General features: G+C 52.5%; 190 protein-coding genes, 1 other RNA gene and 1 pseudogene (2 of these 192 running past the window's edge). 103 read left to right on the top strand and 89 right to left on the bottom strand.

Going from position 1 to position 230,686, the window contains the following annotated elements:
• From pepN to ACJJIF_RS13175, 5 genes are all read right to left on the bottom strand, one after another.
• Nucleotides 1-2,174: the 5' portion of an aminopeptidase N gene (gene pepN / locus ACJJIF_RS13195; protein WP_444928813.1), read on the bottom strand. It extends 520 nt beyond the left edge of the window; the window shows 2,174 of its 2,694 coding nt (coding positions 1-2,174); it begins with the start codon at nt 2,172-2,174; the stop codon falls past the left edge of the window.
• A 141-nt stretch (nt 2,175-2,315) separates the two neighbouring features.
• A complete protein-coding gene (aptA, locus tag ACJJIF_RS13190) occupies nt 2,316-3,656 on the bottom strand; it encodes an omega-aminotransferase AptA (protein WP_444928812.1) in 1,341 nt (446 codons plus the stop codon).
• A 596-nt stretch (nt 3,657-4,252) separates the two neighbouring features.
• Entirely contained in the window at nt 4,253-4,816 is a 564-nt protein-coding gene (locus ACJJIF_RS13185; RefSeq protein ID WP_444928811.1) for a phosphoribosyltransferase, read from the bottom strand.
• Between the two features lie 11 nt (nt 4,817-4,827).
• Nucleotides 4,828-6,189, bottom strand: coding sequence for an NCS2 family permease (locus ACJJIF_RS13180; protein WP_444928810.1), 1,362 nt, complete (start codon nt 6,187-6,189; stop codon nt 4,828-4,830).
• Between the two features lies 1 nt (nt 6,190).
• Nucleotides 6,191-6,964: an outer membrane protein OmpK gene (locus ACJJIF_RS13175; protein WP_444928809.1), complete on the bottom strand. Its 774-nt coding sequence runs from the start codon at nt 6,962-6,964 to the stop codon at nt 6,191-6,193.
• 798 nt (nt 6,965-7,762) lie between these two features.
• Between ACJJIF_RS13175 and ACJJIF_RS13170 the strand changes: the two genes are divergently transcribed.
• Nucleotides 7,763-8,179, top strand: coding sequence for a VOC family protein (locus tag ACJJIF_RS13170; protein ID WP_444928808.1), 417 nt, complete (start codon nt 7,763-7,765; stop codon nt 8,177-8,179).
• A 56-nt stretch (nt 8,180-8,235) separates the two neighbouring features.
• On the opposite strand, the gene ACJJIF_RS13165 is transcribed toward ACJJIF_RS13170, so the two are convergent.
• Together ACJJIF_RS13165 and ACJJIF_RS13160 are read right to left on the bottom strand one after the other, a co-directional pair.
• Complete coding sequence (locus ACJJIF_RS13165; protein WP_444928807.1) at nt 8,236-9,762, bottom strand: cryptochrome/photolyase family protein; 1,527 nt, start codon at nt 9,760-9,762, stop codon at nt 8,236-8,238.
• Nucleotides 9,763-9,798: 36 nt separating this feature from the next.
• On the bottom strand, nt 9,799-11,358 hold the full coding sequence (locus ACJJIF_RS13160; protein WP_444928806.1) for an ATP-binding cassette domain-containing protein: 1,560 nt from the start codon (nt 11,356-11,358) through the stop codon (nt 9,799-9,801).
• 317 nt (nt 11,359-11,675) lie between these two features.
• Between ACJJIF_RS13160 and ACJJIF_RS13155 the strand changes: the two genes are divergently transcribed.
• Nucleotides 11,676-12,506 (top strand): glycine-rich domain-containing protein, encoded by an 831-nt coding sequence (locus ACJJIF_RS13155; protein WP_444928805.1) that lies wholly within the window; start codon nt 11,676-11,678, stop codon nt 12,504-12,506.
• A 39-nt stretch (nt 12,507-12,545) separates the two neighbouring features.
• Here the strand turns inward: ACJJIF_RS13155 and ACJJIF_RS13150 are convergent, their stop codons facing one another.
• The 4 genes from ACJJIF_RS13150 to ACJJIF_RS13135 form a co-directional block, all read right to left on the bottom strand.
• Nucleotides 12,546-13,724, bottom strand: coding sequence for a CaiB/BaiF CoA transferase family protein (locus tag ACJJIF_RS13150; RefSeq protein WP_444928804.1), 1,179 nt, complete (start codon nt 13,722-13,724; stop codon nt 12,546-12,548).
• A 66-nt stretch (nt 13,725-13,790) separates the two neighbouring features.
• Nucleotides 13,791-14,939, bottom strand: coding sequence for an acyl-CoA dehydrogenase family protein (locus tag ACJJIF_RS13145; RefSeq protein ID WP_444928803.1), 1,149 nt, complete (start codon nt 14,937-14,939; stop codon nt 13,791-13,793).
• A gap of 105 nt (nt 14,940-15,044) precedes the next feature.
• Nucleotides 15,045-17,201 (bottom strand): 3-hydroxyacyl-CoA dehydrogenase NAD-binding domain-containing protein, encoded by a 2,157-nt coding sequence (locus ACJJIF_RS13140; protein ID WP_444928802.1) that lies wholly within the window; start codon nt 17,199-17,201, stop codon nt 15,045-15,047.
• Between the two features lie 9 nt (nt 17,202-17,210).
• Nucleotides 17,211-18,419 (bottom strand): acetyl-CoA C-acetyltransferase, encoded by a 1,209-nt coding sequence (locus tag ACJJIF_RS13135; protein WP_444928801.1) that lies wholly within the window; start codon nt 18,417-18,419, stop codon nt 17,211-17,213.
• A 345-nt stretch (nt 18,420-18,764) separates the two neighbouring features.
• Here ACJJIF_RS13135 and ACJJIF_RS13130 point away from each other — a divergent pair, with 345 nt between their 5' ends.
• The gene (locus ACJJIF_RS13130) at nt 18,765-19,997 is read left to right on the top strand and encodes an OmpA family protein (RefSeq protein WP_444928800.1); all 1,233 of its coding nucleotides are present in this window, start codon (nt 18,765-18,767) and stop codon (nt 19,995-19,997) included.
• 69 nt (nt 19,998-20,066) lie between these two features.
• Here ACJJIF_RS13130 and ACJJIF_RS13125 read toward each other — a convergent pair whose 3' ends face one another.
• The gene (locus ACJJIF_RS13125; RefSeq protein WP_444928799.1) at nt 20,067-21,101 is read right to left on the bottom strand and encodes an AraC family transcriptional regulator; all 1,035 of its coding nucleotides are present in this window, start codon (nt 21,099-21,101) and stop codon (nt 20,067-20,069) included.
• 376 nt (nt 21,102-21,477) lie between these two features.
• Between ACJJIF_RS13125 and ACJJIF_RS13120 the strand changes: the two genes are divergently transcribed.
• Nucleotides 21,478-21,810, top strand: a complete 333-nt coding sequence (locus ACJJIF_RS13120; RefSeq protein WP_444928798.1) for a helix-turn-helix domain-containing protein — start codon at nt 21,478-21,480, stop codon at nt 21,808-21,810.
• Between the two features lie 25 nt (nt 21,811-21,835).
• Here ACJJIF_RS13120 and ACJJIF_RS13115 read toward each other — a convergent pair whose 3' ends face one another.
• The 3 genes from ACJJIF_RS13115 to rpiA all read right to left on the bottom strand — a co-directional run bounded on the left by ACJJIF_RS13115 (nt 21,836) and on the right by rpiA (nt 23,807).
• A complete protein-coding gene (locus ACJJIF_RS13115; RefSeq protein ID WP_444928797.1) occupies nt 21,836-22,213 on the bottom strand; it encodes a DUF4168 domain-containing protein in 378 nt (125 codons plus the stop codon).
• A gap of 277 nt (nt 22,214-22,490) precedes the next feature.
• Complete coding sequence (locus ACJJIF_RS13110) at nt 22,491-23,117, bottom strand: transglycosylase SLT domain-containing protein (protein ID WP_444928796.1); 627 nt, start codon at nt 23,115-23,117, stop codon at nt 22,491-22,493.
• Nucleotides 23,118-23,135: 18 nt separating this feature from the next.
• Nucleotides 23,136-23,807 (bottom strand): ribose-5-phosphate isomerase RpiA, encoded by a 672-nt coding sequence (gene rpiA / locus ACJJIF_RS13105; protein ID WP_444928795.1) that lies wholly within the window; start codon nt 23,805-23,807, stop codon nt 23,136-23,138.
• Nucleotides 23,808-24,022: 215 nt separating this feature from the next.
• On the opposite strand from rpiA, the gene ilvA reads away from it, so the two are divergent.
• Nucleotides 24,023-25,537, top strand: coding sequence for a threonine ammonia-lyase, biosynthetic (ilvA, locus tag ACJJIF_RS13100; RefSeq protein ID WP_444928794.1), 1,515 nt, complete (start codon nt 24,023-24,025; stop codon nt 25,535-25,537).
• Nucleotides 25,538-25,782: 245 nt separating this feature from the next.
• Nucleotides 25,783-25,920, top strand: coding sequence for a hypothetical protein (locus tag ACJJIF_RS13095; RefSeq protein WP_444928793.1), 138 nt, complete (start codon nt 25,783-25,785; stop codon nt 25,918-25,920).
• Nucleotides 25,921-26,019: 99 nt separating this feature from the next.
• On the opposite strand, the gene ACJJIF_RS13090 is transcribed toward ACJJIF_RS13095, so the two are convergent.
• The 4 genes from ACJJIF_RS13090 to ACJJIF_RS13075 all read right to left on the bottom strand — a co-directional run bounded on the left by ACJJIF_RS13090 (nt 26,020) and on the right by ACJJIF_RS13075 (nt 27,424).
• Nucleotides 26,020-26,598 (bottom strand): 5-formyltetrahydrofolate cyclo-ligase, encoded by a 579-nt coding sequence (locus ACJJIF_RS13090; protein ID WP_444928792.1) that lies wholly within the window; start codon nt 26,596-26,598, stop codon nt 26,020-26,022.
• Nucleotides 26,599-26,622: 24 nt separating this feature from the next.
• Nucleotides 26,623-26,803: non-coding RNA, 6S RNA (gene ssrS / locus ACJJIF_RS13085), on the bottom strand.
• Nucleotides 26,804-26,888: 85 nt separating this feature from the next.
• Nucleotides 26,889-27,221 carry a cell division protein ZapA gene (locus ACJJIF_RS13080; protein ID WP_444928791.1) on the bottom strand — a complete coding sequence of 111 codons (333 nt, stop codon included), beginning with the start codon at nt 27,219-27,221 and terminating at the stop codon, nt 26,889-26,891.
• On the bottom strand, nt 27,221-27,424 hold the full coding sequence (locus tag ACJJIF_RS13075; protein WP_444928790.1) for a TIGR02449 family protein: 204 nt from the start codon (nt 27,422-27,424) through the stop codon (nt 27,221-27,223). The genes ACJJIF_RS13080 and ACJJIF_RS13075 overlap by 1 nt, the downstream gene beginning before the upstream one ends.
• A 195-nt stretch (nt 27,425-27,619) precedes the next feature.
• Here ACJJIF_RS13075 and ACJJIF_RS13070 point away from each other — a divergent pair, with 195 nt between their 5' ends.
• The 8 genes from ACJJIF_RS13070 to gcvH all read left to right on the top strand — a co-directional run bounded on the left by ACJJIF_RS13070 (nt 27,620) and on the right by gcvH (nt 36,121).
• On the top strand, nt 27,620-28,174 hold the full coding sequence (locus tag ACJJIF_RS13070) for a UPF0149 family protein (protein WP_444928789.1): 555 nt from the start codon (nt 27,620-27,622) through the stop codon (nt 28,172-28,174).
• Nucleotides 28,174-29,526, top strand: a complete 1,353-nt coding sequence (locus ACJJIF_RS13065) for an aminopeptidase P N-terminal domain-containing protein (protein WP_444928788.1) — start codon at nt 28,174-28,176, stop codon at nt 29,524-29,526. The genes ACJJIF_RS13070 and ACJJIF_RS13065 overlap by 1 nt, the downstream gene beginning before the upstream one ends.
• Before the next feature lie 64 nt (nt 29,527-29,590).
• Complete coding sequence (locus ACJJIF_RS13060) at nt 29,591-30,829, top strand: FAD-dependent monooxygenase (RefSeq protein ID WP_444928787.1); 1,239 nt, start codon at nt 29,591-29,593, stop codon at nt 30,827-30,829.
• Nucleotides 30,830-30,878: 49 nt separating this feature from the next.
• On the top strand, nt 30,879-32,117 hold the full coding sequence (locus ACJJIF_RS13055) for a UbiH/UbiF/VisC/COQ6 family ubiquinone biosynthesis hydroxylase (RefSeq protein ID WP_444928786.1): 1,239 nt from the start codon (nt 30,879-30,881) through the stop codon (nt 32,115-32,117).
• A 142-nt stretch (nt 32,118-32,259) separates the two neighbouring features.
• Nucleotides 32,260-33,201 (top strand): rhomboid family intramembrane serine protease, encoded by a 942-nt coding sequence (locus ACJJIF_RS13050; RefSeq protein WP_444928785.1) that lies wholly within the window; start codon nt 32,260-32,262, stop codon nt 33,199-33,201.
• 5 nt (nt 33,202-33,206) lie between these two features.
• On the top strand, nt 33,207-34,322 hold the full coding sequence (locus ACJJIF_RS13045) for a CNNM domain-containing protein (protein ID WP_444928784.1): 1,116 nt from the start codon (nt 33,207-33,209) through the stop codon (nt 34,320-34,322).
• 269 nt (nt 34,323-34,591) lie between these two features.
• On the top strand, nt 34,592-35,680 hold the full coding sequence (gene gcvT / locus ACJJIF_RS13040; protein WP_444928783.1) for a glycine cleavage system aminomethyltransferase GcvT: 1,089 nt from the start codon (nt 34,592-34,594) through the stop codon (nt 35,678-35,680).
• 54 nt (nt 35,681-35,734) lie between these two features.
• Complete coding sequence (gene gcvH / locus ACJJIF_RS13035) at nt 35,735-36,121, top strand: glycine cleavage system protein GcvH (RefSeq protein WP_444928782.1); 387 nt, start codon at nt 35,735-35,737, stop codon at nt 36,119-36,121.
• A gap of 505 nt (nt 36,122-36,626) precedes the next feature.
• On the opposite strand, the gene ACJJIF_RS13030 is transcribed toward gcvH, so the two are convergent.
• The 4 genes from ACJJIF_RS13030 to ACJJIF_RS13015 all read right to left on the bottom strand — a co-directional run bounded on the left by ACJJIF_RS13030 (nt 36,627) and on the right by ACJJIF_RS13015 (nt 39,121).
• Nucleotides 36,627-37,112: a lysozyme inhibitor LprI family protein gene (locus ACJJIF_RS13030; RefSeq protein ID WP_444928781.1), complete on the bottom strand. Its 486-nt coding sequence runs from the start codon at nt 37,110-37,112 to the stop codon at nt 36,627-36,629.
• Between the two features lie 79 nt (nt 37,113-37,191).
• Complete coding sequence (locus tag ACJJIF_RS13025; RefSeq protein ID WP_444928780.1) at nt 37,192-37,758, bottom strand: hypothetical protein; 567 nt, start codon at nt 37,756-37,758, stop codon at nt 37,192-37,194.
• An 83-nt stretch (nt 37,759-37,841) separates the two neighbouring features.
• Nucleotides 37,842-38,591: a tetratricopeptide repeat protein gene (locus tag ACJJIF_RS13020; RefSeq protein ID WP_444928779.1), complete on the bottom strand. Its 750-nt coding sequence runs from the start codon at nt 38,589-38,591 to the stop codon at nt 37,842-37,844.
• A gap of 74 nt (nt 38,592-38,665) precedes the next feature.
• A complete protein-coding gene (locus tag ACJJIF_RS13015; RefSeq protein WP_444928778.1) occupies nt 38,666-39,121 on the bottom strand; it encodes a macro domain-containing protein in 456 nt (151 codons plus the stop codon).
• Nucleotides 39,122-39,353: 232 nt separating this feature from the next.
• Here ACJJIF_RS13015 and ACJJIF_RS13010 point away from each other — a divergent pair, with 232 nt between their 5' ends.
• The gene (locus ACJJIF_RS13010) at nt 39,354-39,800 is read left to right on the top strand and encodes a hypothetical protein (RefSeq protein WP_444928777.1); all 447 of its coding nucleotides are present in this window, start codon (nt 39,354-39,356) and stop codon (nt 39,798-39,800) included.
• A 706-nt stretch (nt 39,801-40,506) separates the two neighbouring features.
• Here the strand turns inward: ACJJIF_RS13010 and ACJJIF_RS13005 are convergent.
• From ACJJIF_RS13005 to ACJJIF_RS12995, 3 genes are all read right to left on the bottom strand, one after another.
• Complete coding sequence (locus ACJJIF_RS13005) at nt 40,507-40,932, bottom strand: hypothetical protein (protein ID WP_444928776.1); 426 nt, start codon at nt 40,930-40,932, stop codon at nt 40,507-40,509.
• Between the two features lie 1,223 nt (nt 40,933-42,155).
• Complete coding sequence (gene ptsP, locus ACJJIF_RS13000; protein WP_444928775.1) at nt 42,156-44,408, bottom strand: phosphoenolpyruvate--protein phosphotransferase; 2,253 nt, start codon at nt 44,406-44,408, stop codon at nt 42,156-42,158.
• Nucleotides 44,409-44,511: 103 nt separating this feature from the next.
• Nucleotides 44,512-45,018 (bottom strand): RNA pyrophosphohydrolase, encoded by a 507-nt coding sequence (locus ACJJIF_RS12995; protein ID WP_444932350.1) that lies wholly within the window; start codon nt 45,016-45,018, stop codon nt 44,512-44,514.
• Nucleotides 45,019-45,351: 333 nt separating this feature from the next.
• Between ACJJIF_RS12995 and ACJJIF_RS12990 the strand changes: the two genes are divergently transcribed.
• Complete coding sequence (locus ACJJIF_RS12990; protein ID WP_444932349.1) at nt 45,352-46,020, top strand: histidinol-phosphatase; 669 nt, start codon at nt 45,352-45,354, stop codon at nt 46,018-46,020.
• A 41-nt stretch (nt 46,021-46,061) separates the two neighbouring features.
• The gene (locus ACJJIF_RS12985; RefSeq protein ID WP_444928774.1) at nt 46,062-47,249 is read left to right on the top strand and encodes an imelysin family protein; all 1,188 of its coding nucleotides are present in this window, start codon (nt 46,062-46,064) and stop codon (nt 47,247-47,249) included.
• A gap of 65 nt (nt 47,250-47,314) precedes the next feature.
• On the opposite strand, the gene mepK is transcribed toward ACJJIF_RS12985, so the two are convergent.
• The gene (gene mepK, locus ACJJIF_RS12980; protein WP_444928773.1) at nt 47,315-47,848 is read right to left on the bottom strand and encodes a peptidoglycan L,D-endopeptidase MepK; all 534 of its coding nucleotides are present in this window, start codon (nt 47,846-47,848) and stop codon (nt 47,315-47,317) included.
• A 595-nt stretch (nt 47,849-48,443) separates the two neighbouring features.
• On the opposite strand from mepK, the gene ACJJIF_RS12975 reads away from it, so the two are divergent.
• On the top strand, nt 48,444-48,578 hold the full coding sequence (locus ACJJIF_RS12975; RefSeq protein ID WP_444928772.1) for a hypothetical protein: 135 nt from the start codon (nt 48,444-48,446) through the stop codon (nt 48,576-48,578).
• A gap of 35 nt (nt 48,579-48,613) precedes the next feature.
• Here the strand turns inward: ACJJIF_RS12975 and ACJJIF_RS12970 are convergent, their stop codons facing one another.
• From ACJJIF_RS12970 to ACJJIF_RS12955, 4 genes are all read right to left on the bottom strand, one after another.
• Nucleotides 48,614-49,768, bottom strand: coding sequence for a L,D-transpeptidase family protein (locus ACJJIF_RS12970; protein WP_444928771.1), 1,155 nt, complete (start codon nt 49,766-49,768; stop codon nt 48,614-48,616).
• A gap of 55 nt (nt 49,769-49,823) precedes the next feature.
• Nucleotides 49,824-51,050, bottom strand: coding sequence for a L,D-transpeptidase family protein (locus ACJJIF_RS12965; protein WP_444928770.1), 1,227 nt, complete (start codon nt 51,048-51,050; stop codon nt 49,824-49,826).
• 187 nt (nt 51,051-51,237) lie between these two features.
• Entirely contained in the window at nt 51,238-53,169 is a 1,932-nt protein-coding gene (locus ACJJIF_RS12960; RefSeq protein WP_444928769.1) for a L,D-transpeptidase family protein, read from the bottom strand.
• Nucleotides 53,170-53,577: 408 nt separating this feature from the next.
• Nucleotides 53,578-54,459 carry an NRDE family protein gene (locus ACJJIF_RS12955; RefSeq protein WP_444928768.1) on the bottom strand — a complete coding sequence of 294 codons (882 nt, stop codon included), beginning with the start codon at nt 54,457-54,459 and terminating at the stop codon, nt 53,578-53,580.
• A gap of 35 nt (nt 54,460-54,494) precedes the next feature.
• Here ACJJIF_RS12955 and lgt point away from each other — a divergent pair, with 35 nt between their 5' ends.
• From lgt to ACJJIF_RS12905, 10 genes are all read left to right on the top strand, one after another.
• Complete coding sequence (gene lgt, locus ACJJIF_RS12950; protein ID WP_444928767.1) at nt 54,495-55,349, top strand: prolipoprotein diacylglyceryl transferase; 855 nt, start codon at nt 54,495-54,497, stop codon at nt 55,347-55,349.
• Between the two features lie 6 nt (nt 55,350-55,355).
• Complete coding sequence (locus ACJJIF_RS12945; protein WP_444928766.1) at nt 55,356-56,189, top strand: thymidylate synthase; 834 nt, start codon at nt 55,356-55,358, stop codon at nt 56,187-56,189.
• Between the two features lie 9 nt (nt 56,190-56,198).
• Complete coding sequence (locus ACJJIF_RS12940; RefSeq protein WP_444928765.1) at nt 56,199-56,708, top strand: dihydrofolate reductase; 510 nt, start codon at nt 56,199-56,201, stop codon at nt 56,706-56,708.
• Nucleotides 56,709-56,995: 287 nt separating this feature from the next.
• The gene (locus ACJJIF_RS12935; protein ID WP_444928764.1) at nt 56,996-57,778 is read left to right on the top strand and encodes a DUF3450 domain-containing protein; all 783 of its coding nucleotides are present in this window, start codon (nt 56,996-56,998) and stop codon (nt 57,776-57,778) included.
• Nucleotides 57,775-59,145, top strand: a complete 1,371-nt coding sequence (locus ACJJIF_RS12930) for a MotA/TolQ/ExbB proton channel family protein (RefSeq protein WP_444928763.1) — start codon at nt 57,775-57,777, stop codon at nt 59,143-59,145. Before ACJJIF_RS12935 ends, ACJJIF_RS12930 begins: the two co-directional genes overlap by 4 nt.
• A 14-nt stretch (nt 59,146-59,159) precedes the next feature.
• Nucleotides 59,160-59,687 carry a MotA/TolQ/ExbB proton channel family protein gene (locus ACJJIF_RS12925; RefSeq protein WP_444915343.1) on the top strand — a complete coding sequence of 176 codons (528 nt, stop codon included), beginning with the start codon at nt 59,160-59,162 and terminating at the stop codon, nt 59,685-59,687.
• A gap of 112 nt (nt 59,688-59,799) precedes the next feature.
• Nucleotides 59,800-60,201 (top strand): ExbD/TolR family protein, encoded by a 402-nt coding sequence (locus tag ACJJIF_RS12920; protein ID WP_108734754.1) that lies wholly within the window; start codon nt 59,800-59,802, stop codon nt 60,199-60,201.
• 5 nt (nt 60,202-60,206) lie between these two features.
• On the top strand, nt 60,207-60,824 hold the full coding sequence (locus ACJJIF_RS12915; protein ID WP_444928762.1) for an energy transducer TonB: 618 nt from the start codon (nt 60,207-60,209) through the stop codon (nt 60,822-60,824).
• Between the two features lie 14 nt (nt 60,825-60,838).
• On the top strand, nt 60,839-62,191 hold the full coding sequence (locus ACJJIF_RS12910) for a tetratricopeptide repeat protein (RefSeq protein WP_444928761.1): 1,353 nt from the start codon (nt 60,839-60,841) through the stop codon (nt 62,189-62,191).
• Between the two features lie 225 nt (nt 62,192-62,416).
• Nucleotides 62,417-63,061: an energy transducer TonB gene (locus ACJJIF_RS12905; protein WP_444928760.1), complete on the top strand. Its 645-nt coding sequence runs from the start codon at nt 62,417-62,419 to the stop codon at nt 63,059-63,061.
• 39 nt (nt 63,062-63,100) lie between these two features.
• Here the strand turns inward: ACJJIF_RS12905 and ilvD are convergent, their stop codons facing one another.
• The 6 genes from ilvD to ACJJIF_RS12875 all read right to left on the bottom strand — a co-directional run bounded on the left by ilvD (nt 63,101) and on the right by ACJJIF_RS12875 (nt 70,612).
• Entirely contained in the window at nt 63,101-64,933 is a 1,833-nt protein-coding gene (gene ilvD / locus ACJJIF_RS12900) for a dihydroxy-acid dehydratase (RefSeq protein WP_444928759.1), read from the bottom strand.
• Between the two features lie 135 nt (nt 64,934-65,068).
• Nucleotides 65,069-66,382 carry an amino-acid N-acetyltransferase gene (gene argA / locus ACJJIF_RS12895; RefSeq protein WP_444928758.1) on the bottom strand — a complete coding sequence of 438 codons (1,314 nt, stop codon included), beginning with the start codon at nt 66,380-66,382 and terminating at the stop codon, nt 65,069-65,071.
• A gap of 58 nt (nt 66,383-66,440) precedes the next feature.
• Nucleotides 66,441-67,604 (bottom strand): acetylornithine deacetylase, encoded by a 1,164-nt coding sequence (argE, locus tag ACJJIF_RS12890; protein ID WP_444928757.1) that lies wholly within the window; start codon nt 67,602-67,604, stop codon nt 66,441-66,443.
• A complete protein-coding gene (locus ACJJIF_RS12885; RefSeq protein ID WP_444928756.1) occupies nt 67,582-68,460 on the bottom strand; it encodes a carboxylate/amino acid/amine transporter in 879 nt (292 codons plus the stop codon). Before ACJJIF_RS12885 ends, argE begins: the two co-directional genes overlap by 23 nt.
• Nucleotides 68,461-68,649: 189 nt before the next feature.
• Nucleotides 68,650-69,924, bottom strand: a complete 1,275-nt coding sequence (locus ACJJIF_RS12880; RefSeq protein ID WP_444928755.1) for an inorganic phosphate transporter — start codon at nt 69,922-69,924, stop codon at nt 68,650-68,652.
• A 10-nt stretch (nt 69,925-69,934) separates the two neighbouring features.
• Nucleotides 69,935-70,612: a TIGR00153 family protein gene (locus tag ACJJIF_RS12875; protein ID WP_444928754.1), complete on the bottom strand. Its 678-nt coding sequence runs from the start codon at nt 70,610-70,612 to the stop codon at nt 69,935-69,937.
• A gap of 146 nt (nt 70,613-70,758) precedes the next feature.
• Between ACJJIF_RS12875 and tfpB the strand changes: the two genes are divergently transcribed.
• From tfpB to ACJJIF_RS12860, 3 genes are all read left to right on the top strand, one after another.
• A complete protein-coding gene (gene tfpB / locus ACJJIF_RS12870) occupies nt 70,759-72,534 on the top strand; it encodes a type IV pilus assembly ATPase TfpB (RefSeq protein WP_444928753.1) in 1,776 nt (591 codons plus the stop codon).
• Nucleotides 72,535-72,689: 155 nt separating this feature from the next.
• Nucleotides 72,690-75,533, top strand: a complete 2,844-nt coding sequence (glnE, locus tag ACJJIF_RS12865; RefSeq protein WP_444928752.1) for a bifunctional [glutamate--ammonia ligase]-adenylyl-L-tyrosine phosphorylase/[glutamate--ammonia-ligase] adenylyltransferase — start codon at nt 72,690-72,692, stop codon at nt 75,531-75,533.
• 59 nt (nt 75,534-75,592) lie between these two features.
• A complete protein-coding gene (locus ACJJIF_RS12860) occupies nt 75,593-76,546 on the top strand; it encodes a branched-chain amino acid transaminase (protein ID WP_444928751.1) in 954 nt (317 codons plus the stop codon).
• Nucleotides 76,547-76,602: 56 nt separating this feature from the next.
• On the opposite strand, the gene ACJJIF_RS12855 is transcribed toward ACJJIF_RS12860, so the two are convergent.
• The gene (locus ACJJIF_RS12855) at nt 76,603-77,946 is read right to left on the bottom strand and encodes a UDP-glucose dehydrogenase family protein (protein ID WP_444928750.1); all 1,344 of its coding nucleotides are present in this window, start codon (nt 77,944-77,946) and stop codon (nt 76,603-76,605) included.
• 18 nt (nt 77,947-77,964) lie between these two features.
• Nucleotides 77,965-79,248, bottom strand: a complete 1,284-nt coding sequence (locus tag ACJJIF_RS12850) for an O-antigen ligase family protein (protein ID WP_444928749.1) — start codon at nt 79,246-79,248, stop codon at nt 77,965-77,967.
• Nucleotides 79,249-79,573: 325 nt separating this feature from the next.
• Here ACJJIF_RS12850 and ACJJIF_RS12845 point away from each other — a divergent pair, with 325 nt between their 5' ends.
• Entirely contained in the window at nt 79,574-80,461 is an 888-nt protein-coding gene (locus ACJJIF_RS12845; protein ID WP_444928748.1) for an ELM1/GtrOC1 family putative glycosyltransferase, read from the top strand.
• Here ACJJIF_RS12845 and ACJJIF_RS12840 read toward each other — a convergent pair.
• Together ACJJIF_RS12840 and ACJJIF_RS12835 are read right to left on the bottom strand one after the other, a co-directional pair.
• Nucleotides 80,458-81,123 (bottom strand): YrbL family protein, encoded by a 666-nt coding sequence (locus ACJJIF_RS12840; protein WP_444928747.1) that lies wholly within the window; start codon nt 81,121-81,123, stop codon nt 80,458-80,460. The genes ACJJIF_RS12845 and ACJJIF_RS12840 overlap by 4 nt on opposite strands.
• Nucleotides 81,116-82,246: a glycosyltransferase family 4 protein gene (locus ACJJIF_RS12835; RefSeq protein ID WP_444928746.1), complete on the bottom strand. Its 1,131-nt coding sequence runs from the start codon at nt 82,244-82,246 to the stop codon at nt 81,116-81,118. The genes ACJJIF_RS12840 and ACJJIF_RS12835 overlap by 8 nt, the downstream gene beginning before the upstream one ends.
• Before the next feature lie 230 nt (nt 82,247-82,476).
• On the opposite strand from ACJJIF_RS12835, the gene ACJJIF_RS12830 reads away from it, so the two are divergent.
• Together ACJJIF_RS12830 and waaA are read left to right on the top strand one after the other, a co-directional pair.
• Complete coding sequence (locus ACJJIF_RS12830) at nt 82,477-83,397, top strand: glycosyltransferase family 2 protein (protein WP_444928745.1); 921 nt, start codon at nt 82,477-82,479, stop codon at nt 83,395-83,397.
• Nucleotides 83,398-83,500: 103 nt separating this feature from the next.
• A complete protein-coding gene (gene waaA, locus ACJJIF_RS12825) occupies nt 83,501-84,826 on the top strand; it encodes a lipid IV(A) 3-deoxy-D-manno-octulosonic acid transferase (protein WP_444928744.1) in 1,326 nt (441 codons plus the stop codon).
• A gap of 13 nt (nt 84,827-84,839) precedes the next feature.
• Here the strand turns inward: waaA and ACJJIF_RS12820 are convergent, their stop codons facing one another.
• Complete coding sequence (locus ACJJIF_RS12820) at nt 84,840-86,363, bottom strand: TolC family outer membrane protein (protein ID WP_444928743.1); 1,524 nt, start codon at nt 86,361-86,363, stop codon at nt 84,840-84,842.
• 350 nt (nt 86,364-86,713) lie between these two features.
• On the opposite strand from ACJJIF_RS12820, the gene ACJJIF_RS12815 reads away from it, so the two are divergent.
• The 4 genes from ACJJIF_RS12815 to ACJJIF_RS12800 all read left to right on the top strand — a co-directional run bounded on the left by ACJJIF_RS12815 (nt 86,714) and on the right by ACJJIF_RS12800 (nt 90,992).
• The gene (locus ACJJIF_RS12815; protein ID WP_444928742.1) at nt 86,714-87,364 is read left to right on the top strand and encodes a paraquat-inducible protein A; all 651 of its coding nucleotides are present in this window, start codon (nt 86,714-86,716) and stop codon (nt 87,362-87,364) included.
• Nucleotides 87,365-87,504: 140 nt separating this feature from the next.
• Nucleotides 87,505-88,041 (top strand): paraquat-inducible protein A, encoded by a 537-nt coding sequence (locus ACJJIF_RS12810; RefSeq protein ID WP_444928741.1) that lies wholly within the window; start codon nt 87,505-87,507, stop codon nt 88,039-88,041.
• Nucleotides 88,034-90,418 carry a PqiB family protein gene (locus ACJJIF_RS12805; protein WP_444928740.1) on the top strand — a complete coding sequence of 795 codons (2,385 nt, stop codon included), beginning with the start codon at nt 88,034-88,036 and terminating at the stop codon, nt 90,416-90,418. Before ACJJIF_RS12810 ends, ACJJIF_RS12805 begins: the two co-directional genes overlap by 8 nt.
• A gap of 22 nt (nt 90,419-90,440) precedes the next feature.
• Nucleotides 90,441-90,992: a DUF4136 domain-containing protein gene (locus ACJJIF_RS12800; protein ID WP_444928739.1), complete on the top strand. Its 552-nt coding sequence runs from the start codon at nt 90,441-90,443 to the stop codon at nt 90,990-90,992.
• Between the two features lie 90 nt (nt 90,993-91,082).
• Here ACJJIF_RS12800 and ACJJIF_RS12795 read toward each other — a convergent pair whose 3' ends face one another.
• Nucleotides 91,083-91,514, bottom strand: a complete 432-nt coding sequence (locus ACJJIF_RS12795) for a phage integrase N-terminal SAM-like domain-containing protein (RefSeq protein ID WP_444928738.1) — start codon at nt 91,512-91,514, stop codon at nt 91,083-91,085.
• Between the two features lie 226 nt (nt 91,515-91,740).
• Between ACJJIF_RS12795 and ACJJIF_RS12790 the strand changes: the two genes are divergently transcribed.
• The 4 genes and pseudogenes from ACJJIF_RS12790 to ACJJIF_RS12775 all read left to right on the top strand — a co-directional run bounded on the left by ACJJIF_RS12790 (nt 91,741) and on the right by ACJJIF_RS12775 (nt 93,662).
• Nucleotides 91,741-92,637: a DUF4261 domain-containing protein gene (locus ACJJIF_RS12790; RefSeq protein WP_444928737.1), complete on the top strand. Its 897-nt coding sequence runs from the start codon at nt 91,741-91,743 to the stop codon at nt 92,635-92,637.
• 189 nt (nt 92,638-92,826) lie between these two features.
• Nucleotides 92,827-93,117: a transposase gene (locus ACJJIF_RS12785; RefSeq protein WP_444928736.1), complete on the top strand. Its 291-nt coding sequence runs from the start codon at nt 92,827-92,829 to the stop codon at nt 93,115-93,117.
• 191 nt (nt 93,118-93,308) lie between these two features.
• Nucleotides 93,309-93,401 (top strand): annotated as a pseudogene (locus ACJJIF_RS12780) (IS3 family transposase); the annotation flags it as partial.
• Nucleotides 93,387-93,662: an integrase core domain-containing protein gene (locus ACJJIF_RS12775; protein WP_444932348.1), complete on the top strand. Its 276-nt coding sequence runs from the start codon at nt 93,387-93,389 to the stop codon at nt 93,660-93,662. The pseudogene ACJJIF_RS12780 and the gene ACJJIF_RS12775, both read left to right, overlap by 15 nt.
• Nucleotides 93,663-93,813: 151 nt before the next feature.
• On the opposite strand, the gene ACJJIF_RS12770 is transcribed toward ACJJIF_RS12775, so the two are convergent.
• Together ACJJIF_RS12770 and ACJJIF_RS12765 are read right to left on the bottom strand one after the other, a co-directional pair.
• Nucleotides 93,814-94,866, bottom strand: coding sequence for a glycosyltransferase (locus ACJJIF_RS12770; RefSeq protein WP_444928735.1), 1,053 nt, complete (start codon nt 94,864-94,866; stop codon nt 93,814-93,816).
• Between the two features lie 33 nt (nt 94,867-94,899).
• The gene (locus ACJJIF_RS12765; protein ID WP_444928734.1) at nt 94,900-95,940 is read right to left on the bottom strand and encodes a glycosyltransferase family protein; all 1,041 of its coding nucleotides are present in this window, start codon (nt 95,938-95,940) and stop codon (nt 94,900-94,902) included.
• 146 nt (nt 95,941-96,086) lie between these two features.
• Here ACJJIF_RS12765 and ACJJIF_RS12760 point away from each other — a divergent pair, with 146 nt between their 5' ends.
• The 10 genes from ACJJIF_RS12760 (at nt 96,087) to ACJJIF_RS12710 (ending at nt 106,727) form a co-directional block, all read left to right on the top strand.
• Nucleotides 96,087-96,749, top strand: coding sequence for an NUDIX domain-containing protein (locus ACJJIF_RS12760; RefSeq protein ID WP_444928733.1), 663 nt, complete (start codon nt 96,087-96,089; stop codon nt 96,747-96,749).
• A gap of 87 nt (nt 96,750-96,836) precedes the next feature.
• On the top strand, nt 96,837-97,358 hold the full coding sequence (locus ACJJIF_RS12755) for a DUF1249 domain-containing protein (RefSeq protein WP_444928732.1): 522 nt from the start codon (nt 96,837-96,839) through the stop codon (nt 97,356-97,358).
• Between the two features lie 41 nt (nt 97,359-97,399).
• Nucleotides 97,400-98,224, top strand: a complete 825-nt coding sequence (gene cpdA / locus ACJJIF_RS12750) for a 3',5'-cyclic-AMP phosphodiesterase (protein WP_444928731.1) — start codon at nt 97,400-97,402, stop codon at nt 98,222-98,224.
• A gap of 368 nt (nt 98,225-98,592) precedes the next feature.
• Entirely contained in the window at nt 98,593-99,267 is a 675-nt protein-coding gene (locus ACJJIF_RS12745) for a hypothetical protein (protein ID WP_444928730.1), read from the top strand.
• A 73-nt stretch (nt 99,268-99,340) separates the two neighbouring features.
• Nucleotides 99,341-99,964 carry a YqiA/YcfP family alpha/beta fold hydrolase gene (locus ACJJIF_RS12740; protein ID WP_444928729.1) on the top strand — a complete coding sequence of 208 codons (624 nt, stop codon included), beginning with the start codon at nt 99,341-99,343 and terminating at the stop codon, nt 99,962-99,964.
• A 12-nt stretch (nt 99,965-99,976) separates the two neighbouring features.
• Entirely contained in the window at nt 99,977-101,863 is a 1,887-nt protein-coding gene (parE, locus tag ACJJIF_RS12735) for a DNA topoisomerase IV subunit B (RefSeq protein WP_444928728.1), read from the top strand.
• A 637-nt stretch (nt 101,864-102,500) separates the two neighbouring features.
• Complete coding sequence (locus tag ACJJIF_RS12730; protein WP_444928727.1) at nt 102,501-103,103, top strand: glutathione S-transferase N-terminal domain-containing protein; 603 nt, start codon at nt 102,501-102,503, stop codon at nt 103,101-103,103.
• A 95-nt stretch (nt 103,104-103,198) separates the two neighbouring features.
• Complete coding sequence (locus ACJJIF_RS12725) at nt 103,199-103,561, top strand: Rid family hydrolase (RefSeq protein ID WP_444928726.1); 363 nt, start codon at nt 103,199-103,201, stop codon at nt 103,559-103,561.
• A gap of 405 nt (nt 103,562-103,966) precedes the next feature.
• Nucleotides 103,967-104,383: a transposase gene (locus ACJJIF_RS12715; RefSeq protein ID WP_444928725.1), complete on the top strand. Its 417-nt coding sequence runs from the start codon at nt 103,967-103,969 to the stop codon at nt 104,381-104,383.
• A gap of 649 nt (nt 104,384-105,032) precedes the next feature.
• Entirely contained in the window at nt 105,033-106,727 is a 1,695-nt protein-coding gene (locus ACJJIF_RS12710; protein ID WP_444928724.1) for a histidine kinase, read from the top strand.
• A 449-nt stretch (nt 106,728-107,176) separates the two neighbouring features.
• Here the strand turns inward: ACJJIF_RS12710 and ACJJIF_RS12705 are convergent, their stop codons facing one another.
• A complete protein-coding gene (locus tag ACJJIF_RS12705) occupies nt 107,177-107,968 on the bottom strand; it encodes an SDR family NAD(P)-dependent oxidoreductase (RefSeq protein WP_444928723.1) in 792 nt (263 codons plus the stop codon).
• A 129-nt stretch (nt 107,969-108,097) separates the two neighbouring features.
• On the opposite strand from ACJJIF_RS12705, the gene ACJJIF_RS12700 reads away from it, so the two are divergent.
• Entirely contained in the window at nt 108,098-108,424 is a 327-nt protein-coding gene (locus ACJJIF_RS12700; protein WP_444928722.1) for a winged helix-turn-helix transcriptional regulator, read from the top strand.
• A gap of 73 nt (nt 108,425-108,497) precedes the next feature.
• Entirely contained in the window at nt 108,498-109,211 is a 714-nt protein-coding gene (locus ACJJIF_RS12695; RefSeq protein ID WP_444928721.1) for an NUDIX hydrolase, read from the top strand.
• A 167-nt stretch (nt 109,212-109,378) separates the two neighbouring features.
• Here ACJJIF_RS12695 and ACJJIF_RS12690 read toward each other — a convergent pair whose 3' ends face one another.
• The gene (locus tag ACJJIF_RS12690; RefSeq protein WP_444928720.1) at nt 109,379-110,770 is read right to left on the bottom strand and encodes a nicotinate phosphoribosyltransferase; all 1,392 of its coding nucleotides are present in this window, start codon (nt 110,768-110,770) and stop codon (nt 109,379-109,381) included.
• A 224-nt stretch (nt 110,771-110,994) separates the two neighbouring features.
• Nucleotides 110,995-112,110, bottom strand: coding sequence for a bifunctional nicotinamide-nucleotide adenylyltransferase/Nudix hydroxylase (locus tag ACJJIF_RS12685; RefSeq protein ID WP_444928719.1), 1,116 nt, complete (start codon nt 112,108-112,110; stop codon nt 110,995-110,997).
• A gap of 170 nt (nt 112,111-112,280) precedes the next feature.
• Between ACJJIF_RS12685 and ACJJIF_RS12680 the strand changes: the two genes are divergently transcribed.
• Together ACJJIF_RS12680 and ACJJIF_RS12675 are read left to right on the top strand one after the other, a co-directional pair.
• Nucleotides 112,281-112,685, top strand: a complete 405-nt coding sequence (locus tag ACJJIF_RS12680; RefSeq protein WP_444928718.1) for an FAD-binding oxidoreductase — start codon at nt 112,281-112,283, stop codon at nt 112,683-112,685.
• A 58-nt stretch (nt 112,686-112,743) separates the two neighbouring features.
• Nucleotides 112,744-113,211, top strand: a complete 468-nt coding sequence (locus tag ACJJIF_RS12675; protein WP_444928717.1) for a hypothetical protein — start codon at nt 112,744-112,746, stop codon at nt 113,209-113,211.
• A gap of 10 nt (nt 113,212-113,221) precedes the next feature.
• Here the strand turns inward: ACJJIF_RS12675 and ACJJIF_RS12670 are convergent, their stop codons facing one another.
• On the bottom strand, nt 113,222-114,136 hold the full coding sequence (locus ACJJIF_RS12670; RefSeq protein WP_444928716.1) for a LysR family transcriptional regulator: 915 nt from the start codon (nt 114,134-114,136) through the stop codon (nt 113,222-113,224).
• Between the two features lie 117 nt (nt 114,137-114,253).
• On the opposite strand from ACJJIF_RS12670, the gene ACJJIF_RS12665 reads away from it, so the two are divergent.
• Both ACJJIF_RS12665 and ACJJIF_RS12660 read left to right on the top strand, forming a co-directional pair.
• On the top strand, nt 114,254-114,976 hold the full coding sequence (locus tag ACJJIF_RS12665; RefSeq protein ID WP_444928715.1) for an SDR family oxidoreductase: 723 nt from the start codon (nt 114,254-114,256) through the stop codon (nt 114,974-114,976).
• A gap of 129 nt (nt 114,977-115,105) precedes the next feature.
• Complete coding sequence (locus tag ACJJIF_RS12660; protein ID WP_444928714.1) at nt 115,106-115,636, top strand: hypothetical protein; 531 nt, start codon at nt 115,106-115,108, stop codon at nt 115,634-115,636.
• Between the two features lie 31 nt (nt 115,637-115,667).
• Here the strand turns inward: ACJJIF_RS12660 and mmsB are convergent, their stop codons facing one another.
• The gene (gene mmsB / locus ACJJIF_RS12655) at nt 115,668-116,561 is read right to left on the bottom strand and encodes a 3-hydroxyisobutyrate dehydrogenase (protein ID WP_444928713.1); all 894 of its coding nucleotides are present in this window, start codon (nt 116,559-116,561) and stop codon (nt 115,668-115,670) included.
• 19 nt (nt 116,562-116,580) lie between these two features.
• Nucleotides 116,581-118,092: a CoA-acylating methylmalonate-semialdehyde dehydrogenase gene (locus tag ACJJIF_RS12650; RefSeq protein WP_444928712.1), complete on the bottom strand. Its 1,512-nt coding sequence runs from the start codon at nt 118,090-118,092 to the stop codon at nt 116,581-116,583.
• Between the two features lie 396 nt (nt 118,093-118,488).
• Here ACJJIF_RS12650 and lepB point away from each other — a divergent pair, with 396 nt between their 5' ends.
• A complete protein-coding gene (gene lepB / locus ACJJIF_RS12645; protein ID WP_444928711.1) occupies nt 118,489-119,136 on the top strand; it encodes a signal peptidase I in 648 nt (215 codons plus the stop codon).
• A gap of 127 nt (nt 119,137-119,263) precedes the next feature.
• Here lepB and ACJJIF_RS12640 read toward each other — a convergent pair whose 3' ends face one another.
• Nucleotides 119,264-119,866, bottom strand: coding sequence for a GNAT family N-acetyltransferase (locus ACJJIF_RS12640; RefSeq protein WP_444928710.1), 603 nt, complete (start codon nt 119,864-119,866; stop codon nt 119,264-119,266).
• A gap of 450 nt (nt 119,867-120,316) precedes the next feature.
• On the opposite strand from ACJJIF_RS12640, the gene ACJJIF_RS12635 reads away from it, so the two are divergent.
• Nucleotides 120,317-121,786 (top strand): DEAD/DEAH box helicase, encoded by a 1,470-nt coding sequence (locus ACJJIF_RS12635; RefSeq protein WP_444928709.1) that lies wholly within the window; start codon nt 120,317-120,319, stop codon nt 121,784-121,786.
• A 651-nt stretch (nt 121,787-122,437) separates the two neighbouring features.
• Nucleotides 122,438-125,338: an FG-GAP repeat domain-containing protein gene (locus ACJJIF_RS12630; RefSeq protein ID WP_444928708.1), complete on the top strand. Its 2,901-nt coding sequence runs from the start codon at nt 122,438-122,440 to the stop codon at nt 125,336-125,338.
• A 41-nt stretch (nt 125,339-125,379) separates the two neighbouring features.
• Here the strand turns inward: ACJJIF_RS12630 and ACJJIF_RS12625 are convergent, their stop codons facing one another.
• The gene (locus ACJJIF_RS12625; RefSeq protein ID WP_444928707.1) at nt 125,380-126,681 is read right to left on the bottom strand and encodes a M20 family metallopeptidase; all 1,302 of its coding nucleotides are present in this window, start codon (nt 126,679-126,681) and stop codon (nt 125,380-125,382) included.
• A 761-nt stretch (nt 126,682-127,442) separates the two neighbouring features.
• On the opposite strand from ACJJIF_RS12625, the gene ACJJIF_RS12620 reads away from it, so the two are divergent.
• From ACJJIF_RS12620 to ACJJIF_RS12610, 3 genes are read left to right on the top strand one after another with little or no spacing between them, the layout of a single operon-like run.
• On the top strand, nt 127,443-129,800 hold the full coding sequence (locus ACJJIF_RS12620) for an efflux RND transporter permease subunit (protein WP_444928706.1): 2,358 nt from the start codon (nt 127,443-127,445) through the stop codon (nt 129,798-129,800).
• On the top strand, nt 129,781-130,596 hold the full coding sequence (locus tag ACJJIF_RS12615; protein ID WP_444928705.1) for an outer membrane lipoprotein-sorting protein: 816 nt from the start codon (nt 129,781-129,783) through the stop codon (nt 130,594-130,596). The genes ACJJIF_RS12620 and ACJJIF_RS12615 overlap by 20 nt, the downstream gene beginning before the upstream one ends.
• 11 nt (nt 130,597-130,607) lie before the next feature.
• Entirely contained in the window at nt 130,608-131,792 is a 1,185-nt protein-coding gene (locus ACJJIF_RS12610; protein ID WP_444928704.1) for a hypothetical protein, read from the top strand.
• A gap of 68 nt (nt 131,793-131,860) precedes the next feature.
• On the opposite strand, the gene ACJJIF_RS12605 is transcribed toward ACJJIF_RS12610, so the two are convergent.
• Complete coding sequence (locus ACJJIF_RS12605; RefSeq protein WP_444928703.1) at nt 131,861-132,454, bottom strand: TetR/AcrR family transcriptional regulator; 594 nt, start codon at nt 132,452-132,454, stop codon at nt 131,861-131,863.
• A 278-nt stretch (nt 132,455-132,732) separates the two neighbouring features.
• Between ACJJIF_RS12605 and ACJJIF_RS12600 the strand changes: the two genes are divergently transcribed.
• The 6 genes from ACJJIF_RS12600 (at nt 132,733) to ACJJIF_RS12575 (ending at nt 139,875) form a co-directional block, all read left to right on the top strand.
• On the top strand, nt 132,733-133,038 hold the full coding sequence (locus tag ACJJIF_RS12600) for a hypothetical protein (protein ID WP_444928702.1): 306 nt from the start codon (nt 132,733-132,735) through the stop codon (nt 133,036-133,038).
• 38 nt (nt 133,039-133,076) lie between these two features.
• Nucleotides 133,077-133,388: a cupin domain-containing protein gene (locus ACJJIF_RS12595; RefSeq protein ID WP_444928701.1), complete on the top strand. Its 312-nt coding sequence runs from the start codon at nt 133,077-133,079 to the stop codon at nt 133,386-133,388.
• A 346-nt stretch (nt 133,389-133,734) separates the two neighbouring features.
• Nucleotides 133,735-134,043 carry a DUF1272 domain-containing protein gene (locus tag ACJJIF_RS12590; protein WP_444928700.1) on the top strand — a complete coding sequence of 103 codons (309 nt, stop codon included), beginning with the start codon at nt 133,735-133,737 and terminating at the stop codon, nt 134,041-134,043.
• A gap of 190 nt (nt 134,044-134,233) precedes the next feature.
• Nucleotides 134,234-135,196 (top strand): glucokinase, encoded by a 963-nt coding sequence (gene glk, locus ACJJIF_RS12585; protein WP_444928699.1) that lies wholly within the window; start codon nt 134,234-134,236, stop codon nt 135,194-135,196.
• A 171-nt stretch (nt 135,197-135,367) separates the two neighbouring features.
• Complete coding sequence (locus ACJJIF_RS12580; RefSeq protein ID WP_444928698.1) at nt 135,368-138,229, top strand: TonB-dependent receptor; 2,862 nt, start codon at nt 135,368-135,370, stop codon at nt 138,227-138,229.
• Between the two features lie 134 nt (nt 138,230-138,363).
• On the top strand, nt 138,364-139,875 hold the full coding sequence (locus ACJJIF_RS12575; protein ID WP_444928697.1) for a tryptophan halogenase family protein: 1,512 nt from the start codon (nt 138,364-138,366) through the stop codon (nt 139,873-139,875).
• 89 nt (nt 139,876-139,964) lie between these two features.
• Here ACJJIF_RS12575 and ACJJIF_RS12570 read toward each other — a convergent pair whose 3' ends face one another.
• The 5 genes from ACJJIF_RS12570 to ACJJIF_RS12550 form a co-directional block, all read right to left on the bottom strand.
• Complete coding sequence (locus ACJJIF_RS12570; RefSeq protein ID WP_444928696.1) at nt 139,965-140,264, bottom strand: hypothetical protein; 300 nt, start codon at nt 140,262-140,264, stop codon at nt 139,965-139,967.
• Nucleotides 140,265-140,305: 41 nt separating this feature from the next.
• On the bottom strand, nt 140,306-142,123 hold the full coding sequence (locus ACJJIF_RS12565; RefSeq protein WP_444928695.1) for a VCBS domain-containing protein: 1,818 nt from the start codon (nt 142,121-142,123) through the stop codon (nt 140,306-140,308).
• A gap of 205 nt (nt 142,124-142,328) precedes the next feature.
• Nucleotides 142,329-144,497 carry a tetratricopeptide repeat protein gene (locus ACJJIF_RS12560; RefSeq protein WP_444928694.1) on the bottom strand — a complete coding sequence of 723 codons (2,169 nt, stop codon included), beginning with the start codon at nt 144,495-144,497 and terminating at the stop codon, nt 142,329-142,331.
• A 3-nt stretch (nt 144,498-144,500) separates the two neighbouring features.
• The gene (locus ACJJIF_RS12555) at nt 144,501-146,498 is read right to left on the bottom strand and encodes a DUF3857 domain-containing transglutaminase family protein (protein ID WP_444928693.1); all 1,998 of its coding nucleotides are present in this window, start codon (nt 146,496-146,498) and stop codon (nt 144,501-144,503) included.
• 404 nt (nt 146,499-146,902) lie between these two features.
• Entirely contained in the window at nt 146,903-147,751 is an 849-nt protein-coding gene (locus ACJJIF_RS12550; protein WP_444928692.1) for a DUF3014 domain-containing protein, read from the bottom strand.
• A 269-nt stretch (nt 147,752-148,020) separates the two neighbouring features.
• Between ACJJIF_RS12550 and ACJJIF_RS12545 the strand changes: the two genes are divergently transcribed.
• Nucleotides 148,021-149,667 (top strand): alpha-amylase family glycosyl hydrolase, encoded by a 1,647-nt coding sequence (locus ACJJIF_RS12545; RefSeq protein WP_444928691.1) that lies wholly within the window; start codon nt 148,021-148,023, stop codon nt 149,665-149,667.
• Nucleotides 149,668-149,737: 70 nt separating this feature from the next.
• Here ACJJIF_RS12545 and ACJJIF_RS12540 read toward each other — a convergent pair whose 3' ends face one another.
• Nucleotides 149,738-150,589, bottom strand: a complete 852-nt coding sequence (locus ACJJIF_RS12540) for a universal stress protein (protein ID WP_444928690.1) — start codon at nt 150,587-150,589, stop codon at nt 149,738-149,740.
• Nucleotides 150,590-151,058: 469 nt separating this feature from the next.
• Here ACJJIF_RS12540 and ACJJIF_RS12535 point away from each other — a divergent pair, with 469 nt between their 5' ends.
• Nucleotides 151,059-151,286 (top strand): hypothetical protein, encoded by a 228-nt coding sequence (locus ACJJIF_RS12535; protein WP_444928689.1) that lies wholly within the window; start codon nt 151,059-151,061, stop codon nt 151,284-151,286.
• A gap of 169 nt (nt 151,287-151,455) precedes the next feature.
• Nucleotides 151,456-153,189 (top strand): ADP-ribosylglycohydrolase family protein, encoded by a 1,734-nt coding sequence (locus ACJJIF_RS12530; RefSeq protein WP_444928688.1) that lies wholly within the window; start codon nt 151,456-151,458, stop codon nt 153,187-153,189.
• A 222-nt stretch (nt 153,190-153,411) separates the two neighbouring features.
• Here ACJJIF_RS12530 and ACJJIF_RS12525 read toward each other — a convergent pair whose 3' ends face one another.
• Nucleotides 153,412-154,146, bottom strand: coding sequence for a class I SAM-dependent methyltransferase (locus tag ACJJIF_RS12525; protein ID WP_444928687.1), 735 nt, complete (start codon nt 154,144-154,146; stop codon nt 153,412-153,414).
• 930 nt (nt 154,147-155,076) lie between these two features.
• On the opposite strand from ACJJIF_RS12525, the gene ACJJIF_RS12520 reads away from it, so the two are divergent.
• Nucleotides 155,077-157,626 (top strand): alpha amylase C-terminal domain-containing protein, encoded by a 2,550-nt coding sequence (locus ACJJIF_RS12520; RefSeq protein WP_444928686.1) that lies wholly within the window; start codon nt 155,077-155,079, stop codon nt 157,624-157,626.
• 195 nt (nt 157,627-157,821) lie between these two features.
• On the opposite strand, the gene ACJJIF_RS12515 is transcribed toward ACJJIF_RS12520, so the two are convergent.
• Entirely contained in the window at nt 157,822-159,735 is a 1,914-nt protein-coding gene (locus ACJJIF_RS12515) for an alpha-amylase family glycosyl hydrolase (protein WP_444928685.1), read from the bottom strand.
• Nucleotides 159,736-159,786: 51 nt separating this feature from the next.
• Nucleotides 159,787-162,228, bottom strand: a complete 2,442-nt coding sequence (locus tag ACJJIF_RS12510) for a glycoside hydrolase family 31 protein (protein WP_444928684.1) — start codon at nt 162,226-162,228, stop codon at nt 159,787-159,789.
• Nucleotides 162,229-162,414: 186 nt separating this feature from the next.
• Here ACJJIF_RS12510 and ACJJIF_RS12505 point away from each other — a divergent pair, with 186 nt between their 5' ends.
• Complete coding sequence (locus ACJJIF_RS12505; RefSeq protein WP_444928683.1) at nt 162,415-163,932, top strand: MFS transporter; 1,518 nt, start codon at nt 162,415-162,417, stop codon at nt 163,930-163,932.
• A gap of 177 nt (nt 163,933-164,109) precedes the next feature.
• The gene (locus tag ACJJIF_RS12500; protein WP_444928682.1) at nt 164,110-165,516 is read left to right on the top strand and encodes an alanine/glycine:cation symporter family protein; all 1,407 of its coding nucleotides are present in this window, start codon (nt 164,110-164,112) and stop codon (nt 165,514-165,516) included.
• A gap of 65 nt (nt 165,517-165,581) precedes the next feature.
• On the opposite strand, the gene ACJJIF_RS12495 is transcribed toward ACJJIF_RS12500, so the two are convergent.
• The gene (locus ACJJIF_RS12495; RefSeq protein WP_444928681.1) at nt 165,582-166,262 is read right to left on the bottom strand and encodes a L,D-transpeptidase family protein; all 681 of its coding nucleotides are present in this window, start codon (nt 166,260-166,262) and stop codon (nt 165,582-165,584) included.
• A 917-nt stretch (nt 166,263-167,179) separates the two neighbouring features.
• Between ACJJIF_RS12495 and ACJJIF_RS12490 the strand changes: the two genes are divergently transcribed.
• On the top strand, nt 167,180-167,473 hold the full coding sequence (locus ACJJIF_RS12490; RefSeq protein WP_444928680.1) for a group II intron maturase-specific domain-containing protein: 294 nt from the start codon (nt 167,180-167,182) through the stop codon (nt 167,471-167,473).
• A 294-nt stretch (nt 167,474-167,767) separates the two neighbouring features.
• Here the strand turns inward: ACJJIF_RS12490 and ACJJIF_RS12485 are convergent, their stop codons facing one another.
• The 3 genes from ACJJIF_RS12485 to ACJJIF_RS12475 form a co-directional block, all read right to left on the bottom strand.
• A complete protein-coding gene (locus tag ACJJIF_RS12485) occupies nt 167,768-168,325 on the bottom strand; it encodes a hypothetical protein (RefSeq protein ID WP_444928679.1) in 558 nt (185 codons plus the stop codon).
• Between the two features lie 216 nt (nt 168,326-168,541).
• Entirely contained in the window at nt 168,542-168,940 is a 399-nt protein-coding gene (locus tag ACJJIF_RS12480) for a hypothetical protein (protein ID WP_444928678.1), read from the bottom strand.
• Between the two features lies 1 nt (nt 168,941).
• The gene (locus ACJJIF_RS12475) at nt 168,942-169,643 is read right to left on the bottom strand and encodes a hypothetical protein (RefSeq protein WP_444928677.1); all 702 of its coding nucleotides are present in this window, start codon (nt 169,641-169,643) and stop codon (nt 168,942-168,944) included.
• A gap of 1,466 nt (nt 169,644-171,109) precedes the next feature.
• Here ACJJIF_RS12475 and ACJJIF_RS12470 point away from each other — a divergent pair.
• The 4 genes from ACJJIF_RS12470 (at nt 171,110) to ACJJIF_RS12455 (ending at nt 176,292) form a co-directional block, all read left to right on the top strand.
• Nucleotides 171,110-172,573, top strand: coding sequence for an aryl-sulfate sulfotransferase (locus tag ACJJIF_RS12470; RefSeq protein ID WP_444928676.1), 1,464 nt, complete (start codon nt 171,110-171,112; stop codon nt 172,571-172,573).
• A gap of 202 nt (nt 172,574-172,775) precedes the next feature.
• Nucleotides 172,776-173,090 carry a cupin domain-containing protein gene (locus ACJJIF_RS12465; RefSeq protein WP_444928675.1) on the top strand — a complete coding sequence of 105 codons (315 nt, stop codon included), beginning with the start codon at nt 172,776-172,778 and terminating at the stop codon, nt 173,088-173,090.
• Nucleotides 173,091-173,414: 324 nt separating this feature from the next.
• Nucleotides 173,415-174,854, top strand: a complete 1,440-nt coding sequence (locus ACJJIF_RS12460) for an aryl-sulfate sulfotransferase (RefSeq protein WP_444928674.1) — start codon at nt 173,415-173,417, stop codon at nt 174,852-174,854.
• Between the two features lie 340 nt (nt 174,855-175,194).
• Nucleotides 175,195-176,292: an IS630 family transposase gene (locus tag ACJJIF_RS12455; protein ID WP_444928468.1), complete on the top strand. Its 1,098-nt coding sequence runs from the start codon at nt 175,195-175,197 to the stop codon at nt 176,290-176,292.
• Nucleotides 176,293-176,926: 634 nt separating this feature from the next.
• Here ACJJIF_RS12455 and ACJJIF_RS12450 read toward each other — a convergent pair.
• The gene (locus tag ACJJIF_RS12450; RefSeq protein WP_444928673.1) at nt 176,927-178,570 is read right to left on the bottom strand and encodes an alpha-amylase family glycosyl hydrolase; all 1,644 of its coding nucleotides are present in this window, start codon (nt 178,568-178,570) and stop codon (nt 176,927-176,929) included.
• Between the two features lie 210 nt (nt 178,571-178,780).
• Nucleotides 178,781-181,495: an HTH-type transcriptional regulator MalT gene (malT, locus tag ACJJIF_RS12445; protein ID WP_444928672.1), complete on the bottom strand. Its 2,715-nt coding sequence runs from the start codon at nt 181,493-181,495 to the stop codon at nt 178,781-178,783.
• Nucleotides 181,496-181,860: 365 nt separating this feature from the next.
• Between malT and ACJJIF_RS12440 the strand changes: the two genes are divergently transcribed.
• From ACJJIF_RS12440 to ACJJIF_RS12405, 8 genes are all read left to right on the top strand, one after another.
• Nucleotides 181,861-182,511 carry an MBL fold metallo-hydrolase gene (locus ACJJIF_RS12440; protein ID WP_444928671.1) on the top strand — a complete coding sequence of 217 codons (651 nt, stop codon included), beginning with the start codon at nt 181,861-181,863 and terminating at the stop codon, nt 182,509-182,511.
• Nucleotides 182,512-182,554: 43 nt separating this feature from the next.
• A complete protein-coding gene (locus tag ACJJIF_RS12435) occupies nt 182,555-183,169 on the top strand; it encodes a DUF2799 domain-containing protein (protein WP_444928670.1) in 615 nt (204 codons plus the stop codon).
• A gap of 82 nt (nt 183,170-183,251) precedes the next feature.
• Complete coding sequence (locus ACJJIF_RS12430; protein WP_444928669.1) at nt 183,252-183,680, top strand: hotdog fold thioesterase; 429 nt, start codon at nt 183,252-183,254, stop codon at nt 183,678-183,680.
• Between the two features lie 33 nt (nt 183,681-183,713).
• Entirely contained in the window at nt 183,714-184,421 is a 708-nt protein-coding gene (locus ACJJIF_RS12425; protein WP_444928668.1) for a M48 family metallopeptidase, read from the top strand.
• A gap of 42 nt (nt 184,422-184,463) precedes the next feature.
• On the top strand, nt 184,464-185,825 hold the full coding sequence (gene rlmD / locus ACJJIF_RS12420) for a 23S rRNA (uracil(1939)-C(5))-methyltransferase RlmD (RefSeq protein WP_444928667.1): 1,362 nt from the start codon (nt 184,464-184,466) through the stop codon (nt 185,823-185,825).
• 61 nt (nt 185,826-185,886) lie between these two features.
• Complete coding sequence (locus tag ACJJIF_RS12415) at nt 185,887-186,255, top strand: DUF2750 domain-containing protein (protein ID WP_444928666.1); 369 nt, start codon at nt 185,887-185,889, stop codon at nt 186,253-186,255.
• 55 nt (nt 186,256-186,310) lie between these two features.
• Nucleotides 186,311-186,685, top strand: coding sequence for a VOC family protein (locus ACJJIF_RS12410; RefSeq protein WP_444928665.1), 375 nt, complete (start codon nt 186,311-186,313; stop codon nt 186,683-186,685).
• Nucleotides 186,686-186,708: 23 nt separating this feature from the next.
• Nucleotides 186,709-187,644 carry an SDR family oxidoreductase gene (locus tag ACJJIF_RS12405; RefSeq protein WP_444928664.1) on the top strand — a complete coding sequence of 312 codons (936 nt, stop codon included), beginning with the start codon at nt 186,709-186,711 and terminating at the stop codon, nt 187,642-187,644.
• Between the two features lie 11 nt (nt 187,645-187,655).
• On the opposite strand, the gene mnmH is transcribed toward ACJJIF_RS12405, so the two are convergent.
• Nucleotides 187,656-188,753 (bottom strand): tRNA 2-selenouridine(34) synthase MnmH, encoded by a 1,098-nt coding sequence (gene mnmH, locus ACJJIF_RS12400; RefSeq protein ID WP_444928663.1) that lies wholly within the window; start codon nt 188,751-188,753, stop codon nt 187,656-187,658.
• A gap of 789 nt (nt 188,754-189,542) precedes the next feature.
• Between mnmH and ACJJIF_RS12395 the strand changes: the two genes are divergently transcribed.
• Nucleotides 189,543-190,133, top strand: a complete 591-nt coding sequence (locus ACJJIF_RS12395; RefSeq protein ID WP_444928662.1) for a hypothetical protein — start codon at nt 189,543-189,545, stop codon at nt 190,131-190,133.
• Nucleotides 190,134-190,732: 599 nt separating this feature from the next.
• Here the strand turns inward: ACJJIF_RS12395 and ACJJIF_RS12390 are convergent.
• Nucleotides 190,733-191,179: a CBS domain-containing protein gene (locus ACJJIF_RS12390; protein ID WP_444928661.1), complete on the bottom strand. Its 447-nt coding sequence runs from the start codon at nt 191,177-191,179 to the stop codon at nt 190,733-190,735.
• Nucleotides 191,180-191,727: 548 nt separating this feature from the next.
• On the opposite strand from ACJJIF_RS12390, the gene ACJJIF_RS12385 reads away from it, so the two are divergent.
• Entirely contained in the window at nt 191,728-192,204 is a 477-nt protein-coding gene (locus ACJJIF_RS12385; RefSeq protein WP_444928660.1) for a DNA binding protein, read from the top strand.
• A 167-nt stretch (nt 192,205-192,371) separates the two neighbouring features.
• Nucleotides 192,372-192,935: a SixA phosphatase family protein gene (locus ACJJIF_RS12380; protein WP_444928659.1), complete on the top strand. Its 564-nt coding sequence runs from the start codon at nt 192,372-192,374 to the stop codon at nt 192,933-192,935.
• On the opposite strand, the gene cobB is transcribed toward ACJJIF_RS12380, so the two are convergent.
• The 3 genes from cobB to ACJJIF_RS12365 all read right to left on the bottom strand — a co-directional run bounded on the left by cobB (nt 192,928) and on the right by ACJJIF_RS12365 (nt 197,653).
• Nucleotides 192,928-193,638, bottom strand: coding sequence for a Sir2 family NAD+-dependent deacetylase (gene cobB / locus ACJJIF_RS12375; RefSeq protein ID WP_444928658.1), 711 nt, complete (start codon nt 193,636-193,638; stop codon nt 192,928-192,930). The genes ACJJIF_RS12380 and cobB overlap by 8 nt on opposite strands.
• Before the next feature lie 214 nt (nt 193,639-193,852).
• A complete protein-coding gene (locus ACJJIF_RS12370) occupies nt 193,853-195,160 on the bottom strand; it encodes an NAD(P)/FAD-dependent oxidoreductase (RefSeq protein ID WP_444928657.1) in 1,308 nt (435 codons plus the stop codon).
• A 207-nt stretch (nt 195,161-195,367) separates the two neighbouring features.
• Entirely contained in the window at nt 195,368-197,653 is a 2,286-nt protein-coding gene (locus ACJJIF_RS12365) for a slr1591 family oxidoreductase (RefSeq protein WP_444928656.1), read from the bottom strand.
• A gap of 202 nt (nt 197,654-197,855) precedes the next feature.
• Here ACJJIF_RS12365 and ACJJIF_RS12360 point away from each other — a divergent pair, with 202 nt between their 5' ends.
• The 3 genes from ACJJIF_RS12360 (at nt 197,856) to ACJJIF_RS12350 (ending at nt 204,468) form a co-directional block, all read left to right on the top strand.
• Nucleotides 197,856-203,177, top strand: coding sequence for a DUF748 domain-containing protein (locus ACJJIF_RS12360; protein WP_444928655.1), 5,322 nt, complete (start codon nt 197,856-197,858; stop codon nt 203,175-203,177).
• A 300-nt stretch (nt 203,178-203,477) separates the two neighbouring features.
• Nucleotides 203,478-203,885 carry a GFA family protein gene (locus ACJJIF_RS12355; protein ID WP_444928654.1) on the top strand — a complete coding sequence of 136 codons (408 nt, stop codon included), beginning with the start codon at nt 203,478-203,480 and terminating at the stop codon, nt 203,883-203,885.
• A gap of 277 nt (nt 203,886-204,162) precedes the next feature.
• A complete protein-coding gene (locus ACJJIF_RS12350; protein ID WP_444928653.1) occupies nt 204,163-204,468 on the top strand; it encodes a hypothetical protein in 306 nt (101 codons plus the stop codon).
• A gap of 59 nt (nt 204,469-204,527) precedes the next feature.
• Here ACJJIF_RS12350 and ACJJIF_RS12345 read toward each other — a convergent pair whose 3' ends face one another.
• Both ACJJIF_RS12345 and ACJJIF_RS12340 read right to left on the bottom strand, forming a co-directional pair.
• Nucleotides 204,528-205,328: an ABC transporter permease gene (locus ACJJIF_RS12345; RefSeq protein WP_444928652.1), complete on the bottom strand. Its 801-nt coding sequence runs from the start codon at nt 205,326-205,328 to the stop codon at nt 204,528-204,530.
• Entirely contained in the window at nt 205,325-205,930 is a 606-nt protein-coding gene (locus ACJJIF_RS12340; protein WP_444928651.1) for an ABC transporter ATP-binding protein, read from the bottom strand. Before ACJJIF_RS12340 ends, ACJJIF_RS12345 begins: the two co-directional genes overlap by 4 nt.
• 363 nt (nt 205,931-206,293) lie before the next feature.
• Between ACJJIF_RS12340 and ACJJIF_RS12335 the strand changes: the two genes are divergently transcribed.
• Nucleotides 206,294-206,500 (top strand): hypothetical protein, encoded by a 207-nt coding sequence (locus ACJJIF_RS12335; protein ID WP_444928650.1) that lies wholly within the window; start codon nt 206,294-206,296, stop codon nt 206,498-206,500.
• A 127-nt stretch (nt 206,501-206,627) separates the two neighbouring features.
• On the opposite strand, the gene ACJJIF_RS12330 is transcribed toward ACJJIF_RS12335, so the two are convergent.
• On the bottom strand, nt 206,628-206,789 hold the full coding sequence (locus ACJJIF_RS12330) for an ABC transporter permease (RefSeq protein WP_444928649.1): 162 nt from the start codon (nt 206,787-206,789) through the stop codon (nt 206,628-206,630).
• Between the two features lie 657 nt (nt 206,790-207,446).
• Between ACJJIF_RS12330 and parC the strand changes: the two genes are divergently transcribed.
• The 3 genes from parC to ACJJIF_RS12315 all read left to right on the top strand — a co-directional run bounded on the left by parC (nt 207,447) and on the right by ACJJIF_RS12315 (nt 211,355).
• Nucleotides 207,447-209,696, top strand: a complete 2,250-nt coding sequence (parC, locus tag ACJJIF_RS12325) for a DNA topoisomerase IV subunit A (protein WP_444928648.1) — start codon at nt 207,447-207,449, stop codon at nt 209,694-209,696.
• Between the two features lie 137 nt (nt 209,697-209,833).
• Nucleotides 209,834-210,283: a MarR family winged helix-turn-helix transcriptional regulator gene (locus ACJJIF_RS12320; protein ID WP_444928647.1), complete on the top strand. Its 450-nt coding sequence runs from the start codon at nt 209,834-209,836 to the stop codon at nt 210,281-210,283.
• On the top strand, nt 210,276-211,355 hold the full coding sequence (locus ACJJIF_RS12315) for an HlyD family secretion protein (RefSeq protein ID WP_444928646.1): 1,080 nt from the start codon (nt 210,276-210,278) through the stop codon (nt 211,353-211,355). Before ACJJIF_RS12320 ends, ACJJIF_RS12315 begins: the two co-directional genes overlap by 8 nt.
• 52 nt (nt 211,356-211,407) lie before the next feature.
• Here the strand turns inward: ACJJIF_RS12315 and ACJJIF_RS12310 are convergent, their stop codons facing one another.
• The 3 genes from ACJJIF_RS12310 to ACJJIF_RS12300 all read right to left on the bottom strand — a co-directional run bounded on the left by ACJJIF_RS12310 (nt 211,408) and on the right by ACJJIF_RS12300 (nt 215,076).
• Nucleotides 211,408-211,827: a DUF2147 domain-containing protein gene (locus tag ACJJIF_RS12310; RefSeq protein ID WP_444928645.1), complete on the bottom strand. Its 420-nt coding sequence runs from the start codon at nt 211,825-211,827 to the stop codon at nt 211,408-211,410.
• Between the two features lie 257 nt (nt 211,828-212,084).
• Nucleotides 212,085-213,551, bottom strand: coding sequence for a protein adenylyltransferase SelO (locus ACJJIF_RS12305; RefSeq protein WP_444928644.1), 1,467 nt, complete (start codon nt 213,549-213,551; stop codon nt 212,085-212,087).
• A 52-nt stretch (nt 213,552-213,603) separates the two neighbouring features.
• Nucleotides 213,604-215,076 (bottom strand): Ppx/GppA phosphatase family protein, encoded by a 1,473-nt coding sequence (locus ACJJIF_RS12300; RefSeq protein WP_444928643.1) that lies wholly within the window; start codon nt 215,074-215,076, stop codon nt 213,604-213,606.
• A gap of 382 nt (nt 215,077-215,458) precedes the next feature.
• Here ACJJIF_RS12300 and ppk1 point away from each other — a divergent pair, with 382 nt between their 5' ends.
• A complete protein-coding gene (gene ppk1, locus ACJJIF_RS12295) occupies nt 215,459-217,504 on the top strand; it encodes a polyphosphate kinase 1 (RefSeq protein WP_444928642.1) in 2,046 nt (681 codons plus the stop codon).
• 373 nt (nt 217,505-217,877) lie between these two features.
• Here ppk1 and ACJJIF_RS12290 read toward each other — a convergent pair whose 3' ends face one another.
• From ACJJIF_RS12290 to aceK, 6 genes are all read right to left on the bottom strand, one after another.
• Nucleotides 217,878-218,033 carry a hypothetical protein gene (locus ACJJIF_RS12290; protein ID WP_444928641.1) on the bottom strand — a complete coding sequence of 52 codons (156 nt, stop codon included), beginning with the start codon at nt 218,031-218,033 and terminating at the stop codon, nt 217,878-217,880.
• Nucleotides 218,034-218,199: 166 nt separating this feature from the next.
• Complete coding sequence (locus ACJJIF_RS12285) at nt 218,200-218,553, bottom strand: hypothetical protein (RefSeq protein ID WP_444928640.1); 354 nt, start codon at nt 218,551-218,553, stop codon at nt 218,200-218,202.
• A gap of 130 nt (nt 218,554-218,683) precedes the next feature.
• Nucleotides 218,684-219,124, bottom strand: coding sequence for a hypothetical protein (locus ACJJIF_RS12280; protein ID WP_444928639.1), 441 nt, complete (start codon nt 219,122-219,124; stop codon nt 218,684-218,686).
• A gap of 81 nt (nt 219,125-219,205) precedes the next feature.
• Entirely contained in the window at nt 219,206-219,544 is a 339-nt protein-coding gene (locus ACJJIF_RS12275; RefSeq protein WP_444928638.1) for a hypothetical protein, read from the bottom strand.
• A gap of 238 nt (nt 219,545-219,782) precedes the next feature.
• Entirely contained in the window at nt 219,783-220,292 is a 510-nt protein-coding gene (locus ACJJIF_RS12270) for a hypothetical protein (protein ID WP_444928637.1), read from the bottom strand.
• A 56-nt stretch (nt 220,293-220,348) separates the two neighbouring features.
• Nucleotides 220,349-222,103: a bifunctional isocitrate dehydrogenase kinase/phosphatase gene (aceK, locus tag ACJJIF_RS12265; protein ID WP_444928636.1), complete on the bottom strand. Its 1,755-nt coding sequence runs from the start codon at nt 222,101-222,103 to the stop codon at nt 220,349-220,351.
• Nucleotides 222,104-222,249: 146 nt separating this feature from the next.
• Between aceK and ACJJIF_RS12260 the strand changes: the two genes are divergently transcribed.
• Nucleotides 222,250-222,858 (top strand): MarC family protein, encoded by a 609-nt coding sequence (locus ACJJIF_RS12260; RefSeq protein ID WP_444928635.1) that lies wholly within the window; start codon nt 222,250-222,252, stop codon nt 222,856-222,858.
• A gap of 244 nt (nt 222,859-223,102) precedes the next feature.
• Here the strand turns inward: ACJJIF_RS12260 and ACJJIF_RS12255 are convergent, their stop codons facing one another.
• A complete protein-coding gene (locus tag ACJJIF_RS12255; RefSeq protein ID WP_444928634.1) occupies nt 223,103-223,465 on the bottom strand; it encodes a putative quinol monooxygenase in 363 nt (120 codons plus the stop codon).
• 1,105 nt (nt 223,466-224,570) lie between these two features.
• On the opposite strand from ACJJIF_RS12255, the gene ACJJIF_RS12250 reads away from it, so the two are divergent.
• Nucleotides 224,571-226,343: a sensor domain-containing diguanylate cyclase gene (locus tag ACJJIF_RS12250; protein WP_444928633.1), complete on the top strand. Its 1,773-nt coding sequence runs from the start codon at nt 224,571-224,573 to the stop codon at nt 226,341-226,343.
• 1 nt (nt 226,344) lies between these two features.
• Here ACJJIF_RS12250 and pstS read toward each other — a convergent pair whose 3' ends face one another.
• A complete protein-coding gene (gene pstS, locus ACJJIF_RS12245; protein WP_444928632.1) occupies nt 226,345-227,427 on the bottom strand; it encodes a phosphate ABC transporter substrate-binding protein PstS in 1,083 nt (360 codons plus the stop codon).
• Between the two features lie 143 nt (nt 227,428-227,570).
• Nucleotides 227,571-229,493 carry a PhoX family protein gene (locus tag ACJJIF_RS12240; protein ID WP_444928631.1) on the bottom strand — a complete coding sequence of 641 codons (1,923 nt, stop codon included), beginning with the start codon at nt 229,491-229,493 and terminating at the stop codon, nt 227,571-227,573.
• A gap of 204 nt (nt 229,494-229,697) precedes the next feature.
• On the opposite strand from ACJJIF_RS12240, the gene ACJJIF_RS12235 reads away from it, so the two are divergent.
• A protein-coding gene (locus tag ACJJIF_RS12235; RefSeq protein WP_444928630.1) for a TonB-dependent receptor crosses the window boundary here: on the top strand, nt 229,698-230,686 show its 5' end (the start). The gene runs 1,624 nt beyond the window's last position; 989 of the gene's 2,613 nt are visible here — the first part of the coding sequence; the start codon lies at nt 229,698-229,700; the stop codon falls past the right edge of the window.

Raw genomic sequence — 230,686 nt, 5'->3', positions numbered from 1 at the left:
GCAAACTCTCCCATCAATAGCTCTCTCGCGCTCGATAGAGCCGGAGTGGAGTGGGCGATATGGGTAAAAACATCGAACCAGATTTTTTGTTGGTCACTGCCTTCAGCGGCTCTTAGTAGTTGATCCCAGCTAAAGCGCTCCACAGCCTGAGTAAGCTCATTGCGACGTTGCGTATTTAGAGGGATTTGAGTGAGAAAATCGTAAGTGAATCCAATATATCTCGCATTTAAACGAATAACATTGATGTCCTGCTCGTCGGCGCCACTATTTACAATAAAGCTAATATACTCATCCAGAGGCAGCTTTGCGTCATAAGTGCTGTCGAATAGGCTTTGCCAGAACATTAGTCGTGCAAACGGTTCTTCAATATCATTGAGATGCTGAACCATATTCTTGATGGTAACTTTATCCAGATTTACCTTCACATAGGCCCAGTCTTCTTCATTGGGGTAGAGCCCCTGTGGACAGGGCAGTCCCTCGGCCTCTTGTACCTCGGTTCTGGCACCGCTATACAGCACTGGCAGAGTTGCAACCCGTTTCATGGTTCCAGCTACCATTTGGTAAAAGCCCAGTTGTGTGCGCTGTTCCCTTAATATCGGGTATTCTTCCGGTGCTGTTTGCTGAATTACTAAATGGCTGATTTGATTATTGTCACACTGGAAGCTGGCTTCAATTGTGTTGAGGCCGGCCTGGTAAAGCCACTGTTGTTGCCAGCTGTGGAGATCTTTGCCGGCAGCTTTGCCCAGGTGCTTGATAAAGTCACTGAGTGTTGAGTTATCGTAGGATAAGGCTTTTAAATAATTGCTGACGCCTTGGCGAAACTCCTCTTTCCCCAAGTAGTAGGGCAATTGCTTGAGTACCGAGCCGCCTTTGCCATAGGTGATGCCATCAAAATTACTAAAGGCTTCATCGGTATTGCTGACGGGTAATTGGATGGCATGGGTGGTTGGGCGTTGATCGGAATGATAGGCCCATTGTTTCGCTCCCAGGTAATAGTTCTCCCAGGCATTGTCGAATTCACTGTTTTCTGCCAGGGCGAGGTTGGCCATGTAGGTGGCAAAGCTCTCGTTGAGCCAAAGATCATCCCACCAATTCATCGTTACCAGATTGCCAAACCACTGATGGGCCAGTTCGTGAGCGATGACATTGGCCAAATGCATACGTTGTGCCTGGGTCTTGCCTCCGCGTGAGACGTAACTATCGTTGAAGGTAACGGCCCCTACATTCTCCATAGCGCCGGCATTAAAATCGGGCACTAAAATTTGATCGTATTTTTCGAAGGGGTAGTCAATTTCAAAGTAAGGTTGGAAAAACTCAAAAGACTGTTTGGTAAATGTAAACCAGTCTTCAGTTTTTACATATTTTGACAGGCTCTGTCGCGCGAGCAAGCGCAGGGGGATTCCATTGGCTTCATCCTCCCAGGTATGGTAGGGGCCTGCATGTAAAGAGAAAATATAGGAAGAAAATTTCTTTGTCTGGGGGAAAAACCAGTGGTTTTTTTGCCCTTTTTTTTCTATTCGCTGCTCTCTCCGCGCGCTAACGACAAGCCAGTGATCGGGTGCGGTTACATCGAGAGTATATCGCGCCTTTAAGTTGGGTTGATCGAAGTGGGGAAAGAGGCGATTGGCATCGTAGGGTTCAAAGTCGGTATACATATAGACTTTGCCATCGATAGGATCTTTGAAGCGGTGTAGGCCCGAGCCATTATTGGAGTAGGGGTGTTGGTAATTGACGGTGATACGGTGCGTTTTCTCGGCCAGGTATTTATGATCAATTGTAATAAAGTAACCATTATATCCGAAGGGAATCGATTTTCCGTCGACTTGTATTGAGTTAACGGCACCATTGGAAAAGTCGATGGTGAGCGGTTGTTTTAGTGGATGGTTAAACCTTATATCGCTGTGTACAGTTCCAGAGAAGTTGTTGCCCTCGTTATCGAGATTGACACTCAGTTGGTAATCGACTTGCGCGATTTGCTGGTGGCGGAGTCGGGCATAGGCCTCTGACAGCCCGGGCCCGTCTACTCTGACTATAGGAGTGTCTGTTTGGGCGGGTGTTGTTTGTTCTTGAGTCTCAGAAGGCCGTCCGCAGGAGGCCAGTAAGACACTGCATAAAATAGATATAGCGAGCTTATATTTTAGTAAAACTCTGCTAAAGATCGTAAGATTATTCATAGCATTATTTTTATAGGAAGTTTTGGGGGTATTGTTTTTCAGGCGCTATATAACCTTAATGGCATATAGGAGATGATACAAATGTTGTTTTAGCTTGAAGTAGCCTATTAATGGGTAAAAAAGTAGGGATAACAATTAAAACTATTGGCCATTTGCTACTTCCAAAACAGATTCGGCTAATGCGTTGATTACTCCGTCAATTTCCTCGGCCTGAGTAATAAAAGGTACTCCCAGTTGCAGTGTGTCACCCCCGTAGCGGATATAGAAGCCTTTGTGCCACATTTTCATGGCGATTAGATAGGGCCTAAGTAGAGGCTCAGCTGGAGCGGATTCGATGGTCAATCCCGCAGCCAGTCCACAGTTGCGAATATCATCAATAAACGGCAGCCCTTTGAGCTGGTGGATATACTCCTCCAGGGTAGAGGCAAGTTCTGCGGAGCGCTTAAATAGCTCCTCTTTCGCGAGAATATCCAGGGTTGCCAGAGCCGCAGCGCAGGCCAGTGGGTGCCCGGAGTAGGTATAGCCGTGGGGCAGCTCCAGCTGGTAATCGGGCCCACCGGTCTGCATAAATAGTTCGTAGATATCCTGACGCGCCGCCACAGCCCCCATCGGGACTGCGCCATTGGTGAGCTGTTTGGCAGTATTGAGGATATCTGGGGTTACTCCAAAGAACTCTGCCCCAGTAGCTTTGCCCATTCGCCCAAACGCGGTTATTACCTCATCGAAAATCAGCAATATTTTATATTGGGTACAAATTTCGCGCAGGCGATCTAGATAGCCCTTCGGTGGTGGCAGCACGCCGGCGGAGCCTGCTACCGGTTCGATAATCAGAGCGGCGATAGTTTCTGCGCCGTGTAACTTGATCAGCTGCAATAGTTCGTCGGCTAAAGCTTTCCCTTGTTCAGGCTGCCCCCTGCTGAAACGATTCTCGGGAATCAGGGTGTGGGATAGGTGATCGGAATCGATAGCGGGGCCGAACATCATTTGATTTGCGCTAATCCCCCCTACACCAATACCGCCAAAGTTCACGCCGTGATAGCCCTTGGCACGACCAATAAATTTGGTCTTTCCCGGTAGCCCCATTTTCAGCCAGTAGGCCCGGGCGATTTTCAGGGCGGTTTCGGCGGATTCTGACCCGGAGCCGGTGAAGAAAATACGGTTGAGTCCCTCGGGCATAAGCTGGCTGATTCGTTCGGCCAACGCAAAAGCCTTGCTGTGACCAAATTGAAAGGCGGGAGCGTAATCCAGGGTGTTGGCCTGTTGTGAGATGGCGTCGATTATTTCCCGGCGATTGTGCCCAGCACCGCAGGTCCATAAGCCGGAGAGACCGTCGAATATCTGGCGACCATCGGCACTCCGGTAATAGCAGCCGCTGGCGGTGCTGATTATGCGGGGGTCTCGTTTGAATTGGCGGTTGCCGGTAAAGGGCATCCAATAGGCATTGAGCTGTGCTTGCGAGAGCCCGGCTGATTTGTCGTTCATTTTTATTTTCCGACACTTGGCCTTATCGTATTAAGGAGCCATTGAGTCATTCCGTAATACCTCTGCGGGCCTTGCAGATTATAGATGTTAGGCACAGAACGCCGCGCATGACCTGCAGTCCCCGGATGCGGTAGCCGTGACCTTCAAGGCCCGCGCTACGGGGCTTACAGAGCGATTCACGCACCGCGTTGTGACTTTTGCAAAGGTCCAGACATTCCTACAAAACCGCGCTCTGATTGTGAGTCGCTCTGCAAACCAGAGGTATTGCGGAATTGTTTAGAGCTCCCTTAATTCTGGATCAAATCCCCCCGCTTTATAACTTATATTTTGAGCCACACTCACTTTATTTTATCGACGGGATTGATTAAGCGGAGGCTTTGGATAGCGCCGTTATATCGCTGCGTATAACTATAACTTTATAAGATTGGCGGATATGAACCCGGCTCTGGATTGGCTCGCGCGGTTGCGCCTTGACTGTAAACTCCTCTGGGAGCTGTTATAGGCACGATAGCCATATACCAAGTGGAAGGGGGGGCAGATAGGGAGCAGGGGGAGAGAAAAGAACCGGGGGCACAGGCCCCCGGTAGTGTCACCGATTAAACAGCGGTGGCGATTTTGTCTACGTAAGGGGCGAGTTCTGGTTTGTTTTCCAGAATCTCCTCACGGGACAGACCGTCGATCTCGTGGGGGAATACCAGCCACTCTTCGGTCTTGTGGATAAAGTAATCCGGCTCGCGCTTGGCCTTGTTATTCTTCGGCTTGTAGTAAGGCGTCGCGATACGAATCTCCGGCGTGTTCTTTTTACAGGCAGCGCGCAGGTCTTCGATAGTTTGCTCAATACTCAGGCCGGAGTCGTGCACATCATCTACGATCAGCAGGGAATCGTGGGATTCCAGGCGCTTGATCAGGTAGTTCAGGCCGTGGACACGCACTTTCTTGTCGCGCTCACCGATACCGAGATAGGAGGAGGTGCGGATCGCGATATGATCTGCATCCACTCCCATTACATGCAGCAGCTCTTGTACGGCGATACCTACAGGGGCACCACCGCGCCAAACGCCGACGATATAGTTGGGGCGAAAGCCGTCACTATAGATTTGTTCGGCGAGAGCGTAAGAGTCTACTAGGAGCTGCTGTGCGCTAATAAAGTGCTTTTTCATCAATGTACCCCTCAGAAAAAGGCAAACTTGGCAACAAAGAGTGCCGCTAACACGTACACACTGATGCTGACGTCTTTGCTACGTCCGCTCAGTGTCTTAATAACTGCGTAGGAAATAAAGCCCAGGGCGATTCCGTGCGCGATAGAGAACGACAGAGGCATCATCACTGCGGCAATCACTGCCGGTGCGGCCTCGGTAATGTCATCCCAGTCAATAGATGACATACCTGAAGTCATCAGGACGCCAACATACAGCAGAGCGCCGGCAGTTGCATAGGCCGGAATCATACCGATTAGCGGAGAGAAGAAGGTCGCCAACAGGAATAGACCGGCGCAGACTACGGCGGTCAGCCCCGTGCGGCCACCGGCGGTAATGCCCGCCGTGCTCTCTACATAACAGGTGGTGGTGGAGGAGCCCAGTACAGAGCCGACCACAGAGGCGGAGCTGTCGGCCATCAGGGCCTTGCCCATACCGGGCAACTTGCCATTTTCATCCAGCAGCTTGGCGCGGTCGGAGACACTCAACAGGGTGCCGGCGGTGTCGAACAGATCCACAAACAGGAAGGCAAAGATCACGCTGATCATGCCCACTTCGAAGGCGCCGGCGATATCCAGCTCAAGGTAAGTGGGAGCCAGGCTGGGGGGCGCAGAGATCAGGCCGGTGAACTCTACCTTGCCAATTGCCAGGGCGATAACCGTTACCGCGAGGATACCGATCATCACCGAGCCCAGCATCTGGCGATAGGACAGGGCCACGATAATAAAGAAGCCCAGTGCCGCCAGAATCGCCTCAATAGACTTGAGGTCGCCCAGGGTAACCAGGGTAGCCGGGCTGGCTACCACGATACCGGCACTCTTCAGGGCGATGATCGCCAGGAACAGGCCGATACCCGCAGCCAGGGATTGCCGCAGAGAGAGTGGGATACTGTCGATAATCCACTCTCGCAACTTGAAGATACTGAGTAGTAAGAAGATGATCCCTGATATAAACACGGCGCCCAGCGCCACCTGCCAGCTGTAGCCCATTTCACCGACGACAACGTAGGCAAAGAAGGCGTTGAGGCCCATACCCGGTGCCAGTGCGATGGGGTAGTTGGCGTAGAGCCCCATAATCAGACAGCCAATAGCGGCGGCAAGACAGGTCGCCATAAATACGGCGCCCTTATCCATACCCGCTGCGGCCAGGATGTTGGGGTTCACAAAGATGATGTAGGCCATCGTCAGGAAGGTGGTCACACCAGCAATGACTTCCCGGCGAACATTGGTCTGGCGCTCGGAGAGCTTAAACAACTTCTCCAGAAAAGAGGCCTGGCCTCCAGCCTGGGGGATGTCGGACCCTGGGGTCGCCGATGTTTGAATATCAGTGGGTTTCATATCAGAAGTGGTACTTTACTAGCAGGTTAACGTTGCGCTCGTCGAAATCGACACCGACAATTCCGAACTTGTCGTTCCAGTGTACGTACTCAATACCCGCGTACAGGGTCTTGGGTTCACCCCAAGAGGCGCCGGCATCCCATTTCAGCTGGGAGGTAAAGTTGGTGCTTGGATTGGCATCTTCAGAAGCGCTGGTCCAATCGATAAAGCCGTCGTAGACAAAGCTGGCATCACCCAGGGTAAAAGGCATGGCCCAAACCAGGGTCAGCTGCTCGTTGCTGGCCTTGTCATCGTTATCGCGGTGGTAAACATTCGCCTGTACAAAGGAGAAGCCGGGAACGGCGAGATCGAAGCCCACACCGGTCAGGTAATTGGTAAAGTGCGGGCCGGTGGCCGTTAAGTGATCCGGATCATCCATATTGCCCAGCTCAACCGTTGTGGCAATCAGCACATCGGTAACCGGTCCGAAAGCCAGCTCACTGCCGCTGAGCTTGCCTAAGCTCAGGCGGGGAGAAATCTCACTATACAGTTCATCGGAACCATCTTCCGAGTCCAGGTAGTCGGTAAAAATAAACAGATCGCCCCAGCTGTGGCCGCTGGCGTGTTCGAAAGTGACTACGGATCTCTCAGAATCATCCGTGTTGAGGCTGTAGTTAACCTCGTAATCGCGCCCGTAAAGTAGGCTCAGGCTGTTGTCACTCCAGGTCATCTCAGCTTGGGCAGCTGCGGACAACAGGCTAGAGGCCAGCAGTAGCAGGGGCTTGGTTGGTTTCATTCTATTACCTCTGTTACAGCGACAGGCGAAATTCGCACTGGCGGCCGATGAGAAAATCGGCAGTTGGTTAAAAAATAGTCGCGGAATGTACCAGAACTTGTCCCCTGTTTTCCAGTGTTTTTTCTCGGGATTTACCCTTTTTTCCGGGCTTTTTAAGTAACTCTGCACCAAAAAATCCCCTGGAGAAAAAATGGAATACTCATTTGTTGGGCGGTGCTGGCGGGCTGTAGCAAAAAAGTGCTGTCTGCTCAGTTTTAGCGCCGAGTATCGCCAATTTGCGGGAGCAATCTGCGAGAATTGTCCATAGGGTCAGCTTTTGCCCCGCGAAGGTGCCCGCCGGGGAGGGATGGGTGGTTTTGGTGCTTTTGCCGTTGTCCGCCAGCTATCGATCCCGGGCCGGTAGCGCTAGTTGTTCCCCACTAACGACCCAAAGGGGCTGAGTGATAGTAGTACATATAGTGCCCTATAAATGGGATGAAAATTTTAAATATCGGTATAATGGGCTGATTGAAGTGCTCCTTTTGGGAGCATTTCAGGCTCGGGGTTCAAAAGCGGCCCTCTTTTACTCCCTCCTTTATATGGATGGGGAGTGGCCTGTGGGCAAAGGGGGGGCGGAGCGCTTTTAGGCGCAGTGCGGCCTTCTATTAGCTGAGGCCCCGAATTGTAATCATTATTAGGATTGTTCCGCCGGGGGCTCCCCGTTCATAAGCCATAAGAATGAGAGCCAGTACTAGCTGGCCGGCATTTACCCTGACTTATGGGTCGATGAAAGGGCAATCAGTAGATATGGGAGACAGTATGAAATCGAATTGTTTGCACCTTGCGATTCCGGCAGGGGATCTGGAAACCGCCAAGAAATTTTACTGCGATGTTCTCGGCTGTAAGACTGGTAACAGTGAGGAAGGACGCTGGGTAGATATCGATTTTTGGGGTAATGAGCTAACTCTACACCAGAGCGAAGAAAAGCTTCCCAATGTTCGCCATAAAGTGGATATGGGCGAGGTCGCTGTCCCCCACTTTGGTATCCACCTGCCGGAAGATGAGTTTCAGGCTCTGAAAGGTCGCATCGAAGCTGCCGAGCTGGAATATCTGGATAAGCCCTATCGCCGCTTTGTCGGTAATGAATATGAGCAGGAAACGTTCTTTATCGAAGATCCAAACGGCAACGTTCTGGAAATGAAAACGATGGTTAATCCTGAGCTGATGTTCAAGTAATAACCTGGGCCCCGCAGATTGCTGAGTCTGCGGGGCTAAAGCCCCGCTTAAATAAGCTATGATCTCTTTGTTATAAATAGCTTTGCCCGCTGTTGTATTGCCGCCACTTCATGCCTTTCCAGCTTATCCAGAAGGCTGAACATCATCGCCATTCTAGGGTTGCCCTCTAGCATTTTTCTTTTGTCGATAAGAAAGTTCCAATAGAGGCTGTTAAATGGGCAAGCTTTATCCCCTGTGCGCTGTTTGACGTTATAAATACAGTCGCGGCAATAGCTGCTCATTTTATTGATATAGGAGCCACTACAGATATAGGGTTTGCTTGCCACTAGCCCGCCGTCGGCAAATTGACTCATGCCCCGGGTATTGGGCAGTTCGACCCACTGAATGGCGTCGATATAAATACCGAGATACCAGCTGTCCACCTGGTCCGGGTCGGTTTGTGTCAACAGGGCAAAGTTGCCAGTAATCATAAGCCTTTGGATATGGTGAGCATAGGCATTGTCGAGACTGTTTTTGATGGTGTGGTGAAGGCAGTTCATGGAGGTTTTAGCATTCCAGAAGAAGCCGGGTAGCGGGTTGTTATTTTTCAGTTTGTTCTCGCGCTCATAGCCCGGCATCGACATCCAATAGACACCGCGCATGTACTCCCGCCAGCCCAATATTTGCCGGACAAACCCCTCGATCTGGTTGAGGGTTATGGCGGCTTTATTCTCTTGCCAATGCTTGAGCGCTGTATCGATCACCTCTTTTGGACTTATGAGTTTGCTGTTAAGTGAAAAGCTTATGCGGCTGTGATACAGAAAAATTTCATCGGAGTCCATGGCATCTTGGAAGTCACCAAAGTGTATCAATAGATGTTTGCAAAAGTGGCGCAGTACTCTGAGTGATTCCCCTCTGCTCGTTGGCCAGGTAAAACGTTCTGTATCGATGTTGCCGATAGTTTTTACTCCCGCTTTTTTTATTCTGGATAAAGTGGAGGTAACGTTATTTTGTATCTGATATTGCCTGGGCTTGCCCGAGCGTTGATGCCATTTGTTGCGATTGCTCTGGTCGAAGTTCCACTTGCCCCCCTCAGGTTTACCTTTATTCATCAAGATATTGTGCTTTTTGCGCATATGGTGATAGAAGCTCTCCATAAGTAGCGTCTTTTTTCCTTGAAAAAAATCACGCAGCTCTTCCCGGTCGGTTAAGAAGTGTTCGGTGTCGTAAGCCTGGGATTCTATCGCGAGTTTTTTCTGCAATTGCTGTAGCTGTTGATCTAATCGATACTCATCGGGCAGTTGATATTCAAATTTGTCGATTTTATATTTGCTGATAATCGCTTGGATATTTTGGCTGAGATCTTGTGTGTTGTTTTTATCATTTAGTCGATAGTAAATAACTTTAATTCCTTTGCTTTGCAGCCATTTAGCGAAATTTTGCATAGCTTCAAAAAAAGCAACGATCTTTTGGATATGGTGAACCGTGTAATCGGTCTCCTGGCGCATTTCAGCGATAAAGTAGATGGTATTTTCCTGGCTTCGGCGAAACCAGGAGTGCTTCTGATTCAGTTGGTCTCCCAATAGCAAGCGTAGTGTTTTCATCTCACACTTCCTGTATTGAACCCATTTTAGGTTGAGCTATAGATAGATCTTTCTGTCTATACCCACCTGTTCGACAAAGGTGGAATCGTGGGATACCAACAGGAAGGTGCCGGGATAATCTATCAGCGCAGCTTCCAGCGCTATACGAGACTCCAAATCTAAGTGGTTGTCTGGCTCGTCCAGTAGTAGCAGGTCCGCTGCTCTGGTGCCACGGGTAGCGGCGAGTAAAGCGACTTTTAGTCGCTCTCCGCCACTTAAGGTCTTTATCGGCTGAAGTGCGCTGTCACCTCGAAGCTTGAGCGTTGCCAGGGCTGTGCGCCAGTGCTTGGTTTCTTTATCTGGATGCAGGAGAGACAAATTTTCCAGGGCGGATAGTTTTTCGTCAAATTGACTTAGGTGTTGATCTAAGTAAAAACAGCTGCCGGAAGTTCTACATAAGCCGCCGGCAGGTTTCAGCTGACCGGCAATAATTTTTAACAATGTGGACTTTCCGCTACCGTTTGCCCCACAAATTTGCCAGCGCTGGCCACTGTACATGGTTAATGAGATAGGCCCAGTTTGATGGCCGTAGGGTAGTCTCAGCGCTTCCAAATGCAGGCGAATGCCGCCAGTGAGCCCCGCTTTATTGAGGTGTATGCTCAAGGGTTTGTGCTCTTTATAATCTTTTTGGGCGTTACGTAGCGTCTGTTTGAGCTTGTTGTGCTGTCGATCCAGGTTTCTGGTCAATTTCCCCAAGCTTTGTCCTGCGCGATCTTTCTTGGCGTCCAGTAGCACCTTGCATTGAGAACCCTGTAATTTTTTACCCTGATTTCTGCGGTTGGCAGATTTTTCCTCAGCGTTTTGTTTCAGCTTGTTTAGCGCGTTTATTCTTTTTTTGGTACTGTCGATTTCTTTTTCTATTGATTGGTTCTGTCTGTTTTTTAACGTGTGATAGTGCGCGTAATTGCCGCCATAGGCTTGGATTTTGCCTCGCTTTAATTCCAGTATGGTATCTACCCGTTGCAGCACATCACGATCGTGGCTGACTATCAGGGCCCCCGCGCGATGATCGAGAATTTTGCGGTGCAGCCAGTCCCTGCTGCTTGAATCTAGGTGGTTGCTGGGTTCATCTAGCAATAAATAGTGATCTTTGCGAGAGAAGGCATTGATTAAGGTTAGGCGCTTTCTCTCCCCACCGCTAAGGTCTGCGATCGGTGTATCTAGCGCGAGGTTTATGCCGGCACTGAGCAAATGTTGCTGCCATACTGTAGGTAGCGTCCATGCATCTGCGACTCGTGTTAGATCTTCCTCGCAATAAATGCCGGACTGTATACGGGCAAAACTGTCGTACAGGCCCATAGGGTCGAATATATCCACAATTCTCTGCCCGCAAAGGCGCTCTGCCTGGTCGACAGCAAAGTGATCGCGGTGCCAGGTAATATTTCCCCGCTCGGGCTTTATCTGTCCTGTGAGGAGTTGCAAAAGTGTGGATTTTCCACAGCCGTTATCTCCCACCAGGCCGACAAGCCCCGCAGGTAACTCAAGGTTGAGCCGGGTAAATAGCGATTTACCCGATACATTAAAATAGAGGTTTTTTATAGAGCAAATGTTCTGCATATCACCCTCCGCTAGTCGGAATGGGTGGCGCAGCACCATTATTTAGGAATAAGTTTGCAGGAAATGGAGTACGCCACTTGCACAGGAATTGATGGCCTCAGGTAAAGCCGGTTTATATCCAGTGTGTGCAAGTCCTAATTCATTGGCGTAGGTGACTCCGAAAAGAAAGGTTCGAGGTGCTTTAGCTTAGTTAATATGCAGTGAGACTTCAACCCCAAGCGCCCAATTGGTACGCTCACCGCTAAAAAAGGCACTGGCGCAATCGTTTGATTCCTATTACATTGCGACGCGATGATTTTAATTAATAATGGAATATTATGACATTTGAAGTATTTGTCGCAGCAGGTCTGGCCGTTGGTCTGTTAGTTCTTAGTATAGTGATTTTTTTCTTTTATCGACGGTCAGTGCGGAATCGCCTGGCATCGACACAAGTTCGTTTTGTAAAAGAATATCAATTTCACCCATCGATTAAACGGCGGGTGAAGAAACAGTATCCCCATCTCAATGCACAACAACTGAATACGGTGATTGATGGTTTAAGGGACTATTTTCTTATTTGCCAGACGGCGGGCAAAAAAATGGTGGCCATGCCATCTCAAGTTGTCGATGCTGCCTGGCATGAGTTTATATTGAGCACGCGCCTATATGACGATTTCTGCCAAAAGTCTTTCGGCCGCTTTCTACATCACACGCCCAATGAGGTGATGCCCAGTAAGAACTCACCGAGTGAAGGTATCAAAAGGGCGTGGCGCATTGCCTGTGCGCATAGCAAAATTGATCCATCCAGACCAGACTCGTTACCGCTTATTTTTTCGATTGATAAAAAGCTGAAAATTAAGGATGGTTTTCATTATTCATTGAACTGCCGCTCCAAGAAAAATTCCGGCAAAGATTACTGTGCCAGCCATATGGGCTGTGCATCGGATTGTGCCGGAGATATGGACTCTGATGGATTGTGGCGTAGTGATTATTCTGCGGATTCCGACGGCAGTTCTTACAACAGTTCCAGCAGTGATACTAGTAGCAGTTCCAGTAGTGATAGTTCCAGCAGTAGTTCTTACAGTAGTTCCAGCAGTGGCTCTGGTAGCAGTTGTAGCAGCGGCTCTGGTAGCAGCTGTGGCAGTAGCTGTGGTGGAGGCGGAGATTAGAGGCAGCCGTAGCTGTCCTCTCTCCGCTATAGTCTGTGATTACTGGGGCGCGCCTTGAACGTCACAGATCTCCTCAATTTCCTCAGTGCTAAAACCGAGTTCGCTCAGCACGCTCTGGTTGTGTTCCCCCAGTGTGGCCCCGCGCTTGAAGGCGTGGGGCTTGCGGTTATTAAACCTAAAGGGCGTATTGATTTGTTTTATTTCCTCATCTACTGAGCAAACCATCCCTCGGGATTGCATAAGCTCGCTATCGGCGGCTTCGGCAAAGCTGAGTACCGGTTCAATACACGCATCGACATCCTGAAAAAGAGCAACCCATTCCGTTTGGGTTTTGTTGGCGATAACGCTGGCAATATCCTCTTTGAGTGTTTCCTGCTGATCTTCTTGCACAATGCGACTGAGCCATTCTCTATGGCCTATTTGGGTAAAGAACCGCTCGGCAAACTGGGGTTCTAAACTGCCTACCGCGAGATAGCGATTGTCTGCTGTGCGATAGTAGTCATAGTAGCTGCCGCCATTTAACAGCTCGGATTCCAGTTGTGGGGAGGTATTTAAGGCCAGGGCATTGGCGCCGCTGATGGCATTTAAAGCAAAGCAGCAGTCGGTCATACTGATATCGATATAGCTGCCGTTACCGCTATTCTGTCGCTGGTATACCGCTGCCAGTATCGACATGGCCGCATGGTGGGAGCCGCCGGCGATATCCGCCAGCTGGGTACCGCTCAGACTGGGGCCGCTATTGCGCTTGCCGGAGTAGCTGGCCAACCCGGATAAGGCAAGGTAATTGATATCGTGGCCAGCGCGCTGTTTGAGCGGGCCGCTTTGCCCGTAACCGGTGATGGAGCAGTAGATAATATCGGGGCAATGCTGCTTTAAATCTTCATAACTCAGTCCCAGCCGAGCCATAACACCAGGGCGAAATTGTTCTATTACCACGTCGTACTGTTCGAGCAAGCGCCGGATCACCTCTTTGGCTTTGGGGCTTTTCAGATCCAGTGCCAGGGAGCGTTTATTCCGGTTAATCGTTGCGTGTGCCGCTGAGACTGAATTTCCCCCCACCATGGGGGGAAAGCCTCTCAGTAGATCGGGGCGCGATGGAGACTCTATACGCAGTACTTGCGCGCCCAAATCCGCCAGCAACATCGTTGCGTAGGGACCGGGGAGAAGGGTGGAAAAGTCGAGAACTTTGAGCCCGTCTAAGGGGGTACAACTGATCATCGCATTAACCTTCACTACTGTTATCGTTATATTGGGGGCGATAAGTTACGGAAGTTGAATCTTTCGCTAAGTTTCTTTCAGTAACTCGCGAGAAATAATCAGCTTCATAATCTCATTGGTTCCGGCAAAAATACGGGCTACACGGGAATCTGCCCAGGCGCGCGCTACGGGGTATTCCCACATATAGCCATAACCGCCGTGCAGCTGGACACATTCATCGAGCAACTTGCACTGGAAATCGGTACACAATAATTTTGCCTTGGCTGCGGTGGGAACATCGAGCTCCTTTTTGTAATGGAGTTCCAGGCAGCGGTCGACAAATACACGCAGGGCGGTCAATTCGCTATCCAGCTCGGCTAATTTAAATTGGGTGTTTTGAAATGCGGAGATGGGTTTACCAAAGGCCTTGCGTTCACGCACGTAGTCGATAGTCCATTGCAGGGCCGCTTCGGCATTGGCAATCGCATAAATGGCCACACTCAGTCTTTCCTGAGGTAATTCCTGCATCAGGTAAACAAAACCCTGGCCCTCAGCACCCAGCAGATTTTCTGCTGGGACGCGCACATCGTTGAAGAAAAGCTCGGAGGTATCCTGGGCCTTCATGCCGATTTTTTCCAGGTTACTGCCTCGCTTGACCCCTGGGCTGTCCGCCTCCACAAGCAGTAAGCTGACGCCAGAGGCACCCTCGTGGGGGGCAGTTTTGGCGACCACCACAATCAAATCCGCCTGCTGGCCATTGGTAATAAAGGTCTTGGAACCATTCAATAGATAGTGATCGCCATGACGAATGGCGCTGCTCCTGACGCCCTGGAGGTCCGATCCGGCTCCGGGCTCGGACATGGCGATAGCGGTAATCATCTCTCCACTAATACATTTGGGGAGATATTTCTTTTTCTGTGCCTCTGAACCGTAATTAATAATGTAAGGTACAGCGATATTCGAGTGCAGACCCCAACCAATACCCGAGAGTCCCGCTCTGGCTATTTCCTCGTCAATAATGGAGTTGTAGCCATAGTCCAGGCCCAGACCACCGTAGGCCTCATTAATTTGTGGACAGAGAAACCCCATCTCTCCGGCTTTATGCCACAACTTGCGATCGACCTGCCCCTCTTTTTCCCATTGCGGGTGATAGGGCACGGCTTCGTTTTCCAAAAACTTGCGCACCGTGTTGCGAAATTGTTCGTGATCTTCGTTGTAAACTGTTCTTGGTACCATCCTTTTACCACCGCATTATATTATTGAGTTATTGATCCCGTATTTTCACAGCGGTGTGAATATTGGCTGTAAGACAAACCTATTCGCACCGCTGAAAACGCTGAGTTACGGATTGTCGGTCAAGGTTTTTTCGGTCTCTGCCAGTTCGAGTAAGATGGCTGGTGGACTAAATCGCTCACCATAGGCTTCGGCCAGCTGTTGCGCCCGCTGGGTAAATGCCTTTAGGCCAAACTGGTTTATATATTGCAGAGCGCCCCCGGTCCAAGGCGGGAAACCGATACCGAAGATAGAGCCGATATTTGCATCGCGCACACTGCGGAGAACCCCCCCCTCATAGCAGCGGAGGGTCTCCAGGGCCATAATAAACAGCAGCCGCTCCTTCACATCGTCGATAGGCAGTGGCGCTTTGGGGGCGAACTCTTTTTGCAGCCCACTCCAAAGGTGCTTTTTACCGCCCTCGGGGTAGGAGTAAAAACCGCCACCTGCGGCTTTACCCCCGCGCCCCAGCTCAAGCATGCGATCGATAACCGCATCTGCCGGGTGGGTGGGGGCGGGTTTGCCCTCTCTCTGTAGGTCGTTAATGGTCTGTTGGCGTATTCTCCCCATCAGGGTCAGAGAGACCTCGTCGCTAACTGCCAGGGGGCCGACTGGGAATCCCGCCAGGGCGGCGGCATTTTCAATTGCGGCGGGATTGACTCCCTCGCTGAGCATACTGATGCCCTCGTTGGTAAAACAGCCAAATACCCTGGAGGTGAAAAAGCCCCGGCTGTCGTTGACTACAATTGGCGTTTTGCCAATTTCCAGCACGAAGGCGAAGGCCTGCGCGAGGGTTTCATCGCTGGTTTGCTCCCCGCAAATAATTTCTACCAGGGGCATCTTGTCGGCGGGGGAGAAGAAGTGCAGGCCGATAAATTGTTGTGGGCGAGCGGAGGCCTGAGCCAGTCCGGTAATCGGCAGTGTCGAGGTATTCGAGGCAAATACCGCATTGCTCGGCAGTTGTTCCTCGGCCTCCTGGGTCACTTTGCGCTTGAGTTCCCGGTCTTCGAAAACCGCCTCTATCACCAGCTGGCAGTCGGCCAGGTCCGTATTGCTGTCTGTGGGCGCGATACGGGAGAGAATTCCATGGGCTTTATCCTCGGCAATGCGGCCCCGTTGCAAACGTTTTTGCAGGGATTTTTCCGCATATTGTTTGCCGGCTGCGGCAGCTTCCATGGAGATATCTTTTAATACGACCTCTACCCCTTTACTGGCACAGGCGTAGGCAATTGCCGAGCCCATCATGCCGGCGCCGAGTATGCCAATTTTCTGCACGGGCGAGGTTTTATCATCGCGCGCGGCGGCGGGTAGGGATGCGCCGGCTTTGACCTCATTGAGTGCAAACCAAAAGGTGCCAATCATATTTTTGGCAACCTGGCCGCAGGCGAGGTTTACAAACTGGCGGGATTCAATTCGCGTTGCGGTTTCGAAGTCGACCTGGGACCCTTCGACAACGGTTGCCATAATGGCTTCCGGTGCGGGCAGGCACCCCTTGGTTTTTTTCTCCAACATGGCCGGGGCTATCATTAATAGCTGGGCATTTTCAGGGTTTTTGGCATCTCCGCCGGGCATTCGATAGTCCGCTTGATCCCAGGGCTGCGCGGCAGCTTGCTTGCCGTGCTCGCGAATAAAAGCGACGGCCCGCTGAAGTAATTCCTCTTCGCTGGCAGCCAGCTGATGTATCAGCCCGGCCTTGAGTGCCTGTTGTGGCCTCACCTGTTTTCCCTCCAGCAGGTAAGGCAGGGCCCCCTGAATACCCAGAAGGCGGGGCATACGCACGCAACCGCCACCGCCGGGCAGTAATCCCAATGTGACCTCAGGTAATCCCAGTTTTATGGCTGTGCTATCGATAACTATGCGCTGGTGACAGCTGAGGGCAATCTCCCAGCCGCCCCCCAGGGCTGTGCCATTAATGGCGGCGACTACCGGTTTACCCTGAGTCTCCAGCCAGCGCAGGTTGGTTTTTAACCGTTCGCAGGAGTCAAAAAAGGACTTGGCCTCTGCAATTTTTGCAGCATATAAAGAGTTGAGGTCGCCACCGGCAAAAAAAGTATTTTTTGTGGAGCGAATGATAATTCCAGAAAACTCTATCTGCTTGAGCTGCTCAACCGCTGCGCTCAGCGACTCGGTAAAATCCCGATCCATCACATTGGCTGAGGCATTGGGGTTGTCCATTATCAGGTGGACAATGTTGTGATCGTCTTTTTCCAGGCGAATGGATTTCATAGTCTGCCCCTAAACGCGTTCGATAATGGTTGCTACACCCATGCCGCCGCCCACACACAGTGTGACCAGGCCGTAGCGCAGCTGTCGCTGTTCCAGTTCATCCAATACTGTGCCGATCAGCATTGCGCCGGTCGCGCCGAGGGGATGCCCCATGGCGATTGAGCCGCCGTTAACATTGAGTTTCTGTGGGTCCACATCCAGTTCCTGCTGGAAGCGCAACACCACTGCGGCAAAGGCCTCATTCACCTCAAAGAGGTCGATATCCTGTGCGCTCAGACCTGCGGCCTTTAGGGCTTTGTGCGTGGCCGGAGCGGGGCCCGTGAGCATAATGGTGGGCTCGGTTCCCACCACTGCGGCGGAGACGATGCGGGCGCGGGGGCTGAGCCCCAGATCCCGCCCGGCCCCTTCACTGCCGATAAGCAGGGCGGCGGCGCCATCGACGATACCGGAGGAATTGCCCGCAGTGTGAACATGTTCGATAGATTCGACCTGGGGGTAACGGGATAGGGCAATACTGTCGAAGCACAGATCTCCCATGCCGGCAAAAGAGGGCTTGAGTTGTGCCAGGGCCTCCATGGAGGCATCGGGGCGTACAAGCTGATCGTGATCGAGTAGCGTCAGGCCATTTTGGTCGCGCACGGGAATAACGGATTTCTCGAAAGCCCCGCGTTTCCAGGCGGCCGCCGCTTTGCGCTGGGAGTCCAGCGCAAATTTATCCACATCCTCGCGGGAAAACCCGCCGAGGGTGGCGATCAGATCGGCGCCGATGCCCTGGGGGGCAAAGCCCGTGTCCATAGCGGTGCGGGGGTCCAGTGCCCAGGCGCCGCCGTCGCTGCCCATGGGCACCCGCGACATGGACTCTATACCACCGGCCACCACCAGGTGCTCCCAGCCCGAGCGAACTTTGCTGGCAGCCAGGTTGACCGCTTCGGCACCGGAGGCGCAGAAGCGATTAAGCGTCACTCCGCCGATATTCCAATCCCAATTGGCAGCTAATGCCGCAACTTTTGCGATATCGGCGCCCTGGTCTCCGATCGGCGTGACACACCCCATCACGATATCGTCCACCTTGGCGCTATCGAATTGACTGCGGGTTTGCAGTTCTGTCAGCAGGTCTGCAAGCAGGGTAATAGGTTTGACTTCGTGAAGGGCACCGCTGGATTTCCCTCTGCCCCGCGGAGTGCGGATAGCATCGTAGATATAGGCTTCTGTGGGCACGGTTTTGGCCTCTATTTATTTTATGGTTGCGGCTATAACCATAGTGCGGCGCGCCCCGGGTTCAATGATAAAAGGTGCCAGGGAAGATGACTCTGCTTCCAGGCCAGAGCGGGGCATTCCTAGTCAAATATCTTTTTATTTATTCCAAATTAGACTAACCGTGTGGAGGTACTGCCGTACACTCAAGTAAGGCGCCTAAATCTATTGAAATTTTGGCGATAAAAACTGGCATTTAAATTATCTTTGTACGGGAGATTTATTTTCTTCCGGCAAGGGGAGTTGTGGGTGGCCCCGGGCAAATAAATCGACTTTGCCGGTCCCTGCGGTGGTGAGTGAGGTTTGGCGATGGCGGATAATGTATTGGATATGGCTAGCGCCCAGTTGGGCTCCGGGAGTATCGATGCTCTGGCACAGCATTTAAAATTGCCGGCGGGACAGGGGGAGGCTGCGCTCTGTTCAGGCGTCGCCTATATACTGGCCGGCATGTTGAATCGGGCCAGCAGTAAAACCGGGATGGGTTATTTATTTAATTTGGTGTCCGAGAGTGAAGCACTGGATTTAGCCAATTTTGCCGGAGTTGTCTCCTCCCCGGAAAAATGGCTGTCGATCAAGAGTAGCGGCGCTAAGATGCTGGATAAAATCTACAGCGGCCGGAAAAGGGAAGTGTTGGAAGTCGCCGCCAGCAATTTGGGCGACGGGGCTGAAGATTTGCTGACAATCTCTGCACCCATCGTAGTTTCACTGATGCAAAATCAGGCCAAAGCGCAAAATATGGATGTTTCCGACTTGGCGTCATTTCTGATCGGTCAGCGGGATCACTTGCAGGGCTATGTACCGGATAACCTGTTGCAGGCGATTGATGTTTCCAGTTTTGACAAGCTGGGAGAAACCCTGATAACCCATGGCCACGAGCAGCCGCAGGAACCTCGGGTTGCGGCAATACAGGGGCCTGAGGAGAAGAGAAAGCCCGTCAGCTTCAGCAGCTGGTTTTTTCCCCTGTTGTTGGTGTTGGTGGTTCTCTATGCGCTGAACATGTATATGCTGAAGGGGAAGGATAAATCGTCGCAAGAGAGTCCCGCAAAGGTCTCTCAGGAGGCGAGCTTTATGGAGTCGCCCTCGGAGCCCGTGGGCATGGCCAGAAAAGTGGTGGAGGCGGAGCTGGGGCCCGATGATTTTTCCAGTAATTTGCGTGACTACCTCAGCAGTTTTGCCGAAAACCCCGATCGGGAATTTCCCATGCGGGTACACTTTGCCAAGGGGACGGCAAAAATTATCAATGCCTCGGCCGCTGATATCACGGCGTTGGCGAAAATTATGCAGGATAACCCCAATTTATTTATTGCCATTGAGGGGCGTGTAAAAGGCGAGGGCAATGAAATTGCCGAGCAACAAATTTCCCAGGAGCGCGCGAATGTGGTGAGAGACCTGCTGTTGCAAAAGGGTGTCTCAGCAAACCGGGTTACCGCAACGGGTATGGGGTCGAGTAGTCCGCTAACGGAAGATGTGCCGGGAAAAAAGGAGAAGAAGGTCTTCGATGCAGAGAGAATCAGCGTGCGGGTGGTCACCAATGCACAGTAGTCGAGGGGTTGTTTAATTGCCCCAGACAAAAAATCCCGGTGCTTGAACCGGGATTTCTTATCAGCGGACTCAATTTCGGAATTTGTCCCGGTAGGCCCCGGGAGCGAGGCCGGTCCACTTTTTAAATGCGCGGTTAAAGGCGCTGGGCTCGGAAAAACCCAGGCGCTCGGCAATTTCTGCCACCGCAGTCTCCTGCTGCTTCAGTTGATAGACCGCCATATCCCGTCGGACAGAATCTTTAATATCCTGCCAGCTGTTGCCCTCCTCTTTGAGACGGCGGCGCAGTGTCTGCGGCGATGTATACAGTCGCGCGGCAACATCGTCGAGAGAAAGGTTCTCGATACTGTTTTGTTGCTGCAACATACGGCGAATGCGACCGGTGAAGCTGTGGTCGGACTTATATTGAGTCAACAGGCACTCGGGCGCGCGGGAGAGAAAGTCTGCCAGTTGCTGCTCATCGCGTACCAGTGGCATCTGCAAGTAGCGGGTGTTAAATACCAGGCAGGTTTCACTCTGGTTAAAGTAGTGCCTGCAAGGAAACATATCGCTGTAGTCTTCGTTGTAGTCGGGGGGAGGAAAAGCCAACAGGACCCGCTCCAACAAAATGGTACGATCGATCAACCAGCTGAAAAAGCGCAGCCAAATAACGGCGATGGATTCGACGAAAATCTGGTTGGGGAGGTTTTTTTCGTTGCTGTGGTGAATGATCAGGCGGGCTTCTTCACCATCCTCTACCAGCTTGATATGCAGATCGTCGCTGACCATGCTGATAAATCGGCCGGAGCGGAGCAGAGCGCGACGCAGATTGGGACAGCTGACACAGGCGTGTCCCATCATGGCAAAGGTCCCGGGCAGCCAGGGGCGCGCCAGGAAACCACCTGACTCATCATTCAGAAAGTCCCACTCAAGGCGCAACAAGTTAGCCATCTGCTCCCGGCCTACACGGCTATCGGGGTCATCCAGCTGAGCGGGGGCTATGCCACTATCGATGAGCAGTTGTTGGCAATCCAGTCCGGCTGCCTGTGCACCAATCAGATGGGCCTTTACCGCAGCGGCGGGAATACCTAGCCCCACTTCGCGGAGTTTGGGGTTTTCATTGTCCACTCTCTCAGCCTCACAATTATTTTCTGTCTGCTGCTGCTGTTGTTTCAGATATACGGTGTGGATTATGCGCAAAGAGAGAGAAAAAGTCAGGCTTCTGTCTAATTTATATGCAGTGGTTTATAAGCTTATTGGCACTAAAAGTTCTTTTCGTAAGGCGCTGATAGAATAAAAGTTGTCGAGCTCCGGTCTTCGACGTGTATTTTTTGCGCTAACGGCTGAACTCCCCCGGGTTGCTTACAGCCTGGGGATGCGCCGAATTCCGTAGGAATTGCGAGTGTCTATGGGGCGCTGTGCCGTTAACGCCTCAGTATTTTCTCGACCTGTAAGTCAGATTCGTCAACAATAGGAAAAATTATTTTAATGAAGGACTGGTCGAATGCCATCTACGCCTGTTGCAAGTCTGTTAAACCCGACCATTTGCCGGCGAATGTTAATCGCTTATCTGATCGACTATATTCCGCGCCCTAATAACCCCGCTTTAGAAGAGGCGACCGGTTGGCCACGGCGAACGGTGCAAGACATTATTGCCAAGGGACTACCCGGACACGGCACTATTGTAGAGTTTATTCAGGAGGGAGTGCGCCATAATGACGGCTATTACCTGTTGCGCGACTGGGGCTCTTTCGACAGGGATTGGGTGAAGGATAATCTGCCAATTATTTGCCAGGTGTTGAAGGTTAAACTGGATTTGAGCGGCGTGAAGAACTGACCAGCACGCCGCCCGGAAATTGCAATTACTGTTGTGGAGCGTGGGCCTGCTGAAGGATTTTATTAACCTTATCCAGTAGATCCGGATTCGATTTAATACTGTTGGCAATTTCCTGGTATTTGTTTTTGGAAAGCCCAGCTTTTTCAATAGCGGCAATCATTTTTCCCTGAGCCTCCTGATTAATCGCCTCCGCCTCCTTGATATCGGCGGCCGCTTTCAACTTGGGGGCGTATTCGCGGCTCAACATCACAATGGAGCGGTAGGCGTCGGCAAACTGCTTTAGTTGTGGTTCGCTAAATGCGGCTTTGGGGGTGTTTGCCTGAGAGCTGGCGGGCTGTGCAAAGGCCAGTGGCACGCTGAATAATATTGCCAATACAGCCAGGGATTTTACCAAGAGTTTCATTGGATACTCCAAAAAGTATTTGGACGCTTTCGCTTCTCTGGGGAGCACCCAGCGTCACGTTAGGGCTGTAAAGTTATACTTGTCACAGCACCGCTACAGCGGCCTGAAGCCAGGCCCAAATCTCGGGCTATTAATTTCCAGCGTAGTCAGTTTTTGACACCCGGGAGCGCCATTTTCCGCCAGCACTGAGAATTTTTTCCGAAGTCGTTGGAGGGGGAGGCAATAAGGTGGCCTGCCAGTACCGTCCCTGGTACAACACGGGATTGCCGCTGTGACACTAAAAAAACCAGAGAAACTTCTTGCGCCTTTTTAGTGACTGCTCACAACTGTTGAGTTGCTGTTGGTACTTTTGTGCCCTGGCAGATACCTTGTGCGAGACTGTTTTCAGCCAGGCCTTGTTTTGAAAGGTGCGCCGGTTAAAGCCGCCGTGTCCCTCGTGATAGGCCAAGTACAGGCTGTAGCTGTCACTGGCGCGTATCTGACACTGGCGCGCACTGGTATTGTTGTACCAGCCGATAAAATCGATAGCATCCCCAAAATCATCCCGGTCGGCACCGTAGTTAAAGGAAGACCTTTGGTAGGTGCGCCAGGTAGTTCCCAGGGCCTGTGGATAGCCGTAGGCATCTGAGGGGCGGGGGCCGGGAATAAAGCCGAGAATCTTTGTGCGCGGCGGTTTGGCATCGTGCACAAAGCGGGACTCCTGGTGCATGATTGCCATCATGACCGCGACAGGAGAGCCCCACTTGTCTTCAGCCCGCTTGGCCTCCCCATACCACTTCTTTTTTTCCTGGAAAATAGCGCAGATATTGTCGAGATTTTGCGGGGGGCTGGTCGCGCAGCCTGTGCTCAGTGCCGCAACACCGAGCAGAAGGGCCAGCCCGCATTTTTTATTTTTCTTGTGCATAACTTTTTCAGAACAGATTTATACGGTGATCGTTTTCACCCCAGCACTGCTGCCAAGCAGCAAAATATCGGCGGAGCGTTTGGCAAATATACCGTTGGTAACTACCCCGGTGATATTGTTAATCGTTTCCTCAAGGGCTGTGGGGTTGTCGATTTGCAGATTGTATACGTCGAGGATGGCATTGCCGTTATCGGTGATCACACCTTGGCGATAAACCGGGTCACCGCCCAGTTTTACCAGCTCCCGGGCCACCAGAGAGCGGGCCATGGGGATGACTTCAACCGGTAGGGGAAATGCGCCCAGCACTTCTACCCACTTGCTCTCATCGGCGATACAGATAAATTCCTCGGAGCAGGCCGCGACAATTTTTTCCCGCGTCAGCGCCGCGCCGCCGCCTTTGATCAATTCCAGCGCCGGGTTGGTCTCATCGGCCCCATCGATATAGAACTGAATGCCGTCGACCGCATTGAGTTCATATACCGGGATACCGTGGGACTTGAGCCGCTCTGCGGAGGCCTCGGAGCTCGCCACCGTGCCGTCAAAGGTCCCCTTGATCTCCGCTAGGTAATCGATAAAGAAGTTAGCGGTGGAACCGGTACCTACGCCGACAATGGAATTGTCCTCCAGGCGCGGGGCGATATAGTCGATAGCGGCGCGCGCAGTCGCCTGTTTCAGTTCATCCTGGGTCATACTCTGGATAGTTTCCTTTGCAATTATTTCGCCTCAATTTAAATCTGACGATAAAAAAAAGCGTGATAGGTTGTTTTGTGTGGCAAATATGTTTCTCAAGCCTTAGACTGTCATGCCGATATTGCGCCCCTTCAGCGGGGGTATCAGCGGCTTTTGTCGCCGATCGACGCTGAGTTGCGCACAGAAATTCACTGTTACGGCCGTCAAGACACGTCATGCCCAAGTCCTATATCAAGCGCATTTTAGACGCACGTATTTACGATGTCGCTACCGAGACGCCGTTGGAGCCGATGCGCCAACTGTCCCACCGCTTCAACAATCGCATTTTGCTAAAGCGCGAAGACCTACAGCCGGTGTTTTCCTTCAAGATCCGCGGCGCTTACAACAAGCTCCTGCAACTGCCCGCCGAGGAGAGGGCCCGAGGGGTCATAGCGGCATCGGCGGGCAATCACGCTCAGGGACTTGCCCTGAGCGCGGCGCAAATGGGGGTGCGGGCTACCATCGTGATGCCGAAAACCACCCCGCAGATTAAGGTTGGCGCTGTGCGTATGCGCGGGGCTGAGGTGGTGCTGCACGGGGATACCTTTGACGAGGCGGCGGCGAGGGCCCGCGAGCTGGTCGAGGAGCGGGGGTTAGTGTTTATCCACCCCTACGATGACCCGGATGTGATTGCCGGACAGGGCACCGTTGCTATGGAGCTGCTGCGCCAGCACCCGGGCAATTTGGATGCGGTGTTTATTCCTGTGGGAGGCGGGGGATTGGCTGCGGGTATGGCCACTTATATTAAGTATGTGCGCCCGGAGACCAAAGTGTACGGCGTTGAGCCCCAGGACGCGGCCTGCCTCAAGGCCGCCCTGGAGAGCGGTGAGCGGGCGCGCTTGCCGGAGGTGGGGCTGTTTGCCGATGGGGTTGCCGTTGCCCAAATTGGCGAGGAGACCTTCCGGGTTTTGCGGGAAACCATCGATGGGGTTATCACGGTCAGTACCGATGAAATTTGTGCGGCGATCAAGGATATCTTCGAGGATACCCGCTCCATCGCCGAACCGGCCGGGGCCGTTGGCCTGGCGGGGTTGAAGAAACACCTGGAGCAAAGTGGCAACCGCAACGGTGCTTTTGCGACCGTGTGCAGTGGGGCCAATATTAATTTTGATCGCCTGCGCTATATCAGCGAGCGCACCGAGATCGGTGAAAAGCGCGAGGCGGTCCTCGCGGTGCAAATTGCCGAGCGGCCGGGCAGTTACTTGCAGTTTTGCCGGGATCTGGGCGATCGCTCAATCACCGAGTTTAACTATCGTTTTGCCAGTGATAGCGAAGCGCATATCTTTGTCGGCCTACAGGTGGTATCCGATGAAGACCGGCGCCAGTTGGTCAGTCAGCTTGAGAGCAAAGATTACCAGGTCACCGATCTGACCGATAACGAAATGGCAAAGTTACATATTCGCCATCTGGTGGGCGGCAGGGTGGCGGGCCTGCCCGACGAAGTCATTTATCGCTTCGAATTTCCCGAGCGCCCGGGGGCTCTGCGCAAATTTCTCGAACATCTGGCTGGGCGCTGGAATATCACCCTGTTTCACTACCGCAACCACGGGGCGGCTTACGGGCGGGTTTTGGTCGGGTTGCAGGTGGAGCAGGCTGCGCGGGGCGAGTTACAGGCGCTGTTACAGCAGCTTCAATTCCGCTTTTGGGATGAGACGGAGAACCCGGCTTACCGATTATTTTTGGGCGCTTAAGCCATCGCTTACCCGTATTTGAGCAAGACGTCTTATTTATTGAGGGGTGTATAGACTGCAAATCCTGTTTTGTCGAACTTGCTTGTCTAATTATGAGACAAAAAACTCATAAAATATCCAATAAACGGTTACTATTAGCCGGTTTCTTGAGTATCTCCGATTCGCGTGGAACTTTTGCTGTGGCCCCGGTCATAAGCGGGGCGAAACGCATATAAAAACAAAATTGATCGTACAGGATGGTCCCTATGAAAGCCGATGCGCTGACAATCGCTGTGGTTGTCTTTGTCGCGGGCGTTCTGTTGAGTACCAGTGGTTTATCTGAGGTCTTTTCCTCTGAAGTTGAACCGCCGGCCGCTCTGCAACAGGGAGTGGTTACCCGTTAGGCTAATGCCGGGGGGGCGCTCTGCCCACGCGCAAACAAAAAAGCCGAACACCCAGGTGTTCGGCTTTTTTTATTCCAGCTTTATTCCTGTGGCCCTTTTTTAGTGGCAGCGGTAGATCTGCTGCTCCGTGACCACCATATCCAGCGGAATATCCCAGTTGTCTGTGGGCAGGTGATCGATACACTGTAGTTGGTGGGCGGCACCGATAAGCTGTGGCCCTGTACCTGGTAATAACTGTTTGTGCTCAAAAGTACGATCGTAAAAACCGGCTCCCATTCCCAGGCGCGCGCCACTGGGATCGAAGGCAACCAGTGGCACCAACACCAGGTCCAGCAGTTTGGGCGCGCGATAGGTGGTGCGCACGGGTTCGGGAATCCGATAGCGATTGCGAAAAGCCAGGGGCTCGCCCTGCCAGCGCCTGAATCTAAGGTGGGGGTGTGGCTCTGCCGGCAGCTGCGGTAAATAAAAGTGTTTTGTCGGGAAGCGACTCAGCAGGTAGCGAATATCCAGCTCGCCGTCCATCGGCCAGTAGATACCGACGTGCGCTGCGCGGTTCATTTGCGGAATACGGCTCAAAAGAGTGATGGCTGCACGGCCATGCAGGCGCTGCTGGTAGGCGCTGAGTGCCCGTCGTCCCGCGCGCATACGGCGTCGCAATTGCGCTTTGCTTTCAGTCATGCTGGGAGATGAGTGGAAAAAATAGGTTACCCCGAGTGTGCGGCTGTAGACGGAGCCTTGAACCGTAAGGTTCAAGGTGGTGGTGTCCGGAGTACATAAGGCTTTCCGCTTCAAGGCGGACCTGCGCACCAGCACCCGCTGGAAACCACCGGGGTAAGATTATCGGCTCAAGGACATAGTCTGCTGGCCAACACCCCAGGGTATGGGCCAATTATAACTTGTAGAGGGGGGGGCTGTTAACCGGAAATTTACATGAATTGACTGGTAGCAGAAAGTGGCCTCTTGTCACCTTACTTTGTCGGTGTTTCTGCCGAGTCTATTTCACCCAGTGCATTTTGCACTTTATCTGTGAGCCGCTCTAACATTTCCTCTTGCAGGGGAATGGAGCTGAGTTCCGCTTTCGCCTGGATAAGCTCGTGGGCAATATTAAGCGCAGCCATTACGGCGATACGCTCTAAACCGATAACCGTTCCCGTTGCGCGGATACGGGACATGCGCTCGTGCAGCAGGTGTGCCGAAGCCTGTAACCCGGCGCGCTCGCTTTCCGCACAGGCGACACGGTACTCTTTATCGAGAATAGAGACAGTTACGGTTTCGGAGAGTGGTGATGCGGTTTCGGACATCAGGTATCTTGCGTTAGCCCCTTAAGACGGTTAATCATTGCTTCTACCCGCGAGCGGGCAGCCTCGTTATTTTTTATCAGGCGCTGGCGTTCCCGCAGCCAGTCGGCTTCCTGCCGGCGCAGCTCACGATTGTCATCCGCCAATTGTTGGCAGCGGGCAATCAGTGCATCCACGGTGCTCTCTAGCGCTTGCAGCTTATCCATATTTCCTGCATTTGAGGTCGACGTCGGAGTTCGCAACACGACAGACTGCGAGGGATTCCGCTACTATATTGCCGGCGTATTGGTGGGTCAATCGCTGCACCTGCGCGGACAATCACAAAATTGTCTCTTAATACCTCAATTTCCCGGTTTCGTACCGGATTGAAAGCCCAATTCACGAAAAGCTGTACGGTAACCATGACTTCTGACGCAAGCCGATTTGAACTCCTCGCCAACGCCATCCTCTCTGCCGGGGGACAGGCTGACCCCAGTGAATTACACGGTTTTATCTGCGGCATCCTGGCGGCGGGTGAGCGCCCGGACAAACAGCGCTGGCAAAATGAGCTGGCCAGACTACTGGATGTGGAGGCGGTGCCGGCAGATCTCAACCAGGATTTTTTTCAGCTGGCGGAAGAGAGCCACAAACAACTCGACGGTTCCAATTTCGATTTTCAATTGGTGCTGTGCGATGACGAAGATGTGATCTCCCGCGCGCTGGCGCTGGGCCACTGGTGCGATGGATTTCTGCACGGCTTTGGCGTCGGCGGCGCCCGGGAAAAATTGCTGCCCACCAGCGATGAAGCACTCAAAGATATCAGTGCCATCGCCCAGTTGGATGCCGAACAGGTTGAAGAGGGCGAGGAGACAGAGCAGCAACTATTGGAATTACAGGAGTACGTACGAGTTGCCGTACTCAATATATTTACCGAGGTAAAGGGCAAAGCATCTGACAGCGAGCGCACTATCCACTGATGGCAGAGAACTCGACAACTACAGCGGGTATCAGTCGATCTGAATACACCCGCCGACGCGAGCGCCTGATGGCAGAGCTACCTGCGGGCAGCTTGGCAATTGTGTCATCCGCCGGGGAGCAGTTGCGCTCCCGGGACACTTTTTTCCCGTTTCGCCAGGACAGTGATTTTTTATATCTCACCGGGTTTGATGAGCCCGAGGCACTGCTGGTCCTGGTGCCGGGGCGGGCGCAGGGAGAGGCGCTGTTATTCTGTCGCGAGCGCGACCCGGAGAAGGAGAGGTGGGACGGCCCGCGCCTGGGACCTGAGTGTGCGGTGCAGCAGTGCGGACTGAGCGATGCATTTCCCATCGGCGACCTGGATGATATTTTGCCGGGGCTGCTGGAGGGGCGCGAGCGGGTCTACTTCCCCATGGGGCGCTATGCCCATCTGGACCGGCGTCTCCGCAACTATTTGGAGCGGATAGCCATGGCGCCGGGGGCGGGCAGAGCACCGGAGATGGTGGATCTCGATTACCAGTTGCGCGAGCAGCGCCTGTTCAAGTCGGCACAGGAAATACGCCTGATGGCGCAGGCGGCAAAAATCAGCGCCGAGGCCCATTGCCGCGCTATGACCCGCTGCCAGCCGGGCCTCTACGAATACCAGTTGGAGGCCGCCCTCCTGCATACTTTTGTGGATTCCGGAGCCCGTGAAATCGCCTATCCCACCATCGTTGGGGGAGGGCGCAATGCGCTGGTTATGCACTACTGTAGCAACCACGCACCACTGCGCGACGGGGATATGGTATTGGTGGACGCCGGCTGTGAGTACCGGGGCTATGTCGCTGATATTACCCGCACCTACCCGGTCAACGGGGTATTTAGCGGGCCGCAGCGCGCACTTTACGACATTGTGCTGGCCGCCCAGCAAGCGGCGATCGAACAGGTTGCCGTGGGCAATCACTGGGACCATCCCCACGCCGCCAGTGTCGAGACCATCACCCGGGGGCTGGTGGATCTGGGACTGATGCGAGGCGATATCCTGGGACTGATTGAATCCGGCGCCTACCAGCGGTTTTATATGCACCGGGTGGGCCACTGGCTCGGTATGGATGTGCACGATGTGGGTGATTATCGCGTCCACGGCGCTTGGCGCCAGTTGGAAGCTGGTATGGTAATGACGATCGAGCCCGGTATTTATATCCCGGAGGACGATGAGAGTATTCCCGCAGAATTTCGCGGGATCGGAATTCGTATCGAGGACGATGTTGCGCTCACTCACAAGGGGCCACAGATCCTCTCAGCGGCGGCTCCGAAAACGATTGAAGATATTGAATACACCATGCTTCACGGGCGCGATTTACTGACCCGTTAGAAGTGATTGTTGGATTGTTCGGCCATTATTATCACCATGCCGAATAATCATAGGGGGAATTGGGATGGGTGAGCCGGCGCGTAAAGTGGATGTAGCTATTGTCGGTGGCGGTATGGCGGGGGCCAGCCTGGCATTGATGTTGGCACATTTTTGTCCGCAGCTCAGTGTGGCGCTTCTGGAGCAGAGGGCGCTGCCGGATGCCGCAGCCAGCATTCAGCTGCCGAGTTTTGATACGCGGGCCACGGCAATTGCCGCAGGCAGTTTGCAGCTGTTTGCAGAGTTGGGGCTCTGGCCCGCCCTACAGGCCTACAGTGCGCCCATCGAACGTATCCATGTGAGCGATCGGGGCCATGCCTTTGGCGCCTCCCTCTCGGCACGCGAAGGACGGGAGGTGAATTTTGCCGGCATGCTGGGCGCCGTAATAGAAAATGCAGCGCTGGGTCCGATTCTCCACAGTGCCCTGAGCGGCACTGCCACCCAATTATTGGCGCCGGCGCAGGTGACTGACATTACCATGACCTCTGCAGGGGCAAACCTGCTGTGGCGAGGCGCTGAAAATGCCCCCGAGCAGGCGTTGTCCTGCGGGCTACTGGTGGTTGCCGACGGGGTGAACTCGCCGCTGTGCCGCCAGCTGGGGATAGAAATTAGCTCGGTTAAGTACCCGCAGAGAGCCCTGGTCGCGACAGTCGGCCTACAACAGCCCCACCGGGGGGTGGCTTACGAACGCTTTACCCGCCTGGGACCCATGGCACTTTTACCGCTGCCGGACAGAGAGGGCCAGCACCGCGCAGCACTGGTGTGGGCCTGTGCCGAGGGTGAGGCTGAAGCGGTCAGTGCAATGTCCGAGAGCGAGCGCCTGGAAAAACTGCAACGGGTATTTGGCTGGCGCGCCGGGCGCTTTGCCAGGGTGGGATCTGTACAGGGGTATCCACTGAGTTTGTCCCTCGCCCGGGAGCAGTGGCGGCGCAATCTGGTGCTGATGGGCAACTGCGCCCACTTTTTACACCCGGTCGCGGGCCAGGGGTTTAACCTGACGTTGCGGGACTGTTACGGCCTGGCGCAGGCGCTGTCGACGGTATCGCCGGATACACTGCCCGAGCGGCTGGACTTTTTGCGGCAATACGCGGAGTCGCGCCAGCTGGACCAGCGTTTGACCATTGGCTTCAGTGATCGTATCCCCACACTGTTCTCTTCCTCCGGCTGGTTGCAGCAGGGAATTCGCCAGTTGGGAATGCTCGGTCTTACAATGGTCCCACCGCTGCGCCGGGAGTTTGTCAGCCAGGCGGCGGGATTTGGGCTTTAACGGTGCAGGGTCGGGGACGACTGCTGCCACTTCAGCGGAATGGGCTTTTATGAACAGACATCGTTTGGATTTTGCCATCGTGGGTGCGGGCATGGTGGGTATGGCCCAGGCGGCACTGCTGGCGGTTCGATACCCGGGTATGCGTCTGGCCCTGCTGGAGGCATCCCACGAGACAGCGCCGCAATTATCGCAGCAGTATGAACCCCGGGTGGTGGCCCTAACCCAGGCCTCCCGCGAGCTGCTCGAAGAGGTGGGCGCCTGGGAGGCTATCGCCGGCCGCCGCGCCTGCCCCTATGTGGAAATGCGCGTTTGGGATGCGGATGGTACCGGATCGGTCAGCTTTAACAGCCGCGATGTGCAGCTGCCCAACCTCGGGCATATTGTTGAAAACAATGTCATTGTCGCCGCTTTGCGAGCGCGGCTGGAAGCGCTGCCCAACGTAGAATTGGTTAATGGCTTTCGCCTGGAAAGCTGGTGGCGCGACTGTGGTCTCTGGCATTTACAGCCTCGCGGTGACGAGCGCTTAAATGAAGAGGAAGACCTGCGCGAACAACCCGAAACCGTGCGCACGCGCCTGCTAATCGGTGCCGATGGCGCCCGCTCGAAAGTGCGCGATTTGTTGCATATTCGCTCCCAGGATACCGATTACCATCAAACCGCACTGGTGTGCGTGGCGCGCTGTGAAAAGTCGCACCGCCACACCGCCTGGCAGCGCTTTTTACAAACCGGCCCGCTGGCATTTTTACCTCTGGCCGGACTGGGGGATGACAATCACTGTGCCGTGGTTTGGTCTGCGGATAAAGATCTGGCGCAGGAACTATTAATGCTGGATGACCAGGCCTTTGCCCTGAGTTTGCAGCAAGCCTTTGAGCGCCGCCTGGGGGTGGTTGAATCTGTGAGCGAGCGCTTCTCTTTCCCTCTGCGCGCGCGTCATGCGGAGCGCTATTGCGGCCCCGGCGCAGTCTTAGTGGGCGATGCGGCCCACAGTATCCACCCCCTGGCGGGCCAGGGCGTCAACTTGGGGCTGCAAGATGTGCGGGTGCTGGTGGATGAAATAGATCGCGCCCTGGCGCGAGGCCTGGAACCCTCGCACCCCTCGGTTTTGGCTCGCTACGAGCGCCGCCGTCGCGGCGACAATGCCGCCACTATGAAAGCGATGAGTGCCTTTAAGTCCCTGTTTGGGGCCGGCGATGTGCACTGGCGCTGGCTGCGCAATACCGGCTTGAGCATGGTGGATGCCAGCCCCATGTTAAAGAAACGAATTATTATGCGAGCTATGGCGGTTTAAAAATCTCTGCACAGTGAATTGGGATAAAACGTCCAGTGAGCGGTCAGAGCAATAGCGAGTGCTTACCTGTTTATTCAGAGGCTTTTTTCCCTGGGGTGGTGGGGTATAAAGCCTTGTCGTCGGTTAAAAAGGTTAATTTCAATTGAGTCAGTGGATTACGGTTTACTCTTTTCCTATATCAAGGGATCTCAGCGCGCTTTTTCGCCTAATACAGCGTTACCAGTTACCTTTGAGAATTGCTGAGGAGGAAAATCAGCAGGCCTTACTGACAACAGAGCCCTGCATAGCCAAATTCATAACCCCTCTGCTGGAGGACTGGGAGCGGGGATTAGTGGATCTGGATAAAGTCCAGCTCAACAGGGCGGAGCCGGCGGCGGGTGACGATTTACACAGTGAAGAGGAGCAAGCACAAGGAGAGGAGGCGTTGGCTAGGCCCCCATTGATCCCCACGTTTCCACTAGATAAAACACCGATCAGCCTACTACTGATCGCGCTGTGTTTTTTCGGTTGGTTTTTACATGCGAATAATTTATCTGATGCATTTTTAATATATCCAGGTAGTAATAGCGGTCAAAATTTTTCCCAGTCGTCACTTATGTGGCATTTGCAGAACGGAGAGTTTTGGCGATTGTGGACCCCCGCGATTATCAACTTCTCTTTTCAGCACGCCCTGTTTAATGCCCTGGCTATCTGGGTATTCGGGCGCTCGCTAGAGGCGCGCGGAGGGCCGCTTATTTACTGTGCTTTGGTGTTGCTCGGTGGGGTGGCTGCCAATTTATCCCAGTACGCCTGGAGGCCCGAGGCAGTTTTCGCTGGGATGTCCGGTGTTGTATATACCCTGGTCGGGTTTGCTTTGGTAATGCAGCGCTGGCAGCCGGCGTGGAGAGATATTCCCCCGGGTATGATTACTCTGATGACAGCGTGGATGATATTGTGCGCTCTTGGGGTGATTAACTACCTGATTGGAATTCGTATCGCCAATGCCGCGCACTTTGGAGGCTTTGTTGCCGGCCTTTTGGTTGCACTGGTTTACTGCGCTGCCGGTGGTGCGCGAAAATTTAACTCTTATCCCGCTTCAACCTAAGTTATATGATTTTACTGATTACCTATATCTTTATTGCCCTCGGCTTTTCCTTTCTGTGCTCTATCGCCGAATCGGTGATCCTCAGTGTGACCACTCCATACGTGCGGCTGATGGAGCGGGAGGGACATAAAGCGGGCCCACTGCTGCGCAAATTGAAGTCGGATATCAATGCCCCCCTGGCTGCAATTCTCACCCTGAATACCATCGCGCACACAGCCGGCGCTGCGGGTGCGGGGGCCCAGGCCGCAGCGGTTTTTGGCAATGAATACCTGGGGATTGCCTCTGCGATCCTGACGCTGTTGATCCTGATCTTTTCTGAAATTATCCCCAAGACCCTGGGGGCGGTGTACTGGCGCCAGCTGGCCCCCGGCACCGCCTATGTCCTGCGCGGCCTGGTATGGCTATTACACCCGTTTGTAAAAATGTCCGAGTGGTTGACCAAAGGCCTGTCCCACGGCCCCACTCTGACCGGCTTCAGCCGCGATGAATTCGCCATTATGGCGGAGATTGGCGAGGCGGAAGGGCAATTGGAGCAGCGGGAGTCCAGCATCCTGCGCAACCTGTTTTTTACCCTGCGCGATCACTCCGTGCGCGAAGTGATGACCCCGCGCACCGTGGTTTTCTCTCTACCGCAGGATATCAGTGTGGAAGAGGCCTACGAGGACGCGGAGAAAGGGCGCTTTTCCCGCATCCCGGTGTATGAAAATCGCGATCCCGATTGTGTCGTGGGTTTTGTCTTGCGACAGGAGCTGCTGCTGGCCTATGCCAAGGGTGAACACCAAAAATCACTGGCCGAATTTCGTCGTGAAATGTTGATCCTGCCGGAAACGGCCACGATTTACCAAGCGTTCCAGAAAATGTTGTCCCGCCGCGTGCAGATCAGTGCGGTTATGGATGAGTACGGTAGCTTGGAAGGCCTGGTGACTCTGGAAGACTTGCTGGAGACCCTGCTCGGCGAAGAAATTGTCGATGAGGCAGATAAAACTCCCGATCGCCAAGAGCTGGCCAAGCGCTTGTGGCGCTGGAGATCGAAGAAGTACGGCCTCAAAGTGGATGAATCCGCAAGGGCCAGCGAGGACACAGAAGGGGCGAGCCAGGGGCGCGATCGCGACAGCGACTGAGGAAACCTTCAGCGGGTTAAAAAATGCCCAGATGTATTCTGGGCGAACGCGGGAGACAGGCAGCACTGCGCCATTCGCGCAGGTAAATGACTGCCGGGTTAAGTCTCAGCGGAATCTTTGACGGCCTGTGTGAATCTGGACAGGTTTTACTATCGATGCCTGCTAGGCTTGCAGAGCATATATATTGCTGTGCTTGCCCCGCTGGCAAGGCCAGTGCCCAAGCCGCTAGAATACGCCGCTTCGGAACCTGACGGACTGAGATTTTAAAAATGGGAAATAGAACGTCTCTGTATGACACACATGTCGCTATGGGCGGCAAAATGGTGGATTTCGGTGGATGGGACATGCCACTGCACTACGGCTCTCAGCTGGATGAGCACAATAAGGTGCGCACCGATGCGGGGATGTTCGATGTCTCCCATATGACCGTGGTCGACGTCGATGGCGCCGGTGCCCGCGATTACCTGCGCTACCTGCTGGCCAATGATGTGGCCAAGCTGGATGGCAACCCGGGCAAGGCCCTCTACACCGGCATGCTCAATGAGCAGGGCGGAGTCATTGACGACCTGATCGTCTACCTGCGCGACCCGGGCTATCGGGTGGTGGTTAACTGTGCAACTCGCGAGAAAGATCTGGCGTGGATGCGCAAGCAGGCAGAATCCTTCGACGTGACCCTGAGCGAATGCCCGGATGTAGCGATGATTGCGATTCAGGGCCCCAATGCCATTGAGAAAACCAAAGAGGTTTTGGGTATTGAGTGGACCGCCGCGATCGATGCGCTGAAAGTTTTCCAGAGCGTTGCCCGAGGTGGCTGGTTTGTCGCGCGCACCGGTTATACCGGTGAAGACGGCCTGGAAATTATGTTGCCGCAAGAGGACGCCAGTGGTTTCTGGCGCGCCCTGGCCGAGGCAGGTGTGGCTCCCAGTGGACTGGGTGCCCGCGATACCCTGCGCCTGGAGGCGGGAATGAACCTCTATGGGCACGAGATGGACGACGATACCTCGCCACTGGCTGCCAATATGGCCTGGACCGTTGCCTGGGCACCGGAGAGCCGCAACTTTATCGGCCGCGAGATCCTCGAGCAGGAAAAGGCCGATGGAGTTAAACACAAATTGGTGGGCCTGGTACTGGAAGAGCGCGGTGTATTGCGCGCAGGTCAGCCGGTCGTGGTAGACGGCAGTGACGACCGGGGTATTATTACCAGCGGCACCTTCTCGCCCACACTGGGCCACTCTATCGCTTTGGCGAGAGTTCCCGTGAGTGTTGGCGATACCGCACAGGTGGAAATCCGCAAAAAACTGCAACCCGTCAAAGTGGTTAAGCCCTGCTTCGTACGCAACGGCAAGTCAGTTATTTAAGCGTCGCCCCGAGGTGTACGCAATAAACTTAGATGCTTATCAAGGGATAACAGCATGAGCGAAATCCGCAATGAATTGAAATACCTCTCCAGCCACGAGTGGGCACGCCTGGAAGAGGACGGCACTGTGACTATCGGCATCAGCGATCACGCACAGGACGCCCTGGGTGACGTGGTATACGTTGAGACGCCAGAAGTGGGCAGCACCCTGGCTGCTGGCGATGAGGCCGGTGTGGTTGAGTCCGTGAAAGCGGCCAGCGATATCTACTCCCCGGTTTCCGGTGAAGTGGTCGCGGTGAACGAATCTCTGGAAGATGCTCCAGAAACCGTAAACTCCTCCCCTTACGACGATGGCTGGTTCTTCCGCATCAAGCCGTCCGACGTGAGCGAACTGGAGAATATGCTGGACGCAGACGCCTATCGCTCCGAGTCTGAAGACTGATAGAGCGCATGGGCTGAAACGCCTATTGATAAAAAAGGCTGTGGGGATTACCTACAGCCTTTTTTATTTATCCTGAATTTTTCTCAAGGTTAACCTTGAGCTGAATTTTTAAAACTGGCCTAATCATAACGATAATAGTTTCGTTCCGATTTATCTTGATATAGAGCGCATCGTCTTGTACTTGGATATCCTGAACTCCGGCCGCAGAATATTCATAAATATTTCCGCCCCCGACCATAATATTAGGCGCACATCTTTATGATACGGGTGAATGGCACAGGTAAATGTTATATTGCCGTGAATTAGCGTATATACGGAATCATCGAACGACCATACAGCATCAAGCCCTTGTCTTTTGGGCTCCTGCTCGAACAATCCTGCTAACTGCCACTCTTCCGCACTGATCTTTTGCATGGTTCCCTGTGTTAGCTACATTGAGTAAAGCGGTAGCTCCATAGAGGGGCTGTTGGTTCTTTGTCGTATATTTATTGTTTGTAATAAACAATCACTGAGAGCGTTCCTGTTCAATGGTCTCAGCCCACGTTTTTAGTAGCAGTGTCCTTTGTTTAATAATGGAGGCAGCAGTATCAGCGGCATCGCCGCTACGCGCTAATTGAAATATAGAGCCTTGATGTGGATATATGGTATCTATTAAGGCATCGTTAAGTTCTAGAGTTTTATCTCTACATTTTAGCCATGCTAACTGAGACTGTTTTAGTAGGCTTTTCTCCTCATCGCTCAACATTTCTCTCAACTTTGAATAGTAAATATTTAACTCTCGGTCCCATAAGTCAGGCGTAATTAAGCATGGGATACTTCTAGTTCCTCCGCCAGTGTTATCTAGACAATCTTGAATATAAGTGTCATAGTTATTTTCAAATGATGAAAGTTCGTTGAAGTCGCTTACTGATTTATACTCAAAATTTATGGCGTAATTTTTGGGTGAAAAACACAGCAGTGTCAATAAGGCTATCTTTGTACGTTCTTCCATTTTCAATGTTAAGCTAGCGCCCGAAATGATGGGGCTGGAACTATAAGGGTGTTGCTCCCACCCTTTAGTTTATGTCTTTTTATAGGCCAAAACTTTCAAGCCCCGTAATTTTATTGGATCGATTAATGGTAATAATGTGGATGCCGACCTGTTTCATTAGTGGTCTAGTTCTCCATTGTTTTGCCAAGCTGATAAACTTTTCGGACTCCGGTATTGCTACTGCAAGAATATCACTATCTCGCACATGCTCTGCGGTCATTAGCTGACCAATAGCCTCCCTGACTAAGGGGTACTCCTGGGAGTTGCGCTTCGCTATTAATGGCCCTTTTTTAGACTCCACTCTTAATCTGCAACCATTCTTTAGTTCTGAAACTAGGTCTCCTTCACCAGCGGCTGAATGTATGACTATTTTTTGTAGATATTTATTGTTTACGTAGGCACCTTGCCAGGCATCCTTATTTTTAGATCTGTGCCAGCCGTTGGCTGATAAAAAGTCTATAATTGGGAAGATAATATTTTCCCCAACTTGAACCTGGGCTCCATCAACTGCACAAATGACGTCCTTAGAGGTGTATGCATTGTTGATTAAAAACATAGCAAGCCTTAGGGTCACTTCTGCTTCGGGCATTCTATCTTCAAGCAGCACGATTTCTCCTGAATAACTAACCTTGAGATTTGGAGTTGGCATAGAGTCTGAGAAAAATAACAATTTTAGCCGAAGGTGGTCTATTATTTGTGTGTCTTTTGACACAATCCAATATTAAATTCCGCTGACTTGACCTGTCTTTTCGTATTATTCGGTAGATCTAAGTGCTTGGTGAGCAAATCTACCGCCTCAGTACATCTATTCTGACGAATATAGACAAGTGCTAGATTGTTGGCGTCGCTTAAGTTCTCTTCCCTGTGCATGCGGTATGCATTTAAATACCATCTTTCCGCCAGTTTATAGTTTTTATTTTGGTAGGCTTTAAGTCCTAAATCCATAAATTGGCCGTGACTATACTGAGAATCAAATTCTTTTACATAAGTTTTTCCATCGAAGGAGTAAACATCGGTAACATAAATAGGGTTGGTTCTATGCCCGGTATAGGTTGCAACTAATATCCTTGGATACCCATTTTTGAATTTACCATACCGCCACGAATTAGTTCCCCATGAAATTTCTCCAGCCGGCTGGTAAGAGTTCTTGTTAGCCATTAATACGATGGTGAACTCATGCCCCCTATCAACATGGGCCGGTGGTGGCGTTAGCAGGATTTCACAGGCACCATCTCCATTGAGGTCCACTGCCTGGGCTGAAGCCGAACCTGAATGGCGCAAATCTGCATCTGAATAGTAGGTCTCTATATCATCAATGATTTTACTGTCTATGCTGCAATTAATATTAATGTCTATGGTGGGCGGATAAATATAAGTCTCTAATCCAAGCGCAGTTGAAGCAGAAAATACAGTGAAAAAATAGCTTAATAACTTTATCATTTTTACCCTAAAAGATGGCTTCTCTCTAGTGCTGATGTGTTGATCTGAGGGAGGTGAATGAGGTGGTGCCATTTTTATGGTTTAAATTTAACAAGGGTGTGATCCTCTCCTGCAAGTGCTTTTTTTATAATGTTTGAGATTATTTCCCAGTCACCGCCAGCTAAGCCCGCTCCAATCAATGGGTAGCCAATCCGTTTTCCGGAAAAATCCTGTTTGATTTTCTCAAAGATCTGCTGAATCGCGTTATAATCAGCCTTAACGCCCTTGCCTCTCCAGTGGAGCTGGGTATAAGCATTGACGATGGTAAAAGTTGAGTCTAGCCTCGTTATCTCGGCACTTGAATATGAGCCTAATTTTTCTTTTGCTCCTTTTTTAGTGGTTAAATCAGCTTGGTACGCCTCAGGAAAAAGCCTTTTAATGGTTAAAGCGATACCTTTGCCCATTTGGCATTGACAGTTGCAGCCGTGAATAATGACATCAAACGCCCCGTCAATGGCTAACTGGATTAAGTTACCTTCAATTTCCTTCACTTTCGATTTCCTTTTAAGTTGTATCGCTTTGCCTGTGTTTATACACAGGTTTTAAGCCCATTCAAAGCCTTCGCTTAAAAATAAAGAAAGGTAGTTGGCACTATTGATCTAATAGAGGCTTTAGTAGAGTGAAGTAATTTCAACTTTCATAGAAAAAATATAGTTTGGGTTGATTATTTAGACTTACGAACTGATAATTTTTAGGAGTCTTATGCAATCAGGAGTCAAAAGAATGAAGTGGAAAAGAGGAAAGCCAGAGTCCTCTGGTGGATATTATGCTGTTGCAGTGGAGTACCCTAATGCAATGGTTTATGACATCTCGTTTCTTGCCAGTGACCCTGCGGAGGGGCTGTACTGGAGCCCGTCAGATGATAGTTATGCTGGATCGGTCATAGCCTATATACGGTTGTATGAGGCTTTGGAGGCTCTTACAGGAAAAAACGCACCAGAAAAAAAAGTAGAAGAGGGTGATGCAGAGGGGTTCAACTCGAGCTTTGGGGAGCCACCTAAAGACCAGTATGTTCTGGTATCAACTCCTGTTGAATACAATATAATAAAGTGGAGCCCAGATACTGGCTGGCCTGACTATATGTCTCATGTTCAGGGGTATGTAACAGTTAAAGAGCTGCTCCTGGCGATAAATAAATATTTTCCTTTCGAGGATAGGGGAAAAGGGTAAAGAACCGATTAGAACCCTTGTAAGTTTATATTAATTTACTCCTCCATATTCCCATTTAAATATATGGGCTAGCTGAGAACTTATTTCCGGACAGTTTATACCGGTGCAGCTAGCTATCTTTGTATTAATTTTACTTAATATCTGTTGCCAGTTTTCGAGTGGGAAATTACAAGCACATGATTGTAATCAATTAACCATGAAACCAGAGCTTGAGTAATAATTTGAGCTCCAAAATTATCGGAGCCATCCTCTCCCTGCACGCCAATTGATAGGTTGCACCAAATATCCACTTCAAAAGTATCATTTGCTTTTCAGTCATCAATTAGATCGTATTCTATACAGTCCCAATACTTAATTTCTGGGTGTTTCATCTTTTTATACCTAAGGAGCCTCTGAAAAACTCCGTGATGCCTCTGGCTTACAGGGCGGTTCACAATCAAGGCGCGGCTTCGCAGGAATGTCTAGACCTTTCAATAAGTCGCAACGCGGAGTGTGAATCGCTCTGCGAGCCTCGAAGGGCGGGCCTTGAAGGCCACAGCTGCTGCGTTGCAGCTCTTGCAAAGAACTAGGGCCATTCGCGGCGAACTGCGCCTAACATCTGTAGCCTTCAAGACCCGCAGAAGTATTACGGCGTTGTTCAGAGGCCCCCTAACTACTACTGAGCTTGGAGGCTGCGAAATGTGAATATAGGAAAGAGTGTGCCCCGCTACTGATCAAATCTAACTTTTGGCATCTTAAAATAATGCAATATCGATAAGATAGTTCCAAGCGGTAGGTTGAATAAGGAAAATGCTGAAAATATATGAAGCGGGACTTGACACCAGGCTTTTCTCCGAAAATAACCGATAATGCAAAATATTTCAGTCCCGCAAAATAAAATGGTAAAGCTAAGAGCTACTACAGCAGTTGTTGGTTTAATATTGTAAGATGTGATTGCCCCAACTGTAATGAATAGAATAGCAATAATATTAAGGATAAGCCTTAATCCCCATATAAAATTTAAAGTTTGGATTGCATTGGATTCTTCCATTTGCCGCCGCGATTCCGCTAGTTTTTCTGAGGGAGATAAAACCTTAGTTGATTTCGCTGATTCTAGTTCGGATTCAGGTGCGCTATATATTGTTTTTCCCACTTCTATTTCCTTGTGTGACATACGGAGGTCTAATGCTTGGTAGAGCTACAGGTGATGCTGAGCGATTTTTTCTTGATTTAAGCATCACGGGATTATTTGAATATTAATGAAGGGCCTGGGTTGCTTCTTGTGGTTTGTTAAGGTTTTCTATATTTCTAAAGGTATTTTCTTGTCAGATGGTCGGCCTTCTTAAGGAGCGGTTATCTGTACACTATCGAATCTTAAATTCTATACCATCTTGTACTTTTAAGTCTATGGGTGTCTAGGGGGTTGTGGTTGTATACTTAAGCCCTGAAATTATCATTTATCCCAAGAAGTATTACACCCGTAGCATAATCTGAATTTGATGAGAGGCTCGCTGACTACCAATGATTTACTGGTAAGAATCGCTGCGCAGGATTATTTGCACCCTCTAAATTTCCTGTCACCTAATTTACATTTTTGCTCGATTTTAAAATCTATCTCGCTAAAGTTAAACCGATAGCCATTTTTTAATTTTATAGTCCGCTTCGGGTCACTTTCTTCAGTTATAAATATAAGCGGCAAGTGAGAGTTGTTAAGCTAAATATTTAACCCGATAATTCTGCCAAAGGAAGAGCTTTGGTTGTTAGCTTGGTGTGGTCGTCATATTTTATTTTTGAAATATTTTTAAAATATAGTTTATTCCGTAGATAAAAGTGAATCCAGTGATCCAAAAGAACAAGGAGGGAAAGTGGATGTGCTTCAAATCAAATTCGAAATTAACCGCTGCTCCTTCTGGAAAAATTGTAAAAAAGCAAGTGAGTGGTGAAAAGAAAGGGCCAATGGGAAAGTGGCTTTGAGTGGGAAATAACTGGCTGGTTGGTATCCATATTATAACCCATGCTAGGAATAAGTATCTTTTTCTCACAATATTACTTTTCTTGTATTCCTTGAGTATTTAGGCCTTGCTGATTTGTTTATATAACGCCCGCAGTACGGTCAGTCGAAGTGGTGTGCCTGTGATTGTTGAGTGTTATTGGTGCTATGTTCCTGGCTCCAATAAAAGTAAACAAATAATTAGTAGCTACCAAATAGGGGGGGTAGCTGCATAATTGTAACCCCCGTGAGTTCCATAGAGCTACCACCAAATTTGGAATACAACAAAAATACCAAAAGTGCAGCAAAGAACTGAATATTCAGAATGATCGTACCAATAAAACGGGAATACCGGGCTCCCCAAAGCCATTAGCTGACCAAATCCCCTACGGCTGTAAAGACACCTTCAACCCCGCCTCATTGAGAAACTCCTTCACCGCAGCTTCGATCTGCTCGGGGCTGTGCATTTGTAAGACCCGCTGCAATAGCTGTTCAATATCGGCCCGGCTGACCGCGCGCAGCGTAGCTTTTATCCGCAGTAAATTGGTGGCATTCATCGACAGCATATCGTAACCCATGGCGACTAATAGCAGTGCGCCGCTGGGCTCGCCAGCCAGCTCTCCGCAAATCCCCACCTCGGTATCGACAGCGTGTGCGGCGCTGACTATTTCCTGTAGGGCGCGCAGGACCGCCGGGTGCAGGGCGTGGTAAATATTCGCCACCCGGCTGTTGTTGCGATCTACCGCCAGCAGGTATTGGGTGAGATCGTTGCTGCCCACAGAAATAAAATTTGCGTATGCAGCGAGCTCCCGCACCTGATAGATCGCCGAGGGGACCTCTACCATCACTCCGAGCGGGGGCATCACAATTTCGTAGCCCTCTTCCAGTAATTCCCGGTAGGCCCTCTCAAGCAGTTTGCGCGCGGCTTCGAGTTCGTTGAGGCCGCTGATCATGGGCAGCATAATCCGCAGGTTATTGAGCCCGAGGCTGGCTTTCATCATGGCGCGCACCTGCGCCAGGAATATCTCCGGGTGGTCGAGAGTTACGCGAATACCGCGCCATCCCAGAAAGGGATTGGTCTCTTCGATAGGGAAATAGGCTAGTGCTTTATCGCCGCCGATATCCAGGGTACGCATGGTCACCGGCAGCGGGGCAAAAGCGCCCAGTTGCTCCCGGTAAATTTCCCGCTGTTCTTCCTCGGAGGGGAAGCGGTCTCGCAGGAGAAAGGGGACCTCGGTGCGGAACAGTCCCACCCCCTCGGCGCCGCGCTCCAGGGAGCGCACGACGTCGGCCATCAGCCCGGTATTAACCATCAGGCGAATACGGTGGCCGTCGGAGGTGACTGCCGGGAGCTGCGCCAGGTGGTCCAGGTTGCGGGCCAGTTGCTGCTCTTCGGCGACAATATCGTCGTAGCGGCGCTTGAGCTCTGCGCCGGGGTGAATATGTAAATCACCGCGGTAGCCATCGACGACCATATCCACGCCGTCGATGGTTTCGTAGGGTAGGTCCTGGACCCCCATCACGGCGGGCAGGCCCATGGCGCGGGCAATAATGGCCACGTGGCTGTTGGAGGAGCCCTTCACCGAGACGGCACCGATCAGCTTTTCCCGCGGCACTTCGGCCAGTACCGCTGCAGTCAGTTCCTCGCCGATAAGGATGGTGTTATCGGGGAAATCCCGGTCGACCTGCTGCTGCTGCCGCAGGTGTACCAGCACGCGGGCGCCCAGATCGCGGACATCGGCAGCCCGGTCGCGAAAGTAGGAGTCGGACATGGCCTCAAAACGTCGCACATGCTCCAGCATCACCTCGGCCCAGGCCCGCTGGGCACTGAGCTGTTGTTGGATACGATCGCACACTTCGACGGCCAGAGAGCTGTCATCCAACATGCTGATATAGGCATCGAATAGAGCCCGCTCCTCGGGGCTGAGGTCGCTCTTCAGGCGCTCACCGACCTCGCGAATCTCCTCCTGCGCGGCCGCCAGGGCCTGTTGAAACAGGGCCAGCTCGGTGTCGATATCCTCGCACTCGGAGTAGGGTACGGTGCTGAGATTGGCCTGCGGGATGACGATATGCACCCGTCCAATTGCGACACCGGGGGAGGCGGCAATACCGGAGAAGTGGGTTTCGCGCCGCTGCTGGCCGATACTGGCGAGCAGTCCGGTGGCCTCGGCGTGGGCGATAACTCCGGCGAGTTGTGCCGAAAGGGTGACCAGAAAGGCTTCCTCCCACTCGTCAAAGCGGCGCTTCTCTTCCTGCTGGACCACCAGGACACCGAGGACGGCGCGGTGGTGGATAATCGGTGTGCCGAGAAAGGCGCTGAAGCGCTCCTCTCCGGTGGAGGGAAAATACTGGAAGGCGGGGTGGGACTCGGCCCTCTCCAGATTGATAGGCTCCTCGCGGGTGACCACATTGCCCACCAGGCCCTCGCCGGGGGCCAGGTGGACCTGGCCCACCGCTTTGGGGTTGAGGCCATTGGTGGCCATCAGGACATAGTTGCCGTGTTGCTTGTCGCGCAGATACACGGAACACACGCGGGTGTGCATAATTTCCCGCACGCGATGCACGATGATTTCCAGCACCGCAGAAAGGTTCCGGGCGGCGTTTACTTCCTGAACGATACTGCGCAGCGATCCGAGCAATGGCCTGTCCTCGCCAATCAACGGAGAAATTCTCAGGTCCCGGAAAGAAGTGAGTCGATACTGACCGGGGCCGCTTGGTGGAGATGTGGGGCTACTCTGGCGGTCAGCGCTCCTGTCCGCGCAGCCAGCGTTTCTCCAGCTGTATTTGTTGTGGGGCCAGCTCGGTCAGTGCGCGCCGGTATACTTCACGCTTAAAGGTCACCACTTTGCTCAGTGGGTGCCAGTAACTCACCCAGCGCCAGTGGTCGAATTCAGGTTTGTAACCATTGTCGAAGCTGATAGAGGATTCATCTGCCTCGAGTTTCAGCAGATACCACTTTTGCTTTTGTCCGATGCACAGCGGCTCGGAGCGGCGTCGAATTAACCTTTGTGGCAGGCGATAGCGCAGCCAGCCCCGGGTACAGGCAATCATACTGACTTGATCGCGAGTAAGGCCTACTTCCTCGTATAGTTCCCTATATAGCGCCTGTTCAGGGGTTTCGCCTGGATTTATACCCCCCTGGGGAAACTGCCAGGCGTCCTTGCCACCGACCCGCCGCGCCCACAGTGCCTGACCGCGGGCGTTGAGCACAATAATACCGACATTGGGGCGAAACCCCTCGGCATCGATATTGCTGCTCTCGCCACTCGCGCCCCGGTTTTTTCCGGCCGGGGCTTTATCATTGCGATTCGAATGCTTGGCGGGCTTACGGCGGTACTTTCGACCGGCCTGTGCCGGCTTGCCGTCGCCCAAAATACCATCCTCAATACTGTTGTGTGCGGCCGTGCGCTGCACTTACTTGCTCTGCATTGTTCCACAGCGGGGGATTTACAGCAATTCAGTGACGCAGTCCGTGTGCTGTCGTGCGCTGCAAGGTAAAATCGGCGACAACCGGGGAAGGCGTTTTAGGCGCCTTGGCGGTCAAACGCTTATGGGAAACCTATAGTTATGGGAGAGTCGACAGTGCACTTGGCAATTTTTGATCTGGATAACACGCTGATCGGTGGCGACAGCGATCACGCCTGGGGCGAATTTCTGGTGCAGCGCGAGCATGTCGACGGGGCCCGTTACCGCTCGGCGAACGACCGCTTTTATCAGGACTACCAGCGCGGTGAACTGGATATCTTTGCCTATCTGGAATTTGCCCTGGAACCCCTGGCGCAGCTCTCGCGCGGCCAGCTGGATAATTTGCAGAGCGAGTTTATGCAGGAGGTCGTCAGCGAGTTGTGGCTGCCTCGGGCCCAGGCGCTGATCGGCGAGCACCGCCGCAAAGGCCATCACATCATGATTATCACCGCTACCAACCGCTTTGTGGTTGAACCCATAGCCGCGCGCCTCGGTGTCGATACCCTGCTGGCCACTGAGCCGGAGGAGGCGCAGGGGCAGTTTACCGGGAAGGTGGTCGGTGAGCCCTGTTATCAGGGCGGGAAAGTGCTCCGCCTGCGCCAGTGGCTGGCCCAGAATCCGGAGTACCACCCGGGTGAAAAGTGGTTCTACAGCGACTCCATCAATGATCTGCCCCTGCTGGGGGAGGTCGAGCACCCGGTTGCGGTGGACCCGGACGACCGCCTGCGCGCAGAGGCCGAGGCGCGCGGCTGGCCGGTGATCAGCTTGCGCGAAGAGAGTGAATAGGTACTACCAGTATTTGTGAAATACACAAAATGGGGAATTGAGTGAACGGATCTATTATCCAGTACCGGGCCCTGGCTTGTTTGGTCGGGGCTCTGGTCGGACTTTCTGCCTGCGAGCAAAAAGCGGTAGAAAAACCACAGCAGGCGTCGCCACAAACGGTTGTTGCCCCACAGCCTGTGAACGAGCAGGCGGCAGCAGAGCTGTCCCTGGCAATTTGGCAGGCGGGGGAAGCCCAGGTGACCCACGCCCACGCGGCTGTTGAAACCCTGCAACGCGCAGTGGATGGACTCCTGGCCCAGGCGGATGACAACAAACTGGAAAATGCCCGCCTCGCCTGGTTGGAGGCGCACAGAGAGTTTGCCGCAGCCCTACCTTATATACAGCTGGCCTTCTCCCCGGGGGAGCTGCGCAGCCAGGGGCGCAAACTGCTGCTGTCGCTGGACAGTTGGCCCGCGCAGGCGGGCTACCTGGATACGGTGCCGGGTTACTCCGAGAGCGGTATTGTCAACGATACGGCGATTGACTTGACCCTGGCGAACCTGCGCAAACAGCACCGCCTGACCGCGCATGAAGAGGCCAGTACCGGTTTCCACGCCCTGGAAATTATGCTCTGGGGCCCCACCAGCGAGCGAGCGGCGGAGCAGTTTTTAGCCGAGTCCGGCGGTGAAAAACCCGAGGCCCTGGCGGTCAATCGGCGCCGGGAGCTGACTCGCCTGATCGCCAAAGGCGTGGAGGAGGATATGGCGTGGCTGGCCCGCCGCTGGCCGACGGCGGCTAACAGCCTGTCGCAGTCCTATCTATCCCTGGGGCCGGTTGCCCGGTTGCAGCAGATTCGCGCGGCGCACACCCGGGTAATCGATGAGCAGCTGTTGCGCAGATTGCCGGAGAGCTCCGAGAGCGATGTGGAGAGTAGCCGTGCCGCCGATTCAAAACAGGCGATATTGGCGATTATGGCTACCCTACAGTCAAATTGGATTCCCACTGGTGGCGGTGGCTTGGCAGAGGTGTTGCTGGATCGGCACCAAGTGGCAGCTTTGAGGCAGGCTTTTGTGGACTTTGAGGGGTTGCTGTTGCGTATGGAGGACCCGATCGAGCTGGCGGAGTTGGCTCAATTGGCCCAGGCGCGCAAACTGCTGGAGCGTATCGCCGGACTGATGGCGGGCACCACCCAGGTGCCGGTGCCGAAGCAGGATGTGATGCCGGTGAGCCTGCCGGTGGACGGCGAATAGTTCCACGCTTATAGATCTGCATAAAAAAACCCGGCGACTGCCGGGTTTTTTGTAGCTGGAGGGAATTACCAGCGGCGTACCGGGCCTGTGTCCACGTGTACGAAGTTGCTTTTCGGATAGTAGCCGACCCCACCCGCCTTCAGGTCGAGAGCCGCCTGGCGCAGTTTCGCCAGGGGAACGCCGGGCATACGGATATCTATAGCCATTCCGCGAGTGTGGTAACTGCGCTTGGCGACGCCCCGGCCCGCTGCACGCAGCTTGGCATTGGTTTTTGGCGAGCGGTATCCAGAGATAATCTCAATGGTCCCTTTGTAATTGAACTTCTGCTTCAGCTTGTAGACGATATCCAGAAGCTTGGGATCCATCCGGGTCACTTCGTTGGCACGGTGGTCGCGAAGCAATTTATTAAACTGCGTCAGGCCTCCGCTGCTGTAATCTCCATTGCTCCAGTAGGCGGCCTCCAGTTTCTCTCCGGTGTGCAGATTGCGCATTTTCAGGGTGCGGGCGCTACCTACTTTTGCGAAAGTTGGTCCGGCGCTGACGGCCGCCGCAGTTGCACAAGTCACAGCCAGGAATCGACGTCTGGATGGATTCTTCATAATTCCGCCTCGTCGTTAATCTCTCGTCGGTGTGCCTTAGTTGGCACAACCGGGTACGGCGGAAAATGTACAAAAAATAACCAGTTGTTACAAACCTGAAGCTGCTAATTCGGAAATAATTAGATTGCTGGGCTGGTATATTTTTTCTTTTTTGCTAGCGGACTGTGGAATTTTTATCGGTGCTAAGGGGTTTGCGCTCAAGGTTTGGAGACAGCGTTGTCATTGCAGGTTAATCACTAAAAAATTATTTTTTTGCGACTCTCAGGTTTTGTAAAACGGGTGAGTCAGTGATTGTGGATATATGGCTAAAGTCTCGGCTGAGAGTTCTGGGCACTTATAGTCTCTGTTGTGCCCTGGCCCGGGTGGCGTGGGCCCGCTTTAGCGAGAAGCTTCTTTATTTATAGGGATTTTTCTTTTGTCTATACATGTATAGACAAGTTGGGGCTGCGGTGTTGAGTGCTGTGATATAAGTGCTGCAGAGGGGAGATGATAGAGAGCCAGGTGTTTGTATTGGCTGCGATTGCCCGATCAGTGATGTCCAGCTAGCGCAGTACTTAGCGAGTGAAAACCGCCCCCGCCGGCCCCAGTGAGCGCAATGCGAAGCCCTCGCTACTTTGCCTACGGCGATGAGGAGCGGGGACAGCGTAGCGATCCCAAATCCGAGCGGCTGGATAAAGTAGCGGTTTACAGGGCGGGCGGCTATCACATCAAAGGTATGGGCAGGCCGTAGGGGTGGGTGCCGGCCAATGCCGGAGGCCGGTCCCTTCAGGGCGCCACTTTGTCGCGGTGGTAAATATCCGAGCGGAATTGAGGGCGCCCATCCCGATCTATCCAGGCGGTCATATAGACAATGTAAATAGGCGGTGCTTTCTCGACCCGTATATTGAGCGCATCGTAGCCACTGGCTGCCTGCGCTACCCGGGTCCTGTCCCAGCCTTGAGCGCGGAGCAAAAAATAAGCTAGCTCCTCGGGCGCTTGTAGCCTGACACAGCCGTGACTGAATGCCCGTTGGCGCTGCTTAAATAAGCTCTGCGCCTGGGTATCGTGGAGAAAAATAGCCTGCTTGTTGGGGATGATAAATTTCACTTTGCCCAGGGAGTTTTCCGGGCCGCTGATCTGCCGCAGGGTCGCCTGCCCTGCGGCGGCTTTGGCGATAGTTTCCGCAGTAATCGGAAAGGATTTACCGCTGCGATACTGCACCACCCGATAGCCCCGTTTATGCATCGCTATCGGATTGTGCCGTGCCTTGGGGAGTAGTTCGGTGATAAGAATACTTCGCGGTACCGTCCAGGTGGGGCTGAAAACAATATTGGTAATGCGGCTGTGCATATCCGGTGTGCGACTACTTCTCTTGCCCACGACAGTTTTCATCTTGAGAGTTACTAAACCATCTTCCACTAACTGCAAGTGGTAGTCGGGAACATTGACAATCACATAGCGGCCCTCGCCAGGGATATCGAGTTTTTCCCAGCGGCTTGCATTTAGTTCCATTTGTTGGGCGCGCTCTACAGGGGATATTGCCAGCACGGCCAGTGTTTCCTCATCCGCGATACCGTTAACATTTAAACCGTGGCGCTTTTGGAAGCGCTCCAGTGCCGCCTGTAGTGCACTATCAAACCTTCGCGAATCTTTTTGCGGTGCGGAAAGCGGTCCCGGTTGACCGCGATAGTCCCGATAGAGTGCCAGCAAGTTGCGCAACTGTAAGACTCGCCGGTCTCTGTCCCCCGGTTGTAACGGCTTTCCCTCGGCGATGGGGCGCCAGTTTTTTGCCATTATCCGGTAGGCCTGGGCGGTGGCACGCAGCTGCTGGCCTGTACTGGCGGCTTCGCTGGCGCTGGCGGATGCGTTCAGGGGCGCAGCCCAGGTGATCATCAGGCTGATCAGTGCGGCGATGCCGAGCGGGAGAGGAGCATATGCCATACCAATTTCTCATCAGTTATATCGGTGACCACTACTGCCTGCAGGTTTCGGTCTCCTATTGTGGGTCCTGGTTGTAGATATCCGGGCGAAACTGGAGTTGTCCATTTTCATCGACCCAGGCGGTCCAATAAGCGATATAAACCGGCAGTGGATTTTTGAGAGTGATGCCGTGGCTGCGCTCACTGTCCACGGCGCGATTGATACGCTCCTCACTCCAGCGGTTTTGTTGCGCCAGCATCATGCGGGCAAACTGCAAGGGTTTTTCCAGGCGGATACAGCCGTGGCTAAAGGCCCTTTGGGATTTTTTAAATAAATGTTTGCTGTTGGTGTCGTGGAGGAAGATTGCCTGGCGATTGGGGATTACAAACTTCACCCTCCCCAGTGCATTGCCGGGTCCACTTTTTTGCTGTAATGAAACCTGTCCGCGCCGCACGGCCGCCACGTTGCCACGGGTAAAGGGCACCGAGTTGCCCCGGTGATTCATCAGGCGGTAGCCCTTGGCCTTGAGTGCCGAGCTGCCCTTGGGTAATAACTCGCGCAGGGCAATATTGGGCGGGACGCGCCACACCGGATTAAATTCAATCCGGGTCATACGGGTGGTAATTTGCGGTGTCTTGTGTTTTGGGTTTCCCACCACCACCCGCATGCGGAACTGTTCTTTATTGCCTTCCATAAGGCGCAGATTAAATTCTGGAATATTGACGATGATATAGCGCGGACCTAAATCCTTGGGTAGTTGTTGCCAGCGCTGAATATTGGCTGCCAAAATTTTGGCGATTTGTTCCGGCGGGGTATTGAGGCGCTCGCGGGTACCCTCGTCAACCAGCGCGGTCTGCTTTAAACCGTGGCGCTGTTGAAATTTTTTAACCGCCTGCTGCAATTGATTGTCATAAATGTCCGGGGAGAAATGATCGGTACCGTACTCTGCCGGACGGTAATCCCCGTAGAGCATTAATAGACTTCTCAGTTGCAGGACTCGGGGGCTGCGACTGCCCGGTGCTATAGGTTGCCCGGCACCGAGGGGGCTCCAGTGATTTTCCTGAACCAGGGATTGATAGCGAATTAATTCCTCGTTGAGTAGGGAAAAGTGTCTCCCCTGCGGTAAAAAGGGATTACCGCCGCTGACAGGGGCGGGTGCGGTGCTATTGACCGAGTTGGAGACGGTATGCGGCGATTGAATTCCCAGTGATATTGCGACGGCAACCGCTGCGATATTCGCCTTTAGGAAAGTGAATTTATCGCGCGGCAAAAAAGCGGAAAGGAATTTGCTGGCAGCACCCATAAGTCACCCATGCAAGCAGTCAAAAATCAGTGAAAGGCATCACTGTGCTCACATTGGTAACTTGTGACCGGTGGTCTCTAAATAATTTTCAGGAATGGCTCAGCTTAAAATGGAGTAATTAATGGAATAACTTGGCAAAACCTCGGCGGATTATAACCGGGGCGGCGGGTCGCCGCCCCGAGTGGTGTTAAAACTGATTATCGACCAGTCCATCTTTGCCATAAATATCCGGGCGGAAATTCAGGTTGCCCCGTCCATCAACCCAGGCGGTCCAATAGGTGATATAGACCTTTACTACTTGGGACATATCGACCTCGGTGGTTTTGTCACCGCTGGTCAATTGGTCGATACGCCACTGATTCCAATTTCCCTGGGGGCGCAGCAGTGCCTCAGCTAGATGGCGGGGTTTTTCCAGGCGAATACAGCCGTGGCTATAGCCGCGCGTGGTCAGGGAAAATAGTTTGCGCGCGCGGGTATCGTGCAGGTAGATATCGTGAATATTGGGGATTTCAAATTTGACCCGCCCCAATATATTTTCCTCCCCGCCCAGTTGGCGCATCAGATAGGAACCGGCACCGGCTGCTGACAAGTTCTGGGGGGTTAGGGGGAGCTGTTCACCGCTGCCGCTAATTACCCGGTAGCCCATTTTTTCCATACCCGACGGATTTTTGCGTGCCTTGGGGAGTATCTCGTTCACCAGGATACTGCGCGGTACTGTCCAGGTGGGGTTGAAGACAACTTTACTGACGCGGGTAGTTATTTCGGGAGTCGCGTGTTTTTTCTTGCCGACGACCACATTCATCGCCAGTTTGACCTGGTTATTTTCCACATACTTGAGGCGGTATGCGGGGATATTGACCTGGATAAAACGGCTGCCCATTTGCTCCGGCAATGCTTCGCGGCGCTGGATATTCATTTCCACAATCCGGGCCCGCGCAGCGGGGGATAAATTGAGCCGCTTGCGGGTTGAGCGCCCGACAATGCCGTCGGGTCTGAGCCCGTGGCGTCTCTGGAAGCGCACCACTGCTTGGTGCAGGCCCCGGTCAAAGCGGTTGCGATCAGTACCGCCGTAGCTGTAGTAGGACTCGTAATCACCGTACAGGGCGAGAAGGTTGCGCAGGTGGCTCACATGTGGGTGGCGCGCGCCCAGAGTCATCGCGGGTCCCGGGGGGATAGGGCGCCAGCGGCCGCTGGCGGACATTTCGCGCAGCCGTTGCAGTTCATTGCGCAGAGCCCGCACATTGTTGCCGTAGGGCCTGTTTTCCTCGTAGTAGGGCCCCTCGCTGTTTGCAGACCGAATTGGTACCGCAGCAGTATTTGATCGCCCCTGATTGTAATAAACACGGCTGTCGCTGTTTGAGGTGCTATTGCTGTCGCGGTATTGGCGGCGTGTGGTGGTGAAATAGCGGCGGCCGGAGTCCTGACTTGTGGTGTCGGCGTTGTACTCCCGCGCGTAAGAGCGGCTGCGCACCTGGCCGCCGAGATTGGCGGCTCGGTCGTATCCGCGAAAGTGCTTGCGGCCACTGGGTTCAGCGGGGGGCTGTTGCTGCCTTGTATTGAGTGCCACCAGGCGAAAGCCCTGGTTGTCCCGCTGCACCGGCGTGATTCCCCGGCGCGGGCGACTTCTGGGTTTGATCCGGTCTAACTGGGTATCCTGTGCGTAGGAGACAAAGGCGTCGGTCAGCAGAACATCCAGTACTGCGGCCATCTGTAGGTGCTGGGGGGTGTCTTGCAGGGTGCGGTCGAAGTAACCCAGGTGGTAGCGATAGTCGACCATGCTGCTGGGATTGCCGGAGCTGGCCGCAGTGAGTTGTTTCAGTAGGTCATTGGCACTATCACTTAGGCTGTAGTTATCGAACCAAAGCAGGCGGTAATCGGTACGCTGATAGATTCTGCGCACAGCGGCGGGATTGAAGATGGGGTCCTGGGCCGGCCAGGCATCCGGGTTTTCTTCCAGCCAGTGCACTAGATGGGGGCGGACCGCATTCTCCGGTAAAATCGGACGGGTCCTCTGATTGGCCGCAAAAGCGTAATAGAGGATAAAGACACAGAGGCTACCCAGTGTCAGTAGTGGAAGTATCGATTTGCGTCTGCGATGCTCGGGGTTGAAATACGACATGGTACCTCAGCGATTCTGCGGGGGCCCGGTGCGATATTTTAGAAAATGCCGGGCGCCAGATCGTTCATACCTTCCCAACCTGCGGCGGGCCTATCCAGATACTCTTCAATATTATCGGTGACCCGCACGTGTCATGCGTCCCGCGCGACTTCCTTTTATTGAGACTTCAGTAGGTGCTCCGCTTGCGCGAAACTCAACCGATTGCAGTCTGTGAAAGTAAGTATGGCAATAAATCCCAACTTTGCTTGGCGCTTCATTCTTTTTAGAGTAAGGATTTTCGAATAATGTATTTTGCGCCAATATTCTTTCTCTGTGCCTCAAGGGCAGGCGGCCCATAGAAGTAATTTGACTAGCTGGCGGTGCATTAGACAAAAAAATACGCCCAATTCAACGGTTAGTGCGAGAAATTTAGGCTAACTGTGGCGTTTTGAGGTGGCGCAGGGGGCCACTCGGCGCGCCGTTGACAAATGTCTGTTCCCACAGTTGGCAGTGCCCCTTGCGGTCAATGGTGATCACGGTACTGGCGCGGGTGCCGTAGCCGCCACTGGGGAGCATGGCCGCTGTCGCCGGGCTATTGGCAACTATGTGGATGAATATAGGCGAGAGCGCCCGCTCGATCTCTGTTGCCAACCCGGTTTGCGGCAGCTGTGGGTCCGGCGCGGGGGTACGGTCTCTGAGCAGTGCCAGGGCCGGTTCGACAAAGTTCGCAAACGTCACCGGCTGGTCGGCTCCAGGTATGATCTCGGCCAGCGCCGCTTTGCCTCTCTCTACCTTGGGCCAGGGTTCGTCCGCTGCGCCGTTGGAGATACCGTGAATACCCGCTGTAAAAATAAATGGCGTGTGCCGGTTGCCGGCACACGCGAGCGAGTTTTCACTATCGATGTCAAATAGCAGGGCGTTAAAGCCTCTGTAGCGTTGAGGTTGTAGGGATTGGATAAATTGTTCCGGACTATCCCGTTTGCATAGAAACTGCTGTGGTATCTCCCCGCGGGACAGTGCCTCTAGGGGCTCCGGCACCCCCGGTTCGCGGACATTGGTCACCGCTGCGATTCGTCCGGGGGATGCTCCGGCCCAGGTTCCCCGGGCCTCCAGATCTCTACCGGCGATTAACTGAGTGCCCGGCCAGCGCGCCGCAGGGGCGCTTGGGCGCCGATAGAACTCGTCGCGATTGGCGATCAAAAGCAGTGGATAGCTCGGGTGGCATTGGTAGGCAAATAGCAGTAGACACATGGCGATCTTCCCGGATCTAGAGACAAGCCGCCCTTTCACAGCGGGGGGCTTTGCGACCATAATACGCCCTTTTAATTAGCAATCGCGATTCCCCCATGCTGACCTATCCCGAAATCGATCCGGTAGCCTTTGCAATAGGCCCTTTAAAAGTGCACTGGTATGGGCTGATGTACCTGACCGGCTTTGTCGCGGCCTGGTGGTTGGCACTGCGCCGCAGCGCTAAACCCTGGTCGCCGGTGATTAAATCCGAAGTGGAGGACCTGATCCTCTACTGCGCCATTGGTGTCGTTCTCGGTGGCCGCCTGGGATATATGTTCTTTTATAACTTCCCCCAATTGCTCGAAGACCCGCTATCGCTGATTCGTTTGTGGGAGGGGGGAATGAGTTTCCACGGTGGCCTGATCGGGGTGATATTGGCCACCGTGCTCTACGCGCGCAAGATTGGTACAACCTTTCCGGCCCTGATTGATTTCGTCGCTCCGCTGGTGCCCATCGGGCTCGGGCTCGGGCGAATCGGTAACTTTATTGGTCAGGAGCTCTGGGGGCGCGAAACCGAGGGCCCCTGGGGCATGGTCTTCCCGAGGGACCCGGAGCTTCTGGTCCGACATCCATCCCAGCTGTATCAGGCCTTCCTGGAGGGGTTGGTACTCTTTGCGCTGCTCTGGTGGTTTTCCAGTAAGCCGCGCCCGCGCCTCGCGGTAGGCGGTATGTTCGTGATGTTCTACGGAATTTTCCGCTTCCTGGTGGAGTTTGTCCGCGAGCCCGACGGGCATATTGGTTTTGATTTATTTGGTTGGATGACCCGTGGGCAGCTGTTGAGTTTGCCGATGATTATTGCCGGCATTGCATTGCTGGTGTGGAGTTATAAAACCCAGTCTCTGCCAGAGGGGCGGAGTGGGCAGAGTAAGGGTAAGAAGACAGGGTCTTCCCGAGTTAAAGGCGGAGCATAGCAATAGATGAAGCAGTATCTCGATCTAATGCGCCATGTGCGCGATAACGGCACCGTTAAGGGTGACCGTACCGGCACTGGCACCCTCAGTGTATTTGGCTACCAAATGCGCTTTGATTTGGCCGAGGGGTTTCCCCTGATCACCACGAAAAAGTGTCACTTGCGCTCGATTATTCACGAGCTGCTGTGGTTTTTGCAGGGGGACACCAATATCCGCTACCTTCAGGACAACAAGGTGCGGATCTGGGATGAGTGGGCCACTGAGGAGGGCGACTTGGGCCCGGTTTATGGCCACCAGTGGCGTTCCTGGCCCACCCCGGATGGCCGCCAGATCGATCAGATAGAGCAGCTGGTGGATCAGTTGAAAACCCGCCCGGACTCCCGGCGCCTGATGGTTAGTGCCTGGAACCCCGCTGACCTGCCGGACGAAGGTGTCTCCCCGGCCGATAATGCCCGCGAAGGGCGCATGGCCCTGGCGCCCTGCCACGCTCTGTTTCAGTTCTATGTGGCCGACGGCAAGCTGTCCTGCCAGCTGTATCAGCGCAGTGCAGATATCTTCCTGGGGGTGCCCTTTAATATCGCCTCCTATAGCTTGCTGACTCTGATGCTGGCGCAGGTATGCGGTTTGCAGCCCGGTGAGTTTATCCACACCTTTGGCGATGCCCACCTCTACTCCAACCATATGGAGCAGGTTGAGCTGCAATTGCAGCGCGAGCCCCTTCCCCTGCCGCAGATGCACCTGAATCCAGAGGTGCAAGACCTGTTCTCTTTCCGCTTTGAGGACTTTGAACTCAAAGACTACGAGGCCTACCCACATATTCCAGCACCGGTAGCGATCTAGGGGGCAGCGATGACGGTTTCTATTGCGTTGATTGCGGCGGTTGCCCGCAATGGTGCTATCGGCAAGGATAACGAGCTGCCCTGGCGCATCTCCGGTGACTTGCAGTTTTTCAAGCGCACCACCATGGGGAAACCTGTGGTTATGGGAAGAAAGACCTTTGAGTCAATTGGTCGCCCCCTGCCGGGGCGGGTCAATATTGTCATTACGCGTAATCCCGACTGGCTTGCAGATGGCGTCGAGGTGGTCCAGTCTCTGGATCAAGCCCTCAGTTTGGCTCAAAACTGCGCAAAAGACAGCGGAGCCAGCGAGGTGATGGTTATCGGTGGCGCACAGATTTACCGCCAGGCACTGCCACTCGCCACCCGCTTATATGTCACTGAAGTGGATGCAGATGTCGATGGGGATGCCTTTTTCCCCGATATTGATGACTCTTGGGTCGAGTCGGTACGCGAGTGTTACCGGGCCTCCGACAGGAATGAGTACAACTACTCATTAGTCCAATATGACAGATTTAAATAAAAACAATTTGATCAAAACTTGATCGATCTGTTAAATTCTCCGACAGCTTACACAGGAAACGTCGCCGCGAATGTGTGCAAGTGACTCGGAAATGTTACCCAAGTGTTACCTTGTTACCCAAGCGGGCCGATGCTGGCAATCGGCATTTGAATAATCAAATCGGCTGTTTACAATGTGCGGCTCTTAGCTGTCTTCTAACCAATGTTTTTAAAACAAAAGGACACCGCGTTGTGGCAGCTAACTCATCGCGACCATGTTGTGAAATATTGAACCCACTGGGGGGTCTAATGAAAACCAAGCGATTCATGGCTGTGGCGCTGACCACTGCGCTGTCTGCCGGCGCGCTCTACGGCAGCGTAGCCACTGCGGATACTCTCGATAACGTACTCGCCGTCGGCCAGCAGAAAACCACTGCGGCCCAGGCATCGCAAAAACGCATCGACAAGATTGCCGACGAAACCAGCAGCCTGCTGCAGGACTTCAAGGTGGTTAACAAAGAAATCGATGGTCTGCGCGTATACAACCGTCAGCTGGAGAAGCAGCTGGCCAACCAGCTCGAAGTAATCAATGAGCTGGACGAGTCTATTGCCAACGTTACTGTTATTGAGCGTCAGATTCAGCCGCTGATCCTGCGTATGCTGGACGGCCTGGAACAGTTCATCGAGCTGGACGCACCGTTCAAGCTGGAAGAGCGTATGGCGAACCTCAATGGTGTTAAGAGCACCATGGACCGCTCCGATATCAGCGTTGCGGAGAAGTTCCGCCAGGTGCTGGAGCTGTACAACTTCGAAGCTGAATACGCCCGTAAGATCGACTCTTACCGCGACACTCTGACCGTTGCCGGTCAGGAGCGTGAAGTGAGCGTTCTGCAAATCGGCCGTATCGCCCTGCTGGCTCAGACTACTGATGCTGAAATTTCCCTCGCCTATGACAAAGCCAACAGCGCGTGGGTTGAGATCGATGCTGGTGAATACCGCCGCGCTCTCATGAACGGTCTGAAAATTGCCAAGAAACAGGCCACTATCGACATCATGACCATGCCGATTCCGGCTCCGGAGGCAGCGCAATGAAAACCTCTTTCGCCAAACGCGTTTTAGTAGCGGCAGCAGCTGGCCTGATCAGCTTCTCCGCAGTTGCTCAGGAGAAGGCCGCTTCCCTGGACGACCTGTTGAAAATGGTTAAGGACTCCAAAGTTGCCGAGTCCAGAGAGCACAAGCAGCGCGAAGCTGAGTTCCGCCGTCAAAAGGCCAACCAGAACGCCCTGCTGAACCAAGCTAAAAACACCCGTACCGCTGAAGAAAAGCGCTCTGCTGAACTGGAGAAGAAATACCAGGAGCAGGAAGTCGCTGTCGATCAGAAGCGCCAGCAACTGGACCAGCGCCTCGGCTCCCTGAAAGAGCTGTTCGGCCACATGTCCTCTACTGCTGCCGACCTGCGAGCCAACATCGGTTCCTCTCTGGTATCCGCTCAGTACCCGGGTCGTACAGAATTCATCGACGGTCTTCTGGCCAAGATGAACAGTGCTACCAAGCTGCCGACAATCGAAGAGATCGAGCGCCTGTGGTTTGAGATTCAGCGCGAAACCGTTGAGTCCGGCAAGATCGTTAAGTTCAACGCAACTGTGATCAAGCCCAACGGCGAGCAAGCTGAGCAGGAAGTGGTTCGTGTAGGTAACTTCAACCTGGTTTCCAACGGTAAATACCTGGAAATGAACAATGCCTACAAAATGGCTGAGCTGATCCGTCAGCCGGATGCCAAGTTCCAAGGCATGGCTGAAGCTCTGCAAGCTTCTACCAGCGGCTTCAGTGCCTTCGGTGTAGACCCGACTGGCCCTACCGGTGGTTCCTACCTGAAAGCCATGATCAACAGCCCGGACATCGTAGAGCGCTGGCACCAGGGTGGTATCGTGGGCTACATCATCTCCGCAGTTGGTGCCTTCGCAATGCTGCTGGCTATCTTCCGCCTGATCGTTCTGACCGGTGTTAGCGGTAAAGTAAATGCACAGTTGCGTTCCTCTACCCCGAACACCAATAACCCACTGGGCCGCGTACTGTCTGTTGCGGAAGAGAACAAGGGTGTAGACGGTGAAACCCTCGAACTGAAGATGGAAGAAGCGGTACTGAAAGAGCGTCCGGCGATCGAATCCGGCCTCAACCTGCTGAAGATCATCGCCATGGTTGCTCCGCTGCTGGGTCTGCTGGGTACCGTTACCGGTATGATCATCACCTTCCAGGCGATCACTATCTTTGGTGCGGGTGATCCCAAGGCAATGGCCGGCGGTATTTCCTCAGCCCTGATCACTACTGTTCTCGGTCTGGTTGTGGCTATCCCAACCGTTCTGATGCACACCGTAGTTAATGGCCGTGCCAAGCGTGTCCTGCACATTCTGGAAGAGCAGAGTGCTGGTATCGTGGCAGAAAACGCCGAGCGCAAATAAGAGGAGGCGGCAACATGCACGCATTAAATGACGCATGGGCCGCCGTCAACGCCTTTATGGCGTCGGGCGGGCCAGTACTGTTCCTGATCGCCGGCCTGACCTTCTTTATGTGGACGCTGATTTTTGAACGTATTTTCTACTTTAACAAAGGGTTGAAAAGTGACGTTCAGGGTGCGGTAGACCAGTGGGAGGGGCGCGGTGAGCGCAAATCCTGGGGTTCGCACCAGATCCGTTATGCAATGATTTCCCGGGTATCCGAGAAAATTCAGGACAATATGGACATGATCCAAGCCTGTGTCGCCCTGGCCCCTCTGTTTGGGCTGCTGGGTACGGTTTGGGGCATGATCAACGTGTTCGATGTTCTCGCGATTACAGGTGGTGGCGACGCCAAGCAGATGGCCAGTGGTGTATCCATGGCAACTATCCCGACAATGGCGGGTATGGTTGCGGCCCTGTCAGGTGTATTTGCCAATACCTACCTCGCCCGTAAAGCTGAGCGTGAAACCCAGCTGCTGGAAGATCATCTGACAATGGATCACTAAGCATCCACCAGCGAATAAGCCAGCTTATTTGCTGTGAAGGTTTAGCCAAGCCAGATACTTTCGCCGGGGGCTCCCCGAGCCCCCGCTGGAAAAGTTCGCTAAGAGAGTTGCTATGAGCAAAAGACAAAATACGGCAGAAGAAGAAGCCGGCGCAATTGACCTCACGCCCATGCTGGACGTGGTGTTTATCATGCTGATCTTCTTTATCGTCACCGCGACCTTTATCAAGGAGCCGGGTGCTGATGTTGAGAAGCCGGAAGCGACAACCGCTGAACTCAAGGCCGCCTCTATTCTGGTAGCGATCAACGACAGTGACGAGGTCTGGATTGCCAAAGAGAAGGTCGATGAGCGTCAGGTACGAATTGTCCTGGAGCGTCTCTACTCGGAAAACCCGAAAGGGTGGTTGGTAATTCAGCCCGATAAGGGAGCGAGTATTGAGAAGATTGCCCTGATTGCAGAAGCAGCCAGGAAGATTGGTATCAAGAAAGTTTCCGTCGCTACAGAGAAGAGTTAACAGCTATGAATCCGGTAAGACTTCTTGGGGCAGGTACGCTGGCGTTAGCCACAACCTTTGGCCTCATCTTCACCATGCATCAGCTGATTGCGGCAAACATGAAGGCTCCAGAGGATAAGGAGCAGTTCAAGGTTGCCGATGTGGTGATGCCTGAGACGAAGATTGAAACACAGTACGACACCGCCAAGCCGGTAAAACCAGACGAGCCAGAGACTCCGCCACCGGAGATGCCGGAGCCCGACTTTGAGGAGCCGAATATTGATGGCAGCATCAGTATCGCCGCTCCGAAAGCGGGGGGTGGGGTCAAACTGTCTGGTTTCAGTTTTGGTGAAGGTGACTACCTACCGATCGTAAAAGTACAGCCTCAGTATCCCCGTCGCGCGCTACAGCGCGGTATGGAAGGCTATGTAATCGTTGAGTACACAGTGACGACAAACGGTTCTGTACGCGACCCGGTCGTAATTGAGGCGTTTACGCTGCAAGGTAAACCGACCACGGTTTTCAATCGGGCTGCCCTGAAGTCCGCGCTGAAGTACAAGTACAAGCCGCGGGTAGTCGATGGCAAGCCGACCGAAGTTCCTAATGTTAGGACTAAGATCAGCTTTAACATGGCTAAGGACTAAAAAGGGGAAGCACTATGAAGTTGACGACCATCACTAAAGGTTTGTCCAAGTTCGCTCTGCGCACGTCAGTAGCGCTACCCTTGGTTCTGGCACCGACGGTCAGCGTTACCGTGTTGGATGCGGTGGGTGTATCGGCACCTTTCGCCTCTGCACAGGCGCAGGAACAAAAAAAGCCGAGCAAAGAAAAAACCCGTAAAGTTCCGGCGATGCGTGAAGCTGCGTATAAGAAGCTGGAAAAAGCCCAGGAAGCTGCGGATGCAGAGGATTGGGCGGCGGCACTAGTTGCACTGCAAGAAATGGATGCAGCTAAGAAGCGCTTCAACGGCTATGAAATTGCCCAGATGTATAACTTCTTCGGTGTTGTTTACTACAGCACGGAGCGTTACAAAGAGGCGATTCCCTACTTTAAAAAGGTGTTGGATCAGGGTGAAAAAAACCTGCCGGTAGCTTTAGAAGTGGGCACTTTGTTTACCCTGGCTCAGCTGTATTTTGTCACTGAGGATTACAAGCAGGCGATTAACTACCTAAACAAGTGGTTTAAGGTTTCCGATCGCATCACTGCGGACTCCTACGCCTTGCGCGCCCAGGCTTACAATCAGATTGGCAACCAGGACAAGGCACTCGCGGATATCAATGTTGCGGTATCCATGTACGAGAAAGAGGGCAAAACACCCAAGGAAAGCTGGTACGGATTGCAGCAGTACGTTTATTTCGAGCGCACTGACTACAAGAGCGTATCCTCCGTTCTGGAAAAGCTGGTGCAGTACTATCCTAAGCCTGTGTACTACAAAACGCTGGCTGCTATGTACGGTGAGCTCAAGCGCGACAAGGACCAGCTGCATATGATGGAAGCAGCTTACCTTGCCGGAGCCCTGGAGAAGGACAGAGACTTGCTGAATATGGGTTATCTCTTTATGGGGCATGAAATGCCTTATAAAGGAGCCAAGGTGATTGCCAAGGGTATTCAAGAGAAGAAGATCCCGCGCACGGCGAAAAACCTGGAAACCCTGGCCCAGGCCTACCAGATGGCCCAGGAGCTGCAAAAGGCGATTCCCCAGTTGGAAGCGGCCGCACAGCTTTCCGATAAAGGCGAGATCTATTCACGCCTGGCCGGTATCTACCTGGACCTGGACCAGAGCGAGAAAGCCATTTCCATGGGCAAAAAAGCCCTGGCCAAAGGTGGCATTAAGCGCGTTGACCAGCTGCATATCGTAATGGGTATGGCCAGTGCCAACCTGAAACGCTATGACTCAGCCTTAAAAAGTCTCAAGCTTGCACTGAAGGACGAGCGTTCTGAGAAGTTCGCCAAGCAGTGGATTACCTTTGTCGAAGGTGAAAAGGAGCGTGAAGCGCAGCTGGCTATTTAGTACCAGTTAAGGGTTTCACTTCCACTAAAGCCGCGCAGCAATGCGCGGCTTTTTTTATGCTTTTTTGTCTCTGTTTTGCGATATAAAAATTTGAGACAACCTGTATTAACGAACTATTTGCATTTTTTTGTGAATTGGCTAATGATTAAAGTCAGCTGATCAGCTTTTCCATTTTCGGCACAAGGATGCCGCTTATCGCACCCTAACAATAATAGGAGAGGTGTTATGGACAGAGCTTGCCAGTCGATTTCCAACCCCATATTTTTCCCCCCTCATCTGCTCGCGGGTTACGCGAAAGGCCTGGGCTATGCCGCAGCGACAACTGCGGGGTTACTTTTTTTGATGAGCCAGCTGGTGGCAACGGATATTGAGGAGCCGGCAGTGCAATCTCTAGCGCCGATAAAGCCGATACATATGCCGAAGCAGGTGATCATTACGGAAAACTATGAGGCACCTGCGCCACCACAAAAAGTGATTGAACAGCCGACTATGCGGACTGAGGAAACTGAGGTAGTGCCGGTCAAAATAGATGTAGTGATTGGTACACCCACGCCAGTCACTGCCACGGGAGTGCAAATATCTCGCGATCCCCTGCCGGTCTATAAAGCGAAACCGCGCTACCCGAATGCCGCATTGCGCAGGGGGATTGAGGGCTATGTGGTTGTGGAATTCACCGTGACTAAAACAGGCGCGGTGCGCGATGCCCGTGTGGTTGGAGGTTACGATTCCAAAGGCAACCCCACGAATGTGTTTAATCGCTCCGCCATCGCGGCGGCAGAGCGCTTTAAATACCGCCCGCAAATGGAGGGCGGCCAAGCGGTTGAGCGCTACGGGGTGCGCAATCGGATTAGCTATAAATTGGCGGAATAAAAAAACGGCCCTCAGGGGCCGTTTTTTAGCGCAGCTTAATCAGTCAATTTCTCTCACTGCGCCCCGGTCCGCGCTGGTGGCGAGCATGGCATAGGCCTTGAGCGCCTTGCTCACCTTGCGGGGGCGCTCTGCGACAGGTTTCCAGCCGCTGGGGCTCGCGTCCATTTCCCGGCGGCGCTTGTCGAGTTCATCTTCCTCTATAGCGATCTCAATTTTTCTCGCCGGGATATCGATACGTATTGGGTCGCCATTGCGCACCAGGGCGATATTCCCCCCAGCGGCCGCCTCCGGTGATACATGTCCGATAGAGAGGCCCGAGGTGCCGCCGGAGAAGCGGCCATCGGTAATTAATGCGCAGTGCTCCCCGAGCCCTTTGGACTTCAGGTAACTGGTGGGATAGAGCATCTCCTGCATGCCGGGTCCACCTTTGGGGCCCTCGTAGCGAACGATAACCGCCTCGCCTTTGCTGACTTTTCCCGCGAGGATATTGGCAACGGCCTCCTCTTGACTCTCCACGATATGGGCGGGGCCCTCAAACTTCCACAGCGACTCATCGACGCCGGAGGTCTTCACCACGCAGCCATTGGGGGCCAGATTGCCAAACAGCACAGCGAGCCCGCCCTCTGCGGAGTAGGCGTATTCTGCCGAGCGGATACAGCCGCGCTGGCGATCGGCATCCAGAGTGGACCAGCGACAGTCCTGGCTGAAAGCGGTTTGGGTGGGGATACCTGCGGGCCCTGCGCGGTAGAACTCGAGCACAGACGGGTCGTCAGTGCGGCAAATATCCCAGCGGGCCAGGGCATCGGCGAGTGAGCCGCCGTAAGCCGTGGGTTGAGAGGCGTCGATAAGCCCGGCGGCCTCCAATTCGCCCAGGATCGCCATAACACCGCCGGCGCGGTGTACATCTTCTACATGGTATTTCTCGGTATTCGGGGCTACCTTGCACAGCTGCGGTACTTCGCGGGAGAGGCGGTCGATATCTTCCAGGGTGAAGTCAATCTCCCCCTCCTGGGCGGTGGCCAGCAGGTGCAGGATCGTATTGGTGGAGCCTCCCATGGCGATATCGAGTGCCATGGCATTGCGGAAGGCGGTTTGGTTGGCGATATTGCGCGGCAGGGCAGTCTCGTCATCCTGTTCGTAATAGCGTTTGGTCAGGGTTACGATCTCGCGGCCAGCGCGCAGGAATAGCTCTTTGCGATCGGCGTGGGTCGCCAGCATAGTGCCGTTGCCGGGCAGTGACAGGCCCAGGGCCTCGGTAAGGCAGTTCATGGAGTTGGCCGTGAACATACCGGAGCAGGAGCCGCAGGTGGGGCAGGCGGAGCGCTCGTACTCGGCTACCTCCTCATCGGAGGCCGTATCTGTGGCGGCGATCACCATAGCGTCCACCAGGTCGAGCTTGTGGTCGGCCAGTTTGGTTTTGCCGGCCTCCATGGGGCCGCCGGAGACAAAGATTACCGGAATATTCAGGCGCATAGCGGCCATCATCATGCCCGGGGTGATCTTGTCACAGTTGGAGATACAAACCAGGGCGTCGGCGCAGTGGGCATTGACCATGTATTCCACGGAGTCGGCGATAATTTCGCGGCTGGGCAGGCTGTAGAGCATGCCGTCGTGCCCCATGGCAATACCGTCGTCCACCGCGATGGTATTGAATTCCTTCGCCACACCACCGGCGCGCTCAATCTCCCTGGCGACAAGCTGCCCCATATCCTTGAGGTGCACATGTCCGGGGACAAACTGGGTAAAAGAGTTGGCAATGGCAATAATCGGCTTGTGGAAGTCCTCATCCGTCATACCGGTGGCGCGCCACAAGGCGCGGGCTCCGGCCATATTGCGACCGGCGGTAGAGGTGCGGGAGCGGTATTGGGGCATAGTCACAGATTCCAGCTGGCAACAATGAATGTGCCAGCTTAACAAGAAACGGATTTTTCTGGGATGTTTTTGCGCCTTAACGATCCATAAAAGGAAAATTAAGGATAAACATCTCAAACCCTATGGCTCTGTGGGCTAGGTCTTGCCCAGGTGTTTGCGCAGGATTCTCGAGTTGCGCTGGATGTTGTATAGGGATTTTCGCGCCGCTGGCAGTTCGCTGATACCCACCTGCTCAAAGCCCTGCTCGATAAACCAGTGTTCGGTCTGGGTGGTGAGAACGTAGAGCTCATCGACATCCACCGCTTGCGCCTGTCGCTCTAGGTGGCGCATCAGCTTGGCGCCGCGCCCACCGCCGCGAAACTCCGGGTGGCTGGCGAGGCAGGCGATTTCAGCTGCCGTGGTTGTGCCCTGGTCATCCCGAATGGGGTAGAGAGCGGCGCAGGCCACCGGGGTACCGTCTACTTCCACGAGTGTGAAGTGCTCAATTTCCGCCTCGAGTTTCTCGCGGGAGCGCCGCACCAGTACGCCCTCTTTTTCCAGCGGGCGGATCAGGCCGAGAATACCGCCCACATCGGTAATTCGCGCTCTGCGCACCACCTCGTAACTGTCCCGGTAAATCATGGTACCGGCGCCCTCGCGGCGAAACAGCTCCTGAATTAAGGCGCCGTTTTGGCGAAAACTGAGCAGGTGAGTGCGTGCAATGCCGGCATTGCAGGCGCGAATCGCGCAGCGCAGCGCAGCGCTTGGCACCCTGGATGAAACCTGTTCGGCTTGCAATATGCTCAGCTCGTGTACGGCATTTCCATCCACTTGGAGTTGTTCGGGTTCGCGAAATAGCACCAGTTTTTCGGCGCGCAGCACTCTGGAAGCCTCGGCGGCCAGGTCGAGGTAATTGATATTGAAGAGCTCCCCGGTCAGGGAGGTGCCCAGGGGGGAGAGGAGGACCAGGGCGCCCTGGTCCAGGGTCTGCTCCAGGGTGCCGACATCCATACGCCTTACGGTGCCGGTCCAACCCAGGTCTACGCCATCCAAAACGCCGCTGGGGCGGGCGGTGACAAAATTTCCCGAGACCACCTTGAGTGCTGAGCGCGCCATGGGGGAGTCCGGTAGCCCCTGGGAAAACGCGGCTTCAATATCGAAGCGCAGTTTGCCCACTACGGATTTAACCACCTCCAAAGTCTCGCGGTCGGTAACGCGCTGGCTCTCGTGAAATCGATTTTCAATACCGCGCTGGTCCAGATCCCGATTGATCTGTTCCCGCGCGCCGTGCACAACAACCAAGCGCACGCCGAGGCTGGCGAGCAGGGCCATATCGTGGACCAGATTGCGGAAGTTGGCGTGTTCCAAAGCGTTGCCGGGAATACCGATGACCAGAGTGCGACCGCGCAGGTCGTTGATGTAGGGCGCCGCGTGGCGGAACCAGTTCAGGGAGGCGTTATCGTCGCTCACTAATTATTACCGTGTGCAAGTCTTGTGATGTTATAGCCCCGGAGGCAGCGCAGGCTTATTACAGGCAGAAGCGGCCAATTAAGTCGCGCAGAATATTGACCATAGGGTTGATACGATCCAGGGCGAGAAATTCGTCCGGCTGATGGGCTTGATCAATATCGCCGGGGCCCAGCACGATAGTGTCAATATTCAAACTCTTCAAGTAGGGGGCCTCGGTGCCAAAGGCGACACTTTCCGCAGGGTGGCCACAGAGCTGCTCTGCGGCCTTTACCAACTCGGAGTGGGCATCCTGCTCAAAGGGCTCGGTACCGGGAAATAAGGAGGTTACCGCCACCTGAATTTTAGGGTCCTGTGGAATGGTGAGGATGCGCCGGTTTAACTCTTCCCGCAGGTCTGTGAGTTGCATCCCCGGCAGCGGGCGAATATCAAACTGAAGCTCTGTGTGGCCGCAGATTCTATTGGGGTTGTCACCCCCATGGATACAGCCCAGATTCATTGTGGGCACGGGAACGGTAAACCCGGGGTTGTTGTATTTCTGCTGCCACTCCTGGCGCAGGGTTAACAGCTCGCCGACGACTTTGTGCATGGCTTCGAGTGCGCTGGCTCCCAGGCTGGGGTCCGATGAGTGGCCGGATTGCCCGGTAATGCGCACCGCCTCCATCATTACGCCTTTGTGCATGCGGATCGGGCGGAGTCCGGTGGGTTCGCCGATCACGGCGTAGCGCGCCCGGGGTTTGCCGGCCTCGACCAGGGCGCGGGCGCCGCTCATACTGGTCTCTTCATCGGCGGTGGCGAGGATAATCAGCGGCTTTTGCAGCGGCTTGTGGAGAAAAGTCTGCACGGCCTCTATCACCAGGGGGAAAAATCCCTTCATGTCACTGGTGCCGAGACCATAAAAGCGGTTATCGCGCTCTACAACTTTAAAGGGGTCCGATTGCCAGCGGTTTGCATCAAAGGGGACGGTGTCGGTATGCCCGGACAGGACGAGGCCGCCATCACCACCGCTGCTCCCCGCAAGTGTGGCGATCATATTGGCTTTATTGGGCGAGCCCTTGAGCGGCATTATCTCGACTGTGAAGCCGAGTGTTTCCAGCCAGCCGCCCAGAAGTTCGACTACCGGGCGATTGCCCATATCCAGAGAGGGGTCTGTCGCACTGATACTGGGACAGGCGATCAATTGGTGTAATTGGGTTTTCAGGTCAGGTACTGCGATACTCGCCATGGTGATGCTCCCTATTCTTATAGCGCCATTCATTCAGGATAACGGCGGCCCCGATCAGGCCTCCCCCCAGTGCGAGGCGGGCCAGATCGGCATCCCGGTTCCAGATTAACAGATTGACCAGAAGGCCCGCAGGAATCAGGGCATTGTTCATCGCCGCCAGGGTGCCGGTGGAAACCTGTGTGGCGCCCTTATTCCATAAAAAGTAGCCCAGGCCCGACGCCGCCAACCCCAGCCAGAGTAGCACCCCCCACTGCTGCAAACCCTGTGGGTACTGCGGCTTTCCAAACAGGAACCAAGCTGTCAGCGTGACCAGGCTGGCGCCGATAAAAAACCAGGCGAAGGTTTGTCGCGGCGGCAGGGCCTGCTCGCCGGACATCAGGCGCTTGTATGCGACCTGTCCCAGGGCAAAACACAGATTGGCGCCCTGGACGACCGCAAAGCCGAGCCAGAAATCGCTGCTGGGAGAGCCCCAGCGAATCGTGGCGGCCCCCAATACGGCGACGGCGGCGATAGTGAGGTTCCAGGGAGAGATGTGCCTGTTTAGGAGGTCTTCAAGGGCGGTGATATACAGGGGGGTGAAAATGGTAAAGAGTAATACCTCGGGAACACTGAGCAGCAGGAATGACTGGTAGTAAAACAAATACATCAGTCCCAGCTGCACCGCGCCGATTACGATTAAGTGGATGGCGGTGCGGGGAGGGCAGTCCCTCCATCTCAGCATGGGCAGAAATACGGCGCTAGCTAGCAGCACCCGAGTCATTGCCGAAAAATAGCTGTCCACCTGTCCGGCCAGGTAGACACCGATCAGGCTGAAAGAAAAGGCCCACAGCAGTGTGACGAACAACAGTAATGGCATCGGGGATAATTCGCAGGCATAGATGGATCGGCGGGCTTGGCCCGGCTTATTGCCCTAAATACTACTGCCGCTGGAGAAAAATAGATATCGACAGGAGAGACCGCAGTCGGTTGTTTTAGTTGGGGGCAGGGGCACAAAAAAGGGGGCTAAAGCCCCCTTGATACATGTGCTCTGTGTGCTACTTCAGTATCAGCCGAACAGGCCTTTAAAGAAGTAGAAGAACAGGATCGCAATACCCGCGCCCGCTGGCAGGGTAACGACCCAGGAGGCGGCGATCGTGGTGATCATACGCAGGTTGAGGGCGCCGATGCCCCGCGCCAGGCCGACGCCCAATACCGCGCCCACCAGGGTGTGGGTGGTGGAGATCGGCAGGCCGGTACCGGAGGCCAGTACTACGGTGGAGGCCGCACCCAGCTCGGCAGCGAAGCCGCGGCTCGGTGTCAGTTCGGTGATTTTTTTACCGATAGTGGCCATTACCTTGAAGCCGTAAGTCGCCAGGCCCACTACGATACCGACACCACCGAGCAGCAGTATCCACGAGGGCATGGTGGACTTCGCGGTGATAGCGCCGCTCTGGATGGTATTGACTACCGCCGCCAGAGGGCCGACGGCGTTGGCCACGTCGTTGGAGCCGTGGGCGAAGGCCATGGCACAGGCGGTGAAGATCATCAGAATCGCAAATACGCGCTCGACGTTGGCGAAACGGTTTTCCTCTTCCGCCGCCGGGTCGCGCTGAACGCGCTTGAGCATGGCGACACCGATACCGGCAACAGCGAGGCCCACCAGGGCGGCGATACCCGCATCCTGAATAAAGCTAAGCTGGATATTGGCATCTTTAAGCACGTGCTTGAGACCCTTGGTAAGGGTCACCATCGCAATCATCCAGCCCACGGCAAACATGTAGAAGGGGATGTAGCGCTTGGCGTTGTTGAAGGGGTCTTCCGTATCCAGGATCAGGCGCTGAACACTGCGGAATAGCATAAAGGATATGGTGCCCGCGAGTACCGGGGAGACCACCCAGCTGGCCACAATGCTGCCCACTTTGCCCCAGGATACCGCGTCTGCGGAGATACCCACCGCAGAGAAGCCGACAATGGCGCCGACAATAGAGTGGGTGGTGGATACCGGCCAGCCGAGGATACTGGCGACCAGTAGCCAGGTGCCCGCCGCCAGCAGTGCGGAAAGCATACCGTACACCAGCAAATGCGGCTGGTCGGCGAAAATCTCCGAATCGATAATGCCTTTGCGGATGGTTGCGGTAACCTCTCCGCCGGCCAAGTAGGCGCCGGCAAACTCAAAGATCATGGCGATCACAATCGCCTGTTTGATAGTCAGAGCACGGGAGCCAACGGAGGTCCCCATCGCGTTGGCCACGTCGTTGGCACCGACGCCCCAGGCCATAAAGAAGCCCGCGACACAGGCCAAAATCAATAAAATATGGCCGTATTGACTAATAATTTCCACGCCAAACCCCCTAACGTGCTAACAACAACTGCAATCGGTTACCCACGCTGTGGGCGCGATCGGCGAGTTCACCGATCCATTCAATAATCCGGTAGAGGAACATAACGTCCACCGGAGGTAAGTCTTTTTCAATGGCAAACAGTGACGCGCGGATCTCGACTTCGAGTTTGTCTGATTTGCGCTCCAGTTCGTCCAGCTCTTCGGTCATGCGCTTGGCGATATCCACCTCGCGCCCGGCAAAGCCGCTCTCCAGCAGTTCGTCCAGCTCGTTGATAGCGCGCAGTGCCTGTGCAGAGGTGGCGACAGCGCTCTCTACAAAGGTGGTCATCAACGATTGAAGCGGTGCGGGAATTTGCATTTTTCTCCCCACAGCCAGTCCCGCGATATCCTGCGCGGTGTTGGCCACTTCATCCTGGGCGTGCAGCAATTCCAGTAAATCGCTCCTGGATACCGGCATAAACAGGCTGTCCGGCATATGCAGGCGCAGGTCTCTCTTGATATCGTCGGCGCGGTTCTCCGAGGCAGAGATGCGCAATTGGATCTGTTCGGCCTCCTTGAGATCACCTTGAATCAGGGCCTCAAAGAAGGGAATCAGATCAGCCGATGCCTCGTGGGCCGTAGCCATATGCTTCTCGATTGGCTTAATCGGAGAGCGGCCAAATAAGTTGGCAATATTCGACAGGGCCATGGTTAGCTCCATTGCTCAGAATGCGAAAACGGCGGCATGGTACCCCAATCGGGGCAACTTCGTAACAGTGCGTTAACAGCGCACTTTCACAGCTTGATGATAGGGCTACAATGCAACGTCGCCATATGAGAATAAAGAGGTTGCCAATGGCAGAGAGCAGAGTCGCAGACCGCTTGCTGGAACTGCGCGGTTTACTCGAAGATCTGGTGGTGCAGGGCTTTGTCAGCCGAGAGGATGCCAACCGCATTGTCGGCACACCGCGCACCGCAGAACAGGCTCAGATGCACCCGCTCAGCTATATCGCCAGCTGTGATCTGGTAAATCGCAAACAGCCGGGCAGCCCGCTGGATAGTGAAACCCTCAGTGCCTGGCTGGCGGAGAGTTCCGCTCACCCCCTGTATCATATCGATCCGCTGAGGGTGAATGTGAGCGCGGTCACCGAGGTGATGAGCTTCCAGTTTGCCAAGCGCCACCAGATCCTCTGCGTCGAGGCGGGGGCTGACGAACTGCTGGTGGCAACGGCGCAGCCGTTTACCCACGGTTGGGAGGAGCAGCTGGAACACACCAGCGGCCGCAAGGTGCGGCGCGTGGTGGCGGATCCGGCCGATATCAAGCGGCACTGTGTCGAGTTTTACTCCCTCTCCAATTCAATCTCCGGTGCCAGTGGCCTAAAGGGCACCTCAGCGGCCAATAATTTTGAGCAGCTGTTGGAGTTGGGCGCCTTAAAAGATCCGGAAGCCAACGATCAGCACATCGTCAATATTGTCGACTGGCTGTTGCAGCACGCCTTTGATCAGCGCGCCAGTGATATCCATATTGAGCCGCGCCGGGAGGTGGGGCGCATTCGCTTTCGTATCGATGGGGTGTTGCACCCGATTCACGAGCTGCCAGATCAGGTGAACGCGGCGGTTACCAGTCGCCTGAAGATTCTCGGCCGCATGAATGTGGCGGAGAAGCGCAAACCCCAGGATGGCCGCATCAAGACCAAGAGGCCCGATGGCAGCGAGGTGGAGTTGCGCCTCTCGACGCTGCCCACCGCCTTCGGTGAGAAGCTGGTTATGCGGATCTTTGATCCAGAGGTGCTGGCGCGCTCCTACTCTGATCTGGGGCTTGGGGGAGAGGACCTGGCGCGCTGGCGGGGGATGCTGTCACGCCCCAACGGTATTGTGCTGGTTACCGGCCCCACCGGTTCGGGCAAGACCACGACCCTGTATACCGGCCTCAAGCAGCTGGCCACCAGCGCGGTGAATGTCTCCACCGTTGAAGACCCTATCGAAATGGTGGAGGAGAGCTTTAACCAGACCCAGGTCCACCACGGGATCGGCTTCGATTTTGCTGCGGGAATCAGAACCCTGATGCGCCAGGACCCGGATATCATTATGGTTGGTGAGATCCGCGACCTGGAAACTGCGCAGATGGCGGTCCAGGCGGCGCTGACCGGCCATCTGGTGATCTCCACCCTGCACACCAATGACGCCCCTACCGCAGTTACCCGCCTGTTGGACCTGGGCTTGCCGCACTATTTGTTGAAGTCCACCATCCTCGGGGTGATGGCCCAGCGCCTGGTGCGCACACTATGTCCCAACTGCAAGCAGGAGGACAAAATTGAAGAGGCCGACTGGCAGTCTCTGGTGAAACCCTGGAGAGCGCCGCTGCCTGAGAAGGTCTACCGGCCGGAAGGTTGCCTGGAGTGCCGCAATACCGGCTATCGCGGGCGCCAGGGGATTTATGAAATCCTGCCGTTTAGCGAACCGGTACAAGCTATTGTCACCTCGGATTGCGATCTACAGCAGCTGCGACGCCAGGCGATGCGCGAGGGTATGAACAGCCTGAGGCTTTCCGGTGCGAAAAAAGTGGCGGCGGGCCTGACCACTGTGGCAGAGGTGCTGCGCGTGGCTCCGCCGCCGGATATCGCCTTCTAGCCTCTCTGGCGCATCGCTTTGACTGGGGTGGGAGCTCACGGCTCTAGAGGCAGCTTGGCTCCGCCGCGTATAGTTACTCACTCTCACCGCGAGCTGCGCTATGCCCGCAGCTCAGCAGAACTACCCGCTGATATCAGCGCCAAGGATTGTCCCCCATGTTCGACCATATCCAGTGCCCAGCCCCCATTCGCAGCCAACTCCAGTCACTGTGGCGTGACTGGAGCGAGGGGGCAGAGGCCGCACTGGTGCTTGAGGTGGAGGGCTTGCTGGCAGATTTGTCCCTGGCGCAGGGCGTGGCCCGAAGCTTTATGGGGTCAGAGTTTTTTTATCAGCAGTGCTGTCGCCGCCCCGAGCTGTTGCGCGATCTGTTACTCAACCGGGACCTGGGCCTCGCCCTGCCGGCCATCGAGAGCGATGAGGCGCTGGATCTGCAATTGCGTCTGCTGCGCAACCGGGCAACGGCTGAAGTGATATTTCGCGATTTTGCCGGGCAGTGGGAGATCCCCCGGGTATGTCTGCGCCTGAGCGAGTTGGCGGAGTTGTCTATTCGCACCGCGATGCACTGGCACCACGGGAAGCTGGTCGAACGCTATGGCGAGCCCCGCAGTAGAGCGGGCGAGGCCCAGTCGATGGTGGTGTTGGGGATGGGCAAACTGGGTGCCGGCGAACTCAATCTCTCCTCGGATATCGACCTGATTTTTGCCTACCCCGAGCCCGGTTATACCGATGGTGACAAGAGCCTAGAGAATCAGCAGTTCTTCCAAAAGCTGGGGCAGCGCCTGATTAAGTCCCTCGATGCGATAAATTCTGACGGCTTTGTGTTCCGCGTGGATATGCGGCTGCGCCCCTACGGAGACAGCGGCCCCCTGGTGAGCCACTTTGCGGCGCTGGAGGATTACTACCAGACCCAGGGGCGAGAATGGGAGCGCTACGCCATGGTAAAGGCGCGCCCGGTTGCCGGCGGGGAGGCGTTTGCCGAGGAATTGATGGAGCTGTTGCGCCCATTTACCTATCGCCGCTATATCGACTTTAGTGCTATTGACGCTTTGCGTGAAATGAAGGCACTGATACAGCGCCAGGTGCGCGCGCGGGGCCTGACGGACAATATTAAACTCGGCCGGGGTGGCATTCGCGAATTGGAGTTTATCGCCCAGGCCTTCCAGTTAATTCGCGGCGGGCGCGAGCCGGCTCTGCGCGAGCGCAGCCTGCTCAAGCTGTTGCCCCTGCTGGAGCGCGACGGCCATGTCGAGCCGGGTGTCGCGGGGAAATTGACGGACTGTTACCTGCTGCTGCGGAGAGTTGAGCACGCTCTTCAAGCTTACCGGGATCAACAGACCCAGGCACTGCCGCCAGAGGCGGAGGCCAGGGAAAAGTTGGCATTTGCCCTGGGGCGCGATAACTGGGCGCAGCTGGAACGTGAGTTGATCGCGGTCCGCGCGCTGGTCGAGCGGGAGTTCGATACGGTGATAGCGCCGCCGGAGGAGCTGGCCACCCCCAGTGTGGCCGAGGAGTGGCAGGGGCTGTGGGCAAGCTGCGGCGATGAAGCTGCGAATGAAGAGAATTTACACTGTTTGGCCGGTGCGGGTTTTCTTCCGCAGCAGCAGGCGCTCGAGCATTTAAAAGAGCTGTGCCAATCGGCCATGGTAGTAGCGCTGCCGGCCTCTTCGCGCGCGCGCCTGGATCAGTTTATGCCCACGTTACTGGCGGCAGCGGGGTTGCAGGATGATCCCCTACTAGTACTCACCCGTGTTTTGCCACTGGTGCGCTCAGTGTTGCGCCGCAGTGCCTATCTCGTCCTGATTAATGAAAACCCCCCGGTACTCAACCAGCTGGTGCGCCTTTGCAGTGCCAGCCCGTGGATTGCCGAGCAACTGGCCCGCCACCCTATTTTGCTGGATGAATTACTGGATTCCCGCCGCTTATTGGCACCGGCTACCGCAGCAGATATCGCCAATGAATTGCGCCTCGAGTTGTTGCGGATCGATCCGGAAGATCTGGAGTTACAAATGGAGGCGCTGCGTTATTTTAAGCAGAGCCAGAGTCTGCGTATTGCCGCTCAAGAGGTCAGCGGCGCCCTGCCACTGATGAAGGTCAGTGACTCCCTCACTTGGCTGGCGGAGGCGATCTTGCAACAGTCGCTGCAACTCGCCTGGGCGCAGATGGTGGATAAATACGGCGTGCCGGCGGGAGCCTCGGCAGAGGATATGCGCTTTGCCATTATCGCCTATGGAAAGCTGGGTGGATTGGAGCTGGGCCACGGTTCCGATTTGGATATCGTTTTTGTACACGATGCGGAGGCGATGCAGGTTACCGACGGCAAAACCAGCATTGATAACCTGAGCTTTTTTACCCGTTTGGCACAGCGACTTATCCACATATTGCAGACCCGCACGCTGAGCGGCCCCCTGTACGAAGTGGATACAAGGCTGCGGCCCTCCGGTAATTCCGGGCTCTTGGTGACCTCCATGGCGGCCTTTGACAAGTACCAGCGGGAGAGTGCCTGGACTTGGGAGCATCAGGCGCTGGTGCGGGCCCGCCCGGTTGCCGGCAGCACCCGGCTCAGCGAGTCGTTTCAACAGTTGCGTACGAAATTGCTTTGCCAGTCGCGAAAGAGCGATAAATTGCGCGATGAGGTGGTGGAAATGCGCAATAAAATGCGTGCGCATCTGGATAAGAGCAACGATAAAAAGTTTGACCTCAAGCACGGCGAGGGCGGTATTGTCGATATTGAATTTATGGTTCAATATGCGGCTCTGGCCTGGGCAAAAACTTCGCCCTCGATCGTGCGGTATACCGATAATATCCGCATACTCGAAAGTCTTATTGACGCGGGCCTGATGCCGGCCCAACAAGCCGGACATCTGATCGATGCCTACAAAGCTTACCGATCTGAAGGTCATCGCCTGGCACTACAACAACGGCCAGGGATTGTGAGCGATGACCACTTCACAGCGGAAAGAAAGACCGTTCAAACAAACTGGCAGCAATTACTCGGTTAAAACTGAGCCTCTAGCCGCTGCCCGATTAAACTGTTTTTCAGGATTTGTAGGAGTTACCCATGTCTTTTGCCGACCGCGACGGCGTTATCTGGTTTGATGGTGAATTGGTTCCCTGGCGCGACGCCCGGGTACACGTGCTCACTCACACTCTGCACTATGGAATGGGGGTGTTTGAAGGGGTACGCGCTTATGAGACCGGCGATGGCACCAGTATTTTTCGTTTGCAGGAGCACACCCGCCGGCTGTTTCGCTCTGCGAAAATAATGAATATCCCCATGCCTTACAGCGCCGATGAGCTGAATGAAGCTCAGCGCTTGGTGGTGCGCGAGAACAATTTGCGTCAGGCCTATCTGCGGCCAATGGTATTTTACGGGTCAGAGGGAATGGGACTGCGTGCGGACAACCTGACCACTCACGTGATAGTCGCCTCCTGGGAGTGGCCCAGCTATATGAGCCCTGAGGCTCTGGAGCAGGGGATCAAGGTGAATACCTCCTCGTATACCCGGCACCATGTGAATATCAGCATGTGTAAAGCCAAGGCCAACGGCAACTATATAAATTCGATGCTGGCGCTACAGGAAGCGGTGCGCAATGGTTGCGAAGAGGCGTTGCTGCTGGACCCGGAGGGATATGTAGCCGAGGGGAGCGGTGAGAATATTTTTGTGGTGAGCGATGGGATTATCTATACCCCTGAGTTGACCTCCTGCCTGGATGGTATTACCCGCGATACGGTTATTGAGTTGGCGCGGGAGTGTGGCTATCGGGTTGTGGAGAAGCGTATAACCCGGGATGAGGTCTATATCGCCGATGAGGCCTTCTTTACCGGTACGGCAGCGGAAGTATTGCCGATTAGTGAATTGGATGGGCGCGCTATCGGCAGTGGGCGTCGCGGCCCTATTACCCGGCGTTTGCAAAATCTCTATTTTGATGTGGTACAGGGGCGCAGTGCCGCACACCGGGGCTGGCTCAGTGATGTGGCCGGCCAGACAGAGATGAAAATGCGCATAGCGTGATCGAAACAATAAAAAACCCGGCATCTGCCGGGTTTTTTATTTTGAGCGCGATTGGTTTAGTGGGCGCGGGTGGTATCCGGGCGTCCTACGCAGTAGTAATCAAAGCCGGCCTCGCGCATCTCTTCGGGCTCATACTGGTTGCGCCCGTCAAAGACCACCGGGGCACTGAGAGCGCTGCTGACTTCATCGACATCGAGAGATTTAAACTGCTGCCACTCGGTGGCGACAATCAGGGCATCGGCGCCCTGTAAGGCCTCTGTTTTGGAGTCGCACAAGACCAGGTCTTCGCGATCGCCAAAAATGCGCTGGCACTCCTCTATTGCCTCGGGGTCAAAGGCCCGCACCTTCGCTCCCTGCTCCCACAGGCGTGCCAACAGTACCCGGCTGGGCGCTTCGCGCATATCGTCCGTATTGGGTTTAAAAGACAGGCCCCAAAGTGCGAAAGTCTTGCCCTGAATATCTCCGTTGAAGTGGTTCAGGATTTTTTCCACGAGGTAGTGCTTCTGGCGCTCGTTGCGGGACTCCACAGCGGCGAGAATATCTGCTGCAATACCCAGCTGTTGTGCCGAGGAGATCAGGGCTTTCACGTCTTTCGGGAAGCAGGAGCCACCGTAGCCGATACCGGCGTAAATAAACTGATAGCCAACTCGCGGATCTGAACCGATGCCGGCCCGCACCGCTTCGATATCGGCGCCCACCTTATCGGCAATATTGGCCATTTCATTCATAAAGCTGATTTTGGTTGCCAGCATACAGTTGGCGGCGTACTTGGTCAGCTCCGCACTCTTAACATCCATCACCAGGATTTTTTCGTGATTGCGGTTAAATGGCGCGTAGAGGTGGCGCAGTTTCTGCTCTGATTCTGCTTCGGAGGTGCCGATAATAATTCGGTCCGGGCGCATACAGTCATTGAGCGCCGATCCCTCTTTGAGGAATTCGGGGTTGGAAATAATATCGAATGGCAGATCAGTTCTGTCTCGCTTGGCCAGCTCTTCCCCAACGGCGGCCCGCACCTTATCAGCAGTGCCCACCGGTACTGTGGATTTGTTGATAATGTATTTTTTAGATTCCATGTGTTTGGCAATAGTTCTTGCAACTGTCAACACATGGCGAAGGTCCGCCGAGCCATCTTCATCGGGGGGAGTACCCACGGCGATAAAAATCAATTCCCCGTGCTCTACGCCGAAGGCGGCATCGATTGAAAATGACAGGTTGCCGCTGGTGATACTGTTTTTCACCATGGGCTCCAGGCCGGGCTCATAGATAGGGATAATGCCCTGCTTGAGGCGGTCGATTTTGTCCGAGTCTATATCGATACAAACTACTTTATTGCCAGCTTCAGCCAAGACTGCTGCTTGCACCAGGCCCACATAGCCGGTGCCAAATACGGTTACATTCATCAGTGTGACTCTTATCTCTTAGCGGTTACTGTTTTGAGGGTTACTTGCCGGGGGCATCTCGCCTTGGCTTAAGCTCTGGTTTTCGAGGCTACTTCGCGCCAGCAGAATAGCCAGGGGAATCCAGTAGAAGAACCAAATATAATTGGGTTTCACCAAAGGCTGCTGTGAATAGACCAGCATGGCCAACACACCGAACAAGAACCAGATGAAGTACAGACCGGGAATCCAGCTCAGAAGTTTCTCTTTGGATCTCACCGTCCACAGAGCTGCCAGTCCCTGCCAGGCACAAGCTGCCAGTCCCAGTAGCCCACTGAAGCGCGCGATATCCAGCAGGAAGTTATGCGGGTGCGGCACCATCCTGTTGAGTTCAATAAACTTCTTGTGTACCAGCCCCTGACCAAACAAGGGGGATTGCAGGAACTCTGCAAAGGTCTTCTGCCAGAGAGTCAGGCGAACGGAATAGGCACCACCCCGGTGTAGCAGGGGCAGGTCACCATACAGGGCAAAATAGGCCAGTGGCAGTACGCAAATGATGGCGACAACCACTAAAATTTTCAGCAGCCGCGAAAGGTTGCCGAACACGACCAAGAAGATTGAGAAGCCCGCCATAACAATAGGGACTTTGGTTTGCGACAACACTATATAGATACAGGAGGTGAGTAACCCCGCTCCCGATAGCCAGCGCCATATACGCGGCTTTTGGTAGAGGCCGTAGCAACAGAATAGGGCGTGGAAGCCAAATAGCATTCCTGTTTTATCAATATTGCCTTCGAGGGAGATACCACCAATCCGGCGCAGGTCCTGAAAACCGCCATCGAGCCAGTAAGCCGTTAGTGAGGCAATACCGGAGAGCAGGCCAATCACAATCAGTGCGAGTAATAGCTGGTGGAGAATGGCGTCGCCATACTGCTCCAATAGGAAGAATATCGCACAGTAAAACAGGGCCAGGTATACCACTAGCTTCCAGTAGTAATCTGACGGCTTATAAACATCGGCGCTATCTGGTGATGCCCACAGAGTCGATAGCGCCAGCATAACTGGCAGGCTGCAAAAAGTAATAAATTGCCAGGAAGTGAGCAGCTGGTAGTTTCTGCGCCACACCAAGAGTAAGAGCGCAGAGGGGAGCAGTGTCAGGTAGAAGCTGGTTTGTACCCCTGAAATTTTCGGGAAAACATAGTAGCCACATACCAGCAGCAACAATCCCAGAAAGGCCCATTTGAGCAATCCTGAAATCCATAGTGAGTTTTGCTGGCGGTAAACGGGCTGGGAGAGCTTGTTTAGGGGACTTCCAAATTCAGACATAGGTGCAACTGTCGGCCATGTAGAAAAGATTGTCTCAAGAGTGCGGAAATAGGTTGTAGGGGAGGGTACTATATAAAAGTCTGTTGTCCATGGGCGCTCAATTTTTGCTTTTTGGTGATACTTGTGGGGCTTTACACAAAGTGAAAGCGGACCCTGTTGGGGCTGAGCGCTTTAACGAGCCTCCTGCTATATGGGTTTGTGGAGCCCTGTCGAGGTAAGCGGGCCAGTATACTGGAGCTCCCATGGCCTTGCCACGCTAGCCGCACCGCTGAGTGCTAGGTACACTCGCCACCTCCCCGCTGTTTGAGTAGTTTAGGATTCTATCTTGCAACTGACTGTTTGGTGTTTTTTAGATGGCAATCGGGCCCATGAAAAGCAGAGTGCGGCTTTGGTTGAAGGGCTGCGCCGGCGCTATGCCGGAGAGGTACAGGCTTTTGAGATACCGCCGGAGTACACCGCCCGCCGCATTGCCCTAAAGCGGGCAGAGATGCTCGAGGGGCTGCCCGCCCCGGATTTTTTGATTGGCACCGGCCGCCGCAGTCGCCTTCCTATGTTGTCCGCCCGCCATCGGTTTGGCGGCCGCACAGTGGCTATTAACCGCCCTCAGTTGCCCTATCGCTGGTTTGATTTTGCCATTGTGCCGGAACACGATCGCCCCCCGCCCCTGGCCAATGTGATTGTGAGTCAGGGCGCGCTGACTGAACCCCTTAAGGGCGATGGGCTACAAGCCGGCAAGGGACTTATTTTATTGGGGGGCCCCAGTAAGCATTACCGCTGGGACCCGGACTCAATCCGCGATCAGGTTGAAGACTTAGTGGCTCAGCCTTTGCGCTGGTGCATTTCCGATAGTCGGCGAACGCCACCGGGCACCATGGCGCAGTTGGAAAAAAGTGGCGCAGAGCTGATTGATTGGCGCTCCTGCCCGGTGGGTTGGCTGCAAGAACAGCTGTCACAAGCGGAGAGAATCTGGGTTACTGAGGACAGCATCTCGATGCTTTTTGAGTCGCTGCAAAGTCGGGCGCAGGTGGGCGTTATCCGGGTACCGAGCCGCAGCCGCTCCAATAAGGTGCGTTCAGCGGTTCTGCGGCTTTTGGATCAGGGCTCGATCAGCGAGCAGTTTGAGCTGAAAGAGGGGGGGGAGCGTCAACCCCTGGATCAGTATCTGCTGTGTGCTCAGGCACTGTTGCGCCGCTCGGGGCTGCCAAGTCGCTAGCGCTTGAGCCCCTCGGCCTCAAATTTTCGCCAGGGGATTTCCTTGTCGGAGATCTCCCACTCGACCCTCAGCCACATACGCTCAATGCGGCGGTGGATATAGCGCTTTGCGAAGTAGCTGGAAACCTTGGGCAGAGGCAGGAAAGAAGCGCAGCCCAGCCCATCGATCAGATAGACTTGTAGCTCGCCCTGCTCTTCCCGCAGGACCAGATTGTGAGCAATCAGGTTCTTGGTGAGCACTTCATATTCGAGCAGCCACTGGGAAAAGCGCTGTAGAGATGCGCGTATCTCGTCATTGAGACCGTGTTGGTTGAGGTATTGGCGCAGGGTTGGCGCTGGTTTGCCATCGCTGTCGAGGATCATATCGGTGACGGCGGCGGGGCCGAGGCTGGTGTCCTGTATTCCGTACCAGCGGGGGAGATGCTGCCAGAGTCCACTTCGATTAGCGGCTATCGCCCGCTGGCTATAGCCCTCTTGCTCGCGAAGATTGTCATCAAAATAGGACTCCCCCCGCCAAGTCTTATACCAGGGCGCGCGCCCCAATAGTTCTGCGGTCCGCCCGGGCCGCATGACCTTGACACAAATTTCCGCTTGTTCCGGATGTCGGTAGCAAAAGCGATTGCCTCCACTGGCAAACGGCTCGCTCTGGCTTAAATCAATCACTCGGGCTGGCTCCGGTACGCTCTGAGAGTAGGCTTTTGTAGATTTCAAGGGTGTGTTCGGCCTGTCTTCCCAAGGTGAAGTCGGTAGATAGGTGGGGCTTTTGTTCCGGGCTGTCGAGCAGCTCTTGAGTGCGCGCAAATAAAGCTTTTGAATCATTGATATCCACTAGCCCTTGGGGGAAGCAGGCGCGCAGTGATTCGGCCGGGCCCCCAATGTTATAACCGATGATCGGTGTGCCCATCGCGGCGGACTCTATAACGGTTCTGCCAAACGGCTCGGGTCGACGTGATAGGTTATACACCAAACTGGAGGCACTGTACCAGTGGCGGATATCACTGCGGTGGCCCACTAATGTGACGTGGTTCTCAAGCTTTAGCGCGCGAATTTTTTGCGCTAGTTCATCGGCATAGTGCTGCTTGTTCTTCTCCGCCCCGCCGAGAATGATGCCGTGGATATCGTTGCGGCACTCGGCCAATTGATGGATCAGGTCGATAAAGTCCTCCTGCCCCTTCCAGCGTGTCAGGCGCCCCGGCAGCAGTAGCCAGCGCTTGCCGGCGAGTTGGGGGAACTCCCGGTGTATTTGTTGGTACCAAGATTCCGGTGGCCGGCGCGCGGGATTGAACTCGTCGGTATCGACTCCCCGGTAGACGATTTGCGGGGGCCGCTGTAAATACTCCGCGTAATTTTCCAGTAAGTAGTTATTTACACACCCGGAAATAGCGATCACCTGTTCGGTTTTCGCCATAATCGCACTGTAGCGGTTGATGGAGTAAAGACCGTGAGCGGTGCTGACGAGACGGGGGCGCTCGGCTGGGGCTAGGTTGCGCCAGGCCAGGTAGGTTAGCCAGGCGGGCACCCTGGAGCGCACGTGGAGGATATCGGGTTTTTCGCGGGCAATAAGCTCCCGAAGCGGCCGGACCTGCAACAGACTGAGGAGCGATTTCTTGTGGATTGGCAGCTCAATATGGGTTGAGCCCTCCGCTTTGAGCTGCTCGACCATGCTTCCCCCGCTGGAGACAACGACTGATTGGTGACCGCCTGCCACCAGGAAGCGAGCGAGATCAAGGGTTCCCCTCTCGACTCCCCCAGAGTTTAGAGCGGGCAGAAGTTGCATAATTTTCATGGGGAGAGATACCAGCGGTTATAGCGTTTGTTCTTTAAATTAATTTGGATAACAGATTGCGTATTAGCGGGAAAGGTCGGGCAAAAGCGGGTGGTGTGGAGCATAGATGCCCTGATAAAACATTTGGCAAAAGTGATATTATAGACAGGTCATTCTTAAGGGTATAGGCTGATTCCCTCTTATATCCAGCCCGTATTCGATTTGTACCTGGCCGTTATCTGGAGTTTACCTTGCACCCCTTGTTAGTGATCTGTATTTGTACTTATCAGCGACCGGAGCGGCTTCGCAGAGCCCTGCAAAGCCTGGCCAAACTCCAATTACCGCCGGATTTAAATGTGGCGGCACTGGTTGTCGATAACGATTCGGACGCTCAGGCGGGTAGGGCTGTGGTAGAGGAGCTGTCGGCGAGCTTTCCCTTCCCCCTCCACTGCGCGGTTGAAGAGCGCCGCGGAATCCCCTGTGCGCGCAACCGCTGTATCGATGAACTGAACACTAGGGAAGCAGACTACCTGGTGTTCATCGATGATGATGAATGGGTGGAGTCCGATTGGTTAACGGAGCTCTACACCTATTCGCAAGAGCTGGGGGGCAACCGCGTAGTTTGTGGCAGTGTTGTTCGTCGTTGGCCCGACACTGTACCGGCCTATTATTCACAGATTTTTTATCGACAGAAGCGTAAAACTGGCGAAGAGCTCAACTATTGTGCGACCAGCAACGTACTAATACCGATGGACAGTATTCGCTCATTGGGTTTGAGGTTTAATGAGCGAGATCCCCTCGGTGCCGGTACCGATGTGATTTTTTTCACAGAATTTAAGGCAAAGGGCGGAAAAATCGTCTATTGCCTGGAAGCTAGGGTCTATGAGTCTGTACCGGAGAGCCGCGCCAATATGCGCTGGCTATCGCGTAGAAAATTTTCTGCCGGTATTACCCTGGCAAAGCACAAGCTTGCCAAGGGGCGCGGCCACGCCAGCATCTTTGTCTCTGCGCTGGGGCAATTGCTGATCTCTGGTATCGGCTGTATTTTGGGCTTGATCGTCGGCGGTAAGCGCCTGGCGTCGGGCCCCTGGCTGCGCGCCTGTCGCTCTGCGGGTATGGCCTGTGGTGTCTTTGGGGTGCGCTCGGAGTTTTATCGGGTGGTGGATCACTAATATTTTGCCACTGCCACTGCGCGGGTGTTTTCCCTAGAAGAGATAACCGTCATCATAGCGCCTTCCCCGATGACAAAATTGATCTTTTGGTGACGCCCGCTTCATGCAAACACTGTACTCCTGGCTCTTTCGCCTGTTTTTACCTGTAATTCTGTTGCGCCTCTGGTGGCGAGGGCGTAGTCAGCCCGCCTATCGGCAGCGCTTGCGGGAGCGCTTGGGGCAGGTACCTAAAAGGCACAGCCGGGCACCATTAATCTGGGTTCACTCCGTTTCTGTGGGTGAGACCCTGGCAGCCGTACCGGTGATCTCCAAGCTGGCGGCCCGCCACACCGATTGGCAGTGGCTGGTGACGACGACAACCCCGACGGGGTCTGAGCGTGTACAGGAAGCCCTAGAGCCCGTTCTGGGTGGCCGCTTACTTCATTACTATCTGCCCTATGACCTGCCCGAATGCCTGGCGCCATTTCTCAATGCGCTCAGCCCCAGTGCGCTGGTGATTGTAGAAACGGAGCTCTGGCCCAACTTGCTCAAGCTCTGTGCCAGCAGAAATATCCCCACCCTATTGGCCAATGCGCGCTTGAGTGAGAAGTCTGCGCGGGGTTACGGGCGCTTTCCCGCTTTGAGCCGGGGGATGTTGAGCAACCTGGAGCGTGTCGTGGCGCAATACCCCGCCGATATGCAGAGGTTTATCGATTTGGGTTTGCCGGCGGAGAGAGTCGTGGCCAACGGCAATATCAAGTTTGATCTCAGTATTGATCTGGGGTTGGCCAGTGAAGCCCAGGTGCTGGCGCACCAGTGGCGGGGGAAGTCCTCCCGGCCTATATGGTTGGCGGCGAGTACCCATGTGGGGGAGGATGAGATTGTCCTAGAGGCCTTCTCCATTCTGAAGAGAGAATTCAGCGACCTATTGCTGGTACTGGTGCCCCGGCACCCGCAGCGCTTTGATGGCGTTGCACGCCTGTGCCGGGAGCGGGGGTTTAGCTTGGTGCGCAGGAGTAAAGGCAGCGCGATCCAAGCCACTGATGAGATTCTTTTGGGCGATACCATGGGGGAGTTACTGCGCTTTTATGGTGCCTGTGATATCGCCTTTGTGGGGGGCAGCCTGGTTTCTGTCGGCGGGCATAATATGATCGAGCCCGCCGCCTGGGGGGTACCGGTTATTTCCGGCCCCCACCTGCATAACTTCGCCACGGTATCCCACTTGCTGCAAGAGGCTGGGGCTATGGCGGTAGTCGACGGTAGTGAGTCAATGGCTTCACAGGTTCAGGTTTGGCTGGAAGATGTGGGGCAGAGAAAGGCCGCCGGGAAAAGAGGACAGCAGGTGGCAGCAGAAAACAGTGGTGCCTTGCAGCGCTTAATGGGCGAAGTGGAAAGTTTAGTGCTGCAAAATGAGGCCCAGAGAGAGGATAAAAATCCTGCTCTCTGGTGACTACAGCCCCCGTTTACTTGGACGGGGCTGGCAGGCTGGTTGTAGCGGATTCAGACACCCGGGCTACATTGCTTGCGGGGTTTAGCATGCTGTCTAAGTCCTGGAGATCTTTGGGGGAGAGCAATCCCGCCGTCTGCTTCAAACTCAGTGAATTGAGGATGTAATCGTAAAGCGCATTGGCGTAATCGGTTTGCGCCTGGAACAGGGTGCGCTGTGCCAGCAATACATCGACAATATTGCGAGTGCCCACTTCATATCCCGCTTGAGTGGCATCCAGTGCGCTTTTGGCTGAAACAACCGCCTGTTCGCGGGCGGAGACCCGGGATACATCGGTAACGACCGCGCGGTGTAGAGTGCGGGTGGTTTGGATGGTGTTTCGCTCTGTCAGGGTACTCAGGTCCTGGGCCTGGAAGGCCAGGTTGCGGGCCTGGCGGCGGTTGGCGCTGAGCAGGCCACCGGTGAAGAGGGGCACAGATACCGTCACCGAGGCCGATGATTCCCAGTTCTCAGCATCTTCGGGGAAGCTGGTGAGCTGGGTCCCCGAGGTGTCGAATGTTCGGGCCTTTTCCTCCCCCCTGCTCGTGGCTTTCGAGTAAGCGAGAGTACCGGTGACGGTGGGGAGGTGCTCGCTGGCCGCCGAGCGGGCACTGTAACGGGCGGCATCCGCGCCGAGTCGGGCCGCTTTTAAGGTGTAGTTATTGGCCAGGGCAAACTCAACCCAGTCAGCGCGATCGGCGGGAACCGGCGGCGTTACCTGGAAGTCGGCAACCAGAGGGGCGAGCTCGGCGTGATAACCACCGGTCAGTACTGACAGGGCGTCAAAGTTACTGAGTAGGTCGTCCTGGGCGGTGAGGCGACGGGCAACAGAGCTGTCGTAAGCGGCCTGGGAGTCGTAGACGTCGGTAATGGCGGTGAGACCCACTTCAAAGCGCTGCTGTGTCTGTTCCAGCTGTTTGGCCAGGGCCTGCTCTTCGGCAATCGCAGCTTCGAGAACATCGTATGCGCGCAATACATCAAAATAGGCGGTGGCAACGCGAATCATCATGTCCTGCTGATTGGCACTGAACTCTGCCGTTGCCTGCTCAGTTAGCTTTTTGCCCTGCTGAAAGTCGAACCAGGCGGGTGCATCAAAAATAGCTTGATCGAGGCTGGCGCCGTAGCTTCTGTTTTGCACGGAGTTAGTGGTTCTGTATCTATAATCTACCGGCTGGATATCTTCCGGCTCTCCCTCTCCACTGACATCGACAAGCTGGAATGAGTTGCCGGAGGAATCAGTATGGCTTCTTTCGGCGGTGTAGCTGGCCGCCACCTGGGGAAGCAAGTAGGCGCGATACAGATTTTTGGACTCAATGCCCGCATGGTAAGTAGCGCGGTCGGCAGCCAACTCCGGGTCATTCTCCAGTGCCTGTGTATAGATATCCCACAGGGTGTCGGCTTGTGCCTGCATGGCGCCCAGGCCCAGCAGCGTAGCGGCGATTAGTTTTTTCAGTGGACGCAACTTGCGGCCTTGTGGCTCGGCGCGGTTACTTCTTTTCATCTATTTCGACTTCCTGTGGCGGGTAGGGTCTTCAAGCGTTGGCAAGTTATCTGGAGCTGCCGTTATGCAGTGGGGATATAGAGGCTCCAGCTTGCGGTTATTACTAATATTGCCAGTCTCCCCAGTAGCTGTCGCGAGAGTTTACCCGGGGGTAAACCGACCGTCGAGACGGCTTGCGGATTTTTGCTATATCTTCGTTAAACCGACGTCTACATGCGGTTATCGGTAATTTTTTGGCAATAATACAGGGCTCTTGAATAATGGTTGAGCGCCTATATTTCAATAGACGCACCTCATAAGCATTTGGATGCGGCAAATATTATGCAGAATAAGGCAAGGACTGAAAGCCCATGGACGCGGGGCGCAACGAGGTGCTGAGCGATTGGCAGAGGGCCTGCCATGAATGCGATCTGCTCCTGACCGGAGGGCTGGCCCCGCCGGGACAAAAGCTGGTTTGCCCCCGGTGTCGCTGTACTTTACACCGCAATGGCAATCACAGTATTTATTTCACGACAGCGCTCAGTCTCACCGGTCTTTTATTATTTATTCCCTCGGCCACTCTACCACTTTTGGATTTTTCCCTGTTCTCGTTTGGTGCAGAAAGCACTCTGCTAAATGGCGTTTACTCTCTTTTTAAAGCCGGGTTTATTTGGCTTTCTATACTGGTGCTATTTTGTAGTGTTTTGGCGCCAGTGGGGAAATTTGCCCTTTTGTTATTTATTTGTTGTGGCAGTGCCTGGGGGTGGCTAGATCGGCCAGTATCCAACGCTGTGCGTTTTTATCAGCATCTAAAAGAGTGGGGCATGCTCGATGTCTATATGCTCGGGATCTTGGTGGCCCTGGTTAAATTACAGGACCTGGGCCAGATGACGGTGGGAGCGGGTTTGTACTGTTTTGCGGCCACGATGCTATTGGCCAATCTATCCTCCCTGAGTTTTGATCAGGCGGCAATTTGGCAGCGCTTGGCCCAGCGCCGTGCGCACAAGGAATCAGTGTTGTGAGTGGCGTACCAGGTAAAGGGCTAAATAAGGGCTTAACCAGCTGTTTGTGTTGCCATCAGTTAATTATTTTACCGAGCGGGGGCCGCTGTCGCTGCCCTCGCTGCGGAGCTAGGGTACACGGGCGCATTGAGGGCAGTTTGATGTTGACCTGGGCCCTGACGATTACCGGTGCTCTACTGCTGCTGCCAGCCAATATTTTGCCAGTGATGACGGTCGTTTATCTGGGCGCCGGCGATCCCAGCACTATTATCAGTGGAGTAATGCAACTCTATGATAGCGGCATGTGGGGTATCGCCCTAATCGTGTTTATTGCCAGTATCGCAGTGCCGGTCATGAAATTGCTCGGCCTGGTATTACTGCTAATCCAAATTCAGTGGCGTGCTGCTTTTGATCCCATTCAGGCGATGAAAATTTACCGGGTGGTTTCCGGTATCGGGCGCTGGTCTCTGCTGGACCTATTTATGATTTCTATTTTGGTTTCGCTAGTGGATATGGGCTTTGTTGCCCAGGTAAGTGCCGGTGCGGGCGCCACAGCTTTTGCTTCTGTGGTGGTGGTCACTATGTTGGCAGCGCGGACCTTTGATCCCCGTTTAATCTGGGATGCGTATGATGGCGACTGCTCTAAGCCCGCAATAGTTGCCGAAACTGCACGGGGGAGTGCGGCGGAAAATGGCTGAGGATTCCCCCGCGCAAAATGCCAATGCAGAGGCGCGCCTGGATGGCGGCGCCCAGCGGGGGGAGGTGCGAAGCAGCAGGGGCTTACCCTTAGTGTGGATTCTGCCGTTAATCGCAGGGTTTATTGCGCTCTGGTTGCTCTATCAGGATATTTCCGAGGGCGATGTTAAGGCGACAATCCTTTTTCACTCCGGGGATGGCCTGGTGAAAGGGAAAACGGTGGTGAAATACTCGGGGGTCGATATCGGTGTGGTGCAGGATGTGCGCCTGGTGCCGAATGCCAAGGCGCTTAATGGCGCCGATGGTGTCTTAGCCGAGGTTAGCTTAAATCGCAGCGCAGAGTATTTACTGGTGGAGGGGACTGAATTTTGGGTTGTAAAACCTGAGCTTTCCATTACCGGTATTCGCGGTTTGGAAACGCTGCTGTCCGGTAATTATATTGCGGTTGAATCGGGTAGTGGAAAGCGCAAGCGGAACTTTGTCGCACTGGATCAGCCGCCCGCATTTATTCGAGGGGATGGTTTGCGGGTTGTTCTGCAATCCCATCGCCTGGGTTCTTTGAGCCGTGGATCGCCGGTATATTACCGGCAGCTGCGGGTGGGGCAGGTCGCAGATTACCGTTTGGATCGCGATGGAAATGAAGTGCGAATAGACGTATTTATTCGCCGTGAGTACGCCTATCTGCTTCATCGGGGCAGCCGTTTTTGGAATAGTTCGGGAGTATCTATTGAGGGGGGTATTAGCGGCATTAATATCAATTTGGAATCCCTCGCCGCACTATTTGCCGGAGGCGTCAGTTTTTATACCCCAGAAAATCAGCGCCAATCGCCACTCGCGGTCAATGGTAGCGAGTTCAAGTTGTACAAAAATTTTTCCGCAGCTGATGCGGGTATTCCAGTGACCCTCAATTTTGATCAGGGGGTCAATGTCACCCCGGAAACTACCAGGGTGTATTACCAGGGTATCCAGGTCGGGGAGGTTAGTGCGACTAAGGCAAACCGCTATTTAAATGGTATGGAAGTCACCGTCCTGATGGACCCGGCTATTGATGAGCTTCTCACTGAGAATACCCGCTTTTGGCTGGCTCCTCCGACCTTTGATTTGACTGGCGGACTCAATGATTTAATTCAGGGGAACCGTATCGAAGCGGATTTACGCAAAGGGCAGCGCTCACAGCGCACTTTTACTGCGCGAACCTCCGCGCCGCCCATGGACCCCCGTGTGCCGGGGTTACACCTGCGCCTCACTTCGCGCAATCTGGGATCTCTACAGCGAGGAGCCCCCGTTTACTTTCGCCGTATAGAAGTGGGAACCGTTCAGGGGATGGAGTTGCGTGGGGATGGCGAAGGGGTTGAGGTCTATGTGGTAATAGAGCCGCGTTATGCACACCTTGTGCAGAAGGGCGTTCGATTTTGGAATATTAGCGGATTGCGCGCCAGTGCCAGCCTGACTGAGGGCGTGGAAGTGGAAGCGGATTCACTGATATCGCTGCTGCGCGGCGGTGTTGCGTTTGGTATACGGCGGGAGGATCTTGGTAAAGGTGAGCCGGCGAAAAACGGCGATCAGTTTCCACTCTATCGCACCCGCGAAGCGGCGCTGGAGGAGGGGATACAGATCCAGATCAGCCTTGTCAGTGCCGAGGGCTTAAAGGTTGGAGCGCCTTTGCGCTACCGCGGGGTGCAAGTTGGAGAAATTACCCGCTTGAGGCTCGATCCCACTCTGGGAGAGGTATGGGCCAGGGCTAAGCTCTATCACAGAGGGGAGCAGTTTGCCCGGGCCGGAACCCGCATATGGGTGGTCTCTCCACAACTCGGTATCGACAAGATCGCCCACTTGGACACCTTGATTAGCGGGCGCTATTTGGCGCTTGAACCGGGATCTGGCGATCCGCAGCGCAAGTTTTACGCTTTAGCGCAGGCGCCGCGCGAGGACTTGGCGCAAACCTTAAGCCGCCCCGGGTTGGGGGTTATCCTCGACGCTGCCAGGCGGGGCTCATTGGTAGCGGGAAGTCCGGTTTATTACCGCCAAGTAAAAGTGGGGGAGGTTACCGGTTTTGCCCTGGGAGAGTATGCTGATCGAGTGTACATCTATGTTCATATTGAACCCCAATACCAGCCCCTGGTACGGGAGCACACGGTGTTTTGGAATGCCAGCGGTGTGGAGGTGACTTTTGGCTTGAAAAGCGGCCTTAATATCAATACGGAATCGGCCCAGGCGCTGTTGCAGGGGGGCATCGCGTTTGCTACGCCAGAAGCCCCCTTTATGGGATTTGAGGTGGAGTCGGGAAGTCATTTTCCCCTCTACCCAAAAGCCGATCCCAAGTGGTATACCTGGAGCCCCAAGATAGAACTTTACAGCACGGTTGAACCGGTAAAATAAGTACGGAAATGTAGGAGTTTTTATGCGCTATTTATCAACAGGCTTACTTGTGATGCTGCTGTTGGCGGGTTGCCAGGAGCTACAGGTAGAGAGAGTCACTACCGGCGAGCCAGCGGTCGCTTTTAGCACTTATAAATGGGGAGTCGCGCCACTGAGTGGCACAACTGATGCCTCTGCCCAGCTGGTGGAGCTGGATGAAGAAATGCGCGATATGGTTGCCGCAGCGTTGCAGCAGCGGGGCTATCGCCAGGTGGCTCAGGACCAGGATGCGGATATGGTTGTGGATTACCAGGTTGCGGTAGTCGATGAGTTTTTCTCTGGTGACACACGGGACCCCAGCTGGGACAAGCAGTTTGACAGCAACGCACCCCAAGGTGTGGTGGAGCTGCCGCCCCTGACGGATGCACCGCTGGTGATTATGAGTGTAGGCATTGGCCGCCCCGGAGGTGCTGTGATTTGGGGCGGTAGAGCCAGTGAATTATTAACCCGCCCCGATAGTGTTGAGCTGCGCCAGCGACTGATTGCCAATGGTGTCAGTGAATTGTTGCGCAACTTACCGCCGGCTTATCAATAAATAAGCCTTTGTCTCAACAAGAAAAATTAACCATTAATTTAGCAGCCACTGAAATATTAGTGGCTGCTTTTTTATGCTACTACAAATAGGTTAACCCTGAGCATAGGCGTTGGTGGTCAGGATTTCTGAGTTATTCAGAGTGGTTAATTTAAACAATCCTTGCTTGCGCCCTGCATCAATATCCCCAACTTCAAGAGCCAGTGTTTCACTTAATCGCAAGCCCATGGAATAAGTTGTGAGGATAAAAACACGATAGCGCAGTTTACGTGCCGCCCCGATAAGTTGCGTAATCTCCTGTGGCGTGAGAGTATCGGGTAACGACTGAATTTTGGGTGCTTTGACGATATCCAGCCACTGCCACTCGCGCTTGAGGATATGCTTCCAGAAGAACTGTAGGCCATTGCGGTCAACCTTAACGGTACTCCAAGAGTGGGAGTCCACTAGCTCAGAAAAATATTGTTCGAGTTTATCGGTTGAGATTTCATCGGGGCAGACATTGAAATGCCCAGACAAGCGCCGCACAGCACATTCAGTTGAATCTGAGTTTATGCACTGCAGTCATTGGGTGAAAAGGCGAAGAAGGGTGGAGTGAATAGCTTTGATAGGATTTAGCTGCGCGGTAAATAATATAACTGAGGAGCCGGATGCGGTAATTCCGCACGTCCGGATCTGCGTGGGGGCAGTCGGCTAACCGGCTGTCCTACCACTACGCACTCAACGGTAGTGAACACAAATAAAGTGGAAGAATATGAGCATAACATCTAGATTTTTCGGGAAAAAAGAAACAGTATTTGAGCGAGGCTTAGTTGCAAATCCTGAACTTGATCACCCTCTTAGTCTACAGGTTCTTTTCAAGAAAAGTTTTGAGTTTAGTGCGTGCGAGTTAAAAGAAAAGTTTAACTCATATCACCCAAGTTTAGCCAAAGCAAAAGTTGAAATTGATGAAGAGCTAAAAAATAGTGGAACACCAATTGGGCTTGTAGGTTGGGGAGAGCACGTCATTCAGATTGTAGGCTTTAACCAACCATTCCCATCTGATTCTTTGGAGCGCTGTATTACACCATCCCATTATGGCAAGGAACTTAAAGATCAGGCTAGATCCCATCGGGCACATTTGATTCTTTATTACAAAGGCTATGATAACAATCCAATAGCTCAATATACCTCGTTAGCATTAGTTGGTGGTTTTCTAGCTGATTTTGGTGCAATCGTAGTTACTAACGAAAGTGGGCATACTTCTTTTCCTGCTATTGCGTTGTCTGGAAATGAGGTCGAAGGAGATATCTTTGAGTTTCTTAAGTCACTTCCCTTGCCAATTCTTTACTGTGGCTTTGTTAAGTATGAAGTTGAAGGTATAGATGGAGTCTGGTTAAGGACATACGGAGCACCATTACTTGGTTTACCTGACATGGCATCATTAGTGGAAGATCACTCATTTAGTCAGGGTATATTCGAAATATTTTGTAACGTATTTTCTTATTTACTGGAGTCAGGCGCGAAATTCGCAGCGGGAAATACGATGCAAGTTGGCGAAGATGTATTTATGAAATTGCGACTTAATACTGATCAAGAATACTTTCTTGCTAGTAAAGATGAGCTATTTGTTGCTGAATTTATATCAGAATCTGAGATAAATCATTGCTAAAAAGTAATATGCGGATCTAAGGGTCTATACTAATAGACTCCTATAGCCCTTTTAAGTACAAACAACGAATAGTCTTCTTTATCAAAATCTAGAGTTTTGGAAGACTTGTAACAAAGAACTGGGGTATGAAGTGGTCTAATACTTTCGGACACTTCGCTAAGATGGTAAAACTACCAAGCGAGGTGATGTATGACAACGAAAGGTACACGCCGGCAATTCAAGCCGGAGTTCAAGAAAGACGCCGTAGCCCTAGTCTCTGAGCAAGGGTATTCGATTTCTAAGGCCGCAGAGGCTGTAGGAACCACTGCCAACAACCTGCGACGCTGGGTAAAAGAGTTGAAGCAGGAAGAGTGCGGATTAAGGCTGGATGCCGGCGAGCGCGCTGAATTGGATCGGTTGCGACGCGAAAACAAGCAGTTACGGATGGAGAAAGAAATCCTAAAAAAGGCCAGTGCCTTCTTTGCGAAAGAAATGAAGTAAAGTACAACTTTATTAAAGAACAGCAAGGCAGCTTTCCAGTTAGGACGTTATGCCGAGTGATGCGGGTAAATAAGAGTAGCTATTACGAGTGGTGTCAGCGCAGTGATAGCTCAATAGATAGCTAGACATGAAAACTATGCCATCGTTTAAAGGCCTTATTTTCTGAATCTCGGTAGAGTCTTGGAAGCCGCCGGCTAATGAAACTATTACGCAAAAAAGGCTTTAAAATTGCTCGCTATCGAGTCCGCAAGCTAATGAAGAAGCTAGGTTTGACAGTAAAACGCAAGAAGCGATTTACACTGACAACTGATAGCAAACAGCAACTACCGATCGAGGAAAACCTTCTGAATAGGGATTTCTCACCGAATGCATCGACGGAACGCTTTTTTAGCAGCCTGAAACGGGAATGGTTGACGGGGAATCTCTATGCAACAAGGGAGGATGCGATAACCGATGTAAGAGCCTATATTGCTTATTACAACTCACGTAGGATACATTCAACACTGGGGTATGTAACCCCTATCGAATTTGAGAAATGTGCTTAAAGAGGTGTCCAGTTAGACTTGACCGAAACAGCTGCCCGGCACAGCCAGAGGTCGATAATTTTAATTAAAGGGCTGCGATACCCCTGCGGCTTAAGGTTCGCCGCAGGGGGGCTTTAATCCACTGCTGGGATATCGCTGGCCGCTATCGCCATTAGCGCCCTTTCTTCACCAGGTTGTCGTAGAGATCGATATAAGAGTCGACGATAACCTGCTTGCTATAGGTCTTGGCGTATTCATCGGCTGCATTTTCTATTAGGCTCTGGCGTAGTTCCGGCGTTTCGATAACGGATTTTATCGCCCTGGCCAGCTCATCGGCACTATCGATAGGGGTAATCAGGCCGGTTTTGCCGCTGGTTATTACCTCTCCGGGGCCCTGGGAGTTCGTCGCCACTATAGGGCAGCGGTGGGCCCAGGATTCCATCACAATAGAACCCAGTCCTTCGTGCCGCGAGGGGCATACAAACAAATCCGCAGTGCGCATCAAGGCGGTGACATCGTTGCGCCAACCCAGGAAGCGCACTCTCTCCTCCAGGCCGAGCTGATGACACAGAGCTTTCAGCTTGCTCTCCTCGGGGCCGCTACCGGCGAGCCACAAAGTGGCATTGGGAATCTGGGTGAGGGAGTGGAGGAGGGTGTCGAATCCCTTGTTAATATGCAGGCGGCCGGCAGAGAGGATTAGGGGCCTGTCTTCCGGGGTGTTGAAGCTGTTTCTGGGTAGCGGATCAACCGGTGTCTCGTCGGCAAAATTGGGGATATGGAAAATCTTATCCTTGGGGATGCCACCATCCCGCAAATGCTGACAGATACCTTTGCTGATGCCGATCCAATAATCCGCATGGCGGTAATATTTAAGATTGTAGTAGTGCCCGAGGCGGCTGACCAAAAGGTATTTTTCAGAGCTGGGGGTAATTGAGGTGGCGCGCCCCATCCAGGTCATTACGATATCCGGCTGCCATTGATTGAGGGCGTCCCGATATTTTTTGCGGCCGAGAAAATCCAGCTTGCCACCGAATTTAAAACCTTCAGTTTCCACACCGTTACCGCGCAGTGTCTGTACCCGGTGATCGTGGTTGCGAATAAACGCCTTTTCCGAAATTTCGCTGCGGGGATTTAATCCACTGACGAGACGCACAAAAAAGTTCTCCGCACCGCCGTGTTCAGCACCAGCGAGTATCTGTGCGACTCGAATAGGGTTGTTACTCATAATCTATTGCATCTTATCGAATTGGGCGAGGCACTACTTGAGAGTGCCATCCAGATTGATATCTTGGGCCCAGGCATAGTCGTGACTAAAGGGTTGTTGAGTCGTGGCTTCAACAATGTACTGAGCGTAGAGCTTTGAGTTCATTTCGTTGTGGAAAAACGCCCTGGCCCGCGCTGCCCAGGCGCGTCGCTTGGCATCGTCGCCGTTAAATTCGCGGATTTTTGCCAGCAGGTCCTGTTCATCGGAGAAATAAACGACGCTTTCTGCAGGGAGTAGCTCGTCAAAATGCAACTTGTCACTGGTGAATTGCAAAATACCGTTACCGGCTAGCTGGGCCATGCGCGCGGAGGAATACCAGTAATGGGTGTCCTGGCGGTTGAAGTTTAGTCCCATTTTGGTTTGAGACAGGGCGCGGTCGTAGTCGCGACCCCAAACCGGCGCCTCGCCGAAGCTGCCGTAGGTTTTAAAGTTCAGCGAGTCCCCCAGGGCGTCTTTCAGATTTTTAACCATCTGTAGGCGCTGGGTAAAATTATTGCTGTTACTGCAAAACAGCAGGTCGATCGGCAGATCTGTGCACTCTGCGTTATTCAGGTTTTCAATCGAGGGTTCAACCGGGTTGGGCATGTGATAAACACGGGCACCAAAACCCTCGAATATTTTCAGTTCCCGGCGTCCGGTAGAGACAAATACCGCATCGGCGACTTCCGCACGGTATTTGATTCGCTCGACATTGCTGGGAACAAACAGGGGGTCGTTATTGCAGTGGGCAATAAAGCAGTTGGGTAAACGCTGCTTGATGGCCTTTAGGGTGTCGTTCGTGATCATATCGCAGTGGCCCGCGATGATCAGGTCCGGCTCGAAGGCCTCAACGGTTTCCAGCAGGCGGCGGTTTGCCTTTGTAACGCCCAGGTCGCGAATACCGAAAGGCGCCTCAAACGCGGCGATATCGCGGTCGCTGAATACCTGGGTGTAGTGGTCATTTTTTATCAGGCCGAAGGTGAGCTTCTGCGCCCAGCTAACCCTTGTCTTGCCATAGCGTCTCAGCTGCTGATAGGCGATATTCAGCACTCTCATGTCGTGTACTCTCGAAATTCAACACGGAAACCCGGATAGCCTCTGTAGTCAGTGGCTGGTACGGTGGGCGCAGAGTATAACAGCTGGTCCCCGGGTCTTGTCGCGGAAGCAGCGCGGCAAATCCGAAACTTAGGGAGAGACGAACCATGCCACAAGATAACAGTCGAACTGATTTAACCCCGGAATTTGCTGCGGACTCGGTAGACATAATCTCCAGGGAAACCGTATTTAAGGGCTTCTTTACCATGCTGCGCCTGCGGCTGCGCCACCGCTTGTTTCGCGGGGGCTGGAGCGGTGAGATAGAGCGGGAGCTGTTTCAGCGGGGCGAAGCCGTGGGGGTCTTGTTGTACGACCCGGCCCGGGATCGGTTGGCTCTCACCGAGCAGTTCCGAATCGGCGCCCTGGAGCGCCCTGCGGGGCCCTGGTGCCTTGAAGTGGTTGCCGGTATGGTGGAAGAAGGGGAAAGCCTGGAGGCGGTGGCGCGCAGAGAAGTCCAGGAGGAAGCCGGGTGCAGCGTGCAGGATTTACACTTTATCCACAGCTATACCCCCAGCCCGGGGGGGAGTTCTGAGCGTATGCACCTGTATTGCGCTTTAGTAGATCTGGAGGGGGCTGAAGGCGTTTTTGGCTTGGCTGAGGAAAACGAAGATATCCGCCTGCGAGTATTTCCACGCCAGGGGATTGTGGAGGCGATGCAGGGGGATTATTTACCGGGAGAGAGCCCGATAGACAATGCGGCCACACTGATTTCACTACAGTGGCTAGAGTTAAATCGGGCGCGTTTAATTGATAAGACGCCAGCTGCCTGATCGGTCACTGTCATTTGCGCAACTTTACCCGCGTGAGGGACAAACTGAGAGGTGAATCACGGCGGCAATTGAATCGGAGTGTTGATAATGGCTCTAGTAGGTGAGGCAGATGCGCGGCAACGCAAGCAGACGAGGATGTCGCCAAATGGCAACGGCAAGGCGGTGTATCGGGTCGATTTACCGTCTTATCATGCCGACTGCGATGCTAATTACCTGCGCCTGCTGAGGCTGCTTCCAGAGCTGTCTGAGAGAGAGCAATGGTGCTACCAAATACCTGGTGGCAGTCTAAAACTGAGAGTGGTGACCCGCTCCAAGTATACCACTGAGGTGTTACTGGACGCAGAGGTTAATCTCAGAGAGAGCCGCTGGCTGGAATCCCCCAACTTGACCGCGCGCCTGTACCACGATGCGCGGATGGCTGAGGTGATTGCAGTCAATGGCCGTGGGCCGGTAGGTGGTAAAGGAGTAGACACCACCTACCCAAATCCCCGTATGCAGCGCGCAGATGAGAGACCTCAGGCCAATCGCTTTCTCGGTGAGTGGCTTGAGTACTGTCTTGCAAATGGTCGCGCAGAATTTGAATTAGTGCTGGATGGTCGGAAAATTTAATTCTGCGGTAGAACACACGGATGTGATTACAAGGTGAGCAAGTGATTCGCGAGCACAACAAGCCTAAAAGGTCTGATAAGACCAATTCATATCGTCTGATCCAAATAACAGATCCACATATCGGCAGCCGGGCAGATTATCAATTGCTGGGCCTGGATACGGGGCATACGCTGGATGAGGTGCTATCTGACATCGCTTCCAGGCAACAGGCCGCGCAAATGGTGGTGGCCACTGGAGATATCAGTGCGAACGGGGCCGAGGCTTCGTACCGCCGCTTTCTACAAAAAATGCGCACCGTGCAAAAACCCTGGTATTGGCTACCGGGGAACCATGATGTCAGCGCCCGCATGAAGCAGCTGGCCCCACATCGCAACACCGAAGTGGTCGCCCTGGGCAACTGGCGCCTTTTGCTGCTGGATACCAGTGTTGAAAATCAAATCTGTGGCGGCCTCAGCGAGGCACAGCTGGAGCGCTTGCAGTTGCTGCTGTGGGAGACCCGCGACTATCCGGTAATGATCATGATGCACCACCAGCCGGTACAGGTGGGAAGCAAGTGGATCGACGGCCATATGTTGCGCGATGGGCGCGACCAGTTGCTGCATATGGTTGCCCAGGCACCACAGGTGAAGGCGCTGGTATGGGGGCACGTACACCAGCAGTTTGACAGCCGTGAGGGCGGAGTAGGCCTGCATGCAACCCCCTCGACTTCAGTGCAATTTACCCCGGGCAGTGGGCCCTTTGCCGTAGATGATGAAATGCCAGGCTATCGTTGGTTCGATCTATACGATGACGGCAGTTACCAGACCGGGGTAGAGCGCGTGGCAGTTTCAAAATACTCCGTCGATCTGGCGTCTTCCGGCTACTGAATCCCCCTCCTTACCGAGCACGGCATCACTCCGCAATACGGAGAAAGTCCTAAGCGGTGCGCTTTGAAAGTCACCGCTACTGGGCCACAGTTCCTGCAAATTGGCAGGAGCTGGGTCCCCGCCACCGCCGAGACCCGCGTAAATAGTGCGGCATGGCTCAGCGGCCCTTTAGGGAAGTTACCTTTATCTTCTCTGTTCCCTCACCGTACAATGAAATCCGGGGGGGAGGGATCACTCGCCGTAGTTGTGGGCCGGTAAAATACGTTAATAGGTACTGGGGTTTTGGTTGTAGTGCGCCTCACTGTAAGGGTATTTTGCTGCTACTGCGGTGATTGAGCGGATAACATCGGGAAGTGAGGAATTGAAAAATGAAAAGAATATTTATTTTGCCGCTCCTGGGTATGGCGCTACTAGTGGGTGCTTGCGCGCACCAGTCCGGCGAGGGCGGAGAGCCTGAGCCGGCGGCACAAACAGACAGCCTGGGCTTGCTTCCCAGGTCCAGCACGCTGGATGAGGTCGCTGCGGCATTTGCATTTGATATCAGTGGGGCCAGCGTATTTATTGCTCCGGTCAAAGTCGACTACACCAAGCGTTTCTCCTCAGTAGCGCGCAGCCGCTATCGGGAAAAGGATTACGAGCTGGATGAGAAGGATATGCAGCAGATGAATGCACTGCTGGCTAAAACCTTTACCGAGAAATTTCTCGCGCCACGCAATAGCACTGTGACAGAGAACCCGCAGCAGGCGGATTACACTTTGTCGCTGTCTCTGGAGAAGTTTTCCGTGGCCGCGCCCCTAGACCCCTCCCCCTGGACTTGGCGTATCTATACCGAGCAGAGTGCCTACGGTGTACTGGTGGGGACCCTCTACGACCGCAAGGGCAACGCGGTGATGCACTTTCGCGACCGGCGCGATATCGGTGAGAATCTGGCTGCCTATGGCCCCGCTGGGCGCCTGGAGCGCTTTACCAGCGTCACTTTCTGGGCCGATATGCGCATCGATATGCGGCGGGCCTTTGCCAGTTTGAATCGCACTCTGCTGTAATACTCACCAGCGTTTGCGGCTTCTGGTTACATCGGCCCCCCGATTGGCGATATGGGCGCTATAATCACCGCCTATGCAAACTCATGATCTTCAAGGAGGGCCGCTGCTGATTTACCTGCACGGCTTCCTTTCGTCACCACAGTCTTTTAAGTGTCAGTTGATGCGGGAGTGGCTCAAGGCTAACTACCCGCAGGTTACCTTCTGCGCGCCACAGATCTCCCCCTATACGGACAGGGCACAGCAGTCTTTACTCACCCTGTTAGAGGGTTTCCTCCAGGAGCCGAAGCGGGGGCCGATAGGCCTGGTGGGGAGTTCCATGGGTGGCTTCTGGTGTACCTACCTCGGCGAGCGCTTCCAATTGCCTGCGGCACTGATCAATCCCGCAGTGCGCCCTGCGCGCTTTATTCCGGCCTATGTGGGCAGGGCCTTACAGCCTTACAGTGGTGAAGAAGAGACATTCTGCCTGAGCCAGGTTGATGTCGATACCATGCAGCGGGTACAGGCAGAGTTGGATGCGCCACTGGAGAGCCGTTACTGGCTGCTCGCCCAGCGTGGGGATGAAGTTTTAGACTACCGCGATGCGCAGGATTTCTACCAGGGACAGCGCCAAACTATTGAAGACGGTGGTGATCACAGTTTCCAGGAGTTCGCACGCTATTGCGATCCCATCATCGAATTTCTATTTAACGAGCAGTAATCAATAAGAGCTATGGCTAATTATTCCGCCGAAGATATTGAGGTACTCACGGGGCTAGATCCGGTGCGCAAGCGCCCCGGGATGTATACCGATACCGCACGCCCAAATCACCTGGCCCAGGAAGTGATCGACAACAGTGTCGATGAGGCTCTCGCCGGGCACGCCAAAAAGATTGAAGTGGTATTGCACAAGGACCACTCGCTCTCCGTGAGCGACAACGGTCGCGGCATGCCAGTCGATATTCATCCAGAGCAGGGGCGGCCCGGTGTCGAGGTTATTCTCTCCACCCTGCATGCCGGGGGCAAATTCTCCAATGATAACTACCAGTTCTCCGGCGGCCTTCACGGCGTGGGTGTCTCGGTGGTTAACGCCCTGTCCAAGGTGTTGGAAGTCACGATCCAGCGAGATGCTAAGGTCCACCGCATCGGATTTAAGGACGGTGAAAAAGCTTCCGACCTGGAAGTGATCGGTGAGTGTGGCAAGCGCACAACCGGTACTAGTGTGCGCTTTTTGCCGGACCCCCAGTATTTTGATTCGGCCAAATTTTCCGTGGTGCGCCTGCGACACCTGCTGCGCGCCAAGGCGGTACTCTGCCCCGGCCTCACCGTTACCTTTATCAATGAGCAGGACGGTGAATCTGACGAGTGGTATTACGAAGATGGCCTCAAAGACTACTTAGCCGCTGCCAACCAGGGTTGGGAAGTGCTGCCGGCAGAGCCTTTTGTGGGCAGCTTTGCGGCCACCACCGAAGCGGCGGACTGGGCTGTCCAGTGGCTGCCGGAGGGGGGCGAGGTCACCGCTGAATCCTACGTCAACCTGATTCCCACCGCGCAGGGCGGAACCCATGTCAACGGCTTGCGAGCCGGCTTGCTGGAGGCGATGCGGGAGTATTGCGAGATTCGCAACCTGCTGCCCCGTGGTATTAAATTGGGGCCGGAAGATATTTGGAGCCAGTGTTCTTACGTGCTCTCTGCCAAGCTGGCCGACCCACAATTCTCCGGCCAGACCAAAGAGAGGCTCTCCTCCCGCGAGGCGACGGCGTTTATTTCCGGTGTCGCCAAGGATGCATTCAGCTTGTGGCTGAACCAGCACACGGAAGAGGGCGACAAGCTCGCAGAGCTCTGTATTGGCAACGCGCAGAAGCGCATGCGCTCGGCGAAAAAAGTAGCGCGTAAAAAAGTCACCCAGGGGCCGGCCTTGCCGGGCAAACTGGCAGATTGCTCCAGTGGCGATACCTCGCGCTCTGAGCTCTTCCTGGTGGAGGGGGACTCGGCCGGTGGTTCTGCCAAGCAGGCGCGAGACCGGGAATTCCAGGCCATCATGCCGCTGCGCGGTAAAATCCTGAATACCTGGGAAGTCGACTCCGGGGAAATTCTCGCCAGCCAGGAGGTACATGATATTGCTGTGGCGCTCGGGGTAGACCCGGGTAGTGATAAGTTGGAAGGGCTGCGTTACAACAAGGTTTGTATCCTGGCCGATGCCGACTCGGATGGTCTGCATATTGCCACGCTATTATGTGCGCTGTTCTTGCGACATTTCCGACCGCTGGTAACCAATGGCCATGTCTATGTCGCTATGCCCCCGCTGTTCCGCATAGATATCGGCAAGGATGTTTACTACGCACTGGATGAGTCCGAGAAACAGGGTATTCTCGATCGCATCACTGCGGAGAAGAAAAAGGGCAAGATTCAGGTAACTCGATTTAAGGGCTTGGGTGAAATGAACCCCATGCAGTTGCGTGAAACCACGATGGACCCCAATACCCGCCGCTTAGTGCAGCTCTATGTCGATTCCGGGGATGATAGCAACCAACTGTTGGATATGCTCCTGGCGAAAAAGCGGGCGGGAGATCGCAAGCAGTGGCTGGAGAGTAAAGGGAATCTGGCCGAGATCGGCTAAGTTTCAAGCTTGTTTTCTGGTTTTTTTAAATGGTTGCCTTAGTTTATTAAGGCAACCATTTGGAGCGCTGCAGGCAGCACTTTATGATTTGAAATTTGTATTTATCTAACTCTACTGTTTCATTTAATCGATGACAGTGAGTGTTAGGAATCCACTCCCCCGCGTATCCTCAGATAACCCTAATGTTATAGGGCAATCAACCGACGAATTAAAGCAATTAGAGGTAACTTGGAGCCTCTGGATAATTCTGTGAATCGATCTGCAAGTCCTGTGCAGGCCCTTGCCTGCATAACGGTTACATTGCAGTTCACACAGAGAGCTGCGCTCATTTTCGGTTAGCTATACCTAATACCTGTAACCTTTAAATTCGTAGAGGTGTTGTGGAATTACTCATAGGGTCTCAGGTGTAACAAAGTTGGCACCATATTACAGGTTGAGACTTTAAGTAGAGCCATTATTCGGAATAAAAAGTGGTACGCGAGTTTGTTTGTTAGCAAGCTAAAGGGGGATGCATTTCAGGGCTGAATGCAGATCATGATATGGAGGCAGAGGAGGCTTCAAATAGAATTAAATGATGTGTATAAAGCACAGTCTTAGTGTTATACGCCTCAAAAAATTCGACTTAGGAGTTTTAATTGTGGAATTAACTGTTGGTACTGATTCAACGTGGTCATTAAGAGCTTGGATGTGTAGTCAAATAGCTCAATTAAACGTCGAGGTTAATGTAATTGATTTGACAGGCCGCGATTACAAAGCTGAAGTTTTCAAACATTCGGAGACTGGCCTTGTTCCAACGCTAAATAACGGCAATATAAATATCCACGATTCACTGGCAATTGCAGAGTATTTTAATGAATGCTCTGAAGGTGCTCTTTACCCTGAACATCCCTATGAGCGAGCTTTAGCACGAAGCTTGTGTTCAGAGTTGCATTCTGGCTTTATGAATGTTAGGGCTAATTGTCCATTTACTTTAAATCAAGTGGAGCCATTAAAAAAACTCAACAATGATATTAGAGATGAACTGGCAAGGGTTGAGTCTATTTTTGAAAAAGCTAATTTACCCTATATGTTTGAATCAGCTGGGGTTGTAGATGCATTCTATTCTATACTTGCTTTTAGATTAAAAGTCTATGGCATAACTTTTCGAGGTAACGCAGGCGATTACCAGGAGAGCTTATTGGATTGGCCTATTCTGCGGCAGGCTATCAGCCTAGCTAGAAGTTGGAAAAACGTAGAATAAAAAATACATCGGTTATAAAATACTTGGTTTTATTTCGCTGGACACACTGGTATAGCTAAGTATTTTTAGCCGTTTACTTAAAGGTGAGTTGTGTCATGATTGAACGAGTAGCTGGAATATATAAAGGAAGAAATAAGTCTTCTGCGTACAAAGATTTAGTTTTCTCTGTCGCCACTTCGCCGGATACGGGTTTAGGGACAAAAGAGCAAACGCGGCAGGCTCTTAAAGTAATATCCGAGAATTTGAAAGAGCTTGGCACTAGTAAGGAGAATATACTTTCGGCTCAAGTGTATATTGCTAGAATGCATGAGAAGTCGCAAATGGATGAGGCTTGGTGTACGTGGATTGGTCAAAATCAAGAACATTGGCCACAAAGAGCATGTTTAGGTGTAGAGCTAGAAGGTGATGTGCTCGTTGAAATAACAGTGGTAGCGGTCAGGCCCCAAGGCTGTTATTAACCATGTGAGCCTATAGTAGGAATTGCGCGGACACTGGATGTTTCCTGACGAACTGTACAAAATTAGGGCAATTCTTGCAAATCGGGTGGCTTCGAGGCATTCGTCGCTAAAAACGCGGCTATCCAGAAGGGATGAATCGTAGGCTAACGATAGAGCAAGAAAAGCAATTTCAAAAAAATCGTAGATGAACAGCCGGATCAGCTCAAGCTTAACTGCGCTCTGTGGACACGTAAGGCTGTCATGGAGCTAATTGAATATGAATATAGCATAAAATGCCAATCCGCACCGTCGGTGATTATCTGAAATGCTGGAATTTTACACCTCAGAATCCCGCCAGGCGGGCCTATGAGTAAAATCTTAAAGCCTTTAAAAATTGGTGGAAGAAGATTGTTCGGATATTAAACAGTGTACGAAAGGGGCATTCTCGGTGATTGTCAGCATAAGCGGGGTTATGCGCGAAAAGGGAAAACGCCCATTGTGAAGCTAAATGCAAAGCGAGCTTTACTCAATATGATTTCAGCGATTACAAATCAAGGAACAGTGCGCTTTCAAATTTACAAAGGGGGTATGAATGCTGACAGATTAATTGGCTTTCTTAAACGATTAATCAAAATATTAGGTCGCAAAGTTTATCTCATACTAGACAACCTTAGAGTGCATCATGCTCGAGTGGTTAAAGCTTGGCTGTCAGAACACAAGAATGAAATAGAGATATTTTATTTGTCATTGTATTCATCTGAATTGAATACAGATGAATATTTAAGCTGCGACCTTAAAGGGGTGTACATAGTGGGATTCCAGTACGATCTGAGAAAAGGTTGAAAAATAAAGTACTTTCTCATATGAGAATACTATAGAAAAATCCCGCGCGCGTGGCTTCCTATTTTCAGCATAAGTCAAATAAATATGCAGCATAAAGAACTATTGGTCCGCCGGGTTAATAGTTGTTCAAGAAATGGTGAGTCATATTTTTTCATAAAAATATACCCTCAAATTCGGACAGATTCCTATAAACTTTAAGACTTTAAGTTTGATTTTTTTGAGACTGCTGTTCTAATTTGTGAGGAAAAACTCTTTTTATCTAAATAGGAAAAACTCTTTTTATCTAAAAAAGTTCACTTTATCGCGTGAATCTTGTAGACTTTCTGGAAATATCAGTGCATCAAGGTGCGCATTTAATTTTATTTTCCGTAGAGCTTTTTGCTGGATACATTTTGGCGCCAAGAATAATGATTCTAGTGTGGTGTGACAAATAGGTTGCTATTGTAGAAAAATCTTAAAATATAGGTCTGAAACATGTTTGCAATGTGCAAGTAGCTATTTTTATAGGTTTTTTATACCTGCACTTAGTTCGTTGCAAAACAATAGAGAGGCTTCGCATTGTCTGTGTTAAGCATAGAAATTTTATTTTCTCCAGTATCAAGAATCATACATTTTTAAGAAATACAATGACCTATAAGGGAAATATAGGATGAAGTTTAATATCAACGTAGCAATATTGATATTTAGTGCATATCTTTCAGGGTGCAATGGGTCTTCGAGTGGGGGAGATGACCCAGACACAGGTGGCGAGCTTGCAGCAGCTACCATGGAGGTCCATTATGAGAAACCTAAAACGCTAATCTTTCGCTGGAGTGATGTTTCTGGGGCAACTTATTATCAGTTATTTGAAAATGCTGATGGTCACTCTGGGTTTGAACCTATTGGAAATCCTATTGCGCCAAAAAAAGAGCACATTGAATTAGTGGTGCCATTATTCAAAAAACTTAATGCCCGATACTTATTGCAAACCTGTAATGAATATAGATGTTTCGATTCTCAAGCCATAGCGATTGATCAGGATGTGATAGGCAGTATCGGTTATTTTAAACCTAGTAATACGGATGCTGGCGATCTGTTTAGTTGGGATCTAGCAATTAGCGATGATGGTAATTTGCTTGCAGTGGGTGCTCCTCTCGAAGATAGTGGTGGTGGCCAAGAGGATAACCTGACATCTGATTCAGGGGCAGTTTATATTTTTATTCGGGAAGATGGTGAATGGATACAGCAAGCCTACCTTAAGTCTCCAGATCCTCAAGAAGCTGCAGAGTTTGGAACTGCATTGAGCCTTAGCGATGATGGTTATACGCTTGCAGTAGGGGCATTCAAGGAGAATGGGGAAGATGATAACTTTGCTGCGGGTGCTGTTCATATTTATTCTCGAAGTAATGAAGGTTGGGCCCATAGCGCCCGACTTCAAGCAAGTAATCAAGGAAATAATGACCTATTTGGTTATGCCCTTAGCCTTAACGGGAATGGTTCTACTTTAGCGGTAACCGCACCCAGTGAAGATGGTGGTCTTGATGGCGAATTTGGCGATGCTATTGAAGATTCTGGAGCGGTATATGTGTTCCGTAATGAGGAGGGAGTTTGGTCACAGCATGCCTATATTAAGGCTGCTGACAGTTCTACGGGGTTAGGTTTTGGTGCTTCGATAAGCCTTGATGATGCTGGAGCTTCACTCGCAGTTGGAGCTAATGCTGATAATGCGGAAGCAGGTTCCGTTTATCTATACCGGTTAGACAGTGATTCCTGGGTAGGGGATGGTAAGATATCGGCTAGTAATGCTGCCGTTGGTGATTGGTTTGGCTTCTCGCTCAATTTAAGTGGTAATGGGCAAACTCTAGCAGTTGGTGCCCCATTACAAAATGGATCTACTGAAAATCAGGATACTCAAAATGGATTTGACAGTGGCGCTGTATACATTTTTTCTCGAAAAGAAAACGCTTGGCAGCAAACTGCCTATTTGAAAGCTGCTAATACTGATAGCTCTGATAGGTTTGGTGAGGCAGTAAGGATAAGTGATGATGGTAGCCTTGTAGCCGTGGGGGCATGGGGAGAGAGTAGCTATAGTCAAGGATTGTTTGGAGATAATACAGACAATTCTTTACTTAAATCAGGAGCCGTTTATATCTATATATTTAATGGTGTAGACTGGTCTAGCGAAGCTTATATTAAGGCGAGCAACACAGACTCGGGAGACTTTTTTGGTGGCTCTGTTGCACTAAGTGGAGATGGAGATAATTTAGCAGTAGGAGCGGTTGGTGAAGATGGTGCCGATAGTGGTTTGTTCGCAAATCCTGAGAGCAATGAAGCTGAATCTGCAGGAGCGGTCTATATTTATTAATTGGGCTGTATAATTTGTATTTACGTATAAAGTTAGTTCAACACTTCGGACAGTTTTAGAAAGCTGGTGCTCTTAACTTATGAGATTACAGCTTACCGAGGCTTACTTTATCAAAGGTCTAAGGTGGCCCAGAGCTGCCGATAACTGACCTGTATGGCTGTAAGCCGCAGGGTTGCTGGGCTAAAACTGTCCGAAGTGTTGTTAGTTATTTTAGTTTAAATGGTATTGTTATCATTAATCTAGATCGAATGGAATACGTTCAATATAAATTTGAGAAAGCTTTATTCTAAGTATGGGTGAGAGGCTGCTCAGGTAAATCAAAAGATTTTCCTAGAGCAGCAATATATCTAGAGTTTTAGCTAATAAAATTTCTTTAGCAGGAGTTGCAGTGCAGGAATTTATCCAAATTTAGCCCGAATAAAATACTGCTATCCGGGCATTTTGATATTCTAGTTTCTCCCTGCAATTACCCCGCCATCAATGTCCCAAATGGCTCCTGTTACCCAACTTGCTTTATCGCTTAAGAGAAAATCTACAACATTAGCGATGTCCTCGGGTATACCAACTCTGCCAATAGGGTGAAAACTGTTGAAGGAAGCAAGTGTTTGGTCTATTTCCCCCGGATCGATAAAAGATTCATAAATTGGGGTTTTGACTACCGCAGGGGAAATCGCATTGACCCGAATATTGTGCTCGGCCAGTTCCATTGCCATATGTTGGGTGAGCGAGTGCAAGCCGGCTTTTGCCATGGAGTAGGCTGAGGAGGGGGTCGCTTTTACAGACTGCTTGGCCCACATAGAACCAATATTGACTACACTCCCCCCGCCGTTACTGGCCATATTGTGTGTCACCGCCTGGCTAATAAAGAAGGTGGCGCGGTTGATATCGAGATAGGTATCGTAGTCCGCCCGAGTGTGTTCAAGGAAGGGCGTGGGGTTAAAGTAACCGGCAGCGTTAACCAAATATCTGAAGTGATAATCACTGGAGCGGATATATTCGATAATGCGGTTGATGTCGTCTTGCTGATAGAGATTGGCTTGAAGTGACTCGGCAGAACCGAGCTGTATTAGTTCGCTGAGGGCCTGCTCCAGTTTATTGCGATTATTACCGATAATAATTGTGTGGATTCCCTGTTTCACCAGCAGCTTTGCCGTGGCAAGACCCATGCCACTGGAGCCGCCAACGATTAAGGCCACTTCTTGTTGTTCTGTAGAATCTGGTCTTTTGCTTGAGTCGCTCATATTATTTCCTCACTGAGATAGGCTCATAACATGAGTGGAGTCTAGAAAAGAAGCGGCTAGGTTGAAAAGTAAGCACAAAATGGTGCACTAGTTACTTTTTGGTAAGTATTGATGAAAATAGAGGAAAAAATGCTAGCTCGAAAGTGTCCACCGAAGAGCAGTGCCAGAATGGTCGAGACTATCTATGGGTGTAAATGGTCTCTTACGGTCTATCAGCTTTTGGCCGGAGGGATCAATCGGCCGGGTGAGATGGTGCGCAGCGTGGAGGGATTGACCACTAAAGTCCTGAATGAGTGCCTGCGCAGAAATATAGAGTTCGGGATACTGGAGCGAATCAGCTATGCCGAGATACCTCCTCGCGTGGAGTATACGGTGACAGAGTTCGGGCAAAAATTTCTGAGAATTCTGGATGACCTGGAAAAGTTGCAGGAGGAAATTGACGCTTCCGAAGCTTGAATGGGGTCAATGACTTTATCCTGTTGGGGCCTTCGAGTTAAACTAAGTGTCTAAACGATACTTATTGCTCACTATGAATGAAAATGATTATATAGCTCGCTACGAGAAGCGTAATTTTGACGCTCCTCTAGTGACTGTGGATGCGGTTCTGTTCACCTATCACCAGAGCACTCTCAAAGTGCTAATGGTGAAGCGCTCTGCTCACCCGGAGAAAGGAAAATGGGCCCTGCCCGGGGGATTTGTCTCTGAAGCGGAAGATAGCAGTTTGGAGGCAACGGTTATCCGCAAGCTACAAGAAAAGACAGCTGTGATACCGCCGTATATCGAACAGCTTTACACTTTTGGGGGGCCGAGCAGGGATAGGCGCGGTTGGTCGGTTACGGTTGCCTATACCGCGCTGATTGCGCACCAGCGCTGCGCGAGTGCAATTGACAGTGTCGCAGATGTCGATTGGCTGCCTTATTCTCAGGTATGTCAGTTGTCTCTGGCATTTGATCATCTAGAGATTATCCGTCGCGCCCATGAACGCTTGGTGCAAAAAGCGCTCTATTCAATTGTGCCAGCCTTTGCATTACCGGAAAATTTCACCCTGCCGGAATTGCAGCAGGTACACGAGGCAATTATTGGCAAACCGCTACAAAAAAAATCCTTCCGTCGGCGAATTGAGCAGGCAAATCTGCTGGTGGATACCGGTGAAAAGCGCTCAGAAAAAGGCCGGCCCGCAGCGCTCTATCGATTGAGTGAGAATTCTGCAGGGCATAAATTTGTGCGAAATTTAGAATTGTGATGATGTATTTTTTTGAATTATTAGATCGGCTAACTTCTTAGTCGTGGCTGGATTTTATTGGGAAATGTTCTATAAATGGAAGCGAGCTTGCTACTGCAAGCTCGCCAAAAAATCTGCCAGATAAAATATTTAGAAAATAATTTTATCTGGCAGCAGCCAATCCCCCCTTATTCCTCCACAATAACCGCTCGCGCCCGGATCGCTTCCAGGTTCTGTTCGATCAGCAGTTGGCCGTTGCGATAGACGGTTTCCAGTAGGTTGGTGCGGTCGCCAATATCCTGTTCGCGAATCGTATAGGGGGTTCCGTCTTGGCGATATACCAGGGCCAAGCGTCCTTTTTTAGAGCGCTTGCCGCTATCGGTGGCGGGATCTTTGTACACATCCCGCCACAGGCCGTTTACTCTAACTGCGCTGGCCTTCATGGCGAATTTCATGGTATCCCGGTTAACCTTTTGTAACAGCTCGCCACCCATGCCGAAGCTAATATTTTCAGCGCTCTGTTTTCTTACCTTCATCGCGCTGAGAATAGCTTCAATCGTGTGTAGAGAAATCCCGTCACCCTGGATGACCCGAATAAAATCAGGAAGTACCCGGTAGCCCTTACTGTTAATACTCGCACCGAAGATTCGCATTAAGCGCTCGATGGTCTGAGTGACGATATCGACGGGATCGCCGCTGTCTGGGCGTATTACCAGGGTGCCGCCATTATTTTCTACCTTATCTTTTAATTCTCCACCCCAGATATCTTCAATGGCACTCCACAGGTCATAGCTGTCGCTCACTACGGCAACCAGGCGATTGTCACCGCCGAACTGCGCCAGCATATTTTCATAGGCGTTGGCTTCCTGTTCGCGCCCCCAGCTGGTCATGGTGCTGTGCTCAGCGGCGGGTATTGAGAATCCAGCCATCGGGGCTGCGTAGTAGCGGCGGCCGGCGAGCACGGCGGCAATGGTGTCGGTACCCTGGAAATTGACCAAATGGGCGAGGCCGCCTATCGCGGCGGTTTCCTCACTGCTGGCACCGCGTGCGCCAAAGTCATGTAATTTGAATGGCAGTGACTCGAGGTTTTCGGCTGTTTCCAGCAAATACCGCTGAATGACTTTCTTGGCTTCCCAACTTTGGGTGGCAACAGTTGTGGGATACCACACCGCGCGTAGCAGGGCGGTTTCGATATAGCTGGTTAGCCAGAAGCACAGGGGGTCTGTATTGACGACCTGGGCCAAGACATTTTTTGTGGGGATAACACTGCCCTCGGCAACCGCTTGAATCTCAATGGGCAGGTAGCCCCGGTGCTCTTGCAGAATATATTCCCATCCCTCCCGGTTGAAGGGCAGGCCGTGGGCCAGGCAGAGCTCCTCCGCCTCGTCGATATGCTCCGCAGTGATTGGCGTGGTCAGGTACTGTTTGATAAATGCCTGTAGGCCAAAGAAAACGGCTTCTTTGAACTGGCCACCCCGACTTTCGATATAGCTGCTGACGTACTGGGTTCCCTCCGGGTACTGGAGGTAGTGGCTGGTCTTGTAGCTGTCGACATTCAGAATGGGATTGTAGTGAGTCATCGCGGAAATCCTCCGTGAGGGGTTGTCGGCACCGGTCTTTCCCGTGCCCAGTGCGGGTTTTCTTTATGGTCTAAAGGTCACTAACTGATCTTATAGTGTCCTTTGGATACTAATATGTCAAGGGCTGCTGTACATTTTCTTGCTGATAGTTTTCGTTGATGGGTGAGTGCTAAAGCCAGCGTATTGGAGTTGCCAGAGGTGGCCAAGAGCCACCTCTGGCCTACTTAGGCACCGCCGAGCAGGGATTGAATGATGTAGTAGTGGTCTTCGAATAGCTGCTGGGGGTCCAGCTCGGCGAGAGGGACCCAGCGAGCATGGCGAGCGTCATCGGCCCCTTTAACCTTGGGCAACTGCTGACTGGGCGCTAGCTCTATGTAATAGGCGTGAGTGATAGTCCGCCCTCGCGCTGAGCGATAGGGCTCGTCAAACACATCCTGTCGGCGAATAGACCCTTTCAAGACCGGAGTGGGGACCTTCAGGCGTGTTTCCTCTCGCAGCTCCCGCAGGCAGGCATCGATCAGTCGCTCGCCGGGATCGATAAAACCGCCGGGCAGCGCCCATAAGCCGCGCCCGGGAAAAGCCCGTCGCTCTATAAGTAGGATATGGCCAGATTGGACCACTACAGCGTCGACTGTTACATGAGTGGGTGGGTAGGGGGCGGCGGCCCAAGAGGATCGGTAGCGTTGGATAAACGCCATCTCCTCACGCATTTCACCGTAGGCGGGGTTGTTGTCGATAAACGCCCTTAAGGCGCCAATAGTGCCCGCAGGTAATTGGTTTTCCCGGCTGAGTGTTTCCAGCAGGCTATCCGCCTTATCGGTAAAGAGCGCCTCTCGAAAAGGCGTTGCACTGATTTCATTGTGATTCTCTACCCCCAGGGAGTCCCACTGGGGGAAAAGATTGAGATAAAAACCGCTCTGGTCTTTGTGGTGCCCAATTAAGGCAATGGTGGGCGGTTTGTGCGGAATCGCATGATGGGCGGTCACTATGCCGTTTACAGAGTTTTGTACATTGCGCACCCACAGCTCATCGTTGTAGGGCACATCCATTAACGGCAGACAGGTCAGGCGTTTGTTATCGCTCTCGGTTAAGCTCTCCCTGATAAATTGCTCCCGCTCTTGATGGGTCCAGGGATTGCGGGGGTTGCGGGGCTGGTTCGCAGAGCCAATCAGGATGATCAGGTGATCGGCCTGAGCTAATCCGCACTGGACGACTTTCAGGTGTCCGCTGTGGAATGGCTGGAATCGACCGATAAAAACGGCAAAATCGTAGTGCTGGGTCATAGCAGCAAGCTCCTTGCTGGGCGTAAACCCCGGCCTCTCCAGGGCTTGTATCGCCATCTGCGGCAATTATGTGTCTATTGGACACTAATGGCAAGCGGGGTATATTCCGGGTGCTTCTAATCCCCTAGGGCGAGCTGTACCTAATCGCGGAGCTTGTCGGGGCGGCACAGAGTTACTGCAAGGCCCCTTTGCGCCGGTAAATTTATCTCGAGCGGTGGGTAAAAGTGATGTATCGCGGGTTATTCATTATTGTTTTATTGGCGGCGGAGGTCTCTGCGCGGGAAATAGCGCCGTTTAGCACTGACGGTTGCAGCGTATTTCCCGATGGAACGGTGGAACAGCGGGAATTGTGGCTCGATTGCTGTACTGCCCATGATTACGCCTACTGGAAAGGGGGCACGTACGGGGAGCGCAAGCGGGCGGATAAAGACCTGGCGTTATGTGTGGCGGCAACCGGGGAGGAGGAAATTGCCCGGATGATGCTGATGGGGGTCCGGGTTGGAGGTACTCCTTTTTTGCCCACCCCATTTCGCTGGGGCTACGGCTGGCCCTATTTGCGCGGCTATAAGGCACTGTCTGCGGCGGAACTGAAGGTGATCAGGCAATCCGAGGGAGCCCCAATAGCGGATTAGGCCCTGGGATAAACTAATCATTTAAATAATTAGTGCCAACTTTCATGGAGGAATCACCTTGTCGTTCTTTAGAGTTCTTCTCTGGCTGTGTATTTGCCTTAACCTATTAATTTTTGCCTATTTTTCCTTTCTCTCCCACTGGCAGATTGGTGTGTTGGAGGTCTCGCTGGGAATTTTACTGGCGAACTTCCCCCTCCCTTTTATGCTGAACTGGTGCGAGCGTATGTCAAAAGACTTGCAGGGCACCTGGATACATTTTATGCCCTATACCATTCCGCTTTTGGTGGGGTTGGGGGGAACAGCGGCTTATATTTCTGGCAGTCTCAATGGTTTTAATGAATTTAGCCTTTATTTAATCGTACCCGTTGCACAGGGAACGGCTTTTTGGGTTTTGCTCGCGGTTATTTTTTGTATTTATCCATTTATCGATAATAGAGATAGCGCCGGAGTGCCTTCCCCAGCAGAGAAAAAAGCCGAGGAAAACACTTTTCCAGCAGCCCGGCTTGAAGAGGATGAGATAGTCTAGGCTTGGCAGTTTATGTCGCAGGGCTTTCCGCTAAGGCTTGGGCATAGGCACTGCCAAACCCCTCTTTGAGCCACTGCATCAAATTGCGTACTCGCGAGAGCTGGTGGCGCAGCGGCGGGCACACCATGGATAGCTCGGTAGACTCAGACCAGCCCGGTAGGATTTCAGCCAGGCGCCCACTGGCGATGTCTGCCTGAACATAGATATCTGCCAGCCGGGTAACCCCGAGGCCGGCGAGTGCAGCGCGGTGCATTGCGCGGCCACTGATCAGCTTGATGCTGTTTTCCACCTGTACGATTTGCTGATTTTGCCCCCGGGTCAGCAGCCACTGATCCACACTGCCAGAAATCAGTGGCACAGATGCCAGATCAGCGGGCTGCTCGATGGGGCCATACTCCTTGAGGAAATTTGGGCTGGCCACATAGCGGGTTTTGATGGTGTGAAGCTTGCGCACGACCAGTGAGGAGTCCGGCAGGCTACCCATGCGAATGACCAAATCGTATTGGTCTTGAATGAGATCTACGCGCGTACTGGAGAAGTCCAGGTGAACCCTAACCCCGGGGTTGGCTTGCTGAAAGCGGATTACCAGTGGTGCAATCAAGTCCTCCCCAATAACACCGCCAACCGCATTGATACGGATAGTCCCCTCTTGCCCCCCCTTGGATTCGCAGGCCCATTCAGCGGCGGAATCCAGCTGTTGTAGAGCCTGTTTGCAGCGCAAATAGTAGCCCTCGCCAATCTCGGTTAGGCGCAGCTGTCTTGTGGTTCGGTAGAGGAGCTGTATATCCAGCGCTGTTTCCAGCTCGGTGACCAGCTGGCTCAAATTGGCCTTGGAGAAGCCGCTCTCTCTTGCCGCAGCGGTAAAACTCCCGGCATCGGCGACCAGGATAAAGGCGCGAATAGCGCGCCATGAAAGATTGTTCATAAAAACCAAACAATGTTTTCCGATTGGTTGGGCTAATCATGGTAGTTGGAATTCTTATACTGAGTCCACTCAAACAACACTATCTATTGGGATGCCTCGTTTAAGGAGAGAAACCCTATGTCCAAGCCACTCGTTGTTATTACCGGAGCCAGTTCAGGTATTGGTGCCGCTATTGCCCAGCATATGTCTGCTGCTGGGCACCCACTATTGCTGTTGGCGAGACGTGTGGAAAAACTGGAAGCTTTAGACCTGCCAAATACCCTGTGTAAAAAAGTAGATGTCACCGATGGCGCGGCTCTGCGCGAAGCAATTCGTGAAGCAGAGGCGCAATATGGCCCCGTTGACTGCCTGGTGAACAATGCTGGGCAAATGCTATTGGGGCGCATTGAAACCCAGAACCCCGAGGAATGGCGGCAGATGTTTGATGTGAATGTGCTGGCCCTGCTCAACGGTATGCAGGCGGTTTTGGAGGGGATGAAAGCGCGCCGTGGCGGGACTATTATCAATATCAGCTCTATCGCCGGTGTAAAAACCTTTCTCAATCATGCCGCGTACTGTGGTACCAAATATGCGGTCTCTGCCATAGGGGAAACCGTGCGCGAGGAGGTGGCGTCCAGCGGAGTGCGGGTTATGACGATATGCCCCGGCGCGGTAGAAACGGAATTACTCAGCCACACGACCTCCACAGAAATTATTGAAGCCTACCAGCAGTGGAAAGAATCCATTGGTGGGGCAATTAGTGCAGAGGATATCGCCCGCACCGCAATATTTATGTATTCGCAGCCCCAGCATGTGAATATTCGAGAAGTTCAAATTGCAGCGACAGGGCAGGAGCCGTAGTCCCAGTTTGGAATTATTTGCACACGGATTATTTTTCCAAGCAATATTTCTTTTGCTAATATCTCCAATCGAAGCCGGCCAAGCAGGGCTGGCTTTCCCGAAACGATAGGAAAAGATATGGAGATATCAGTGCGAAGAGCGATTTTAGTGACCGGTCTGATTTTATGCTCTTCCGCTTTTGCACAGCAAAATACGCAAGAGCAGGAAAGCGGGGTGGCGGAAGCGGCAAAATCAGTGATGTCTAGCATCGTCAGCTTTGGTAAAAACTTGGTGGATGGAGCCAGTGAGGGAGTCGTTGACGGACGCAAATCAGGCCAAAGTACCGACGGCGCTATTTTGATCAATACGCAGGAGGATCTCGATAAGTATTTACAAGCCGATGTTATCGCCGTGACTGCCGCCGAGGAGCATGGCTGTTATGTGGAAGTGGGTTTCAAAAACGAAAATGATTTCCCGGTAAGATTAATCGATCTGAATAGTTCCGAGTCGGTGATTGTTATTGATCACGATGGCTATGCCAGCAACCTGTTTAATGGCAAAGGAAACCCCATGGAAATCACGGTTCCCAGTAAGGCGGGGCGCAAACAAAAGTTCTACTTTGCCAAAGACTGGGATCAGGTTCGTGAGATTCGCATTCTCGGCAAGGTATTACAGCCGTAACTCGCTAGCGCTGTACAGAAGTGGGCGCTCCTTAGTCCACCGTTTGAAATAACTTCTGGATAGAGGAGAAATCCAAATCGCTGCCTCCTCTCAAGCTGAGAATCCCATACAGGTTGCGCGCCATTGAGCCCAGGGGCGTATAGCTCTTGCTGTGAGTGGCGGCTTCCTGGGCTAGGCCCAGATCCTTACACATCAGTTTTACCATAAAGCCACCGCTGTAGTTTTTACTCGCAGGGGCTTCGGGCATGACTCCGGGGTAGGGGTTATAATTTTGCAGGGACCAATTGGCTCCGGAGCTTTTTACCATAATCTCGGAGAGTACATTGGGGTCGAGTCCGTTATCTACGCCCATTTGCAGGGCTTCAGCGGTGCCGATCATCTGGATAGCCAGCAGCATATTGTTACAAATTTTGGCGGTTTGACCGGCACCTGCGGCGCCGGCATAAAAAATATTGCTACCCATTGGCTCGAGAACTTCCCGGGCCCTGTCGACATCACCGGCGTCGCCCCCACACATAAAACTTAGGGTTCCTTTGCTGGCCCCCGCCACGCCCCCGGATACCGGAGCTTCAATCGCGTGAATACCTTTGATCTGGGCCTCGTGAATCAGGCGTTTGGCACTGTTCGCCGCAATCGTGGAGCAGTCAATAACCAGGCTGTCACGGGCAATACTCTCAAGTAGCTTGTCGGTATCAATATACAGGCACTCTACCGCTGCGCTATTGGGCAGCATACTCACCACAAAGTCTGCACAATCGACAGATTCCCGGGGGGATAAACACTTTTCAACGCCACTCTCTACAGCGGCGTCCAGTAATTCGGTCACCGGGTCAAAGCCTTTAACGGTAAAGCCTGCGGTAACCAGGTTGCTGGCCATGGGGGCACCCATATGGCCCAACCCCAAAAATGCGACTGTTTTAGCCATGCTGCTCTCCCGATTAAAATTATTTGAGCTGTATGGTTAGATTGGTGTGCTCTGCATGCTCAATATCGCTATCAAACCAGCGGGCAGTCACGGTTTTGGTTTCGGTATAAAAGCGCACCGCTTGTTTGCCATAAGCGTGCTGATCGCCATAGAAAGAGGCTCGCCAGCCGGTAAAACTGAAAAAAGGCAGCGGTACTGGAATCGGGACATTAATGCCGACTTGCCCGACGAGTATTTCGTGCTGGAACTTGCGTGCGGCAGCGCCACTGGCAGTGAATATTGAGGTGCCATTACCATAGGGGCAGTTATTGATAAGGTGGATAGCTTCTTCCAGGGAGTCGACATTCACCAGGCACAGCACCGGGCCAAAAATCTCATCGGTGTAGATCGACATATCCGGGGTAACATCGGCAAATAAGGTGGGCCCCACCCAGTGGCCATGGGGAAATCCCTCAACGCTAATCGCCGAGCCATCTAAAACGCAGCGGGCCCCCTCTTTTTTGCCCCGGGCGATATAGCCCAATACCCTTTCACGAGCAGCCGCTGAAATTAGCGGGCCGAAGCCTGCTTGAGCATCTTTCCAGTGACCGGGCTTGATGGTGGACATGGTATTTTTAATATCATCCACCCATTGCTGTGTCTCTCCAACCAGTACGGCAACGGAAATAGCCATACAGCGCTGTCCCGCAGCCCCGATGGATGAGCCGACAATATTATTGATCGCCGCCGCCTTATTGGCATCGGGCATCACCACCATATGATTTTTGGCGCCGGCAAATGCTTGGACACGCTTTAAATTTTGGGTGCCGGTCTGGTAAATATGCCGGCCCACAGGGACCGATCCAACGAAGGATATCGCCTGGATATCTGCCTGTTTGAGCAAAAAATCCACCTGTTCTCGCCCACCGTGTACAACCTGTAAAACGCCAGCTGGAGCCCCGGCCTCAATAAACAGCTCTGCTAACTTGCACGGCGTGACGGGGTCCTGTTCAGAGGGTTTCAGGATAAAGGTATTTCCACAGGCAATTGCCATGGGGAACATCCACAGTGGAATCATTGCGGGAAAATTAAACGGGGTGATTCCTAGACAAACGCCAATGGATTGTAGATAGGAGTAACAATCGATGGTATTGGCGACATTCTCCACGGTCTCACCCATCATAAGCGAGGCGATATTGGCCGCATGCTCAACCACCTCGATACCGCGCCAGATATCCCCTTTGGCATCCTCAAATGTCTTGCCGGTCTCCTTACTGAGGATCTCGGCCAGCAATATTTGGTTTTCTTTTAGCAGCGCCTGGTACTTCAGCATGATGCGCGCGCGCGCGGTCACCGGCGTATCTCGCCACGGGTTGAAGGTTTCCCTGGCGGAGCTTATCGCCTGGCCTAATTCTTCTTGAGTCGTTAGTGGTGCCTGGGTAAGGACCTCGCCGGTTGCCGGGTCGGTGACGTCCAGCCATTCAGAGCAGCTGGATTGAACCCACTCTCCATCAATCAACAGTGGCAGTTTGGAGGGGATATTCTTATTCATATTGATTTATGCGCCGAGAGGGCGGAAATTTTTATCAACAGTTTAGGCATAGATTCATTATTAAAGAGGAATATCACGCTGCTTTTATACATCGCCCGATTTATAGCCCGCAGATAGATGGACTAATCAAGATAAATATATTTACTGATCAGTTTGTGAGCTTATTTTAGGGGCTGTTAAGTTTTAGGATAATAAATAGATGGTACATTTCTTTCGCTTTGGTGAAAAAGGCTTCGGCGATAGGCCCAGAGGATACTTAACTATAGGAAGAATTAATTGTAATTTTGAACTTAAGGGGCATGTTGCTGCCCAAGTTGCGTACTTGATAAGTGAAGGCAAGAGCGTTAGTGGCTGGCCACCGTATCAATGGCGATTTCATGGAGTGGAGCATAATAAATGAGCAGATTTGATATTAGAAAAATCATAAGGAACAGCCGAGGATTTTTGGTATTTGTACTTTTAATGTGCTGCTTCAGGACGGTATATGCGGATTGGTCTTTTGTGCCTAGCGAGTCAATGGAGCCCACAATCTACCCCGGTGATTTTCTCTGGATCGATAAAATGAGTTATGGTCCGACAGTTCCCCTATTAAATAAGCGGGTTGCGTTATGGGGGAGTCCAGATCGCGGCGATATTATTACTTTTATACCGCCTCATACAGATCAACTCTATGTTAAACGGGTGATCGGATTGCCCGGAGACAATCTGCATATCGAGGGTGAGAATATTTATATCAATGGCGATTTGGTTGTGCGGCAGCTTACCGATTCAACAGATGCAGGGATTTTGGGCCAAGAATTTATTGACGGCGCTGAGTACCGATTCAAATTGAGTAAAGATAGAAGTGTGCCCTATTTTGAGAAAAGTTTTGCTGTTCCTGAAGGTAAATACTTTGTGATGGGTGATCATCGCAATAATAGCTTGGATTCAAGATATTGGGGAATGGTAGATGAGTCTAGAGTTATGGGGAAAGTAACCTCTGTGGCGCTTTCATTCTCTGCTGAACGGGGCTTATTTGAACGGGTGGCCTTACCCATTGAGTAGTTGTCAGTAAAAGGGAATTAATCGGCAAGTTAAAGTCTTGAGGTTTAAAGAAACAGGCCCTAAAAGGTGCCTGTTTCATACGCTGAAATAAATTCTGCCTATGGGGTAAAGGTTTGGTGTTTAAAATTTATTCCAAGTTTATTCGGGGACTCTCCTCTTTGTGGGTAAAATCACTGGCTTTAAGATTTTTTTCTAGCTCAAGTGTGTAAGTGAGCAGGGTATAGTCCTTAACATCGGCCTTACAGGTAAAGCCCATCGCTTTTGCAAAGCTGTCGACTCGTTTATTCTGTGCCGACTCAATCGAATAGATTCTCTCAAGCCCCTGATCCTGCGCGCAGTTAATCAAACGCTGTAACATTAAGCGCCCCAGTCCCAACCCCTGCCAATCGTCGCTCACTACAATGGCGCATTCACAAGCGCGTCCATCGTCATCTAGTGCATAGTGGGCGATAGCGATGGCCCGCTGGGCTTTATCGTCGTTGTACAGCGCGATAAAGGCTTCGTGAATATGATGGTCGTTGTCTGTAAGCAGCTCCAATAGTTTTTGACTGGCTTTACAGTTTCCGCCAATAAAGCGATCGCGGCGCGTCTCGGGAGATAATTGTTCAATTAATTCTTTCTCAAGCTGGCCATCACTGCCACAGATGGGGCGAATTGAGACTTTACGTCCATTGTTAAGGGTGATCAGCTCAACTTGGTGTTCTGCATCCACACTGTTGTTGGGTGACATAAGGTTTCCTTTCCTGCCTGTTTAAAATACTTTTGCTTACCAGTGACTGGGGTACCTCAAAGATAGACGTTTGCAAAGGGAAGGTAAAACTATGCAGTAGATCAGGGGGTGTTACTCCCGCAATCGAGCGCTAGCAGCTCATAAATGCAGGGGAGATTGATCGGTGAAACTACACAGTCAGCCTTTGTGTGGTATAGTAGCGCCGCTGATTTTTCTCAGCTGCGTCATTTGTAGACCGGTGATCCGCCGGTAACCCCTCCGGAACTTGTCAAAAATTCTTCCTGGAAATTTCTACTGAATGCCGCGCGCCGCTAAAGAGTAGCGGCGATTAGACGGCTGTACACGCTGGGAGCTACACAGGCTCCCGATGTCGACTCCGATTTCTCTCTTCACTCCCGTTGGGGAGTGAGTGTGTTTGCCTGCGCCTGCGGCGCAGTTCGAGGTTTGTTTATGTTGTTTGAAGATCTGGGCCTTGCCCAGGAGATTGCCCGTGCCGTTGCAGAGCAGGGATACACCGCGCCTACGCCAATCCAGGCACAGGCTATCCCGGCGGTTATGAAGGGCAGCGATATTATGGCGGCGGCCCAGACTGGCACCGGTAAGACTGCGGGCTTCACTTTGCCTCTGCTGCACCGTCTTAGCCAGGGGGAGCGCGCCAGGAAAGGGCAGGTGCGCGCATTGGTGCTAACACCAACTCGCGAGCTGGCCGCTCAGGTATTTGATAATGTACAGGGCTACAGCCAGTACCTGCCCATGCGCCACGCCGTTGTATTTGGTGGGGTGAAAATAAACCCGCAAATCTCCCGCCTGCGCGGTGGAGCCGATATTTTGGTGGCTACTCCCGGGCGCCTTTTGGACCTGCACAATCAAGGGGCAATCCGTTTCGATCGCCTGGAGGCTTTGGTGCTGGATGAAGCAGACCGTATGCTGGATATGGGTTTTATCCACGATATCAAGCGCGTGCTGAAGATCTTGCCGGCTAAGCGCCAGAACCTTCTGTTCTCTGCAACTTTCTCCCCGGATATTCGCCAGCTGGCTAAAGGCTTGGTAAAAGATCCGCTGGAGATCGATGTTAGTCCACGTAACTCCACCACCAAGACCGTGCGCCAAAAATTGCACCCTGTGGATAAGGCTCGAAAAACAAAACTGTTGAGTCACTTAATCAGGGGAAATAACTGGCATCAAGCTCTGGTATTTAGCCGTACCAAGCACGGGGCCAACAGGCTGGTGAAGCAGCTCGAAGGGGATGGCATTCTGGCAGCGGCTATTCACGGCAACAAGAGTCAAAATGCCAGAACCCGGGCCCTGGCGGACTTTAAAGCGGGCAAGGTACAGATCCTCGTTGCGACCGATATCGCCGCCCGAGGTATCGATATTGATCAGTTGCCCCAGGTAGTGAATTTTGATCTGCCCAACGTACCTGAAGACTATGTCCACCGTATTGGTCGGACAGGGCGTGCGGGGGCTCAGGGCCAGGCGGTATCTCTTGTTAGCGCCGATGAGATTAAGCAGCTTCGCGATATTGAGCGATTGATTGGCAAGCCGATACCGCGCGAGGAAATCGAAGCCTTTGAACCGGATCACCAGCTACCCGCATCCGGTAATCCCAAGCGCGGCAGCCAGCCAAAGTCTGGAGCCAATAAGCGCTCGGGGGGGGATTCCCGCACTCAGGAGGGAAGGCGCGAGGTGCGAGGCAATAGCGATGAGCGTCGAGGTAATCGCGGCAGTGGGCGCGGCAAGTCAGAAGGACGTGGAAGTGCTGGTCGCAATAGCAATGCACCCGCAGGTAAAGGCAATGCTGGGAAACGTACCGGTGGCAATAGTCGCGGGCGCAGCGCTGAGTCCGCCGGTAATGATGGACAGAAACCGCAAAGAGCGCCGAGACGCCGCCCCAGTAGAGGGCGTTCGGAGAGCGCTTAGTCTTTCTCAGAACTGATCATAAAGAAGCGGCTCAGGCCGCTTTTTTTATTGACAGTACACCTGTTTCATTGGTGCATAAAGAAACCTCAATATATTTGCGGGTCAATAATTTTCTTGTTATTCCCGCGTATTTTCCCATTCTCAAGTTGAGATCAGTGCGAGCGGGTTAAGTAGCCTCTGAATAACTCCGCAGTGCTTTAGGGCTATAGATGTTCGGCGCAACTGGCCGCAGGCCCTTGCAAGTGCAGGAATGCAACTCTAGGAATTGTTCAGGGCTCCTTAGCTTATGCTCGGCTGCAAGGCGAGCAAAACCAACAGCAATGGCTTAGAAATATTCAGCTCCAGCCACTGAATCCTGATCCAAGCATAAATAATCTTGCCACAATACAGGTGGGGCTTGCTCAGAGTGGAGCTCTACTGAGGCTTACTTTCATATTCTTTAAGTTGATGAGTAAAAATAGTGCTCTATTGGTACGCTCGTGAATCATACGGGGGTTTTTCCCACTCAAAATATACTGTATTTATATACAGTTTTTAATTGTTTGGCAAGGACCTGGGGTGAAAAATTTTTATTGGTTAATTGCACTTTGTTTTCACATTGTGTGCTAAATTGGTGGAGGTTTTTAAGGCGGATTTACACAGGGAGATGTTGTGAAGCTTAAATTACTCGCAAAATATTTTGCTCTTTCCACAGCGACTTTTCTACTTGCAGGCACAGCAAGCGGGGAGGTTCAATTTCAGCCCGCAGAGATTTATTCCACCGAGTCGAAAGCAGAAGTTATCGCTGTTGCCGATTTGAACAATGATGGACTTGATGACATTGTGCTAGCTACGTCGAGTAGCTTTGCGCTTGAGGATGATTTTAAATTAAAGGTATTTCTACAGGACGAATTTGGTGGCCTGAAAGGGTCTGTTGATTACCCACTTACTGGAGGTGAGCCGAAATCTATTGCGGTGGGTGACCTCAATGATGATAGTTTAGCAGATGTGATTGTTGGGCTTGATAACGGCGTAATTGAGATATACCTGCAAGACCCTACTGATGGTTTAGTATATACAGAATCTTTAGAAAATTTCTATTCTGAACGAGTGGCTATTGCCGATTTTGGTGGTGATGGTGGTAGGGAAATCCTCGGGATCAGTTGGACAGAGTATGCTGCTGCAATAGCACGTAAAGCCGGAGAGCCAGCTAACTTTGTGAGTACTGTTAGCGATCTAGTTATGGAAAGCCCCGGGCAGGTGGTGCTGGGTGATGTTGATGGGGATGGTTTAACGGACATTGCACTAATCGTTAATGGGTTTCCCCAAAATAGCTTGGTTGTGTTATCGCCGGATGAGTCCTTGGCGCTGCGTGGACTTATCAGTATTGATTTAGGTGGAAATACTGATATTGGTGATGACCTTCAAATACAGGGGATTGCCATTGGTGACCTTAATAGTGATGGGCGCAATGATATTTCCGTATCACTGGTTGGTGAGGGGCAGTTTAACCCGGGAATCGCGGTATATTATCAGGGAGAGGATGGCTTATTACAGCAGGCTGAAATCCATAACTATAGCGGCATTCCTGGAGAGCTTTTAAGCAAAGATATTGATAATGATGGCTCTGCTGATTTGGTTGTCCTGCCGGTCAGTGGCGAGTTCTTAAGTATTTATCAGCAGCAAGGTAATGGTGTCTTGGCTCTGAGTGAACAGATAGCCATTCCAGGTGGGATGTATAGCGGTCCTCAGAGTATGGCGAGTGGCGATATTAATGGGGATGGTGCTTTAGATATTGTTATCGCAAATCCATCGCAGGGATTGGTTGTATTAAAAGGAGGTTCTGGGCATATCAATCAGCCACCCACAGCAGTTGCTGGCGAAAATCAAACGGCTGAGGGTAATACGGCGGTATTACTCGATGGTACTCTATCGTCTGATCCCGATGGCAGTATAGTGGCTTACCGCTGGACACAGATTTCTGGTACTTCCGTCATCTTAAATGACTCTAGTGATGGCTTTGCTAGCTTTACTGCGCCCTCCGAAATTACTGGAGTGGTACAAGAGATGGTTTTTGAGCTGGAGGTTGAGGATGATAAGGGGCTAAAAAATAGCAGTAAAGTGACCGTCAGCGTTGGGAAAAATTTGCCTCCTGTTGTACTAATGGATTTCCCAGCAGCATCAGAACTTGCTATCGGCCAAGAGGTTATATTATCTGCAAATCGATCCTACGACCCTGATGGAACCGTTGTGAGCTATCAATGGCAGCAGGTGCCAGGTGGTCCTCGTGTTGAGTTGAAAAAACTTGATGATGGGACTGTTTCCTTTATTGTTCCCAGAACTGTTGCAGAGTCAGGAAATTATAACTCATCAGTAGGATTTACCATTGAGATTGAAGACAACGGTGGTACAAAGTCCAAACTGGGAAGGTATTTTTTCATTGAAACGTTAAAGCCCCCAATGATTTTGAGTAATCTCAGGATAGTGGACCCTGGTGACGAGATACTGCTTAAAGGGTGGCTTTGGGATGCTGATGGCCATATTGTAGATTATCGCTGGCGCTCACTCCCCGGTACGGATGTCGAATTGACAACCCACACCGATGGTAGCGCGAGTTTTATCGCACCCCAAATCCCTTGGGGTACAGAAATCACTCTGGAATTTGAGCTTGAGGTTGAGGATAACGATGGCCTGACAGCGACAGGTGTGTTTACTGTCATTGTGAAGCAGAATATGCCTCCGTTTATTGGGATAAATTTTCAACCGCTGGCTTTGCCTAATACAAATATTACTTTGAACGGTTCCTTGTCAGGCGATTCAGATGGTTCTATTGTAAGTCAACAATGGGAGCAAGTGTCGGGTCCCCCCGTTGAGTTGATTGGCGCTAATAATTTAATTGCCAATTTTAAAACGCCAGCAGAGCCTGCTGAATTGTCATTTAAGTTCAGTGTCACTGATAATAGAGGGGCGACAAGTCATACTACTGTCAGTATAGAGGTTGCGTTAATTCCCCCCAAAGTAATAAGTACTACTCAAGAAGTTGAGCCCGGTGAAAATGTCTTACTAGTTCCTGGCATTTCTTGGGACGTCCCTGGTGCGCATATTGTTGACTATCGCTGGCGTTCCCTCTCCGATAGGGATATTGAATTGATAACTCACGCTGATGGTAGTGCGAGTTTTATAGCACCACAAAACCCGGGAGGTGAGTTTACTCTGGAGTTTGAGCTGGAGGTTGAAGATAACAATGGCCAAATAGTAACGAGTATATTTACGGTGATCGTAGAGGGGAATATTCCACCGTTTATGGTTGTTGCATATGGGGCTGTTGGCGGTGTTAAGACTAATACAATTTCGACCTTGAGCGGTGGGGCTTCAAGAGACCAGGATGGAACTATTGTGAGCCAGAAATGGGAGCAGGTATCTGGCCCGTCAGTTGAATTGATTGATGCGGATAAACTGACTGCTTATTTTATGACACCAGCAGAGCCCGCCACTTTATCCTTCAAATTCAGTATTACGGATGATGATGGAGCAACAACCGAAAAAACTATAACCTTAGAGGTTGAGGAATAGATAATTGTGAAAGTGAGCCCCAAGAGGGGCTCTTTTTACAATTACTGTTTTTTATGGTTTGCCATATAATCCAAAGTTAACAGAGTCAGCGCTTCAGTGCCCTTACGCAAAGCATTCTCATCCACATAGAAAAGCGGTGAGTGGTTGCTGGGGGCTGTGCTGGCATCCTGGTCTCTTGGGGTTACCCCCAGAAAATAGAAGAAACCGGGGACTTCATTGGCATAGTAGGAGAAGTCTTCTGCTCCAGTGATTTTAGGCACCTCTACAACGTTCTCATTGCCGGCAGCAGCTTTCAAGATAGGCAGGGCCTTTTCTGTCAGCTCAGCATTGTTGACCGTTACCGGGTAGCCCTCGAGGATTTCCACATCCGCACTGGCACCGGAGCTCTCAGCAATTAATTCCGCAGTGGTTTTCAAGTGTTTGAAAATTTCTGCGCGATTGTCCATATCAAAATTGCGAATAGTGCCGTTCAGATAAACGCTGTCCGGAATGATATTGTTGCGAACACCGCCGTCAATGCGTCCGAAGGACACCACTGCGGGCTCTTTGGTGATATCGATTTGGCGGCTGACAATGGCCTGGGTGCCCATTACGACTTGTGCGGCGGCGACAATTGGGTCAACACCACCCCAGGGGCGCGAGCCGTGAGTTTGGCGGCCGTTGATGGTAATACGGAACTCATCGGCAGCGGCCATAAGTGGGCCCGAGCGGTAGCCGATCACCCCAGTGGGCAGTGAGGAGGTCACGTGCTGGCCAAAAGCCACATCCGGCTTGTACTTCTCGAAGATGCCCTCTTTGAGCATCAACTCCGCACCACCTTCTTCATTGTCCGGTGCGCCCTCCTCAGCGGGCTGGAATATAAATAGGACGTTACCAGCCAACTCATCGCGAAGGCCGGCCAGGACCTCGGCGGTGCCCATCAGCATTGCCACATGGGTATCGTGGCCACAGGCATGCATAACGCCCACGTCTTTGCTTTGGTAAGTGGTGCGCGCTTTGGAGGCGAAGGGCACATCGGTTCTCTCAGTGACTGGCAGAGCGTCCATGTCCGCGCGCAGGGCGACAGTTGGTCCGGGCTTGCCGCCTTTCAAAAAGCCCACCAAGCCGGTGTGGGCGATACCGGTTTCTACCTCAAGGCCCAGTGCACGCAGGTGCTTTTCAATGTACTTGGCGGTCTCAAATTCGCGATTGCCCAGTTCGGGATTTTGATGCAGGTGTCGGCGCCACTCGATCACCTTGGATTCGGTGTCTTGCAGCAATTGCTGGGGTTTGGAGTCACTGGCAGAGACCTGAGTAGCCAGCAGCGAAGCGCCGATTGCGATGGGCAGGAGCAGTTTTTTCACAGCACAATTCCTTCATTTTCATTATCGTCGCCGGATTCTAACCCAAGTTTTGCGCGGCAGACCCCCTGAAGCTTGATTGCCTTTATTTATATTTTGAGACTCCATGGTTGACATCATGAACCGTTCGGTTCAAGATGTTCTGCATAGATTGCGGAAAGGGCTGTGATCATAGGATTAACAAAGCAGTACTGACTGGTCAGGTATAGGGTAAGCCGTTGTGCTTTGTCCCAGTCGCCACAGTGGAGTGTTGAAGCCTCTCTGCCATGCAGAGGGTAGTGGCGTTGGGTGCCTGTCTATCATTTTGAAGACTAAGGAGTGATTGAAATGATGGTTGGAATTATTCAGAAGCTCTGCCCGTTAGTTAATAGTGATAATAATAGGTAGGTTGCTGATATACCGGCATGTCTTAGGAAAATGGATAGAATTATAGTATTTATGCTTAAATTTACCTTGTCGTAAATTAGATACCTTCTGAACTTTAGCGATTGCCCCTTTGTTGGGGAGAGGGAAGATTTGCCTAATGATGAGCTACTTTTAAATATAAAGAAGTCGTTTTATCGCGTCTGTATTTTAAGTTTTAATTTATATCGCTACCGTCTTTCAGGTTTTGGCTGGCGGGATTAGTACGCCCATTTTTTATCGAATTTTGTAGCTGATTCTATATCGGCTGCGACGGGATTCTGTGCCCTTTAGAAAGTGTCAATTTACTTTGGCTGTTGATTAATTATTTTTCTATCAAGTTGTTTGAAGGAGCTGATTTTATGTCATCCCCCCAATTACCATCGAATTGGGTCAGCCGCTATGCGGACTGGCTTATTCGATATCGATGGCTGGTGGCCATTGGCGCACTACTGCTGGCCTTCTTTGCTGTGAGCGGAGCAAGGTTTCTGGGTTTTAACAACGATTACCGGGCATTCTTTAGCGAGGCTAATCCGCAGTTACAGGCCTATGAACAAATCCAGCGCACTTACACCAAGAATGACAATATTTTGTTTGCGGTGGTACCGAAAGATGGCAATGCCTTTTCCAATAATGCCCTGGCAGCCGTAGAGGAAATGACGGAGAAATCCTGGCTGTTGCCCTATGCGCTGCGGGTGGACTCTATCACCAACTTCCAGCATACCATTGCCGAGGAGGATGACCTCCTGGTGCAAGACCTGGTGGAAAATGCCGGCGATCTCGATGCGGAAACCTTAGCCTCTATAAGAGCTGTCGCACTGGCAGATCCCACCTTGAAGGAGCGGCTGGTCAATAGCGATGGCTCTGTTACAGGGATTAATATCACCTTCCAGCTCCCACAAAAATCCATGCATGAAACCCCTGAAGCCGCTGAGGCTGCACAGGCTTTGATGGAAGAAATTGAGGCGAAATACGATGTAGAGATATATGCGACCGGTATAATTTTACTGAGTAATGCATTTTTTGAGGCCTCTCAGTCAGATATGAGCACTTTAGTTCCGCTCATGTATCTGGTAATTATCGCGGTTGTATTTTTGCTGGTGCGCAGCTTCAGTGCGACTTTTGCCGCGTTGTTGGTTATCGTATTCTCCATGGCCGCAGGTATGGGGCTGGCCGGTTTTATGGGGGTAAAACTGACCCCTCCATCTGCGTCTGCCCCCACTATTATTATGACGCTTGCGGTAGCGGACTCGATTCATATATTGGTGAGTTTGTTCGCGGCAATGCGCCGTGGCCTCAGTAAGCACGATGCCATTAAAGAGAGCTTACAGCTCAATATAGGGCCGGTGTTCCTGACGTCGATCACCACCGCCATAGGCTTCCTGTCGATGAATTTTTCCGATGCGCCGCCCTTCCACGACCTGGGTAATATTACCGCTACCGGTGTGATGGTGGCCTTCTTCCTATCGGTTACCTTGCTGCCGGCATTGATGGCGATACTGCCTGCCAAGAGCCGTGCCAGTGAATCCAAAATTGGACGCTCCATGGATGCGCTGGGAGATTTTGTGATTCGTCGTCAGCGCCCGATATTACTGGCGGGTGTCCTTGTCTCTCTGGCATTGTTGGCAATGATTCCAAACAATGAAATCAACGATGACTTTGTGGGGTATTTTGATGAGTCTGTGGAATTTCGCACAGACTCCGATTACATCAATGACAACCTCTCTGGTATTTACCAGCTGATTTACTCGCTGGAATCCGGTGATAACAATGGTGTCAGCAATCCGGAGTTTCTCGCCAAGCTGGAGCGTTTCACTGAGTGGATGCAGGGCCAGCCGGGGGTGCGCCATGTTAATACCATCGGCGATACTTTTAAGCGCTTGAACAAAAACCTGCATGCTGACGATCCCGCTTATTACAGGTTGCCTGAAGATCAGGAGCTGGCAGCTCAGTATTTGTTGCTGTACGAACTGTCTCTTCCCTACGGTTTGGATTTAAATAACCAGCTCAATGTGGCTAAGTCGTCGACACAGATTATTGTAACTCTCGATAATCTCAAGTCGAAAGAACTCAAAGCGGTAGCGGATGCCGGCAGTAATTGGCTGGAGAAAAACATTGGTGTAGCTGCCTATGGTGTAGGTCCGGCGATTATGTTTGCCAATATTGCCGAGCGCAATATGGAAGGCATGTTGGTGGGTACCCTGGTTGCACTGGTATTAATTTCTGCACTGATTGGTATTGCCCTGCGCAGCGTTAAGCTCGGTTTCTTAAGCCTGATTCCCAACCTGTTACCGGCCGGTCTGGCATTTGGCCTCTGGGGCGCTCTGGTGGCTGAAGTCAATGTGGCTGTCACTATGGTGACTGGTATGGCACTGGGTATTGTGGTGGATGATACCGTGCACTTCCTCAGTAAGTACCTGCGTCAGCGCCGTGCTGGCTACAACGTGGAGGATGGACTGCGTTACGCCTTCTCCTCCGTGGGAGTAGCGATTGTGGTGACCTCGGTAATCCTGATTGCCGGATTTATGGTCTTGGCTCAATCCTCCTTTGGTATGAACTCCTCCATGGCGCTTCTGACCGCAATTTGTATTTTGATGGCCTTGCTAGCGGATTTCCTACTTCTTCCGATTCTGTTGATAAAACTTGATGCCAAGGCTTACGACCCCGCTATTACCTCTATTGAAAATAAGGAGAAAAACTATGCAACCCAGCCGCTCTAAAAAACAGTTTCTGACACGGACACTAGCAGGTGCTCTGGCTCTGGCAGCTTTCTCTGTCTCCGCCGGTGAACTGGACTTGGCCGCAGAAAAAGGCCTGAAAATTGCCAAAGAGGCGGATCGTCGCGACTTGGGATTTGGCGATATCAGCAACAGTCTTACTATGACCCTGCGCAATAAATATGGTGAGGAAAGTGTGCGGGCTATGCGCACTAAAACTCTGGAGCAGGAAGCTGATGGAGATAAATCCCTGGTGGTTTTTGATAATCCCCGCGATGTAAAGGGCACGGCATTTTTGTCCTTTACCCACAAAGTGGGCTCCGATGACCAGTGGCTCTATTTGCCCGCACTAAAGCGGGTAAAGCGTATTTCCTCCAGCAATAAGTCCGGCCCGTTTATGGGGAGTGAATTCTCCTATGAGGATATTGCCTCACAGGAGGTGGAGAAATACACCTACAAATATTTGCGCAATGAGTCTTTCGATGGCCGCGACCACTTTGTTCTGGAGTTGGACCCCGTCGACCCTAAATCCGGTTATTCCATCCAGCACCTTTGGCTCGATACAGAGGAGTACCGCGCATGGAGGACCGATTACTATGATCGAAAAGGGGATTTGATGAAGACTCTCACGATTTCCGGTTACAACCAGTACGGCGATCAATATTGGCGGGCCAATAAAATGGAAATGGTCAATCACCAGACTGGAAAATCCACTGAGCTGTTGTACAGTGACTGGGTATTTGGCAATGGTTTTACCGAGCGAGACTTCACCAAAAATAGTCTCTCCAGGGCGAAATAGGGACTGCGCCCATGGCAAAGCGAAAAATACTCGCCCTGTTGCCACTCGTGGCAGCGTTGAGCCATATGGCTGGGGCAAATGAGTTAAGCGGTTACGCGGGTCTGGAGGCCCGCGCATTCACCGCAGACCCGCTGGATTCGGCGCAAAGCGATGCCGGTCTTTCTGCGTCTTTAAATCTTGAGTACTACCGGGATTTTGACGACGGCAACCAGCGTGTTGTAGCCAGCGTTTTTGGGCGTTGGGACAGTGAGGATAGCGAGCGCAATCACGCAGATCTCGGCGAGCTTTACTGGTGGAAAGCTTACGATAGCTTTGAACTGTACGCCGGTGTGCGCAAGGTATTTTGGGGTGTTACTGAAACCGTACATCTGGTGGATGTGATTAACCAGGATGATGCACTGGAAAATATCGACGGAGAAGACAAACTGGGCCAACCCATGCTCAATCTCCTGATGGAGCGGGACTGGGGAACGCTGGAGGCTTACGCTTTAGTGGGTTTTCGCGAGCGCCAGTTTGCCGGCCGGGAAGGGCGATTGCGCACACCCTTGCCTATCGATGAGGAGGCTGCGGTTTATCAATCTGATCGGGAAGAAAAGCACATAGACTGGGCCTTGCGTTACAGCCATGTACTTGGAGATTGGGACCTGGGCCTCAGCCATTTTTCCGGCACCAATCGGGACCCACTATTGCTGCTTGCGGAGGATGGATTACTCGCGCCTTACTACGCACAGATCGATCAGACCGGTGTGGATATTCAAACGACCCGTGGAGACTGGTTGTGGAAGTTTGAAGCGATTTCATTTAAGCCGCGCGGTGAAGACCGCCAGACAGCGGCTGTCGGTGGTTTCGAATATACATTTTATGGTATTAGCGAAACGGTAGCAGATCTCGGGGTATTAATGGAATATCAATTTGATGATCGCACTGGACCTTGGTCTACGGCCAGTCAAAATGATATTGCCATAGGTGCGCGCTATGCCCTGAATAATACTCAGGATACAGAGCTTTTATTTGCTGTCAGTACCGATTTGGATAATGGCAGTCGCTTTTCCAACTTGGAACTTAGCCACCGGCTAAATGATCGCTGGCTGTTGGAAGCGGAAGCGCGTTTTTTCGGTAATGCGGATGAAGAAGATCCCACTTACAGTTTGCGTAATGACGACTACTTTCAGTTGGAATTGCGTCGCTATTTTTAACGGTTAATTCTCACAGGAATGCCCCCATTCCCACCCCAAAGAGGCAGGAAATTTTGGGGTGGGCTTTTTTAGACGTGTGTGTACTGATCCAGAATGGTGGATAGCTGTTGGTAACTTTTTTGACCAGCAGTGGTACTGCCTGTGCCTTTATTCAGGGCCACTACGCCTCGGCTCACAGCCATAACCATTGCGGCGAGGGCGGCACAATCGACATCGGCCTGTAACTGGCCATCGTCAATAGCTTTTTGCATGCGAGCTTCAATCCGGCTCAACATATCATTGGTACCCTTGGCTACCAAGTCAGCGAGGAACCCCTCACTGGCACCTACCTCCATTGCCGCCATAGTGGCGATACAGCCCTCAGGAGTTTCCGAGCTCTCCATACCTGACTGAAGTATTTCCAGGAAGCCGCCTATGGCTGTGCGAAAGTCTGGATGGTTCAAGGTGCCCATAGCATCGCAGGCATACTGGGTGTGGAAGTGCTCCAGGCAGCGGCCATACAGCGCCTCCTTGCTCTGGAAGGTGTTGTAGATGCTGGATTTATTCAGTCCCATGGCCGATTCAAGATCCGACAGGGAAGTTGATTTGTAGCCTTTTTCCCAGAAAACGCGCATGGCCTTGTCCAGCACTTGTGACTCATCGAACTGCTTGCGCCCACTCATTTATCGCTACCAAATCGCAAAAAAAATGATAGTGACATATCAATCTGGGGTGGGCAAGGCGCGGGGAGGAGGGGCTGGAAATTATGGGGGTAAACGGACTACTGCCCCTTTTGTGGATGTCTGGTCAGGCACTTTGGTTTATATTTCCGCTCGGTTCGACCAATTGGTCTGAATTGTTGGTCGCCGCCACTTTGGGAGTGCAGTACAGCGACTTGCCTCCGGTTCCTAAATATAGATATTTGACCTATGATTTCGACCGTTAATTAGTAGAGAGGGAAATGGAGAAAATGGGTATTTTTGATAAAGCCAAGGAACTCGGCGAAAGGGTCAATGAATCTGTAAGCGCATTTAGCAGTGATGAGGTGATAGCCAATACCGTTATCAAAGCGGTTGAAAAGCAGGAGAAGGTGAATGCCATTCTCAAAGCCAGAGGATGCAACTACCGTGTTGCAGATATCGATCTGGGCATGGGAATTCCACCGACGGTGACCTTTGGAGTTCGGCGCGTTGATGAGCCGGCGGAAAAAGAACCTGCTGAAAATGGCGCCATGACTTCTCCTGTGCCCGAAGAATCCGCTTTGTAGTTAGCAATTCTTTAAATTACCTTGCTGGAATAACCTTTATGAAGATAGTGCGCAGCAGTGAGTTTACTGGCGATAAGCCCTGGGCATCGCAACTTATCGCTAATATGAATGGTATAACTACTAAATTGCACTGGACCGATCAGCCCTATATTTGGCATATCAACGATGGTCAAGAAGTCTTTGCGGTTCTCGATGGCCGTGTGGAAATGTTTTATAAGGTGGAGGGGGAAGCTGAGTCTGAGCTTCTCGGCCCCGGCGATATATTTTACGCTTCCGAGGGAACTGAGCATGTTGCCCATCCTATTGGGGAGGCTCGGATTCTGGTAGTGGAATCCGCAGGGAGTATTTAGGATAGTTGCGCGGTTTATAAGCTTGAGTGAGGGGCTTTAACAGCGCTATTGAGCTTGCAAGCATGACGGAATATGGCGGCTAGCTGTCTCTTTTATGCCACTATCCCTGTGGATAAGGGGCTAATATGGGCAAAGTTTTTCTGGACTTCGATTGGTTGAGTTAGCCTGTGGATTACTGCGAAAAGGGTATTCTATATTTATCCCGAGCATATTTTTTTACAGGGTGAAGCTCTACAGACTTTCTGTCGGCTTTCTTTGCTCGGAAATTTTCCACAGAAAAACTGAATGACGTCGTGGGTGTAATCAGTTTATAAAAATGCTTGAGTGAAACTAAGGGTGATCTCGGATGCTGGAATTAAGGCCAAATTGTGAGGGCTGCGATAAAGACCTGCCACCAGATTCGCAAGAGGCGATGATTTGCACTTACGAGTGTACCTTCTGTCAATCCTGTGTGGAGACACTACTCAGTAATGTCTGTCCCAACTGTGGTGGCAATTTTTGTCCCCGCCCCATCCGCCCCCAAATTGCACGGCGCTATGGTGTTGGCATTCACCACCAGCCGGCCTCACAAGCGCGCGTGAATACGTCTTTTAGCCAGGAGGAAATCCGCATATTCGTGGATGCGGTGAAAAATATTCCACCCGTAGAGCGCTAAAAAAGTGTGACCAAAAGGTTGGTATCGGTTTTCTTTTGTGCCGGTCGATGTGTTCAGCGGTATCGGCCATGGGGTTATGCGGTTCCTTTATAGGGTGAGTTGTCCAGTGTAGTCCGCTGTGGGGCTGGCAAAATTGTGCCTGACGCCTTAAGTTATATCGCCTTTTTTGGGGGAAGTTAGAAGGATAACTATGACGAGTATCGTAGCGGATATCGGTGGGACCAACGCCCGATTTGCCATCGCCAAGCCTATTGCAGAGGGCTACCAGCTGGAAGAACTCAAGGTGGTTGATTGCCAGCGTTTTGAGGGGTTCGATGCAGCGTTGCAGCACTGGCTTGATGGAGTGAACCAGCCGCGCCCGGAAAAGGCGTGTATTGCCGCAGCCGGCCCGCTGGAGATGACTCCAACGGGGGGGCGGGTTTATATGACCAATCTGGGTTGGACGATTGATGCCGGACAGTTGGCGCAAGCGTTCAGTTTGCCCCACCTGGAGCTGATCAATGATTTTGCCGCCCTGGCACAATCCCTGCCCCGCCTGGCTGAATCGGACTACCAGATACTGCGCGATACCCCCCGGATAAAAGGCGCCCCTATGGCGGTGCTCGGTCCCGGTACCGGGCTCGGCGTCGCTGGGCTGGCGGAGGCCGAGGGTCGATACCATGTGTTGGCGGGAGAGGGTGGCCATGCCAATTTGACCGTCTCTACTGAGCGTGAATTACAGCTGCTGCAAATCCTGATGAAAACCCAGGTGCCGGTTTTTAATGAATGGGTGTTGTCGGGCAATGGCTTGGTGAATCTCTACCGGGCAGTTTGCGAGTTGAACGGCAAGGCTGCTGAGGACCTGACACCCCCGGATATCAGTGCCCGTGGCCTTGAGGGCTCAGATCCGCTGTGTCGTGAAACCCTGATAGATTTCCTCAATTTCCTCGGCAGTGCCGCCGGCGATGCCGCCCTGTATCTGGGTGCACGGGGCGGAGTATTTTTGGGCGGGGGAATACTGCCCAGAATTGCTGAATTGCTACCGGAGAGCGAATTTGAGCAGCGTTTCCTCAGCAAAGGGCGTGTGGCTCAGTGGATGGACGCGGTCCCGGTATATGCGCTAAACGCGGGCTACCAGGCACTGATCGGCGCGGCGGTACAGCTGGAGGGATAACTTATTGTTGCGTTTTGACAGGCGCCGACCTGACAAACGTGTATTAAGACCCACCTGTGATTGATCTCACACTTTTTCCCGTCTCCTCCCCCCTCGGGGGAGGATGTTATGGATTAGGGGCCGCCCTAGGATGCAGGGTCTCAACATAACGATAAGTCCAGGGAGAAGATGATGAGTCTATCCAATAAAAGCAAAGGGGCGCTCAGACCCACTTTGCTATCTGCTGCCATCGCGGCCTCCGTGTCTACCTCGGTAGGGGCCTTTGCACAGGAGCAGGAAACTCTGGAAGAAGTAACAGTTACCGGTATCCGTACCAGCGTTTTGGACTCCCTTGAAGCCAAGCGCTCCGCCGATGTTGTCGCCGATGTGGTGGATGCGGGCGCTCTGTCATCTCTTCCCGACCAATCAATCGCCGATGCCCTGGGCCGTCTGCCCGGCGTAACCACCGTGCGATCCAACGGTCAGTCCTCACAGCTAAATATCCGCGGTATGAACGGCGATTTCCTGCAGACGACCCTGAATGGTCGTGAACAGGCCTCCACCAGTGGCTACACCGAAAGCACCCGCTGGATCTCTTTTGACCAGTATCCGGCCGAGCTGATCAATCAGGCTGCAGTTTACAAATCTCCCAAAGCCTCCCATATCGAAGGCGGGGTTGCGGGCTCTGTCGAGCTGAAAACCGCGAATCCCCTGGATGCGGAGAAAGAACACAACTTTAATGCCAATGTGCGTATGTCGTTTAACGACGCAGCAGACGACATCGGTGCCGATGAATTCGGTGAGCGCGTCACGCTGTCGTACATGGGTAAATTTATGGACGACAAAGTAGGCGTAGCCCTGGGGTACTCCCACCTTGAGCAGCCGAACAGCTTTGTAAAGTCCCGTACGGGTGCAGACGACCAGATCGGTTACGAGCAGGATGTCGATTACGATGGTAACGGTAGCGAGGCGGCTTTGCCGCGCGCGTTCCAGTGGCAATCCGGTGATGGTACCGATACTCGTAATGGTTACCTGGCCAGCGTCGTTTTCGAGCCTACCGATAGCTTCAAGGCCCAGTTAGATTATTTTAAGTCTGACTTTGAGCGTGTTGATACTCGCCACGGTATTACGGTTGGTGGCCTGGCCAATACAAACTTTTACACCCTTTCCGATACTGAAGTGAATGGCGGTGTGGTTACCGATGGTACGGTAATTATTACCGACCCTAAAACAGTTGATCATTCCAGCCCCTGGTTTGAATCCCGCTCTGAGGATCAATCCACTCAGGCGGACAGCGATAGTATTGGTCTGAACCTGGAGTGGAATTTAGGTGATCGTCACACCCTGGCCGTTGACTACTCCTACAGTAAGGGCACCAAGACGCGCAAGGACCAGATTGTGTCCATGCACGCTTACGACCTGACCTATGATGACGATGGTAACTTAGAGACCTGGGAGGAAGCTGCTGGGCAGAGCTTTGCCTATTCCCTTAATGGCGATGGTATTCCCTCAGGCGTTTTCTCCGGTGTAGATTTCACCGATCTGGATACCATGCGTTTGTCGCGCTACGAAGAATACCCCCACGAGTACACCGATAAGGTTGAAGCCTTCAAATTCGATTACAAGTTCGATTTGGAGTGGCGAGCGATTGCCTCTATTGAGGCAGGATTCCGTGTCTCTGAGCGCACTTTTGACTCTGAGCGTGGAGCCTTCCTTTACGGTAGCCGCGATGGCCAATTCAATGATTACTGTGCGGACAACCTGTCCGATATCGATTGTGAGCCGCAACTACTGGACGGCTATGTCAGTGTTGAATCCACCAATGGGATACCACAATTCGTAGTCAACGACATGGATGCCCTGGCCTCCAGTATTTTTGGTGCCGGTAATTACCAAGGTAAAAAGGTATTTAGCCAGGACTGGACTTTCGTTGAGTCCGGGACGATGAAAGAGGAAGTCTTTGCCTACTACTTGATGGCCAATATCGATACCCAGCTGGGTAGCATTCCTGTAACTGGTAATTTCGGTGTACGTATTGTCGAGACCGATGTGAAATCCAGCGGAATCCAAAATGTGGGTGCCGGCAATGGTATCGAGATTACCGATGATGTGGGTGTAACTTCAGATAGCTATGACTATGTTGAGTACGGCCCCGAATACACAGATACCCTGCCTTCCCTTAACTTGAATTTTGAGCTGACCGAGCAGGACTATATTCGCTTTGCTGCAGCTAAAGTGATGGGCCGTCCACCGGTTGGGCAGCTGAAGGGGGGCGCTGGCTCTTGGAACAGTGTTAACAACGATGGCGCCACGGAGTACAACGTTTGGACCAAGGGGTCTCCCTACCTCGATCCTTTCCGTGCAAACCAGTTTGACTTGGCTTATGAGCACTATTTCGAAGATGGCGGCGCAGTAACTGCCGCGCTTTTCTGGAAGGATATCGAGAGCCTGGTAGAGAAGCAGTATATCTATCTGGATAGCCAGGCAGAGCGCACGGCGCTGTTTGATTCCCTGGGCATTGAAATTCCAGATGGCTTGGAAGCCGGTGCTTTTGAAACCTTTGTTAACAATGATAAAGGTGGTTATATCCGGGGTATAGAACTCGCCGGCACCAAGACCTTCGATCAGCTGCCGGGTATTTGGGCTGGTCTGGGTATGACTGCTAGCTATTCCTATACCGAGAGTGAAACCGAAGTGAGTGGCGGCAGTCTCTATGGTGAAAACCTGCCGTTGCCGGGTCTCTCTGAAAATGTTTGGAGCACTACTGTATTCTGGGATATCGGTAGTTTCAGCTCCCATGTCAATGTTCGCTATCGGGATGAATTTATCCTGAATATGCCGGTGCCAGGCAGCTCCACACCTGTGGAAGCGCAAGCCTATACCACGGTCGATGCACAGATATCCTACGCATTTGATAACGGTATTGATGTGGTTTTCTCCGCGAATAACCTCACTGATGAAGCGGATGTGAAATCTTATGGGGTGGATGGTGTCCTCGGTGAATACACCGAATTTGGGCGTCAGTTCTACCTCGGTCTGAACTACAGCTATTAAGTAGTGCTGATTCTTTCGGTGTAAATCGAAGATGTGATAAGAGACCGCCCGCTGAGCTACGCTTGCCGGGCGGTTTTTTTTGAAATATTAAAAGGGCCGCCAGTAAGTACGGTGCCGATTTTTTGAGAGTCGACATGAGCAACCAACGCAAAAAAATAATTATTCTTGGTGGGGGTACCGCTGGTTGGATAACTGCCAATCTGATGGCGACCCACTGGCAGGACAAAGGGTTTGAGATCACCCTGGTGGAATCGCCGGATATTGGCATTATCGGTGTCGGGGAGGGTTCAACTCCACCACTAAAAGGCTTTATGGAGACTATTGGGGTTAGCGAAGCGGAGTGGATGCCCGCCTGCAACGCTACCTATAAGGTCGGGATTACTTTTAAGGATTGGTCGGTCAAGCCGGGCTATAGCGAGTATGTTCACCCCTTTGTGGGGCAGCCGGATCAGTTCACCATCCCGGCATTTTTTCACAATAGTTTTCTGCGGCGAAAAGGTGTGGACCTGGAGGGACACCCGGACCACTTCTTTCTGGCAACTGAGATGATCCGGCAAAAATTATCTCCCGTCGCGCCGGAAAACTTCCCTTTTGAAATTGCCTATGGCTACCATTTTGATTCTGGTTTATTGGGCCAGTTTTTACGCCGGGTTGCGGAAAGAAAAGGGGTTCGCTATAAGGTGGCGACGGTTGCCGGTGCGATGCTCGATACCCAGGGCAATATCGATCACCTGAAAACCACCGATGGTGAAGTGCTTAAAGCGGATCTCTATGTCGATAGTTCCGGTTTTCGCGGAAGTCTTATTCAGCAGTCTTTGCAAGTGCCTTTTATCAGTAGTGCAGAGAGCTTATTTAATGATTCGGCGGTCGTATTTGCTACGGATCAGGAACAGGACTATGCGCCGCATACAATTTCCACTGCGATGAAATACGGTTGGGCCTGGAAAATTCCTCTGACCAATCGCAATGGCAACGGCTATGTCTACAGTTCTCGCTTTGTCGACGATGACAAGGCGGAAACAGAATTCCGCGCCCACTTGGGCCTACTGGATAGCGACGTTGAGGCGCGCCGGTTGCGTTTTAAGGTGGGGCGGGTTGCCCAGCACTGGGCGAAGAACTGCCTGGCGGTGGGGCTCTCTCAGGGCTTTATTGAGCCTTTGGAGGCGACGGCTCTGGATATGGTACAGGAAACCGTGGTGCGCTTTATTGAAGCCTATAACAATGGCGGTCATACAGATAAGTTCAGGGATGAGTTTAATAACCGCATCAGTGCCCGCTTTGATGCGGTACGGGATTATATTGTCTGCCACTATCGCATCAATTCACGGACGGATACGGATTACTGGCTTGCCAACGGGAGTAATGAAAAAATATCCCCATCGTTGCGTTCAATTTTGATGGCTTGGATGGCGGGGAAGAATATTACCGATGAGCTGCTGGAGCAAAAGCTGGATGTTTATTTCCCGAATGTGTCATGGAATTGCCTGTTAACCGGCAAGGGGATCTATCCCGAACAGAATCAATTGCGATCGGGTAATGAACTTGCGCACAAGTATAAAATAGAGGAAATCAGGGAGTTTAACCGCCGCTGTGCTCTAAACTTTATGCCGCATCTGCAGCAGTTGAATCAGTTGAGAGTGGGGTAGGGGCGATAGTGGAATAGTACTGCGGCTCGGCGAGCACTATTCCACTTTAATCGGCTTAATTGGGCCGCTTGCTTGATTGAATGCAGGGTTTATTTGCTATCTTGTAGCTCAATTTTTTCAGATTCTGTAATGCGCAGTGTGCGTTTTTCTCCGCGCTCACCGCGAATTCTCACTCTATCGCCAGACTTCATACCTTTGCGCTTGGCCTCATCGAGATCGATAAAGTAGTAGTTTCCGCTCTGTTCATCTTTCAATGAAAATTTGTGCTTGGATTCTCCGGTCTCAAAGTTTTCTGAGATAACTTCTTCCAGGGTGCCGGTGACGGTTTCTTCCGCCTGCACAAATAGTGAGAATGTAAAGGTCAATGCCAATAAAAGTAGTCTTTTCATCGTGCTTATCCTGTTCTTTATGGCTCTACAATGATAGGGGCTTAGTCGCTGTAACTGACTATCAGGGTGGCTGACTGGCTATCGGAACTCCTGGATTGAAACTCGATAGTCAGGCCGATATCGGCGTCGGTAAAGCTATCCCCGGGTGCTTCGAGCTCTGCTACGTGATTAAAAAGGTTATCATCCAGGTAATGAATGCTAACTGAATTCTCCATATGCGCAGAGGGGTTCAAGATGTCATGCCCTATATGATAGTTAACATAGTAATAATCTTCCCCGTTACTGCTGCCTTCACTTGCAACTTTTAGCTGTTGTGGCAGGTTGCCGCTGAGCTCGCCGGCCGTTAGCTCGATAGCTTCAATCTCCACTTGTTCGGTGCTGCCGGCGGTCTGAGTAATGGTTTTGCTGTACTCGGGAAACCAATCATACCAGCCCATATACTCCCGGTGGCCGCTACCAAATAGTCGTGAACCCCAGGCGTTGCCCATAAATGCCCCGCTTGTTCCGTACTCACTTTCACCTCTATCGTTGGTGTCACCATCATTGTTGTCATCGTTACCGGCGTGATTGAGTCCAATATTGTGGCCGAGTTCATGGCCCATAATCACCGGGTCTGTATAGGCGGTAATAAGGCTCCATTTTCCATTGAGAGCTGCGACACCAGCACCGACAAGTCCGGCGCTATTGGCTTCTGTAGGAAAAATATAAACGCGATGGCGCCAGTCACTCAGGTCAAGGGGGCTGTTGTTGTCATCGACCAAATTGGCTTCAATCCACTCGCTTGCATTGTCTCGCCAGGTGAAGCCCCCGTCAGTATATTCACCCCCTTGGCTGGAGCGGGCGCTGGCATTTTCAATGCTGAGTGTTCCCCCATCCTGACTATCGGGGATATCATAACTGATACAGTCAATAGAGCTGTCTTCATTGCCGGCTTCCCCATAGCAATAGTGCTCCAGGGTATTATCATTAATGCGGTGGCGAAGAAACTTTAGCTGTCCCAATGAATTTTTCAGATAGGTGTTATCGAGAGAATCTTCATTGTTAAATACCATATTCGCAATATCGGAGATATCCGTTGTATCTGTCGGTACTGCGTCAGAGAAGTTCATAAAAATAAATACGATACTGCTCTCTGTAGGTTCAATGGTAACGATATCAAAGATAATTGACTGGCTGGAGCCGTCGCTAAGTTGGAATGTGAGGGTGTCTTCTGCAGAATCTCCGCTATTTAAACTCTCTGCGCTGTCATTGAGGCTGTATTCCCAGTCACCATTGCTCGATAGTGTAAAGTCGCCGTAGGAGCCATTAATAGTTTCTGCAACAAATACAGGCGTGTTGCCATCGACATCGTCTAGGAGAAGTGTACCAGAGGCAAACTCCTTACCCTCTACCACCAAGGTGGCCAGAGGATTGGCGGGGCTAAACGTATAGGTGTCGTCGAAGCCTGTGATGGAGATAGAAACCGTTGTTGAATCACTGGAGCCAACACCGATAGTGAAAGTATCGGTGACTACTTCTGAGCCCTGGATTGGATCGGCCAGTTCACTGTCGAGTGTATAAGTCCAGCTGCCATCGGTGGAGCTTTGCAGTTCCCCGTAGCCCCCCTGGAAGTTGCCAGCTTCAAAGGTTTGGTTACTATTGGCGCTGTCGCTCAGCTGCCCGGTCGTGGTGGTGTCGTTATTTTCACTGACACTGCCACTATTGCCGCTTATCGTTGAGGTGTCATCAGAGCCGGAATTATCATCGCTGCTCACCGGGGTATCGTCAGTATCACTATCATCAGAGCTTCCACCGCCACCACAGGCAGTGAGAAGAATAGATAGGCCGATCGCCATGAGTAACTTCAGTGAATAGGTCATATTACCTCGTAGATCCGTTGTACCGCATATGATTGGCGCGGAGTATAAAGAGCTGTGAGCCTTATTCTGTGATGGCTGGCGTGCTTTTTAAGCAGGATCTATCAGTGGACTACCGATCTCAAACTGTCGAGATCGGTACTGCGGTAAAAATCGGAGAGTGAAGGTGGTCAACTATTGGGGTAAATAGTTGACCACCTGAGCGTTATTACTCTGAGGAGAGTTCACTTAGGAGCTGTTTTAGATCTGTGATATTGCAGTCTCTTGTATCAGTGCAGGTTTCCAGCATTTGTTTTAGCTGTCGGTTATCGCTTTGCTCGGTGGCCAGTTTTAAATAGTGAAGTACTTGGTCAAGGTTTTGATCGAGCGATTCTCCTCGACTGTAGGCTTCAGCAATTCTCAGAGAGGCTATACCATGGCCTCTCTTGGAAGCCTCTTCGTAGAGTGACAGCGCTCGATCGGGTTCTGCCGCTACACCGAGTCCCTGTTCATACATCCGCGCCTGATTAAAAAAACCATACTTGGAATTGTGGAGAGCGGCCTGTTCGAACCAATACAGTGCCTTGGAGTAGTCATTAGGCGTATTGTCAGAGTCCAGATAGATAAGCCCCAGCTTATTCATCGCTGTGGCTAAACCACTGTCTGCGGCCAGGGTGTAATAATAGATTGCCTGCTCCAGGTCCTGCTCTACCCCGCGCCCCCTCTCATAGAGTCCCGCCAGCCTGGCATTGGCGTTGGCCGAACCCTCTGCCCCCGCCAGCTGATAGAGCTCAGCGGCATGAGCTGGACTTTGCTCTACTCCATAACCGTGCTCAGCGGAGTAGCCCATATTGGTAATACACTCTAGGTTGCCGGCCCTGCCACACAGCAGATACCACGCATAGGCAATATCGGCGCTGGCGTCTGCAATTACTCCCTTGGAGTTGAGTATTCCCATTTTTAATTGTGCGGGCAGATGGTTGCGATATGCGGAAGCTTTGTAGTCTCTAATAGACTGATCAATATTTTGGGGCAGTCCATGTACGCCGTACTGTGCGATGCGGGCCTTCTCGTAGAGGGCGGCGGGATGTCCTGCTATGGCGGCCTCGTTGAGTAGCGCCATGCCTTTGGCAATTTCGTTTTTCCCCTCCAATAAATAGCTGGCGTAAAAGAATTGAGCCGGTGAGAAGCCGCTGTCGGAGGCTTGCTGGATAAGTTGCTCAAATTGAGGGTAGTTATCCTGTTCAAGCTCAGCGATGGCTTGAGTAAAGATTGCCATCGGGTAATTCTTATTGATACTGGCCTGCAAGAACTGTGCAGCAAGAGTTTCGTTAACCGCTGTAAACTCTTCCGAGGTAAAGAGGGAGTAGAGTTCGTACTCCGCCTGCCCCTCTTTCAGATGCCTTTCGGCACTGGCTAGCAGTGTTGCCGCTAAAGTGTGTTCAGCTTCGACCCCCAGCCCCATATAGGCCATATAAGCCAGGTAAACTTTTGCCTCTTGGAGCCCCAGTTCTGCCGCAGCAACAAATAACTGGGCGCACTCATTGAGGGCAAATTTATCCGCTTTCCCACTGAGACACAGTCGCCCCAAGCTGATATTGGCAGAAACGGACCCCATCACAATGGCATCCAGATAGGCCTGTTCAGCTTGTGGGTACTGCCCCTCGGCGTGCAATACAATACCCTCGGCGTGCCGGGCGGTATAATCCGTCGGGGCCAGTACTTGGATAACATCGCTATACAGTTGATCCGAAGTGCCGGCAAATGGATAGCGAATCGCGAGCAGCCGGTGCAGGAAGCGGGCATTATCGAAGTAAATCTTGGAGACCTGATTGCCGCCCACTTCCTTTACGTTATATACGCGGTAGATAGCATTGCGGCTATTGGCAAACTCTAGATAGCTATCGATAATTTCATAGCCAGATATGGTGAGCAGATCTTCGGCATCTGCCCAGCTCGCCACTTCGAAGGCGCTATAGCTCTGCTCACCACTGCGCCCGGAAAGAATGCCGGTGGCAATAAATTCAAACAGGTTTTTATGATAGTTGGCAGCCTCTAACTGCCCCACTGATTCATAGCACTCTGCGGCGGTGAGGTGGGGCATTAGAGAGAGGATGTGCTGGTTGGCTACAGCCTTCCAATCCACGGCTTCACAGGGTTTTTGTCCAGCTTCAATCGCGGCCACTTCAGTCAGGTAGCGCTCCCTGGCATCGATATTATTAACGGGTTGCTGCGATTCCAGATAGGCCGTCCAGAAATCTTCGTAAGTGACCGTGTCTGGGGCGCTGGCTACCTGCTCGGTTAACCGTCTTATCTGGTCGTCACCCGGTTCGAGAGCGGTCTGGCTTGCACAGGAAGCCAGTAGGCAAAGCGCGGGGGCAAAAAGAAATTTTTTCATGGTCTACTTCCTGATCAGAGATTTAACCAGGTTTTTCATCGCCTTGCTGGTTTCCTGGGCATTGGCGTTATCGCCTTTAGCCCAGAATTGATATTGCAGCGCCCTATCCAGTTTATCGAGCTGCTCCATATACTCGGCAATATCCGTATTGCGCACGTGGTCCGCCTTGGATTTAAAGGCGTAATTGACCGAGATATTATTGCCGGTATGAGCGGAGGTTCTGGAAAAGGTAAACCAGGGATTGTCTATTTTCAGGTCCTCGGATTCGTCTCGCCACAGTACTTCGCCGCTGATCTCGGCTATCGTTTTGTGATGGATATCCACAGGGTGCGTCAATGCCAGTGGACTCTGGCGAATGCGTTTTTGTGGGCTGGTGATATAAGACGCGATACTGGAACCATACAGGGAAAAAATTTTGCGGGCGGAATTCAGCTCGGCAAAGTCACTGATTTCATACAGTTCCGAGACCTGAAGTTTATTTTCATCGCGGTTATCCCGGTGGTGGATATTGGATGTGATTTCAATACCGGGGTAGTAAGTTGCCATAAAGTTTGCGTAATTGCTCTTTATGTACTCGGAGTCCGCAGACTGGAAAAAGTGACGCATCTGCTCCGCTTTTAGAGCGCTGTAGGTGGATTCCACTGTTAACCCGGCAGTATTTGCCCCCGCATTAATTGCAAAGGTCTCAGTGATGTCCAGTTGCAGGGTGCCGTTGGCGGGGTAAATTGTGGTCACCTCTTTGAGCGCTTGTGTACCGGCACGAACGGGGAGTGCCAGCTCGTAGTCAAAAAAGCCCTTACTCTTAATATCGGAGCCCTGACCGGACGCGGTACCATCAATCCAATAATCCTGCCCATTGAGTTCAATGACACTGATGACATGGTCAAATGAACTGGGGGAGGGAATGTCGTTGGCAATATCGCGTCCACGCCCCGATGACACCAGGGCGGGATAGGCTTTGACGCCCAAATGAGACAGCATGGCGGTGATTAATATGGCTTTATCTTTACAGTCGCCGTAGCGCTTATCCAGAGTTTCCTTTGGCGTGCGCGGTTGGTGTGAGTTGATGCCGAACTCGATACCAAAGTAGCGGATATCTTCCTGCACATAGGCAACTGCCTTGCTGACAGCGCTTTCAAGTCCCTCTTCTGCTCGCCATTGATCCAACTGCCGGGTGAGCTCCTGTGGCAGGGAGAGATCAATATCGTAGAGTGTCATGGCCCAGTCATTTACTTCCGCCCAGCTGCTATAGCCCGAGTATTGGATATAGTTGAATGGATCGTGCCAGTGAGGGTATTCCCCCTCTTGAAGTACCGGTGACACCTGTTGCAGATCCAGTGTGTACTGGAAAATATTGTCCTTGCGAGCCACCTTAATCGGCACCGTTTCTGTATTGAAGCGGTAATTCAGTTTGTTATCACTGGTGATTTTTACAAAGCGTCTGTCGATAGTATCCGGCCATGACAGATAGAAGGTGCCAAAATCCCCGCGTTCAAAGATGGGGTTATTACCCTCTAAGGTATAGGCATAGGAGATTTTGTCACCGGGGCGGATATCCTCAAGAATATACAGCGCATTCCACATCTCGGAATAGAGTTTATTGGACAGCTCCTGCTCAGACTGGAAGAGTTTGAAGTCCTCTTTTTCCAGGCGGTCGATTACTCGATTGTCGCGGGTAACGGTAATTTCGTGAATCACCAGCTGCTGGAACGCGGGGTAAAAACTGATGTTGAGTTCCGATACCTGGTTGACCCCCTGCTGATTGAGGGGCTCCATGACCAACTGAAAATAATACTGATGCTGTTCATTGGTATGGGAGATTTGGGAGTTGCTCAGGTGATACCTAACACTGCCTTCGGGCGCAGTCATATTGTTCGAGAGGCCGACGGCATCCACCCAGGCCGGTGTGGGGGCTATGCTGATTTCGGGCGTAGCCCGGGCCAGCGATACGACAAATAAGAGCGTGATAGCCAGAATTTGGCCTAGGGAACGATATTTCAAAGTGAGCCTCAATGGTTATCTGCAGCCTATACCGGTGGTAACAGAAGAGGTCTGAGGTTGCTGGGTACTGGGGAGCGCAAACAGAAGGAACGCGCGAGGCTCCCTATCATTGATTCGCTCCTGTGAACCCTGCATCTCTACCCTGTCGGGCAGTGCCAATTGCCTTAAGGCGGCACTCCGTTACCGCTTGGTGTTGGGATCGTTTAGTGAACTGCCAGTAATATACCCCAATGGCTACAGGCTGAGTATCGAATGGCGCTGACGGCGGGCTTTTGGGGAGCGTTTTTTGACGGCCTAAAGGGAGGCAAGGCCGGGAGAATTGCGCCCAGCCGAAAGAGTGTGCAAAAAATAATCATCTCGGGGCCCGGTCATCCAGCGCGAGAGCCGGATGACCGCAGGCCTGCCTATTGGGTTTGCTCCTGTACCGGCATCTCTGTGAGTTTTGTCTTCACTTCTTGCAGTTTTTCCTTAACCCGGGCCGCATTGTCAGGTCCCATACGGATCATCAGCTTTTGGATTCCGGGCAGTTTTTCCAGTGTCGGATCGGCAAACTTGTAGTAGACCGAAGGGCGTATCAGCTGAATGGGGCCTTCAATCTCTGGTGCGGCCAGTACATTGTCAATGGCTTCAATAACGACCTGGTGGAATGACTTGTTGCGAATTCCCAGCTCGCCGTAGGCCTGAGCCAGGCGGGGATACCAGTATTGATACAGGGTGATGATGGCATCGGTGTCGGCCAGTGCAAACAGTCGCACCGGTTGGTCATAGCGGCGGTAGTTGTCCGCAGATAGCTGGTAGCCCTCAGTAGATGAACCGGTAACGGTGACGGGGCCGCGAATGTTCTTCAGTGGGCGATGTTTGTGGATCAGCTCACCCCGGGATGCGGCATTGGCGGCGGCGACCCACTTGCGTATTACCTCATCGGTTACCAGCCAACGGGATAGGGCACCTGCGGGGGCCAGGGTCATCAGCTCGTCGTATACGGCCTTGTCACTCTCATTGAGAGGGGGCGGCGGCGCCCTAGCGGGCTCCTCTTCAATTATCGGCTCCTGGGGCGGTTGGGCCGGTTCCGGGCTTTCCGGTTGGGCCAGGGTTTCTGGCTCGGGGGTGGTTTGTGGCTCTTCAACAATACTGATGGCCGGGGCTTCATTTTTCTTTTCGGCGCCGGTCCAGAGCCAATAGGCTGCCGCAGCGACCATAACCACCACAATAATGCCGATGACCCACCCTTGCTTAGATTGTTGTTCCGACATTCCCTGCCTCCTTTGACTGCTATCAGAATGTGACCCTTTGACCACGACAACGCGCTGCGGTTTCTCGCGGCCTGCTGGTTTTACATTACTCTGCAAAAGCGCCGCTCGCAAAATAGTTTTACTATGGAAAATTGCACAACCGGACTGCCGCCCTGACAGCCTGCGCAGTATCTACGCCCCCGGGCGGGAGGATGTTTGAATTGCTGAGGCCACTAGAGTGCTATAGGGAGTCTCTGAATAATTCTGAGCGGCGAATAAAAGAGAGAACGATGGGAAAATTCACCAGCTTATTGATTGGCCTGATGCTAGGCGCGGTACAAACTGCCGCAGCTGCCGAACCGGTAGATCCTTTTTGGCGCAATGCGACGGTTTACTTTATGTTGCCGGACCGCTTTTATAATGGCGATAGTAGCAATGACTTCCCCTATGGTCGCAAAGATGACGCTGCACACCTGCGCGGCTTTGAGGGTGGGGATCTGCGCGGTGTTATCGAAAAAATTGAAGCCGGTTATTTTAATGATCTCGGGGTGGATGCTATCTGGATGGCCCCGGTGATTGAAAATATCCATGGCTACAATGAATCCGACAAGCGTACCTATGCCTTCCACGGCTACTGGCCGAAGGACTGGACTGCCGTCGATGCCAACTTCGGCACCGAGGCGGAGTTGGCGGAATTGATTGAGGTCGCCCACCGCCAGGGTATCCGCGTTTTGCTCGATGTTATCCTCAATCACACGGGCCCCGTCACTGAGAAGGACGCCAGGTGGCCCTCGGCCTGGCTGCGCAATAGCCAGCCGTGTGATTGGTCCGATTATGCCGGCAATGTTGAATGTGCCATTCATGCGAACCTGACCGATATCCTTACGGAGAGCGAAAAAGACGTCGAGCTGCCGGCGCAACTGTTGGCAAAGTGGAAGAGTGAGGGGCGTCTGGAGCGGGAGCAGCGCGAGTTGGATGCTTTTTTTGAGCGCACCGGTTACCCGCGCGCGCCCAAATACTACCTGATCAAATGGCTCACCGATTGGGTGCGTGAATACGGTGTCGATGGTTTTCGTGTGGATACGGTTAAGCACGTAGAGCCACAGGCCTGGGCCCTGTTGAAGCGGGAGGCGGATCTGGCCCTGGCGGAGTGGAAAGCGGACAACCCGAACAAGAAGTTGGACGATCGCGATTTCTTTATGGTGGGGGAGGTTTACCATTTCGGTGTCAATAACTTTGGCCCCACAGTTGGCCGCTCCTACGATTACAGCGATCGAAAGGTCGACTTCTACCAGTATGGTTTCGACAGCCTGATTAACTTCGGCTTTGCCCAGGTTGCAGACCAGCCGGCGGAAGCTATTTTCTCCAGCTACTCCTCAGCCTTGAATAGCGGCGATTTAAAAGGGCTCGGTGTCCTGAATTACTTGGGCTCTCACGATGACCACCACTCATTTGACCGCGAGCGCCAGCACAGCGTGAGCGCCGCCAGCAAACTGATGTTGGCTCCCGGTGCCGTGCAGATATATTACGGTGATGAGCTGGCGCGCCCGATGATTGATGAGCGCGCTTACGGCGATGCCTCAATGCGCACCAATATGAACTGGGATGACTTGGCGCAGACGGAAACCCGCGCACTGCTGGCCCACTGGCAGAAGCTCGGACAGTTCCGCCGTGCGCACCCGGCTGTCGGTGCCGGCGTTCACCGGAAGCTGGCGGATAAACCCTACACATTCTCCCGCACCCTCGCCGGTGAGCAAGCGGTCGTGGTGGCGATGGATCTCCCAGCAGGAGAAAAGAGTGTCGCGGTGGCCGGTGTCTTTGCCGATGGCGTTGAGCTGACCGATTACTATTCGGGCAAGCGCGCCAGAGTGGAAGCTGGGCGAGTTACCTTTGTAACCGAGGGGGCCCTGCTACTCCTATCGGCGAAACCGCAGTAGAGCCTGAAAAAATAAAGCCCCGGCAGGGAATCACGGCCGGGGCTGTTAGCATTTCGATAGATCCGATGGTTCAGTCGCCGTCGATAGCGGTCGTGGTGAACTGGTTACACACCATCACGTCAACGTCTAACTGGCCGATAACGCGCTCGGCAGTATTGCCCCGCAGGAATGAACCGGTTTCCCCGTATTGGTTCATAGTTCCCATCACCACCAGGTCCGCATCGATCTCTCGGGCCACTTCCTCGACAACATCACTGGTGTAGCCGCGCTTCACATGAATGCGATGGGTAGGCACGCCGGTTTTATCGGCGAGTTTGGCCAGGGCGCCGCGATCCGGGTAGAGCATAGAGTCGAGGAAGGCGTTAACCAGGTGGAGTTCTGCTCCGTAGTGGCCGGCGATATAGGTTGCGCGCTCGCTGATCTGGCGATTGAGCTGGCGCTGTTCCAGGGTTTTTGCCTGGTAGTTAACGGTCGCCAATACCACTTTGCGTTCGTCTTTGGCGCCGGGGCGAATCAATACCACCGGGCAGCGCGCTGTTTTTAAAACTTGCCACTTGGATTCGGCGAAGGTGAAGCGGCGGCTGCTCTTTGCGTGCACCGGCAGGTAGATCATTTCGGCATTACAGCGCTTGGATTCCTGCACAATGGCTGCCTGCCAGTCGCTGGACCAGCACACGGTGATCTCACAGGACAGGCCGGCCTCTGAGATGGGTTCGCGAATTTGCTCGCGGAACCAGGACTCATCGCGAAACAGGTGGTCGTTTACTGCGCGGGTGTCTACGGCCTCTCCATCAACTGCGACAAATACAGCGAGTCGCGGCTGAGGATTGCGTCCACGTGAAGTGGTCAGGGCCCGCTCCAGAGCTACATGCCTTTCATCGTTAGGGTCCACTACAACGAATACGGTGCTTTGCTGCTCCATTTTTTCTCCTCAACTAAGCGTGTTACTGGCCAGTGCGATCTGCATTTGACCAAGAGGTCTAATTTACCACGATGGGGGTGCCAGCCCGAGTCCCCGACTGTCCCATTTGTCGAATTTGGCGCCTATCTCATCGAATTATTTTGCTGCGCATAATGGCGCAGCTGGGCTGGAGCATATTGAGGTAGATCAACTTTGTTGCCGGATAAATCCTAATCACAGCCAGCCGGAAGTATCGCTCTGATCGGGGCTGGGGTTTCAACAACTGGGCCGCTTACTGACCGAGACTGGCGAAGGGAGTCAAGGGGGCTGAAGTAGCATCTACAGGTGAAATTTGGTGCATCTAGCGCGGTGGGCCTGTTCGGTAACCCGGGTAGCGTCGCCGGGCAAGAAAACTATCTCATAGCGTGCAGACATATACATCAAGGAGTAATATGAGGCTAAGGAAGCGTAATATAAAAAGAGAAGGAAAATGAATTTAACACTCAGTGATCTTTTTATTCTTATTCCACTTCTTGAGCAGGCATTGGATACGCTGCATAAAGAAATCGACAGTGAGGATGAAAAAATTTCTGTTGCTGCCGCAGAGCTATCGGTTATTTATGCCAATACGGCTGCAAATCTGGAAGACCTCTACCGATCGCTATACCGGGAGGGATGTAACTATCCCAACTATGAGATGCTTATCTCTCGTGGGTGATTTATTCTAAGAGGCGTATTCTGCAAAGACCCGCTTAAAATGGGGAATAGATGTAACTTAATCATTTATCGGGAAGTCGTTCGAGTAGTTTCTGTTTGAGCCGGTTTTATTGACGGCTCAACAATCAATCTAAGAAAATGTTTATATAAGTTTTACAGGGAGTTTTCTGGTGGATCAATATCTGAGCTATAAATCAGGAAGATTAAAATTAAAATCACTTTATGAATACGCCAGTCAATACAGTGGTGAATACCCAGCTAATGGCAGCGACCCGATTGCGAAGGAATACACAGATAAAGTGCGCGAGCTATTGGCACAGGTGCCCGATTGTAGCGGGGTCTATCTGTGGGGTTGTTACGATGAAAAAGGTCGTTGGAGTACGATTTATATTGGCAAAACGGACTCAACAAAAAAGGCCGGCTTGCAGACTCGCCTCCGGGAGGAGCTCTGTACAGAAAATATTTTTATTTGGCGGCCGGGTTTTAGCAATGATCAAGAACTGCTGGATTATGCTTTGCAGCACTATGCCAACCCAGGTCCCAAGTCCGCCGCTCACTATAAACGGGCTCTGAAGAAAAGCGGTACTACGCATATTTACTGGGCAGAAACGGCTCAAGGTCAAAGCGCAGAGGAAGTCGAAAGTTGGTTAGTTGAACTGATGAATCCCAGTGCTAATCAGCGCAAACTATTGCCAAACGCCCTTTATCGGCAGGGCGCGCTTAGTGTATTGGAAGCTTTTAGTCAGCATATCAGTGAACAGCGCCCCGCTATCGGTCCCAGCTCAGAATACAGCGATACGCCATTAACGCTTACACCACATCAGCGTTTTCAAGGCTGCCTGCTTGCTGGTGCAGTGGGAGATGCCCTGGGGGCCCCGGTGGAGTTTATTCGCTCGGAGGATATTAGGCGGAAATTTGGTCCCCAGGGGATTCGCGATTTCTCCCCGGTCTATGGGCGCTTGGGCGCGATTACTGATGATACCCAGATGACGCTATTTACAGCAGAGGGGCTGTTGCGGGCTTATGTCCGTGGTGTCAGTAGGGGGATATGCAATGTGGAAAGTACAGTGGCTAGAGCCTATCTGCGCTGGCTGCATACCCAGTCAGGGGCTCTCAGTAATCGCAGTGATATCGTAAATAGAAGCTGGTTACTGGAGCTGCCACAATTGCACTACCGCCGGGCTCCGGGTATGACCTGTCTACAGGCCCTCAATGCCTATGCCGACGGGGCTGGAATTCGCGCCGACAATGACAGCAAAGGCTGCGGAGGAGTGATGCGAGTTGCGCCGGTAGCCTTGTACCAGTGGCGTGCTAATGGTGTATACAATATTGAGATCGCATTCAAGCAGGCGTCTGATTTTGCCGCGATTACCCACGGCCACGCCACAGGTCAGCTCACCGCAGGCGTATTAGCGGTTGTTATTTTAATACTATTAGATGGGCAGTCGTTAAATAAAGCTATAGCTACCGCTAAAACGGAGCTGTGCAAATATCCAAACCATATGGAAACCCTTACAGCCATCGAGTGGGCTGAACAGCTCGCCGCTGGAAATACGCCTCCAGGTCAGGCGATTAAACAGATGGGAGAGGGATGGGTGGCTGAGGAGGCGCTCGCTATTTCCCTGTACTGCGCCCTTAAAGCTCCGAACCTTAAAGAAGCCTTGCTGATGGCGGTTAACCATGATGGAGACTCAGACTCTACCGGGGCTATTACCGGTAATCTCCTCGGTGCGCAGCTGGGGGTGGATGCCATTCCCGCAGATTGGCTGGCTCAGCTTGAGTTATCGACTGAGATAGCGGAAATAGCTCAAGACCTGCTGGAGTTCCGCAACTGGCCTGTGGGTGAGTTCGGTGAGCGGTGTGATTATGCTGATTCAATAATAGAGAAATATCCCGGTTATTAATTTCTCTCTCAGAGAAGTATTTATGTATCGTTCGATAGACTTGTAATACAAGTATCGACTAGTTCCCCTATCGGGACTTAAAGGCCATAGCTGCTGTGTTGCAGCTGTGGCCTTCAAACTCCGCAGAGGTATGGCGGAGTTGTTTGGAGGCGTTCTTAAGCCTTGAATAAGAGACGTGGCGTGAGCCAAAAATGTGGCCAGCCGTTTAAAACGTTAAATGCATTAGCTTTTCGTGCCATAGTAGCGATAGCTTTTAAATCCCTTGCCGCTTGAGTCAAATCGTTCCACTTCATTAATCGATATGCCACACTCGCCCAGTGTTTTTAATATCCACTGCTTAGGGAGTATATGGACTTCCATTACACCGTGTTTCCCATACTTGACTCTTCTGAGAATATTTAAAATACGATTTCCGAGTAGGAAGTGAGCCCAGCCAGAAATGGCAGAAAGATCATGCTGCGACGGAGTCTGGAAAACTATAATTCCACTGGGGCGTAGCACTCGGCAAAACTCCTCAATAAACCGCTTCTGCTGTTTGCTGGGGATATGCTGTAACACAATATTGCTATAAATAAAGTCAATAGATCCATCGGGGATTATGGATAGGTCGTTTGCGGTATTGTGTATAAAGTCAATATTGGGATGCTCTCGGTGTTGAGTGCGAGCTTCTGCAATCATAGAGCTAGAAATATCTACGCCAATGACTTTTTTAAAGTGCGTTGACAGCGCACGGCTAAGGCGGCCCACACCACAGCCAAAATCCAGAGCCGTGCCTAAGCGCGGTTGCATATGCTGCTGGCGAAGATTGGCTAAAACTCGGTGTATCTCCTGCTTTCCCGAGTTGAAAAAGATCTCCTTATCCCATTGCCTATTTTTTTTTGACGGGTCTGACAGTACAGCCCAATAGGGGTCGTGAGTGCCCAAGTTTTCCCATTGTTCTTGGTGTCGATTTTTCATATGACTACTTATTTCCATATTATCAGGCACTAATGCCTGTCGGGTGTTTATAGACACCCTTTTAATCCGTTCAGAGCTTCAATACAGGGGCGGTGCCGAGAATTGAGCCCCGAAGCCAAGCGTCGATAAGATTGCTGAGTGCCGTATCAAGGCATATTGGCAACCTGCTCTTTTATCGAGCTGGCTTAAAAAAGAAATTATGAAGTTTCCATTCTGGCGGTTATAAATTGTGTTTTCGAATTTGATAAATAGGACTTGCTAGTCCCCGCTATCCTGCACCTATTTCATCACTTCCTTTTCTGCTTGATTTTTGGCCTGTGAGGTCAAATGACTTTCGGTATTAAAACCGGTAGTAGCGGTATCCACTACGCCCCCCGGGGGGGGTGATGTGTTCTCCTGGCCCCCTTATTAGTCTATCACGAGCCAGGATTGCTGTAATTCCGGGCTTGTAGTAGCACATGGAGTGCATATTAATACTGTTTTTTGGTATTTGTTCACATATTGTCCCGATTGGAAATCTCTCCGGATAGCATGTGGATGTCTCAGGATGAGTGATCAGCAGGGCGGGGATAGCGCCCACCAGGCCTGATAGAGGGTAACTAAAGTGCCCGTATATCGGGGTTGAGCTGCAAAAATAATAAATGGTCACCCGCGATGATACGCCTATATCTTTCTTCGCCGCTTGCGGCGTTCTCCCCCCATCTTTTTGCTGAGCGGATGCCTATCGGTTGTAGCGCTTTAATCCGCTTCCGGGATCTGTGCAAGCAAGATACTTGTAGGGAGGGCTATGGCTGTGGAGAAAGGTGTAGTTACAAGTAGACCACCCCGGTGTAGGGAGATAATCGTTAATCATTGGCAGATAACTGCCTGTGGAGCTTTCCCTACGCGAAAAACATAACGACTACAGATGAGAGAAAAAGGAACGTGAAAATGAAAAAATCATTTCCGTTAAAGGGGCTTTTGGGAGGTGCGGGTATTGTACTCGGTGCCATGTCCAGTACCCATGCCAGCGCCGGTACCGCCTTTGTACACCTGTTTGAGTGGAGCTGGAATGATATTGCCAGTGAGTGTGAAGAATTCCTGGGCCCGAAAGGGTTTGATGCGGTACAGATTTCACCGCCCCAGGAACATATCAGCCACTCCACCTGGTGGGCGCGCTATCAGCCGGTCACTTACACTAACCTGACCAGCCGCAGCGGTACCGAGGAAGAGTTGCAGAGCATGATCAACCGCTGTAATGCGGCGGGTGTTAAGGTTTATGCAGACGCAGTAATTAACCACACGGCAGCCTGGAATGGCGGCGGCACGGGTTGGGGCGGTACCGAGTGGACTCTGCTGAATCACCCCGAGTTTTCCCCAGCGGATTATCACTCCGAGTGTACCGTCGATAACTACAGTGATGCCAATAATGTCTGGGACTGCCGCTTGGTAGGACTGCCAGACTTGGACACCGGTTCCAGCTATGTACAGCAGACCCTGGCCGATTATCTGAACAAGTTGCAGGGTATGGGCATTGCCGGTTTCCGTGTGGATGCGGTTAAGCATATGTCTCCCAGCGATATGTACGGCATTATGAGCAAAGCCGGAAATCCCTGGATCTTTTCTGAAGTTATTGGTGCGGATGGCGAAGCCAGTGAAATTCAGCCGTACAATTACACTTTCCTGGGCCGTGTGACTGAATTTAAGTACGGCACGGATGTGGCGAGTAACTTTAACGGTCAAATCAAAAACCTCGCCAGTATCGGCGAGAGCTGGGGGCTTCTGTCTTCCGGCGATGTGGTGAACTTTATCGATAACCACGATCGCGAGCGCGGCCACGGTGGTGGCGGTAACCTGACCTATCACGATGGCTACAAGTACAACTTGGCCAACGTGTTTATGCTGGCACACCCCTATGGTTACCCGAAGGTCATGTCAGGCTATGACTTTACCGATACCGATATTGGCCCTCCCAGCACGGGTCCAGAGAGCTGTGAGAACGATGAATGGGTCTGTCAGCACCGCTGGGGCAATATTGCCAATATGGTGGGTTTCCGCAACTACACCGATGGCACCAATATGGAAAATTGGTGGGATAACGGCGATAACCAGATTGCCTTTGGACGTGGTGACAAAGGCTACGTCGTTATTAATAACGAGGGTAACTCTCTCAGCCAAACGCTGTACACGGGTCTTCCGGAAGGGGATTACTGCAATGTTCTGGCGGGAGATGATGAGTGCAGCGGTGAGGTTATTTCCGTAGGCAGCAACGGCTATGCCACTTTCAATGTTGCGGCTTATTCCGCTGCGGCTATTCACGCTGGTCAGTTATCCGGCCCCTGTGACGATGCATGTTCGGGAGCGGGCTTTCCCAGCCTTTATTTCCGGGGTACGGCCAATAATTGGGGCGCGACCGCTTTTGAATTGGTGGCAGATAACACCTGGCAATTGGTGGTCAACTTTGATGGCCAGGCAGATCAGCGCTTTAAGCTGGATATCTACGCTGATTGGAGTGAAAACTACGGTGATGACGGTGCCGATGGCACACTGGATCAAACCGGAGCGGACATCTATACCTCGGTAACCGGCAGCTACCTTATCGAAGTGAATGATGAGACTCTGGCCTATACGATCACTGAGGTCTCCTCCCAGCAGGCGCCTTCAGCCGCTGTGACCCCAGTATCCAGCACCGTTGAGGTCAATGAGAGTGTTACTCTGGATGCCAGTAGCTCTACTGACAGTGACGGCAGTGTGGTTTCCTATAGCTGGAGTAGCGGTGGTAGCGCTGCCACGAAGACTTTAAGCTTCGCCAGTGCAGGTACTTACACTGAGATGGTGACGGTTACCGACAACGATGGCCTCACCGATAGTGCGACGGCAACCATTACTGTAACTGACCCCAATGCGGGTTACGCACAGAACTTTGCGGCATTAAACTTCCGTGGCACGCCCAATGGCTGGGGCACGCAGGCGATGACTCTGGTAGCGGATAACACCTGGCGTGCGACAGTAGTTTTCGATGGCAGCAGTGATCAACGCTTCAAGTTTGATGTCAACGGCGACTGGGTTGAGAACTACGGCGACAACAGTGCGGACGGCTCCCTGGATCAGGGCGGTGATGATATCTACACCAATGTATCAGGCACTTATATTGTTGAGGTCAACGATGAAACCCTGAGCTACAGCCTGACCTGTGCAGACTGCACTAGCTACACGTCTAACTTCTCCTCACTTTATTTCCGGGGTACCCCAAATAGTTGGGGCGCTGACGCTATGGAATTAGTGGCTGATAACACCTGGGAAATCCAGGTCGATTTTGATGGCCAATCCCAGCAGCGCTTCAAGTTCGATGTCAATGGAGATTGGAGTGAGAACTACGGTGATAGTGACTCCGATGGTGACTTGGATCAGGACGGATCTGATATCTACACTTCTGTAACTGGCAGTTACAAAGTGCAGGTAAACGATCAAACTATGACTTATAGCGTGATAGCACTATAAAACTGCAATCAGGCAGGCTGGATTTCCAGCCTGCCTGTGTCGCTTACCCTGCCCACTACTATCCTCTGTATCTCTCCCGCCAAACTATTTTCTAAACTTATCGCTATTAAAAAAATAGCCGTAGCACCCGTTTATAGCGCATTCGTCAAAGAGTGTATAGGGGATTGGCGTCTCCTCCAGAACGCTTGGATATACTTAGTCCTGGGGATGCCTGGTAATAATAAATATATGGCTTTCAAAAGGCTCCAAATCTATCTTCATTGATCCAAGTTGATTGTTGACTTCCAGATCTATAGTTTTTTGCGAAAGCTGACTTGTAGCCTTAAATTGTCCCATCTCCAAATTCCAGTGTTTAATCAGTACTTCTGGCAGCTGGAAATTAAATGACACAGCCCTGTTATCAAAGTTGGCGACTACCAACAATTTTTCTTGTTCGCTCCAGCGGGCAAAGGAAAATTGCTTTTCTCCATAGCCAGAATTTTTCTGGCGGTTGTAGCTGTGTAAGTCCAGATAGTCGCCGCGCAGGGCCGGGCTCTGTTTGGAGAAATTAAGCAGGCGCTGGTAGAAGCTGCGCAGCTCTTTTTCTTCTTTTGTCAGCAGTGCAGTGTCAAAAGCGCCCTTATTGTTCCAGCGGCGTACACTGGGTACTGACCAATAGTCGAAAATGGTGGTGCGGCTGGCTTTACCGAAGCCGGCATCTCGGTTGGCGGGTTCTCCTAACTCCTGGCCAAAGTAAACCAGGGTAGGGGCTGGGGAGAGCGCGGCGGACACCAGCATTGCGGGCTTGCCCGCCTTGGGGTTGCCGGAAAATTCTGAGCTGGCGATACGCTGCTCGTCGTGGTTTTCCATAAAGCGCAACATATGAGCGGAAATATCTATCAGGCCTGCCTGCACCTCTGCAATTTTGTCAGTGCTACCGCTGTTCTCCATAACTGCGCGAATAGCGTCGTAGGTGCCGACTTTATCGTAGAGATAATCCATTTTGCCCAGGTACAGATAGTCCCGGTAGCGCTCTGGAGTATAGATTTCGGCGAGCAGCAGTGCGTCGGGATTGCGCATTTTGATCGAGGAGTTCAGGTAACTCCAGAATTCCACCGGCACCATACCGGCCATATCGTAGCGGAATCCATCCACACCAAAGTCCAGCCAGTAGTGGGCGATATCGCGGAATTTTTTCCAGGTGTCCGGGACTTTTTTGTCCGCCCAAAATTGGGCGTGGGCGCGGTAGTCGCGCTCGGCATACTGCCGGGGCAGCTCAGAAAAGTTTTTACTGCCATCGGGGCGAACGCCAAAGTTAATCTTTACCGTTTCATACCAGTCGTGCATGGCCGGCTGTGGGCTGCGTGCGCCATTGCCGGTCCATTTGGCGGGGCTCTCCGCAAACTGTCCGTCGACAAGATCGTTGGCCTCGCCGTTGAGAGGCAGATAACCGTCCTCAGCTACGGGCACACGGAAATCTTCACCCACCACATAGTAGAAATTGTTATTGCGGGCGTAGGTGACCTGGGTGTTGTCGTCGGCGCCAAAATCCCGTAGGTCCCGGGGTTTATCGAGGGATTGATAGGCGCGGGCGACATGGTTCGGCACTATATCGATAATCACTTTTAAGCCGGCCGCGTGGCTGCGCTGCAGCAGTGCCTGAAACTCCTGTAAGCGCTCTGCGGGATTGTTGGCCAGGTCCGGGTTGACGCTGTAGTAATCCTTGATGGCATAAGGGGAGCCGGCGCGGCCTTTGACCACATCTGGATCGTCGTTACTGATACCGTATTCGGTGTAGTCGCCGACGAGTGCGTGGTGCAGGGCGCCGGTGTACCAGATATGGGTGGCACCCAGTGCGTGGATTTCACTCAGTGCTTTTGGGGTAAAGTCGGAGAACTTACCCACACCATTCTCTGCGAGTGTGCCCCAGGGTTTGTTGGTGCTGTTAGTGTTGCCAAACAAGCGCGGCAGCACTTGGTAGATAACCGCTTTTTCCCCGCCGGCTTCTGTCGAGGGGTTAGTCTCTTTCGAGCTATTTTCCTGGGTGCAGCCGCCAGTACTGAATAGAGTGGCCCCCAGTAGAGAGGTTGCAAGGAGTTTGGCAATAAACAGGGAGTGTAACTTCTTCATGGTTTCCTGATGATTTTAATCTTCTCAGCCAGTGAACAGCAGCAGGTTGCTTTATGGATTTGTTAAAATTAAATCCAGCGGCTCTTTATGCCAGTCAAATTTAACCAGCAGTTGCTGTTTGCGCTTGTGATACCAGGCTCCACGGGGTGCCTGGGCAAAGTCTTTTTCACTGTCGAAAATAGGCAGGGAATCGCCACTAATATTCAGTTGCACAGGCATTTGTTGCCAGTTGTGAATATTTAAACTGACCGCACGGAATTCCGGCATACCGGTATAACCCTCGCCCTCACGCTTAAAGCTAAAAGTTAAGCTCTGCTGATTATTTTCAGCTGAGAAATACAGCTTCTCGTATTTGCCTTTTTCAAAGGCCTGCGCGGTAGCGCCATCATCTTCATAAATATAGCGCTCGGACTTTGCCGCTGCGGGATGGGCGTAGTAATCCAGGGTCAGGTTTTTGCTGGAGTAATCGCGACTGCTGTGGACAGCGTCAATGGTGGGAATAATAGCGCCGGCCCGCACCAGTACCGGGATAGTTTTCAGGTCCACTTCCATCAGGGCCTGCTCGCCAGAATATTGTTTATCTGTCCAGTAATCGAACCAGGTGCCGCCGGGCAGTTTTACCGCGACCTCATCCACATCTTCTTCCACGACTGGGGCAACGAGGAAATCCTTGCCCCACAGGTAGGCATTCTTGTAGTCCAGTAGCGACAGGTCACTTTCGTTTTCGAAAAATAGCGGGCGCATCAGCGGCATGCCGGTCTGGCTGTTTTCGAAGGCGAGGGTGTAGTTGTAGGGCAGCAGGCGATAGCGCAGTTTTACATACTCGCGCAGGATATCGCGGGTGCGGCGATCGTGGAAAACCGGTTCGGAAGCAATATGCTCCTGGGCGTGCGGGCGGTAAACCGGTTGGAATACGCCGTACTGTAACCAGCGGATATAGAGTTCGCGGTCAAATTTCTCACCACCGGCAAAGCCGCCCAGGTCTGAATGGGTGTAGCCAAAGCCCAGCAAGCCCATACTCAGAGCCAATTCCACCTGGGGCTGTAAGCCACCCCATTCCCGAGCGACGTCACCGGTCCAGGGAATCATTCCGTAGCGCTGGGAGCCGGCAAAACCGGCGCGCATCATAATAAAGGGGCGGCGCTCCGGGTGTTTTGCCGTTAGGCGCTGGTGCAGTAACTGTGCCCAGGCGTGGCCAAAGGCGTTGTGGACTTCATCGGCCATACCGATTGCGTGAACGGTATCGGAGGGGTGAACTTCCGGTTCACCCAGGTCGCCCCACCAGCCGGCTACGCCCTGTTCCTGTAGTCCATCGTAAATATTCCAGAACCAATCGCGGCCATCTTCGGAGAAGACATCGATCAGGCCGGTATTGCCGAAATAGAAATCAAAACGCTTGGGTTCTCCTGCTAGGTTTTTCGCCAGGGCATTATTCGCCACGGCTTCCTGCCAGCGCTCGGAGGTGGAGAGAACAAAAGGCTCGGTCACCAGAATGGTGTTGATACCGCGATCTTTTAGGTCGGCCATCATTTTTTCTGGTTCGGGAAAGGCCTCCTTATCCCAGGCCAGGTTGCCCATATGGCCTTTGATATCCGGGCCAAACCAGTAGAGGTCCAACACCAGGGCGTCCAGGGGGAAATCTTCCTCGGCAAATTTGTCCACAGTTGCACGCACCTCGGCCTCGCTGTGATAGCCAAAGCGCGAGGCGAAGTTACCCAGGGCCCAGCGGGGGGGCAGGGGCTGCTTGCCGGTGGTGGATACATAATTTTCCAGCAGTTGTGGATAAGTCTCAGCAGCTACCACGATGTAAGCGGTGCGCCCGGCCACAGCTTCAAACTGTAGGACGTCTTCTTCGCTGGCGCCCAGGTCCAGGGTACCGGTGGCGGAGTTGTCGAACAGCAGAATGTATTTATTGCTGGACAGTACTGCCGGCAGGGAAAAATACATCTGGTTGGATTCGGTGGTGTAGCCGTAGTGGGCGCGGTTATACAGGGGCAGGCGTTGGCCGCGACGGTCCATACCCATAACCCGCTCTCCACCACCCAGAAGTTTTTCCTCTGGCGACAGTGCGAAGCGGAATCCGCGCATGGTCTCGGTGGCAAAGAAGCCGCTCTCCTCACTCAGGATTGGCTCTTTACCGCGCAGGTATTCAATACGGAAGGGGGACTTGTGGATAACGGCACTGAGCGCGCCCGTGCGGTAAACGAGCTTGTCGCCTTGCTGTTCCAGCGTCGCCTGGGGTTGGCCACTGGGGTGGGGAGCGAGAGCAAATGAAGGCAACTGCTTTAGGCCCTCGCGGCGATAGTGTACCGATAGCGCTGAAGGGCCCACCGGGGTGAGGGTGACCTCGCCTTCACTTGTCTGTACAGTTAGTGAGTCTTCGCTCATGGTGTGATCGCGGTAGTTGCGCTGTTCAGCGGCTGGGGATTGCGCGCTCAGGCAGAGTGCAGCTGCGAGGCATACCAGGCGCAGGAGTGGGGATTTTAGGATCATCGCGCGGGACTTCAGTTGCTTGATTGGGATTCACGGTTTCGTATTGGCCCGGCGTATACACCCGGGCTTGAGTTTATCCTAAAGCGCAGGTTCTGGCCCGCATCCTCCCCTGTGGGGGAGGATGGCTGCTGCGGGAGTGCGTGTGAGAATGGCAGAATAAGCATAACTAGTGATGCGGTGACCTCTATGACCCAATCAGCCAGCAGCGCCGTTGCGCCGCAAGCCCAGCAACCGCGCTTGCCCTTTTGGCAGGTGTGGAATGTCAGTCTCGGTTTTCTCGGGGTGCAATTTGGCTTTTCCCTGCAAAATGCCAATGCCAGTAGGATCTTGTCTGACCTGGGAGCGGACCTTCACTCCCTATCCTTGTTCTGGATAGTGGCACCGCTTATGGGGCTTATCGTACAGCCTATCGTGGGCTCGGCCTCGGACCGAACCTGGAGTCGTTTCGGCCGCCGCAACCCCTTTATCCTCTTTGGTGCCATCGCTGCGGCCCTGGGTATGGCGTTTATGCCCAATGCCGGCCTGGTTGTGGCGCTAGTGGCTCCGATTATCTTCGGCGGTGTTATGTTGGCCCTGATGGATGCGGCCTTTAATGTGACCATGCAGCCTTTCCGCGCTCTGGTGTCCGATATGGTGCCCTCAGAGCAGCGTACCTTGGGTTACTCGATACAGTCTTTGCTGATTAATATCGGCGCCATCTTCGGCTCCATGTTGCCTTTTATCCTGACCAATGTGATCGGCCTGGAAAATACCGCCCGTGCGGGAGAGGTGGCCCCTTCGGTTATATGGGCCTTCTATATCGGCGCCACAGTGCTGTTGGGCAGTGTGCTGTGGACGGTACTGCGCACCAAGGAGTATCCGCCGGAGCAGTACAATGCCTATAAGGGGCTCGACTCTGCACAGCTGGAACGGGAGCGGCAGCAGAAGGCCTCACTGGCCAAGCGCTTGAGCGGCTTTTTCCAGCTGTTAATCAAAATGCCGCGCACTATGCGCCAGCTGGCCCTGGTGCAGTTCTTCTCCTGGTTTGCCCTGTTTATTATGTGGGTTTACACCACTCCAGCGATTACTCAACACGTTTGGGGAGTGGAAGCCAAGTGGTTTGACCCGGCCTATCTGGAAAGTGTCAAAGAAATTCCCGCGCATATTGCCGCAGCCAAGGGCGCTGCCGGTGACTGGGTGGGTATTATTTTCGCGGCCTACTCCCTGTTTGCCGCACTCTTTTCCATCGTCCTGGCTCGTTTATCTCAGGTGCTGGGGCGCAAGCTGACTTACTCGCTATCGCTGGCACTGGGTGGTTTGGGGTATATCAGCTTTCTGTTCTTCCAGGGCGGTGAGGCCACTCAGGTCAATCTGTTGATTACTCAAGTCTCCGTACCCAGTGGCGCCCTGGGGTTACTGTTGCCGATGGTGGGGGTGGGCATTGCCTGGGCCGCAATTCTGGCGATGCCCTATGCGATCCTCTCCGATTCCCTGCCAGCGGATAAAACCGGTGTTTATATGGGAATCTTTAATTTCACCATCGCTGCCCCGCAGATTGTTTCCGCCCTGCTAGCGGGCCTTATTTTAAAAACGGTGTTTGAAAACCAGGCTATTTACATCATCGTACTGGCGGGTGTGTGCATGTTGCTTGGGGCTCTATCGGTGGCCCTGGTACGAGAGCGTTCAGAGCCCCAGACCGAATTAAAGGCAACTACTACGGCTTGATCAAAAACCGTAATAAAACTTTTAAAAAGCCCCTTTTTGGGGCTTTTTTATTGCCAGAATTTCCAGTTTTAGTGATATTTTCGCATTTATTGGGCAGTGGGGTTTCGCAGTCGTATTTTGACAGTTTGGTGTGAGCGTACCTAGACTGGGCGGATCTCACCGGAAATACATTCAATTATGTCGATATTCCCTACTATTGATCGGGCACTGGAGGCTTTTGCCAGCTTCGTTTGGGGCCCACCCTTGTTGGTGCTGTTAGTGGGTGGCGGTCTTGCGCTACTTATTTATTCTCGCGGCCGTCCCTATCGCCATTTGGGGCACAGTATTGAGCTGCTAAGCGGCCGCTACGATGACCCCAATGACCCGGGCCAGGTGAATCACAGCCAGGCACTTTCTACCGCGCTGTCGGGCACTCTGGGGCTGGGTAATATCTCCGGAGTTGCTATCGCTATAACCCTTGGCGGTCCCGGAGCGATTTTCTGGATGTGGGTCACGGCCCTGGTGGGGGTGGCCACTAAATTTTATACGGCGACCCTGGCGGTGATGTTTCGCGGCCGCGATGCGAGTGGGGAACTGCAAGGTGGCCCCATGTATGTTATCCGCGAGGGATTGGGCCGACGCTGGATGCCACTGGCTGTACTGTTCGCCGTGGCAGGGCTCTGCGGTATGTTGCCGGTGTTTCAATCCAATCAAACCACGCAGTTATTGCGCGAGTCTTTTGCTGAGCCGTTGGGCTGGGTGGCACCTGGTGGGTCATTTACATTTGATTTTGCCGTTGGCTTACTCATTGCTATTGCCTCCGCCTATGTGATTGCCGGTCGAATCCAGCGTATCGGCAAATTCTCCGCAGGGGTGGTACCGGGCATGGTACTGCTTTATCTGGGGATGACCCTGGTGGTGATTGCCAGTTTTTGGGAGCAGGTACCGGCAGCATTTGCGCTGATTTTCTCCGATGCTTTCAGCGGCCAGGCCATTGCCGGAGGTACATTGGGTACGGCCATTACCGTTGGAGTGAGCCGCGGAGCATTCTCTAATGAAGCGGGTATCGGCACGGAATCCCTGGCCCATGGTGCGGCGAAAACCCGCGAGCCCATTCGCGAAGGTGTGGTTGCCATGCTCGGACCGATTGTGGATACCCTGCTTATCTGTACTTGCACGGCACTGGTGATACTGCTGACCGGCGCTTGGCAGCAGGGGGGGAATATTGCTGGAGTTACTCTGACTGCACAGGCATTCTCCCAGGTATTTGGCCCGTTCGGCCCTATTTTGTTACTGCTTATGGTACTGCCACTGGCGTTTAGCACTATCGTTACCTGCTGGTATTACGGCATGAAGTGCTACGTTTTTCTTTTCCGTGGCCGCTGGCAGGGGCTCTATACCGGGCTCTATATGGTATTGATTGTCTTGGGCTCCGTCGCCTCTCTAAGTGCCGTAAACAGTATTATTATCGGAATGTATGCGGTAATGGCGATACCCACAATGCTGTCCACCTTCTTGCTGGCAAGGCATGTTAACCGCGCGGCTCACGACTATTTTGCCCGTATGGATTTAGCGGAGAAGAAGAGCGCTGAGGTTTCCCAATAAAAAAAGGCGGGCTACATAGTCCGCCTTTTTTTATGACACGGAAAAGTTATTTGAGCTGCCGGTGTTTATGGCACTACGGATACCCTGGTGCCCACTTTGGCGTGGTGATAGAAAATCCTGGCCATATGCCAGGGTAGGCGAATACAGCCGTGTGAGGCGGGATATCCCGGGACATGGCCGGCATGCATGGTAATCGGGCCATTAATTCGCATCATATAATCCATAGAGGCCCCGCGAAAAATGGCTCCGGCCGGCTTGCGGTGCCGGCGCACATCCACGTTGCTGCGCAGTACGTATCCTCTGCGGCTGACATAGTGGCCATATAGGTTGGAGCGGTGGTTGTACTTTTTCTGCGAAATACGAAAGTTGCCCGTCGGTGTTCTGTGCCCGGCCTTGCCGGTGGAGACAGGGGTTATACCAGCCAAGCGCCCGCCCTTATAGAAATAGGCCATTTGCTCGCTGAGATCAATCACAATACGCGGGGCGCCCTGCACATTGGTCTTAAACCACATATGCCTGCTGTATCTCGAGTGCCCGCCATAACGATTGCCATGTCCCGACTGATAGCCATACCGGGAGTGGGGATTGGAATAGTCCACGGCATAGGCCAATGGAGCCAAAATGGCCGCTCCCACTATTATGACGGCAGCGGCAAATAATGATTTTTTACGAGGGGGCGCCTGCCGGGTTCTCCTCTCTTTTATCGGGCTGGCTTGATGGTTTTGCAGCGAAGGTCGGCTATGCATTACACACCTCTCTACGACTAGTGGGCCGCGCAAACAACCGTGGATTTTGAGTTCAACCACGGTCTGAGGGTGAGTACGCTCACCCTGCTCTGGGACGAGTCCATGGTTGATGCTTTTCCCCAAGCAGATAACCGTATACTCGGTCTCAGCTGCGGGCCGGTGCTGTGGCGGTATGAGCCGCTACAAGTCCAAAGGATGGTAAGGTCGGCCTGCAAGGGCGGTGGTAATAAAAAGGAATATATTGGATAGGCTTTAGAGGATGCCCTTCTAAACAGCATTACCTAAATTGAAGCTGATGTATAGGCGCTTAGTCGGCACCGGCAAGCCTAAAAAAGTCGCTCTCGCTGTATTGATGTATGTTGCAAAATAGCCAAGACTATTTTTTCTTAGGGTGGCAGTAATTGCAAAAAGTAAGAGTGTGATTGCCACTAACCCGGTCAAGAAGAAATCTGGGAGATACTCTTCATAATAGTAGGGGAGCCATGAGTCATAAAAGGCTGAAAAAGTAAGCTAATAAGCAGCCAGTGCAAGCAGAAGTGTAATTGCGGAAATCAATAAATTTTTCAATTCAGACCCCAATAGAAGCATAATGCCCGCCACATAGGCGAGCAATTTGTTGCGAATTCAGAGCGGTAACGCGTATTTATGCTGGCGTTTTTAGAAGTTGGCTTAACGAATTATATTACTTGTAAATTAGACATCTCTGCACAGGTTGTTCTTTCATATAGCTAGGAAAAACACAAGGGCCGCCCGCAGCCTTTATTCCATCACAATTTTTCGTATGATATGTCTTTTCAATTTCAACTTCATAAATTAAGCACTCTCTATTTGATACGCAGCCTACCAAGAGTAGGGGGAGAAAAAGAATCAGTTTTTTAATCATATTTTAACGCTGAAGCTACTTGGATCTATAACATTTGGGTTGTGCTTTATACACATTTTTTAGGCTTATTCAAAGTCTTATACGGCGAAATAATTTGGTTTTTCTATCGAAGAGAGCAAAGCTTGTCTGGCATGATAAGTTTTTGCTCAAATTTAAATATCGTGCCCGTAATATTGTAGGGCGATTCCGTGGTGTTTCTAGGGGCAATAAATTGAAAGAGCTTGCCGAATTTCTCCGTGGTTGGATCAATTATTTTGGTGTGTCGCAAGACTATAAAAACATCGATCTTGATTGCTGGATACGGCGAAGATTGAAAATTAACTACTGAAAAAAGTACGTCCGAAACTTACTACGCATGAGTGTGAGAGAATCACTAGCTGTCACTTGTGGGTTGTCTTGTAAACGGTGCAGGAGAAATGCAAAAACTAAAAGTATTCATATTGCACTTAACAATGAATTTTTCCAAAAGATGGGCTTGATTTTACTACGTGATTGCTGGGTAGAGATTCATTACAGATAGGGAGCAGCCCATTGCTGAACCGTACGATAAGTGGTGTGGTAGCCAGTAGCCAGTAGCCAGTAGCTAGAAACTACCGGCTACTCGATTTACATTTCATTTATATTAAAAAACAGACTCCTGAACTGCGACAAAATCCACTTCACATGAATCTGTTTCAGAGTGAAGCCTAAGCTTTTTACCCGACATATAAGCAGCTGTAGCCAAACTAAACATCCGATTTATAGTTGATTCGTCATGGCTAGACGGTGTGATTACACCGTATACATTTCCGTTTTCTATACAGTCAGTATTTACATTTGTTGAATTTTCGGATAAATAAATTTTCACTGACTCATTTGAACCTAAGTCATATTGTTTTACTGCAATCACCTGACCAAAGCCAATACTACCTGCATGGCAAAGAGTACCAACCACCAGAAAAATAAATCCAATTAAATAATTCATTAGTTCTCCATTAGTTTGTAAATGTAACGCCGCTAGCAAGGGCAGCCGAAGCAACGCGTAGGCTGTCCAGTCCAGCCCCGAAGGGGTTGGGCGAGCTTGCCTATCCTGGTTATAGTTGGCGCGCTCGGGGCTGACTACTAGCACTTTGCCAGCCATAGTTTGGCTGGCCGCTGCCCAATATTTACGAGGGAAGAATACCGCACTTCCCCCAACCAATTCCTATCTTGCTGGCACTCCGCGAAATTGCAGCGGGCTGCCCATTTTTACAATACCTGAGCAAACATTCTAGGAGTGAAACTTCTTGAATAGCAATCGGTAAAATTGCTCAATGTAGGGTACTATTTAGTGTCACTAAACTTTCAGTTTCTACAAAAAACAATAAATTCGACTGCCACAATAACGTCAACTGGGGCAATTTGCTATGAGTTTATTTCAATTTTTGTCGCCAAGTTTGTCGGTCAGGAAATCCCTTGTTTTTTGAAGGCGTATAGTGACTTCATCTATGACATTATCTTCAATTTTTTTATCTAAAAAAATTATCGCTGCTTCATATTTTAAATACCTGTAGTCCTGCTCTTGATCAGGGTTAATGGAATATATTTTTTTTATTTCATCCAGTGCCACTTTGCGATACACCACTACTTTGATGTCGTAGTCTCTTGGCCTTGATTCGCCATGATCCTGCCATTGCCACCACTCCATCCCAATAATTTCGCTAGCAATAACCTGCGGACCAAAATCGTTATAATTGAGTACTACAGTATTTTTGCTGGTATCATCTGAGCAGCCAGAAGCCAATAGAAAACATACTAGTATGAGGATGCGAAGCATATTAAGCCCCACACTTTAGTTTTGACGATGTAGATAAAAGAACTGATTGATCAAAAGGGACTACAATTGCACCGCTAATCCAAGGATATGATCGAAGGGGAGTTTCTTCGTAAAGCTCTGAACCAATTTTATCCCAATGGACTTCGTATACTTTTCCTTTTGAAAAGACCCAAGTATGCCTCCCTCCTCTAGATATACCAAAGCCAAATTTGACTAGCTCAAGGCTCGCAATGTCTATACTATTTAGTTTAGTGACAGGAGCAGATTTATTAAGCGCTTGATAAGCTGAATGTGTTTTTGGTGTAGCCGAATAATTTTGAACTTTGTATTCCAGAGGGATTTGGTAATATTTGCACGTCTTTTTTGCAAGATGGCTCGTATACGTATGTTCAGGATCAGCATCAACTGGATGCTGTGAGTCAGGATTTATGTATATGCCTTTCCAGCTATGAAAGTCCACTAAATATTTTGCCAAATCGGTTCCCTTTCCTCCGATCGTCCAAACTTTCTTTGAGGCCTTGTTATTTTCAAGTTTTTCAAACGCATAGCTAATAACATTCAAGGCATAAGTTATACAGTCTGTAGGTTTATAATCTTTATACTTTTCTGGGTAGATATTTTTCAGTTCGCTGCCTACTTCATGAGAATGATTATTAAATAAATCAATCATCTTTTCATGTGCATATTCAGAAAATGTTTTCATGTTATCTCCTTTATGTATGGCACCGTTTAGTACTCATAACGCCCCGTTAAGTAGCAGGCACGAGCTGTGTTACGTTTTTTGAAACACAGCTTTGGGCTGTCCGACTTCAACGGTTTGTTATGTTTGTTCCTCAAATAAAAACAGGGGCCGAAGCTCCTGAAAAAGAGTGCCTACTTCTTTTTGATGCTTTCGACAGCTGCTGTTTTTTTACGACGCTGCACTTCCGATACCGGAATAAACCGGCCTGTGCCAGCATCACGGCCTACTTTGCAGGATTTTTTTGGCTTAGCCATATTCGTCCAAATATGTAGACAGAACCGATCTACCGCCGTGAACCCTCCTCGTGTCCTCTTCAATTACACTCAGGGGGAACAGGCTACCAAACGCCTACTTTATATATGGTTTTAGCTACTCATTACAATATATATTTACTTTCAAATTTGAAAGTTCGCTAATGAACATAATAGTGTGTTCAAAAGCGGCTGTATTGTGTCACCTGTCAACATGTTCCAGAAACAGGGAGTTATTGGAATCAAAAAGTTATATAAATCAGTGGGTTAACCAGCGCAGCATAAAAACACCCAGGTGGATATATTGCAGCTGCATTATATCTTGTTGTTTTTCTCCTTTTGATCACAGGTATAAACCATTAAAAATCAATAAGTTAGCGTCTATATTGGTGTGGGTGTATGCAGCTGCTTTTGATCTTGGATATTGGCAGCATAGAAAAACAGCAAAAGAAGCGTTACGGATGATATTCGGCCTAAATTAGCTTCTAAATCAGAGCGTTTATGGATATTTCACGTCATAGTATTCGAAATCAGGGGCTATCGTACCAAATAGGGTCGGTTGAAGTTGAGGCGTTCCTTGCTCACCTTCACCTTGCTGTTCAGGGGTTCTGCGCCATTACTTATCTCTACCAGCAGTCCTAGGGTAATCCTTTAAGCTTGCCAAGAGCCATTGGGTTGCCGTGAGGCAGTGTTCGGGTTCTCTGTCATTTACAGTGCGTGTCTTATGGAGGGCTGCGATAGCGTATTCGAAAATAATGACTGTCGCGCGGCCGGATAGATTTGCATGGGTATACTTCTTATATCTAGGTCGGTCTTGAGCTTAGGCGTCTTCGCCAAGAAAATATCAAAAATATTATCGATAATTTTTATATAAAAATAACCTTTCTGGTAATTGAGAGGAGCAGATCTTGGATGTTGAGCGGGTAGGTTTGTAAAGTTAAATGTTTATCTAATTTTCTTGCTTATTAATTTCGCCTTATTTTTCATTTAAGAGCTGATGTGATGCGACTCTCCTGTTGCGGCGCGATAAATATTATTTGATGACTTCTCAATTCTGACAAGTGGTTTGTCTTGTTCTGTATTATGTGATTTTCAGCAGATAAAAATTGCCTCGCTTACCCCTTAATAACTTCGCTGGTATAGATTCCTGTAAATTTTACAAAATAGGAGTGTGCGATGAAAAGTTGGTCAAGGTTCTACGTGGTTTTGTTTGTCGGTATTGCAATATTGTTTGGTTATTCAACCGCTAGTGCGGAAGAGGGGAGGGTTAGGAAAGTCCCAACAGTTCTGGAGGATGAGGTGGCATTAATGCTGTCAATGCACCCAGAAAACAACTTGATGATTAATGCAAAAATAATAACGAGTAGTGAAACTCAAGTAGCAATTAGAATTAACTCGACAGAGACAGAGCGTCGGAGCACAGATTATACCGATTGGGGAACGGATCACGATATTACTTTGGTGGGGCTGAGGGCAGACACTAATTATCGTTTTACGGCGCTGGCAAGGTTGGATAGCGGCGAGCTAGTACAAAGCCAGGTTGTTAACTTCAGAACAGGTTCACTGCCGGAGGGGGCTCCGCCGGTTGAAGTCACTAAATATACCGATCAGAGTGAGGGCGGAGTGACAATATTTGCCCCATCGAGTGGTAATGGGGAGACTTTCTGGGGCGTTGATGAGACGGGGGAAATAATTTGGTATCTCCATGGTGATTTATCACTCTCGAATAATCCCGTCGTGCGCAATTTAAACGACGGCAGATTGATGTTGCTGCTAAATCGGGAAGTCCGGATTATTTCTTTTTCTGGGGAAATACTTCAATCCTTTGCGGTTCCCTCCTATCACCACGATGCAATACTCCTCGATAATGGGAATCTGTTGATACTGGCAAATGCTACTGAAAGGGTCGGTGGGAAGTTATTGCAGGGCGATGTCATTAGTGAAATCGATGATCGGGGGAATACCCTGTGGCATTGGTCGTCATTTGATCATCTCGACACAAATCGATTCCCCGGTAATCTTGCCAATAAAATTGTGAGCAATGGTGCTTTGGACTGGACCCATTCTAATTCCTTGCACTATATCGCTCAGGATAATTCCATTTTATTATCTAGCCGCTCGCAAAGCTGGGTGGTGAATATTGATCATGCCAGCGGCGATGTAAATTGGATTATGGGTAGGGGCTCGTATACTTCAGAGAGTTTCTTGGAAAAATTATTTACCTTACAAAGCGGCACTTGGATGGCCTCGCAGCATGCAGCTATGCGCGCGTCGGATGGAGATATTTTAATTTACGACAATAGGAACGAGTCTGAATACAGTGGAGATGTCTATAATAGCCGCGCGGTGAAGTTCTCTCTGGATACTGAGGCGATGACAGCAGTACAGACCTGGGAGTACATTGCCCCCAAGTATACCGCCTCTTTGGGGGATGTGGATGAATTACCCGGGGGCAATATCCTATTGTGTGCGGGTGGTCCCTCGGGCGGCAGCAGCGGCAGTAATACAGATGCGTATATTATTGAGGTTAGCGGCGATCAGGCCGCAGAGACTGCTTGGGAGATGGTGCTAAGCGATACGCGGGTCTATCGCGCAGAGCGGTTCTCCTGGAGTGATCTGTCAGTGGTAGGGGATTTATAATTTTATATTTAGCACTATAGCGATGCACCAGTAACAATCTTCGTTACTGGTGTAGTATGTGAATAGCGATCTCACATCTAAATACGATGTTTGCTGGGGGGCTAGCTTTCCCCCTGGTTACCTGTAGATAGCGGTCGAGGTATTCATCGGCTTCTCAGGCTATCTTTTATCAACCTTTGATCGAACACCGGAATAGATGTGTATGGATAACCTACTCAGCCAGCTACCTGATGATCGGTCAGTGGAGCACTTTGAGAACTTATTGCTGGGAAAGGCGTGCCGGGTGGAGCGAATCGTATCCTACGGTCAATCCTCACCGCAAACGGGCTGGTATGACCAGGATGAGCATGAATGGGTGCTGGTGCTGTCTGGTTACGGTGTTATCGAGATGGAGGGTGGCGATAGACACCGCTTGGAGAAGGGGGATCACTTGCTGATTCGAGCCAAGCAAAGGCACCGGGTAACAGAGACTGCGGCCGATGAGCCCACAATATGGCTGGCCGTTTTTTATCGCTGAGGCGCGTCAGGTCCTAGACCGGCCGGTCAAATTTTTTCTTTTGTTGAGCTGTCCTCACATATTTTCTCCTTTCTTTTCCTTTCCTAACTGACCTTTTTCCCACTGTTCGAGATGCTGTAATCCCCTGCCACTGGGGGGAATCCAAATATTTCCGAAAAAATTCGCAAAGCAAGTAAACGAATTTATTCTTCTAACGTTGTGTGCTTGTTAACAGATTGAGTTAGCTCTATGTGTGCTTGTTCGCAGACTGAGCTGGCTCTAGCTGATAGTGCGCCGCTAGAGCGGCAATCAATATCTGTCATCCTTACAAAACAGGAATACAAAATGAAAGGACGATTTAGACTGTCTATTACTTTTTTTGTGACTATTGTCACACTCTTTAGCTATTTAAGCGTTGGTGCTGAGGAGCTTTTATCTGGGGATATAGAGCTGACGCTCTCAGCACATCCAGAAAACAACTTAATGGTGAATGCAAAAATAGTGACGAGCAGTGAGTCACAGGTAGCCGTCAGAATCAATTCAGCAGAAACAGATCGCCGTCATACCAGTTATACCGATTGGGGCACTGAACACGATTTGACCTTGGTTGGCCTGAGAGCGGATACCACTTACTTCTTTACTGCCCTGGCAACACTTGACAGTGGCGAGGAGGTGCAAAGCGAGGCTATTACCTTTAAGACCGGTTCACTACCAGAGGGTGCACCGCCTGTAGAAGTCACTACCTATACTGATCAAAGTGAAGGGGGCGTAACGATATTTGCCCCGGCGGAAGATACCTCGAATACTTTTTGGGGGGTTGATGAAGAGGGGGAGATAGTTTGGTACCTTCATGGTGATGTGCCTCTGGTCAATACTCCGGTCGTGCGAAATCTGCAAGATGGCACCTTGATGCTGCTGCTGGATCAGGAGGCTAGAATCATCTCTTTTGCGGGCGAAACACTTAAATCATTTGATTTGCCCGCTTACCATCACGATGCAATACTCCTCGAAAATGGCAATTTGCTGGTGCTCGCTTATTCTTTTGCAACGGTAGATGACCTGTTTTTGAAAGGAGATACCATCCTCGAGATAGATGAAGAGGGTAATACGGTCTGGGAGTGGTCGTCATTTGATCACTTGGATACCGCTCGATTCCCCGGTGAACTGTCCTATCGAGCCGTGCGCAATGGTTCCCTGGATTGGAGCCACTCCAACTCCCTGCACTACATGTCTCAGGATGATTCCATTTTACTGTCTAGCCGCTCTCAAAGCTGGGTGATCAACATTGACTATGCCAGCGGCGATATAAACTGGATTATGGGCAGTGAGTTGGGTGCCTCAGAGAGTTTCTTGGATAAACTGTTTTCACTGCAAGAGGGTAGCTGGATGGCCTCCCAGCACGCGGCTATGCTCGCGTCAGATGGTGAAATTTTGATTTACGATAACAGAAATGAATCTGAATATAGCGGTGAAATCTATAATAGCCGTGCAGTGAAGTTTTCTCTGGACACCGAGGCGATGACAGCTGCGCAGACCTGGGAGTACGTTGCACCTAAGTATACGGACTCTTTAGGAGATGTAGACGAGCTGTCGGGGGGGAATATTCTATTGTGTGCCGGTGGTCCCTCCAGTGAGAGTACTGGTGAGGATAGAAATGCGCATATTATTGAAGTTACCCCGGATCAGGCAGCAGAAACCGCTTGGGAAATGGTGGTGAGTGATACGGTTATCTATCGCGCTGAGCGCTTCTCGTGGAGTGAGTTATCAGAGGTAGATGCCCAATAATTTTAGGCTTGCCGATATAGCTATTCACCAGTAACAACCTTTGTTACTGGTGAACTATATTGATGGCTGTTTAGCGTCAAATTTAGGGGCGATAGGTTTTTTTCCGTATTGATTCTGAAATTGCGCAGGCCAGGTTATTTCTGCCGGTCTTCCAGCTAAGGTTGCAGAGGATACATTGCTCAGTCAGCTCTCTGGTAGTGGGGCGGTAAGTGTAAGTTGGGAGAGGCAGCCCCTAATTCCGCAATATCTCTGCGCGCCTTTTAGAGGCTCTCTAGTGTAGTGTATTAAATATATTGCTGATATATAATGTGAGCTTAATTTAGCGATTAAGTGAAGACCAATGCCAGCTCAAGTTGAAATCAATTTATCACCGGAAGAAAAAAAGCAGTTAGAAAAGAATATAAAAAGTCGAAAAATATCGGTGAGATTGGCTGAGCGGTCAAAGATTATTTTGCTCGCTGCCAAGCAGGTTCCCAACTACCAAATTGCGAAAAAGTTAAGCATTGATGTCAATACGGTGGGCCGATGGCGCAATCGTTTTGCAGAAAAGCGTCTGGCAGGTATAGAGAAGGATTTGCCCAGGGGGGCTAATCATGGCGGTAAGAATTCAGAAGAGCAGGCAAAACTCCGCTCGAAAATTATCAAGATGACGACAGGAAGTAAGCCAAAGGATGGGACACACTGGACAACGCGAGGCATGGCGAAAGTCTTAGGAATTAACCACTCTTTTGTCAGCAGGGTATGGCAGGAAGTGGGCCTTAAGCCTCATCTAACCGAAAAGTTCAAGGTGAGTAACGATCCTGCTTTTGAAGAAAAATTACGCGATGTTGTTGGCTTGTATATGTCACCGCCAGAAAATGCTGTTGTCTTTTGTGTGGATGAAAAAAGCTCGATTCAGGCCCTGGATCGGACACAGCCTGGACTACCCATGAAACCGGGGCGGTGTGGCACTATGACCCATGATTATAAACGTCACGGGACAAGCACTCTTTTTGCCGCCCTTAATACGCTGACTGGTGAGGTCATAGGTGAGTGTAGAAAGCGCCATCGTCATCAGGAGTTCTTAGGCTTTTTAAAGACCGTAGAAAAGCAAACACCTAAAGAACAGGATCTTCATCTTATCGTCGATAATTACGCGACTCACAAGCATGAAAATGTAAAGCGCTGGCTCAAGAGAAACAAACGAGTTCATCTTCATTTTATTCCGACCAGTTCATCCTGGCTAAATCTGGTAGAAAGATTTTTTGGATTACTCACAGAGAAGCAGTTGCGCCGAGGGGCATTCACCTCAGTCAAGGAGTTGGAAACGGCTATCGTGAAATTTATTGAAACACATAATGAAGCCAAGAAAGCTTTTGTGTGGACGAAATCTGCTGAGGAAATTTTATTGAAAGTGGAGCGTGCACGCCAAGCACTCTCAAATCAGCAATCTATTTAATACGGTACACTAGTTTTATCGTTGGCCGTTTTTTATCCGTTGACGAGTGGCCCAGCGAATGTTCGACCAGCCGGTCAGCGCAGGTCTATCTCTATATGCCGTAGCAGGCTGTATTTGCCGCTGATATTTTGCTTAAATCACCTCGCTTTAATTTGGTCTGATCATTTGATAGCAAGTCAAATCCTTCTTTGCCAGGCAGCGTCTGCTGTCTGGTCTTTTCTCTGGGTGTCGTTTCCAGAAAAACCCTCCGCATAAATAGTGATGGAATTATTCAGAGGCTCCCTCTTTCTCTCGCAAAATAAAGTGCTTACCGGTTGAAAAGCGATAATTTCGTTTCCCTTTAGAGAAAATATCCGAGGGCTGTGAGAGGCGGGCATCGATCTGTGGTCGGGTGGATAACGGCTATCGCTATCGTTTGCTTGGTGAAAAACAGTACCATCTACAGGGTGATATTTCCCCTTTCAATAGCTTGGTGTGGGGAAGTTTTTGCCGCAGATGTTTTAACGGAAAAAAGCCGGCATTATGCCGGCACGAAAGCAGACGTCGAAAAGGAGAGACGTTGCAGAGAGACTGTCATTCTGGCTCGATGCCCAGGCTTTAAGCGGCGCAGGGCATTCCGAACAGCGTGAATAAATTAGGCTTTTTTACGCAGCAGTACACAGGCATCAGCGGCGGCGAGCGTTAAGCTGTCCCCTTCCACATTGCCGGTAAATAGTGCTGGGGTAATATTGTGTGCAGCGGAGAACTCAGCCGGTATTTTCAGGCTGGCACTGGTTTGCCCCAAGTTGACGACTACCAGTATCTCTTCGCTGTCGCTGCGTCTTACGAAGGCAAATAGCTCACTGCCGGTATTCATCACCTCCTGCTCCGCCGTCGCCAGCGAGTGGGGTAATTCCCGATGCCAGTCGATCAGCGCGCGAAAGCGATTGAGCATAGAGTGCTGGGCGTCCTGCTGGACTTCTACTGCCCGCTGCTGGTGTTGCTCGGAAACCGGTAGCCAGGGTTTTGCGCGGGAAAAACCGGCGTGGTCGTCGCTGGTATTGCTCCAGGGCATCGGTGTGCGGCAGCCGTCGCGGCCTTTAAATTCTGGCCACAGATTAATGCCGTAGGGATCTACCAGGTCCTCATAAGCAATTTCCGCCTCCGGCAGGCCCAGTTCTTCCCCCTGGTACAGGCAGACACTGCCGCGCAGTGCCAGTTGCATCAACAGGAACAGCGGGGCTCGGGCCTCGGCTTGAGCGGCGCTAAAACCTTTGTTCCAGCGGGTTATTGAGCGGGGCACATCGTGATTGCTGATCGACCAGCAGGGCCAGCCCTTCTCGATCACGTCGCGGTTTTTCTCCAGGGTCTCGCGCAGGAAGTCCGCGCTGCACTCCTCGCTCAACAGATCGAAGGAGTAGGCCATATGCAGGCGCTTTTCCGTGGTGTACTCGGCCATAATTTTGTGGGTGTTGTCGTCGCCGACTTCGCCCACCGTCACTGTGCCGGGATATTGATCCATCAATTGGCGGACCCGCTGGAGAAACACCAGGTTTTCCGGTTGGGATTTATCATTCTGGTGCCACTGGTAGTCGTAGTGGTTGACTGGGGGCAGGCCTTTTTCATCGAGCTTGAGCGGGCGCGCCGGATTATTGCCCAGGGCCTGCTGATGGAAAATAAAGTTCACCGCATCCAGGCGGAAACCATCGACACCCCGGTCGAGCCAGAATTTCATATCGGCGAGCAGTTGCTCCTGAACTTCCGGGTTGTGCACATTCAGGTCCGGCTGCTCTTTGAGGAAGTTGGCCAGGTAGTATTGGCGGCGGCGGGTACACCAGCGCCAGGAGCCGCCACCGAATACGGAGACCCAGTTGTTGGGCGGGGTGCCATCTTCCTTGGGGTCGACCCAGACATACCAGTCCGCTTTGGGGTTATCGCGGTTGGCGCGGCTCTCCCGGAACCAGGGGTGCTGGTCCGAGGTGTGGCTGAGGATCTGATCGATAATTACTTTCAGGCCGCGCTTGTGAGCCGCTTCGATCATCCGGTCGAAATCTTCCAGGTTGCCAAAAATAGGGTCTACATCGCGGTAGTCGGCAACGTCATAGCCGAAGTCCACCATCGGCGATTTAAAAAAGGGTGAGATCCAGATGGCATCTACGCCGAGGGATTTTACGTAATCCAGTTTTTGCGTGATTCCGGGAATATCACCGATGCCATCTCCGTTGGCGTCGCAGAAGCTGCGTGGGTAAATCTGATAAATAACGCTGTTGCGCCACCACTCATAGCTGTTGCCGCTCATGGATTACTGCCTTGTTTCATTATTTGAAATGTGGAGATGACCCACCTTTAAAAGATAGGGTGAGTATGGAGCAGTCACCGGTGTGCTTCCTCCTCCCCGACCAGGGGGGAGAGGGGAGCAAAGCGGCATTTGCCGGGGGTGGTGCGCGGTCGGTAGGTGGGGGGAGCGTATCCCGTGGGCACGTCCCTGTGCCGGTGAAGCGGGGCTTAATTAGGGTTTGTCCTGCACCGAGCGAAGCATCTGTTCGGCCAGGGCGATGGCCTCCTGGCGATCCTTGACGTCCAGCTTTTGGTAGAGGCTGCGGATATGGGTCTTAATAGTGCTCGGCGCCACCTTAAAGTGGCGGGCAATTTTCTCGTTCGACAGACCCGAGTGAATTGCATTGAGTACCTGCCACTCCCTTGGGGTGAGGGGGGAGTGGCGCAAAAAGTCGGGCACGGCATCGCTGGCGAGGATTTCGCGGATAATGGTGTCGTCCAGTTCAATGCGAATCCCGCCGTCCAACTCGGGCTGCTGTTGTGCCGCTTTAATCAGTTGCTGGGCCTTGCTGGACTCCGCCTCTTCCAGGCCATTTTCCAGGGCTGCTTTTAGGATGACGATCAGCGGTTTGCCTATTTGCAGGAAGCTGGCGCGGAAATCCCGCTTATGCGAGAGGAGCAGGGCTTCGCTAATCGCCTCCACAGACTGGGGGTATTGTTCCCGCAGCCACAGCAGGTGGGATTCCAGCACTCGATTGCGCAGGCGGTCTGTTTCCAGGCCGCACTCGTTGGCGACCTGCTTCAGGCGGCTCAACAGGCGGTTGGCATCGGACCAGTGGTGCAGTTCGATCATCGCGCGCACATGGTTGCGCCCGTGGCACTGTTCAAAGTGATTGCTGGGCCTGTCGGCGACAGGGGCGGCCTGCTCCAGCCAGCTGGCGATGGCCTGCTGGTTGCCCAGGGCGCGCCAGGTGCGGATGCGGGTGGCATCGGCATTGGCGATCCAGTCCCGGTGGTAGCGCCCGTCTGTGAGCAGGCGTTCAATACGCTCCAGCCACTCCAGGGACTCCTCTTTTTCCCCGCGCGCCTGGGCAATTTTTAACAGCAGGGTGTACTCCGGCAGCAGCCAGTGCTCGCCCACCCGGCGGTTGATCTGCATGCCGCGGCGCGCGGCGTGTTCGGCACCTTCCAGGTCGCCGGACTCCCACTGCAACTGGCCGCGCAGCCGGCACACAAATTCAGAGATCGGCAGTGTCGACAGGTGATTTTTCTGTACCAGAGTCTGCACCTTCTCCTGTAGCGTGGCGGCTTTTTTCAGCAGGCCCTGGGCAAAGGCGATCTCGGTCTGTTGGCAGATGGCCCAGGCGGCGCTGGGGATATCGCGCTCGGCGATCGCCAGGGCCTCCACCTCCTGCATATAGCGGCTGGCTTCTTGCAGGGCACCCAGACAGAAGCTGGTCTCACCGATGACCAGCAGAGCGGAGATTCTTTCACCGAGCTGGTCCGCGCGCAGCAGGGCCAGAGCCTCCTCGGCATACTCCTTGGCTTGCAGCGTCTGCCCCCGGGCAATGGCTACCTGGGCGCGCATAGTGGCAAAGGCCCCTTCGAAGTCGCGCCACTGTACGGGGTCTTCCCGTTGCAGCCAGCTCTCGGAGGCGGACAGGTTTTTCTCACACAAATCGTATTCAAAATTCTCCCGCGCCATTTTCGCGGACAGGAGGGTAAAGCGCGCGCTGTGTTGCAGGGCTTCGGCACCGAGTCTGTCGAGGCAATCCCGCAGCAGGCGCGATTGGCCCGCGCGCAGAAGCTGCTCGCCCCGCTCGTTGAGCAGTTGCTTCAAGCGCTCGCGGTCGCCCCCGGCGAGGGCGTGGCGCAGGGCCTCCGCCGGCTGGTTCAGCGCTTGCCAGGTATCGCAGGCGGTGCTGTGCAGTTGCAGCAGGTGTTGGCGGTCATTGAGTTGCCGCTGTAGGAAACGGGCAAAAACCGGGTGGAAGCGGAACCACTGGCGGCTGGAGTCCTGTGCTTGCAGAAAGAGTCCCCGGCGTGCGGCCTCTTCCAGCAGCTGTTGGCCGTCCTGGCGACCGGTCAGGCGCTCCGCCAGCTGGGCGTTCACCCGAGTGAGAATAGAGGTGCAGGAGAGGAGTTGGCGCAGTTGGGGTTCCAATCGCTCTAATACCTCTTCCGCCAGGTAGTCGAGAATATGGCTGTGGCCCTGTTCCAGCTCTGCCAGGTAGCGATCCACTTCGTTGCTGTCGCGCACCGATAAAGTAAAGAGTTGGACAGCGGGGGGCCAGCCCTCGCTGAGATGGTGCAGCTGAGCCGCGCGGTCGCCGTCGAGGCTAAACGGCAGGCGCTGCTTGAGCAGGGTGGCGATCTCCTCGATATTGAGGGCCAGTTCATTACTGCCCAGTTCCAACAGGCGCCCCTGTACTCTCAGGGTGGCCAGGCCCAGGGGTGGCTGGCTGCGACTGGTGAGCACAATGCCGACGCCGGCGGGGGCGTGGCGCAGCAAAAAGCGGGTGGTGTCGTGTACCTGCTGGTTGTCGATCTGGTGGTAGTCGTCCAGCACGATACGCAGTTCGCTGGGCAGGCTGCGCAATTCCGATAGCAGGTGGCTCACCAGAGTCGAGGGGTCCGGGCGCTGGGGCGCGGACAATAACTGGTGGGTCTGGGGGACGCCATTGCCCGTTGCCCTGTGCACACTTTCCACCAGGTAGCGGCAGAACTGGCTCGGTTCATTATCGCTGGCATCCAGCGTATACCAGGCGACCGGGTTGTCCTGCTGCGAGGCCCAGGAGGCAACCAGTGTCGTTTTGCCGTATCCCGCCGGGGCTGTCACCAACAGCAGTTGATCGCTGTGACATCGGTTTAGAATCGATAGCAGGCGCGGGCGCGCTAGGGCGTGCTCGGGGCAATCCGGCAGGCTGTATTTGGAAGTTAAAAGCATCGCTGCGGGAGTGGCTGTCTTTAATGTTTGATTTTTGTACAGGCGCTATTATGCATCAGCTCTCGATAAGTGTGACAGCACTGTCAGGGGGCACTATTGTGGCGGCCTCCCACTCAATCGAGATTGGGCAATGGCGCATTTAGCTTGGCACAGTATATTATTAATCGGCTTAAATCGGTCACCTCAACTCGTCGCAATCTAATTTCTGTGGCCTAGTAGCGGGCAAGTTCACAGTGGCTCTACCTATCCCCAGCGGCCCACTGCCGACCGGTGAGGACGGTAAATAAAGCCCGCCAGCGGGCTCTCGCGGTATAATCCGCAATTACCTCAACAGTTTCCTGTAAAAGAACAAGGGCCGTTTTCCTATGTCGCTGCAATTTCACCTGGTTCCGGTTACTCCTTTCCAGCAAAACTGCTCACTGCTGTGGTGTGAGGACAGCAAGCGCGCGGCGGTGGTGGACCCCGGTGGCGACCTGGATAAAATTCTGGCAGCGGTGGCAGAGCGCGACCTCAAGCTGGAAAAAATTCTGCTGACCCACGGCCATCTGGACCATGTGGGCGGCACTGCGGCGCTGTCCAAGCAGCTCCAGTTGCCGGTGGAGGGGCCGCACAAGGGCGATGATTTTTGGATTCAGCAACTGCCCGTGCAGGCGCAGATGTTTGGTTTCCCCGCAGTCGAGATATTTACCCCGGACCGCTGGCTGGAGCAGGGAGATACCGTTACTGTCGGGGATCAGCCACTGGAGGTATACCACTGCCCCGGCCATACACCGGGCCATGTGATTTTCTTCCACCGCCCCAGCCAGCTAGCCCTGGTGGGGGATGTGCTGTTTGCCGGCTCGATCGGGCGCACCGATTTCCCTCAGGGGGACCACGATACCCTGATCCGCTCGATCAAAGAGCGCCTGTGGCCGCTGGGTGATGAGGTGCAATTTGTGCCGGGGCACGGCCCCATGTCCACTTTTGGCCAGGAGCGCCAAACTAATCCTTTTGTCGCCGACAAGCGCTTTGGTTAAGTGATATAACAGGCGGTAAATACAGCCTCGGGAGGCCCATTTTATGTCCGCCGGAAAAATACGCCTTTTTCTCGCTTTGCTGGTGCTGGGGTTAAGTGGCTGTGCGGTAATTTCCGAAGAGGAGTGTCGCGCGGGCCTCTGGTATGAGCGGGGCCTGCAAGACGGTGCTCGTGGCCGCTCACAATCGCTGCTGTACGATATCGCCCGCGAGTGTGACAGCTACGATATGCACGTAGATAACGACGCCTGGCTACAGGGGCATGAAGAGGGGGTGGAGACTTACTGCACCGCTGAAAATGGCTACCGCGAGGGGCGCCGGGGGCGCAATTACCAGGGAGTTTGCACCGGCCCTACCGCCGACCTGTTTGTACAAAACTACCAGCGCGGCCTCAGCGAGTATCGTGTTGAGCAGCACTACCAGCGCCTATTGTGGCGCCGGGATAATTTAGAGCGCGAGCTTCTGTCCCTGCATTATGCCTACCGAAATATCGATAGCGAGGCCCAGGCCCGGGCGCTGTACTTGCAGCGCAGCCGCCTCCGCTGGGAATTGCGAATGTTGGATATGGAGTTATTCCGCTACGGTTTGTTTGGCGCCAGGCATTTAACCCCCGGTTTTTATCCCCCCGGATTTTTTTCGGCCAGATTATTTTACTGGTAAGTGGAATAGTTGATCGGCCCTGTTGGTACACGCGAAAGCTGGAGCAATACTCCGCTATTGCACGCATAAGAGATTTATTGGAATGGCAATTTGGCATTTAGAGCCCTCGCTGGAAGAGCTGAACCTGGGGATATCCCAGTGTATGCCCGGCTACTTGGGGATGGAAATCACGGAAATCGGCGCTGACTATTTGGAGGGGACATTACCGGTCGATCATCGCACTCGCCAACCTTTTGGTATTTTACACGGTGGCGCCAATGTTGTGTTGTCGGAGACCCTGGGCTCCATAGCTGCGAACCTGTTAGTGGATACCGATAAATTTTATTGTGTCGGCCAGGAGGTAAACGCCAATCATCTGCGCCCTGTGCCCGAGGGGAAGGTGCGCGGTCGCGCAAAGCCCGTGCATATCGGCCGCAGCAGTCAGGTGTGGGAAATTCTGATCTATGCGCCCAGCGGCAAGCTCAGCTGTATTTCACGTATTACCATGGCTGTTGTAGCTCATGGTGCCTAGCGTTATCTCCGGGGCTGCGCGCGGAGATATCTCTTGACGCAGGCCCAGGATTTTATCTTTGAAGATATCCCCTACCGCTTGGTGCGCTCGAGTCGGCGCAAGCGCCTGGGACTGGTACTGGGTGCCGCCGGGGTGGAGGTGCGGATTCCGCAGCGCTGCGCCGCGCGCTATGGGCACGAGTTCCTACAGGAAAATATTCAGTGGGTGAAAGCGCAATTGCTCGCTGCCGACCGCCGCGCTGCGCAGGTGCCGCAATATCAATACACCTTTGGGGAGACGTTTCCCTGGCTGGGGCAGCAGCTGCCCTTGCTGCGCGCCGCAGACAGTAGCCGTGCCGGTATTGGCGCTGACGCTATCAGACTTTATACCCGCTATCGCCAGCCCGACGAGGCACAGCTGCAAAGCGCCTTACAGCGCCTTTACCAGCGGGAGGCGCTGGCATTGCTCACGCAAAAGTCCCATAGGCTGGCCGGGCAGCTGGGGTTGACTATTTCCTCGGTAAAAGTGCGCCGCACTAAAACTAAGTGGGGGCACTGTAGTATTCGCGGCGAACTGCAATTTAATTGGCTTATTGGCCTAGCCCCCGAGCCGGTGCTGGACTATTTGGTGGCTCACGAGGTCTGCCATTTACAGCACCACAATCACAGTCGCGCTTTTTGGCAGTTAGTGCAAAGCGTGTGCCCCAGATTTAAAGAATTGCGCCGCTGGTTGCGCGATAACGGTCACCGGTTGACCCTGTAATTTTTCTATTCTTTAGTTGTACAGAATTTCTCCCGATTAATTATGAGTAAGAAGCCCCGCTTTATTACCGGCCGCAAGCCGGTAAAAAAAACCTTGCCGACCCGTGCGGAAGCCACAATAGAAAAATTTAGCCACGATATGCGCGGCATTGCCCGTGTCGGAGGCAAGACAGTGTTTATTGATAGCGCTCTGCCTGGTGAACAGGTTAAATTCCGCTATACCGCGCGACGCGCCCGCTTTGACGAGGGAATTGTTGAAGGTGTTATCTCCGCCTCTGCAGATCGATGCGCACCGCAGTGTGCCCATGTGGATTTATGTGGGGGCTGCTCACTTCAGCACCTGGCGCCAGCGGCGCAAATCATCGAAAAGCAAAATATTCTTCTGGAGCAGCTGTCGCGTTTTGGCGGCATTGCGCCCGATGAAATACTGCCGCCATTAACCGCTGATCCCTATGGCTATCGGCGCAAGGCCCGTATCGGTATTCGCAAATTAAAAAAATCTCAGGGCGGTGAGCTGCTATTTGGTTTTCGCAAAAAACACAGCAACGACCTGGTGGATATTGCGGAGTGCCCGGTACTGCACACAAAAATTGCCGAGCATTTAGCGCCACTAAAAAAACTCGTGGCTGAAAGTGACGGGCGCGCGAACTTTTCTCACCTGGAAGTGGCGGTTGGGGACGATGTTACAGCCCTGGTACTTCGCCATTTAAAACCCCTGTCAGAGAGGGATCTGGCACGCTGGCGGGCCTTCGCAGAAGGTGCTGGTATACACCTGTATATACAAGGTGGAGATGCCGGCTCGCAACAGAGAATCTGGCCTGTAGAGGGGGCCGCCTATTTAAGTTATCAACTGCCGGAATTCGATCTGGCGTTGCGGTTTCAACCACAGGATTTTGTGCAGGTTAATTTTTCTATCAACCGGCAGATGGTGAGTCGGGCGGTCGAATTACTCGACCCGCAACCCGGCGAGCGGGTATTGGATTTATTTTGCGGGCTGGGAAATTTTACCCTGCCACTGGCGCGCCGTGCAGCGGAGGTGATTGGTGTCGAAGGTGTCGGCGCTTTAACCCAGCGGGGCGCAGACAATGCGGCGTTGAATCAACTGCAAAATGTGCATTTTTATTCTGCCGATCTCAACGACAATATGGCAGCTGCACCTTGGGCGCAGGCAGGTTTCGATAAAATTCTACTGGACCCTCCCCGGGATGGCGCCTTGCAAGCGGTGCGCGGACTGGCGCAATTTTCTGCCAGCAGGATCGTCTACGTTTCCTGTAACCCGGCCACCCTGGCGCGGGATGCCGGTGAGTTGGCTAAGTTGGGATACCGGCTGAGTAAAGCCGGTGTCATGGATATGTTTCCCCAGACCGACCATGTTGAGTCGATGGCAGTCTTCGACAGAATTTAGGGCCTATTGAGCCGGGGAAAACTAACGTAAACTGCGGTAAAACCGTTTAAGCGAAGTTGTTATGCAAAGCGAATCTCTAACCGATAATTTTGAAGATAATTGTGCGCGCTTCCTGCCTGAAGCTGTAGGCCAGGGGTGCGTCTGGGCCCTACAGGGGGCCGAGGGCTTTGCGCTTTGTGAGTCTGAAAAGCGCGCCGATACCGAGGTTATGCCCTTTTGGTCGCAACAGGAATTTGCCCAGGAGCACTGCGAGGGGGATTGGGCTGCCTATGAGGCGGTGGCCGTCGACCTGGAAGAATTTATGGATGATTGGCTCACCGGTATGCATGACGATGTCTTGTTGGTGGGGATAAATTGGAACGCCGAACTGGAAGGGGTTGAGGTGGAGCCCCTGGACTTGCTGGAGCAGCTGGAGCAGGAGCTGCAATAAGTTGCGCCATAGTGCCCCGCCCGGTGGATAAAAAGCGCTAAATAGGGAGTCTTAAATGGGGCAGATGCTTGGCTTGCGCAAAACGGTCTACGGCGTTGCCAATCTCGGCAAGGCTGTGGCCTGGTATACGCAGCTGCTCGGGCAGGAGCCCAGCTATATAAGCGACAACTACGCGGAGTTTCAGCTTGGCGATAGTCAGCTCGGACTCAATGCCGATGCGCGCAGTGCGATCAGCCGGGCCGATGGTGTTGTAGCGTATTGGCAGGTTTTAGATTTGGCCGCGCAGGTTGAGCGCCTTGGCACCATGGGGGTGCGGCAGCATACCGATATAGAGGAAGCGGCTGGAAATGCGCTGATGGCGAGCTTTCTCGACCCCTATGGCAACGTTGTTGGTTTAATTGAGTACCTGCCATCGCCCATTGAGAGATAGGACCATTAACCGGAGCAGTTCCTGTGGACAAGCCGCCCATTTCCCAGTCCAAGTTTCATTCTCCCAAGCGAAGTTTTGCCGCCGAGAGCCTCGCACAAATCGGGCGGGGTTATGTGGTGCCGGATCGGGTGGCTTTAATTACCGGCTGTTCCAGCGGTATTGGGCGGGAGCTGGCCCTGGCGCTGCATCGCCGGGGCACCATCGTGATCGCCACAGCGCGCCGCCCGGAAAGTTTGCAAGAGCTGGCGGACTTGGGAATTGCCACTGAGGCACTGGATGTAAATTCCCAGGCGGATATCAACCGGGTGGTACACGCGGTAAAAGCCGCTTATGGGCGCCTGGATATATTGGTCAATAACGCCGGTTACGGCCAGATGGGCCCTCTGTTAGAGCTGGATACCCGGGCGCTGGAAAATCAGTTTCGCACCAATGTATTTGCCCCTCTCGCCCTGATCCGCGCCTGTGTGCCCCTGATGCGCTCTGAGCGTGGGGGAGTGGTGTGTAATATCGGCTCGGTGTCCGGAGTTATGCCCACCCCGTTCTCTGGGGCCTACTGCGCCTCTAAAGCTGCCCTGCACTCGATTTCTGATGTGTTGCGACTCGAATTAAAGCCCTTTGGTATTCGGGTTATGACGGTGCAGCCCGGTGCTATCGCCTCGGAATTTGGCCGCCATGCCGAGACCTCCCTGCGCGGTCTTTTGCCGCCAGACTCCCTGTATAAATGCCAGGAGGAAATCGTTAGGGCCCGGGCACAGGAGTCTCAACACAATGCCACACTGGCCAGTACACTGGCGAAAAAACTGGTGCGCGAGCTGCTGCGCAAGCGCGCTCGTCCGCTGGTGCGTATTGGCAATCGCAGCAGTTTGTTACCCTGGATCGCCCGCTGGCTACCGCGCAGTGTGAGAGATTGGTTGTTAATACGGCGCTTTAAGTTGAATCGTCTCACCTCTAAAAACTGAAAACCTACCAGCTATTTTTGCCGCAGCTGACAGGAATCAACCAGCCACTGTTGTACTTCAGCGTGACTGCCGCGAAACAGGATTTTGTGCTCGGACTTTTTCATCAGGTAATCGTAGCTGCCATCGTAGTAATCCCGCAGCAGTGCGGTCACTACCGGGATATAGGCCTCGCTATTATTGTGTTGCTGTAATTCACGGTTGGCAGAGGTGAGTGCCTCATCCAGCTGTTTGTAACGCAGTCCGCCCAAGCGCTTGCGGATTTTGTTGAGATTAAAGTGCAGTTCTTCCCCCAGGCTTTGCGCAGGCAATTTTTCACTGCCAGAAAAACGTTTGAGCCCATCACTGATATAGTCGCGCACAATGCGTTGCGCCCGGGCTTCCAGCGGTTCCTCAACGAGTACTCGCGGCGCTGATTGCATAGCGGCTTGCAGTGTGGGGGGCAGGGCACAGCGCCCGATCAGGCGGCTTTCATCCTCGATAGCCACGGGGCCGGATTGCTGGGAGAGTTTGAGTAAATCGATACTGAGTTGGTTTTCGAAATCGATTTGTGACGGTTGTTCACTGTCGGTACGGCCAAAACTGGAGCCGCGATGTTTGGCGATACCTTCGAGATCGACAGAGCGCTGAACCCGGTTGAGCAGCGCTGTTTTACCGCTACCGGTATGCCCGGCGACTACGACAAAGGCAAGGCTTTGGCACTGTGTTTCCAGTTCTGCCAGCAGGAAACTGCGCATCGCTTTGTAGCCCCCTGTGACCATTGGATAGTCAAGCCCCTCTGCGCGAAGTAATTTCTGCGCCATACGCGAGCGCAGCCCGCCTCTGAAGCAGTAGAGGTAACCGCTGGGAAACTGATCGATAAATTTTTTCCAGGCACTCAGGCGAGCGGCCAGAACTTCTTCACTGGCCAGTTCCCAGCCCAACTCAATCGCTGCCTGCTGTCCGTCACTTTTGTATCGGGTACCAATTAATTCGCGTTGGCGGTTATCCAATAGCGGATAATTCTCGGCCAGGGGAAATGCACCACGGTTAAATTCCACAGGTGCGCGTATATCTAAGAGGGGAGTATCCTCTAAAAAGAGTTTGGTAAAGTTTGCAGTATCTGTCCGCAAAAGAATACTCCAGTTCGCTTGGTAATGATTTCAGTTTTGATTGTATCGCTATTCGATACGGGGGCCCACTTATAATCTCATTTGGGTATTGGTAATCGTGTGAATAGAGAAATAAATCGTGGCTGGCAGAATATGGGGCTTTAATTTGTGTTTTGATATTTGTATATGTTTTAAGGGGGTTGTGAATATATAGTTAAAGATCAGTTTGTGTGATGGTTTGTTTCTCTTGGTTGTTTTATCGGTGTGTATTTGCGGTAGTGTATGAGAGTTAAAAATCTGCTTGCGTGTTATTAGTTTCTATTTTTAGGGCTTCTCTTTTTCCTGTTTAGCTTGTGCTGCTTTTGCTGTGTATGCCCCAGCTTGTTTTAAGTTTGTCATTTGATGGGCGCCGAGAAAAAAACGGTTGAATTTTTTGATTTTTCTATAGTTCTCCCCCTCGGCAAGTAGTGTCTATTCAGTTTATTGGAAATGCCAGCATTTTTCCTCTATCAGACAAATGTGTAAAAAGTAAGGATTTGGCGCTGGTTTTTTTTAAGTTTGTGAGGCGTGTTTGATGCGGGATAAATCTCCTTTGCATTCGGCCAAAAATAGATTTAATTTTCTTTTGCTGTGGGTCAAATATGAAAAAAATCTCTTTTTTGAGCTTTATTGTTGACCTATGTTGCGCAAACAGTGACTGTGAGGGTGTTTTTGGTCTATTTTTTTATAGGGTAGGCCGTATTATTTCTTGGCAAAGTTTTAATCATCCTCATTTTCACAGTATCTGAAGTGAAGAAGTAGGTAAGAAAAATGGCAAAAAAATATATCTATATCCCGGTAAATAGTGAAGAGATGCAGGAGTTCGCGAAGGATCTTGCAACGGCTTGGAAAATACCTGTAAATCAGATACTGGCGAATAAAGTCACCTCTGGGCGCGGCAAGGCGATGTATCGCTGGGTGGATCAATGTCTGAGTAAATTAACGGCAGCAGATACGCTCTATATCGTTACCCATGGCACGGGCGGCGCCGATGGCAAAGTGATTGGCGCAGAGCGCTCGGTGGGTAACAACAAGCAGAAAAGAGTGGTCAATAGAGGTGCCGTCACCTGGGAGGGGGGCGAGTGGAAAACTTATACCCCAGAGGAACTGGCTACTACCCTTAACAAAGAGGGGCTACCGGCGAATTTTGTTGATCTACATGTTTGTGCCTGTGGCTCGGGCTACGATGGGAAAAAATTGAGACCCTGGGCCCAGCGCCTGCGCCAACAAATGGCGGGTACCCATAAGAGTATTCAAGTTACCGGCTATTTAGGCTGGTTTTCCTGTAGTACAAATAAAGTGTGCATTAAAGTAGGGAATGAGTTTTTCCCGATGGAAGAGCGCTCTGTTACTTTTTCCTAGGGCAGCGCAAGACCTAATAATGGTACTGCGTTAATACGTTGGGCTCCTCAGGGATGAGGACCGTCAAAAATTTAAGCAACCTCCGAATCTTATGCCTTCTCGGCAGCAACTGCGCTTATAGCGAGTTAGTCCCGCCAGCTTTTGCTTTACTATCTGTGATCGTTACTTTGTGCCGCAGCGAAATTTTATAGCTGTAGGGCCGGCTCCATAGTAGTTTTCTCCATAGCGGCGAGCGACCCAGCGGCTGTGGCTTCAGGGCCCGCTCTGCGGAGTTTTTAGTGGGATTCACACACCGCATTGTGACTTCTTGATCGGCCTAGATATTCCGGCGAAGCCGCACCGCGATTGTGAACTGCCCTGCACACCAGAGGTCGCATGGCATTATTCAGCGGCTCCCTAGAGGGAATAGCTTTGCCGGACATCCCGATCTGTACATTTTTTAAGCGCATCTTGCTTTTGATCATTGCTGCAACTGGCGCCTACCGAACACTGCTCGCGCTGCCAGGGCGGGGCGTTTGGAGGTGGTTGGAGCGGGCTTGGCAGCTGAGCCGTCTACTGGCCGCAGGTGCCCCCATATGTCTCCTGTAGGCGCGGTGCGCTCAGGCAACAGAATCGTCTACTGGCTGGGCAAGCTCCGCCATAAAGCGGCTGCAAAAGCGCAGAACATCCGTCACAGTGACAATCCCAACCAGCTCACCTTCCCGCATAACCAGTACCGAGCCGATATTGGTGTCGGCCATGGCCAAGAGAATTTTATCTAGAGGGTCGTGAATATCTGCGATAAAGGGACGTCTGGCACATAAGTCATGTACGTAAAGCTGCTGCTCTTCCAGGCGGTGCCCGGGTGCGTGGGCCCTCTCGATATCCCCACGGGAAATGACCGTCTCCAAATCGCCGCCACGGGTTACCGGCAGATGGCGCACCTTGTGCTCCTCCATCATCGCCAGAGCGTCCTCTACCGTGGCATTGATATCAATATGGTAGGGAAATGGCGTCATTAAAGCGGCCAAAGTTGGGATATGGTGGATATTATTGGAAGTGGACATGATTTGATCTGGGTATCCAATTGTATTTGGCAATATGCTTGATTACCGTAGCATTGTGTCTAATTTGCAATTGACGACTACAGCTACAATATAGCTAATTGCGCTCCCGCTGGATATCCTTTTAAGATTGCAGATATGGCCGCCTTTGTTACAATTTTTAGTCCTTCTCTTGAATGATTCCTATTATATTCAAAGGTAGGGGCATAAATGGTTGATATTTGCCGGCGAAAGATTATTATTCGCGACCTCAGCCGAAAAATATAATCAGCGATTCGGAGTGTTTGCCGAAGCGAGTTGAAATCGGCTAGTTTTTAATAGTGTATTTACCGAATATGCCTAACACCAGAACTTACCGGTGTGGTGGCACTTACTGATGGATATCGGTCAGTTCATAATATGCCGGACTAAACGTCACTAAATTGCTCGCCCCTGGCCAGCGATAGCATTTGTTGATTTTTTATACGGTATATCCGGAATAACAATCTGTGTCGTCCCGCGTCACAGGTATATCTCTGTGTTTTTTAATAACCGTCGTTGAGGTTTATTGAATGTTTCAGGAATACGAACAACTTGAACAACAAATCGCCGAACATCAGGCGAGAATCGAAGAGTTGCAAGAGCAAATGGCTCAGGCTGAACGCAAGAAAGATGGCGTAATTGCCTATGATAAAGCACTGCTAAACCTTGCCGCTGAGTATCACATGGATGAAGAGGAGTTCTTCGTTGCCCGTGGTCAGCAAATCGTTGAGTGGCTGGTTGCGCAACTCGGTGATGAAGATCCGGCAGACTACGTGCAAACTCTGAAGGCCCGTGTTGCCCGCCACCTGAAGAAAGAGGGTGACAGCCCCCGTCGCGGCCGCCGTGCAGCACCCGCCGCTAAGGCCGCAGAGCCGAAATTGGAAACCGGTCACTACCGCAACCCGTATACCGGCGCGACCGTTGAGAAGAAAAAGCGCAATCCCAAGGCCCTGAGCCAGTGGATTGATGAATACGGTTTGGATACCGTAAAAGAGTGGAAAATCTAATTCTAGATAACCACTGATTTGATGCCGGATATCCGGCATCAAATATTTTTTAAAAACCATTTGGTTTTATTTTATCGCATTATTTAGTATTTTTGCCGCCTCTGCTCTTTACTTACCCCGCCGTATTCTGCATAAGTTTAATCGTTAATTCCCCGGGAGCTTATGCCGTGATTACAAGACTTAAATCGTTTACTGTTTGTTTGTTTTTTGTTCTATCTGGGTTTCCCGGTTGGGCTTTTGCCGACCCGGCTGAGTCACAGGTTATCTACCTGATACGCCACGGGGAAAAGGAAAAAGGCCCCGAGGCCGGTACAGACCCCCATTTAACCAATATGGGGCAGCGGCGTGCGCGCCAACTTGCCTATATCCTTGGAGAGGTGGGCATCGACACTATCTATAGCACAGACTACAACCGCACCCGGGAAACCGTAGAGCCCCTGGCGAAAGCGCTTGGATTGAAAGTCAAAATTTATGACCCAAGAGATTTAAAAGCATTTGCCGATGATTTACAGCAGGCGGGCAAGCGAATTTTAGTGGTGGGGCACAGCAACAGCACTCCAAAGCTGGTGGGGTTACTCGGTGGGGAAAAAGGCCGCCCTATCGAGGAGGCCTACGAATTTGACCGGCTCTATATCCTCGTGCGGGATAAAGCGGGAGTCACCACTTTGCTCCAGCGCTATGGCCCGTTCAAGCTGTCGTCGATAGACAATACTGCCGCAGCTATCAATTGATTATTTCGCTGACAAAGCGATCGACGACCAGGGAGGCCGGCCCGTGGCGGTGTTCCTGGAAGGCATCGCCGACATTGCTGCGCTCCAGGTTGAGTTCTACGGTATGGGCCCCGGCCAAGTTGGCACATTCGACAAATCCCGCTGCCGGGTAGACGTTGCCTGAGGTGCCGATGCTTATAAACAGATCGCATTCGGATAGTGCCCCATAGATAGTCTCCATCTCCAGGGGCATTTCACCGAACCAGACCACATGGGGGCGAAGAGTCCCCGGCTGTTGGCAGCAGTTACAGGTGTCTGTGACGGTGAGATCTGAGTTCAGCGAAAATAGCTCGCCACTCAGGCAGCAGCGGGCTTTGAGCAGCTCGCCGTGCATATGAATAAGCCGTTCACTACCTGCGCGCTCATGCAGGTTGTCAATATTTTGCGTGACCAGCAGAAAGTCCCCGTGAAACTTGCGCTCCAGCTCAGCCAGGGCCAGGTGGGCCGGATTCGGGGCGATCTCTGTAGAGAGCAGCTGCTGGCGGCGCTCATTGTAAAACCGCTGCACCAGGACCGGATCGCGGGCAAAGGCTTCAGGGGTGGCGACATCTTCCAGGCGATAATTCTCCCAAAGACCATCGGCACCGCGAAATGTGCCTATGCCGGATTCGGCGGAAATACCTGCACCGGTTAGCACGACAATTTTTTGATAGGTTTTTTTCATGGTATGCCTGGGCTAGAGCGAAACTTACCAGCGGCACAGGGCTTGTCGCCGTCTGCCAGCAGTTTTCCTCGATATTATCGTTTTGCACCTCCGTGTGCAGTTTTTATCGCAATCCGATCGCAGGGAGCTTACTCGCTGTACTTAAGAGGCACAGGTTTCTCCGCTTGAATGGCTAATTTTTTGGCTATCCCTGCCGCTTTGTACACCTGTTGCTTCAGTGCATTTTGAGTTTTGGTTTTACAGCGCGATTTGCCTGCCCAATCAGGTAGAGCAGCATTGCTCGCGGCCAGCCGTGGATTGCCGCCAGGTGCATGCGGTAGAGGGAGCGGTAGGCGAGGCCGGCAAGGCGCCCCTCTACAGCGAGGCTGCCTTTGACCAGAGCCCCCATCAGGTTTCCAACGGCGGTGTACTGGCTGAGAGATACCAGGGAGCCCCGGTCGCGATAATAAAAATGCTGCAAAGGTTTGCCCTCCAGCAGGGCGATCAGATTATTGCCTGCGAGGTCTGCCATCTGCTGTGCGGCCTGGGCGCGGGGCGGTACTCGCTGGTGATGGCTGTCGATACAGCTGGCGCAGTCCCCCATGGCAAAAATTTTGGCATCGGTCTGGGTTTGCAGGGTAGTTTCCACTTCGATTTGGTTGAGTCGATTGGTGCTGAGACCATCCAGCTGGGTGAGAAATTCCGGCGCTTTGACACCGGCGGCCCACACCCGGATAGCCGCCGGCAGCTGTTTGCCGCAGGCAGTGGTCAGTCCGCTCTCTGTGGCGGCGGCAATCTGGTAGTTGGTGAGAATATTCACTCCCATTTTGGCCAGTTCGCGCTGGGCATTGTTGCCAATACGTTTGGGTAGTGCCGGAAGTAAGTGCTCACCGCCCTCGATCAGGGTGATCTCCATGGCATTGGGGCGGATGCGCCCATAGTCGCCCACCCGCTTTACGGCGTCGACTAATTCTGCGGAGAGTTCGACTCCCGTTGCTCCCCCGCCAACGATCGCCACCTGCAATTTATCGTCGACGCGGGTCTCCAGACGCAGAAAATGATTGAGAAGGTTTTGGTGAAACTTTTGTGCCTCATCGCTGCTATCCAGGAGGATGCAGTTTTCTCTGACGCCGGGAATATGGAAGTCGTTGCTACGCCCACCGAGGCACAGTACCAAATAATCGTATTCCAGCTGCCGCGCCGGGACCAGCTCGCGGCCGTCCTCGTCATTGAGCGGGCCCAGTTCAATGACCTGTCGTTTGCGGTCCAGGGCGACCAGGCTTCCCAGCTGAAATTCGTAGCCGTGGTGACGGGCGTGCACTTGGTAATTCAGCGCATCCATATTGGCATCCAGTGCGCCGGAGGCCACTTGGTGCAGCAGGGGCTTCCACAGGTGGGTGCGATTTTTATCGATAAGGGTAACTTGTGCGATAGGGGATTGGCGGCGGCGTTTGAGGTGGGGGGTAAAAGAAAAATACTGGCCGAGCCGCGTGGCCAAATGCAGGCCACTGGCACCACCGCCAACAATAACGATCTTTTGCATAGGGGTCTTCCTGTCGATTGCTAAAAGCCGACTCCCCAATCTGTGAAGACCTTTTTTGGTATCGATAAACGGTTACCGATGTTTTTTCTAGTGCCAGTATGTCGCGCGGGGAGAGCGGAGGCAAGTTGATAATGCCGCTGAAAAACCTTTTTTAGCGCGAAATTGTCCAGAGCCTAAAATCGACGGCTGTTCCGCTTTGGCCGAGCCTTAAGCTTGGCTTTGCAGTGCCTCACTGCCCTGTGATAGCAGTGCGCGCCAGTCCGCAGACTTGCGCAAGTGTACGCTTACCCCTGAGTCCGGTGCGCTGGTGACCACACCGATAATTGCGGCCTGGGTGTAACCGCGCTGTAGCAGTGCGCCCACACAGGCCTCGGCCTGATCGACGGGCACTGCCGCCAGGAGCCCGCCGCAGGTCTGTGGGTCGGTCAGCAGTGACCACTGGGGTAACGGCTGCCACTCCAGGGGATTTTCCACAAAGGCGTAGGCACTGGCATTTTGTGGTTGCAGGCTGGATAGCCACCCCCGCTCGACACAGGTGGCGGCGCCGGCAATTAAAGGTAGGGCTTCGGCAATAAGGGTTGCACCGAGTCCATCGGGGCCGAGCATTTCCAGCAGGTGGCCGAGCAAACCAAAACCGGTGACATCCGTCAGGGCACGGGCCCGATGCCGGGCAAATATTTCTGCGGCGTCGGCATTGCTGTGCAGCATGGTTTCCAGAGCCTGCTGCAACCACAGGCCTTTGGCCTCCCCCGCCGCCTCTGCCGCCAGGATAGTGCCCACGCCGAGGGGCTTGCTGAGAATCAGGCAGTCCCCCCCGTGAGCGCCGGTTTTTTCCAGAAGCTGCTCCCGTTCGGCCAGCCCGTTCACGGTTAAGCCCATCAGCATCTCGGAGCCCTCAGCCGTGTGCCCGCCGGATAGAACACAGTGGTGGCGATTGAGTTCGTGAATGGCGCCGGCGAGTAATTGCTGTAGGTCGCGGCGGGTAATTTCCTCGGCTGCGGTGGGGAGAGTAGCGAGAATCTGCGCGCTGATGGGGCGGGCGTTCATGGCAAATAGGTCCGATAGGGCGTGCAGGGCCGCGAGTCGGCCAAAAATCCACGGATCAGCCACGGGCGCGCGCAATTGGTCGGAGCTCTGTACTAATAGATGGTCGGCGGGGAGTTCCATAACGGCGGCATCATCGCCGACGCCTCGCAGCAGATAGTCGGAATGCTGTAGCGGTAGTGTTGCCAGGGTGCGGCGCAGGGTATCGGCGCCAACTTTGGCACCGCAGCCATTGCAGCGCATCGGGGATAGAGAACTGCCGGCACGCTGATTGACGACCTCGCCGGGTTTGATCCTGGTCTCGCCGATCATATCCATCGGCAGTTCGCTAAAGCGCTGCATAAATGAGCGGTCGATATAATCTTTCCATCGCCACATCAGGTCGCCGGCGACGGCGAAGCCATTGCGAACGGCGACTGCCCGCTGGCCACCGCAGGAGAGCAGGCTGAGAAAGTTTTTCTGCGCTCGGTATCGCTTTAAACGGCGCCCGGTCAGGACGGCGCGCAAATTGTGAAAGAGAATCGGCCCCTGGCGAACGGCGTAAACCCCGGCTTTGGCCAGGGGTTCCGGGGTGAAACTGGCCACATCGCCGGCGGCAAAAACATCTTCCCGCCCCAGGGCGCACAGCGTCTGATCGACCCGTACAAATCCCTGCTCGTCCAGTGAAAGGCCGGAGTTTGCCAGCCAGGGCGGCGCACAGGCATTGGTGGTTAGGATGGCCTGATCCAGGGGCAGGCAGTCGCCAGTGGCACTGACGACGCCCTGCTCGGTAATCTCACTGACGCTCCAATTGGGGTGTAACTGGACCCCCAGCTTGCGCATTTCCCTTGTAACCCGCTTGCGGGCCAGTGCCGGATAGCCCTGGGGAATCGCTGCGCTGCCGTGAATTAGATGAATCTCTACCCGCTCTCGATTTAGAGCATCTTGCAGGGTGTGGGCCATTGCCATCGCCAGCTCACAGCCGCCGGCGCCGCCGCCGACAATGCCCAGGCGGAAGATGGAGTCGCTCTCGCCGATTTGCTTTTGCAGTTTTTGCCAGAAGCGGTAGAAGTGCCCAATGGGTTTGACCGGGACCGCCAGTTCTGAGCCAGGTAGTTCGCGGGCGGGGGTGGCGCCGACGTCTAAAGAGAGCAGGTCGTACTCCACTGGCGGCCTGCCCAGCAGGGACACGCGGCGATTCTCACTATCAATTTCGTGCGCGCAAGCTTGGATAAAGCGCGCACCGGCGGCCCGGCAGAGCCTGGCCAAATCTATATGAGTTTCTTCCAGTGAATAGTGGCCCGCGATCATTCCGGGCAGCATGCCGGAGTAGGCGGTTTGCACTTGGGGGGAGACCAGAGTCAGGCGCGCGCCAGGCAGGGGGTTCATAGCCCACATTTGCAGCACAATAGCGTGGCTGTGGCCGCCGCCGACCAAGAGGATGTCCTGATAGTTTGGGTGCTCCTGCATGTCTACTCACTGGCTGGGTCAAAGAAAAAATGAGAGGCGGTAAACGATACTGGCTTCCCAAGCTCCCACGCCGCGCAAATACACTCCTGGTTAAATAGTAGACAGTTCGCATTTTAGCGCGACTGAATGGGCGACGCTGGGGGCTATTATCGGGGATAGCCGCGTCAGGGCCAAAAAATCTCTAGGTGCTGGTCTTTACTGTATGGGCCCGGGGAGCCTCTGGTCATTTCGCAATACCTCTGCCGGCCTTGAGGGCCCGCTCTACGGGGCTTGCAGAGACTCCCTAATTGTCGTTGCCGTCTGTGTAAAATTTATTGCCCGGCGCTTAATCCCAATGCCCCCAGAGTCCACTTCGCAGAGTACCCTTTTCCGCCGTTTAATCCGCTGGCTGCTGGCCGGGTTAGTACTGATTGAAGCGCTGCACTGGTGGGCAGCGGACAGGCTGCGAGAAACAGCCGGCGACTGGATGGAGCAGCGCGGTCTGGAATTCAGTGTGGGCCACCTGCGTGTATCGCTGCTGGATTTAAGTGTTATAGGGGTTAATGTCAAAGCCGAAAATCGGCAGGGGCGGGGGTTCTCTGCCCGCGAGCTGGTGCTCGATTACAGCTGGTGGCAATTATTGCGGGGGCGAGTCCAGCTGCCCAAGGTTGCGCTAACTGGCGTCTATATGGATCTGCAATCCTCCCCCGGTGAGCGATCTCGGCTGTGGGAGTTGGGGGGCTGGAATCTCGGCGAGGGGCAGCGGCGGGATCGCAACTTCCATTTGACCATTAGTCGGGCTCAAGTGCGCGATAGTGAACTCTGCTATCGGCACCGGCCAATTTGGACTGAAGCGACCTGTGTATCCATTGGCAAGCTCTACGCAGACAGCTTTAGGCTGGCGCTGCGGCGCACAGGCGATACCCCGCTGCATGTCGATATTGCAGCAGCCGAATTAGAGGCCAGTGATCTACTGGCCTGGGAGAGAGGTCACTCCGGTTACAGCACGGTGCTCGGACGCCTACATGGAAATCAGGTCCACTTTGCCTGGCCGGGTCTTGCTACGACGCTACACAGTGTCGCTGCGGAATACTTCTCCGGCTGCCCGCCGCAGCGCTGGGCCGAGGTTGTTAAAGGATTACAGCGCCTGGTGGGCCACTGCGCCTCGGCCCGACGCCTTGCGGCGGAAGGCGATATACATTTTGGTTTTGGGCGCAAAGCCCGGGTTCAGTGGCGCCAGCTCAATGGGGAAAATGTCGTATTGAGGCGCAGTGAGCGGCGCTGGCAGGACTGGCGGGCTGGAGTTATTCGTATCCATGACTTTAATTTCGAACGCCCGAAAAAACGTTTGCAGTGGCAGCGGGGCTTTGCCCGGGCATTCGACTGGTGCCCACGACACCTGCGCAATGCCAACTCCCATCTGTGCCTGCGGGCCGCCAACCTGGATCTGCCGGAACGCACGGTTTTCGATTGGAGTCAGCATTTAAATATTCAGAGCGGCTCCAGCGCCATTAATCGGGGTTACCTGCTGGATATGGCGCAACCGACCCGCCATCCCATTAGGGCCAATAATGGGGTATTTGGCCCCCTCCAATTTTCTGCGATAACGCGAACCCTCTCTTTTGCGCACTTGGGGATTGAGACCGCCAGTGGGTGTGTGCCGGGAGGGCTATGGCACAAGCCCGACCACTGTATTGCTATGCGCGGACTCAAAAGCACAGAGAGTTTTGCTTTTCGCTTTGGGTCTAGCGCGCGGGATATTGCTTGGGGGTTGTCCAGCGGCCCTCTACAACTGGCTCAATTTTCTATCGGCGCCAGGGGGCAGCCCAGGGCCGAGTTGCAGGCGTTGCGCTGGCGCTCCCTAGATACCATTGGCAACAGCGGCCCTCTGTCGGCGCAGGATTTTTTTATACAGTCTCTGTCCGGCTGTGTCCCCCGGGATTTTCTGCCACCGGACTGGCAGCCGCTATGCGCACACTTAAACCGCTTCGCCGGGCGCGGGCAGTTTGCCTGGCAGGGCGGTGAAGACGGTTATGCCATCTTGGGGGAATTGGCGCTGCATCGATTGCTTCTCAATGACTCTGTGGATGCAGGAGGTGGCTTACTATTACAGCAGTTCGAGAGCGGCAACAGTTTTTATAAGAAAAGGGTGGCCGATAACCCCTGGCTGGTCAGTGCCCCACTGCCGGGAATGCCCGGCGGGATTAACCGCAATAGCGGCACTCGTGAAAAAGGAAGGTTGCAGCGGCGGGATAGTACTGCGGAAAAAAATTCCAGCGACTTAGCCCTGGCAAGTATCGAGAATCCCAATCTGAAAATAAACAGTCTTGCCCTGAGGCAACTTGGCGGGTGCCTCACTGAAAGTTGGACAAGGTTATTTTATCGCACCAGCCAAAATGATAAGGCTCGAGCGGTTTGCTTTGAACTCCAATCGCTACAGCAGAAAAAGCCCCTGCTGTTCTCCTGGCAGCAAGGGATAGATTTTTCCGCAAAAGCCTTTTCTGTTGCCCGCGCTGAGGCGAAGACTAGGGACAATAAGTCGCTGATTAATCTCTCTGGAATAGAGCTCCCCCTGGCCAGGATCAGACATAGAGGAACAGGGGAGTTCGAATCCTATGCCGCCCTGCCGGGGGCCACTGCCGAACGAGTGAACAGTTGTGGGCCCACTGGTCGCGAAATAAGTTCGCTGAAAATTCACTGTGTAAACCTAGAAAATTTATCGCTGGGGGATTATTTCTACACCTATCTCAGTCCGCGCTACCTATTTGCCAATCTGGATAACTCCGCGATTAAATCTGTGCGGCTACAGGGCGTGTCTGCACAGGATCTCTTGGATATTGGGGGTGTATCGATCGCAAAACTTGAGTTGCAGTGGTTTCGAGATAAACCTACTCGCTCAAAAATTGTATTGCAGGATATTGCAGCCGGCACCTTAAAGTTGTGTCTTCCCCAGCAGGCGGGGGGGCATCAATCGATGCCGGCCTGTGTATTTGGGCGAAATCTGCATTCTTTGGGGCAGAGTGGTTGGTCCATCGAAGCGGTTGAGTTTAAAGGTGGGGGCGAAGCTGCACCCATATTGCAGCTGGGGCGAGTTTTTACCGAGCGTATGTCTTTTTCAGCAAATACCCTCGATTTATATGGGCTGAATATTAACAATATCTTATTTTGTGGATTAAAGTCTTTTTCTTCAGAAAATAGCGCTGAGATAAGTCTCGCCGACTGTATCGAAACACCACTTATCAGTTTTTCTGACTCCTGGGTAAAACTGGGGCTAGTCGCCGATGTGCCCCGCGTGAGTCTGGGGCCACTAAAGAGTGAACCCATCGCTTTTTGGCAAAAAGCCGGCAACTATTTACAGGCTGGGGTACAGAGTCTGGGCTGGAGCCGTTTTACTTGGAATAGTGGCGCCGCATTTTCACTCGCGGATTTAACTTTACAAAATATTCGGGTGTGCACCCGGGATACAGAGCTTGCGGTAACTGTAGCCAAGTTAAAGCGAATCAGGGCCGGTGACTCTTATCACTGTTTTGGCGTGGATAAACTATCCATGCCGGGATTACAGAAAATTAAACTGTCGAGTCCCTGGTCGGTACAGAGCTCTGTGGCGTTGGCGGGCGTGTCCATACCCAGAAAAAAATTGGGCCCGCTAAAAATACCAAAGTTTGAAATCGATAATATCTCCCTGCGGGGAGAATCCCTGGCGCAAGCTACTGGGGCCCGGGGGTGTATGCCCAGGGGGATATTAAAAGATGACAAGATTGCCCCCTGCTATGAATTGGGAGAATTCAGTATTGGCGGGGCGCAAGCTATTCACGGCGCCGCTGGGCGCCAGCTTATCCTTTCGGGAATCAAAGTCAGCAATATACAACTACACGAACAGAATTTTCCGCAGGATTTGCCGCTTAAACTACTCTCTGTTTCCGCTGTGGGGGCGGGGCACCTAAGGATCAGTCGCGAGGCCGTTGATTTCAAGGAGTTAGAGTTTAAAGAGATCGGAGGCTGTTTTCCCAGTGGCTACCTGGATCAGGGAGATCACTGCTTTCGTTTCTCAAGGTTGTTACTGGAGGGTAATTTCCATCGCGGCCGGGGCGCCGAACTCGCTACGCTGCAGCTAAATGACATAACTTTGCTCTCCCCCAGCGGAGAAGAGCTGGTACAGGGGGAGAGTATCAGCTTATCGCGGCTGCTCTTCACGGATACCGAGTGGCGCCTCGCTGCGGGTGAGGCCACTCACTTTCACTTTTTTGAGCGCCATCCCGACAGCCTGGAATTTGACCGCCATCGCTGGATGTTGGACTTTGAGTCCCTTCGGCTTGAAGACTTGCGCTACCACCGCCCCAAGAAAACACTCAATATTGGCTTTATCGATTTTCTGCGCCCCCGCGTTATCCTTTTGCGGGATTTGTCGGGAAACCTCCCTATGCTCAGGAAAATCCATGAGCTGAGAGGGTTTACCGGCATAGATACAATAACTCTTAAGGAAGAGGGCGCGCCAGCACTGCTTTATCATCTCGGTGATCTCTACTTAAAACACGGTACTTTCACTTGGGTGGATCATCGAGAGGAATTCCGCGCCCGGCTGCCGATCAGAGATATCAATTTTAATCTCAGCGATTTAAGCAATCTGGCTAAACACCCCCCTGCGGTAATTGTTGTCAATGGCAGGCCCGGTGGTTTTGGTGAGGTCCAGATCGGCGGGACCGTGGATTATCTGGGGAATAAAAAGTGGAATGCCGAGCTTACTGGGTATCTTACCAGCGTAAACCTGATCCCTGCGGCTCCCTATATGGCAAAACTGCTGGGTTATAAAATCCTTCAAGGGCAGGGGGATGCTGTAGTTAATATTCAGGTATTTGAGAATCAGCTCAAAGGCTTTTCTGATATACGTCTGGAAAAACTAAAAGTGCGCCGTGTGCGCAAAGGCGACCCACTGCCGGTAAAGTCGACACTGATTCCCCTAAATCTGGCGTTGTGGCTGCTTAAAGATGGCCAGGGAAATATCAAGTTTGCTATGCCGGTGAGTGGCAATATTCGCGATCCCAAGTTCTCTTTTAGCTTTGTCTTTAGTGAGCTGTTACAGAAATCGATCATAGATGCCCTGATGAGTTACTTTACCCCCTATGGGGTGTATTTATTAGCGCGCTATGCCTGGGGGCGCTTCCGGGCAACCTCGTTCCCCGCTATTGACTTTGAACCCGGTAGTGCCAAGTTAACTGGCCTAGCGCTGGCACAACTGCAGCGCATGGTGGTGGTGTTAAGCAAAAATCCCGATACGCGGCCGGGCATATGTGGTATTGCCAATGCCAGAGATTGGCAAGCCCTCTATCCCTATTCCACTGCGGGTATACACTGGGGGCGGGGAGATTTTTATCGCAATCCGCCCCTTGGATTGCGCGAAGAGTTGGAAAGCCTGGCTAAAGCGCGCAGTCGAGCGGTAGAACGGTATTTAATAGATGCGGGAATCAAGGCCTCCGAACTGATTCCCTGTGCGCCGGACTACCTGGGAAGGGAGTTTGGCCGCCCAAGAGTTGAGTTCTCAAATTAGAATTTAACTGCTATTTTAAATAATTTTATTAGCGGTCGGTTTATTGGAGTGTTTCTCCGTCTGTTTTGATTTTTATTTGCCTGTCGGGTAAGTGAGCATTAATTTATCTTTAAAATATAGGTTTGCTTAAATTAAAGGTGCTTGCTGTTTTTTTTGTAATATTTTTTTGTTGGTTGTGCGCTAATTCACAGTGCAGTGTAAGGTGCTGTTTTGGATCAATTTTTGTCTGATTTTATATGGTAGATTCCGACTCTGGTTTTTATCGTGATCTCCTGAAGTAAGAAATATCTAGGTAGAAAAATGACTCAAGTGCATGGAAGTTGCCTGTGTGGTTCAGTGACAATTAGCGCATCTTTGCCCGCCTCAAATCTAGGGGTTTGTCACTGTGGTATGTGCAAGAAATGGGGGGGCGGTCCCCTGTTGGCCGTTGACTGTCAGACCAGCGTTGAGATTAGCGGGGAAGAGCATGTCAGTGTATTTGATTCATCCATTTGGGCCGAGCGGGGTTTCTGCTCAAAGTGTGGCTCCCATCTTTTTTACCGCTTAAAGGAAACCTCCCAGTACTCGGTACCCGCAGGGATCTTTGACCTTCCGGCAGAGACCACCATGACCCACCAAATCTTTATCGATGAAAAACCGGATTACTACGAATTCGCCAATGAAACCCAGAAGATTACTGGGCTGGAGATAGTGACTGAATTCTCGTGATTGTGAGTGCTCACTATCTTTCGGTCAGAGCTATTTATGCGTCTGGGGGCGCTTTAGGGTTACTATAGTGCCCCTGAGCTGTAGCGCCGCTTCCTTTAGGGGTGGCGCAGCTTAGAAGGGTACCAACTGGGCCGACTTTGCGGGTTTCACTCCCTGTGGCGGTTTTTTGTACAGCTTTGTGCGGGTGCCCGGATATCTCGTTCTGGAGCACCTAACCTTTTAGGGTGCCGAGAACATCAAGATGTAATCGGAAGGTAATACGGACTGGCGAAACCCCATGACTGAAACCCAAATTGTAGAAATTTTCCTGGCCAACCAGTGGTGGTCCATCCTGGCACTGATCGTAATTGTAATTGGCGTAACCTTGTGCTGGTTTGGGGGGCTGATGGCAGCGCTGACCGCTCTGGGTAATAAGCGTTGGGTTTGGGGGATTGTAACTATCGTCCTCGGCCCGATTACCGGTATTCCCTATGCCCTGCGTCACAAGGAAGCCGAGTATGCCCGCTCGCTGATGTTGCGGGGCGTATGGGCCCTGCTGGCCGGTTTAGTTATGGCTGCGGCCATCTTATTTTTGGGTCGCTAAGCCCCAACCGAGCGCTGGTACGCTTCGATCCGGCGCTCTCTCTTCTCCGATTAAGCTCCCTAGGTATTTTTGATCAGTTGATCGGTACGCAAGCGCTCCCGTTTATCAAATAGTTGCCTCGCAGCCATTGTGACGGCGAGAAAAGCGCCGAAGCCGGTGCTCGATGCAATCGTAAATAGAATCAGGATCTGATATTTCACTGCGATTGTGGGCGAGGTGCCGGAAATAATCTGCCCTGTCATCATTCCCGGTAAAAATACGATACCGGCGGCAGCCATAGAATTGACTGTCGGCATCAGCCCCGCACGCATTGCTTCCCGTCGAAATTCCAGACTGGCTTGCTGCCAGGTATGCCCCAGCATCAGGCGGTTCTCGATGATATCCCTTGAACGCCGCATACTCTCCGTCAGGCGGTCCAAACTCAGGGCGACACCAGTCATCGTATTTCCCAGTAACATGCCTAACAGCGGAATCGAGTATTGTGGCTGGTACCAGGGGCTGGGACCAATCAGCACCGCCAGGCTTAAAATAGTGACGCTGAAAGCGGATACCAGCATTGCCAGGGTGGCCACAGCAAAGCTCCGCCCCCCGCGCAGGCGATACTCTTGCCGGGCAACCACCTGCTGCCCGGCAAATAGCAGCATTGCCAGAGCCAGCAGTCCAACCCAGAGCAGAGTGCCCAGTGTGAACAGGGTGTCTAAAACGAGTCCCACCAGCGTTAGTTGAATGGCTGTGCGCAAAGCGGCAATAACCAGCGGCCTACTTGTTTGTAGGCGTGCGATATGCGCACAGGCGGCCAGGGCCAGCACCAAACCTGCGGCTAATGATAGTTGCCACCAAGAGAGGTCGATCACGCTCATCGATGGATTTCCTGTTCTTCCAAGTGGTCGCCAACGATGGCTAGGTGTCGCTGGGCAACCCGTCGGATCTGTTCCAGGTTGTGCGCGACCCAGAGTATGGGAAGCTGCTGTTTTTTTGTTAGTCCAATTAACCACTGTTCTACCAGCTGAGTGGAGCTGGCATCCAGGTTGGCTGTTGGCTCGTCCAGAAGCAGCACACGGGGGCTGTAGGATACTGCGCGAATAAGCGCTAGCCGCTGCTGCTCTCCAGCGGAAAGCCGATTGACTTGCCAATTTGCGGCATCCCTGGGTAAGCCGATAGCCTGAAGGGCAGCGGGCATAGGTTCGAGAAGGTGCTCGCCGACAATATCTCCCCACCAGGCACTCTGCGCAGGAACCAACATTACCTGGCTTCTCCACTTGTGTGCTGGATAGGCACTTTGAGGCTTATCATCCAGGAATATATTACCCGAGTGGGGCTCCAAGTCTGTTATGGCTCTAAGCAAGCGACTTTTACCGGAGCCCGATGGACCGGATATAGCCACAATCTGGCCGGGCTGTAGGGAAAAGCTCGCCTTGATTAAAGCGCCTATGGAAAGATTTTTGACTTGGAGGGTTGGCATGGGGTGTTCTACACAGACTAAGGGACCTCTGAATAATTCTACAAAATTTGAAGGCTACAGACGTTAGGTGCGGCTCGTCGAGAGTGGCCTAGCCTTTTGCAACTGCTGTAACTTCGGCCTTCTCTCTGGCTTATACGGTGCGATTTTTGAAAGGTCTAGCCCCCATTGTGAACCACTCTGTAAGCCAGAGGCGTTACTAAGTTATTTGAATGGGGCGCCATTATAAAAGGTCTTTGACTGTAAAGTTAAATGATTTTAGGAATATAAAAAACAACTGTTTTCATACGTGCTTTACACCTACATTTAGTTCCTGTAATCGATTTTTTGGTATTTCCTGCATTCAACTCTGAAGTGCATCAGTTAATGGTTTGGAAAAGAACGGCCAGCTGCAGGTATTCAAAAAATTTTGAAATCGAAGATTTGTTCTACTTTGATCAGGTTTCAGATTTTTATATCTATGTGATGGTTTATGTTTACGCGTTTGATGAAGATCATGATAAGGATATGTTGTGCTCTTATACGCTTATGTTTGATGAAAACCTTGAAGTCATTGATGATTTTGTAGGCTGATTAAAAAGAAGTTTTAAAGTTTAATCTGTTGAAATAGGCCCCGATAGATATGTCTTTCAGGGCTTTTAAGTTATATTTAATTGTCAGAGAGCTTTTCTGTACATCATCTCTTTCGATCATCAAAAAGCTACTTTGTATAAAGAGTAATTGCCACAAAAGTACCAAGCCCCGTATCCGTAGCAATCGTAAACATAATCAAAATCTGATATTTCACGGCAATAGGCGCTGTAGCAGTTAGTATTTTCCCGGTCCTTATATCAGGCAGAAATACAATGCCAGCTGCTGCCATCGGATTGATCGTTGGAATTAAGCCTGTGAGTATTGCCTATTTTCTGTCAGTCGATCCAAGCCCAGGACGTACCGTCATGGTGTTTTCCAGAAGAGCTCCCAATAGAAAAATAGAGTATTGCGGTTGGTACCAAGGCTGGGGCCAATCGGCGCTACCAAGCTTAATATGGTGATGCTAAATACGAAAACCAGTATGGAGAATGTGTTTATGGCAAAAAACCAGCCGCGTGTAGACGATATTGTTGCCGCAATAACCTGTCGCCTACCGAGTCGCTAGAGTTCCCGCACTGGATTGGTTAAGTCAGCGTGCGTGAGGCTTTAGGAAGAGGGGGCGAGTAAGTGCCAAATACCGACTCTCTCCCGTAGAGAGTCCACCTAGCGACTTTCTTAGAGAATCTCAATAGCTGTAGTGCTTCTAGTCTTAGTTGCGGTATCTTTCAGGTTAATTGAGTTAATGGGGAATTTAAAACCACCTCTTTTGGGGCAATGGGGAGCTGTCTGGGTTGTGGCTTTACTTTCGCGTCAACGGCAGGGCGTATATTTGAAGTCATCAGAAGCGTATAGCTACTGATTGCCATTAACACTAGCCGCTTCCCTTTGAACCTCCCGCCCCAGTCCGCCATAATCCGCCCCTTCCGAACAAAATAACGAGTGCTGTATGACCGACACCTCTGTTTATGAGGCCACAGAGCGCCTGCCGTTAAAGGAGTACACCGAAAAGGCGTACCTGGATTACTCCATGTATGTGATCCTGGACCGCGCCCTGCCGAATATCGGTGACGGCCTGAAGCCTGTACAGCGGCGTATCGTGTACGCCATGAGCGAGCTGGGCCTGAAGAATACGGCCAAGTACAAGAAGTCCGCGCGCACCGTCGGTGATGTGATCGGTAAGTATCATCCCCACGGCGATAGCGCCGTGTACGAGGCGATGGTGCTGATGGCACAGCCGTTTAGCTACCGCTATCCCCTGATCGACGGTCAGGGCAACTGGGGTTCGCCAGATGATCCCAAGTCCTTTGCGGCGATGCGTTACACCGAGTCGCGCATGGGCAAATATTCAGAAGTTCTGCTGTCGGAACTGGGACAGGGCACCGTCGATTGGCAGCCGAACTTTGACGGCACCATGGATGAGCCCTGTGTACTGCCGGCGCGGGTGCCCAATATCCTGCTGAACGGTACCACCGGTATCGCCGTGGGGATGGCGACGGATATCCCACCGCACAATCTGCGCGAGGTGGTTAACGCGACGGTGGCGCTGTTGGAAAACCCCAAGGCCACAGTCGAAGAGCTGTGTGAGCATATTCTCGGTCCGGATATGCCCACTGAGGCAGAGATTATTACGCCGCGCGATGATATCCGTAAGATTTACACCTCTGGTCGCGGCTCTATCAAGATGCGCGCCCTGTGGAGCAAAGAAGACGGCGATATTGTGATTACCGCGCTGCCCCACCAGGTAAGCGGTGCCAAGATACTGGAGCAGATTGCCCAGCAGATGCAGGCGAAGAAGCTGCCGATGGTGAGCGATCTGCGCGATGAGTCGGACCACGAAAACCCCACGCGCCTGGTAATTGTGCCGAAGTCCAATCGGGTGGAGATGGAATCGGTGATGAACCACCTGTTCGCCACCACCGATCTCGAGCGCAACTACCGTGTCAATATGAATATGATCGGTATCGATGGCCGCCCCCAGGTGAAGTCCCTCGATAAGATCTTGCGCGAGTGGCTGACTTTCCGCGCCACTACCACCCGCCGTCGCTTGCAGTTCCGCCTGGATAAAGTCGAGAAGCGCCTGCACCTGTTGGCCGGCTTGCTGGTTGCCTTCCTCAATATCGATGAAGTGATCGAAATCATCCGCACCAGTGATGAGCCCAAGCAGGAGCTGATGGACAGTTTCGAGCTGACGGATATTCAGGCGGACTACATCCTCGATACCAAGTTGCGCCAGTTGGCGCGCCTGGAGGAGATGAAGATTCGCGGCGAGCAGGCGGAGCTGGAAAAAGAGCGCGACACCCTCAGCAAGACCCTGAATAGTGAGCGCCGCCTCAAGACCCTGATCAAGAAAGAGCTGTTGGCTGCGGCCAAGGAGTTCGGCGACGACCGCCGCTCGCCAATAGTGGCCCGCGCAGAGGCCAAGGCGTTTAGTGAGTCCGAGCTGTTGTCCTCAGATCCGATCACGGTTGTCGTGTCCGAGAAAGGCTGGATTCGCGCGGCCAAGGGCCATGAGATTGACGCGGCAGCGCTCAGCTATAAGGCGGGGGACAGTCTCGGCTTTGCCGCGCGGGGCAAGAGCAACCAGCCGGCGCTACTGCTCGACAGTACCGGCCGCAGTTACTCCATTGCCTCCCACACCCTGCCCTCGGCGCGGGGGCAGGGCGAGCCCTTAAGTGGCCGTATCAACCCGCCCTCCGGCGCCACCTTCGAGGGGCTGTTGATGGGCCCCGACGAACAGCGGATTCTGCTGGCCTCCGATGCGGGCTACGGCTTTATCGCCAAGCTGGCCGATTTGCACTCGCGCAACAAGGCCGGCAAGGCCATGCTGACCCTGCCGAAGGGGGCCCAGGTGCTACCGCCGCAGCTGCTGGAGAATCCGGGCGAGGCCCTACTGGCTGCGGTGACTTCAGAGGGGCGCATGTTGGTATTCCCGGTAACAGAATTGCCGGAGTTGTCCAAAGGTAAGGGCAACAAGATTATCAATATCACCTCGGCCCGCGCGGCGGCCCGCGAGGAAGTGGTTATCGGTGTCGCAGTACTGAAAGGTAGAGACCAATTGGTCGTTCACGCCGGTAAGCGCCACACCAAGATCAAAATCTCGGAGATGGACCACTATCGCGGCGAGCGCGGCCGGCGTGGCAATAAGCTGCCCCGGGGCTTCCAGAAGGTCGATAGGATCGAGGTTCTGGAGAAATAGCCCCATCCCGGGTGCGAAGCGAAAAGGCGGTCCTAGTGACCGCCTTTTTTAATGGGATTTTGGGATATTGATAACTCGCGCATTGATGAAATTATGAGCAAGCTTATAATGAGCGGCCTTAGACAGGGAGAGTGGGTATGTCCAGGGAAGATACCGTCACTGAAATGAGTTTTGAGCTGCACAGCGCAGCGCGATTACTGCGGCGCAACTTTGACCGCAGAGCCAAGGACCACGGTTTGAGCGGGTCCCGCTGGCAGGTACTCTGGCACCTGCTGCGCGAGGAGGGCCCCAAGCAGGCGGAATTGGCTGAGCGCCTTGATCTGGCGCCAATCAGCTTGGCGCGCCAGTTGGATAACCTCCAGCGGGAGGGGCTGGTGGAGCGGCGGCCGGATCCGAGTGATCGGCGCTGTTTCCGTATTTACCTCACGGAGCAGGCAATGCCGGCTCTGTCCCTGCTGGGGGGAGTGGCCGAGCAAATCCGCAGCGAGGCGCTGGCGGGCTTTTCCACCGCAGAGGTGGATCAATTGCAGGCGTTGCTATGGCGGCTGCGCAAAAATCTGACACGTGAAGAGATTGAATGTGATTGAGAAGCTGTCCATTACGGGAGTCCGTGCCGGGCAACGAGAGTTCGCGCTCTCTTTTGTGGTTGTTTTGGCTGTCCTAATCGGCGGCTGGAGCCTTCTGCGCGGTGGCGATATTGTCGAGACAGAAAACGCTTATGTGAAAGCGGACAAAATTTCCCTGGCCCCGGAGGTCAGCGGGGTGGTTACCCAGGTGCTGGTGAGCGCCAACCAGGTGGTGGAGAAAGGCCAGCTACTGATTCAAATTGACCGCACGGCCTTCGAGCTGGCGGTGACTGAGGCGGAGGCGCGCCTGGCCCAGGTGCGCAACGAGTTACTCGCCCGCCGCTCCGAGTACGCCGAGGCGGACGCCGCACTACAGCAGGCGCGCAAAGATGCAGATTTTTACCGCCGCCAGCTGGAGCGCAATGAAAAACTGAGCAAGGTGGCGTTTTCCGAGGCGGAGCTGGACAGCGCCCGCCAGGAGCTGGAACGCGCCCGCGCACAGATCACGATTAACGCGGAAAAGCTCTCCAGTCTGCGCGCCGAATTGGGGGGGGACCCCAGCATTGCCCTGGAAGAGCAGGCGGATTTAAAAGTGGCCCAGGCACAGTTGGATACCGCCCGCTATCAGCTATCGCGCACGCGCATTATCGCTCCGGTAGACGGCACTATTGCCAATACCGTGCCCAAGGTGGGGGAGATGGCCACTCTGGGCGTCAACCTGCTGCAAATGATTGGCTCCAGCGGCCTCTGGGTGGAGGCCAACCTCAAGGAGACGGAGCTGGGGCGGGTGCGCACGGGCCAGCAGGCGGAAGTCACCCTGGATGCCTATCCGGATTTTGAGTGGCAGGCCCAGGTAGACAGCATGAGCCCTGCCAGTGGCAGTGAGTTCGCCTCCACACCGCCGCAGAATGCCAGCGGCAAATGGGAGAAAGTGGTGCAGTGGGTGCCGGTGCGCCTGCGTCTGTACCCCCTCAAAGATTCCCCACCTTTGCGCGCCGGTATGAGTGCCAAGGTGCGCATTGATACCAGTGAAGACGACAAGGTGGTGTCGGCCCGTGCAACCAGTGGTGAGAGTGGTAGGGTTGTGCTCTGACGGGAGCCGGGAGGATTGGGCCCGCTAGATCGGGCCCGAGAGGGGCGGCTGTTTATTCAGCCCGGTGCCAGGTCTGGGTGCGGTAGAGGAAGCCCAGGTAGCCGCGTACCTTGAGGGTGTTGTCATCCTCCAACCAGATTTTACAGTCGTAAACCTTGCCCTTCAGCGGATCGAGAATCTCTCCACCTTCGTACTTGTCTCCTTTTTTCACCATATCGGTGATAACGTCCAAACCAACCATGGGCTTGCCTTTCAGATCGCCGGGGCACTGATCGCAAATGGTGTCATCGGGTTTCAACAGAAGGTCTACGATCTTGCCGTAATACTTCCCGTCCTTTTCATAGAGATTGACTATCGATTTTGTCTCTCCAGTCTCGTCATCGATAGTGCGCCAGTTGCCCAGAATATCTGCAGCACTGGCCTGCAGGGCGAACAGCAGGCCAAAAGTGGCCAGAAGCAGGTTTCTAATCATCACTTGTGTTCCTATGTAAAGTAGGGTGACTCCGATATTACATCAAGTCACCAACAAGGACAGTGGGGTAGTCATCATCCGGCAAGATCTAACATGCAAAAAGTAGTATTTGGCCACATTTCCCTACTTTTTCACTATATTTGTCCCAATTTCGGGCCTTTTTCAGGCTATGAGCAACTCCGAAAATCCCTCTGCAAGCTTCGAAGGGCGGTCCCCGAAGGCTTGCAGAGGGATTGCCGAGTTGTGTGGAGGTCCTCTTAAGAGGAGCAGCTCAGGGGAATGCGCTTGCCGGATTCTGGCGGCGCACTGGCCCAGATTTGATACTCCGGGTGTTCGGCGAAAGGGGATTGCAGCAACTGGCGCAGGGTTCGCAGGGGCTGATAGTCGCCATTTTCGGCGGCCTCGATGACCTTCTGTGCCAAATAGTTGCGCAGAATATACTTGGGGTTGGCAGACAGCATGGCCAGATTGCGCTCTAGCGCGTTGTTGCCCTCCCGCGCGAGGCGGCAATCGTAGTGCTCCAGCCATTGATCCAGGGCGCTGTGCTGTGCGGGGTTGAGCAACTCGTGCAATGCACTGGCGGGGCGCTCGCCCCGGTAGTGGGACAGGGCGCGGAAAAACAGGGTGTAGTCGGCCTGGCCCTGCTGTAGCAGCTTGAGCAATGCCGAGCAGAGGGCCTGATCGCCGTCTTCCTCATGTTCCAGGCCCAGTTTTGCCCGCATCCGCCGGGCATAGGCTTCGCTCACCAGCGGCTGGAATTGCTCCAGGCACTCGCGCAGAGCGTCCACACCGACAAAGGCGGAGAGCGCGTGGGCCAGCGCATTGAGATTCCACAGCACGATGCCGGGTTGTTGCTCGAAGGCGTAGCGGCCGCTGTGGTCGGAGTGATTGCAGATAAAGCTGGGGTCGTAGTCATCCAGAAAGGCGTAGGGGCCGTAGTCGAAGGTGTCGCCGATAATCGACATATTGTCGGTATTGAGGACACCGTGGGCAAAGCCCACCGCTTGCCAGGCGGCAACCAGCTCCGCGCTGCGTCGGGTGGTAAAGCGCAGCAGCGCTTCGGCCTGCCCCCCCACCGCCATGCCCTCAGTGCCCGGTATAAAGCGCTGACAAATCACCCCGACCAGCTCCTGTAGCGCTTCCAGCTGCTTGGTGTAAAACAGGTATTCAAAGTGGCCGAAGCGCACGTGGCTCTCGGCCACGCGAATCAGCATGGCCCCGGTTTCAATTTTTTCGCGGGTGACCGGCTCATCGCTGCCGACAATGCACAGCGCCCGGGTGCTGGGAATACCGAGGCCGTAGAGCGCTTCGCTGGCGAGATACTCCCGCACCGTAGAGCGCAGTACCGCGCGGCCGTCGCCGAAGCGGGAGTAGGGGGTCTTGCCCGCGCCTTTTAGGTGCAGCTCCCAGCGCCGGCCTTCGCTCTCGATCTCCCCCAATAGCAGTGCCCGGCCATCTCCCAGGTCCGGGTTGTAGACGCCGAACTGGTGCCCGGTATATTTCATCGCGAAGGGGCGGCTGCCGTTAAACAGCTGGGCGCCACAGCCCAGCTCGGCCCAGGCGGGGTGGGATTTTTCATTGGGATCGATACCCAGTAGTTGCAGCACTGCCGGGTTGGTATCGATAACTTTTGGGTGGCGAAAAGGGGTGGGCGCTATGGGGGTGCCAAAGGCTTCGCCCATATCGGCGTAGTGGTGTTTGAGGGTGACTTCGCTCAGTTTCATAGTTTTTGCTGGTAGGGTAAATATTTGCCTAAAAATGTTTGGGGCTCGGGGCTTATACCGCCGTTAGCCGCAGCGGGCGACTTTGCGCGCGCCAGTGTTGCTCTTCCTGTTCCAGCAGCTCTGCTATAGCCGGGTTTTGCTCTAGCCACTGCCGATTGACTTCCAGGTGGTAGTTATCTCCCCGGTCCCGCAGTTTTACACCGTCCAGACTGCGCTCGGTGCGGTCGCGGTGGATAATGCATCCCAGGCGCAGGCACAGGAGCAGGTCCGGGCTGGGATGAAAACCATAGTGTTCCTGTGGGGGTTTGATACGCCCGCGCTGATTGTGGATCAGGTGGGCTAAGTGCTCCTGTTCACCCCTGGCAAACCCGGCCATATCGGCGTGTTTGACCATATAGGCGCCGAGCTTGCGAAAGCCGCTGTGCGTGAGCGCCAGGCCGGTTTCGTGCAGTTGGGCGGCCCAGTGCAGCCGCACCTTGCTCTCCTCTGGGCACTGGGGGCGCAGCTGTTGCAGGAGATCGAGTGAGGTGGTGCCGATGCGCCGCACCTGGTTGCTATCCACCTGCCAGCGCTCAGCCATGGCGGCAATGGTATCCGCGCGGCGGTCCCCGCCGTGCAAGCGCCCGGCCAGGTCGTGCACTATGCCCTCGCGGATCGCATAGGGGGAGACCTCCATACGCAGAATATCGAGCTCGCAGAATATCGCGTGCAGTATCGCCAGGCCGGCGGCAAACACCGGGCGGCGCTCTTCATCCAGATAGGGTAAATCCAGGTCGGCAATATGTTGGACGGAGGAGACTCGCTGGGCGAGCCGGTCGATATCCTCGCGCTGGATCGCCTTTATCTCACCGCTGTTGCAGACCCTGGCAACCGCTTTGATCGTGCCGGAGCAACCGGTGACCTCGGCCCCCTCGGCGATATGTTGCAGTGCCTGCAACTCCGCCTGGGCCGCGCGCCGCGCGCGCTGGAAGTGATTCACCCGGTTGCGGCTGATCAGGCCGTCGGCAAAGAAGCGCTTACTGTAGGAGACGCAGCCTATATTCAGGCTTTCCAGCTGCTGCGGTGTCTTATCGCCGCGCACCAGCTCGGTGGAGCCACCGCCAATATCAATAATGCAGCGCAGACGAGGGGGGCCGCTGGCGGCGGCGAGAACCCCGCTAAAGATCAGACGGGCCTCTTCGATGCCGCTGATAATTTCTACCGGCACGCCGAGAATGGCTTCCACCTGCTCCAGAAAACCATCGGCATTGGCCGCTGCCATACGCAGGGTGTTGGTGCCCACGACACGCACATGATCTTGCGGCAACTTATCCATCACCGGCTGGAAGCGCCGCAGTGCGGCGAGGGCGCGCTCGGTTACGGCGGGATCCAGTTGGTGGTGAATATCCAACCCCTCCGCCAGCCGTACCATGGCTCGATCCGTGTGCAGGCGCACCATACGCTGATCGCGAAACTCCGCCAGGAGTAAATGGAAGCTGTTGGAGCCCAGATCGAGGGCGACATAGCGTTCGTTTGGCGTTTGCATCAATATCCCGTTGAAAGCGCTAACAGATAAAGTTGGGCACTCTATTATTCATTTTGCCAGTTTTTCGCTCAATAATGGGTTTAATCAATTTAGTGCAGACTAAAAAGCGGCCACCCACAACGATATGACAAGTTTGTGAAATTTATTTTATAAATAAAAGATATTTTTTGTTTATGTGTACCAATTGCGCTTGGTGAAAGTGTGGCAGAAAACTGAGGGGGCCGTTTAAATGGTTTGGATTGACTTTGGCGCTTGCTCATCGCTACATTTCAGTGGCATATTTCTTCACCTAAAGTCTTTATTTCTGTGGTTTGAATCGTAGTTTGGAGCAATCTGGACTTGTAAGCGGTTTTAGCCCCCGTGTGCGTTTTACGGTTTTGCCATGTCTAATGATGTGCCTTTATTCCCCAAAGAGTTGAGCTGGCTCTCCTTCAATGAGCGTGTTTTGCAGGAAGTGGAAGATGAGAGTGTGCCGGTTATCGAGCGCGTACATTTTCTGGGGATTTTTTCCAATAATCTGGATGAGTTTTTTCGTGTCCATGTGGCGTCAGCGCGTCGTTTGGCGGCATTTTCTGATGGCGGGGACAAGAAAGAGCACTTTAGCCAGCTGCTGCAATCGATCAACGAACGGGTGTTGAAGTTACAGTTACGCTATGCCAAGGCATATAACCAAGCCCTAAAAGATCTGGCCAAGCAAGCGATCTATGTCGTGAGAGAATCGACGCTCAGCAACAGTCAGCGCCAATTTGTGGAAAGTTACTTTCATCGGGAAGTGCTGCCAGAGCTGGAGCCGTTTTTTATCGATGGGCGCAAGTCCATGCCGCTGATCAATGAAACCAGTATTTATTTTGCTATAGCGCTTGAACTGGAGGACGGGGCTGAGCGTTATGTGGCGATGGAGATTCCTACGGATATTCTGCCACGCTTTGTGGAAATCCCTCCCCGGGAAGGTAAGCGGGAAAAAGTTTACATTGTTCTGGATAATATTATCCGCGCTTGTCTTAAAGAAATCTTTCGCCATGTGGTGCCTATCCGCAAAGCCAGTGCTTACACTTTTAAAATCAGCCGCGATGCGGAGCTGGAGTTGAGTGAAGAGGTTACCCAGAATATCCTCGACCGGATGGAGCGCTCGCTGAAAAAGAGAAAGCGTGCCGACCCGGTGCGTATGGCCTACGACGGCGATATGCCCGAGGCCCTGCTGGAACTGGTGAAGAAAAAGTTGAAGATGGGGCGCTACGATACCTACACCCCCGGTGGGCGCTATCACAACTCCAAGGATTTTATGGATTTCCCGGGGGACTCCGCTCGACTGCGCTACAAGCGTCTATCGCCACTGTCGGCGCTGCCGAAAAATGAAAGTGTGTTTTCCCAGCTGCGCGCCGCTGATCGGCTTTATTACTATCCTTATTATGATTTTCACGCAATTGTAAATTTCCTCGCCTCTGCTGCCCTAGACCCCCAGGTTAAAGAGATTCGAATTAATCTCTACCGGGTGGCCAAGCACTCCCGCGTGGTGGCGGCTCTGGTGAATGCGGTGCGCAACAACAAGAAAGTAACGGCGGTAGTGGAGCTGCGGGCGCGTTTTGATGAAAAGGCCAATATCCACTGGTCCCACGAATTGAGTGATGCCGGGGTAAACGTGGTGTATGGCATGCCGAATCTCAAGGTGCACTGCAAGCTGATCTCTGTGCTGCGCCGCGAAGACGGCAAGGATCGTTTCTATAGTCACCTGGGTACCGGTAACTTTAACGAGAGTACGGCAAAAGTTTACTGCGATTTTAGCTTGTTAACTTATAATCAGGAATTGGGCCGGGATGTTTACAATGTATTCGAGTTTATGCAGGCACCGCACAAGCGCCCGTCCTTCAAGCGGATTATCTCTTCCCCGTTTGCCTCTCGCGATGCCATTACTGCGGCGATAGAGCGCGAGATTGAAGCTGCCCAGGCGGGGCGGGAAGCGGCGCTATTTTTTAAGTGTAACAACCTGGTAGATCGGCGGGTGATTGAGCAACTTTACCGCGCCAGTGCCGCAGGCGTGACGATTCGGATTATTGTGCGCGGAATGTGTACACTGGTTTGTGAGACCCCGGGGCTGTCGGACAATATCCGTGTAATCAGTTTGGTGGATAAATACCTGGAACACGCTCGCATTTATATTTTCCATAACGGCGGCAATGAACTGACATGGTTGTCTTCCGCTGACTTGATGAAGCGCAATTTGGACCAGCGCGTTGAGGTGACTTTCCCGGTATTGGATTCTGAGCATCAAGCTACTATTCGTAAAATTATGGAGCTACAGTGGAGCGATAATCAAAAGGCGCGTCTGATCGATGCAAAGCAGAGCAATTCTAAACTGGCTAATGCGGGGCGCAAGGGCTGCCGCGCACAGGACGCCATCTATCGCTATTTAAAGAAGAGCTTAAATTGATGGGAGGGCTATAGCGCTTATAGGGGGTTAAAGGTTAACCACTTGATCGCGGACGGGGTGGCCGCTAGCTCAAGGGGATCTGCGCCTCAAATATTACTAAAGTGCCTGTGTTCTCACTTATCGCTTCGCAGTTGTTTCTCTGGATTGGAAAAATTACCCCCAGTTGCTATTGTCCTTAACAAAGAAGTGCCCCTGCAAGGTGTTAGCGAACAAGTTTGTGGCTGGGTTTTACTCTCCCAATCTATGGGGGCAGATTACTTATTGATACTCCGTGCAGGTCCCGCAACAAGCGGGAGTTTCCCTGAAGTATCTCAGCGCATCGATATAAACTTAAAGCGGTTAAAAGTTAGTGCTCAGGTAGCCGCTTATACTCTTAAGTCGTCGATTTTTTGAGTTTGGATTCAAATTGAGCCAACTTTGCCTTGTCTAGCGCTATTTGTCTTCTGGCGTTTTCTTTTGCTTGCCTGACTATTGCGGGATTGGTTTTTGCATCCAGTTCTTCCAGGGATTTGGCTATTTTCTTTGGCATCTTATGTCTCGATATGCTCGCGGTGAAAAGTTTGGGTGATTTTAATGTGATTTCTTTAGATTTTTGTGTGCATCCATCATGTCTGGGCGAATCTGTTTTACAGAGGGTGGGGTTGTTTTTTTGTTTTTCAAGGGGCTCGATATTGTTGCAGTGGAAGATGGCCTCCCTAGTCGCTGGCAGCGCTATAGTTATTTACTGATACTATAAGGTCGTCTAATAGGATTCCTGGACCTTTAGGGGTGTCTCTAAGCTCTGTGCTTTTTATATGTGAGATCAATGTCTTCAGTGAAAAGTTAACCATATTTAAAGACTGTAAAATCTGAAGAAGTCTGTTTCCTGTCTCACTACCAAAAAACACATACTCAGACCAAGTGTTTTTCTTTACGTCTATCGCAATTTGTAAGTATTCTTTTCCAGGCTTGCCGAATAAATTGATCTCAATGTCTTGATTGGCAAGGTAAGCATGCTTGTCTTGCGATAGAAACAGCATCCACTCGTTAATTGACTCTAATTTATCCATGATCTCGCTTTCTCAGTTTGTCAGTGGTGCTTGTATTCTATAAGCTTTACAGTTTTTAAGGTTGTCGATAGTCATTTGAGGTTATTGAGAGGCTCCTTAAGTATCGTTGAGTGTTTGCGTTTGATATTCATTAGCCTGTTTCCTCTATCCGATTTATAATGTTGGCTGAGGTTAGCTGTTCCGATAGTGCTGTTGCATCGTTCCAAGATAATCCCGCAAATCTGCTTTCACGCTCGCTATACAGGCTGTGTGCTTCAGAAAGTGAAATATCACCGGAAAAAATATCTCGTAATATTGCTATATTGAAGGCGGATGATTTTTGCTTTTCAATAACTACCTCATATTCAGTTGGTGGATTCCCTATGGGCATTCCGGCCATAGAAAAACTTGGTGCCTCAATCGCTACGCATTTCTCTTCTTGAGCATATATCTCGAAATCCTCCTGTTCTTCGGCGAGATAAACGGCTTTTTCACAAGTGTGACAATGTCGTATTGTGGGGTTTGATGTCTCAGTTAGATCAGCCCAGCGCTTGTCACATTCAAACTTGAATTTGCAGCTAATTTTATCCATGGTTCTCAATTGCAGTTAAATTTTTCTTGAAGAAAGTTGCATTAAATAATTGCCCGGTGTTGTTGTTGTTTTTTTGATAATTTATTGCTCTTCTTCTAGGGGCTCTTTAGGTGTAAATAAACCAAAAATTATAGTGTTAGATATTCTTGATTTTTTATGTAGTTCTGTGGTGCTAAAATATTCATCGTGCTTTGAGTTCCAGCTTTTGCTGTTGAAGTCAACCGCCGATAGAATTTCAACCACTTCTATATGGTCTTCTTTAAGAACGCTGGTAAGTTCCTTGATGGCTTCTTCGGGGGAGTTGGCTGGCACAATTGAGCGGCTATAGTAAAGTCCGTCATAATCGTCAAATTTAATAGAGGACCTAAGTAGTATATTGGAGGTTGCGTCAACGACCCAAAATTTAACTGTATTTTTCATTTTGTTTAAGCTCGTGCTCGATAAGTTTTTTAGCTGGTAAATTTGAGTGCTGCTCTACTCTATCAGTTTTTATGCTTGCTGGTGTCACCTATCTTTAATTGGTACATTGGTTCAGAGGTGTAAAACGATCCATTATCTTTCTGTGCTTTTACACTATGTTTTTCGAAGATTGCTCTGCAATTCAGTGGGTTGTTTATTCTTTTGAGCGGGTTTTAAATTGTAGTGTGTAGGTGGAGGTTTAATTGGGGCTAAAGCCCACCAGCTGCCCATCACTAAATGAAAAACGATACCCTTGTCCCACTTTGAGTCTCTGGCCGCAGGGGGATTGAATGGTAATGCGCGGGTATTGGGGGGTGGATATCCAGGTTGCAAAGTCATCACCGGGACTGCGCCCCAGCAGTTGGTAGTAGTCGCCAAAGCGACAGAAAGCTGCCGGTGTGCAGCGCTCAGTTCCCCAGACATAGGCGATCACATCGAACTGCCTGGGTAAGTCCTGTGACTCGACGAAGGGCTGTCCGGGGTTTTCGGTAAAGGTAAAAACCTCGTCAAAAGATAGGGGGGTAAACCTCCGGGCGGGGGTTGCACAGCTGACGACATGGGGCTTGCCGCTGATACGGGCGTGGGGTGCCGGGCGTTTTGCCGGGGGCAGTTTGCCGGGAATCGACATTTCGCTGGGGAAATAGCCGCAACCGCTGCTGCTCAGCAGGGCGTAAACTGCGGCGGCTAAAGCCCAGCGAAAAATATGCATGGATTACCCGCTCCCTTGGAAAAGTCCTCCTATCTATATAGTTATAGATGGGTCCTTTACTTTCGTTGGGTGTGGCTATGGGAGCGGCGGGGGAAGCGCCACTTGCGCCGGTAGGGGAAGGCGCTTTCCACATGCCCGGCGCGAATGCGGTCCTGCAGCAGTTTCCAGAAGCGGTAGTTGTACAAATCCCCGTGGAGGCTTTCAAATGCGGCGCGGGCGGTGGGGTTTCCTGAGAAGAACAGGCGGAACTCTTCCGGGAAGACATCGGCTTCAGCAACGGTGTACCAGGGTTTGTCTGCCAGCTCCTGTTCGGTGGTATGGGCTTCGGGGATCTTGCGGAAGTTGCACTCCGTCAGCGGGCAGAGTTCATCGTAATCGTAGAAGACCACACGCCCGTGGCGGGTTACCCCGAAGTTTTTGAGCAGCATATCGCCGGGGAAGATATTCGCGGCGGCGAGCTGCTTGATGGCATTGCCATATTCTTCCATTGCCTCTTTGGTCTGCTCTTCGTTGGCGTGTTGCAGGTAGAGGTTGAGCGGCTCCATGCGCCTTTCTACATACAGGTGTTTGATAATGACTCGCTTCTCATCAACGATCAGCTTCGACGGCGCCACTTCCTGTAGCTCTTTGATTAACTCTTCAGTAAAGCGATTGCGATAGAAAATAAAGTAAGAGTACTCCTGGGTGTCAGCCATGCGGCCCACCCGATCGGAGCGGGATACGAATTTATACTTCTCTTTGACGATCTTTTCGGTGACGGTTTTCGGTTGGTCGAACTCGTCTTTAATCACCTTAAATACCACCGGATAGGAGGGCAGGGTGAATACGCTCATCACCATCCCCTTAATACCCGGCGCAATGACAAACTTGTCATTGCTGACTTTCATATGGGCGAGAACATGGCGATAGAACTCCGTTTTACCGTGCTTGTGGAAGCCGATGGAGTTGTATAGTTCGGACTTCTCCTTGAGCGGCATAATGGTGGACAGGAAGCGCACAAAGCGGGAGGGAATCGGCGCATCCACCATAAAGTAAGAGCGGGTAAAGCTGAAAATGATACTGGCGGAGTCGTTATTGTAGATAAGGGTGTCCACAAAGATGCCGCCGCGCCCATTGTTGAGGCAGGGCAGGATCAGGGGGATGACTTCGCCATTGAGGATAATGCGCCCGACCAGATAGGCGGCTTTGTTGCGGTAGAAAACCGATTCCAGCATATCCACCCGCAAGTGCTTCTCGCTGTCCAGATTTGCCAGGGGGGCATTGCGCAGGGATTCACAGATATGGGCAATATCCCGCTCCATATTTTCCCAGGGCGTGGAGAAGCTGAAATCCTTGAGGATACTCTCAAACATATACTCCAAGCCGTGCTGGGCACTGTAGCTGATGTAAATGCTGTAATCCCGCAGCGGCTTGTCCTCCTGTGTGCGGGATGGCTTTACGAAGATATTGCTGTCGTGGATATTGGTGTGGTGAAACTGGCTGCAAAAGACCGAGTTAAAGAAGGTCTCGGCGATTTCATAATTGCTGTGGCTGGCGACTAGCTGTGCATAAGTGGCGCGAGCGTCGCGCCACAGTTCCAGCTGGTTGGTATCCTTGCTGGTTACCGAGTGGACGAGTTCCACCACCTGGGTAACTTTGGTTTTATACAGGTCGATACGGGCTTTGTTAGCCTCGTGTGCCGATTGCCAGGCGGCAGTTTCAAAGCGGGCCTTGGCGCCGAGGGTGATGTTTTGATAGTCGGCAAAATAGGCATCGAAACCATTGAGGATGGTTTTTGCAATACGTCGGGCGGTCGGTGAGTGATTCGTCATGCACTAGACTTTTTTTCTAAGTTACAAGTTACGCTCGCGCCAGCCGCTGACAGTGGTACTGGACCACTCAGGTATCCCCCTGGCCCTGCTCAATCTGCCCGTGGCGCGCATTAAGTGGATAGTAGCACGGCACTCCGGAGTCCCACTTGAACGATTGGATCAGTAGCTTTGTCTTTTTCTTTGCTGTCATTGACCCCGTGGGCACACTGCCGGTGTTTATCGCCGTAACCTCCCGCCATACCAACTGGCAGAAACGCAAGATCGCTTGGCTGTCAGTGCTGGTCGCGACCGGGATACTGCTGTTCTTCCTGGTGGCCGGGCAATTCTTTCTTGAAGCAATAGGCGTACCACTATCCGCATTCCAGGTGGCCGGGGGCGTCGTGCTGTTCCTGTTTGCCCTGACCATGATTTTCGGCGAGAGCAAGCCGGAGCAGGAGGTGGAAATCGTCCGCGAGGGCCATGAGACGGCGATTTTCCCCCTTGCGGTACCCTCCATTGCCTCACCCGGTGCCATGCTCGCCGCTGTGGTTCTCACGGATAACCATCGATTTGATCTAATCCATCAGGTGACAACAGCATCGGCCATGGTGGCGGTGTTGCTAATAGTGATATTACTGCTACTGACGGCCAGCTGGATATACCGTTTTATAGGGAGTGCCGGGGCGAGCATTGTAAGTCGTGTTATGGGGTTGATTTTGGCCTCTGTGGCGACCACTAATGTCCTGGTAGGGATTCAGCAGTTCTTTGCGATTTAGCCGCTAGTCCTGAAAGTGATCCTGCTCTTGCTAGGGGAGCCTATTTCTATGTCGGTTTGCGAGATATATATCCTGTGTGTAACAGCCCTAAGTAGATATCCTTTCCTGAGACCTGTAGGCGTGACTCGCCGCAAATAACGATAGTTAAGCAGTGAATTTGTCAGCAAAAATCACAGGCTAACCCCAATACTTGTGGCTCTAATACTACAAGTATTATTAGGGTGAAAGGCGTCTAATATTCACTTTACGAATGGTTGCGTTCAAACCCAGCATAGAAATAATACTGCTGCGGCATTAAGCCTTTGTGACGCGCTCGAAGATCATCGGGAATTTCACCTAAATAGATAACGCGAGTAGGCTCTGCAGTCTTAAGCCAGCGCTCTGAATACTTCTCCCAGGTATCTACATGTTTATGTGCGGCACTTACGTCGCTAAAGTGTTCGTATACGATAATCTCCCTATTATCAGAGATGTAGTACTGGTAATTCAATGTTCCTGCTTCTTGTTGTGAGGTGATTTCCACCATTTCATCAACAATAGCCCTGAAGGCTTGTTCCTGCCCTTTTTTTATTTTGACCTCTACAATCCAGCCAATATTCTTGAACATGGTTGTCTCCGGTGTCGTATAGCAGTTTCCCATATACTGCTGGGTCAGAAGAGAAGTATGCACTGTACTCGAGATGGGCTGTGAATAGATCCCGGTGAACTCGCAATGGCTATCTATAGCACATAGGATTCTGAGTTCAGTGTACTCCTCTTCTCCCTCCTTTTAGTAGGTGGCCTGTCCATATCCTCGTTGATAATAATTAAAAAAGATGGCGGCAGTGTCACTGATACCCCCACCACTTGTCCGATAACGAAGTTATCCAATAATTACAGTACATCCTCGATTTCTGTGGGGGAAATGCTGGAAAATATGTCTGTAATATTTTCCGTTGTTTCTCTGCCCACAGCTTTAGCACCTGTAAAGTCGCTGAGTTTTACTCGCCGCTTGCTAATAGCTTTGACGGCGGAGCACAGCCTGGCTGGGGCTGTTATTCATACACTTTATGTTGGTGTGGACATTTGCGGATTTCAGCTTAGAGAAGACCGGGCTTTATTTCCCTATGTACTCCTCTTGTTGAGTCGGGATGATTGGGTTCGCCTCCACAGCTTAGTCCTAACTTTTCGATAGTGGCTAGCCAAAAATAATCGCTAAATAATCATATTTCTTTGCTGTTTGAAAAGTTGGGTGGCGCTTATTGTCCATAGTTTTTGCCTAATTATTGGTTTAAATCCAAGTGTGCAAATTGGGGGCTGGTCTGGTCTTTATCTGCCTGTGGGTAAAAGGCAGAAATCACTTTGTTCAGACGCTTGCTAATTGTTGAGCGTAGTAGCCAAATAGAGGGGTGGAAAAAAGTTTCACGATAGCGGTTAACAAACTGAATGGCTCACTTTTTGTGCATGTGGGGTTTGTGGTCTGTGCTGGCTGAGTTATGTGAATATCACTTTGTGACTTTTTTGTATTTAAGGTATATCTTTTAGTTACAAAAAAATTACAGCGCTAGATAGAAGGTTGGTGTTTACTATGGCAGAGACTGTCTATATAAAAGCGTTAATTTTTACGCCCCCACGCAATGACAATGAATAGAATACTTGGCGGAATTCAATTCCGGGTTTCAGGGGAAAGTACCAAGCGGTACTGTCGTTTGGTTTGTTATGCGGCGTTGACAGTGTTCATACTTTTTTCTGCGTCCAGCCGTGCGCACCCGCTGCTGGATGTGACCTCTTTGGCTGGGGGGAGCCAGTGGAGTGGCCTGAGTGAAATTTGGCATGACCCCAGCGGTTTGAGCGATATCGCTGCGGCGGAGGTGGCATATAAAGATAATAGTTTTTTGCCACTGAGGAGTGCAGGATCTACCGGGTTAAAGTCCGGTGCCTTCTGGTCCCATTTTATATTAGAAAATTCCAGTAACGAAGTGGTTAAGGTTGCACTTGAATATGTGGATAACCAGCTTGATAGGGTGGAGGCCTATTCTAGAACTTTCGAGGCTGCAGAGCCCTATCGTGAACGGGTAAATCTATCGACGGGCCAGCCCTTTTTTAGTCGTGAAGTTAAGCATCATCGATTTGCTTTTTTATTGGAGGTGCCGCCTTTATCGTCAAAGGAGTTGATGGTGAAGTTTGATGTGGGTGCTTTTGGGGTCGTTTTTCCCAGTATGCGTCTTTGGCCGCCCGAGCAGCTAATGGCGCAAAGTAAAGTAGAGGCTATCGTTACGGCCTTTCTTTTTGGCGGATATTTTTTGATGGCCATTGTTGCGCTGATTGCGGCCATCACTGTGCGTGAGAGTATTCTGTATCTTTACTCGGTGTACTCTCTGACCAAGATTTGGGTGTGGGGGTCGCTGCTGGGATATACCCATCAGTACTTGATTCAGGATCAGTTTGGTTGGGGCTATCAGTCACTGAGTAGTGCCGTGGCGATTTTGACTGGAGTTCTCTTTGCCCGATATTTTCTTAAAACCGCAAAGTACACTCCGAAACTGGATTACTTTTTAAAATTTATTTTGCTCAACGGGTTGTTCCTGGTTGTCTGTGTTATTTTTCATTGGAAGACTTTTGCATATCTGTCCATGCTGCTGTCTTTGCTACTCTATCCCGGCGTTTTTGTTGTTGCATTGATACGTTGGCGACAGGGGAATTCTGCCGCTGCGCTATTTGCTCTCGTCTGGGCAATCCTGGTGTTGGGGTTTTTGCTTCAGGCTGTGCGAGATCTCGGTTATGTTGTGCATAATCCTATTAATTTTTATTGGCCAGTAGTTGCCTCTTTTATTGAAATGTTGGCAATTATGGCTGCTATCGGCTTGATGGTGTGGCGCTTGCGTCAACAAAAAGAATTTGCAGAGAGAAAATATCAGCAGCATCTGGAGGACTCGCGAACAGAGCTGGAGCAGCAGGTGCAGCTTCGTACCCGGGAGCTGGAGTATGCCAAAGTCAGGGCGGAGCAGGAAGCTCGCACAGATCCTCTGACCGGTATCTTTAATCGCCGTTGTTTTTTTGAAGAAGCCGGTAATCTGGTAAAGGTGGCAATCAATAACCGCATGCCGCTGTGTGTATTAATGCTGGATATCGATAACTTTAAGTCGGTTAATGATATTCACGGTCACTTAATTGGCGACCAGGCACTCTGTGCTACCGCCCGGGTCATTTCCCAACATGTGCGGGATGTGGATATCTTCGGGCGCATTGGTGGCGAGGAGTTTGCTCTGGTGCTGAGTTCCAATCTTGATGGGGCCATGGCAGTTGCCAATCGTATTCACCGGGATATCGCTAAAATCGTCATTAAGAGTGCGGTGGGCCAAGCCCAGTTTACCGCGAGTATTGGCATTGCTCACTTACAGGGGCAGGCGGATATCCTGGAGTTAATGCGCGGGGCGGACTCCGCTCTGTATCAGGCCAAGCGCTCTGGTCGCAACCGTATTGTAGAGTGTGCAGAACTCGCTTGAGTTAGCGTATATAGGGCACGGCATCGAGCACTTTGCGGCGAATATTTTCTGGCAGGGGGACTAATCCCAGGGTGCCGGCTTGACTCTGAGAGCCCTTGCTCAGCATAAATGCCAGCATCTGGCGCAGTGCCAGCGCTTTTTCATCCTCTTGATCCGCGTAGAGTAATAGCCAGGAAAAACTGGTAATGGGATAAGCGGTTTCCCCCTTGGGGTCCCAGACCCAGGCGATTAAATTCGGGGCGCCACTAATTGGTAGGGTTGTTTGGGGAAACTCAACCTCCGACAGGGCTTCGCCTCCGCTTTTGGGACTGGCGGCAATGTAATTGCCCGCGCGGTTTTGCAATAAAGCCAGTGGCAGGTTTACCAGTTGCGCAAAGCCGTGCTCGATATAGCCAATAGCGCCGACATTTTTCCGCACGGCGGCAGCGACGCCTTGATTTCCCGGCACCCGTTTAAACCTGGGTAATTTGGGCCAGTTGGGGGTTTTGTTTAAACCGATCTTTTCACGAAAGGCACTGCTGACACTACTCAAGTGGCCGGAAAAAATATAGGAGGTACCAGAGCTTTCAGAGCGGGTGACCACGGTAATCTCCTCGTCTGGTAGCTCGATATCGGGGTTGGCGGCTGCAATCCGGGGGTCATTCCAGCGGCTTATTTCCCCGAGGAAAATGCCCACATAAGCGGCTCGGGAGAGTTTGAGCTTATGGATTCCGGGCAGGTTAAACACCAGCACCACCTCCCCCGCCGTTACCGGTAGCACAACGCCGCCGCCTTCCAGCTTGCGCAGTTCAGCGATGTCAATCGCAGCATCGGAAGCGGCAAAGTCAACGGTGTGCCCGAGAAAGTCTCTGATGCCATCCCCGCTACTGCTCATTTCGTAAAAAATAAAAATATTGTTTTCTTCGTGAGTGAATTGGCGAAACCACTCTACGTAAATTGGATAGGGAAAGCTGGCGCCACTGCCCCTGAGATTGACCGGATTTTCGGGTACCTGGGCCGTGCCCGGGCTCGCGGTGAGGGCAAAACCGGCAGTGAGCAGTGCGGCGGTAAGGCGGCGCAAAGCGCTGGCACACCTCAATATCATAGGGACCTCGACGAAAAGACCGGCACCCGCCGCTCGCTCGGCGGGTGCACGGGCTGGAAAACAGCTTTAGATTAAAACTTTAGCAGGGTCCCCTGTTTGTCATTTGCAGCGCCTGAGGAATCTTTGAATAAGTCAGAGACTCCCTAGCTTCCGACGATTTGCTTGTCCTCCCGGTAGATGGCCAGTACCGACGGGCGCGGGGGCAGCAGGGGGTTGTTATCTGGCCAGCGGTGCAGGGGCTGGTCATAAGTAGAATTGCGCGAGTCGGCGGGGTGCTGTACGGCAACAAACAGGGTTTTTCCGTCGGGGGTGAACTCTGGTCCACACACCTCTGCACCCTGTGGGCAGCCAAAAAAGTGTTTCGGGGCCGCCCGCAGCGGGCCCTCGGTGGCCATGGCCCAGAGTCCATCGTGAAAACCAAAGCGCTCACAGCCGTCGGTAGCAATCCACATATTGCCGTTGCGGTCAAAAGCGACGTTATCGGGATTGGCGAACCAGCCGTGCGCGGAGATAGCGTAGGGGGACTGCTGTCCATAGGCACCGCGCTCGGCGGGATTTTCGGCGTTGGGATTGCCGCCGAGCAAAAATTGCTGCCACTGAAAGTGGCTGCTGGTGTGATCGCGGTTTCCGTTTTCTCCGGGAGGTGCTATTTCCAGCACGTGACCGGCAGTGTTGCGCGCGCGGGGATTGGCGCTATCGGTATCGCTGCGCTGCTTGTTTTTGGTCAGCATCACGTAGGTACAGTCATTGTGGGGGTTGGTTTCAACATCCTCAGGCCTGTCCATGGGGGTCGCCCCCAGCATGGCGGCGGCGCGGCGCGCATCAATCATCACGTCCGCCTGGTTGCGAAACCCGTTCTCTGTGTTCAGTGGGCCCAGGCCGTGTACCAGCGGTAGCCATTCGCCGCTACCGTCGTCGGCAAAGCGGGCGGCGTAGAGAGTGCCGGCGGTAAGTAGCTGTCGATTTGCAGCGGGGTCCTCCGGCTGGTAGCGGCCCTGGGAGACATAGCGATAGACAAATTGATGTTCATCGTCATCGCCACCGTAGGCAACCAGCGGTTGCCCCGGTTTACACACCAGGGTGAAGCCTTCGTGCTCAAAGCGCCCCAAACTGGTCAGCTTGCGCGGCTTTGACTGGGGGTTATAGGGGTCAAACTCCACCATCCAGCCAAAGCGGTTGGGTTCATTGGGCTCTACCTGAATATCAAAGCGCCGGTCGTGGTCACCCCAGTTGCGGTTTTCCGCTGTGATGCCAAATCGTTGGTGGTTATCGATTTCCCGGGCATCGGCGAGCTTCTGCGGGTCCCCCTGAAAGGCCGCGCCAAATCCCTCTTCGGCGATTAATACGGTACCCCAGGGGGTCTTGCCGCCGGCACAATTGCCCAGGGTGCCGAGTACTTGGGTGCCGCTGGGGTCTCGCTGGGTTTGCAAGCGTTTGTCCCCCGCAGCGGGACCGATAATTTCCATTGCTGTGGTGGCGGTTATCCGGCGGTTGTAGGGGCTGTCTGCCACCACCTGCCATCCTTGCGCCCCCTGTTTGATTTCCACGATGGAGTGCCCGCAGGCGGCCTGCTCTATGGCGACGTGTTCTGCGCTCACTTCCCGAGTGGCACTGTAGTCGTCGCTATAGCCGGAAAACATCAGATGGGGCTGGGTGTATTCGTGATTGACGCACAGCAGCCCGCGCTCACTATTTTCACTCTGCATATGCCTGTGTCCCTGGGTGGAACTGCTCTCCGCTGTCAGGGGCATAAACGCAATAAAATCGTTGTTGTAACCGAAGCGCCGTGTCTGGCCGTCGGCATCGAGTTCTTCGGGCTGAAAAGCCGTTTCCTCTTCGTGTAGGGGGTCTCCCCAGCTCAGCAGCACTGTGGATTGATAGCCTGGCGGTAAGTGGTGTTGGTGATCCAGGCCGTGGGGAATTTCACTAAAGGTGAGAGTGTCGCGTGCCGGTTTATCCTCTTTTCCGCAGCCGGGTAGCAAACTGCCCAGAGTGCCGGCAGCCGTGGCGCCACCGAGGATTTTAAATAGGGATCGGCGTGCAGGATTTTTGGGGTGTTCGCTCATTGTTACTCCAGATTGGCGCTTTGCTGGGTGGCGGTCTGTTTTCCCGATATTTAACGGCTGGCGGCATCGCTAGTGGTGTTTATATCAAGGGTCGCAGTATTAATTGACGATCTGATGACAAGCTTAAAAAAACTGTCACGTAAAGTTCATATCCCCGCTCTAGTCTGCGCCGAATGCAATTTATCACCGGCAAAGAGGGGCGCAGTGAAAGATAAGACTTCAGGTTTGCGGTTAGTGGGGATGCCATTGGCGTTATTGGCAACTGCCATCGTGAGTGCAAATGCGACCGCAGAAGAGGGTCGGGTAATGGAGACTGTGACGGTTACCGCTCAGGCGAGCAATGCCCGCAGTGATTTGGAGCGGCAGCGCGATGCCAATAAAGTCGTTGCGGTGCAAACCTCCGATGCCATTGGCGAGCTCCCCGATGCCAACGTCACAGAGGCGTTGCAGAGAATGCCCGGCGTATTTATTGCCCGAGATCAGGGCGAGGGCCGCTTTGTCGGGGTGCGGGGCATAGACCCAAATCTGAATGCGGCAACGATTAATGGTGTCAGCCTGCCGGCACCGGAAACCAATACCCGAGCAGTAGCCCTGGATGTTATCCCCGCAGACTTACTGGCGAGCTTGGAAGTATTTAAAACCCTCACAGCGGATATGAGTGCGGACTCTATTGGCGGTGCTATTGAGATCAAAAGCCTGAATGCACTGGACTATGAGGGAACTCGCTATAAGTTTAGCGCCGAGAACAGCTATAGCGAGCTACAGGAAGAGTACAGCCCCAAAGTGGCTGCGACCATGACCCATATTTTTGCACTCGCTGGGGAGCGCCGTTTGGGGCTAGCATTGGCGTTGAGTCATCAACAGCGGGATTTCGGTTCCGATAATATTGAGACTGACGGCAACTGGGAAATGCTGACGGCTGCAGATGGCTCCACAGGTATCGGGGCGAGCGAAATTGAACAGCGGGATTACAGTATTACCCGGGAGCGCACAGGTTTCGCCGCCAACTTTGATCTGGATCTGAGCAGCGATTCCCGTATTTATCTGCACAGTTTGTACTCCGATTTCTCCGACCAGGAAATTCGCCAGCGCAATTCCTGGAAGCTCGATGATGAGCGCGATGAGCGCGATGAGCCGGAGACTATTTCGGCCAACGCTGCGCAGTGGGAAGAGGCAGCGCTGGAGAAGTCCCT

This window comes from Microbulbifer regidiadema (SeqCode) (assembly GCF_052467605.1).
This window is presented reverse-complemented; position numbering and strand designations above follow the sequence as displayed.

What these genes read in the sequence shown, in the direction of transcription:
- aptA (WP_444928812.1), bottom strand. Translation starts at nt 3,656, where the DNA reads ATGAACGACAAATCAGCCGGGCTCTCGCAAGCACAGCTCAATGCCTAT.
- ACJJIF_RS13185 (WP_444928811.1), bottom strand. Translation starts at nt 4,816, where the DNA reads ATGAAAAAGCACTTTATTAGCGCACAGCAGCTCCTAGTAGACTCTTAC.
- ACJJIF_RS13180 (WP_444928810.1), bottom strand. Translation starts at nt 6,189, where the DNA reads ATGAAACCCACTGATATTCAAACATCGGCGACCCCAGGGTCCGACATC.
- ACJJIF_RS13175 (WP_444928809.1), bottom strand. Translation starts at nt 6,964, where the DNA reads ATGAAACCAACCAAGCCCCTGCTACTGCTGGCCTCTAGCCTGTTGTCC.
- ACJJIF_RS13170 (WP_444928808.1), top strand. Translation starts at nt 7,763, where the DNA reads ATGAAATCGAATTGTTTGCACCTTGCGATTCCGGCAGGGGATCTGGAA.
- ACJJIF_RS13165 (WP_444928807.1), bottom strand. Translation starts at nt 9,762, where the DNA reads ATGAAAACACTACGCTTGCTATTGGGAGACCAACTGAATCAGAAGCAC.
- ACJJIF_RS13160 (WP_444928806.1), bottom strand. Translation starts at nt 11,358, where the DNA reads ATGCAGAACATTTGCTCTATAAAAAACCTCTATTTTAATGTATCGGGT.
- ACJJIF_RS13155 (WP_444928805.1), top strand. Translation starts at nt 11,676, where the DNA reads ATGACATTTGAAGTATTTGTCGCAGCAGGTCTGGCCGTTGGTCTGTTA.
- ACJJIF_RS13150 (WP_444928804.1), bottom strand. Translation starts at nt 13,724, where the DNA reads ATGATCAGTTGTACCCCCTTAGACGGGCTCAAAGTTCTCGACTTTTCC.
- ACJJIF_RS13145 (WP_444928803.1), bottom strand. Translation starts at nt 14,939, where the DNA reads ATGGTACCAAGAACAGTTTACAACGAAGATCACGAACAATTTCGCAAC.
- ACJJIF_RS13140 (WP_444928802.1), bottom strand. Translation starts at nt 17,201, where the DNA reads ATGAAATCCATTCGCCTGGAAAAAGACGATCACAACATTGTCCACCTG.
- ACJJIF_RS13130 (WP_444928800.1), top strand. Translation starts at nt 18,765, where the DNA reads ATGGCGGATAATGTATTGGATATGGCTAGCGCCCAGTTGGGCTCCGGG.
- ACJJIF_RS13120 (WP_444928798.1), top strand. Translation starts at nt 21,478, where the DNA reads ATGCCATCTACGCCTGTTGCAAGTCTGTTAAACCCGACCATTTGCCGG.
- ACJJIF_RS13115 (WP_444928797.1), bottom strand. Translation starts at nt 22,213, where the DNA reads ATGAAACTCTTGGTAAAATCCCTGGCTGTATTGGCAATATTATTCAGC.
- ACJJIF_RS13110 (WP_444928796.1), bottom strand. Translation starts at nt 23,117, where the DNA reads ATGCACAAGAAAAATAAAAAATGCGGGCTGGCCCTTCTGCTCGGTGTT.
- rpiA (WP_444928795.1), bottom strand. Translation starts at nt 23,807, where the DNA reads ATGACCCAGGATGAACTGAAACAGGCGACTGCGCGCGCCGCTATCGAC.
- ilvA (WP_444928794.1), top strand. Translation starts at nt 24,023, where the DNA reads ATGCCCAAGTCCTATATCAAGCGCATTTTAGACGCACGTATTTACGAT.
- ACJJIF_RS13095 (WP_444928793.1), top strand. Translation starts at nt 25,783, where the DNA reads ATGAAAGCCGATGCGCTGACAATCGCTGTGGTTGTCTTTGTCGCGGGC.
- ACJJIF_RS13090 (WP_444928792.1), bottom strand. Translation starts at nt 26,598, where the DNA reads ATGACTGAAAGCAAAGCGCAATTGCGACGCCGTATGCGCGCGGGACGA.
- ACJJIF_RS13080 (WP_444928791.1), bottom strand. Translation starts at nt 27,221, where the DNA reads ATGTCCGAAACCGCATCACCACTCTCCGAAACCGTAACTGTCTCTATT.
- ACJJIF_RS13075 (WP_444928790.1), bottom strand. Translation starts at nt 27,424, where the DNA reads ATGGATAAGCTGCAAGCGCTAGAGAGCACCGTGGATGCACTGATTGCC.
- ACJJIF_RS13070 (WP_444928789.1), top strand. Translation starts at nt 27,620, where the DNA reads ATGACTTCTGACGCAAGCCGATTTGAACTCCTCGCCAACGCCATCCTC.
- ACJJIF_RS13065 (WP_444928788.1), top strand. Translation starts at nt 28,174, where the DNA reads ATGGCAGAGAACTCGACAACTACAGCGGGTATCAGTCGATCTGAATAC.
- ACJJIF_RS13060 (WP_444928787.1), top strand. Translation starts at nt 29,591, where the DNA reads ATGGGTGAGCCGGCGCGTAAAGTGGATGTAGCTATTGTCGGTGGCGGT.
- ACJJIF_RS13055 (WP_444928786.1), top strand. Translation starts at nt 30,879, where the DNA reads ATGAACAGACATCGTTTGGATTTTGCCATCGTGGGTGCGGGCATGGTG.
- ACJJIF_RS13045 (WP_444928784.1), top strand. Translation starts at nt 33,207, where the DNA reads ATGATTTTACTGATTACCTATATCTTTATTGCCCTCGGCTTTTCCTTT.
- gcvT (WP_444928783.1), top strand. Translation starts at nt 34,592, where the DNA reads ATGGGAAATAGAACGTCTCTGTATGACACACATGTCGCTATGGGCGGC.
- gcvH (WP_444928782.1), top strand. Translation starts at nt 35,735, where the DNA reads ATGAGCGAAATCCGCAATGAATTGAAATACCTCTCCAGCCACGAGTGG.
- ACJJIF_RS13030 (WP_444928781.1), bottom strand. Translation starts at nt 37,112, where the DNA reads ATGGAAGAACGTACAAAGATAGCCTTATTGACACTGCTGTGTTTTTCA.
- ACJJIF_RS13020 (WP_444928779.1), bottom strand. Translation starts at nt 38,591, where the DNA reads ATGATAAAGTTATTAAGCTATTTTTTCACTGTATTTTCTGCTTCAACT.
- ACJJIF_RS13010 (WP_444928777.1), top strand. Translation starts at nt 39,354, where the DNA reads ATGAAGTGGAAAAGAGGAAAGCCAGAGTCCTCTGGTGGATATTATGCT.
- mepK (WP_444928773.1), bottom strand. Translation starts at nt 47,848, where the DNA reads ATGAAGAATCCATCCAGACGTCGATTCCTGGCTGTGACTTGTGCAACT.
- ACJJIF_RS12975 (WP_444928772.1), top strand. Translation starts at nt 48,444, where the DNA reads ATGCGAAGCCCTCGCTACTTTGCCTACGGCGATGAGGAGCGGGGACAG.
- ACJJIF_RS12970 (WP_444928771.1), bottom strand. Translation starts at nt 49,768, where the DNA reads ATGGCATATGCTCCTCTCCCGCTCGGCATCGCCGCACTGATCAGCCTG.
- ACJJIF_RS12965 (WP_444928770.1), bottom strand. Translation starts at nt 51,050, where the DNA reads ATGGGTGCTGCCAGCAAATTCCTTTCCGCTTTTTTGCCGCGCGATAAA.
- ACJJIF_RS12960 (WP_444928769.1), bottom strand. Translation starts at nt 53,169, where the DNA reads ATGTCGTATTTCAACCCCGAGCATCGCAGACGCAAATCGATACTTCCA.
- ACJJIF_RS12955 (WP_444928768.1), bottom strand. Translation starts at nt 54,459, where the DNA reads ATGGTCGCAAAGCCCCCCGCTGTGAAAGGGCGGCTTGTCTCTAGATCC.
- lgt (WP_444928767.1), top strand. Translation starts at nt 54,495, where the DNA reads ATGCTGACCTATCCCGAAATCGATCCGGTAGCCTTTGCAATAGGCCCT.
- ACJJIF_RS12945 (WP_444928766.1), top strand. Translation starts at nt 55,356, where the DNA reads ATGAAGCAGTATCTCGATCTAATGCGCCATGTGCGCGATAACGGCACC.
- ACJJIF_RS12940 (WP_444928765.1), top strand. Translation starts at nt 56,199, where the DNA reads ATGACGGTTTCTATTGCGTTGATTGCGGCGGTTGCCCGCAATGGTGCT.
- ACJJIF_RS12935 (WP_444928764.1), top strand. Translation starts at nt 56,996, where the DNA reads ATGAAAACCAAGCGATTCATGGCTGTGGCGCTGACCACTGCGCTGTCT.
- ACJJIF_RS12930 (WP_444928763.1), top strand. Translation starts at nt 57,775, where the DNA reads ATGAAAACCTCTTTCGCCAAACGCGTTTTAGTAGCGGCAGCAGCTGGC.
- ACJJIF_RS12925 (WP_444915343.1), top strand. Translation starts at nt 59,160, where the DNA reads ATGCACGCATTAAATGACGCATGGGCCGCCGTCAACGCCTTTATGGCG.
- ACJJIF_RS12920 (WP_108734754.1), top strand. Translation starts at nt 59,800, where the DNA reads ATGAGCAAAAGACAAAATACGGCAGAAGAAGAAGCCGGCGCAATTGAC.
- ACJJIF_RS12915 (WP_444928762.1), top strand. Translation starts at nt 60,207, where the DNA reads ATGAATCCGGTAAGACTTCTTGGGGCAGGTACGCTGGCGTTAGCCACA.
- ACJJIF_RS12910 (WP_444928761.1), top strand. Translation starts at nt 60,839, where the DNA reads ATGAAGTTGACGACCATCACTAAAGGTTTGTCCAAGTTCGCTCTGCGC.
- ACJJIF_RS12905 (WP_444928760.1), top strand. Translation starts at nt 62,417, where the DNA reads ATGGACAGAGCTTGCCAGTCGATTTCCAACCCCATATTTTTCCCCCCT.
- ilvD (WP_444928759.1), bottom strand. Translation starts at nt 64,933, where the DNA reads ATGCCCCAATACCGCTCCCGCACCTCTACCGCCGGTCGCAATATGGCC.
- argE (WP_444928757.1), bottom strand. Translation starts at nt 67,604, where the DNA reads ATGGCGAGTATCGCAGTACCTGACCTGAAAACCCAATTACACCAATTG.
- ACJJIF_RS12885 (WP_444928756.1), bottom strand. Translation starts at nt 68,460, where the DNA reads ATGCCATTACTGTTGTTCGTCACACTGCTGTGGGCCTTTTCTTTCAGC.
- ACJJIF_RS12875 (WP_444928754.1), bottom strand. Translation starts at nt 70,612, where the DNA reads ATGGCCCTGTCGAATATTGCCAACTTATTTGGCCGCTCTCCGATTAAG.
- tfpB (WP_444928753.1), top strand. Translation starts at nt 70,759, where the DNA reads ATGGCAGAGAGCAGAGTCGCAGACCGCTTGCTGGAACTGCGCGGTTTA.
- glnE (WP_444928752.1), top strand. Translation starts at nt 72,690, where the DNA reads ATGTTCGACCATATCCAGTGCCCAGCCCCCATTCGCAGCCAACTCCAG.
- ACJJIF_RS12860 (WP_444928751.1), top strand. Translation starts at nt 75,593, where the DNA reads ATGTCTTTTGCCGACCGCGACGGCGTTATCTGGTTTGATGGTGAATTG.
- ACJJIF_RS12855 (WP_444928750.1), bottom strand. Translation starts at nt 77,946, where the DNA reads ATGAATGTAACCGTATTTGGCACCGGCTATGTGGGCCTGGTGCAAGCA.
- ACJJIF_RS12850 (WP_444928749.1), bottom strand. Translation starts at nt 79,248, where the DNA reads ATGTCTGAATTTGGAAGTCCCCTAAACAAGCTCTCCCAGCCCGTTTAC.
- ACJJIF_RS12835 (WP_444928746.1), bottom strand. Translation starts at nt 82,246, where the DNA reads ATGAAAATTATGCAACTTCTGCCCGCTCTAAACTCTGGGGGAGTCGAG.
- waaA (WP_444928744.1), top strand. Translation starts at nt 83,501, where the DNA reads ATGCAAACACTGTACTCCTGGCTCTTTCGCCTGTTTTTACCTGTAATT.
- ACJJIF_RS12820 (WP_444928743.1), bottom strand. Translation starts at nt 86,363, where the DNA reads ATGAAAAGAAGTAACCGCGCCGAGCCACAAGGCCGCAAGTTGCGTCCA.
- ACJJIF_RS12815 (WP_444928742.1), top strand. Translation starts at nt 86,714, where the DNA reads ATGGACGCGGGGCGCAACGAGGTGCTGAGCGATTGGCAGAGGGCCTGC.
- ACJJIF_RS12810 (WP_444928741.1), top strand. Translation starts at nt 87,505, where the DNA reads ATGTTGACCTGGGCCCTGACGATTACCGGTGCTCTACTGCTGCTGCCA.
- ACJJIF_RS12805 (WP_444928740.1), top strand. Translation starts at nt 88,034, where the DNA reads ATGGCTGAGGATTCCCCCGCGCAAAATGCCAATGCAGAGGCGCGCCTG.
- ACJJIF_RS12800 (WP_444928739.1), top strand. Translation starts at nt 90,441, where the DNA reads ATGCGCTATTTATCAACAGGCTTACTTGTGATGCTGCTGTTGGCGGGT.
- ACJJIF_RS12790 (WP_444928737.1), top strand. Translation starts at nt 91,741, where the DNA reads ATGAGCATAACATCTAGATTTTTCGGGAAAAAAGAAACAGTATTTGAG.
- ACJJIF_RS12785 (WP_444928736.1), top strand. Translation starts at nt 92,827, where the DNA reads ATGACAACGAAAGGTACACGCCGGCAATTCAAGCCGGAGTTCAAGAAA.
- ACJJIF_RS12770 (WP_444928735.1), bottom strand. Translation starts at nt 94,866, where the DNA reads ATGAGTAACAACCCTATTCGAGTCGCACAGATACTCGCTGGTGCTGAA.
- ACJJIF_RS12765 (WP_444928734.1), bottom strand. Translation starts at nt 95,940, where the DNA reads ATGAGAGTGCTGAATATCGCCTATCAGCAGCTGAGACGCTATGGCAAG.
- ACJJIF_RS12760 (WP_444928733.1), top strand. Translation starts at nt 96,087, where the DNA reads ATGCCACAAGATAACAGTCGAACTGATTTAACCCCGGAATTTGCTGCG.
- ACJJIF_RS12755 (WP_444928732.1), top strand. Translation starts at nt 96,837, where the DNA reads ATGGCTCTAGTAGGTGAGGCAGATGCGCGGCAACGCAAGCAGACGAGG.
- ACJJIF_RS12745 (WP_444928730.1), top strand. Translation starts at nt 98,593, where the DNA reads ATGAAAAGAATATTTATTTTGCCGCTCCTGGGTATGGCGCTACTAGTG.
- ACJJIF_RS12740 (WP_444928729.1), top strand. Translation starts at nt 99,341, where the DNA reads ATGCAAACTCATGATCTTCAAGGAGGGCCGCTGCTGATTTACCTGCAC.
- parE (WP_444928728.1), top strand. Translation starts at nt 99,977, where the DNA reads ATGGCTAATTATTCCGCCGAAGATATTGAGGTACTCACGGGGCTAGAT.
- ACJJIF_RS12725 (WP_444928726.1), top strand. Translation starts at nt 103,199, where the DNA reads ATGATTGAACGAGTAGCTGGAATATATAAAGGAAGAAATAAGTCTTCT.
- ACJJIF_RS12710 (WP_444928724.1), top strand. Translation starts at nt 105,033, where the DNA reads ATGAAGTTTAATATCAACGTAGCAATATTGATATTTAGTGCATATCTT.
- ACJJIF_RS12705 (WP_444928723.1), bottom strand. Translation starts at nt 107,968, where the DNA reads ATGAGCGACTCAAGCAAAAGACCAGATTCTACAGAACAACAAGAAGTG.
- ACJJIF_RS12700 (WP_444928722.1), top strand. Translation starts at nt 108,098, where the DNA reads ATGCTAGCTCGAAAGTGTCCACCGAAGAGCAGTGCCAGAATGGTCGAG.
- ACJJIF_RS12695 (WP_444928721.1), top strand. Translation starts at nt 108,498, where the DNA reads ATGAATGAAAATGATTATATAGCTCGCTACGAGAAGCGTAATTTTGAC.
- ACJJIF_RS12690 (WP_444928720.1), bottom strand. Translation starts at nt 110,770, where the DNA reads ATGACTCACTACAATCCCATTCTGAATGTCGACAGCTACAAGACCAGC.
- ACJJIF_RS12685 (WP_444928719.1), bottom strand. Translation starts at nt 112,110, where the DNA reads ATGGCGATACAAGCCCTGGAGAGGCCGGGGTTTACGCCCAGCAAGGAG.
- ACJJIF_RS12680 (WP_444928718.1), top strand. Translation starts at nt 112,281, where the DNA reads ATGTATCGCGGGTTATTCATTATTGTTTTATTGGCGGCGGAGGTCTCT.
- ACJJIF_RS12670 (WP_444928716.1), bottom strand. Translation starts at nt 114,136, where the DNA reads ATGAACAATCTTTCATGGCGCGCTATTCGCGCCTTTATCCTGGTCGCC.
- ACJJIF_RS12665 (WP_444928715.1), top strand. Translation starts at nt 114,254, where the DNA reads ATGTCCAAGCCACTCGTTGTTATTACCGGAGCCAGTTCAGGTATTGGT.
- mmsB (WP_444928713.1), bottom strand. Translation starts at nt 116,561, where the DNA reads ATGGCTAAAACAGTCGCATTTTTGGGGTTGGGCCATATGGGTGCCCCC.
- ACJJIF_RS12650 (WP_444928712.1), bottom strand. Translation starts at nt 118,092, where the DNA reads ATGAATAAGAATATCCCCTCCAAACTGCCACTGTTGATTGATGGAGAG.
- lepB (WP_444928711.1), top strand. Translation starts at nt 118,489, where the DNA reads ATGAGCAGATTTGATATTAGAAAAATCATAAGGAACAGCCGAGGATTT.
- ACJJIF_RS12640 (WP_444928710.1), bottom strand. Translation starts at nt 119,866, where the DNA reads ATGTCACCCAACAACAGTGTGGATGCAGAACACCAAGTTGAGCTGATC.
- ACJJIF_RS12635 (WP_444928709.1), top strand. Translation starts at nt 120,317, where the DNA reads ATGTTGTTTGAAGATCTGGGCCTTGCCCAGGAGATTGCCCGTGCCGTT.
- ACJJIF_RS12620 (WP_444928706.1), top strand. Translation starts at nt 127,443, where the DNA reads ATGTCATCCCCCCAATTACCATCGAATTGGGTCAGCCGCTATGCGGAC.
- ACJJIF_RS12615 (WP_444928705.1), top strand. Translation starts at nt 129,781, where the DNA reads ATGCAACCCAGCCGCTCTAAAAAACAGTTTCTGACACGGACACTAGCA.
- ACJJIF_RS12610 (WP_444928704.1), top strand. Translation starts at nt 130,608, where the DNA reads ATGGCAAAGCGAAAAATACTCGCCCTGTTGCCACTCGTGGCAGCGTTG.
- ACJJIF_RS12605 (WP_444928703.1), bottom strand. Translation starts at nt 132,454, where the DNA reads ATGAGTGGGCGCAAGCAGTTCGATGAGTCACAAGTGCTGGACAAGGCC.
- ACJJIF_RS12600 (WP_444928702.1), top strand. Translation starts at nt 132,733, where the DNA reads ATGGAGAAAATGGGTATTTTTGATAAAGCCAAGGAACTCGGCGAAAGG.
- ACJJIF_RS12595 (WP_444928701.1), top strand. Translation starts at nt 133,077, where the DNA reads ATGAAGATAGTGCGCAGCAGTGAGTTTACTGGCGATAAGCCCTGGGCA.
- ACJJIF_RS12590 (WP_444928700.1), top strand. Translation starts at nt 133,735, where the DNA reads ATGCTGGAATTAAGGCCAAATTGTGAGGGCTGCGATAAAGACCTGCCA.
- glk (WP_444928699.1), top strand. Translation starts at nt 134,234, where the DNA reads ATGACGAGTATCGTAGCGGATATCGGTGGGACCAACGCCCGATTTGCC.
- ACJJIF_RS12580 (WP_444928698.1), top strand. Translation starts at nt 135,368, where the DNA reads ATGAGTCTATCCAATAAAAGCAAAGGGGCGCTCAGACCCACTTTGCTA.
- ACJJIF_RS12575 (WP_444928697.1), top strand. Translation starts at nt 138,364, where the DNA reads ATGAGCAACCAACGCAAAAAAATAATTATTCTTGGTGGGGGTACCGCT.
- ACJJIF_RS12570 (WP_444928696.1), bottom strand. Translation starts at nt 140,264, where the DNA reads ATGAAAAGACTACTTTTATTGGCATTGACCTTTACATTCTCACTATTT.
- ACJJIF_RS12565 (WP_444928695.1), bottom strand. Translation starts at nt 142,123, where the DNA reads ATGACCTATTCACTGAAGTTACTCATGGCGATCGGCCTATCTATTCTT.
- ACJJIF_RS12560 (WP_444928694.1), bottom strand. Translation starts at nt 144,497, where the DNA reads ATGAAAAAATTTCTTTTTGCCCCCGCGCTTTGCCTACTGGCTTCCTGT.
- ACJJIF_RS12550 (WP_444928692.1), bottom strand. Translation starts at nt 147,751, where the DNA reads ATGTCGGAACAACAATCTAAGCAAGGGTGGGTCATCGGCATTATTGTG.
- ACJJIF_RS12545 (WP_444928691.1), top strand. Translation starts at nt 148,021, where the DNA reads ATGGGAAAATTCACCAGCTTATTGATTGGCCTGATGCTAGGCGCGGTA.
- ACJJIF_RS12540 (WP_444928690.1), bottom strand. Translation starts at nt 150,589, where the DNA reads ATGGAGCAGCAAAGCACCGTATTCGTTGTAGTGGACCCTAACGATGAA.
- ACJJIF_RS12535 (WP_444928689.1), top strand. Translation starts at nt 151,059, where the DNA reads ATGAATTTAACACTCAGTGATCTTTTTATTCTTATTCCACTTCTTGAG.
- ACJJIF_RS12525 (WP_444928687.1), bottom strand. Translation starts at nt 154,146, where the DNA reads ATGAAAAATCGACACCAAGAACAATGGGAAAACTTGGGCACTCACGAC.
- ACJJIF_RS12520 (WP_444928686.1), top strand. Translation starts at nt 155,077, where the DNA reads ATGAAAAAATCATTTCCGTTAAAGGGGCTTTTGGGAGGTGCGGGTATT.
- ACJJIF_RS12515 (WP_444928685.1), bottom strand. Translation starts at nt 159,735, where the DNA reads ATGAAGAAGTTACACTCCCTGTTTATTGCCAAACTCCTTGCAACCTCT.
- ACJJIF_RS12510 (WP_444928684.1), bottom strand. Translation starts at nt 162,228, where the DNA reads ATGATCCTAAAATCCCCACTCCTGCGCCTGGTATGCCTCGCAGCTGCA.
- ACJJIF_RS12505 (WP_444928683.1), top strand. Translation starts at nt 162,415, where the DNA reads ATGACCCAATCAGCCAGCAGCGCCGTTGCGCCGCAAGCCCAGCAACCG.
- ACJJIF_RS12500 (WP_444928682.1), top strand. Translation starts at nt 164,110, where the DNA reads ATGTCGATATTCCCTACTATTGATCGGGCACTGGAGGCTTTTGCCAGC.
- ACJJIF_RS12495 (WP_444928681.1), bottom strand. Translation starts at nt 166,262, where the DNA reads ATGCATAGCCGACCTTCGCTGCAAAACCATCAAGCCAGCCCGATAAAA.
- ACJJIF_RS12480 (WP_444928678.1), bottom strand. Translation starts at nt 168,940, where the DNA reads ATGCTTCGCATCCTCATACTAGTATGTTTTCTATTGGCTTCTGGCTGC.
- ACJJIF_RS12475 (WP_444928677.1), bottom strand. Translation starts at nt 169,643, where the DNA reads ATGAAAACATTTTCTGAATATGCACATGAAAAGATGATTGATTTATTT.
- ACJJIF_RS12470 (WP_444928676.1), top strand. Translation starts at nt 171,110, where the DNA reads ATGAAAAGTTGGTCAAGGTTCTACGTGGTTTTGTTTGTCGGTATTGCA.
- ACJJIF_RS12465 (WP_444928675.1), top strand. Translation starts at nt 172,776, where the DNA reads ATGGATAACCTACTCAGCCAGCTACCTGATGATCGGTCAGTGGAGCAC.
- ACJJIF_RS12460 (WP_444928674.1), top strand. Translation starts at nt 173,415, where the DNA reads ATGAAAGGACGATTTAGACTGTCTATTACTTTTTTTGTGACTATTGTC.
- ACJJIF_RS12455 (WP_444928468.1), top strand. Translation starts at nt 175,195, where the DNA reads ATGCCAGCTCAAGTTGAAATCAATTTATCACCGGAAGAAAAAAAGCAG.
- ACJJIF_RS12450 (WP_444928673.1), bottom strand. Translation starts at nt 178,570, where the DNA reads ATGAGCGGCAACAGCTATGAGTGGTGGCGCAACAGCGTTATTTATCAG.
- malT (WP_444928672.1), bottom strand. Translation starts at nt 181,495, where the DNA reads ATGCTTTTAACTTCCAAATACAGCCTGCCGGATTGCCCCGAGCACGCC.
- ACJJIF_RS12440 (WP_444928671.1), top strand. Translation starts at nt 181,861, where the DNA reads ATGTCGCTGCAATTTCACCTGGTTCCGGTTACTCCTTTCCAGCAAAAC.
- ACJJIF_RS12435 (WP_444928670.1), top strand. Translation starts at nt 182,555, where the DNA reads ATGTCCGCCGGAAAAATACGCCTTTTTCTCGCTTTGCTGGTGCTGGGG.
- ACJJIF_RS12430 (WP_444928669.1), top strand. Translation starts at nt 183,252, where the DNA reads ATGGCAATTTGGCATTTAGAGCCCTCGCTGGAAGAGCTGAACCTGGGG.
- rlmD (WP_444928667.1), top strand. Translation starts at nt 184,464, where the DNA reads ATGAGTAAGAAGCCCCGCTTTATTACCGGCCGCAAGCCGGTAAAAAAA.
- ACJJIF_RS12415 (WP_444928666.1), top strand. Translation starts at nt 185,887, where the DNA reads ATGCAAAGCGAATCTCTAACCGATAATTTTGAAGATAATTGTGCGCGC.
- ACJJIF_RS12410 (WP_444928665.1), top strand. Translation starts at nt 186,311, where the DNA reads ATGGGGCAGATGCTTGGCTTGCGCAAAACGGTCTACGGCGTTGCCAAT.
- ACJJIF_RS12395 (WP_444928662.1), top strand. Translation starts at nt 189,543, where the DNA reads ATGGCAAAAAAATATATCTATATCCCGGTAAATAGTGAAGAGATGCAG.
- ACJJIF_RS12390 (WP_444928661.1), bottom strand. Translation starts at nt 191,179, where the DNA reads ATGTCCACTTCCAATAATATCCACCATATCCCAACTTTGGCCGCTTTA.
- ACJJIF_RS12385 (WP_444928660.1), top strand. Translation starts at nt 191,728, where the DNA reads ATGTTTCAGGAATACGAACAACTTGAACAACAAATCGCCGAACATCAG.
- cobB (WP_444928658.1), bottom strand. Translation starts at nt 193,638, where the DNA reads ATGAAAAAAACCTATCAAAAAATTGTCGTGCTAACCGGTGCAGGTATT.
- ACJJIF_RS12370 (WP_444928657.1), bottom strand. Translation starts at nt 195,160, where the DNA reads ATGCAAAAGATCGTTATTGTTGGCGGTGGTGCCAGTGGCCTGCATTTG.
- ACJJIF_RS12365 (WP_444928656.1), bottom strand. Translation starts at nt 197,653, where the DNA reads ATGCAGGAGCACCCAAACTATCAGGACATCCTCTTGGTCGGCGGCGGC.
- ACJJIF_RS12360 (WP_444928655.1), top strand. Translation starts at nt 197,856, where the DNA reads ATGGGCCCGGGGAGCCTCTGGTCATTTCGCAATACCTCTGCCGGCCTT.
- ACJJIF_RS12355 (WP_444928654.1), top strand. Translation starts at nt 203,478, where the DNA reads ATGACTCAAGTGCATGGAAGTTGCCTGTGTGGTTCAGTGACAATTAGC.
- ACJJIF_RS12350 (WP_444928653.1), top strand. Translation starts at nt 204,163, where the DNA reads ATGACTGAAACCCAAATTGTAGAAATTTTCCTGGCCAACCAGTGGTGG.
- ACJJIF_RS12345 (WP_444928652.1), bottom strand. Translation starts at nt 205,328, where the DNA reads ATGAGCGTGATCGACCTCTCTTGGTGGCAACTATCATTAGCCGCAGGT.
- ACJJIF_RS12340 (WP_444928651.1), bottom strand. Translation starts at nt 205,930, where the DNA reads ATGCCAACCCTCCAAGTCAAAAATCTTTCCATAGGCGCTTTAATCAAG.
- ACJJIF_RS12335 (WP_444928650.1), top strand. Translation starts at nt 206,294, where the DNA reads ATGGTTTGGAAAAGAACGGCCAGCTGCAGGTATTCAAAAAATTTTGAA.
- ACJJIF_RS12330 (WP_444928649.1), bottom strand. Translation starts at nt 206,789, where the DNA reads ATGGCAGCAGCTGGCATTGTATTTCTGCCTGATATAAGGACCGGGAAA.
- parC (WP_444928648.1), top strand. Translation starts at nt 207,447, where the DNA reads ATGACCGACACCTCTGTTTATGAGGCCACAGAGCGCCTGCCGTTAAAG.
- ACJJIF_RS12320 (WP_444928647.1), top strand. Translation starts at nt 209,834, where the DNA reads ATGTCCAGGGAAGATACCGTCACTGAAATGAGTTTTGAGCTGCACAGC.
- ACJJIF_RS12310 (WP_444928645.1), bottom strand. Translation starts at nt 211,827, where the DNA reads ATGATTAGAAACCTGCTTCTGGCCACTTTTGGCCTGCTGTTCGCCCTG.
- ACJJIF_RS12305 (WP_444928644.1), bottom strand. Translation starts at nt 213,551, where the DNA reads ATGAAACTGAGCGAAGTCACCCTCAAACACCACTACGCCGATATGGGC.
- ACJJIF_RS12300 (WP_444928643.1), bottom strand. Translation starts at nt 215,076, where the DNA reads ATGCAAACGCCAAACGAACGCTATGTCGCCCTCGATCTGGGCTCCAAC.
- ppk1 (WP_444928642.1), top strand. Translation starts at nt 215,459, where the DNA reads ATGTCTAATGATGTGCCTTTATTCCCCAAAGAGTTGAGCTGGCTCTCC.
- ACJJIF_RS12290 (WP_444928641.1), bottom strand. Translation starts at nt 218,033, where the DNA reads ATGCCAAAGAAAATAGCCAAATCCCTGGAAGAACTGGATGCAAAAACC.
- ACJJIF_RS12285 (WP_444928640.1), bottom strand. Translation starts at nt 218,553, where the DNA reads ATGGATAAATTAGAGTCAATTAACGAGTGGATGCTGTTTCTATCGCAA.
- ACJJIF_RS12280 (WP_444928639.1), bottom strand. Translation starts at nt 219,124, where the DNA reads ATGGATAAAATTAGCTGCAAATTCAAGTTTGAATGTGACAAGCGCTGG.
- ACJJIF_RS12275 (WP_444928638.1), bottom strand. Translation starts at nt 219,544, where the DNA reads ATGAAAAATACAGTTAAATTTTGGGTCGTTGACGCAACCTCCAATATA.
- ACJJIF_RS12270 (WP_444928637.1), bottom strand. Translation starts at nt 220,292, where the DNA reads ATGCATATTTTTCGCTGGGCTTTAGCCGCCGCAGTTTACGCCCTGCTG.
- aceK (WP_444928636.1), bottom strand. Translation starts at nt 222,103, where the DNA reads ATGACGAATCACTCACCGACCGCCCGACGTATTGCAAAAACCATCCTC.
- ACJJIF_RS12255 (WP_444928634.1), bottom strand. Translation starts at nt 223,465, where the DNA reads ATGTTCAAGAATATTGGCTGGATTGTAGAGGTCAAAATAAAAAAAGGG.
- pstS (WP_444928632.1), bottom strand. Translation starts at nt 227,427, where the DNA reads ATGATATTGAGGTGTGCCAGCGCTTTGCGCCGCCTTACCGCCGCACTG.
- ACJJIF_RS12240 (WP_444928631.1), bottom strand. Translation starts at nt 229,493, where the DNA reads ATGAGCGAACACCCCAAAAATCCTGCACGCCGATCCCTATTTAAAATC.